This is a genomic window from Halorussus rarus (assembly GCF_003369835.1).
Lineage (GTDB): Archaea > Halobacteriota > Halobacteria > Halobacteriales > Haladaptataceae > Halorussus > Halorussus rarus.
Genome location: NZ_QPMJ01000001.1, coordinates 1,452,493 through 1,671,896, shown reverse-complemented (window position 1 = coordinate 1,671,896; position 219,404 = coordinate 1,452,493). Strand labels below are relative to the sequence as shown.

Annotated in this window: 231 protein-coding genes, 3 tRNA genes and 1 pseudogene (2 of these 235 only partly in view); 122 read left to right on the top strand and 113 right to left on the bottom strand. The window is 68.4% G+C overall.

Annotation, left to right across the window (positions count from 1 at the left end):
• The 3 genes from purD to DVR07_RS08070 all read left to right on the top strand — a co-directional run.
• Window positions 1-944 carry the 3' portion of a phosphoribosylamine--glycine ligase gene (gene purD / locus DVR07_RS08080; RefSeq protein WP_115796212.1) on the top strand. 349 nt of this gene lie to the left of the window's left edge, so only the last 944 of its 1,293 coding nucleotides appear in the window; its start codon lies beyond the left edge, outside the window; the stop codon is at window positions 942-944.
• Between the two features lie 178 nt (window positions 945-1,122).
• Window positions 1,123-1,479 carry a DUF7344 domain-containing protein gene (locus DVR07_RS08075; protein ID WP_115796211.1) on the top strand — a complete coding sequence of 119 codons (357 nt, stop codon included), beginning with the start codon at window positions 1,123-1,125 and terminating at the stop codon, window positions 1,477-1,479.
• Window positions 1,480-1,533: 54 nt separating this feature from the next.
• Window positions 1,534-2,145 (top strand): acyltransferase, encoded by a 612-nt coding sequence (locus DVR07_RS08070; protein WP_240318862.1) that lies wholly within the window; start codon window positions 1,534-1,536, stop codon window positions 2,143-2,145.
• Between the two features lie 37 nt (window positions 2,146-2,182).
• Here the strand turns inward: DVR07_RS08070 and DVR07_RS08065 are convergent, their stop codons facing one another.
• From DVR07_RS08065 to DVR07_RS08045, 5 genes are all read right to left on the bottom strand, one after another.
• A complete protein-coding gene (locus tag DVR07_RS08065; RefSeq protein WP_115796210.1) occupies window positions 2,183-2,686 on the bottom strand; it encodes a hypothetical protein in 504 nt (167 codons plus the stop codon).
• 1 nt (window position 2,687) lies between these two features.
• A complete protein-coding gene (locus DVR07_RS08060; RefSeq protein ID WP_115796209.1) occupies window positions 2,688-3,464 on the bottom strand; it encodes a mechanosensitive ion channel domain-containing protein in 777 nt (258 codons plus the stop codon).
• Complete coding sequence (gene dacZ, locus DVR07_RS08055; RefSeq protein ID WP_115796208.1) at window positions 3,464-4,279, bottom strand: diadenylate cyclase DacZ; 816 nt, start codon at window positions 4,277-4,279, stop codon at window positions 3,464-3,466. Before dacZ ends, DVR07_RS08060 begins: the two co-directional genes overlap by 1 nt.
• A gap of 182 nt (window positions 4,280-4,461) precedes the next feature.
• Window positions 4,462-5,040 (bottom strand): DUF7139 domain-containing protein, encoded by a 579-nt coding sequence (locus tag DVR07_RS08050; protein WP_115796207.1) that lies wholly within the window; start codon window positions 5,038-5,040, stop codon window positions 4,462-4,464.
• A gap of 278 nt (window positions 5,041-5,318) precedes the next feature.
• Window positions 5,319-6,287 (bottom strand): transcription initiation factor IIB, encoded by a 969-nt coding sequence (locus tag DVR07_RS08045; protein ID WP_115796206.1) that lies wholly within the window; start codon window positions 6,285-6,287, stop codon window positions 5,319-5,321.
• 366 nt (window positions 6,288-6,653) lie between these two features.
• On the opposite strand from DVR07_RS08045, the gene DVR07_RS08040 reads away from it, so the two are divergent.
• Entirely contained in the window at window positions 6,654-7,157 is a 504-nt protein-coding gene (locus DVR07_RS08040; RefSeq protein WP_162829483.1) for a hypothetical protein, read from the top strand.
• A gap of 383 nt (window positions 7,158-7,540) precedes the next feature.
• Entirely contained in the window at window positions 7,541-8,461 is a 921-nt protein-coding gene (locus tag DVR07_RS08035; protein ID WP_115796204.1) for a DUF4352 domain-containing protein, read from the top strand.
• 146 nt (window positions 8,462-8,607) lie between these two features.
• Here DVR07_RS08035 and DVR07_RS08030 read toward each other — a convergent pair.
• Window positions 8,608-8,692, bottom strand: a tRNA-Leu gene (locus tag DVR07_RS08030).
• A gap of 83 nt (window positions 8,693-8,775) precedes the next feature.
• On the opposite strand from DVR07_RS08030, the gene DVR07_RS08025 reads away from it, so the two are divergent.
• Complete coding sequence (locus DVR07_RS08025) at window positions 8,776-9,105, top strand: transcription initiation factor IIB family protein (protein ID WP_115796340.1); 330 nt, start codon at window positions 8,776-8,778, stop codon at window positions 9,103-9,105.
• Between the two features lie 53 nt (window positions 9,106-9,158).
• Here DVR07_RS08025 and DVR07_RS08020 read toward each other — a convergent pair whose 3' ends face one another.
• The 5 genes from DVR07_RS08020 to DVR07_RS08000 form a co-directional block, all read right to left on the bottom strand.
• Window positions 9,159-9,650, bottom strand: coding sequence for a phosphopantetheine adenylyltransferase (locus DVR07_RS08020; protein ID WP_115796203.1), 492 nt, complete (start codon window positions 9,648-9,650; stop codon window positions 9,159-9,161).
• A gap of 61 nt (window positions 9,651-9,711) precedes the next feature.
• On the bottom strand, window positions 9,712-10,230 hold the full coding sequence (locus DVR07_RS08015) for a winged helix-turn-helix domain-containing protein (RefSeq protein WP_240318867.1): 519 nt from the start codon (window positions 10,228-10,230) through the stop codon (window positions 9,712-9,714).
• A gap of 290 nt (window positions 10,231-10,520) precedes the next feature.
• Window positions 10,521-11,603 (bottom strand): glutamate--cysteine ligase, encoded by a 1,083-nt coding sequence (locus DVR07_RS08010; protein ID WP_115796202.1) that lies wholly within the window; start codon window positions 11,601-11,603, stop codon window positions 10,521-10,523.
• Window positions 11,604-11,728: 125 nt separating this feature from the next.
• The gene (locus tag DVR07_RS08005) at window positions 11,729-12,361 is read right to left on the bottom strand and encodes a fibrillarin-like rRNA/tRNA 2'-O-methyltransferase (RefSeq protein ID WP_115796201.1); all 633 of its coding nucleotides are present in this window, start codon (window positions 12,359-12,361) and stop codon (window positions 11,729-11,731) included.
• Window positions 12,358-13,263 (bottom strand): NOP5/NOP56 family protein, encoded by a 906-nt coding sequence (locus tag DVR07_RS08000; protein ID WP_115796200.1) that lies wholly within the window; start codon window positions 13,261-13,263, stop codon window positions 12,358-12,360. The genes DVR07_RS08005 and DVR07_RS08000 overlap by 4 nt, the downstream gene beginning before the upstream one ends.
• Before the next feature lie 99 nt (window positions 13,264-13,362).
• Here DVR07_RS08000 and DVR07_RS07995 point away from each other — a divergent pair, with 99 nt between their 5' ends.
• Entirely contained in the window at window positions 13,363-13,746 is a 384-nt protein-coding gene (locus DVR07_RS07995; protein ID WP_115796199.1) for a PaaI family thioesterase, read from the top strand.
• Window positions 13,747-13,805: 59 nt separating this feature from the next.
• On the opposite strand, the gene DVR07_RS07990 is transcribed toward DVR07_RS07995, so the two are convergent.
• Window positions 13,806-14,003, bottom strand: a complete 198-nt coding sequence (locus DVR07_RS07990) for a hypothetical protein (RefSeq protein WP_115796198.1) — start codon at window positions 14,001-14,003, stop codon at window positions 13,806-13,808.
• Window positions 14,004-14,098: 95 nt separating this feature from the next.
• The gene (locus DVR07_RS07985; RefSeq protein ID WP_115796197.1) at window positions 14,099-14,740 is read right to left on the bottom strand and encodes a helix-turn-helix domain-containing protein; all 642 of its coding nucleotides are present in this window, start codon (window positions 14,738-14,740) and stop codon (window positions 14,099-14,101) included.
• 422 nt (window positions 14,741-15,162) lie between these two features.
• Between DVR07_RS07985 and paaA the strand changes: the two genes are divergently transcribed.
• The 6 genes from paaA (at window position 15,163) to DVR07_RS07960 (ending at window position 18,528) form a co-directional block, all read left to right on the top strand.
• Complete coding sequence (paaA, locus tag DVR07_RS07980) at window positions 15,163-16,104, top strand: 1,2-phenylacetyl-CoA epoxidase subunit PaaA (protein ID WP_115796196.1); 942 nt, start codon at window positions 15,163-15,165, stop codon at window positions 16,102-16,104.
• Between the two features lie 2 nt (window positions 16,105-16,106).
• On the top strand, window positions 16,107-16,427 hold the full coding sequence (gene paaB, locus DVR07_RS07975) for a 1,2-phenylacetyl-CoA epoxidase subunit PaaB (protein WP_115796195.1): 321 nt from the start codon (window positions 16,107-16,109) through the stop codon (window positions 16,425-16,427).
• Entirely contained in the window at window positions 16,427-17,266 is an 840-nt protein-coding gene (paaC, locus tag DVR07_RS07970; protein ID WP_115796194.1) for a 1,2-phenylacetyl-CoA epoxidase subunit PaaC, read from the top strand. Before paaB ends, paaC begins: the two co-directional genes overlap by 1 nt.
• A 4-nt stretch (window positions 17,267-17,270) precedes the next feature.
• On the top strand, window positions 17,271-17,798 hold the full coding sequence (gene paaD / locus DVR07_RS07965; RefSeq protein WP_115796193.1) for a 1,2-phenylacetyl-CoA epoxidase subunit PaaD: 528 nt from the start codon (window positions 17,271-17,273) through the stop codon (window positions 17,796-17,798).
• A gap of 2 nt (window positions 17,799-17,800) precedes the next feature.
• Window positions 17,801-17,968, top strand: a complete 168-nt coding sequence (gene paaE / locus DVR07_RS21465) for a 1,2-phenylacetyl-CoA epoxidase subunit PaaE (protein ID WP_303646387.1) — start codon at window positions 17,801-17,803, stop codon at window positions 17,966-17,968.
• A 341-nt stretch (window positions 17,969-18,309) separates the two neighbouring features.
• The gene (locus DVR07_RS07960; RefSeq protein ID WP_115796192.1) at window positions 18,310-18,528 is read left to right on the top strand and encodes a DUF2196 domain-containing protein; all 219 of its coding nucleotides are present in this window, start codon (window positions 18,310-18,312) and stop codon (window positions 18,526-18,528) included.
• 1 nt (window position 18,529) lies between these two features.
• Here DVR07_RS07960 and DVR07_RS07955 read toward each other — a convergent pair whose 3' ends face one another.
• Window positions 18,530-18,919 (bottom strand): methylated-DNA--[protein]-cysteine S-methyltransferase, encoded by a 390-nt coding sequence (locus DVR07_RS07955; RefSeq protein ID WP_115796191.1) that lies wholly within the window; start codon window positions 18,917-18,919, stop codon window positions 18,530-18,532.
• 98 nt (window positions 18,920-19,017) lie between these two features.
• Between DVR07_RS07955 and DVR07_RS07950 the strand changes: the two genes are divergently transcribed.
• From DVR07_RS07950 to DVR07_RS07940, 3 genes are all read left to right on the top strand, one after another.
• Entirely contained in the window at window positions 19,018-19,782 is a 765-nt protein-coding gene (locus tag DVR07_RS07950; protein WP_115796190.1) for an enoyl-CoA hydratase/isomerase family protein, read from the top strand.
• A 107-nt stretch (window positions 19,783-19,889) separates the two neighbouring features.
• Window positions 19,890-20,729, top strand: a complete 840-nt coding sequence (locus DVR07_RS07945) for an aldo/keto reductase (protein ID WP_115796189.1) — start codon at window positions 19,890-19,892, stop codon at window positions 20,727-20,729.
• 79 nt (window positions 20,730-20,808) lie between these two features.
• Window positions 20,809-21,165, top strand: a complete 357-nt coding sequence (locus DVR07_RS07940) for a hypothetical protein (RefSeq protein ID WP_115796188.1) — start codon at window positions 20,809-20,811, stop codon at window positions 21,163-21,165.
• Window positions 21,166-21,207: 42 nt separating this feature from the next.
• Here DVR07_RS07940 and DVR07_RS07935 read toward each other — a convergent pair whose 3' ends face one another.
• The 3 genes from DVR07_RS07935 to DVR07_RS07925 are packed head-to-tail and all read right to left on the bottom strand — an operon-like array spanning window position 21,208 to window position 23,380.
• The gene (locus tag DVR07_RS07935; RefSeq protein WP_115796187.1) at window positions 21,208-22,089 is read right to left on the bottom strand and encodes an amidohydrolase family protein; all 882 of its coding nucleotides are present in this window, start codon (window positions 22,087-22,089) and stop codon (window positions 21,208-21,210) included.
• Between the two features lie 46 nt (window positions 22,090-22,135).
• Window positions 22,136-22,849, bottom strand: a complete 714-nt coding sequence (locus DVR07_RS07930; protein ID WP_115796186.1) for a CPBP family intramembrane glutamic endopeptidase — start codon at window positions 22,847-22,849, stop codon at window positions 22,136-22,138.
• A 60-nt stretch (window positions 22,850-22,909) separates the two neighbouring features.
• A complete protein-coding gene (locus tag DVR07_RS07925; protein WP_115796185.1) occupies window positions 22,910-23,380 on the bottom strand; it encodes a MaoC/PaaZ C-terminal domain-containing protein in 471 nt (156 codons plus the stop codon).
• Between the two features lie 249 nt (window positions 23,381-23,629).
• Between DVR07_RS07925 and DVR07_RS07920 the strand changes: the two genes are divergently transcribed.
• The 8 genes from DVR07_RS07920 to DVR07_RS21460 all read left to right on the top strand — a co-directional run bounded on the left by DVR07_RS07920 (window position 23,630) and on the right by DVR07_RS21460 (window position 30,330).
• Complete coding sequence (locus tag DVR07_RS07920; protein WP_115796184.1) at window positions 23,630-24,166, top strand: transcription factor; 537 nt, start codon at window positions 23,630-23,632, stop codon at window positions 24,164-24,166.
• Window positions 24,167-24,877: a DUF2110 family protein gene (locus DVR07_RS07915; RefSeq protein WP_115796183.1), complete on the top strand. Its 711-nt coding sequence runs from the start codon at window positions 24,167-24,169 to the stop codon at window positions 24,875-24,877.
• Between the two features lie 13 nt (window positions 24,878-24,890).
• Window positions 24,891-25,661: a DUF5803 family protein gene (locus DVR07_RS07910; protein ID WP_115796182.1), complete on the top strand. Its 771-nt coding sequence runs from the start codon at window positions 24,891-24,893 to the stop codon at window positions 25,659-25,661.
• Between the two features lie 100 nt (window positions 25,662-25,761).
• Window positions 25,762-26,454, top strand: a complete 693-nt coding sequence (locus DVR07_RS07905; protein ID WP_115796181.1) for a competence/damage-inducible protein A — start codon at window positions 25,762-25,764, stop codon at window positions 26,452-26,454.
• A gap of 456 nt (window positions 26,455-26,910) precedes the next feature.
• Window positions 26,911-27,732 carry a hypothetical protein gene (locus DVR07_RS07900; protein ID WP_205254497.1) on the top strand — a complete coding sequence of 274 codons (822 nt, stop codon included), beginning with the start codon at window positions 26,911-26,913 and terminating at the stop codon, window positions 27,730-27,732.
• A 75-nt stretch (window positions 27,733-27,807) separates the two neighbouring features.
• The gene (locus DVR07_RS07895; RefSeq protein WP_115796180.1) at window positions 27,808-28,947 is read left to right on the top strand and encodes an ATP-NAD kinase family protein; all 1,140 of its coding nucleotides are present in this window, start codon (window positions 27,808-27,810) and stop codon (window positions 28,945-28,947) included.
• 57 nt (window positions 28,948-29,004) lie between these two features.
• Window positions 29,005-30,033: a phosphate uptake regulator PhoU gene (locus tag DVR07_RS07890; protein ID WP_115796179.1), complete on the top strand. Its 1,029-nt coding sequence runs from the start codon at window positions 29,005-29,007 to the stop codon at window positions 30,031-30,033.
• A 123-nt stretch (window positions 30,034-30,156) separates the two neighbouring features.
• Window positions 30,157-30,330 (top strand): hydrogenase maturation nickel metallochaperone HypA, encoded by a 174-nt coding sequence (locus tag DVR07_RS21460; RefSeq protein WP_162829481.1) that lies wholly within the window; start codon window positions 30,157-30,159, stop codon window positions 30,328-30,330.
• Window positions 30,331-30,468: 138 nt separating this feature from the next.
• Here the strand turns inward: DVR07_RS21460 and DVR07_RS07885 are convergent, their stop codons facing one another.
• Window positions 30,469-30,873, bottom strand: a complete 405-nt coding sequence (locus DVR07_RS07885) for a DUF7528 family protein (protein WP_115796337.1) — start codon at window positions 30,871-30,873, stop codon at window positions 30,469-30,471.
• 266 nt (window positions 30,874-31,139) lie between these two features.
• On the bottom strand, window positions 31,140-32,348 hold the full coding sequence (locus tag DVR07_RS07880) for an LEA type 2 family protein (protein ID WP_115796178.1): 1,209 nt from the start codon (window positions 32,346-32,348) through the stop codon (window positions 31,140-31,142).
• Between the two features lie 90 nt (window positions 32,349-32,438).
• On the opposite strand from DVR07_RS07880, the gene DVR07_RS07875 reads away from it, so the two are divergent.
• The 7 genes from DVR07_RS07875 (at window position 32,439) to DVR07_RS07845 (ending at window position 36,535) form a co-directional block, all read left to right on the top strand.
• Window positions 32,439-32,624 (top strand): DUF7525 family protein, encoded by a 186-nt coding sequence (locus tag DVR07_RS07875; RefSeq protein ID WP_115796177.1) that lies wholly within the window; start codon window positions 32,439-32,441, stop codon window positions 32,622-32,624.
• 130 nt (window positions 32,625-32,754) lie between these two features.
• Window positions 32,755-32,979: a DUF7123 family protein gene (locus DVR07_RS07870; RefSeq protein WP_115796176.1), complete on the top strand. Its 225-nt coding sequence runs from the start codon at window positions 32,755-32,757 to the stop codon at window positions 32,977-32,979.
• Between the two features lie 172 nt (window positions 32,980-33,151).
• Entirely contained in the window at window positions 33,152-33,574 is a 423-nt protein-coding gene (locus DVR07_RS07865; RefSeq protein ID WP_115796175.1) for a CoxG family protein, read from the top strand.
• Window positions 33,571-34,374, top strand: coding sequence for a carbon-nitrogen family hydrolase (locus DVR07_RS07860; protein WP_115796174.1), 804 nt, complete (start codon window positions 33,571-33,573; stop codon window positions 34,372-34,374). The genes DVR07_RS07865 and DVR07_RS07860 overlap by 4 nt, the downstream gene beginning before the upstream one ends.
• A 191-nt stretch (window positions 34,375-34,565) precedes the next feature.
• Entirely contained in the window at window positions 34,566-35,147 is a 582-nt protein-coding gene (locus tag DVR07_RS07855) for a DUF7344 domain-containing protein (RefSeq protein ID WP_115796173.1), read from the top strand.
• A gap of 93 nt (window positions 35,148-35,240) precedes the next feature.
• Complete coding sequence (locus DVR07_RS07850; RefSeq protein WP_115796172.1) at window positions 35,241-36,200, top strand: DUF7351 domain-containing protein; 960 nt, start codon at window positions 35,241-35,243, stop codon at window positions 36,198-36,200.
• Window positions 36,201-36,289: 89 nt separating this feature from the next.
• Window positions 36,290-36,535: a hypothetical protein gene (locus DVR07_RS07845; RefSeq protein WP_115796171.1), complete on the top strand. Its 246-nt coding sequence runs from the start codon at window positions 36,290-36,292 to the stop codon at window positions 36,533-36,535.
• Window positions 36,536-36,769: 234 nt separating this feature from the next.
• Here the strand turns inward: DVR07_RS07845 and DVR07_RS07840 are convergent, their stop codons facing one another.
• The 3 genes from DVR07_RS07840 to DVR07_RS07830 form a co-directional block, all read right to left on the bottom strand.
• Window positions 36,770-38,308, bottom strand: a complete 1,539-nt coding sequence (locus DVR07_RS07840) for an aldehyde dehydrogenase family protein (RefSeq protein ID WP_115796170.1) — start codon at window positions 38,306-38,308, stop codon at window positions 36,770-36,772.
• A gap of 126 nt (window positions 38,309-38,434) precedes the next feature.
• Window positions 38,435-39,244: an RIO1 family regulatory kinase/ATPase domain-containing protein gene (locus DVR07_RS07835; RefSeq protein ID WP_115796169.1), complete on the bottom strand. Its 810-nt coding sequence runs from the start codon at window positions 39,242-39,244 to the stop codon at window positions 38,435-38,437.
• 97 nt (window positions 39,245-39,341) lie between these two features.
• Window positions 39,342-40,805, bottom strand: a complete 1,464-nt coding sequence (locus DVR07_RS07830) for an arylsulfotransferase family protein (protein ID WP_115796168.1) — start codon at window positions 40,803-40,805, stop codon at window positions 39,342-39,344.
• A 126-nt stretch (window positions 40,806-40,931) separates the two neighbouring features.
• Between DVR07_RS07830 and DVR07_RS07825 the strand changes: the two genes are divergently transcribed.
• On the top strand, window positions 40,932-42,074 hold the full coding sequence (locus tag DVR07_RS07825; RefSeq protein ID WP_115796167.1) for an acyl-CoA dehydrogenase family protein: 1,143 nt from the start codon (window positions 40,932-40,934) through the stop codon (window positions 42,072-42,074).
• A 147-nt stretch (window positions 42,075-42,221) separates the two neighbouring features.
• Here DVR07_RS07825 and DVR07_RS07820 read toward each other — a convergent pair whose 3' ends face one another.
• Window positions 42,222-42,824, bottom strand: coding sequence for an archaellin/type IV pilin N-terminal domain-containing protein (locus DVR07_RS07820; RefSeq protein WP_115796166.1), 603 nt, complete (start codon window positions 42,822-42,824; stop codon window positions 42,222-42,224).
• A gap of 285 nt (window positions 42,825-43,109) precedes the next feature.
• Complete coding sequence (locus DVR07_RS07815; RefSeq protein WP_115796165.1) at window positions 43,110-44,366, bottom strand: Glu/Leu/Phe/Val family dehydrogenase; 1,257 nt, start codon at window positions 44,364-44,366, stop codon at window positions 43,110-43,112.
• A gap of 215 nt (window positions 44,367-44,581) precedes the next feature.
• Here DVR07_RS07815 and gdhB point away from each other — a divergent pair, with 215 nt between their 5' ends.
• The gene (gene gdhB, locus DVR07_RS07810) at window positions 44,582-45,883 is read left to right on the top strand and encodes a glutamate dehydrogenase GdhB (protein ID WP_115796164.1); all 1,302 of its coding nucleotides are present in this window, start codon (window positions 44,582-44,584) and stop codon (window positions 45,881-45,883) included.
• A 27-nt stretch (window positions 45,884-45,910) separates the two neighbouring features.
• On the opposite strand, the gene DVR07_RS07805 is transcribed toward gdhB, so the two are convergent.
• Window positions 45,911-46,816, bottom strand: a complete 906-nt coding sequence (locus tag DVR07_RS07805; protein ID WP_115796336.1) for an HpcH/HpaI aldolase/citrate lyase family protein — start codon at window positions 46,814-46,816, stop codon at window positions 45,911-45,913.
• 29 nt (window positions 46,817-46,845) lie between these two features.
• Complete coding sequence (locus tag DVR07_RS07800) at window positions 46,846-48,078, bottom strand: outer membrane protein assembly factor BamB family protein (RefSeq protein WP_115796163.1); 1,233 nt, start codon at window positions 48,076-48,078, stop codon at window positions 46,846-46,848.
• A 172-nt stretch (window positions 48,079-48,250) separates the two neighbouring features.
• On the opposite strand from DVR07_RS07800, the gene DVR07_RS07795 reads away from it, so the two are divergent.
• Window positions 48,251-48,724, top strand: a complete 474-nt coding sequence (locus DVR07_RS07795) for a MaoC family dehydratase (RefSeq protein WP_115796162.1) — start codon at window positions 48,251-48,253, stop codon at window positions 48,722-48,724.
• Window positions 48,725-48,752: 28 nt separating this feature from the next.
• Here the strand turns inward: DVR07_RS07795 and DVR07_RS07790 are convergent, their stop codons facing one another.
• The 3 genes from DVR07_RS07790 to DVR07_RS07780 all read right to left on the bottom strand — a co-directional run bounded on the left by DVR07_RS07790 (window position 48,753) and on the right by DVR07_RS07780 (window position 52,197).
• Complete coding sequence (locus DVR07_RS07790; RefSeq protein WP_240147452.1) at window positions 48,753-49,157, bottom strand: DUF5658 family protein; 405 nt, start codon at window positions 49,155-49,157, stop codon at window positions 48,753-48,755.
• A gap of 249 nt (window positions 49,158-49,406) precedes the next feature.
• The gene (locus DVR07_RS07785; RefSeq protein ID WP_115796161.1) at window positions 49,407-51,218 is read right to left on the bottom strand and encodes an acyl-CoA carboxylase subunit beta; all 1,812 of its coding nucleotides are present in this window, start codon (window positions 51,216-51,218) and stop codon (window positions 49,407-49,409) included.
• 103 nt (window positions 51,219-51,321) lie between these two features.
• Window positions 51,322-52,197, bottom strand: coding sequence for a DMT family transporter (locus DVR07_RS07780; RefSeq protein WP_240318860.1), 876 nt, complete (start codon window positions 52,195-52,197; stop codon window positions 51,322-51,324).
• 159 nt (window positions 52,198-52,356) lie between these two features.
• Between DVR07_RS07780 and gfo6 the strand changes: the two genes are divergently transcribed.
• On the top strand, window positions 52,357-53,454 hold the full coding sequence (gene gfo6, locus DVR07_RS07775) for a D-xylose 1-dehydrogenase Gfo6 (RefSeq protein WP_115796159.1): 1,098 nt from the start codon (window positions 52,357-52,359) through the stop codon (window positions 53,452-53,454).
• Window positions 53,455-53,497: 43 nt separating this feature from the next.
• Here the strand turns inward: gfo6 and DVR07_RS07770 are convergent, their stop codons facing one another.
• The 3 genes from DVR07_RS07770 to DVR07_RS07760 all read right to left on the bottom strand — a co-directional run bounded on the left by DVR07_RS07770 (window position 53,498) and on the right by DVR07_RS07760 (window position 56,135).
• Entirely contained in the window at window positions 53,498-54,550 is a 1,053-nt protein-coding gene (locus DVR07_RS07770) for a class 1 fructose-bisphosphatase (RefSeq protein WP_115796158.1), read from the bottom strand.
• Window positions 54,547-55,341: a class I fructose-bisphosphate aldolase gene (locus DVR07_RS07765; RefSeq protein ID WP_115796157.1), complete on the bottom strand. Its 795-nt coding sequence runs from the start codon at window positions 55,339-55,341 to the stop codon at window positions 54,547-54,549. Before DVR07_RS07765 ends, DVR07_RS07770 begins: the two co-directional genes overlap by 4 nt.
• A gap of 143 nt (window positions 55,342-55,484) precedes the next feature.
• Complete coding sequence (locus DVR07_RS07760) at window positions 55,485-56,135, bottom strand: DUF7409 domain-containing protein (protein ID WP_240318859.1); 651 nt, start codon at window positions 56,133-56,135, stop codon at window positions 55,485-55,487.
• A gap of 160 nt (window positions 56,136-56,295) precedes the next feature.
• Here DVR07_RS07760 and DVR07_RS07755 point away from each other — a divergent pair, with 160 nt between their 5' ends.
• On the top strand, window positions 56,296-57,159 hold the full coding sequence (locus DVR07_RS07755) for a 3-hydroxyacyl-CoA dehydrogenase family protein (RefSeq protein WP_115796156.1): 864 nt from the start codon (window positions 56,296-56,298) through the stop codon (window positions 57,157-57,159).
• Between the two features lie 75 nt (window positions 57,160-57,234).
• On the opposite strand, the gene DVR07_RS07750 is transcribed toward DVR07_RS07755, so the two are convergent.
• Window positions 57,235-58,314: a phytoene/squalene synthase family protein gene (locus tag DVR07_RS07750; RefSeq protein ID WP_115796155.1), complete on the bottom strand. Its 1,080-nt coding sequence runs from the start codon at window positions 58,312-58,314 to the stop codon at window positions 57,235-57,237.
• A gap of 191 nt (window positions 58,315-58,505) precedes the next feature.
• Here DVR07_RS07750 and DVR07_RS07745 point away from each other — a divergent pair, with 191 nt between their 5' ends.
• Window positions 58,506-58,745 (top strand): hypothetical protein, encoded by a 240-nt coding sequence (locus DVR07_RS07745; protein WP_115796154.1) that lies wholly within the window; start codon window positions 58,506-58,508, stop codon window positions 58,743-58,745.
• A gap of 74 nt (window positions 58,746-58,819) precedes the next feature.
• The gene (locus tag DVR07_RS07740; protein ID WP_115796153.1) at window positions 58,820-59,962 is read left to right on the top strand and encodes an acyl-CoA dehydrogenase; all 1,143 of its coding nucleotides are present in this window, start codon (window positions 58,820-58,822) and stop codon (window positions 59,960-59,962) included.
• 28 nt (window positions 59,963-59,990) lie between these two features.
• On the opposite strand, the gene DVR07_RS07735 is transcribed toward DVR07_RS07740, so the two are convergent.
• Window positions 59,991-60,269 carry a PadR family transcriptional regulator gene (locus DVR07_RS07735; RefSeq protein WP_115796152.1) on the bottom strand — a complete coding sequence of 93 codons (279 nt, stop codon included), beginning with the start codon at window positions 60,267-60,269 and terminating at the stop codon, window positions 59,991-59,993.
• A gap of 576 nt (window positions 60,270-60,845) precedes the next feature.
• Here DVR07_RS07735 and DVR07_RS07730 point away from each other — a divergent pair.
• The 3 genes from DVR07_RS07730 to DVR07_RS07720 all read left to right on the top strand — a co-directional run bounded on the left by DVR07_RS07730 (window position 60,846) and on the right by DVR07_RS07720 (window position 63,759).
• Complete coding sequence (locus DVR07_RS07730) at window positions 60,846-63,062, top strand: hypothetical protein (protein ID WP_162829480.1); 2,217 nt, start codon at window positions 60,846-60,848, stop codon at window positions 63,060-63,062.
• Window positions 63,063-63,199: 137 nt separating this feature from the next.
• Window positions 63,200-63,475 (top strand): DUF7111 family protein, encoded by a 276-nt coding sequence (locus tag DVR07_RS07725; RefSeq protein ID WP_115796333.1) that lies wholly within the window; start codon window positions 63,200-63,202, stop codon window positions 63,473-63,475.
• A gap of 74 nt (window positions 63,476-63,549) precedes the next feature.
• Window positions 63,550-63,759, top strand: coding sequence for a ribbon-helix-helix domain-containing protein (locus DVR07_RS07720; RefSeq protein ID WP_115796150.1), 210 nt, complete (start codon window positions 63,550-63,552; stop codon window positions 63,757-63,759).
• 8 nt (window positions 63,760-63,767) lie between these two features.
• Here the strand turns inward: DVR07_RS07720 and DVR07_RS07715 are convergent, their stop codons facing one another.
• The gene (locus DVR07_RS07715; RefSeq protein WP_115796149.1) at window positions 63,768-64,181 is read right to left on the bottom strand and encodes a hypothetical protein; all 414 of its coding nucleotides are present in this window, start codon (window positions 64,179-64,181) and stop codon (window positions 63,768-63,770) included.
• A gap of 188 nt (window positions 64,182-64,369) precedes the next feature.
• Between DVR07_RS07715 and DVR07_RS22490 the strand changes: the two genes are divergently transcribed.
• The gene (locus tag DVR07_RS22490; RefSeq protein WP_255457492.1) at window positions 64,370-64,504 is read left to right on the top strand and encodes a DUF7503 family protein; all 135 of its coding nucleotides are present in this window, start codon (window positions 64,370-64,372) and stop codon (window positions 64,502-64,504) included.
• Window positions 64,505-64,506: 2 nt separating this feature from the next.
• On the opposite strand, the gene DVR07_RS07710 is transcribed toward DVR07_RS22490, so the two are convergent.
• On the bottom strand, window positions 64,507-66,585 hold the full coding sequence (locus DVR07_RS07710; protein ID WP_115796148.1) for a hypothetical protein: 2,079 nt from the start codon (window positions 66,583-66,585) through the stop codon (window positions 64,507-64,509).
• Window positions 66,586-66,705: 120 nt separating this feature from the next.
• Window positions 66,706-67,383 carry a hypothetical protein gene (locus DVR07_RS07705; RefSeq protein ID WP_115796147.1) on the bottom strand — a complete coding sequence of 226 codons (678 nt, stop codon included), beginning with the start codon at window positions 67,381-67,383 and terminating at the stop codon, window positions 66,706-66,708.
• Window positions 67,384-67,552: 169 nt separating this feature from the next.
• Between DVR07_RS07705 and DVR07_RS07700 the strand changes: the two genes are divergently transcribed.
• Window positions 67,553-68,230, top strand: coding sequence for a VOC family protein (locus DVR07_RS07700; protein ID WP_115796146.1), 678 nt, complete (start codon window positions 67,553-67,555; stop codon window positions 68,228-68,230).
• A 46-nt stretch (window positions 68,231-68,276) separates the two neighbouring features.
• Here DVR07_RS07700 and DVR07_RS07695 read toward each other — a convergent pair whose 3' ends face one another.
• Window positions 68,277-68,579 (bottom strand): DUF5779 family protein, encoded by a 303-nt coding sequence (locus tag DVR07_RS07695; protein WP_115796145.1) that lies wholly within the window; start codon window positions 68,577-68,579, stop codon window positions 68,277-68,279.
• Window positions 68,580-68,673: 94 nt separating this feature from the next.
• A complete protein-coding gene (locus tag DVR07_RS07690; RefSeq protein WP_115796144.1) occupies window positions 68,674-69,123 on the bottom strand; it encodes a ferritin-like domain-containing protein in 450 nt (149 codons plus the stop codon).
• A gap of 346 nt (window positions 69,124-69,469) precedes the next feature.
• Here DVR07_RS07690 and DVR07_RS07685 point away from each other — a divergent pair, with 346 nt between their 5' ends.
• The 8 genes from DVR07_RS07685 (at window position 69,470) to DVR07_RS07650 (ending at window position 78,375) form a co-directional block, all read left to right on the top strand.
• A complete protein-coding gene (locus DVR07_RS07685) occupies window positions 69,470-70,702 on the top strand; it encodes a LeuA family protein (RefSeq protein WP_205410982.1) in 1,233 nt (410 codons plus the stop codon).
• A gap of 481 nt (window positions 70,703-71,183) precedes the next feature.
• Window positions 71,184-73,010 carry a biosynthetic-type acetolactate synthase large subunit gene (gene ilvB / locus DVR07_RS07680; protein WP_115796142.1) on the top strand — a complete coding sequence of 609 codons (1,827 nt, stop codon included), beginning with the start codon at window positions 71,184-71,186 and terminating at the stop codon, window positions 73,008-73,010.
• Entirely contained in the window at window positions 73,007-73,720 is a 714-nt protein-coding gene (gene ilvN, locus DVR07_RS07675) for an acetolactate synthase small subunit (protein WP_115796141.1), read from the top strand. The genes ilvB and ilvN overlap by 4 nt, the downstream gene beginning before the upstream one ends.
• Window positions 73,721-73,756: 36 nt before the next feature.
• Entirely contained in the window at window positions 73,757-74,824 is a 1,068-nt protein-coding gene (gene ilvC, locus DVR07_RS07670) for a ketol-acid reductoisomerase (RefSeq protein ID WP_115796140.1), read from the top strand.
• A gap of 4 nt (window positions 74,825-74,828) precedes the next feature.
• Window positions 74,829-75,161, top strand: a complete 333-nt coding sequence (locus DVR07_RS07665; protein ID WP_240147451.1) for a hypothetical protein — start codon at window positions 74,829-74,831, stop codon at window positions 75,159-75,161.
• A gap of 117 nt (window positions 75,162-75,278) precedes the next feature.
• Window positions 75,279-76,718, top strand: a complete 1,440-nt coding sequence (gene leuC / locus DVR07_RS07660) for a 3-isopropylmalate dehydratase large subunit (protein ID WP_115796139.1) — start codon at window positions 75,279-75,281, stop codon at window positions 76,716-76,718.
• Window positions 76,715-77,389, top strand: a complete 675-nt coding sequence (gene leuD, locus DVR07_RS07655; protein WP_115796138.1) for a 3-isopropylmalate dehydratase small subunit — start codon at window positions 76,715-76,717, stop codon at window positions 77,387-77,389. Before leuC ends, leuD begins: the two co-directional genes overlap by 4 nt.
• Window positions 77,386-78,375, top strand: a complete 990-nt coding sequence (locus DVR07_RS07650) for an isocitrate/isopropylmalate dehydrogenase family protein (protein ID WP_115796137.1) — start codon at window positions 77,386-77,388, stop codon at window positions 78,373-78,375. Before leuD ends, DVR07_RS07650 begins: the two co-directional genes overlap by 4 nt.
• A gap of 36 nt (window positions 78,376-78,411) precedes the next feature.
• Here the strand turns inward: DVR07_RS07650 and DVR07_RS07645 are convergent, their stop codons facing one another.
• On the bottom strand, window positions 78,412-78,645 hold the full coding sequence (locus DVR07_RS07645; RefSeq protein WP_115863977.1) for a DUF7563 family protein: 234 nt from the start codon (window positions 78,643-78,645) through the stop codon (window positions 78,412-78,414).
• 303 nt (window positions 78,646-78,948) lie between these two features.
• Between DVR07_RS07645 and DVR07_RS22050 the strand changes: the two genes are divergently transcribed.
• A complete protein-coding gene (locus DVR07_RS22050; protein ID WP_165881739.1) occupies window positions 78,949-79,104 on the top strand; it encodes a DUF7557 family protein in 156 nt (51 codons plus the stop codon).
• Here the strand turns inward: DVR07_RS22050 and DVR07_RS07640 are convergent.
• The 11 genes from DVR07_RS07640 to hisC form a co-directional block, all read right to left on the bottom strand.
• The gene (locus DVR07_RS07640; RefSeq protein WP_115796136.1) at window positions 79,101-79,742 is read right to left on the bottom strand and encodes a protein sorting system archaetidylserine decarboxylase; all 642 of its coding nucleotides are present in this window, start codon (window positions 79,740-79,742) and stop codon (window positions 79,101-79,103) included. The genes DVR07_RS22050 and DVR07_RS07640 overlap by 4 nt on opposite strands.
• Entirely contained in the window at window positions 79,742-80,191 is a 450-nt protein-coding gene (locus DVR07_RS07635) for a DUF5799 family protein (protein WP_115796135.1), read from the bottom strand. The genes DVR07_RS07640 and DVR07_RS07635 overlap by 1 nt, the downstream gene beginning before the upstream one ends.
• 156 nt (window positions 80,192-80,347) lie before the next feature.
• Window positions 80,348-81,061 (bottom strand): hypothetical protein, encoded by a 714-nt coding sequence (locus DVR07_RS07630; protein WP_115796134.1) that lies wholly within the window; start codon window positions 81,059-81,061, stop codon window positions 80,348-80,350.
• Between the two features lie 207 nt (window positions 81,062-81,268).
• Window positions 81,269-81,664 carry an OsmC family protein gene (locus tag DVR07_RS07625; RefSeq protein WP_115796133.1) on the bottom strand — a complete coding sequence of 132 codons (396 nt, stop codon included), beginning with the start codon at window positions 81,662-81,664 and terminating at the stop codon, window positions 81,269-81,271.
• 144 nt (window positions 81,665-81,808) lie between these two features.
• The gene (locus tag DVR07_RS07620) at window positions 81,809-82,546 is read right to left on the bottom strand and encodes a metal-dependent hydrolase (RefSeq protein ID WP_115796132.1); all 738 of its coding nucleotides are present in this window, start codon (window positions 82,544-82,546) and stop codon (window positions 81,809-81,811) included.
• A gap of 145 nt (window positions 82,547-82,691) precedes the next feature.
• Complete coding sequence (locus DVR07_RS07615) at window positions 82,692-82,955, bottom strand: hypothetical protein (protein ID WP_115796131.1); 264 nt, start codon at window positions 82,953-82,955, stop codon at window positions 82,692-82,694.
• A gap of 239 nt (window positions 82,956-83,194) precedes the next feature.
• On the bottom strand, window positions 83,195-83,722 hold the full coding sequence (locus DVR07_RS07610) for a multiprotein bridging factor aMBF1 (RefSeq protein ID WP_115796130.1): 528 nt from the start codon (window positions 83,720-83,722) through the stop codon (window positions 83,195-83,197).
• Between the two features lie 111 nt (window positions 83,723-83,833).
• The gene (locus DVR07_RS07605) at window positions 83,834-84,088 is read right to left on the bottom strand and encodes a hypothetical protein (protein WP_115796129.1); all 255 of its coding nucleotides are present in this window, start codon (window positions 84,086-84,088) and stop codon (window positions 83,834-83,836) included.
• Between the two features lie 140 nt (window positions 84,089-84,228).
• Window positions 84,229-84,837, bottom strand: coding sequence for a CDP-alcohol phosphatidyltransferase family protein (locus tag DVR07_RS07600; protein WP_115796128.1), 609 nt, complete (start codon window positions 84,835-84,837; stop codon window positions 84,229-84,231).
• On the bottom strand, window positions 84,834-85,412 hold the full coding sequence (locus DVR07_RS07595) for an adenylate kinase family protein (RefSeq protein ID WP_115796127.1): 579 nt from the start codon (window positions 85,410-85,412) through the stop codon (window positions 84,834-84,836). The genes DVR07_RS07600 and DVR07_RS07595 overlap by 4 nt, the downstream gene beginning before the upstream one ends.
• Window positions 85,409-86,482 carry a histidinol-phosphate transaminase gene (hisC, locus tag DVR07_RS07590; protein ID WP_115796126.1) on the bottom strand — a complete coding sequence of 358 codons (1,074 nt, stop codon included), beginning with the start codon at window positions 86,480-86,482 and terminating at the stop codon, window positions 85,409-85,411. The genes DVR07_RS07595 and hisC overlap by 4 nt, the downstream gene beginning before the upstream one ends.
• Window positions 86,483-86,692: 210 nt before the next feature.
• Here hisC and DVR07_RS21455 point away from each other — a divergent pair, with 210 nt between their 5' ends.
• The 3 genes from DVR07_RS21455 (at window position 86,693) to DVR07_RS07575 (ending at window position 90,515) form a co-directional block, all read left to right on the top strand.
• Complete coding sequence (locus DVR07_RS21455; protein WP_162829479.1) at window positions 86,693-87,679, top strand: hypothetical protein; 987 nt, start codon at window positions 86,693-86,695, stop codon at window positions 87,677-87,679.
• Between the two features lie 152 nt (window positions 87,680-87,831).
• Window positions 87,832-89,502, top strand: coding sequence for an NADH-quinone oxidoreductase subunit D (locus DVR07_RS07580; RefSeq protein ID WP_115796124.1), 1,671 nt, complete (start codon window positions 87,832-87,834; stop codon window positions 89,500-89,502).
• Between the two features lie 47 nt (window positions 89,503-89,549).
• A complete protein-coding gene (locus DVR07_RS07575) occupies window positions 89,550-90,515 on the top strand; it encodes a TIGR03557 family F420-dependent LLM class oxidoreductase (protein WP_115796123.1) in 966 nt (321 codons plus the stop codon).
• Window positions 90,516-90,566: 51 nt separating this feature from the next.
• On the opposite strand, the gene DVR07_RS07570 is transcribed toward DVR07_RS07575, so the two are convergent.
• From DVR07_RS07570 to DVR07_RS07550, 5 genes are all read right to left on the bottom strand, one after another.
• On the bottom strand, window positions 90,567-91,187 hold the full coding sequence (locus tag DVR07_RS07570) for a hypothetical protein (protein ID WP_115796122.1): 621 nt from the start codon (window positions 91,185-91,187) through the stop codon (window positions 90,567-90,569).
• A complete protein-coding gene (locus DVR07_RS07565) occupies window positions 91,184-91,990 on the bottom strand; it encodes a DsbA family protein (protein WP_115796121.1) in 807 nt (268 codons plus the stop codon). Before DVR07_RS07565 ends, DVR07_RS07570 begins: the two co-directional genes overlap by 4 nt.
• A gap of 139 nt (window positions 91,991-92,129) precedes the next feature.
• Window positions 92,130-92,846, bottom strand: a complete 717-nt coding sequence (locus DVR07_RS07560; protein ID WP_115796120.1) for a Type 1 glutamine amidotransferase-like domain-containing protein — start codon at window positions 92,844-92,846, stop codon at window positions 92,130-92,132.
• Between the two features lie 88 nt (window positions 92,847-92,934).
• On the bottom strand, window positions 92,935-94,617 hold the full coding sequence (locus DVR07_RS07555; protein ID WP_115796119.1) for a GMC family oxidoreductase: 1,683 nt from the start codon (window positions 94,615-94,617) through the stop codon (window positions 92,935-92,937).
• Window positions 94,614-95,183 carry a gluconate 2-dehydrogenase subunit 3 family protein gene (locus DVR07_RS07550; RefSeq protein WP_115796118.1) on the bottom strand — a complete coding sequence of 190 codons (570 nt, stop codon included), beginning with the start codon at window positions 95,181-95,183 and terminating at the stop codon, window positions 94,614-94,616. Before DVR07_RS07550 ends, DVR07_RS07555 begins: the two co-directional genes overlap by 4 nt.
• Before the next feature lie 101 nt (window positions 95,184-95,284).
• On the opposite strand from DVR07_RS07550, the gene tpiA reads away from it, so the two are divergent.
• The 6 genes from tpiA to DVR07_RS07520 all read left to right on the top strand — a co-directional run bounded on the left by tpiA (window position 95,285) and on the right by DVR07_RS07520 (window position 102,828).
• Window positions 95,285-95,929, top strand: a complete 645-nt coding sequence (tpiA, locus tag DVR07_RS07545) for a triose-phosphate isomerase (protein WP_115796117.1) — start codon at window positions 95,285-95,287, stop codon at window positions 95,927-95,929.
• Window positions 95,930-96,031: 102 nt separating this feature from the next.
• Window positions 96,032-97,576: a DUF192 domain-containing protein gene (locus DVR07_RS07540; protein WP_115796116.1), complete on the top strand. Its 1,545-nt coding sequence runs from the start codon at window positions 96,032-96,034 to the stop codon at window positions 97,574-97,576.
• 187 nt (window positions 97,577-97,763) lie between these two features.
• Complete coding sequence (locus DVR07_RS07535; RefSeq protein WP_115796115.1) at window positions 97,764-99,254, top strand: LVIVD repeat-containing protein; 1,491 nt, start codon at window positions 97,764-97,766, stop codon at window positions 99,252-99,254.
• Window positions 99,255-99,341: 87 nt separating this feature from the next.
• On the top strand, window positions 99,342-100,295 hold the full coding sequence (locus tag DVR07_RS07530) for a DUF7282 domain-containing protein (RefSeq protein WP_162829478.1): 954 nt from the start codon (window positions 99,342-99,344) through the stop codon (window positions 100,293-100,295).
• 85 nt (window positions 100,296-100,380) lie between these two features.
• On the top strand, window positions 100,381-101,505 hold the full coding sequence (locus DVR07_RS07525; RefSeq protein ID WP_115796113.1) for an iron transporter: 1,125 nt from the start codon (window positions 100,381-100,383) through the stop codon (window positions 101,503-101,505).
• 48 nt (window positions 101,506-101,553) lie between these two features.
• The gene (locus tag DVR07_RS07520) at window positions 101,554-102,828 is read left to right on the top strand and encodes a DUF7405 family protein (protein ID WP_115796112.1); all 1,275 of its coding nucleotides are present in this window, start codon (window positions 101,554-101,556) and stop codon (window positions 102,826-102,828) included.
• A 317-nt stretch (window positions 102,829-103,145) separates the two neighbouring features.
• On the opposite strand, the gene DVR07_RS07515 is transcribed toward DVR07_RS07520, so the two are convergent.
• The 8 genes from DVR07_RS07515 to DVR07_RS07480 form a co-directional block, all read right to left on the bottom strand.
• A complete protein-coding gene (locus tag DVR07_RS07515; protein WP_115796111.1) occupies window positions 103,146-103,421 on the bottom strand; it encodes a hypothetical protein in 276 nt (91 codons plus the stop codon).
• 79 nt (window positions 103,422-103,500) lie between these two features.
• Complete coding sequence (locus DVR07_RS07510) at window positions 103,501-105,051, bottom strand: ATP-binding protein (RefSeq protein ID WP_115796110.1); 1,551 nt, start codon at window positions 105,049-105,051, stop codon at window positions 103,501-103,503.
• A gap of 109 nt (window positions 105,052-105,160) precedes the next feature.
• Window positions 105,161-106,483 (bottom strand): MFS transporter, encoded by a 1,323-nt coding sequence (locus tag DVR07_RS07505; RefSeq protein WP_115796109.1) that lies wholly within the window; start codon window positions 106,481-106,483, stop codon window positions 105,161-105,163.
• An 86-nt stretch (window positions 106,484-106,569) separates the two neighbouring features.
• Window positions 106,570-108,129: a DNA polymerase IV gene (gene dinB, locus DVR07_RS07500; protein ID WP_115796108.1), complete on the bottom strand. Its 1,560-nt coding sequence runs from the start codon at window positions 108,127-108,129 to the stop codon at window positions 106,570-106,572.
• Between the two features lie 90 nt (window positions 108,130-108,219).
• Complete coding sequence (locus DVR07_RS07495) at window positions 108,220-108,630, bottom strand: hypothetical protein (RefSeq protein ID WP_115796107.1); 411 nt, start codon at window positions 108,628-108,630, stop codon at window positions 108,220-108,222.
• 73 nt (window positions 108,631-108,703) lie between these two features.
• A complete protein-coding gene (locus DVR07_RS07490; protein WP_115796106.1) occupies window positions 108,704-109,291 on the bottom strand; it encodes a hypothetical protein in 588 nt (195 codons plus the stop codon).
• Between the two features lie 87 nt (window positions 109,292-109,378).
• A complete protein-coding gene (locus DVR07_RS07485; RefSeq protein ID WP_162829477.1) occupies window positions 109,379-114,109 on the bottom strand; it encodes a M6 family metalloprotease domain-containing protein in 4,731 nt (1,576 codons plus the stop codon).
• 203 nt (window positions 114,110-114,312) lie between these two features.
• On the bottom strand, window positions 114,313-114,891 hold the full coding sequence (locus DVR07_RS07480; RefSeq protein WP_115796104.1) for a hypothetical protein: 579 nt from the start codon (window positions 114,889-114,891) through the stop codon (window positions 114,313-114,315).
• A 190-nt stretch (window positions 114,892-115,081) separates the two neighbouring features.
• Here DVR07_RS07480 and DVR07_RS07475 point away from each other — a divergent pair, with 190 nt between their 5' ends.
• Window positions 115,082-115,789 (top strand): matrixin family metalloprotease, encoded by a 708-nt coding sequence (locus tag DVR07_RS07475; protein WP_115796103.1) that lies wholly within the window; start codon window positions 115,082-115,084, stop codon window positions 115,787-115,789.
• Here the strand turns inward: DVR07_RS07475 and DVR07_RS07470 are convergent.
• Window positions 115,776-116,633, bottom strand: a complete 858-nt coding sequence (locus DVR07_RS07470; RefSeq protein WP_115796102.1) for a winged helix-turn-helix domain-containing protein — start codon at window positions 116,631-116,633, stop codon at window positions 115,776-115,778. The two genes, DVR07_RS07475 and DVR07_RS07470, sit on opposite strands and share 14 nt — an antisense overlap.
• Window positions 116,634-116,776: 143 nt before the next feature.
• Between DVR07_RS07470 and DVR07_RS07465 the strand changes: the two genes are divergently transcribed.
• Window positions 116,777-117,643 (top strand): CPBP family intramembrane glutamic endopeptidase, encoded by an 867-nt coding sequence (locus tag DVR07_RS07465; RefSeq protein ID WP_205254496.1) that lies wholly within the window; start codon window positions 116,777-116,779, stop codon window positions 117,641-117,643.
• Window positions 117,644-117,777: 134 nt separating this feature from the next.
• Here DVR07_RS07465 and DVR07_RS07460 read toward each other — a convergent pair whose 3' ends face one another.
• Window positions 117,778-118,278: a gamma carbonic anhydrase family protein gene (locus tag DVR07_RS07460; RefSeq protein ID WP_115796101.1), complete on the bottom strand. Its 501-nt coding sequence runs from the start codon at window positions 118,276-118,278 to the stop codon at window positions 117,778-117,780.
• Between the two features lie 209 nt (window positions 118,279-118,487).
• Between DVR07_RS07460 and DVR07_RS21450 the strand changes: the two genes are divergently transcribed.
• Entirely contained in the window at window positions 118,488-118,742 is a 255-nt protein-coding gene (locus DVR07_RS21450) for a hypothetical protein (protein ID WP_162829476.1), read from the top strand.
• 498 nt (window positions 118,743-119,240) lie between these two features.
• Window positions 119,241-119,386: pseudogene (locus DVR07_RS07450) on the top strand (IS5/IS1182 family transposase); the annotation flags it as partial.
• A gap of 8 nt (window positions 119,387-119,394) precedes the next feature.
• On the opposite strand, the gene DVR07_RS21445 reads toward DVR07_RS07450, so the two are convergent.
• Entirely contained in the window at window positions 119,395-119,922 is a 528-nt protein-coding gene (locus tag DVR07_RS21445; RefSeq protein WP_162829475.1) for a hypothetical protein, read from the bottom strand.
• A gap of 201 nt (window positions 119,923-120,123) precedes the next feature.
• Here DVR07_RS21445 and DVR07_RS21440 point away from each other — a divergent pair, with 201 nt between their 5' ends.
• Window positions 120,124-120,747, top strand: coding sequence for a hypothetical protein (locus DVR07_RS21440; RefSeq protein ID WP_162829474.1), 624 nt, complete (start codon window positions 120,124-120,126; stop codon window positions 120,745-120,747).
• Between the two features lie 440 nt (window positions 120,748-121,187).
• Here DVR07_RS21440 and DVR07_RS21435 read toward each other — a convergent pair.
• From DVR07_RS21435 to DVR07_RS07440, 3 genes are all read right to left on the bottom strand, one after another.
• Window positions 121,188-121,367 (bottom strand) — tRNA-Trp (locus DVR07_RS21435).
• A 46-nt stretch (window positions 121,368-121,413) separates the two neighbouring features.
• Window positions 121,414-121,641 carry a DUF5795 family protein gene (locus DVR07_RS07445; protein ID WP_115796100.1) on the bottom strand — a complete coding sequence of 76 codons (228 nt, stop codon included), beginning with the start codon at window positions 121,639-121,641 and terminating at the stop codon, window positions 121,414-121,416.
• Window positions 121,642-121,776: 135 nt separating this feature from the next.
• Window positions 121,777-122,697 carry a DUF5794 domain-containing protein gene (locus tag DVR07_RS07440; protein WP_193570023.1) on the bottom strand — a complete coding sequence of 307 codons (921 nt, stop codon included), beginning with the start codon at window positions 122,695-122,697 and terminating at the stop codon, window positions 121,777-121,779.
• A 523-nt stretch (window positions 122,698-123,220) separates the two neighbouring features.
• On the opposite strand from DVR07_RS07440, the gene guaB reads away from it, so the two are divergent.
• The 4 genes from guaB (at window position 123,221) to DVR07_RS07420 (ending at window position 127,161) form a co-directional block, all read left to right on the top strand.
• Window positions 123,221-124,714, top strand: coding sequence for an IMP dehydrogenase (gene guaB / locus DVR07_RS07435; RefSeq protein ID WP_115796099.1), 1,494 nt, complete (start codon window positions 123,221-123,223; stop codon window positions 124,712-124,714).
• A gap of 374 nt (window positions 124,715-125,088) precedes the next feature.
• The gene (locus tag DVR07_RS07430) at window positions 125,089-126,114 is read left to right on the top strand and encodes an LLM class flavin-dependent oxidoreductase (RefSeq protein WP_115796098.1); all 1,026 of its coding nucleotides are present in this window, start codon (window positions 125,089-125,091) and stop codon (window positions 126,112-126,114) included.
• 84 nt (window positions 126,115-126,198) lie between these two features.
• Window positions 126,199-126,672, top strand: coding sequence for a GNAT family N-acetyltransferase (locus tag DVR07_RS07425; protein WP_115796097.1), 474 nt, complete (start codon window positions 126,199-126,201; stop codon window positions 126,670-126,672).
• A gap of 33 nt (window positions 126,673-126,705) precedes the next feature.
• On the top strand, window positions 126,706-127,161 hold the full coding sequence (locus DVR07_RS07420) for an AAA family ATPase (RefSeq protein WP_115796096.1): 456 nt from the start codon (window positions 126,706-126,708) through the stop codon (window positions 127,159-127,161).
• 153 nt (window positions 127,162-127,314) lie between these two features.
• Here the strand turns inward: DVR07_RS07420 and DVR07_RS07415 are convergent.
• Window positions 127,315-127,388 (bottom strand) — tRNA-Lys (locus DVR07_RS07415).
• A gap of 187 nt (window positions 127,389-127,575) precedes the next feature.
• Here DVR07_RS07415 and DVR07_RS07410 point away from each other — a divergent pair.
• A complete protein-coding gene (locus DVR07_RS07410; RefSeq protein WP_115796095.1) occupies window positions 127,576-129,027 on the top strand; it encodes a DHH family phosphoesterase in 1,452 nt (483 codons plus the stop codon).
• Between the two features lie 110 nt (window positions 129,028-129,137).
• Here the strand turns inward: DVR07_RS07410 and DVR07_RS07405 are convergent, their stop codons facing one another.
• The gene (locus tag DVR07_RS07405; RefSeq protein WP_115796094.1) at window positions 129,138-129,434 is read right to left on the bottom strand and encodes a PRC-barrel domain-containing protein; all 297 of its coding nucleotides are present in this window, start codon (window positions 129,432-129,434) and stop codon (window positions 129,138-129,140) included.
• A gap of 173 nt (window positions 129,435-129,607) precedes the next feature.
• Between DVR07_RS07405 and DVR07_RS07400 the strand changes: the two genes are divergently transcribed.
• Window positions 129,608-129,862 (top strand): hypothetical protein, encoded by a 255-nt coding sequence (locus DVR07_RS07400; protein ID WP_115796093.1) that lies wholly within the window; start codon window positions 129,608-129,610, stop codon window positions 129,860-129,862.
• Window positions 129,863-129,973: 111 nt separating this feature from the next.
• Here DVR07_RS07400 and DVR07_RS07395 read toward each other — a convergent pair whose 3' ends face one another.
• Window positions 129,974-131,098, bottom strand: a complete 1,125-nt coding sequence (locus DVR07_RS07395; protein ID WP_115796328.1) for a pyridoxal phosphate-dependent aminotransferase — start codon at window positions 131,096-131,098, stop codon at window positions 129,974-129,976.
• 117 nt (window positions 131,099-131,215) lie between these two features.
• On the opposite strand from DVR07_RS07395, the gene DVR07_RS07390 reads away from it, so the two are divergent.
• A complete protein-coding gene (locus DVR07_RS07390; protein WP_115796092.1) occupies window positions 131,216-131,647 on the top strand; it encodes a DUF7344 domain-containing protein in 432 nt (143 codons plus the stop codon).
• A gap of 51 nt (window positions 131,648-131,698) precedes the next feature.
• Here the strand turns inward: DVR07_RS07390 and DVR07_RS07385 are convergent, their stop codons facing one another.
• Entirely contained in the window at window positions 131,699-132,328 is a 630-nt protein-coding gene (locus DVR07_RS07385) for an anthranilate synthase component II (protein WP_115796091.1), read from the bottom strand.
• Window positions 132,329-132,550: 222 nt separating this feature from the next.
• Here DVR07_RS07385 and DVR07_RS07380 point away from each other — a divergent pair, with 222 nt between their 5' ends.
• On the top strand, window positions 132,551-133,762 hold the full coding sequence (locus tag DVR07_RS07380) for a cyclase family protein (protein ID WP_115796090.1): 1,212 nt from the start codon (window positions 132,551-132,553) through the stop codon (window positions 133,760-133,762).
• Between the two features lie 12 nt (window positions 133,763-133,774).
• Here DVR07_RS07380 and DVR07_RS21430 read toward each other — a convergent pair whose 3' ends face one another.
• Complete coding sequence (locus tag DVR07_RS21430) at window positions 133,775-133,984, bottom strand: hypothetical protein (protein ID WP_162829379.1); 210 nt, start codon at window positions 133,982-133,984, stop codon at window positions 133,775-133,777.
• A gap of 58 nt (window positions 133,985-134,042) precedes the next feature.
• On the opposite strand from DVR07_RS21430, the gene DVR07_RS07375 reads away from it, so the two are divergent.
• Window positions 134,043-134,327 carry a HalOD1 output domain-containing protein gene (locus DVR07_RS07375; RefSeq protein ID WP_115796089.1) on the top strand — a complete coding sequence of 95 codons (285 nt, stop codon included), beginning with the start codon at window positions 134,043-134,045 and terminating at the stop codon, window positions 134,325-134,327.
• Between the two features lie 92 nt (window positions 134,328-134,419).
• Here DVR07_RS07375 and tmcA read toward each other — a convergent pair whose 3' ends face one another.
• Complete coding sequence (gene tmcA, locus DVR07_RS07370) at window positions 134,420-136,855, bottom strand: tRNA(Met) cytidine acetyltransferase TmcA (RefSeq protein WP_115796088.1); 2,436 nt, start codon at window positions 136,853-136,855, stop codon at window positions 134,420-134,422.
• A 301-nt stretch (window positions 136,856-137,156) separates the two neighbouring features.
• On the opposite strand from tmcA, the gene rpl7ae reads away from it, so the two are divergent.
• The 4 genes from rpl7ae to ndk are packed head-to-tail and all read left to right on the top strand — an operon-like array spanning window position 137,157 to window position 138,415.
• A complete protein-coding gene (gene rpl7ae, locus DVR07_RS07365; RefSeq protein ID WP_115796087.1) occupies window positions 137,157-137,519 on the top strand; it encodes a 50S ribosomal protein L7Ae in 363 nt (120 codons plus the stop codon).
• Window positions 137,520-137,531: 12 nt separating this feature from the next.
• Complete coding sequence (locus DVR07_RS07360) at window positions 137,532-137,759, top strand: 30S ribosomal protein S28e (RefSeq protein ID WP_115796086.1); 228 nt, start codon at window positions 137,532-137,534, stop codon at window positions 137,757-137,759.
• 3 nt (window positions 137,760-137,762) lie between these two features.
• Window positions 137,763-137,954: a 50S ribosomal protein L24e gene (locus DVR07_RS07355; RefSeq protein ID WP_115796085.1), complete on the top strand. Its 192-nt coding sequence runs from the start codon at window positions 137,763-137,765 to the stop codon at window positions 137,952-137,954.
• Window positions 137,951-138,415, top strand: a complete 465-nt coding sequence (ndk, locus tag DVR07_RS07350) for a nucleoside-diphosphate kinase (protein WP_115796084.1) — start codon at window positions 137,951-137,953, stop codon at window positions 138,413-138,415. The genes DVR07_RS07355 and ndk overlap by 4 nt, the downstream gene beginning before the upstream one ends.
• A 30-nt stretch (window positions 138,416-138,445) precedes the next feature.
• Here ndk and DVR07_RS21425 read toward each other — a convergent pair whose 3' ends face one another.
• Complete coding sequence (locus tag DVR07_RS21425) at window positions 138,446-139,027, bottom strand: hypothetical protein (protein WP_162829473.1); 582 nt, start codon at window positions 139,025-139,027, stop codon at window positions 138,446-138,448.
• Window positions 139,028-139,114: 87 nt separating this feature from the next.
• Here DVR07_RS21425 and DVR07_RS07345 point away from each other — a divergent pair, with 87 nt between their 5' ends.
• The 3 genes from DVR07_RS07345 to DVR07_RS07335 all read left to right on the top strand — a co-directional run bounded on the left by DVR07_RS07345 (window position 139,115) and on the right by DVR07_RS07335 (window position 142,770).
• Window positions 139,115-139,843 carry a glycerophosphodiester phosphodiesterase gene (locus DVR07_RS07345; RefSeq protein ID WP_162829472.1) on the top strand — a complete coding sequence of 243 codons (729 nt, stop codon included), beginning with the start codon at window positions 139,115-139,117 and terminating at the stop codon, window positions 139,841-139,843.
• 111 nt (window positions 139,844-139,954) lie between these two features.
• Window positions 139,955-142,336, top strand: a complete 2,382-nt coding sequence (locus DVR07_RS07340) for a penicillin acylase family protein (protein WP_115796082.1) — start codon at window positions 139,955-139,957, stop codon at window positions 142,334-142,336.
• Complete coding sequence (locus DVR07_RS07335) at window positions 142,333-142,770, top strand: hypothetical protein (protein WP_240147450.1); 438 nt, start codon at window positions 142,333-142,335, stop codon at window positions 142,768-142,770. Before DVR07_RS07340 ends, DVR07_RS07335 begins: the two co-directional genes overlap by 4 nt.
• Before the next feature lie 33 nt (window positions 142,771-142,803).
• Here the strand turns inward: DVR07_RS07335 and DVR07_RS07330 are convergent, their stop codons facing one another.
• Window positions 142,804-143,784 (bottom strand): ABC transporter permease, encoded by a 981-nt coding sequence (locus DVR07_RS07330; protein ID WP_115796081.1) that lies wholly within the window; start codon window positions 143,782-143,784, stop codon window positions 142,804-142,806.
• 231 nt (window positions 143,785-144,015) lie between these two features.
• Here DVR07_RS07330 and DVR07_RS07325 point away from each other — a divergent pair, with 231 nt between their 5' ends.
• The gene (locus DVR07_RS07325; protein ID WP_115796080.1) at window positions 144,016-145,179 is read left to right on the top strand and encodes an ABC transporter permease; all 1,164 of its coding nucleotides are present in this window, start codon (window positions 144,016-144,018) and stop codon (window positions 145,177-145,179) included.
• Window positions 145,180-145,220: 41 nt separating this feature from the next.
• Here DVR07_RS07325 and DVR07_RS07320 read toward each other — a convergent pair whose 3' ends face one another.
• Entirely contained in the window at window positions 145,221-146,921 is a 1,701-nt protein-coding gene (locus DVR07_RS07320; RefSeq protein WP_115796079.1) for an acyl-CoA synthetase, read from the bottom strand.
• Between the two features lie 83 nt (window positions 146,922-147,004).
• Window positions 147,005-147,913: an S-layer glycoprotein N-glycosyltransferase AglJ gene (aglJ, locus tag DVR07_RS07315; RefSeq protein ID WP_115796078.1), complete on the bottom strand. Its 909-nt coding sequence runs from the start codon at window positions 147,911-147,913 to the stop codon at window positions 147,005-147,007.
• 210 nt (window positions 147,914-148,123) lie between these two features.
• On the opposite strand from aglJ, the gene DVR07_RS07310 reads away from it, so the two are divergent.
• The 4 genes from DVR07_RS07310 (at window position 148,124) to DVR07_RS07295 (ending at window position 152,630) form a co-directional block, all read left to right on the top strand.
• Window positions 148,124-148,801: an archaellin/type IV pilin N-terminal domain-containing protein gene (locus DVR07_RS07310; protein WP_115796077.1), complete on the top strand. Its 678-nt coding sequence runs from the start codon at window positions 148,124-148,126 to the stop codon at window positions 148,799-148,801.
• Window positions 148,802-148,905: 104 nt separating this feature from the next.
• The gene (locus tag DVR07_RS07305) at window positions 148,906-150,048 is read left to right on the top strand and encodes a glycosyltransferase (RefSeq protein WP_115796076.1); all 1,143 of its coding nucleotides are present in this window, start codon (window positions 148,906-148,908) and stop codon (window positions 150,046-150,048) included.
• A gap of 10 nt (window positions 150,049-150,058) precedes the next feature.
• Window positions 150,059-151,132 carry a glycosyltransferase family 4 protein gene (locus DVR07_RS07300; RefSeq protein ID WP_115796075.1) on the top strand — a complete coding sequence of 358 codons (1,074 nt, stop codon included), beginning with the start codon at window positions 150,059-150,061 and terminating at the stop codon, window positions 151,130-151,132.
• A 46-nt stretch (window positions 151,133-151,178) separates the two neighbouring features.
• Window positions 151,179-152,630 carry a sulfatase gene (locus tag DVR07_RS07295; RefSeq protein ID WP_115796074.1) on the top strand — a complete coding sequence of 484 codons (1,452 nt, stop codon included), beginning with the start codon at window positions 151,179-151,181 and terminating at the stop codon, window positions 152,628-152,630.
• A gap of 15 nt (window positions 152,631-152,645) precedes the next feature.
• Here DVR07_RS07295 and DVR07_RS07290 read toward each other — a convergent pair whose 3' ends face one another.
• Entirely contained in the window at window positions 152,646-153,194 is a 549-nt protein-coding gene (locus DVR07_RS07290) for a glycosyltransferase family 2 protein (protein ID WP_162829471.1), read from the bottom strand.
• Between the two features lie 177 nt (window positions 153,195-153,371).
• Here DVR07_RS07290 and DVR07_RS07285 point away from each other — a divergent pair, with 177 nt between their 5' ends.
• Complete coding sequence (locus DVR07_RS07285; protein WP_115796072.1) at window positions 153,372-154,433, top strand: Gfo/Idh/MocA family protein; 1,062 nt, start codon at window positions 153,372-153,374, stop codon at window positions 154,431-154,433.
• A gap of 65 nt (window positions 154,434-154,498) precedes the next feature.
• Window positions 154,499-155,404, top strand: a complete 906-nt coding sequence (locus tag DVR07_RS07280; protein ID WP_115796071.1) for an alkaline phosphatase family protein — start codon at window positions 154,499-154,501, stop codon at window positions 155,402-155,404.
• Window positions 155,405-155,476: 72 nt separating this feature from the next.
• Here the strand turns inward: DVR07_RS07280 and DVR07_RS07275 are convergent, their stop codons facing one another.
• Both DVR07_RS07275 and DVR07_RS07270 read right to left on the bottom strand, forming a co-directional pair.
• Window positions 155,477-156,865 (bottom strand): lipopolysaccharide biosynthesis protein, encoded by a 1,389-nt coding sequence (locus DVR07_RS07275; RefSeq protein ID WP_162829470.1) that lies wholly within the window; start codon window positions 156,863-156,865, stop codon window positions 155,477-155,479.
• 41 nt (window positions 156,866-156,906) lie between these two features.
• Entirely contained in the window at window positions 156,907-158,220 is a 1,314-nt protein-coding gene (locus tag DVR07_RS07270; RefSeq protein WP_115796069.1) for a sulfatase, read from the bottom strand.
• Window positions 158,221-158,465: 245 nt separating this feature from the next.
• On the opposite strand from DVR07_RS07270, the gene DVR07_RS07265 reads away from it, so the two are divergent.
• Both DVR07_RS07265 and DVR07_RS07260 read left to right on the top strand, forming a co-directional pair.
• On the top strand, window positions 158,466-161,609 hold the full coding sequence (locus DVR07_RS07265; RefSeq protein ID WP_115796068.1) for an oligosaccharyl transferase, archaeosortase A system-associated: 3,144 nt from the start codon (window positions 158,466-158,468) through the stop codon (window positions 161,607-161,609).
• A gap of 155 nt (window positions 161,610-161,764) precedes the next feature.
• Window positions 161,765-162,736, top strand: coding sequence for a DUF368 domain-containing protein (locus tag DVR07_RS07260; protein WP_115796067.1), 972 nt, complete (start codon window positions 161,765-161,767; stop codon window positions 162,734-162,736).
• Window positions 162,737-162,764: 28 nt separating this feature from the next.
• Here DVR07_RS07260 and DVR07_RS07255 read toward each other — a convergent pair whose 3' ends face one another.
• A complete protein-coding gene (locus tag DVR07_RS07255) occupies window positions 162,765-163,418 on the bottom strand; it encodes a helix-turn-helix domain-containing protein (protein ID WP_162829469.1) in 654 nt (217 codons plus the stop codon).
• Window positions 163,419-163,503: 85 nt separating this feature from the next.
• Here DVR07_RS07255 and DVR07_RS07250 point away from each other — a divergent pair, with 85 nt between their 5' ends.
• Genes DVR07_RS07250 through DVR07_RS21420 form a run of 3 tightly spaced genes read left to right on the top strand, consistent with a single transcriptional unit; the run spans window position 163,504 to window position 165,186 of the window.
• The gene (locus DVR07_RS07250) at window positions 163,504-164,553 is read left to right on the top strand and encodes an NAD-dependent epimerase/dehydratase family protein (protein WP_115796065.1); all 1,050 of its coding nucleotides are present in this window, start codon (window positions 163,504-163,506) and stop codon (window positions 164,551-164,553) included.
• Window positions 164,554-164,970 (top strand): hypothetical protein, encoded by a 417-nt coding sequence (locus DVR07_RS07245; RefSeq protein WP_115796064.1) that lies wholly within the window; start codon window positions 164,554-164,556, stop codon window positions 164,968-164,970.
• A 45-nt stretch (window positions 164,971-165,015) separates the two neighbouring features.
• A complete protein-coding gene (locus DVR07_RS21420; RefSeq protein WP_162829468.1) occupies window positions 165,016-165,186 on the top strand; it encodes a hypothetical protein in 171 nt (56 codons plus the stop codon).
• Between the two features lie 44 nt (window positions 165,187-165,230).
• On the opposite strand, the gene DVR07_RS07240 is transcribed toward DVR07_RS21420, so the two are convergent.
• Genes DVR07_RS07240 through glpA form a run of 3 tightly spaced genes read right to left on the bottom strand, consistent with a single transcriptional unit; the run spans window position 165,231 to window position 169,733 of the window.
• On the bottom strand, window positions 165,231-166,655 hold the full coding sequence (locus tag DVR07_RS07240) for an anaerobic glycerol-3-phosphate dehydrogenase subunit C (protein ID WP_115796063.1): 1,425 nt from the start codon (window positions 166,653-166,655) through the stop codon (window positions 165,231-165,233).
• Between the two features lie 2 nt (window positions 166,656-166,657).
• The gene (glpB, locus tag DVR07_RS07235; protein ID WP_115796062.1) at window positions 166,658-167,977 is read right to left on the bottom strand and encodes a glycerol-3-phosphate dehydrogenase subunit GlpB; all 1,320 of its coding nucleotides are present in this window, start codon (window positions 167,975-167,977) and stop codon (window positions 166,658-166,660) included.
• Complete coding sequence (gene glpA / locus DVR07_RS07230; RefSeq protein ID WP_115796061.1) at window positions 167,967-169,733, bottom strand: anaerobic glycerol-3-phosphate dehydrogenase subunit GlpA; 1,767 nt, start codon at window positions 169,731-169,733, stop codon at window positions 167,967-167,969. The genes glpB and glpA overlap by 11 nt, the downstream gene beginning before the upstream one ends.
• A 390-nt stretch (window positions 169,734-170,123) precedes the next feature.
• Between glpA and glpK the strand changes: the two genes are divergently transcribed.
• Together glpK and DVR07_RS07220 are read left to right on the top strand one after the other, a co-directional pair.
• The gene (glpK, locus tag DVR07_RS07225) at window positions 170,124-171,665 is read left to right on the top strand and encodes a glycerol kinase GlpK (RefSeq protein WP_115796060.1); all 1,542 of its coding nucleotides are present in this window, start codon (window positions 170,124-170,126) and stop codon (window positions 171,663-171,665) included.
• A gap of 115 nt (window positions 171,666-171,780) precedes the next feature.
• Window positions 171,781-172,455, top strand: coding sequence for an HAD hydrolase family protein (locus DVR07_RS07220; RefSeq protein WP_115796059.1), 675 nt, complete (start codon window positions 171,781-171,783; stop codon window positions 172,453-172,455).
• A 111-nt stretch (window positions 172,456-172,566) separates the two neighbouring features.
• On the opposite strand, the gene cutA is transcribed toward DVR07_RS07220, so the two are convergent.
• The gene (gene cutA, locus DVR07_RS07215; protein WP_115796058.1) at window positions 172,567-172,914 is read right to left on the bottom strand and encodes a divalent-cation tolerance protein CutA; all 348 of its coding nucleotides are present in this window, start codon (window positions 172,912-172,914) and stop codon (window positions 172,567-172,569) included.
• 165 nt (window positions 172,915-173,079) lie between these two features.
• On the bottom strand, window positions 173,080-174,417 hold the full coding sequence (locus DVR07_RS07210) for a cytochrome P450 (protein WP_115796057.1): 1,338 nt from the start codon (window positions 174,415-174,417) through the stop codon (window positions 173,080-173,082).
• A gap of 133 nt (window positions 174,418-174,550) precedes the next feature.
• On the opposite strand from DVR07_RS07210, the gene pyrB reads away from it, so the two are divergent.
• The 5 genes from pyrB to DVR07_RS07185 all read left to right on the top strand — a co-directional run bounded on the left by pyrB (window position 174,551) and on the right by DVR07_RS07185 (window position 178,164).
• On the top strand, window positions 174,551-175,465 hold the full coding sequence (pyrB, locus tag DVR07_RS07205) for an aspartate carbamoyltransferase (RefSeq protein WP_115796056.1): 915 nt from the start codon (window positions 174,551-174,553) through the stop codon (window positions 175,463-175,465).
• Complete coding sequence (gene pyrI / locus DVR07_RS07200; protein WP_115796055.1) at window positions 175,462-175,923, top strand: aspartate carbamoyltransferase regulatory subunit; 462 nt, start codon at window positions 175,462-175,464, stop codon at window positions 175,921-175,923. Before pyrB ends, pyrI begins: the two co-directional genes overlap by 4 nt.
• A 204-nt stretch (window positions 175,924-176,127) precedes the next feature.
• The gene (locus tag DVR07_RS07195) at window positions 176,128-176,871 is read left to right on the top strand and encodes a hypothetical protein (RefSeq protein ID WP_115796054.1); all 744 of its coding nucleotides are present in this window, start codon (window positions 176,128-176,130) and stop codon (window positions 176,869-176,871) included.
• Window positions 176,872-176,980: 109 nt separating this feature from the next.
• Window positions 176,981-177,802, top strand: coding sequence for a hypothetical protein (locus tag DVR07_RS07190; RefSeq protein WP_115796053.1), 822 nt, complete (start codon window positions 176,981-176,983; stop codon window positions 177,800-177,802).
• Between the two features lie 116 nt (window positions 177,803-177,918).
• Window positions 177,919-178,164, top strand: a complete 246-nt coding sequence (locus tag DVR07_RS07185) for a hypothetical protein (protein ID WP_115796052.1) — start codon at window positions 177,919-177,921, stop codon at window positions 178,162-178,164.
• A 54-nt stretch (window positions 178,165-178,218) separates the two neighbouring features.
• Here DVR07_RS07185 and DVR07_RS07180 read toward each other — a convergent pair whose 3' ends face one another.
• Complete coding sequence (locus DVR07_RS07180) at window positions 178,219-178,686, bottom strand: SPW repeat domain-containing protein (RefSeq protein WP_115796051.1); 468 nt, start codon at window positions 178,684-178,686, stop codon at window positions 178,219-178,221.
• 138 nt (window positions 178,687-178,824) lie between these two features.
• Between DVR07_RS07180 and DVR07_RS22350 the strand changes: the two genes are divergently transcribed.
• Window positions 178,825-180,189 (top strand): hypothetical protein, encoded by a 1,365-nt coding sequence (locus DVR07_RS22350; protein WP_115796050.1) that lies wholly within the window; start codon window positions 178,825-178,827, stop codon window positions 180,187-180,189.
• Between the two features lie 34 nt (window positions 180,190-180,223).
• Here DVR07_RS22350 and DVR07_RS07170 read toward each other — a convergent pair whose 3' ends face one another.
• Window positions 180,224-180,787 (bottom strand): NUDIX domain-containing protein, encoded by a 564-nt coding sequence (locus DVR07_RS07170; RefSeq protein ID WP_115796049.1) that lies wholly within the window; start codon window positions 180,785-180,787, stop codon window positions 180,224-180,226.
• Between the two features lie 420 nt (window positions 180,788-181,207).
• Here DVR07_RS07170 and DVR07_RS07165 point away from each other — a divergent pair, with 420 nt between their 5' ends.
• Window positions 181,208-182,788: an alpha/beta hydrolase gene (locus tag DVR07_RS07165; RefSeq protein WP_115796048.1), complete on the top strand. Its 1,581-nt coding sequence runs from the start codon at window positions 181,208-181,210 to the stop codon at window positions 182,786-182,788.
• A gap of 23 nt (window positions 182,789-182,811) precedes the next feature.
• Here the strand turns inward: DVR07_RS07165 and DVR07_RS07160 are convergent, their stop codons facing one another.
• A complete protein-coding gene (locus tag DVR07_RS07160; RefSeq protein WP_115796047.1) occupies window positions 182,812-184,023 on the bottom strand; it encodes a hypothetical protein in 1,212 nt (403 codons plus the stop codon).
• Between the two features lie 181 nt (window positions 184,024-184,204).
• Between DVR07_RS07160 and DVR07_RS07155 the strand changes: the two genes are divergently transcribed.
• Together DVR07_RS07155 and DVR07_RS07150 are read left to right on the top strand one after the other, a co-directional pair.
• Entirely contained in the window at window positions 184,205-184,393 is a 189-nt protein-coding gene (locus DVR07_RS07155; RefSeq protein ID WP_115796046.1) for a DUF1918 domain-containing protein, read from the top strand.
• Window positions 184,394-184,806: 413 nt separating this feature from the next.
• Window positions 184,807-185,232, top strand: coding sequence for an RNA-binding protein (locus DVR07_RS07150; protein WP_115796045.1), 426 nt, complete (start codon window positions 184,807-184,809; stop codon window positions 185,230-185,232).
• 361 nt (window positions 185,233-185,593) lie between these two features.
• On the opposite strand, the gene DVR07_RS07145 is transcribed toward DVR07_RS07150, so the two are convergent.
• The gene (locus DVR07_RS07145; protein ID WP_115796044.1) at window positions 185,594-186,208 is read right to left on the bottom strand and encodes a DUF2391 domain-containing protein; all 615 of its coding nucleotides are present in this window, start codon (window positions 186,206-186,208) and stop codon (window positions 185,594-185,596) included.
• Window positions 186,209-186,269: 61 nt separating this feature from the next.
• Here DVR07_RS07145 and DVR07_RS07140 point away from each other — a divergent pair, with 61 nt between their 5' ends.
• The gene (locus DVR07_RS07140; RefSeq protein ID WP_115796043.1) at window positions 186,270-187,022 is read left to right on the top strand and encodes a 3-oxoacyl-ACP reductase family protein; all 753 of its coding nucleotides are present in this window, start codon (window positions 186,270-186,272) and stop codon (window positions 187,020-187,022) included.
• Between the two features lie 36 nt (window positions 187,023-187,058).
• Here DVR07_RS07140 and DVR07_RS07135 read toward each other — a convergent pair whose 3' ends face one another.
• Window positions 187,059-187,391: a DUF7344 domain-containing protein gene (locus DVR07_RS07135; RefSeq protein ID WP_115796042.1), complete on the bottom strand. Its 333-nt coding sequence runs from the start codon at window positions 187,389-187,391 to the stop codon at window positions 187,059-187,061.
• A 276-nt stretch (window positions 187,392-187,667) separates the two neighbouring features.
• On the opposite strand from DVR07_RS07135, the gene DVR07_RS07130 reads away from it, so the two are divergent.
• The gene (locus DVR07_RS07130) at window positions 187,668-188,417 is read left to right on the top strand and encodes a helix-turn-helix transcriptional regulator (protein WP_162829467.1); all 750 of its coding nucleotides are present in this window, start codon (window positions 187,668-187,670) and stop codon (window positions 188,415-188,417) included.
• A 23-nt stretch (window positions 188,418-188,440) separates the two neighbouring features.
• Here DVR07_RS07130 and DVR07_RS07125 read toward each other — a convergent pair whose 3' ends face one another.
• The 4 genes from DVR07_RS07125 to DVR07_RS07110 form a co-directional block, all read right to left on the bottom strand.
• Entirely contained in the window at window positions 188,441-189,310 is an 870-nt protein-coding gene (locus DVR07_RS07125) for an enoyl-CoA hydratase/isomerase family protein (RefSeq protein WP_115796040.1), read from the bottom strand.
• Entirely contained in the window at window positions 189,307-190,194 is an 888-nt protein-coding gene (locus tag DVR07_RS07120; RefSeq protein ID WP_115796039.1) for a 3-hydroxyacyl-CoA dehydrogenase family protein, read from the bottom strand. Before DVR07_RS07120 ends, DVR07_RS07125 begins: the two co-directional genes overlap by 4 nt.
• A 337-nt stretch (window positions 190,195-190,531) precedes the next feature.
• A complete protein-coding gene (locus tag DVR07_RS07115) occupies window positions 190,532-192,079 on the bottom strand; it encodes a zinc ribbon domain-containing protein (protein WP_115796038.1) in 1,548 nt (515 codons plus the stop codon).
• Complete coding sequence (locus DVR07_RS07110; protein ID WP_115796037.1) at window positions 192,076-193,254, bottom strand: thiolase domain-containing protein; 1,179 nt, start codon at window positions 193,252-193,254, stop codon at window positions 192,076-192,078. Before DVR07_RS07110 ends, DVR07_RS07115 begins: the two co-directional genes overlap by 4 nt.
• 123 nt (window positions 193,255-193,377) lie before the next feature.
• Here DVR07_RS07110 and DVR07_RS22485 point away from each other — a divergent pair, with 123 nt between their 5' ends.
• From DVR07_RS22485 to paaK, 4 genes are all read left to right on the top strand, one after another.
• Window positions 193,378-193,506: a hypothetical protein gene (locus tag DVR07_RS22485; protein WP_255457487.1), complete on the top strand. Its 129-nt coding sequence runs from the start codon at window positions 193,378-193,380 to the stop codon at window positions 193,504-193,506.
• A 2-nt stretch (window positions 193,507-193,508) separates the two neighbouring features.
• Window positions 193,509-194,657 (top strand): YeiH family protein, encoded by a 1,149-nt coding sequence (locus tag DVR07_RS22040; protein ID WP_205254495.1) that lies wholly within the window; start codon window positions 193,509-193,511, stop codon window positions 194,655-194,657.
• Between the two features lie 63 nt (window positions 194,658-194,720).
• Entirely contained in the window at window positions 194,721-195,320 is a 600-nt protein-coding gene (locus tag DVR07_RS07095; RefSeq protein WP_115796036.1) for a hypothetical protein, read from the top strand.
• A gap of 27 nt (window positions 195,321-195,347) precedes the next feature.
• Complete coding sequence (gene paaK / locus DVR07_RS07090) at window positions 195,348-196,643, top strand: phenylacetate--CoA ligase PaaK (RefSeq protein ID WP_115796035.1); 1,296 nt, start codon at window positions 195,348-195,350, stop codon at window positions 196,641-196,643.
• Between the two features lie 22 nt (window positions 196,644-196,665).
• Here paaK and DVR07_RS07085 read toward each other — a convergent pair whose 3' ends face one another.
• The 8 genes from DVR07_RS07085 to DVR07_RS07050 all read right to left on the bottom strand — a co-directional run bounded on the left by DVR07_RS07085 (window position 196,666) and on the right by DVR07_RS07050 (window position 204,551).
• A complete protein-coding gene (locus DVR07_RS07085; protein ID WP_115796034.1) occupies window positions 196,666-197,937 on the bottom strand; it encodes an MFS transporter in 1,272 nt (423 codons plus the stop codon).
• Window positions 197,938-198,025: 88 nt separating this feature from the next.
• Window positions 198,026-199,387, bottom strand: a complete 1,362-nt coding sequence (locus DVR07_RS07080; protein ID WP_115796033.1) for a hypothetical protein — start codon at window positions 199,385-199,387, stop codon at window positions 198,026-198,028.
• A gap of 131 nt (window positions 199,388-199,518) precedes the next feature.
• A complete protein-coding gene (locus DVR07_RS07075; RefSeq protein ID WP_115796032.1) occupies window positions 199,519-200,751 on the bottom strand; it encodes a PAS domain-containing sensor histidine kinase in 1,233 nt (410 codons plus the stop codon).
• Window positions 200,752-200,805: 54 nt separating this feature from the next.
• On the bottom strand, window positions 200,806-201,201 hold the full coding sequence (locus DVR07_RS07070) for a PaaI family thioesterase (RefSeq protein WP_115796031.1): 396 nt from the start codon (window positions 201,199-201,201) through the stop codon (window positions 200,806-200,808).
• A 73-nt stretch (window positions 201,202-201,274) separates the two neighbouring features.
• Window positions 201,275-201,859, bottom strand: coding sequence for a tRNA (cytidine(56)-2'-O)-methyltransferase (locus DVR07_RS07065; RefSeq protein WP_115796030.1), 585 nt, complete (start codon window positions 201,857-201,859; stop codon window positions 201,275-201,277).
• 73 nt (window positions 201,860-201,932) lie between these two features.
• The gene (locus DVR07_RS07060) at window positions 201,933-202,739 is read right to left on the bottom strand and encodes an arylamine N-acetyltransferase family protein (RefSeq protein WP_115796029.1); all 807 of its coding nucleotides are present in this window, start codon (window positions 202,737-202,739) and stop codon (window positions 201,933-201,935) included.
• A 99-nt stretch (window positions 202,740-202,838) separates the two neighbouring features.
• Window positions 202,839-203,171: a BsuPI-related putative proteinase inhibitor gene (locus DVR07_RS07055; protein WP_115796028.1), complete on the bottom strand. Its 333-nt coding sequence runs from the start codon at window positions 203,169-203,171 to the stop codon at window positions 202,839-202,841.
• A 186-nt stretch (window positions 203,172-203,357) separates the two neighbouring features.
• A complete protein-coding gene (locus DVR07_RS07050; RefSeq protein ID WP_115796027.1) occupies window positions 203,358-204,551 on the bottom strand; it encodes a S8 family peptidase in 1,194 nt (397 codons plus the stop codon).
• A 161-nt stretch (window positions 204,552-204,712) separates the two neighbouring features.
• On the opposite strand from DVR07_RS07050, the gene DVR07_RS07045 reads away from it, so the two are divergent.
• The gene (locus DVR07_RS07045) at window positions 204,713-205,468 is read left to right on the top strand and encodes a DUF2797 domain-containing protein (protein WP_115796026.1); all 756 of its coding nucleotides are present in this window, start codon (window positions 204,713-204,715) and stop codon (window positions 205,466-205,468) included.
• A gap of 63 nt (window positions 205,469-205,531) precedes the next feature.
• On the opposite strand, the gene purM is transcribed toward DVR07_RS07045, so the two are convergent.
• Window positions 205,532-206,509 (bottom strand): phosphoribosylformylglycinamidine cyclo-ligase, encoded by a 978-nt coding sequence (purM, locus tag DVR07_RS07040; RefSeq protein WP_115796025.1) that lies wholly within the window; start codon window positions 206,507-206,509, stop codon window positions 205,532-205,534.
• Window positions 206,510-206,662: 153 nt separating this feature from the next.
• Here purM and DVR07_RS07035 point away from each other — a divergent pair, with 153 nt between their 5' ends.
• A complete protein-coding gene (locus DVR07_RS07035; protein ID WP_115796024.1) occupies window positions 206,663-208,609 on the top strand; it encodes an MEDS domain-containing protein in 1,947 nt (648 codons plus the stop codon).
• Window positions 208,610-208,753: 144 nt separating this feature from the next.
• A complete protein-coding gene (locus DVR07_RS07030; RefSeq protein ID WP_115796023.1) occupies window positions 208,754-209,002 on the top strand; it encodes a PRC-barrel domain containing protein in 249 nt (82 codons plus the stop codon).
• A 1-nt stretch (window position 209,003) separates the two neighbouring features.
• Here DVR07_RS07030 and DVR07_RS07025 read toward each other — a convergent pair whose 3' ends face one another.
• Together DVR07_RS07025 and DVR07_RS07020 are read right to left on the bottom strand one after the other, a co-directional pair.
• Window positions 209,004-209,621: a metalloprotease gene (locus DVR07_RS07025; RefSeq protein WP_115796022.1), complete on the bottom strand. Its 618-nt coding sequence runs from the start codon at window positions 209,619-209,621 to the stop codon at window positions 209,004-209,006.
• Window positions 209,618-210,919: a TraB/GumN family protein gene (locus DVR07_RS07020; RefSeq protein ID WP_115796021.1), complete on the bottom strand. Its 1,302-nt coding sequence runs from the start codon at window positions 210,917-210,919 to the stop codon at window positions 209,618-209,620. Before DVR07_RS07020 ends, DVR07_RS07025 begins: the two co-directional genes overlap by 4 nt.
• A gap of 156 nt (window positions 210,920-211,075) precedes the next feature.
• Between DVR07_RS07020 and DVR07_RS07015 the strand changes: the two genes are divergently transcribed.
• Complete coding sequence (locus DVR07_RS07015) at window positions 211,076-211,570, top strand: acyl-CoA thioesterase (RefSeq protein ID WP_115796020.1); 495 nt, start codon at window positions 211,076-211,078, stop codon at window positions 211,568-211,570.
• 42 nt (window positions 211,571-211,612) lie between these two features.
• Here the strand turns inward: DVR07_RS07015 and DVR07_RS07010 are convergent, their stop codons facing one another.
• Window positions 211,613-212,440 carry a DUF4397 domain-containing protein gene (locus tag DVR07_RS07010; RefSeq protein WP_115796019.1) on the bottom strand — a complete coding sequence of 276 codons (828 nt, stop codon included), beginning with the start codon at window positions 212,438-212,440 and terminating at the stop codon, window positions 211,613-211,615.
• Between the two features lie 445 nt (window positions 212,441-212,885).
• On the bottom strand, window positions 212,886-213,644 hold the full coding sequence (locus DVR07_RS07005; RefSeq protein WP_115796018.1) for a DUF4397 domain-containing protein: 759 nt from the start codon (window positions 213,642-213,644) through the stop codon (window positions 212,886-212,888).
• Between the two features lie 303 nt (window positions 213,645-213,947).
• Here DVR07_RS07005 and DVR07_RS07000 point away from each other — a divergent pair, with 303 nt between their 5' ends.
• Window positions 213,948-214,412: a hypothetical protein gene (locus DVR07_RS07000; protein ID WP_115796017.1), complete on the top strand. Its 465-nt coding sequence runs from the start codon at window positions 213,948-213,950 to the stop codon at window positions 214,410-214,412.
• Window positions 214,413-214,457: 45 nt separating this feature from the next.
• On the opposite strand, the gene DVR07_RS06995 is transcribed toward DVR07_RS07000, so the two are convergent.
• Window positions 214,458-215,408, bottom strand: a complete 951-nt coding sequence (locus DVR07_RS06995; RefSeq protein WP_115796016.1) for a DUF7551 domain-containing protein — start codon at window positions 215,406-215,408, stop codon at window positions 214,458-214,460.
• A gap of 190 nt (window positions 215,409-215,598) precedes the next feature.
• Between DVR07_RS06995 and DVR07_RS06990 the strand changes: the two genes are divergently transcribed.
• Window positions 215,599-215,802, top strand: coding sequence for a hypothetical protein (locus tag DVR07_RS06990; RefSeq protein WP_115796015.1), 204 nt, complete (start codon window positions 215,599-215,601; stop codon window positions 215,800-215,802).
• A gap of 27 nt (window positions 215,803-215,829) precedes the next feature.
• Here DVR07_RS06990 and DVR07_RS06985 read toward each other — a convergent pair whose 3' ends face one another.
• Entirely contained in the window at window positions 215,830-216,717 is an 888-nt protein-coding gene (locus DVR07_RS06985; protein ID WP_205254494.1) for an extracellular solute-binding protein, read from the bottom strand.
• Window positions 216,718-216,837: 120 nt separating this feature from the next.
• On the opposite strand from DVR07_RS06985, the gene DVR07_RS06980 reads away from it, so the two are divergent.
• The 5 genes from DVR07_RS06980 to DVR07_RS06965 all read left to right on the top strand — a co-directional run.
• Entirely contained in the window at window positions 216,838-217,317 is a 480-nt protein-coding gene (locus DVR07_RS06980) for an FKBP-type peptidyl-prolyl cis-trans isomerase (protein WP_115796014.1), read from the top strand.
• 192 nt (window positions 217,318-217,509) lie between these two features.
• On the top strand, window positions 217,510-217,680 hold the full coding sequence (locus tag DVR07_RS22035; RefSeq protein WP_165881737.1) for an HEWD family protein: 171 nt from the start codon (window positions 217,510-217,512) through the stop codon (window positions 217,678-217,680).
• A gap of 67 nt (window positions 217,681-217,747) precedes the next feature.
• A complete protein-coding gene (locus DVR07_RS06975) occupies window positions 217,748-218,149 on the top strand; it encodes a hypothetical protein (protein WP_115796013.1) in 402 nt (133 codons plus the stop codon).
• An 85-nt stretch (window positions 218,150-218,234) separates the two neighbouring features.
• On the top strand, window positions 218,235-218,921 hold the full coding sequence (locus DVR07_RS06970) for a MinD/ParA family ATP-binding protein (protein WP_115796012.1): 687 nt from the start codon (window positions 218,235-218,237) through the stop codon (window positions 218,919-218,921).
• A 27-nt stretch (window positions 218,922-218,948) separates the two neighbouring features.
• Window positions 218,949-219,404 carry the 5' portion of an RAD55 family ATPase gene (locus DVR07_RS06965; RefSeq protein ID WP_115796011.1) on the top strand. Its footprint extends 171 nt past the window's final position, so 456 of the gene's 627 nt are visible here — the first part of the coding sequence; its start codon is at window positions 218,949-218,951; its stop codon lies beyond the right edge, outside the window.

Sequence of the window (219,404 nt, the reverse complement as noted above, 5' to 3'; positions counted from 1 at the left end):
ACGTCCCGGGCTGCCCGGACTTCGAGACGTTCGACGACATGGACGCGGCCTGCGCGTACATCGACGACTACGACGGCGACCTCGCGGTGAAACCCGCGGGCCTCACCGGGGGCAAGGGCGTCCGGGTCATCGGCGACCAGGTGACGGAGGCGGAGGCCAAGGAGTACCTCCGCGAGTCCGACTACGACCGGGTGGTGCTCGAGGAGCGCCTGGTCGGCGAGGAGTTCACCGTCCAGGCGTTCGTGGCCGACGGCGACCTCCGGGTCACCCCGGCGGTCCAGGACCACAAGCGCGCCTACGAGGGCGACGAGGGCCCCAACACCGGCGGGATGGGCAGCTACAGCGACGCGGAGCTCGCGCTCCCGTTCATGACCGAGGATGACTACCGCCAGGCGGTCGACGTGCTACGGGCCACGGTCGACGCGCTGGAGGGGTACAAGGGCGTGCTCTACGGCCAGTTCATGCTCACCGCCGACGGCGTGAAGGTCGTGGAGTTCAACGCCCGGTTCGGCGACCCCGAGGCGATGAACACCCTGCCGGTGCTCAACACCGACTTCCTCGACGTGCTGGTCGCGGCCCGCGACGGCGAGCCGCTGCCGGAACTCTCCTTCGCGCCGAAGGCCACGGTCTGCAAGTACGCCGTTCCCGAGGGCTACCCGACCGACCCTAAAGCGGGTGCGAAGGTCGAGATCACGGAGGACAGCGCCGGCGACGCCGTCCTCTTCTACGCCAGCGTCGACGAGCGCGACGACGGCATCTACACCACGACCTCGCGGGCGTTCGCGGTGGTCGGGGTCGCCGACACCATCACCGAGGCCGAGGAGATCGCCGAGGACGCGCTCTCGCTCGCCGGCGAGGAGGGACTCGACGTGCGCCACGACATCGGCAAGCCCGACCTGGTCCGGCGCCGGGTCGACCACGTGGCGGAGCTCCGCGGGGAGTAGCCGCCCGCGACGCGAGCCGACCGACCGTTTCGTTCCGTTCCGCATCTCCTTCAACCGGGGCCGCCTCGTCACAGTCCCGACCTGATTGGTCGCAGCCCCCGCCTGTCACCCCGTAATCGCCGCCTGTCGAGGCACCACGCAACCCATAACAAACCGCCGACTCGCCGTTTCGGCGCGCATGTCCAAGTACGACGAGGCGGCAGCGGCCTCGCTGACGACCGACCAGACCTTGGAACTGCTCGCCGACGGTCGACGCCGCAACGCGGTGGCCGCCCTGCGGGAGACCGACGGGGCGGCGACGCTCGGCGAACTCGCCGCGGCGACCGCTGCCCGCCTCGACGACGTCGACCGGCCTGCCGTGCCGACAGACCGGCGCGAGCGGGTCGCCGCGTCGCTCCACCACTCTCACCTGCCGAAGCTCGCCGACGCCGGCGTGGTCGAGTACGACCCCGGCGAGAGCCGGGTGGTCCTGACGGAGACGGCCGCGGAGCTGGAGCCGTACTTCGAGGTCATCGAGCGCCGATTCTCCGAGTGAGCCGGCCCGACGGAACCAGCTACTTTCAAGACCGAACCCCACGAATCCCCGGCCGTGCCCGACGAAACGGACGACCGGATCGGTGCGGACCCGAGCGACCCGGACCCGGCCGACTCCGGCCCGGCCGACCGCGACTCGGCGGACCCGGACCCGACTGACGACGCGCGACGCCACGACCGCGTCGCGCGCCACGCCACGCCCGGCCCCGGCAACTCGTTGCAGTCGTGGACCCGCGCCAAGAGCCCGCTCCGGGTCGCGTTGAACTACGTCGTCATCGTCCTCGCGCGCATCTCGCCCAGCCTGACGCTCAAGAACGTCCTCCTCCGGAGCATCGGCGTCACGGTCGGCGAGGGCGTCTCGTGGGGGCTGGAGTCGACCCCGGACGTGTTCTGGCCCGAACTGATCACGGTCGAGGACCACGCCATCGTCGGCTACGACGCCACCATCCTCTGTCACGAGTTCCTCCAGGACGAGTACCGGACCGGCGAGGTCGTGGTCGGCGAGCGCGCCATGATCGGCGCGGGCGCCATCATCCTGCCGGGGGTCGAGATCGGCGCGGGCGCGAGCGTGGCGGCCAACTCGCTGGTGACGCGGGACGTCCCGCCGGGCGAGACGGTCGCCGGCGTGCCGGCCGAGCCCATGAGCGGCGAGGAGTCGTCCGATTGAGTCGCCGGCGGAACGGGGTGCGGTGTCCGCTCGCGCACTATTCGGCGACCACGACGCTCCGGACCGCGTACTCCGCGAGACCGCCGAGGCAGGTCAGGCCGATCAGCAGCGGCCCGAACACCAGCGCGTATAGCGCCAGCGGGTCGGACTCGCCGCGGACGCTCAGGAACGCGGGGAGGACGAGGACGGTCACGCCGAACAGCGCCGCGAGCGGCGCGATCAGCCGCCAGCGGGCCAGGCAGTAGTATGGAACCGCTGCCTGGGCGCCGAGGACTACCGCGCCGGCCAGAATCCAGCCGAGGAAGGTTCCCGGGTCCGCGACCATCGCGCCCACGAAGGCGTCCGCGACGAGCCTGGCGCCGACCCACGCGCCGAGGCAGACGACCGCGTAGGCGAGGCCGCCGACCAGCGCGAGCCGTCGGGGTTCCGTGACGCGCTTCCGCAGGGCGTACGGGAGCGCGACGAAGCAACAGGCGACCAGCGTCGCGGCGACCGCGTTCAGGGCGTCGGTGCCGAGTATCGGGTCGGGACTGCCCTGCATCTCAGTCCCGGATGCGGACGACGCCCTGCTCGAACACCCTGCTGTTGGGGATGATGTACTCCTCGCCGTCGCTCTCGATGCGGGTGACGAACACGTCGACCTCCTGGACGATGCCCCGGTCGCCGCCGACCTTGACCTCGTCGCCGATGCCGTACGGCTGGTTCAGCAGGAGGTAGACCCCGGCCGCGGACGACCGGAGCAGGTCCCACAGCGCCACCGCGCCGAAGAGGATGACCGCGAACACGTACGCCGCCAGCAGGATGAGCAGCGCCTCGATGGCGACGTTGACCTGCCCGAGCGCGACCAGCGCCGCGAGGTAGACGATGGTGTACTTGACGAGCCGCGGGATGACCCCGACCTCCGGGAGCTTGACCGACCGGAGCCGCTCGCCGACGACGAGCTCGGCCTTGTCGGCCACCACGAACCCGACGATGAAGACGAGGATGGCGATGAACAGGTCTGGGATGAAGGTGAGGACGCCGTTCCAGAACAGCCGGGCGTTCAGCAGCTCCGCGATGTTGAGCGCGATGAGGACGACGACCCCGTAGATGAACCACGAACTCAACCGCGACACGAGCGAGACGGTGTCGGTGCCGAGGCTCTGGGCGGTCCGCTCGAACGGCGTGCGCTCGACCGCCTCGGGAACGCCGGCGGCGGTCAGCAGCCGGTGGTTGACGCGGCCGATGACGTAGCCGGCGACGATGCCGAGCACGAGCGCGAAGAAGGCGACGATGAACTGGAACTGGTCGCGGAACAGGCCCTCCAGCTCCCCCTGCATCAGTACTCCTCCGGATCGAGCTCGAGTACCAGCTCGCCTCCCTTGAACGCCCGGACCAGCCCGTCGCTCTCCGAGAGGACGATGGCCGTGGCGTTCGTCTCGCGGGTGATGGCGCCGGCGGCCATGTGGCGCGCGCCCAGCCCCTTGGGGATGTCGACGCCCTCGGCCGAGGGTTCGAGGTAGCGGTAGGCCGAGACGATCTTGCCCGCGTCGCTGATGACGAAGGCGCCGTCGAGCCGGGAGAACTCCTTCAGCATCACGTTCACGATGGGATCGCCGACGTGGACGTGGGACTTCTCGAAGGGGTTGTACGACAGCGGCCGGGACTTGTTCATCACCTTGCCGGCGTCGCCGACGACGAACAGCGCGCCGACCGGTTCGCCCTTCTGGCCCTTCTTGCCGAGTTCGATGGCGACGTCGAACACGTCGCGGATGACGCCGGGGTCGGCCCGGGAGTTGGCGAACAGGTCGTAGACGCCCGAGTACATCTCGTCGCTGGCCCGCGCCCGGGTGACGGTGTCGGTGCCCCCGTCGAACATGCTGACGGTGCAGACGATGACGTCGCCGTCCTCGGCGAGCCCCTGCTCCATCGCGCCCTCGATGCCGAACCGGATGCGCTCGCGGACGTTCTCGAACTCCAGCGGCAGCTCCACGAACTCGTCGGCGCCGACGGAGTTCTCGGGACCGACGACGACGAGGTCCACGTCAGCGTCGAGGTCGGCGTATCGGTCGTAGTAAGAGCCGCTCGGTGAGAACAGAAAGACGGCGTCGGCGTCCTCGGTCACGTCCCCCAACAGTTCGCTCACGTCAGCCATTACCCGAAACGACTCAACGACCGAAGAAAAGGTTTGCGGGTGTATATATCAATCGAGTGCGGGTTCGAGTCCGCCGGCGGCGGGAGCCCTGCCCGGCGTCGTCGCCCGCCGACGAGCGTTGCCCACGGCGGTGTGCCGGACCTCTCGAATCGTCTGTCGAACCGACACTTGCGGACGGACCGTTACGTCTCGTCGTCGAAGAACGACAGGTCCTCGTCGGGTTCGCCGCCGTCGCCGACGGTGGCGGACTCACTGGGGTCGTCCTCGCAGGCCGCGAGCACCGACCCGACGCTGGCGAACGCGTCCGCCTCCCGACGGTCCGCCGCCGACTCCCGAGCGTCGGGGGCCTGCAGGGCGGCGAACCCCGCGCCGAACGCGGCGAGCAGGCCGACCGCGTACGCGCCGGCCCCGCCGACTGGGAGCGTCCCGACCTGGCCGGTCCACCCCGCGGGCAGGCCGGTCCAGAACCACGCGAGTCCCACCCCGCCGACCACGGCGCCGACCCCCGCGAGGAGCTGCGAGCGGTCGGTGGCGGCACCGCGGACGACCGGCGCGAGAAACGCCGCCAGCAGCAGCGCGCCGCCGGCGACGACCCCGAGTCCGAGCGCGCGGGATTTCCCGACGCCGAAGCCGGCGACCAGGCTGGCGGTCGCGGCGGCCACCCCGACCGCGGCCACCAGTCCGGCGCCGAACGCCAGGACGGCCCACGCTACCGCCTGCCAGGGGACGTCCCGGTCGTATGCGTCCGCGAGGTCAGTCATCTTCAGTCTGATACGTCTCTCCCACGGAAAAATGTGCCGAACCTGAACTGTCGTCGGCGCGTCGGTAGTCGGCACTGCCCTCACCCACGGTTCGCCGTCGCTCGCGTTCGCACTGGTGGGCGGCTTCGGCGCTGCCCGACTGGCGCTGTCGCTTGGCGTTCGGGAACCGTAATCGGTCGAACGAAGTGGCTACGGCTCAGCATCGACCCCTATGGACGTCCCAGGAGAATCCCTGCTTCCGCGGTTCTGCGCGCTAAGACCCGTGGATTGCGCCGGGACTATCCGCGAAGGCCCATCGCCTCGATCTGTTCCTGATACCGGTTGCGGATGGTGACCTCGGTGACTTGGGCGACGTCGGAAACCTCGCGCTGGGTCTTCTTCTCGTTGCAGAGCAGCGACGCGGCGTATATCGCCGCCGCGGCGAAGCCCGTCGGTGATTTGCCGGACAGGAGTCCCGCCTCGGCGGACTTGTCGATGATTTCGGTCGCCTTGACCTGCACCTCCTCGGGAAGATCGAGCTCCGAACAGAACCGCGGCACGTACTGCTTGGGATCGACGGGTTCCATCTCCAACCCGAGTTCCTTCGAGATGTATCGATACGTGCGCCCGATCTCCTTCTGCTCGACGCGCGAGACCGCCGTGACCTCTTCGAGCGACCGCGGGATCCCTTCCTTTCGGCAGGCCGCGTAGAGCGTGGCGGAGGCGACACCCTCGATCGACCGGCCGCGGATGAGATCCTCGTTGAGTGCCCGTCGGTAGATGACGCTGGCGACTTCTCTGACCGATCGGGGGACGCCTAACCCCGAGGCCATCCGGTCGGACTCCGAGAGCGCGAACTGGAGGTTTCGCTCGCCAGCGTCCTTGGTCCGGATGCGGTTCTGCCACTTCCGCAGCCGGTTCATCTGACTGCGTTTCTCCGAGGAGAGCGAGTTGCCGTAGGCGTCCTTGTCCTTCCAGTCGATGGACGTCGTCAGCCCTTTGTCGTGCATCGTGTTCGTGGTTGGGGCACCCACGCGGGACTTCTCCTGGCGTTCGGAGTGGTTGAATGCACGCCACTCCGGCCCCCGGTCGACGTTGGTCTCCTCGATGATGAGCCCGCAGTCCTCACACGTGAGTTCGGTCCCGTCAGCGCTTTTGACGAGGTTGGCAGCGTCGCATTCCGGACACGTTTGGCTGTGTTCGGTGTCCTCTTTCTGCTCTTGTTCTGCGTCGTCCTCGCGGGGGTGGCGCTGCCGGGTTCGCTCCATGCCCCTTTTAGATGAGCCAGCAGGTATAACACTTGGGAGGCTGCAGGTGCGCTACCAGTTGCAGATGTTCTGTGACTCGTCCACCAGTGGCAAAAATCCGGACAGCAAGCGCGCGGACTCACCGAACAATCGTTCCCGATCTGGTCGATGAATCTACGAACTCTATTATCGCGTATCGGTCTGATTGAAAGTGTATGCGAGCGCGGGCCGCGGGCCTACTCTGGAGTTTCGTTTGACTCCATTTACGGAAATTAAATGGTTTTTGTTAGAAGATAAGAATCAAGGCCTGTATCAGGTGCGTGTTAACACTTTCCAGCGCACTCGTAACAAAGAACGCATATGTCATAGATTAGGACGGTGGTATCCTTGGCAAACCAGATAGATTCTCCCGATTCGAACTCGGACGACGAACACCCATCCACTGACGGCGGTACGCGGGTCGAGCACGACGTGACTCCCGACGAAACTGGCGGCTTCTCGTGGAAAATGGGGATTACGGCGGGCGTCATGGCGCTCATCATCGGGGGATTCGCCGCCTGGGCGACCGCGACGATGGGCTTCGCTGTGATAGCCTTCGTGATCGCTACCGTGGGAAGCGCCTACTTCCTCTACCAGAAGCGGATTCCGAGCGAAGCCATCGGTTCCGGCCTCTACGTCACGGCACTGCTCATGATACTCACGCCGCTCCTGTTCTACATCCCGACGATTATGTCGAGCGGCGAGGGCGAGAGCGCCGAGGCGACAGGAACGTTCATCGGGAGCATCATGGGTCTCGTCATCTGGGGCTTCGCGTTCCTGCTGTTCGCCATCGTCACCGCCGCTGTCGGCTACTTCTTCAACCGGCGCGCCCGGAGGAAACTCGACGCGTAGTCGACACCCTCTCCCCTCACTCTTCTGCGGTTCACCGGCTGATTCCTCCTCGGAGTTCGCTCGGTCGTACCGATGACGCAATTGAGTCCGGTCCGGTTCTCTCTCGGCGGTACGACTCGGACGGAGCGAACCCGGTGAATCGGCGAATTGAAGTACGATTTCCGAGGGGATACCGTATCTATCACTCACCGGCACCTCATTTCCGTGGTTCTGAGGACGCCTCCTCGAACAACTTTGACTCACTCCCACCGTTATATAGAATATCTATCAATTTTTCCGAATACTATTCCGCCGTCTGTATGGCGTAGGAAGCGACTGAAACGGACGATATATCTCTCTGGTGGTGAATAACTATCTTGTATCTGACTGTACGTCGTGCCGGAATGGCGGACTATCCAGCCACCTTGTCTCGCCGACAGTTCGTTGGCGGGACCGCTGTCCTCGCAACCGGTCTTGCAGGATGTAGCGGTAGTGACGATGACTCTCCCGACACGGTTGATACCGGGAACGAAGATACTACGACGCAACGGGAATCGGGGTCGGAGATCGACCCGACGACGACTGAGAACGCAACGACGGAAGGCGAAGCGGCGTTCACAGTCACCGGCATCGAAGCGCCCAGCGAAGTTCCCCTCGGCGATTCCTACTCGTTTTCGATCACGATCGAAAACACCGGCGGGGCGTCCGGTGTCTGGGCGGACACCGTGTACGCGAAACAGGGTGACGGGCAGTGGCAGGAGATCGGCGTGATCGAACTCGAAGTCCCTGCCGGGGAGACGAAAACGTGGGAGAGTAACGAAGTGACGGTCCAGTACAACGGCCAGATCACGTTCCGCCTCGAACGTACGGCCAGAGAATTCGCCGTTCGATACGTGAGCGCCGTCCTCCCGTTCGGGGAGCCGTTCACCGCCGCGAACGGTATCGCATTCACCGTCGACAAGGTTTCGTTCATGGATTCGTACACCTGGTCGGGGTCGTCGGGCACGCAGTACACGGAGGAAGCGCCGTCCGGCAGGAAGTGGGCGAAGGTGTCCGTCAGAGCCGAAAATAAGGGGAACGAACAGACCTATACCCCGTTGTCGTCGGACGTGGCACTGATTGCGGGGAATCAGCAGTACGACGCGGCGATGTTGATGACCGACGAGAACGAGTTCGAGGGCGGCGAGATCTCGCCGGGTATCGTCCGCAAAGGCTGGATCGCCTACGAAGTCCCCGAAGGTACGTCGAAGTCCGACTTCAAGGTCCAGTGGGCAGAGTCGGGTTTCGACGGAAGCTGGAGCGTTTACTGGTCGATATCGGCGTAACGGCGAAGTTGGAGATTCGCGGAACCGGATTCGAACCGGAGCAAGACGGCCCGGGCGTGCGGCCTTGCGGGCCGTTCCGGGCTGCGACTTGCAGGGTTCGAACCGGTCGGCGATTCTCACAGCTCACCGGTTTGGTCGCCGGAGAATGCGCGGGACCGGATTCGAACCGGCGGACCCCTACGGGATAGCGTCCTAAGCGCTACGCCGTTGGCCTGGCTTGGCAACCCGCGCGCGTTCCCAGATTCCGGCGAGGGCGACAAGAACCTGTCGCTCTCGGCGAGGGGCTTATGGTCGTCCGGTCGCAAGCAGTCTTCGTGTATCGGGCACGCGACCACGTGGAGAACCAGCGCTGGCTCGCCCAGATCGAGCGGGCCGCCGACCGACTCGGACTCGACGCCGCCGCCAGGTCGCGGGCGACCGACCTCTTCCTCTCGACCGTCTCGGAGTGGGACGCGCCCGACGAGCGCGACGCCGACTCCCGGCGGGCGGTCGTCGCGGCCAGCCTCTACGCCGGGTCGCTCATCGAGGGCGACCAGCGCTCCCAGAGCGAGGTGGCCGACGCCGTCGGCGTCGCGCGGCTGACCGTCCAGCAGCGCTGGAAGGAACTGCTGGAAGCGGCCGGGCTCGAACCGCCGTCGTGGTAAGCGACACGAGGAGACTGATCACGCTACTTGGGCGCGCCGACCGATGGCTCGATCTAACTCCGCTCGGCGTTCCGGCCGTCCCGCTCGGGCGTCAGATTGCCGTGTTCGTCGATCTCGCCCTTGACGATGCGCGTGCTGGAGATGATGTCGCCGTCCTCGGCCTCGACGTGGGCCACGACCTCGACGTCGAGGGGATCGTGGCCGCGCTCCTCGCGGATCTCGTTGATGCGCTCGGCGCCGTCGGTCGTCTCTGGCGAGACCACCAGCGCGTCGAACTGGGGTTCGGTCGCGATGCCGGTCGGCTCGGTCAGCTCCCGGACCTCGAACTCCCGGTCGTACTCGTCGGCGAACTCGGCCAGCACGGCCTCCAGATCGGCCTCGCGCTCGTCGAACGGGCGGACGTACCGGTCCTCGTGGCGCGTCTTCGGGGCGAGCTCGTCGCTGGTCAGTCCCACCGTCACGTCGCCGAGTTCGAAGGCGCGCTCGAACAGCGCGCGGTGGCCGTCGTGGACCGGGTCGAAGGTCCCGCCCAGGGCAACCCTCATATCCCCGCGAAGGGTTCCCCGCCGCTTAGTGCCTTCGGAATACGGTCTCGGACCGGGAAAACTACTCCTCGTCGTCCGATTCCTCGTCCTCCGCGTCCTCGACACGGATGCTCACCGGCTCGGTCGGCTCCGACGCCGGCTCGTCCTCGTCGCCCGACCGGAGGTGCGAGTCGAGGTTGAACACCGTGTTGAGCTCGTCCTGGATCTGGCCCACGATGCCGCCGACGAGATCGCTCGGCGCGATGGCGGTGTACTCGTACGGGTTGTTGCCGGCGCCCTCGCTCTCGCGCTTGCGGCGCTCGACGATCTCCTCGTCGTGGAGCTCGGCCAGCGACTCCCGGACCGTCGAGGGGTAGAGCCCGGTTCCCTCGGCGATCTCCTCGCTGGTGCTGTAGGGCTGCTGGCGCAGGTAGACGTAGATGCGCGCCCGGGTCTCGGTGTCGAGCACCCACGACAGCAGGTCGACGATGCCCTGGTCGAACTGGTCGACCGCGCGGTCGGCCTCCTCCTCCAGGCGCTCGCGGCCCTTCGAGATGCGGTCGCCGCCCTCCTCGACCGGCACGTCCTGCTCGACAGACACCGCCTCCTCGCCCTCGACCTCGACGTTCACCTCCTCGGTCAGGTCGCCGTCCTCGTCGGCCTCGAGTTCCTCCTCAACTGTGACGTCGTCCGCGACGTCGTCGATCTCGGCTTCCTCGACGGCGTCGTCTTCGACGTCCACATCGTCGTCTGTGTTTTCACCGGACATGTCCTCTCTACGAGGACACAAGCTACGGGCGAGTAAAAAGGTTGCTTACAGGTGCTGCCGTCGGCGTTCGGGGTTCACGCGCGAGTCAGAGGGAGTCGACTGGCACGAAGCGGACGGACGGACTACTCGGGTCGCAGCACCAGCGACTCGTACAGCGCCTCGACGCCCTCCTCGTCGCGGATCCGGCGCTGGCTCGCCGCGCCGCTCGCGGCCTCGTACACGTCCCGGATGCCCGAGACGCCGAGGCGGTCGCACTCCCGGTCGACGACCTCGCCGAGGCAGACCTCGCCCTCGCGGTCCCGCCGGATGAACGACGCGTCGTGGCCGTACCGCATCGCGCGCCACTTGTTCTCGTCGAGGAGCTCCCGCCGATGGCGGTAACCCGGTTCGCCGTCCTCGTACCGGGCCGAGAGGTCCTCGACCAGGGCGTGGGTGTACTCGACGAACGCCAGCACGCGCTCGGGGTCGGCCTGCCCGTCGGGCGTCCGGACCTCGACCGTGCCGTGGCCGGTGTGCGGGCGCACGTCGTACCAGAGCTCGCCCCGGTCGGCGATGGAGTCCGTGCGGAGCATCGTCTCCTCGAAGGCCGCGAAGTCCTCGTAGGAGTCGAAGCAGGTCGGCATCCCGGTGTTGGGCAGCGCCTCGAAGATTTTGGCGCGGGCCGACTGGAGGCCGGTGTCGAAGCCGTTCCAGTACGGCGAGTTGGCCGACAGCGCGAGCATCACGGGGACGTACCACCGGATCTCGTTGGCGACCCACACCGCCTTGTCGGCGTCGTCGACCCCGACGTGGACGTGGAGGCCCGCGGTCGTGTTGCGGTGCTGGGGGTACTGGATGCGGTCGAGCTGCGCGCGGTACCGGGGCTTCTCGGCGTGTTCGAGTTCGCGCCACTTCGCGCCCGGGTGGAGCCCCGCGGCCGCGATGCGGAAGCCGCAGGCCTCGGCGTGGTCGACCAGCGCCGACCGGACATCGCGGACGCTGTCTGCGGCGTCGGCGAGCCCGTCGAGCTTCGGGGTCTGGGTCTCGACGACGCACTTGAACAGCTCGTGGTCGAGCCGGTCCTCGAGGAGCTCGGGCGGCTCGCGCTCGTAGACGAGCTCGTCGGTGCCCGCCGTCGGACGGCCCCGGCGGTCGACGACGAAGAACTCCTCCTCGACGCCCAGCGTCCCCATCTCCGCGAAGCTATCGGCCGAACCCGAGTCCATCTCTCCCGGGGGTTCGGAAGCCGCCGTATAAATAGTTCCGGAGACGGCAGGCGCGGACGCGAGCGGGGTCGCGTCGGGGGTTCACCCGTGCGGACCCGCCCCGCGAACGCAGCGCTTCGACCGTCTCACTTCGGTCGGGCCACCACGCCGAGGTGGTCGTCGTGGTAGGGTTCGAGGCGCTCGGTCGCCAGCACCTCGTAGCTCGCTTCGAGGTCGGCCAGCGCGTCCGCGAACACGTCCTCGGGGTCGCGGGTCACGTCCTCGCTCCGGGCCTTGACGGCCGCGAGCAGCCGGCCGTCCTCCCGGAGGAACCGGGCGTTCTCGACCGCGACGCGGGCCTGCCCCCGGGTCGCCACGTCCTGTATCACGGCGTCCACCTCGGCCTCGACGACGTGGGCGTACGTCTCGGGCTTGCGGGCGTCCTTCAACAGGGGAAAGAGATTCGGGCGGTCCTCGGCGACTCCCACGAGATCCCGGACCGGCCGGGGCGCGAACTCGACCGCGTAGGTCGGGCCGGCGAAGTCCGCGACGTGGCTGACGGTCGTCCCGCTGGCCGCCCCGAGGTAGAGGACGGTGTCGCCGCCGGCGAGCCCCACGTCCAGCCCCGACTCGACCATCGCGGCGAGCTTCGACCGGCCTGCGTCCCAGCAGCGCCATCCCTCGTCGGTCGGCTCGCCGTACACCGGTTCGCCCCTGGTCGCGAGCCGCTCGCGGCCGTCGAAGCTGCGGCGCTCGACGCCCTCGGGCAGGTCGGTCACGCGTCACCCCCCGCTTGCGCGTCCTCGGTTTCGGGGTCGGCGTCGCCTTCCTCGCCCTGTCCGCGAATCTGGACCATCCGGCGCTGCAGTTCCTCGTCCAGCTCGGGCTTGCGCTCGCCCGAGTAGTGGTCGACCCGCGCCGCGATGGTCAGCTTCCCGGCGAGCGCCCGGGCCGCGGACCCGCGCTTCTCGGGGCGGGTCCCCCGGACGTACTCGTGGGTAAAGATGACGCCGTGCTTGGGCGATGGGGCGTGTCCCCGGAGGTGTGCGAACAGCGAGTCCTCCGCGCCGAGGACCTGGACAGTGCCGGACGGTTTCTTCGCGAGCGACTCCAGGCCGCCGGCGAGCGAGACGAGGCGGGCCGCCAGCACCGGGCCCGCCATCGCCGCGAGGTTGGGCGCGACCTCTGGCGTCTCGCGCTCGATGAACTCCCGGAGCGCGTCGCTCTCGTCGGCGAGGCCGGCGGTCCGGCGGGCCAGCGAGATCAGTCGCTCGTCGGTCGGCGACTCGGGTTCGCGCTCGGCGAGGTCGCGTGCGTAGTCGACGCCGGTCCCGGCGTCGGGGTACCGGCTGCCCGCCCACTCGGCGACGCGCTCGGCGAGTTCGTTGGCGGTCGCCGCGGCGTCGTCCATCGCCCGGACCGCGTGGACCAGCTGCTGGTCGTCCGCGCGCTCGCGCTCGGCGGCGCCCTCGCGGGCCGCCCTCAGGGTCGCCTCGCGGAGCTTTCCGTAGTAGTCGTCCTCGTCGTCGGCGAACCCCGACTCGACCGCCCGCCGGGGCCAGTCGGCGGGTGCGTCGGCGCGGCCCTCGCTGATGGCGGTCGCGCCCCCGGCGGCGTCGCCCGGCGCGACGCCCGCGAACCACCCGCCCTCGGCGTCGGGAGGAGCTCCGTCGTCGGTCATGCCCGAGGATTGCGCGCCGTCGCGTTTAAACCCACGCGACTCGCCCCGGGCTCGACCCGGGAAGTACCCTTAAGCCGCTCCCGGGCGCAATCCGACCGTATGGACGTAGAGCAATTCTTCGAGGAGATGCCCTTCGCGGACCTGCTCGGCGTCGAGGTCACCGAGGTCGCCGACGGCCACGCCGAGGGCCGGATCGAGATGCGCGAGGAACTGTCGTGGAACCCCGACCGCCAGATGGCCCACGGCGGCGTCACGTTCACGCTGGCCGACACCGTCGGCGGGGCGGCGCTGGTCTCGCTGGTCGACCAGCCGGTCCCGACGGTCGACATGCGCATCGACTACCTCGAAGCCGGCACCGGCGATCTGGAGGCGGAGGCCGACGTCGTTCGGTGCGGGAGCGACGTGGGCGTGGTCGACGTCGAGGTGTTCGCGGAAGACGGGACGCAGGTCGCCGACGCACGGGGCGTCTACAAGACGGGGTGAGCAGTTCCTTCCGAAGAGCAGGATGAACCGCTTCGCGAATCGGTGTGCGTCGTACCGAATCAGCGGTCGCTTTCGAGCACGTTCGTCAGCGCGTCGTACGCGAGGAGGAGCGCCGCGCCGCCACCGACGACGATTCCCAGCGTCCCGCCGTTCTGGAGGACGAGGACGGCGAGCAGAAAGGCGACGAACTCCAGCGTCCGGTGGATGCGTTCGAGGGTCCGGTCGATGTCCGAGAGAGCGGGGTCAGGTCCGGCCATGCCTGCGTCGTTCGGCCGTCGTTCCAAGAATCTAACCATTCCAGGCGGTCGGACTGCGGTCTGCACCCCTCGATTCGCCCCGCCCTCGGCGCCGGCTACCCGAACACCTGCTCGAAAAGGGTGGCTTGCCCGCGGTGGAGTCGCTCCAGGAACGCCGACTTGCTGATGCCGAGTTCGTCGGCGACCTCCTGGGCTGTCGTCCGGCGCGGCACCTCGAAGTAGCCCAACTCCAGCGCGGTCCGGAGCGCAGCCTCCTGGGAGGGCGTCACGTCCCAGCGCTGGGCGACCGCCTCGTCGTCCTCGCTCCCGAGGGGGAAGACCCGCTCCAGCGAGACCCCGACCGTCTCGGCGGCCGCCGCGAGCACGCCCTGGAGCACGTCGTGGCCCACCACGGCGCCGGTGTGGCGTTCGGTTCCCGCGCGGTACTGGAGCGTCTCGGCCATGAACCCCGCGTCGGTGAGCTCGTGGACGACGCAGGGGTGCTTCGAGAGGCACCGGAAGTTGGTCCTGCTGTCGGTCCGGGAAGCGTGGAGGTAGCGGATGCGCTCGTCGTCGTCGAGCACCTCGCCGAGTTCACCGGCGCCGTCGCCGGCCGAGAACCGGAGGAGGGCGTTGTCGTCGCGGCGGAGTTGCGGCGGCCGAGCGTCGACGCTCGCGCCGGTCTCGCGGGCGGCGTCCGCCAGGGGGCAGTCGTCGCCCGTGACGGAGAATTCGACGACGAGGCACTCGTCTATCATCGATTGACCCCCTCGAATCGTGCTGTGGAGCCATTGGGAAGAACGTTTAGAAAGCCCCCGGTCGCTCGCGGTCGTGGTTCGAGAGAGCGAAGTTCTCTCGTCATCACGAAAATCTCCGATTTTCGAACGACTCCGGCGGATATTCGCGGCTCTCCACACCGTCAGACCACAGGTCGGACGAGCCTCCGCTCGCTCCGCTCGCGGAGACACCGCCCGCCGCGAATAGGGCCGCCGGAGACGACCACGTAAACGCGAGCGACCGGGCCCTTTCGGTCCCGCCCGAGGTTGTCTGGTCGACCGAGCGCTGCGGTAGTCGGTCGGGTTCTCTCCCCATTTCCATCACGGTCTTTCCCGCGGGAATACTTAAAGCCCGCCCATGGACGGGTGAATTGGTTTGGCAATCCGGGTCTAGATTCCGGTATATGGACATCGATCAGGTGAAAGAGCGCGCCGGGCCGCGCGAATTCAGCCCGAAGGACGACCTCCCGGAGGAGTACCGGAAGGCCGCGACTCGGATGATTCAGTTCCACGCGAACAGCGAGATCATGGGGGCGTACCTCGAACGCCCGTTCATCCGGGAGGCGCCCAGCCTCGACCGGAAGCTGGCGTTCTCCGCGAAGGTGCAGGACGAGATCGGTCACGGGCAACTGCTGTACCGTGCCGCCGAATCGCTGGGCGTCAAGAGCCGCGAGGAGATGCTCGACGAACTGGCCGCCGGCGAGGGGAAGTTCCTCAACTGCTTCCACTACCCGCTGGAGTCGTGGGTCGAGACGCCGATGATCGCGTTCTTCGTCGACGGGGCGGCGATGCGCCGGCAGGCAACGCTCAAGCGGTCGAGCTGGGAGCCCTACGCCCACGCGATGGACAAGGTGTGCTTCGAGGAGGGGTTCCACGTCAAGCACGGCGAGGCCATCCTCCACGAGCTGATGACCGGCTCGAAGGCAGAGCAGGAGAAGACCCAGGAGGCCTTCGAGACGTGGTGGCCCCGCATCATCCAGTTCTTCGGCCCGACCGACGACAAGTCGACCCACCACGACTTCTCGGCCGACGTCGGCCTGAAGACGATGACCAACGACGAGCTCCGGAACGCCTTCCTCAACTCCTACGTCCCGAAGGCCGAGAAGTACGGCCTCGAGATCCCCGACGAGCCCCGCATCCGCGAGAACGGCGACGGCACCTACGAGGTCGAGGAGGACGACCTCGACTGGGACGAGTTCTTCACCATCGCGAAGAACGACTACGAGGGCAGCCACGAGCAGATCGGCAAGCGCCGTCGCACCCAGGAGGCCGTCGAGTGGGTCCGGAACAGCATGGACGACTGGGAAGCCAAGAGCGCGGGCGCGAGTCCGCAGGCGGCAGACTGACCATGATCTGGGAAGTGTTCCGACAGGAGCAGTCCGGCGAGTACCACACCCACTGCGGCAACGTCCACGCGCCCGACCGCGAGATGGCGCTCATGTTCGCCGAGGTCCAGCACGGCCGGCGCAAGCCGACCAACAGCCTGTGGGTCGTCCCCCAGAAGGAGATCGGCGAAGTCGACACCGAGGACGCGAGCTTCGGCGGGACGACGGACAAGTCCTACCGGTGGGTCCAAGCGTACAACTTCGAGGCGGCGGCCGAGGAGGTCGCCGAGTCCGAGAGCGAGCAGGTCGAGGCCGAGGCCGAGCGCCAGCGGGGTGACGACTGATGGCGAGCGCCGAGCAACTGGCCGGCCCCGACGAGCTCTCCGACGAGGAGCGCGAGGCGGTCGAGACCCTGCTCTTCCGCCTCGCTGACGACGAGTTCGTGCTGGCCGAGCGCTACACCGAGTGGCAGGTCCGGGCGCCCACCCTCGAGTCCGACCTCGCGCTGGCCAACGTCGCGCAGGACGAACTCGGCCACGCCCGGCTCTGGTACGACCTGCTCCAGGACTTCGGGCCGGACGAGCCCGACCTCATCTGGGAGCGCCCCGCCGACGAGTGGCGACACAGCACGCTGACCGAACTCCCGTTCGCGGAGGGCGACTGGGCCGACCCCGTCCTGCGGTCGTACCTCTACGACGTGGCCGAGGAGCTCCGGCTCGAGGCGCTGGTCGACTCCTCGTACGCCCGCATCCGCGACCGGGTCGGCAAGATACAGGGCGAGGAGGACTACCACCGCGAGCACGCCGAGAACTGGCTCGAGCGGCTCGCCGACGACGAGGACGGCCGCAAGCGCGTTCAGGACGCGCTCGACCGGCTGTTCCCCCACGCCCTCACGCTCTTCGCGCCGACCGACGAGGAGATCGAGGCCCGCATCGACGACCTCGGCCTCCGGACCGAGTCGCTGGTCGACATGCGCGAGGCGTGGCTGGAGACGGTGGTGCCGTACCTGGAGGGCCTCGGCCTGTCGGTCCCGGAGGATCGCGACCTGCCCGAGGAGATCGGCCGGGACAAATCGCACACGGACGACTGGGACGACCTCCGCGAGGAGTTCACCCGGACGTACCGGGAACTCGGCCGGAGCGAGGCGACCCGCATCATGAAGGATCCCGACGAGGTGGCGTGATTCCATGTCGAGCGAACTGCCCTACGACCCCGAGATACCCGATTTGGACGAAGCGGACCCGACGGAAAGCGGGGGCGACGACGTCCCCGGAGTCGGCGGCGTCCCCGGGCTGGACGACGACTGTGCGGACCCCGCGCTCTGCGCGTACACCGAGTACGTCGAGGGCGAGGAACGCGAGGACCTCCCGGCGACCGGCGAGGGCGCCGAGGGCGTCGAGGCCGACGTGTGGGACGCCCTCTACGGCGTCGAGGACCCCGAGATGCCGGTCTCCATCGTCGACCTGGGGCTCGTCTACGGCGTCGAAATCGACGAGCGCGTGGACGGGGGCGTCCACGCCCAGGTGCTGATGACCCTGACCTACTCGGGCTGCCCCGCCCGCGACATGCTGACCGACGAGGTCGAGCGCGCGGTCGCGGGCGTCGAGGGCGTCGAGTCCGTCGACCTCCGCCTGGTCTGGAGTCCCGAGTGGTCCGTCGAGATGGTGACCGAAGCCGGCAAGGACGACCTCCGCGAGTTCGGCCTGAGCGTGTGACCGTGCGCCGACCAGACCCCAGCGTCGACACGTCGGGCGACCGGACAGGCGCCGAGTGCCCCTACTGCGGGTCGACCGACACCGAGCGCGAGCACCCGAAGGGGCCGTCGCTCTGCCGGTCGATGCACTACTGCAACGCGTGCGAACAGCCGTTCGAGAAGTTCGAGTAGCCGCCCCGGTCCGTTCTTCATGGCAATGCAGTTCCGTCGTCTCCGAAGTCCCAGTTACAGCACCCCGTCGAATCGATGTGGGGCTCCGACGCACCGCCCGCGACGAGCGGCGGGACGAGAGGAGGGCGTGGAACCCGATGACGCCGACCCGCGCCGGATGGCCGAGCGCGGGCGACGGTCGGCGGGCGGCCCGGTCACGGATGGCTGGCGGTGCGACCGGTCGCGACCGCGTCCTAAATGAGTGGTACTATCTGCTTAGTCGTTATGGCCGACATCGGGGAAATAATCCGGGCCGCGACGGGGCCGTCATCTTCTTGCCCGACACGAACCCAGGGTACCGTATGTCAGAGACAGGCGACCGCCCGAGCGACGACGAGCTCCGACGCGGCATGATGGTCGAGATAGAGCAGTCGAACGCCGAGAACGCGCCCGACGCCGAGGGCATCATGGGCGAGATCCAGACCGTGCTGGAAGACGACGACGCCAGCGTCAAGGGGGCGAAGGTGAAACTCCAGTCGGGCGCGACCGGATACGTCAAGCGCGTGGCGTCCGACGAGTGAGCTACTTCTCCCCGGTTTCGTGGTCGAGCAGCGCCCGCTTGAGCGGGAGGCCGTCGCCAGCCGAGTAGCCGCCCAGCGAGTCCGCGCCGACCACTCGGTGGCAGGGCACGACCAGCGGCACCGGGTTCGCCCCGCAGGCCCGGCCGACCGCGACCGGGGCGGTGTCGAGCGCCGCCGCGATGTCGCCGTAGGTCCGGGTCTCGCCGTACGGAATCGCCCGCATCTCGGCCATCACCTCGCCCGCGAACCCGTCGACGAGCTCGACCGGCAGGTCGAAGGTCCGGCGGTCGCCCGCGGCGTACTCGTCGACCTGCGCGCGGATCTCCGCCTCCGACGCGCCGACGCGGTCCGCGTCGAGCTCGACCGTCTGTCCCAGGATTTCGACGTGCATCGGCGGAGAGAGGGCGCGAGCGGGCTTTGCGGTTTCGGTCGGGCCGGTGTCCCGGTCGGAGTGAGTACCCTTATCGTCGTGGCGGCGGACGGGCGCGTATGGACATCGCAGACGACGACGGCGTCCGGACCGTCACGTTCGACCGACCAGAGGTGATGAACGCGTTCACGCCCGAGCTGGCCGGGAAGCTGGCCGACGTGTTCGCCGAGGCCGACCCCGCGGAGCTCGACGCCATCGTCCTGACGGGCGAGGGCGGCGCGTTCAGCGCGGGCGGGGACCTCCAGTCGATGGCCGAGCGCGAGGAGGCGCCCGACGAGGCCTACGAGCGGGTCACCGAGACGTTCGGTCGGCTCGTCGAGGAGGCGCTCTCGGCCAGGGTCCCCATCGTCGCCAAGGTCAACGGCGACGCCGTCGGCGCGGGGCTGGCGGTCGCGGCGGTCAGCGACTTCGCCTACGCGGCCGAGTCGGCGACGTTCAGCTGCGCGTTCGTCCGGGTCGGGTTGATCCCCGACACCGGCGGGAGCTTCCTGCTCCCCCGCATCGTGGGGCTGCGGACCGCCAAGCGACTCGCGTTCACCGGGGAGTTCTTCTCGGCCGCAGAGGCCGCCGAGATGGGGCTGGTCAACGAGGTCGCGGCCGCGGACGACCTCGACGACGCGGTCGCGGACCTGTTGGACACGCTCCGGGAGCGCCCGACGCGGACCATCGGCCTCGCCAAGCGCGCCATCCACGAGAACATGGGGAAGGGCTGGCAGGAAGCGCTCGACTACGAGAACGCGGTCCAGTCCCAGGCGTACGCCACGTCCGAGCACGGGGAGGGCGTCGCGGCGTTCCTCGAAGGCCGGGACCCCGAGTTCGAGTGAACCGGGGCGGCCCCGCCGAGTTCTGAATCCGAGGGTCCGCTGCGCAGCACCCGGTAGACCCGCCGGTTACAGCAGAACTAAGCCCGTGCGAGCCGCCATCATCCGCCGTGACCGTACCAACTGTCGAACTGCCGAGCGGCGACGAGATGCCACTCGTCGGCGTCGGCACGTGGAACCTCGATGACGAGACGGTACAGAAGTCGGTCCGGACCGCGCTCGACGACGCGTACACCCACGTCGACACCGCGGAGGGGTACATGAACGAGGCCGAGATCGGCGAGGCGCTGGCCGACTACGACCGCGAGGACCTCTTTCTGACCTCGAAGGTGCTGCCGTCGAACCTCAACTACGACTCGGTCGTCGAGTCGTGCGAGGCCTCGCTCGACCGGCTCGACACCGACTACCTCGACCTCTACCTGATCCACTGGCCCAACCCCGCGATATCGCTGCGCGAGACCCTCGACGCGATGGCGACCCTGCGCGACCGGGGGCTGGTCCGGAACGTCGGCGTCTCGAACTTCAGCGCGTACCAGCTCAGCGCCGCCCGGCACGTCTCGGACGTCCCCATCGCGGTCAACCAGATCGAGTTCCACCCGTGGTTCCAGCGCCCCGACCTCGTCGACTACTGCCGCGAGACCGACGTCGTGGTCGAGGCCGCCGCGCCGCTGGCCCGGACCGAGGTGCTGGGCGACGACACCGTGCAGGAACTCGCCGAGCAGTACGACCGGACGCCCGCTCAGATCGTGCTAAAGTGGGCTGTCGAACAAGGTATCGTGGTCATCCCGAAGTCCTCCTCGCCCGACCACGTTCGAGAGAATATCGACCTCTTCGGGTGGGACCTCGACGAGGACGACCGACGCCGGCTCGACGACCTCGACCGCGACTACCCGGTGTACGACACGCCCGCCCGCGACTGGGCCGGCGACGTGTACGGCATCTCGGAGTAGAGTCGGCGGGGTGGTCTGCAGTTCCCGGCACCGGCGCGACGACGAGCGATTCAAGGCCGTGGCCCGGCTATCCGGACGCGTGTCCGACACCAACGACAGCGGCGGCCCACCCGCCGGCGACGGCGAGTTCGACGCGCCGACCGTGACCTGCGAGCGGTGCGACCGGGAGTGGGACCTCTCGACGGAGTTCGACGACCTGGGCGTGGGCAACCACGCGGTCGAGCAGTTCGCGCTCGACCACAAGCGCCACACCGGCCACTTCCCGGACGGCATCGGGACCTGGCGCGCGGTCTGCCGCAACTGCCCGGAGGAGGTCCAGCGACTGGCGAGCGACGCCGCCGAACGGTGGGCCGAGACGCACGTCCGGCACACCCGCCACGAGGTGGAGATTCATCACGCGCGGAGCGACGAGACGTCGGTTATAGGCGGCGAGTGAAGGAGGAGTGAGGAGATAGTGGATTTCGAGCGGGGAGTCTGCCTACAGCCCGAGGAACTGCTCGGCGTTCTCCCAGAGTATCTTGCGCTGGACGTCCTCCGAGAAATCGAGTTCCGCGAACTGGTCGAGCCACGCCGCCGGGTCGATCATCGGGTAGTCGGTGCCGAACATCACCTTGTCCCGCAGCAGCGTCTTCGCGTAGTGGAGCACCTGGTCGTCGATGTACCGGGGCATCCACCCCGAGAGGTCCATGTAGACGTTGCCCTTCTGCTGGCAGATGGCGAGCTGTTCCTTCTCCCACGGGAAGGCGGGGTGGGCGAGCAGAATCTGGAGGTCGGGGTGCTCGGCGGCGACGTCGTCTATCATCATCGGGTCGCCGTATTTTATCTTGAGGCCCCTCCCGCCGGGCGCGCCCGCGCCGAGGGTCGAGCTGCCGCCGTGGAAGACGACCGGGACGCCGAGGTCCTCGATGGTGTCCCACAGCTCGTCGTGCTCGGGGTCGCTCGGGTCGAACCCCTGGGCGATCTGCTGGAACTTGAACCCCGAGAGGTCGAGGTCCTCCACCGCCCGCTCGGCCTCCGCGACGCAGTCGTCCTTCAGGGGGTCGACGCTGGCGAACCCGACGAAGAAGTCGTCGTACTCGTCGCGGACCTCGGCCACGTAGTCGTTGGGCACCGGCGGGTTCCCGGTGTTGGTCTCGGCGTCCCACCCGAGCAGCACGGCTCGGCCGATGCCGCAGTCGCGGTACTCCTCGATGAGGTGGTCGTACGTGTCGGTCTCCATCTCGGCGCCGAACTTCTCGGCGGCGTCCCGCATCATCTGCCCGCCCGCGTCGACGAGGAACTCCTCGGTGGGCTGGTGACAGTGGGTGTCGATGACGGGGTAGTCCTCGGCGTGGTCGGCGACGACGTCGAGTTGCGGCATGGTCAGGCGTTCGGCGAGTGTCGTGAAAAATCGTGTGGGGCAGGGGTCAGAAGCCGAGTCCGACCGCGACCAGGTACGAGAAGGCGTTGTTCGCAACGTGGAGCAGGCTCGCCCCGGTAAGGTCGCCGTACCGGAGGCGGAGCGCCGTCGGGAGGACGCTCCAGACAGTCACGAAGACGCCGCCGGCCACCCCGAAGAAGGGGACGTGTATCGCGCCGAAGACGAGTATCATCCCGGCGGCGGCCGCGGGCGGCGACCAGCCCCGGGCGAGCAGCCCGCCGAGCAGGAGCCCGCGGTACAGCATCTCCTCGACCAGCGGGCCGACCAGCACCGGTCCGACGACGACGACCGCGAGGGTCGCGGGGTCCGACAGCGAGTAGGAGAGCCCGCTCATCTCGTAGCCGAGCGCTGCCGTCACCCGGGTGATCGCCTGGTACGCGCCGAGCCCGACGGCGAACGCGGCGGCGACCGCGAGGAGTTCGCGCGCCGTCGGCCGCCGGAAGGGGAACGCCGCCCGGCGCTCGTCGGGGGTGAGCGCGGCGTACGCCATCGAGACGACCGCGAGGTTGGCGAGCCCGTAGAGCAGGAACGCCGTGGGCGTAGCGAACTCGTCGGGCCCGGTGTCCGTGACAGCTCCGACGACGGCGAACCCGACGATAGCGACCGGCATCGCCGCGACAGTCGCTCCGACCGCGAACAGTGACCGGCCTTCGAGCGCCGACGCGTCGGCGGCAGCCCGCGACCGCTCGGAGGGGTGCATCACGCCCCGATAGTAACAGAATAATTATAAAACGCTTTCCACTCGGAACGGGGCGAGCGACTACTCGTCGGCCGCCTCCTTCTTGATGAGGAACTTCATGTCGCCCTCGAACACCGCGGTGTCCTCCTGGTTGGTCATCGTGGTGTCCATGACCACCAGGCCCGCGTCCTCGCGGCTGCTCAGGTCCTTCGTCTCGGTGATCTCCATGTCGAGGCTGATGGTGTCGTCCATGTATACCGGGTTCGGGATGTCCATGTAGTTCATCCCGAGGAACGCCAGCACCGTCCGTTCGAGGAGTCCGGTGCGGTAGACGAAGCCCGTGGCGAGGACGAACGTCATCGGGCCGTGGGCCACGCGCTCGCCGAAGTACTCCTCCTCGGCGTACTCCTTGTTGGTGTGGAGCTCCGTCCAGTCGCCCGCGAACGCCGAGTGCATCACGAAGTCGTACTCGGTGACCGTCCGCCCGGCGCTCTCGAAGGTCTGGCCCTCCTCGAAGTCCTCGAAGTAGTGGGGTCGATAGCTGTACGGCATGGAACGGTGTTCGGTCGTTGACGATAAAATTCTATGGTGTTCCGTTCGCGTCTCCCGACGACCTGTCACCGAGTCGGGGGCGAGTCCGGGGTCGGCCTCTCCGCTCGTAGTCGGTCGGCCGACTGTCGCGCAGTCGATCGACCCCTTCGCCCGGTCGAATGCCCGCTTTCTCGCTGGCGCGCGCCCGCCGCGGGAGGGAATGACGCGTTCCCGATGGTTTTAAACGCTCGAACGCCCCAGTGTACGATAATGGCTTTTGAGGACTTACTGGAGGACCCGGTAATTCAGAAGTATCTTCACGAATTGGTCGGGCCGAAGGGGATGCCGGTGGCGGCCGCACCGCCCGACGGCGAGGTCACCGACGAGGAACTCGCCGAGGAGCTCGACCTCGAGCTCAACGACGTGCGCCGGGCGCTTTTCATCCTCTACGAGAACGACCTCGCGACGTACCGCCGGCTCCGCGACGAGGATTCGGGGTGGCTGACGTACCTCTGGACGTTCCAGTACGAGAACATCCCGGACAACCTGGAGGAGGAGATGTACCGGCTGCTCGACGCGCTCGAACAGCGCCAGGAGTACGAGTACCAGCACGAGTTCTACCTCTGCGAGGTCTGCTCCATCCGCTTCGAGTTCGGCGAGGCGATGGACTTCGGCTTCGAGTGCCCCGAGTGCGGGTCGCCGCTCGAGTCGATGGAGAACAGCCGGCTCATCGACGCGATGGAGCAGCGGATCGAGGACCTGCGAGCGGAGCTCAACGTCGAACAGCTCGAAGAGGCCGAGGCATAGATGGTCGTACTCGCCACGAAGGTGTACGTGCAGGGCGATGCCCGCGAGCGCGCGCTCGACGCGCTCCGGTCGCTCGTCGACAACGAGATCGGCGACCTCGACGTCGAGTACACGGTGGGCGTCCGTCGCGACGACTTCGCGGTCGTCACCATCGAGGGCGAGGACGAGGTGGTCGCGCGCAACGTCCTCCGCGAGGAGTTCGGCGAGGTCACCCCCGACTTCGAGCCGGGCGAGACCTACGTCGGCACGCTCGAAGTGTGGGACGAGGACGGGTTCGTCCTCGACGCCGGCGAGGAGGTCCGGGTCCCCGCCGACGAACTCGGCCTGGGCCAGGGGTCGCCGGTCCAGATCGTCGAGCGGTTCGGGCTCGTCCAGCACATGCCGCTCCGGTTCGTCTACGGAGGCGAGCCGACTGACGGAGGCGAGGACGAGGCGGCCGGCGAAGAACGACCCCACCGCCTCGCGGACGCGGAGCGCGACCGCCTCTACGACTGGACTCGCGGCGCGGGCCGGGTCAACGTCAACAGCGCGACCCGCGGCGAGGTGCGGGCGACGGTCAACCGCGCGGGCCACGCTCGCGACATCGTGACGGTCGAGCGGCTCGGTCTCCTCGAGCAGAGCATCGTCTGCAAGGACGAGACGGACCCGCCGGGGCTGCTGGCGGCCATCGGCGACTACATCCCGGCGGAGATTCGTTGCGTCATTCCATGAGCCGACGAATCCAATGAACCGGCGACTCTCACTCGCGTTCGCGTCGGTCGCGCTGCTCGCGCTCACCGCCGGCTGTACCGGCCTGTTCGGCGGCGACCAGATCAGCGAGAAGCGCCTCGAGGGCGACGGGAACACGACCTACGACTGGGACAACACCGCGACGGTGACGCTCAACGTCACGGGCGGCGAGTACCGGGCGGTGTACGACTTCGACAACCGCACGGAGCTACGCGTCTTCGAGCGCGAGTCGCTCGGCGAGAAGACGCCGGTCAACGTCGGCACGGTCCGGTTCCGGTACGACAACGGCACGGTCGTCACCCTCGGGCAGGAGAACGTCCGGAAGACGAAGTCCAACACCGTCATCACGCTGCCCGCGTCCGAGGGCCAGCTCGCCTACACCGCGCCCCACCGCGGGAAGTCGTTCACGACGCCGACCTACGTCCACGACTCCTACGAGGTCATCCTCCCGAAGGGGATGCGGGTCGGCACGCCGATCCTGAGCCAGGTCCGGCCGAGCGCCGACGGCCGGAGCCAGCTCGGGGGCCGAGTCCACCTCTCGTGGGCCGAGGTGACCGCCGACAGCGTCGTGGTCCGGTACTACCTCGCGCGCGACCTCACCATCTTCGCCGGCATCATCGGCGCCAGCGTGCTCGTCGCACTGGTCGGGCTGGCCTACTTCCGGCTACAGATTCGCCGGCTCGAGCAGGAGCGCGAGGAGATGGGCCTGAACGTCGACACGGACAGCGACGAGTTCGACCAGGGACCGCCGCCCGGGATGGGCTAACCGGCCCGCGTCGCCTCCGAGGACGGTCGCGAACCCGAGACCGCGGTCCGCGAGGTCGGGTAACGCCCTCTTTTTATCTCCGCGATTCGTACCCGTGTCCATGGACGTAGCCCTCGTCTCCGTCGGCGACGAACTGCTGGCGGGCGACACCGTGAACACGAACGCCGCGTGGCTGGGCGAGCGCCTCACCGAGCGCGGCGCGAGCGTCGAGCGCGTCGTCGTGGTCCCCGACCGCGTGGCCGACATCGCCCGGGTGGTCAACGAGCTCCGGGCCGAGTACGACGCGGTGGTGGTCACCGGCGGCCTCGGCCCGACGCACGACGACCTCACGATGGAGGCCGTGGCGGCCGCCGTCGGCGTGCCGGTGGAGGAGCACGACGAGGCCGTGGCGTGGATCGCCGACCACACCGACTACCGGCGGGCCGACCTGGTGGAGGGGACGACCCACCTCCCGAAGGGAGCCCGAATGTTGCCGAATCGCGAGGGCGTCGCGCCGGGGTGCGTCGTCGAGAACATCTACGTCCTGCCGGGCGTCCCGGCGGAGATGGAGGCGATGTTCGAGGGCATCGCCGACGAGTTCTCGGGCGAGTACCGCCACGTCAGGACCGTGGAGGCCGACGAGCCCGAGAGCGCGCTGGTCGAACGGTTCGCGACGCTCCGGGAGGAGTTCGACGTGACCGTCGGGAGCTACCCCGGCGACCACGTCCGGGTCAAGCTACGGAGCACCGACGAAGAGGAACTCGAACGCGCGGCGGAATGGCTGCGCGAGCGCGTCGAGGGAATCGACCGGTAGGTGGATCCGTGAATCAGTGCCGGAGCTGACGCGCGGCCTGCAGCCGGTTCACCGGTAGAGGTACGCCACCCACGCGGCGGTGATGAGGAGTCCGAGGAGGCCGGTCACGATACCCGCGGCGTTGGCCGGAATCGTCGCCGATTCTGCGAGTGCTATCATGTCCGAGCGTTCCGGTGCCGGTCCCTTAACGCTTGCCAACCCTGTCGGACGCTCCCGCGGTCGCCCGGTCGAAATCCGTCGTTGTCCCGGCGAACGGTTCGGAAACGTCGGCGTAACTGGGTGTTTCTTTCTCCCCGGAAATCGGTTTTTTCGACTCCGTAAGTACGGAAATACTCCATTGCCCGGTTGAACAGTCGCCAACGGTCGCTCCGGTTTATCCGTATTTCCGGCGAACTACCGTCCACCCGCTGAGGGCGCCTCGACGTTAGGAGGTGCCTACGCGGGGGTGAACGAACTATGTCACAGCACTATCAACAGCCGACGGGGAGCACGGGACAGCAAACGTACGGACAGACGGGACAGCAGAAGCACGGACAGACGGGTCAGCAGACGCACGGCCAGATGGGCCAACAGGGGACCACCCAGCAACAGCCGATGCAGTCGGCCCAGATGAGCGGCCAGCAGAGCGGCCAGAGCCACCAGATTACCCACGAGCGGGTCGGTCAGCAGTTCGAGTCGGAGATGACTCCGGAGCTCAACCAGGCGCTGGAGTCGTTCGACCGCGTGGTCGAGATCGCCGAGTGGTGCGCCGACAAGTGCATCGAGAGCGGCCCGCAGATGGCCGAGTGCGCCCGGCTCTGCGAGGACCTCGCCGACCTGGCGTCGCTGAACGAGAAGCTCATCGCGCGCGACTCCATCAACGGGCCGGAGGTTGCGGAGGCGTTCATCAAGGTCGCCCAGCAGGGGCTGCCGATCCTCGAGCAGCACCAGCAGTCGCCCCACGTCCAGGAGACATACCAGGCGGTGACGCAGGCGCTGGACGCCACCGAGAAGCTGCTCAACTCCATCAGCGGCGGCCAGCAGAGCGCGACCACTGGCATCCGCGAGCAGGTCAGTCAGCAGGGCCAGCAGTCGATGGGCCAACAGGGCACGACGAGCCAGCAGGGCGGACAGTCCAGCCAGCCGGGCGGACAGATGGGTCAGTCGTCCCACCAGCAGCCCCAGAGCCAGTCCTACCAGCAGCCGCAGGGTGGACAGACGAGCCAGCAGGGCGGACAGACGGGCCAGTCGTTCCAGCAGCCCCAGGGGCAGTCGTTCCAGGGCACCCAGTCGTACTGAGCTGACCCGACGCACGAACTACCGACTTTTTCTCGTATCGGACCGCTTTTGCGCGCGACGCCCGTAGCCGCGGCCATGCGAACCATCGGCGTCGTCGTCAACCCCGTCGCGGGGATGGGCGGGCGAGTCGGTCTGAAGGGCACCGACGGGAAGGTCGAGGCGGCCCGCGAGCGCGGCGCGGAACCGCGCGCACCCGACCGGGCGGTCGACGCGCTGGGCGCGCTCCGCGAGCGCGTCGACGCCTCCGGCGCTCCCGACGTCGACCTGCTGACCTACGGCGGGGAGATGGGCGAGCGCGAGGCCCGCGAGGCGGGGTTCGACCCCGTCATCGTCGGTCGTCCCGAGCGCGAGGACGAGACGACCGCCGCGGACACCCGCGAGGCGGTCAGGCGATTCGTCGCCGAAGGCGTCGACCTGATACTGTTCGTCGGCGGCGACGGGACCGCGGTCGACGTGGCCGAGACGCTCGACGAAGAGGGCGCAGAGGTTCCGGTGCTCGGCGTGCCCGCGGGCGTGAAGGTCTACTCGGCGGTGTTCGCGGTCACGCCCGAGGCCGCGGGCCGGGTCGCCGCCGACTTCGACCGGACCGAGGACCGCGAGGTCAACGACATCGACGAGGACGCCTACCGGGAGGGCGAGGTCCGGGCCGAACTCAGGGCGGTGGTCGCGGTGCCGGTCGCCGAGGACCTCCAGTCGAGCAAGCAGGTCGGCGGCGGCACGGTCGAGAGCCTGGCGGCCGGGGTGGCCGACGACATCCGGTCCGACGAAGGCGCGACGTACGTCCTCGGGCCGGGCAGCACGGTCGGCGCGGTGAAGGACGAACTCGGTTTCGAGGGGTCTCCACTCGGGGTCGACGTTTGGCGAAGCGTCTCCGAGAGCGAAGCGAACGGAGGCTCGTCGGACGAGTCCGACGGTGGCGAGGTGCTGGTCGAGGACGCGACCGAGGACGAGATTCTGGCCCACCTGGACGAGAAGAACGTCGTCGTGGTGTCGCCCATCGGCGGGCAGGGGTTCGTCTTCGGTCGCGGCAACGACCAGATCTCCCCGGAAGTCGTCCGACGGTCCTCGGTCGAGATAATCGCGTCGAAGCCGAAACTCGACGGTATCGGCGTCCTCAGGGTCGACACCGGCGACGACGAAGTCGACGACTCGCTGCGGGGATGGCGGAAGGTCAGGGTCGGCAGATTCGAACGGAGGATGATGAAGGTCGTTTAAGGCACAATTATTGACTCCGGGTGAAGTTTAAGGTCTTGTGGGATAGAGTGAGCACACATGGAAACGCGAAAGGTGCAACGGTTAGGCCCCTCGACGCTGGCGATGACCCTCCCGGCGGAGTGGGCCTCGGAGAACAACGTCGAGAAGGGTGACGAGGTGTCGCTGCGCATGGGCGGGAAGGGAACGCTGACGGTGCTGCCGGAGTCGGCCCACACCGAGGAGTCCGAAGCGATAATCCACGCCGAGAACCTCGACGCCGACGCGGTCGAGCGCGCCATCGTCGCCCAGTACGTGCTCGGGCGCCGGGTCATCCACCTCGAGAGCGAGGAGACCCTCGACAGCGACCACATCAACGCGGTGTACAAGGCCGAGACCCAGCTGATGGGGCTGGGCGTGGTCGAGGAGACCCCCGACAGCATCGCCATCCGGTGCTCGGTCGACCCGGAGGACTTCAGCCTCGACAACCTGCTCGAGCGCCTGGAGAACACCGGTTCGACCATGCGGGGCGAGGCGGTCAAGGCGCTCGCCCACGGCAACCCCGACCTCGCCGAGCGCGCGCTCAACCGCGAGCGCCAGGCGAACAAGATCTTCGTCCTGCTGCTCCGCCTCATCTTCACGGCCTACCAGAACCCCACGCTCGCGCGGGCCGTGGACCTGGACAGCGGCTTCCCCCTCATCGGCTATCGGTCGATCGCCAAGAACCTCGAACTCACCGCGGACAACGCCGAGGACATCGCCGAGATCGCGCTGGAGGCCGACGGCCACACCCTCGACGTCGACGGCCAGACGATGCGGCGCATCCGGGAGTTCACCGACCAGGTCGACGAGATAACCGCGAAGGCGGTCCAGGCCGCCGTCGAGCGCGACTACGACAAGACCCTCGAGGTCCGGGCGCTGTTCCACGAGATCAGCGACCGCGAGAGCGAGATCCTCTCGGACCTGCCCGAGATGGACAACGACTCCCTGCTGGCGGTCCGCGAGGTGCTGGTCAGCCTCCAGCAGACCGCCCAGTACGCCATGCGGAACGCCGAGATCGCGGCCAACCTCGCGCTGAACGAGGAGAGCGAGCACACGACCATCAACTGAGTCGGTCGCCGAATCCCGGTCAGGCGTCCCCTTTTTCGACATTGCACGCCGCTCGGGCCGCTCCCTGGCGAAATCAGTCGTTTCGGCAACAACCCATTTCAGGCCCGCGACGCAAGCGTCGGCATGGGTATCGTCGACACGATTCGCGACATGCTCGTCCCCGACAACGAACCGGGCGTCGCGCTGGAGTGCACCGACTGCGGCGCGACGTTCGAGGAACCCTACGGCGAGTGTCCGGAGTGCGGGTCGAGCGACGTCAAGGAGATCGAGGGCTTCGACATGCGACCCGACACGTAAGTCCGAAGGCAGTGGCTTTCGGCAGGTGAAGCGTCGGCACTCGAAGGGAGACAGTAGGTACTCTACCGGGGCAAACTGGCCTTCGGAAAAATATCACCGCGAGGTTCGACTGAATTCTCGTCCAACGAGGTGAGCGCGTCAGTCCGCGCCGGCCACCCCGACCTCCGCAGCGTCAGTTTCGTCGCCCGTCTCATCTACCGTGTCTCCTGTCTTCTCGGCGGTCAGCGGGTTCCGGCGCGCGATGCCGCAGTCGAACGCCGGGTGCTCGGCGAAGTGCCGCACCAGCATGTGGCGCCGCGAGCCCGTGATTCCGGTCCGGCCGACGTCGTCGGCCGAGAACTCGTCGGGCAGCCGGTCGTACAGCCGGCCCAGCACCTCGAAGCTCTCGAACACCTTCGAGTTGCCCGCCGAGTCGGCGCCCCGGCGGGAGACCTCGTAGGTGCCGTCCTCGCGGTGGACCCCCGCGGTCCGGAAGAACTCCCGGCGCTGGGTCAGTGCGTCGCCGACCGCGTCCTGCAGCTGGGCGGCCTCGTCTCTGGACAGTTCGTAGTCACAGCCGTCGACTGCCAGCACTATCGACTCGCCGTCCCGTCGGACCGAGACGTCGTTCTCATCGCCCGAGAAGAACTCGATCAGGAGCGTCTACACTCCGTGTCATGCGAACGTAGGTCGTACCGCCGGCTATAAAGTTCTGTCGACACCCCCTAATTTCTGCGCCTCCCGTCGGCGAGTAGTAGCGTCCGACTCGGTGGTTCGACGCGCCGAGAACGGTCCGCTGGATCATCGAGATCGTCCCACCGGCGGTCGACTCACCGGATTCCCGCCGGGCTGCGGGCGAGGAGTCCGTCGTCGGTCGTAGTCTCCCCGCCGGTAGTTGTCGAATCGTCCGAAGTGGTGGTCGAGTCGCCGGAAGTCGTGGCGGCCGGTTCCGCAGTCGCGGTCCCGTCGTCGGTGGTCGTCTCCGTTCCGGTGGTCGTCGCGGTCGGCTTGCTCCCGTCGTCGGTCTCCGAGCCGTCACCGCCGGCCGTGGTCGCGGCGTTCGACTCGCTGCCGTCGCTCGCGCCCTTCGACCCGAGGATGTCGGTCTCGATGGTCTTGGTGTAGGTCATCCCGTCGAGCGGGATCCGGAACGTCTCGCCGGCGAGTTCGACCCGGGCGTAGAAGTCGATGCGGAGCTCGGTCACCTGGTCGTTCCGGAGGTGCGAGACCCACCAGTCGTCGAGCCTGGCGTTCCGGATGACGGTCCGGGTCTCGATCGTCTCCGAGGAGTGGCCCTCGATGACGTGACCGGTCTGGCTCTCGCCGCTCCCCACCGCGACGTCGTTCATCGTGATGTTGTACCCGATCTCGGTGATCGCCAGCGGGAGGGTCTTGGCGTTGTACACCTCGAAGCGCAGGGCGATGGGCGTCTCGGACTTCGTCACCTCCCCCCACCGGGCGCCGGTCTCGTTGACGTACGCGACGGGGTCCGAGACCAGCGGCCGGTTCGCGTTGACGGGTCGCGTCTCGGTCGAGTTGAACTGCGAGATGAGGTCGGTCGAGATCTCGCGGTCGACCGGCGGCGCCTCGAAGCGACGCCCGAGCGTGGCCGAGCGGACCGAGGCGTCGACGCGGAGCGTCGTCCGCTCTCCGTTCCGGACGTGGCTGACCCACCACGCCGGAATCCGGTCGTTGTCCATCAGGGTAGCGAGCTCGACCGTGCTGTTCCCGGCGCCGACCGAGACGCCCTCCTTCGTCCCGTTGGCCATCGCCACGTCGTTCATCGTCACGTCGTAGGACACCGAGACGCCGCCGAGGCTCACCCCGACGGGATTGGGGTTGCTGACGGCGATGTCGGTCCGTATCTCGGTCGTGTCCTCGGTGACGTTGCCGAAACTGTTGTTGATTCCGCCGACGCTGGGCGCGCCGAGGACGCCCAGCGACACGCCGCCGGCGACGGCGACGCCGGCCAGTAGTACGACCGAGAACAGAATTCGGAGCTTGCTCCCGAGTAACGCGGACTTGAGCGAGAGTGCCATACTCCCCGGCCCGCACTCCACCCCGTAAAAGCTACCGTCACCTATCGGCGAGTAGAATGAACTAAGTTCCGGTCGCCAGAAGCGACACGTATGGCCGAAACCGAGACGGTCGGGAGCGACAAGGGTATCGGACTCGCGACGCTGTTCACGCTGCTGGCGGCGGGTGCGACGGTCGCAATGTTCGTCGCGCCGGGCACCGAACTCGCCGCGTGGGGCTTCGCAGCGGCGGTGACCGCCGGCGTCCTCGCGGTCGCCGCGGTTCACCTCTTCTGGTAACACCGCGGCGTCCGTTTCACGGTCGTAACGTCCGGTACCCCGGACCCGCCGAGACGCCGGTCATCTCCCGATGCGGGTCGTTTCCCACGGGAAATCGTTAAGGGTCGCAACCCCCTATACCCCGTAGAGGATGACCGATTACACCGACGAGGAGCAACGGATCGTTGCCTACCTCCGCGAGAGCGTCTCGAAGGGCGAGCGGTACTTCCGGTCGAAGAACATCGCCGAGCAGCTCGGGCTCTCCTCGAAGCAGGTCGGCGTCAGGCTGCCCGAGCTCGCCGAGAAGACCGAGGAGGTCGACATCGAGAAGTGGGGTCGCGCCAAGTCGACGACCTGGAAGGTGACGCCGGGATAGCGCCGAGCAGCTCGCCGCGGCAGGAGAATCGCTACCTCGCGGAGGCAATCCCCGCCGTCTTCGATAACGACCGGGACGCCCGACCGCGATGCGCCGACGCTTCGGTGTAATTCAGGGACGGAGGCGACGGAAGGTCCGGCGGGTTTTTGAGAGCGCGTCCCGAACGACCGGTATGACAATCCGGGTGGAGCGAACGTTCGAGATGGCAGTCGCGCCCGAGGAGGTGTGGGAGTTCATCGCGGACCCGGAGAAGCGAGCTACCGCCATCAGCGTCGTCGACGACTACGAGGTCGTCGGCGAGAACCAGTCGATCTGGCACATCAAGCTCCCGATCCCGTTCCTCGACAGGACCGTCCCGGTCGAGACCGAGGACGTCGAGCGCGACCCGCCGCGGTACGTCAAGTTCGTCGGCCGGTCGTCGGCCCTCCGCGTCACCGGCGAGCACGAGATACGGGAGACCGAGGACGGGAGCCAGCTGATCAACCGGTTCACCGTCGAGGGGAGGATGCCCGGCATCGAGCGCTACTTCAGGAAGCACCTCGACGAGGAGCTCGACAACCTCGAGACCGCGCTCCGGGAGGCGGTTCCGGCGTGAGGCTCGCGCTCGCCCAGCTCGAGATAGAGTCCGCCGCGGTCGAGGACAACCGCGAGCGCGCCGAGGCGGCCGTCGCCGAGGCCGCCGACCGGGGCGCCGACCTCGTCGCGCTCCCGGAGATATTCAACGTGGGCTACTTCGCGTTCGACTCCTACCAGCGCGCGGCCGAACCCGTCGAGGGGCCGACGCTGACCCGCATCGCCGACGCGGCCAGCGAGCACGGCGTGGGCGTCCTCGCGGGCAGCATCGTGGAGGACCTCGCAGAGACCGAGAGCGTCGAGACGCCGGCCGACGAGGGGCTGGCGAACACGTCGGTCCTGTTCGACCGCGACGGGCGGCGCCTCGCGGTGTACCGCAAGCACCACCTGTTCGGCTACGAATCGGCCGAGGCTCGGATGCTCGTGCCCGGCGAGAGCCTGGGCGTCGCCGAGTTCGGAGGGACGACGGTCGGGATGACGACCTGCTACGACCTCCGGTTCCCGGAACTGTTCCGTTCCATCGCGGCGGAGGGCGCTGACCTCGTCCTCGTCCCGAGCGCGTGGCCGTACCCCCGCGTCGAGCACTGGAAGCTCCTGCCCCGCGCCCGCGCTGTCGAGAACCAACTGTTCGTCGCCACGATCAACGGGTCGGGCGACTTCGACGACGCCGAACTCCTCGGGCGCTCGACGGCGTACGACCCCTGGGGCACCACGCTGGCGAGCACGGGCGACGACCCGGCGCTCGTCGTCACCGACGTCGACCCGGATCGGGTCGCGGCCGTCCGCGAGGAGTTCCCGGCGTGGCGCGACCGGCGAATCTGACGCTCCGAGCGTGACGCTCCGGACGCGGGACGCGGACTCGGACCAAACTCCTCTCTCGTTTTCCACAGTTTACTATCGGCCGCACTGGGCCGTCGCTCGACCGAAACGGGGCTATTCGGTCGTCTCGCGGCCACAAGAGTCAAGACCCGAATATTAATTACGCTGTAAGATAATGGCCACATAACGGACAGATGGCCAACGCGACGACTCGAACCGGCGTACAGAACGCGAGCGAGGAGGCCCCGACCGGCCCCTCCCGGGAGACGATGTTCGACCTGCTCGGCAACTCCCGGCGGCGGCGACTCCTCCGCCACCTGCTGGAGGACCCCGAGATAACCCTGACCGACCTCAGCGCGCGCATCGCGGCGTGGGAGAACGACACGCCGGTCGCCGACCTCACCTCGCGCCAGCGCAAGCAGGTGTACTCCTCGCTCTACCAGACCCACATCCCCCGCCTGAGCGACAACGACGTCGTGACCTACGACGCCGCCGAGCGGACGGTCAGACTGACCGCCGACCCCGACCGGCTCCGCCGCTTCCTCGACGTCGATGAACCCCGACAGAGTCGGCCCTCCCACCAGTGGAGCCGCTACTTCCTCTGGACCGCGGTGGTCGGCAGCGCCGCCATCGCCGGCAACTGGCTCGGCACCGCCCCGGCGACCCACTTCGGGACCGAGGACCTCTACGGCCTGCTCACGGTGACGTTCATGATGCTCAGCGTCTCGTTCGTGATGGCGGTCGAGGGGCCGAAGCTGCTGCGCTACGTCGACTGAACTCGCTTTCGCCCCGCCCTTCTTCGCCTCGTCGTCCCGTCGTCGCTCCCGCCCGACAGAACACCGAAGAGGCCCCCGCTCGAACACCGAGGTATGTCGAACGACGCGAGCAGCACCGACCGTGAGTCGCCGGACCTCGGGAACGGTCCCGAGCGAGCGGCGTCGCTCTCGCTCGACGAGGCGCTCTCCATCGTCGGCGAACCGACGCGCGCGACCATCGTTCTCGAACTCGGTGAGGCGCGGTCGGCCGACCCCGCCACGTCGGACGCCCTGACGTTCACGGAGTTGATGGAGCGGACCGGCGTCGAGGACAGCGGTCGGTTCAATTACCACCTGGACAAGCTCGTCGGGACGTTCGTCGAGAAAGGCGACGACGGCTACGGTCTCAGTCTTCCCGGACAGATGCTCCACCAGGCGTTCGTCGCCGGAACGCTGACCGACAGACTCGCCGTCGACCCGTTCCCTGTCGGCGACTGTCCCGAGTGCGAGGGGCGGCTCGCGGCGTCGTACCGTCCCGACCACGTGCTCATCGTCGAGTGCGAGGGCCGCGAGCGACTCTTCGACGCCGCGCACTTCCCGACTCGAGGGGTCGAGGTCCGCTCGCAGTCGGAACTGCTCGACGCGGTCTACCGGCGTCGGCACCACAAGATCGCCGTGATGCGTCGCGGCGTCTGTCACGGCTGCGGCGGTCGAATCGAGCGACGGCTCGGGCACAACGAGTCGGTCGCCGACAGCTGCGGCGGCGACCCGCTGTCGTGTCTGGAGTCGTACGCGGTGCTCGCGTGCGAGGAGTGTGCGACCAGTCTCGCCGGTCACCCCGCGAACGTCGCGGTGACCGCGCCCGAAGTCGTCGGTTTCTTCGCCGAGCACGGCCGGGAGGCGGCGCGTTCGCGCTGGTGGAACGACCCGATCGCCGCGGCGAGAGAGAGCATCGAAGTCGTCGGAACGGACCCGGTGTCGGTCGCGGTCCCGTACGAGATCGATGGCGAACAGTTGCGGGTAGTCCTCGACGACCGCCTTCAGGTCGTCCAGACGGAACGCAGTGTGGTCTGAGGACATCGGACGGCCGGGATAAGTGACGCTCAACGAACAGAACCGCCGTTCTGAAAACGTTTACAGTCGATTCAGCGCTACCATCCCTCGTGAACCGAATCAGGAACGCGATCGCGAGTGCGAGAACAATCAAGATGATTGCCGGCGTCGTCGTGGGTCTCAGCGTCGGCACGCTGGTTCCCCCGGAACCGGTCTCGGTTCCGGCCGTCGGAACGGTGTCCGGTATCGCGGTCGGCGGCCTCGGTCTGGTCGCCGGGGCGATCCTCTTCCTGCGCGGCCCGGACGCAATTGGCGCCTCGGACTGCGGCTGTTCGGGCGACTGCGGCTGTTCGTGACCGGGCGGTCCCCTGCTCCGGAACTTCTCGGCGACTTGTGGCACGAGTCTGATCGTCGCTCGAAACGTGAGCGAGAGTGAGTGCGTACGCCGAAAAGACACCACAGCTCGGTCGTCGAATCTGCGAACGTTATGGCTGAATTTGCTCGGCCACGAGGACCTCGCTGTTCAATCGTCGGATTCTGCGGGAACGGCGATTAGACGTACTCGACCACCCGACGATGTGTCCCGCGGTCTAATCGTCGCTCTCGGTCTTGATGTCGGCGGACAGCCCCTGTGCCATCTGGATGTCCTTCGAGTTGTTCATCGTCCAGGCCGTCCGCTCGGTGACCGCCTCGATGGCCTCCCGGGCGCTCGGGTAGCCGTTGCCGGACTTCTTGACGCCGCCGAACGGGAGCTGGACCTCCGCGCCGATGCACGGCAGGTTGGCGTACGCCAGGCCGAGCTCGGCCTCGTCGCGGAACTGGTTGATCTGGCGGTAGTCCTCCGAGATGACCGCGCCGGCGAGCCCGTAGGGCGTGTCGTTGTGGATCTCGATGGCCCGGTCCATGTCGCCCGAGTACTCGATGAGCGCGACGTGGGGGCCGAACACCTCCTCCTTGATGCACCGGAGGTCGGTGTCGTAGTCGACCTCGTAGACGAACGGACCGACCCAGAAACCGTCCTCGTGGCCCTCGGGGATCTCGTCGTCGTCGAGCTCCTCGCGGTCGACCAGCACGTTCGCGCCCTCCTGGCGGGCGAGGTCGTTGTACTTGCCGAACTTCTCGACCTGCTCTTCGTTGACCATCGGGCCCATGAAGGTGTCCGCGTCGAGCGGGTCGCCGACGGAGACGCTCTCGGCGAGCTCGACGTAGCGCTCCTTGAACTCGTCGTAGACGTCCTCGTGGACGATGAGGCGCTCGCTGGAGACGCAGCGCTGGCCCGTCGTCTTGAACGAGGACATGATGGCCGAGTGGACCGCGACGTCGAGGTCCGCCTCGTCGGTGACGACGATGCCGTTCTTCCCGCCCATCTCGCAGGCAGCGAGCTTGCCGGGCTCGCCGCCGACCTTGCCCGCGATCTTGTGGCCGACCTCGCTGCTACCCGTGAACAGCACGGTGTCGACCCGCTCGTCCTCGACGATGGCGTTGCCGGCGTCGCCGAAGCCCTGGACCATGTTGAACACGCCCTCGGGGATGCCGGCGTCGACCATCATCTCCGCGATGATCTGGCCGCACCACGGCGTCTGCTCGGCGGGCTTCCAGACGACCGTGTTGCCCTCCACCAGCGCGAGCGCCATGTGCCAGAACGGGATGGCGACCGGGAAGTTCCACGGGGTGATGCAGCCCACCACGCCGCGGGGCTTGCGGCGCATGTAGGCGTCCTTGCTCGGGATCTCGGACGGGACCACGTCGCCGTGGGGGTGACGGGCGTTGCCCGCGGCCCACTCGACCATGTGGGCGGCCTCGACCACGTCGGCCTTCCCCTCGGAGATCTCCTTGCCGCACTCCCTGGTCACGATCTCGCCGAGCTCGTCGGTCCGGTCCTTGAGCTCGTGGTAGACGTCCCAGAGGTACTCCGCGCGGTCGATGTACGAGAGGTCGCGCCACTCCTCCTCGGCGTCCGCGGCGGCAGCGAGGGCGGCGTCGACGTCCGCCTCGGTCCCGCGGTGGAACTCCCCGAGGACCTCCCGGTTCGAGGGGTCGACGCTCTCGAACGTCTCGTCGCCGCGCCCCTCGGTCCACTCGCCGCCGATGTAGTGCTCGTAGGTCTCCTCGCTGGCTTGTTGGCTCATGCTCTGGCAAAAATTGGGACGGGCACGACTAAAAAGTCTCTCAATTCGGGTCACTCGCGCGAAACGTGGACTCTCGTTCCGCCCGACGGCGGGGGGACAGACCGCTATCGGGTCGCCGACCCGACCTCACTCCCCCTTCGAGTCGGCCAGCTTCTCCACCTCGCCCTTGACGCTCACCGCGTCGAAGTCGTGGTCGGGCCGAATGTTCACGAAGTCGAGGAACTCCCGGGCAGCGAGCAGCTCGTCGGGCGCGTAGTGCTCGGCGGCGGCCGAGACCGCCGCGCTCGCGCCGATGAGCGGTTCGAGCGCCCCGAGCGCGCAGGCGATGTCGTACGACCGGGCCTCCTCGATGGCGTCCTCGCGGACGCTGGTCGCGTCGATGAAGTACACCTCCCCGTCCTGCACCAGGACGTTCTCGCCACGGAGGTCGCCGTGGGCGAGCCGGTTGTCGTGCATCACCGACAGCGCCCCGAACACCTCGGGCGCAAACCGCTCGACCTCTTCCGAGGCCAGATCGTCGAGGATCCGGAACTCCGGGAGGTACTCCATCACCAGCACGCCCATCCCGTCGACCTCGAACGCCTCGACCGGCGCGGGGACGTTCAGCCCGATCTCGCGCATCCGGCGGGTCGCCTCGAGTTCGTGCTCGCACATCTCCATCGGGTCGGCGAAGTGCTCGAAGAAGCCCTCCGTGCCCGACGAGAACGCGCCGAGGTTGCGCGCGCCGGTGAACAGCGCGTGGACCAGCGAGTTCTGGTCGGTCACGATCTTGACGAACCACTGGTCGTCGACCACCGCGGGGGTCGACAGCCAGTTGTCGGCGTCGAGGAACTCGACCCGGAGTTCCGACTGGTCGTACCGCCGGGCCATCTCCGCGAAGACGGCCTCGAGGCGCTGCCACTCGATGGTGCCGCGGACCAGTCGCCGGATGCCCATCGGGAGCGACTAGGCGGCCGGCCCTGAAAAAGCCACTTGCCCGCGCCGGTTCCGTCTCCCGGTTCGCGGCGCCGATGCGGTTCGACCCTCGACAGCCTCACACCAGCGAGGCGACGACCGAGCCGACGTAGCCGATGACCGCGAGCGCGGTCAGGACGAGAACCGACCGGAGCGACGGGAACGCGTCGGTCCCGAGCCCCGCCGGCGTCCGAAGCGGCGCCGACCACCACAGCTCCAGGCCGGCCCAGACCAGAAGGACGCCGGCCAGCGCGAACACCGTCAGCACGTCGTAGAATCCCATCCACCACGGGAAGAAGTAGCCCAACAGGCCGTTCTGGACGCCGATGGGGACCGCTCCTCGGACCGCCTCTTCGAGCCGGTCGGTCGGGCCGTCGACGGTCGCCGGGGCGTGCGACCGGAGGTCGGCGCTCGCGGCGCTCGGCCCGCCCGCGCTCTCGTCGCCGGTCCCGAGCCGCTCGGCCTCGTACGCCCGGTCGACGGGCGCGTTCCAGACGACCTCGCCCCGCCGGTTCACCTCGAACACGCGGTCGCCGATGGTGTCGGTGACGAGGGTGTGGCCGTTCGGGAGGCGGTCGGCGTCCCGGGGCCACTGCATCCGCTCGTCGGTCCAGGTCCACGTCCGGTTCCACCGGGCGTCGGTCCCGTTCTCGCCACCGACGCGCTGGTACTCTACGACTCGGTCGTTCTCCGAGTCGGCCACGATGACCGCCGGTCCGCCCTCCGACTTCGGGATGTAGTCGGGGTTGTGCTGCTCCCGCAGCGTCTCGTAGTCGTTCTCGCTCCCGAGCGTCCAGTTCGCGATCATCCCGCCGCTCCGGTTCAGGAAGGCGACCTGGTCCTGGTTGCGGAGGTCGACCATGATGCGGCCGTCGTCGAGTAGTTCGACGTCGTTGATGTGCACCCAGTCCCGGTCGTAGCTCCCGCCGCCCGTGATCGGGAGGTCGCTCTCGGCGGTCCAGGTCCACTCCCGGATGCCCGAGGTCGTGTCGACGACGAAGACCGCCTCGTTGCCGATGTCGCCGACGAGGATGTGCGAGTCGTTTATCACGTCGACGTCGTGCCACCGGCCGCCCTCCATCCGGTGGCTGTACAGTCGAGTGTGCTCGCCCGTCGTCAGGTTCAGCCGCTCGACCACGTTCCGCCGACAGTCGCCGCGGTCGGAAAGCAGCGGACCGCCGCCGCAGACCGACTCGTTCAGCCACTTCGTGGCGACGTAGGTGACCGTCCGATTACCCCTGAGGCTCGGGTCGACGTCCCAGTAGGAGCTGTACCGCTCGGTCTGGTAGAGTACGGTCCCGTTCGGCCGAAATGCGACGAGTTCGCCGGAGAGGCCGCGCATGTCGCCCCGCTGGACGGTAACCACCGTGACCCCCGGTCGGGGTTCGGCGACCCCCTCCCGGACGCCGGGAGCCAGTTCCGCCGAGCGGTCGTACCGGGCGTTCGGCGACTGTCCGGCGGTGACGAATCCGGCCGCGAGCGCGAGGACCAGTCCGAGGCTGACGGCGCCGAGCGCGACCCGAGTCGGCGTGTGGGCATTCACGCGGGCTGATACGCCCGTCCCGGTCAACAGCGTTACGGCGGTAACGGCTGGGAGCCGGAGTACTCCACCAGCGTCGCGACCGCTCGCTTCGGTGACTTTATACTCCGGCTCGCGCAAAATTTGCGCATGGATTTCGGACTCTCCGACGAGCACCAGATGATCCGCGACGAGGTGCGTCGGTTCTGCGACGAGGAGATCGAGCCCGTCGCCCAGGAGATGGAGGACGAACACCGGTTCCCCGAGGACATCTTCGAGAAGCTCGCCGACCTCGACATGATGGGCGTCCCGGTCGGCGAGGAGTACGGCGGACTGGGCGGCGACCAGCTCATGTACGCGCTCGTCACCGAGGAGCTCGGCCGCGTCTCCGGGTCGGTCGGCCTCTCCTACGCGGCCCACGTCTCGCTGGCCTCCAAGCCCATCGAGCTGTTCGGCACCGAAGAGCAGAAAGAGCGGTGGCTCCGTCCGCTCGCGGAGGGCGAGTACCTCGGCTCGTGGGCGCTGACCGAGCCCGGCAGCGGGTCGGACGCCAGCGACATGGACACGATGGCGGAGAAGGACGGCGACGAATGGGTCCTCAACGGCACGAAGCAGTTCATCACCAACGCCAACGTCGCCGGGTCGGTCCTCGTCAAGGCCGTCACGGACCCCGAGGCCGGCTACGACGGCATCTCGACGTTCATCGTCGACCCCGAGGAGGACGACGGCTTCGAGGTCACGACCGTCTGGGACAAGATGGGGCTCAACGCCTCGCCCACCTGTGAAATCCAGCTCGACGACGTCCGCATTCCCGAGGACCGTCTGCTCGGCGAGGAGGGCGAGGGCTGGAATCAGACCAAGAAGACGCTGGACGGCGGCCGCATCTCCATCGCGGCGCTCTCGACCGGGCTGGCCCAGGGCGCCTACGAGGCCGCCAAGGAGTACAGCAAGGAACGCGAGCAGTTCGGCCAGCCGATCTCGAAGTTCGACGCCATCAGGAACAAGGTGGTCTCGATGGACCGAAAGGTCGAGCGAGCCCGCCTGCTGACCCACCGCGCGGCCTGGCGGTACGACCAGAGCGAGTCGGTCACCCGCGAGAGCGCCCTCGCGAAGCTCGACGCCAGCGAGGCCGCTCGGGAGGTCGCCGAGGACGCGGTCCAGACGCTCGGCGGCTACGGCTACACCGAGGACTTCGCGCCCCAGCGGTTCTTCCGCGACGCGAAGCTGATGGAGATCGGGGAGGGGACCAGCGAGATCCAGCACCTCGTCGTCGGGCGGGAACTCGGGCTCTGAAGGCGATGTGAGGAACTCGGGCCGTAAACGTCCGTTCTCGTTTCGCGTAATTTATCTCCCAGATTCGGAGGTGCGAGCTAAGACGTGCAGTCGGTCGCTCCGCTATTACGAGTAGAGTACGGGCGAAGAGAACGGGAGAAGAACCGGTTAGAGCTGCACCGCGTCCTTCTGCGAGAGCGACGGCGGGACGCTGTGGTGGTAGGTCATCGCACCCGCCGACGTCACGATTTTGATGGTGAACTCTTCACCGCCTTCGAGGCCACCCTCTTCGTCGACGTCATCCGATATCTTATCAGGGTTGATAGTAATCCGGAACCGGTCCTCTTGGTTATGCAAGACAGGGAAGGTATTTTTCTTGTCCTTAATGGCTGTGAGGTTGAAATGATTCTTATCTGCCCCTCCGTCTGTATTGTTCTGAAGGATTCTTCCGCTGTGAGGCCCGAGCCACTCGACCGTCGCCGTCGAGAGGTTGATGTCGCCCGACCCGGAGTTCTTCATCACGGTGAGGTTGACCAGATGGATGGTCTCGTCGTTGCCGACGACCCCGACGCTGCTCACGACGTTCACCCGGTTCGTCACGCTCGCGGTGCTCTCCTCGCCGGTCTGCTCGGCCTTGGTCTGGAGGAAGCCCGCGGTGTTGATGAGCACGCCGGCCGCGATGGCGGCCACCAGCACCATCGCGATGAACACGATGAGGGTGCCGATACCTACCTGACCGCGGTCGGCCCGCTCTGTTTCGATGTCGAACATGCTTCTTTCTGGGTCGATCTTCTCGGACTTAGGACATAAAACCCCAATACCATTATCACAGGTGAAAATAATCTATGCGAGCTTGAGTCTCGGGGGTAGAGACGCACTAGCCACAATATGAGGTTGAGAAAGTGAGCGAATTGTAATGAATTATCTGGTGGATAAAATTTGATTACGACTGAAGACTCCCATCGCGAAGCACTTCCAATCTCGGAGGCCGATCTCCCGATGCTCGGTGCGCTCGAAGCCGTCACTGGAGTGGACGGACCCCGCCGAGCGGCCGATTCAGGGCCAGTTGCCGCTCTCCTCGTATGCGTCGACGACGCGTCGGATGGCGACGACGTACGCCGCGGTCCGCATGTTGGGGGCGCCGGTCCGCTCGTAGGTCTCGACCAGATTGTCGAACGCCTCGGTGATGATGCGTTCGAGTTCCTCGTTGACCCGCTCCTCGGTCCAGTAGAACCGCTGGCGGTTCTGGACCCACTCGAAGTACGACACCGTCACCCCGCCCGCGTTCGCCAGGATGTCGGGGAAGACGTAGGTGTCGGTCTCGGCCAGCACCTCGTCGGCCTCGGGAGTGAGCGGGCCGTTCGCTGCCTCGACGATCACGTCGGCCTGCACGTCCCGCGCGAGGTCGCCGTCGATGGCGTTCTCGAGCGCCGCCGGGACGAGCAGGTCCACGTCGAGCGTGAGCAGGTCCTCGTTGGAAAACTCCTCGTCGGCGCCGGGGTAGTCGACGACGCTGCCGGTCTCGTTCTTGTGGTCCTTGACGTCGACGGGATTGAAGCCGTCCTCGGTGTAGACCGCGCCGGAGGAGTCGCTGACCGCGACGACCTTCGCGTCGAGTTCGTGGAGGAGCTTCGCCGTGATCCACCCGGCGTTGCCGTACCCCTGGATGGCGACCGACGCGCCCTCGATGTCCCGGTCGAGGTAGTCGAACGCCTCGCGGGCGGTGAGCATCGTCGAGCGACCCGTGGCCTCGACGCGGCCCGCGCTCCCGCCGCTGTCGAGGGACTTGCCCGTGATGACGCCGGGTTCGGTGGTGTTCTCCAGCGTCTCGTAGGTGTCCTTGATCCAGTTCATCTCGCGCTGGCCGGTGTTGACGTCCGGGGCGGGGATGTCCTTGTCCTCGCCGATGAACGGCCGGAGCTCCTTGGCGAACGACCGGGTGATGCGTTCGAGTTCGGCCTCGCTGTAGTCGTCGGGGTCGATGACGATGCCGCCCTTGCCGCCGCCGTAGGGGATGTCGACGACCGCGCACTTGTAGACCATCCACCCGGAGAGGGCCTTGACCTCGTCGCGCGAGACGTTCGGGTGGTAGCGGATGCCGCCCTTGTAGGGGCCGCGGTCGCCGTTGAACTCCGAGCGGAACGCCTCGAACACCTCCACGTGGCCGTCGTCCATCTCGACCGAGAGGTTGGTCTCCAGCACGCGCTCGGGATGTTTGAGCCGGTTCAGCACGTCGTCGCCGGCGTCGACGTACTCGGCGGCGTCGTCGATCTGTTCCTGTAGGCTCTCGAAGGGGTTTGCTTGCTCGGACATGGTGGTAAATTCCGCCGTCGGGTCACGGATTCGTTACAGTGACTCATACAGTTTCCGGAAGCGAAGCGGGTACGTCCGGCCTCGTTCGGCCGGATTTCGGCTATTCCGAATTACGTCATCCCAATCACGGGCGAACCGTAAGTGTGAGTTTAAGGTCCTAAGTGGAATCAATAGCATTAATATTTTAAGCGTCTGGGAGGACCTACTCCCTACCAATGTCCTCTGGCAAAACCGAAGCCGCGGACCAAGCGGGCACCGGCGAAGAGACCGAGCAGCCGGAGTCCGCGCTCGAGACGGCCCGGCGCCAGCTCGAACACGCCGCGGCCCATCTCGACGTCGACGAGGGCGTCATCGAACGCCTCAAGCACCCGACGAAAGTCCACCGCGTCGCGGTTCCGCTGAAGCGCGACGACGGGAACGTCGAGGTGTTCACGGGCTATCGCGCCCAGCACGACGACGTTCGGGGCCCCTACAAGGGCGGCCTGCGCTTTCACCCCCACGTGAGCGAACAGGAGTGCGTGGGCCTGTCGATGTGGATGACCTGGAAGTGCGCGGTCATGGACCTGCCGTTCGGCGGCGGCAAGGGCGGCGTCGTCGTCGACCCGAAGGAACTGAGCGCCGACGAGAAGGAGCGGCTCACCCGCCGGTTCGCCGAGGAACTCCGGAAGTTCGTCGGCCCCAAGAAGGACATCCCGGCGCCCGACATGGGAACCGACGCCCAGACGATGGCGTGGTTCATGGACGCCTACTCGATGCAGGAGGGCGAGACCATCCCGGGCGTGGTGACGGGCAAGCCGCCGGTCGTCGGCGGCAGCGAGGGCCGCGAGGAGGCGCCCGGCCGGTCGGTCGCCATCGTCGTCCGCGAGGCCGCCGACTACTACGACTACGACCTCGGGGACACCACGGTGGCGGTCCAGGGGTTCGGCAGCGTCGGCGCGAACGCCGCCCGCCTGCTCGACGACTGGGGCGCGAACGTCGTGGCCGTGAGCGACGTGAACGGCGCCATCTACGACCCCGATGGCCTCGACACCCACGCGGTGCCCTCCCACGAGGAGGAGCCCGAGGCCGTGATGACCCACGACGCGCCGCAGAAGCTCTCGAACGAGAAGATCCTCGAACTCGACGTGGACGTGCTGGTCCCGGCCGCCATCGGCAACGTCATCACCGCCGACAACGCCGGCGACGTGCGGGCCGACATCGTGGTCGAGGGCGCCAACGGGCCGACCACGTTCGCCGCCGACGCCATCCTCGAGGAGAACGGCGTTCAGGTCATCCCGGACATCCTGGCGAACGCGGGCGGGGTGACGGTGTCGTACTTCGAGTGGCTCCAGGACATCAACCGCCGGCAGTGGTCGCTCGAGCGCGTCAACGACGAGCTCGAATCACACATGCTCTCGGCCTGGGACGACGTCCGGACCGAGGTCGAGGCCCGCGACATCAGCTGGCGCGATGCGGCCTACGTCGTCGCGCTCTCGCGCATCGCCGAGGCCAAGTCGACCCGCGGGCTCTGGCCCTGAAGCGGACCGCTGACAGCCCCTCACCGGCTACTTCTCGTCGGCCGCCTCCGCGTAGGCCAGCACGCGCTCGGCCTGCGAGACGAGGGGCGCGTCGACCATCTCGCCGTCGACCCGGAAGACGCCTCGGCCCTCGGCATCGGCCTCTTCCTTGGCCGCCAGCACGCGCTCGGCCCACTCGACGCGCTCGGGGTCGGGCGTGAACGCCTCGTTGATCGGGTCGACCTGCGCGGGATGGATGGCCAATTTGCCGTCGTAGCCGAGCTGGATGACGAATCCAGTCTCTTCGCGCAGGCCGTCGGCGTCCTCGAAGTCGGTGTACACCGTGTCGATGGCGTCGACGTCCGCGGCGCTAGCGGCGAGCACGACCTGCTGGCGAGCGTGCAGCACCTCCGTTCCCTCGTCGGTCCGGGTCGCGCTCAGGTCGGCCGCGAGGTCTTCGGCGCCGAAGACGAGGGCGTCTACCTCGGGGACCTCGGCGATCTCCTCGGCGGCGAGCACGCCGGCGGCCGTCTCGACCAGCGCGAGGACCGGCACCTCGGCGCCGCGCTCCTCCAGCAGTTCGGCCAGCGTCTCGGCGTCGGCGGGCGTCTCGGTCTTCGGGAGCATCACGGCGTCGAGCGTTTTCCCGACTCTCTCGGCGGCGCCCTCCTCACCGGTCGCGGCTTCTCCGTCTCGCTCGGACCGACCCAGCACGCCCCGGAGGTCGTCGTCGGCGGCGATGCCGGCCGGGTTCACCCGGATGCAGACCTCGCAGTCCGGCCCGAAATCGGGGTCGGCCAGCACCTCCCGGACCGCCGCGCGGGCCTCGTCCTTGGCGTCGGGCGCCACGGCGTCCTCCAGATCGAACACGATCACGTCGGCGCCGGCGCTCGGCGCCTTGCGCATCATCTCCGGGCGGTCGCCCGGCGTGAACAGGATACTTCGTCGGGGCATGCGCGACACCACGCGCTCCGACGGTTCAACTATTCCGGAATAGAGAGTGCGGTGAGGACCCCGCCGCGGTCGGCCGCGTAGGCCGTCTCGTCCTCGACGGCCACCGGCGCGACCACGGCGTCCGCCGCCCGGTACCACCACAGTACCGTCCCCTCCTGCCGGTCTATCCCGCAGACGTCGCCGGCCTCGGTCCCGACGACGACCGCGCCGTCGGCGACCGTCGGCGACGCCCAGATCCGCGCGCCGAGGTCGGTCCGCCACGACACCGACCCGTCGGCGGCGTCGAGCGCGTAGACCGACCCGTCGGCGCTCCCCGCGAAGACGGTCCTGTCCGCGACCGTCGGCGATGCCCAGACGGCCCCGTCCGTCTCGGCCTGCCAGCGCTCACGGCCGGTCACCGCCGAGATCGCACACACCCGGCCGTCGTCGACCGTCCCGAGGTACGCCGTGTCGCCGTCGACCGCGGGTGCGCTGCCGACCGCCACCGCGGGCCTGAACCGCCAGCGCTCGCGGCCGTCGGTCCGGTCGTGGGCGTACGCGCCGCCGGCGAGGCTCGCGAGGAGGACGCGCTCGTCGTCGACGGCGACCGAGCAGAGCGTCCGCGCGGCGTTCCGGAACGTCCGGAGCCGCGAGCCGTCGGCGGGATGGAGTGCTGCGACCCGGCCGTCGTCGGCCGCGGCGAAGACGGTTCCGTCGACTACTGCGGGCGTCGCCTGGACGTCGCCGTCCGTCTCGGTCGTCCACCGGCGGTCGCCGGTCGCCGCGTCGAGCGCGAGGACCGCGCCGCGGCTCGTCCCCGCGTAGAGGGTGCCGTCGGCGACTGCCGGTCCCGTGACCCGTCCGCCCGCGTGGACGGACCAGACTTCGGTTCCGTCGGTGAGATCGACGGCATGCGTGCAGCCGGTCGCACAGCCCAGGTACGCCGTCCCGTCGCGGACGACGGGCGCGGTCGCGACCGGCCCGTCGGCCCCGAAGCGGAAGCGAACCCGCGGTCGGGCCGGAGCGGGGATGCGGTCGCGTGCGCTCTCGATTCCGGGTTCGGTGGCGATCCGGTCGTCGGCAAGCCGGTCGTGCGGAGCGTCGGCCCGAGCCGGGCGCGGACGCGAGCGTCGCGCGTCCGATTCGCGTGCGCCCGGCGCGCCGGCCGGGGGCGTCGCACCCCGCGGTGTCCCTGGCACCGTTTCGCGGCCGGCGGCCGCGCCGACGCGTTCGTCCCCTGTTCGCGGTCGCGCCCACTCGAACCGGCTTGCGTCCTCAGACATGGTAAGCCTCGGCTGTGACTGACTGCGACCTGATTTATTCGGGACTTATGCTTTGTTATGGGGTAATTACTGCGTCGTAGGCGCCGCATGACGGTGAGGTCTCCGGACGGCGTGTCGGGCGCCGGGCGCGGAATCGGCGGGATTTTTGCCCGACCGAGGCGACGGTTCGGCCGTGACCGGGCTCTACTACGAGGAGTTCGAGGTCGGCGCGACCTACGAACACGAGAAGCGACGCACCGTCAGCGAGTCGGACAACCAGGCGTTCTGCGACATGACGATGAACCAGCAGCCGCTCCACCTCGACGCGGAGTTCGCAGCCGACACCCAGTTCGGCGAGCGCCTGGTCAACGGCCTCTACACGATGAGCCTGGCGGTCGGGCTCACGATCCCCCATACCACGGACGGAACCATCGTCGCCAACCTCTCGTACGACGACGTCGAGCACCCGAACCCGGTGTTCCACGGCGACACCATCCGCGCGCAGTCGACCGTGACCGACAAGCGCGAGACCTCTGACGGCGAGCGCGGCGTCGTGACGATGCGAGTCGAGGCGTTCGCCGCGAACCGCGAGGACGAGGACGGCGACGACCTTCTGGTCTGCGAGTTCGACCGGACGGTGCTGTCGCTCAAGAAGGAAAACCAGTAGTCGGTCGCGGCACGACGCCGCGGCGTCTTCAGCTCGCGACCATCGCGTAGAGCGCGAGGTTGACGACCGCGGCCGCCAGCCAGGGCACCGCGAGGCCGGCCGGGACGAGCAGGCCGTGTCGCTCGGGCAGGAGCCGCCGGCAGCCCAGCCCGACCCCGATCGCGATCAGCTTCATCCCCACCATCGCCGAGAACCCGAACTGCCGGATGGCGGCCCTGGCGACCGGGTTCGACTCGGACAGCCCCAGCTGTAGCCCGTAGTAGGTGGTGAGCAGGTCGCCGACGAGCGCGACCCCCACGAGTATCCAGAGCGTCCGCTCGGTCCCGTCGACGCCCGCCAGCGGGTCGGTCAGGCGTCGTCGTCCGGTGCTGGCCAGCGCCGACCAGTAGCGTCCGTCAGAACTCACGAATCCACGGACGACGAGACCGTCCATTGTTATACGGCTCCTTAGCCGCTGACACGCCGGATTAACGCGGGAGAACGAGGCTCCGCCGCTCGAAAACGCGAACCCCGGAGAACGGGCACGTCGGGGGTCGTATCGGTAGAAAACGCCGCATTACACCGGCGGCGGGTCGCCACAGGCCGGACCTGTCCGGCGCGCCGTCGGGGAGTCAGCAGCGCGGGTCGGAACGGCGCACCGGTCGGAGCGTCACCTCACCGGTCGGAGCGTCGGCGCGGCGAGTCAGAGGATCGTGCCGTGCTTCTTGTCGGGCAATTCCTTCTCGACGCCCTCGTAGAACGCGAACCGGTTCTCCAGTTCGGTCCGGAGCGTGCTCGGCGGGACGATCTCGTCGATGACGACCTCGCTGGCCATCCGGTGGACGTCGATGTCCTCGCGGTACTCCTCGCGGAGCTCCCGCTCCTTGGCCGCGCGCTCCTCCTCGTCGTCGATCTCGGAGAGCTTCCGGGCGTACACCGCGTTGATGGCTGCCTCCGGCCCCATGATGGCGATCTCGCCCGACGGGAGTCCGAGGACGCTCTCGGGGTCGTACGCCGGGCCGCCCATGGCGTAGATGCCCGCGCCGTAGGCCTTCCGGACGACGACGGTCTGCTTCGGCACGGTCGCCGACGAGGTGGCGTAGATGAACTTCTTGCCCTTCTCGAGGATGGCGTCCTTCTCGACCTGCGACCCGGCCATGAAGCCGGGGGTGTCGCAGAGGTACAGTAGAGGAATATCGTAGGCGTCGCAGGTCCAGATGAACTCCGCGGCCTTCTCGGCGGCGTCGGGGAAGATGGCGCCGGCGCGCTGGGCGGGCTGGTTGGCGACGATGCCGACCGGCCGGCCGTCGATGCGGGCGAACGCGGTGATGATCTCCTTCCCGTACTCGGGCTTGAGCTCGAAGTACGACCCCTCGTCGACCACGCGGTCTATCACGTCGGTCATGTCGTAGCCCTTGTTCGGGGCCTGCGGGACGATGGAATCGATTCCCTCCGGCGACTTCGCGGGGGGCTTGCCCTCCCGCTTCGGGGGCTCGTCGTCGGCGCTGTCAGGGAGGTAGCCGACGAGCTCCGCGACCAGCTCGCGGGCGTGCTCCTCGTCGTCGGCGACCAGGTCCGCGCTGCCGGAGTACTTGGCGTGGACGTCCGGGCCGCCGAGCTCCTCGAGTTCGATCTCCTCGCCGGTGACCATCTCGACCATCCGCGGCGAGGCGATGGCCATCGCCGACATGTCGCGGACCATGACCGTGAAGTCGGCGAAGACGGGCGTGTAGGCCGCACCCGCGATGCAGGGGCCGTAGAGCACGCAGATCTGGGGGACCCGCCCCGAGAGCATCGAGTGGTTGTAGTAGTACTTCCCGATTCCCTCGCGGTTGGCGAAGAAGCCGGTCTGCTGGTCGATGCGCCCGCCCGACGAGTCCATCAGGTAGAGCACGGGCTTGCCCGACTTGAGCGCGCGCTGCTGCATCCGGAGGAACTTCTCGACGCCCTTCTGGGCCATCGACCCGGCCTTGACGGTGAAGTCGTTGGCCATGAAGTGGAGCTCCCGGCCCTCGAACTCGGCCGCGCCGGTGAGCAGGCCGTCGCCCGGGAGCCGGTCGTCGCTGTCCTCGACCTCGGGGCTGTCGGGGTGCCAGGCGTCGAAGTTGGCGAACTTCCCGTCCTCGAACAGCATCCCGTCCTCTCCGAACCAGAGGTCGAGCCGGTCGCGGACGAACAGCTTGCCCTGCTCGTCGAGGCGCTGTTTGTACTTCTCGGGCCCGCCGAGTTCGATGTCCTCGATCTCGTCCCAGAGCGCCCGCTCGCGGTCGGTCGGTCCGAGGTCGTCGCCGGCCGAGGTCCCAGGCGCGGCCGACGACCCACCGTCGCCGGTCGCTGCCCCGGGAGACCCCGCTCCGGCTGCTCCTGCCTCGGCGACCGGCGCCTCTCTGACCACGGCCGGGGCGTCGGCGTCGCCCACGAACACTTCGACCTCGTCGCGGACGTGCCGGGCGAGCGCCTCCGCGATGGCGGAGGCCTCCTCGTCGGTCGCACCGTCGCTGACGCGGACTTTCATGTACAAGCGTCCGGCGAGCAATTTCAAACCGTTTTCCATTTAGGTGCGAATATTGCCACCGGCGGACTCCGCCGCGGTCCGGACCGTGACCCGACCGCCCCTCTCACCCGAGCGCGATGAGCGAGATGCCGACGACGGCGACCGCGCCGGCGACCAGCCGGAGCCCGAACCGGTCCTCGCCGAGCAGTAGACCGCCGAGCACGACCGCGACGATCGCCTGGGTGTTGAGGATGGGCGAGACGATGCTCGCCGGCAGGACCGCGAACGCCTGGGTCATGAGGTGGGTCCCGACCGCGACGACGGCGCCGAGCGCCGCGAACGTCGGCAGCGCGGCGGCCACATCGCCGGACCACTGGCGGGCCGCCAGCGGGAGGAGCACGACCGCGACCCCGCCGGTGTAGACCAGCACCCAGACGTCCGAGCGCACCCCGACGCCCTGGAGCACGACGCGAGTGCCGACGTCGACCGCGCCGTAGAGGGCGGCGCTCCCGAGCGCGAGCTGGGCCGGCCGGTGAGTCGCAGCCCGGCGGATCGGCGCCAGTAGCCCGGTGGACTGGTAGTTGGCGAGGTAGACCGCCAGCGTGGCGAACCCGACGCCGACGAGCTGCGACGGCGCCAGATGCTCGCCGACCAGCAGGACCTCCAGCGGCAGGGTGAACGCCGGGACCAGTTTGCCCAGCGGGGCGACGTACGAGACGTCGCCGGCGTTCAGCGCGTAGAGCAGCGCGAGATACGCCGCGGCGCTGGCGACCAGCACGAAGCCGACGAGCGCGACCCCCGCGAACGTGACCTCGCCGACTGGCGGCCCCTCCGCCGGCCAGAGCGCCGCGACCGGGAAGTACCACGCGACGCCGGCCGCGTTCGCGCCGACGATGACCACCGCGGGCGGGTACCCCGAGACGTACCGCTTGAGTCCGAAGAGGTAGCCGCCCCAGACCAGCGCCGCGACCGCCGCGTACCAGATGCCGAGTCCTACCACGAGGCGCCTCTTCTCGGTGGGTCGGGAAGAAACGCCCGGCCGAGGTCCGACGGGGGTTCGGTCGCTCGGCCATCGCTCCGCTGGCGACCCCGCACCGACGCGGGCGCTCGGCCTCATCCCGCCGGTAGGCTTTCCGGCGTCCGGGGCGACCCAACTGCCATGAACCTCGATTCGTACACCGAGCGCTTCGCGACCCGCGACTGGCAGACCGCCGAGGAGGGGACCGTCCGGGTCGCGCTGCTCGGCCTCGGCGGGTTCGCCCGCGACCACGTCCTGCCGGCGCTGGAAGGTCACGCCGCGACCGACCGCACACAGTTCTGCGAGGTCTCGGCGCTGATCAGCGGGTCGTCCGGGAAGGCCGAATCGGTCGCCGACGAGTACGGCGTCGAGGCCGTGCTCACCTACGACGAGTTCGAGGCGGGCGAGGGAGTCGACGCCTTCGACGCCGTCTACGTCGCGGGGCCGAACGCGCTCCACCTCGACTACGCCCGGACCGCGGCCGACCACGGCAAGCACGTCCTCTGCGAGAAGCCAATCGAGACCACGGCCGACCGCGCCCGCGAGATGGTCCGGGTCTGCGAGGAGGCGGACGTGACCCTGATGGTCGCTTACCGGCCGCAGGTCGAGCCGGCCCACCGCCGCCTCCGGGAGATGGTCCGGGACGGCGTCCTGGGCGACCCGGTCGCGTTCCACGGCTGGTTCACGGGCCACATCCTCGAGCAGGGCGGTCCCGACCAGTGGCGGCTCGACCCCGAACTGGCCGGCGGCGGCGCACTGATGGACGTGGGGGTCTACCCCCTCAACGCGGTCCGGTTCCTGCTCGACGCGGACCCCGTCGGGGCCCGGGCGACCACCAGCGCTCCGGACGACCAGTTCGAGGGACTGGACGAGCACGTCGCCTTCCAGCTGGAGTTCCCCGGCGGCGCGACCGCCTCCTGCACCGCGAGCTACGACGCCCAAGCCGACGACCGCCTCCGCATCGTCGGCACCGATGGGCAGGTGGAGATGAACCCGGCGTTCAACTCCGAGATTCATCCCACGCTCGAAATCGGGGTCGGCGACGAGTGCGCGGCGTACACCGGCCCGTACGTCAACGAGGTGGCCGAGGAGTTCGACTACTTCGCCCACTGCGTGCTGACCGACACCGACCCGGAGCCCGACGGCCGCGACAGCGTCGCCGACATGGAGGCGGTCGAGGCGATCTACGAGTCGGCCGAGACGGGCCGCCGGGTCGATGTCGACAACGCGGGAATCTGACGCCGACTCGGAACACGCGAAAGACGAATGTGAAAAGGGCCGCTTACGCGAACTGCGATTCCAGCCGCTCGATGAGGTCCCGGTTACCAACGTACACCGGCGTCCGCTGGTGGAGCTCGTCGGGTTCCACGTCGAGCAGCGACGCCTCCCCGTTCGAGGAGCGCCCGCCCGCCGTCTCCACGAGGTAGCCGATGGGGTACCCCTCGAACTGGAGCCGGAGCTTGCCCTCGGGCCGCGATTCGAGTTCGGGATAGGCGAAGATTCCCCCGTAGGTCATCACCTGGTTGACGTCGCCGATCATCGCGCCGCCGTACCGGAGCTTGAGCTCGTCCTCCACCTCGTCGGCGTAGGCGGCGAACCGGTCGGTCCAGTCGGGTACGCGCCCGCCGAACCCGTAGACCGTGGGCTCGTCGGGCAGGGTCACGTCCTCGCGGACAGCCTTGCGTTCGGCGTGGGAGCTGCGGTCACCGTCTCGCGGCTCCGCCGTCTGCTCGCCGCTATCGCCGCTCGCACGGTCCGAGGGACGTTCCGCGTCCCTCGCTACTCGACTGTCCGAGGCGCGTCGCGCCTCGCTATCTATCACGTACTCGGTCGCCTCGCCGTCGCGCGCGACCATCATCGTCGTGATGGGCCCGTAGAGGACGTACGCTGCGGCGACGAGTTCCGCGCCCTTCGCGGGAAGCTCGGCGTCGTAGACCCCGAGGATGGTCCCCATCGTGTTGTTCGGCTTGAGGTTCGACGAGCCGTCGAGGGGGTCGACGGTGACGGCGTAGCTCGCGCCGGCTTCGCTCGGGTCACCATCGCCGGCCTCGACGATGCCCTCGCGCTCCTCGCTGGCGTACTGGGCGATGCCGTCGATGGCGGTCAGACGGGCCTCGAGCAGTTCGTCGGCCCACACGTCGGCCGCCAGTTGCTCCTCCCCGCTGGGGTTCTCGCCCTCGGCCTTCCGCCGGCGACCGACCAGCCCGCCCCGTATCTCGGGGGCAGAGAGGGCGACGGTCTCGACCGCGGCCGTGACGGGGTCGTCGCGGTCGACGATGGGTCCGTCGGCGTCGAGTTCGGTGTCCGTCGCGACGTCCGGGTCCGGCCCGCTCATTCGTCGAGCGCTTCGTCGGCGGTGGCTCCCTCGAAGATGACCTGCTCGAGCGAGTCGAGGATGCGCTCGGGCTCGTCGCGCTGCCAGACGTTGCGGCCGACCGCGAGGCCCGACCCGCCGGCGTCCATGACCGCCTCGACGCTCGAGAGGAACTCGTAGTCGCTGATCTTCGACCCGCCCGACATCACCACCGGCACGTCGCCCGCGGACCGGACCGCCCACTCCATCGACTCCCGGGAGCCGGGGTACTTGACCTTCGCCATGTCGGCGCCGATCTCCAGCGCGATGCGGGTGGCGTAGGCGATGACGCTCTCCTTGGTGTCGTTCTTCAGGCCCTGGCCGCGGGGGTACGACCACATGACGACCGGCAGGTCGTGCTCGGAGTGGGCCGCTTCCTGGATCTCGCGGAAGTCCTCGTACATCTCGGTCTCGTGGTTCGACCCCGAGTAGACCGTGTAGCCCACCGCGTCGGCGCCCAGCTCGGCGGCGTAGTCGACCGTCCAGTTCTTGGGCGAGTAGGGCTCGCCCGTCCAGAGGTTGCTCGTGCCGTTGAGCTTCGCCAGCAGGTTGACCTGGTCGTCGTAGGAGGGGTAGTACCGCTCGGCGACCCCCTTCTGGACCGCCAGCGACGTCACCGCGTCGTGGGTCGCGATGTCGAAGATCCGCTCGGGGTCCAGCGTCTCCGGCACCGAACTGAAGTCAGCGGAGGGGCCGTGCTCGAGCCCGTGGTCGTAAGCGAGGATGAGCGCCTTGCCGTCGCGCGTTACCGGGGAGTCTTCGAGTGGTATCATTCGTTTCGAAGTCCGGTAACATCGCATAAGAGTCTTACTGGTCGCGCAGGCGAGACGAAGTCGCTCTTACGGGCGCGAAGGTGCGCGAGACGCGACGTGAACCCGGTTCGCCTGAAGAGTACTTACTACCGAAATAGTAAAAATCAGGCCAGCTCGCGGGCGGCGTCGCGCCAATCGGCGACCCGCTCGCGGTCGAGGCCGAGCGAGTCGGCGAGGTGCTCGGGATCGGCGGTGGCGAGGCTCCGGACCGAGGTCACGCCGCCGTTGGCCAGAGTTTCGGCGGTCCGTTCGTCGACGCCCGGGACGTCTGTCACCGGGTCGGGACGACTCCGCTCGCGCCACGCGGCCTCGGCGGCCTCGGCGGCCCCGCTGCCGTCGGTCGAGGCCTCCATCGGCGCGGACGACTCGCCGGTCGGCGACCAGTCGCCGCCGGTCGCGTCCGCACCGTCCGGGTCCGCTGACTCCCAGTCGCCGCTGCTGGCGGCGACCCACGCGCGCTCGTCGTCCTGGAGTCCGCGGACCTTCTCCGACCGCTGCGCGAGCGAGTCGTCGTCCTCGTCACTACCGCCGAACGACCAGTGAAGCGAGTGCTCCTTGCGTAGGCGCGTGGCGACGCCGGCGTTGACGCCCGCACCGACGAGCATCTCGTAGGACACCTCCTTCTCCGGCAGGCCGGTCGCGTCGAAGTCGGCGTCGGCCAGCACCTCCGCGGTCGCGGGACCGACGAGGTGGATGTCTGTCAGCGCAGTCACGCCGTCGGTCGGTTCGTCGTCGGGGGCATCGTTTTGGCTCACGGGGCGTCACCGAGTTAATTTCGGAGTCTCACTGACGGGGCTTGAATGTTTTGCCCGGAGCGAAAGAAGATCGCCGGTGCGGCGGCCGCGACGCCGGACCGCGGTCGAGTGGCGTCCCGGCTTCGGTAGGCTTACGCCACGGGCGCAAGAATTGCCGGGCATGGTTCGGACGCTCGACAGCATCCAGCGTATCGGCGTCGTCGGCGCAGGCACGATGGGCAGCGGCATCGCGCAGGTCGCCGCCCAGCAGGGTTACGACGTCGTGATGCGCGACGTGAAGGAGGAGTTCGTCCAGAACGGCTTCGACTCCATCGAGGACAGCCTCGACCGGTTCGTCTCGAAGGACAAACTGACCGACGACGAGGCCGAGGCGACGGTCGAGCGCATCGCGGGGACGACGGACCTCGCGGACCTCGCGGACTGCGACGTGGTGGTCGAGGCCGCGGTCGAGGACATGGACATCAAACAGGACATCTTCGCGGACCTCGACGAGGCGATTCCCGAGGACGTCGTGCTGGCGACCAACACCTCTACGCTCTCGATAACGACCATCGCGGCCGCCACCGAGCGCGAGGACCGGGTCGTCGGCCTCCACTTCATGAACCCCGTGCCGGTGATGACGGGCGTCGAGGTGGTCGTCGGCGAGAAGACCGACGAGGAGGTCGTGGAGTTCGCCCACGCGCTCGCCGAGGACCTCGGCAAGGAGACCTGGGAGTCCGACGACAAGCCCGGCTTCGTCACCAACCGCATCCTGATGCCGTGGCTCAACGAGGGCGTCCGGGCATACGACGAGGGCGTCGCCTCCAAGGAGGACATCGACAAGGGGATGAAACTCGGCACGAACGTCCCGATGGGTCCGCTCGAACTCGCCGACCACATCGGGCTGGACATCTGCCTGGACGCCAGCGAGACGCTCCACGAGGAGCTGGGCGACCGCTACAAGCCGGCGTACCTGCTCAAGCGCAAGGTCGACGCGGGTGATCTGGGCAAGAAGACGGGCGAGGGCTTCTACGAGTACGACTGAATCGAGAAGTGTCGGACAGGTTACTGGTGTCGCCGCAGCCGGCAACGAACGGCGTCGGGGTCAGTCTCTCGCCGGTCACGACGGCGTGAACTGCTCGTCCTCCATCCGGGCCCGGAGCTCGCCGATCTTCTCGCGCTCGACGTTGCCCGACTTGAACAGCTGGATGAGTCCCATCACCTCCGTGCGGGAGACCTTCACGCCGCCGTCCTCCACCACGTCCTCGGGGCGCTCGAGCAGTTCGCGGCTGGTGCCGACCGCCAGCAGGTACGGGATGGCCCACGCTTCGAGGGTGTTCCCTTTCGATTCGGGGAGCACCTCGAGGTAGCGCTGGGCGTCGTCCATGTAGCCGCGGGCGTGGCGGGTGACCCGCCGGATGACGCCGGCGACCGCGGTCCGGTTCTCCGGGTCGGTGACGTTCGACGGGCTCACCCCGTGCTCGCGGAGCCACGTCGCGGGCAGGTAGACGTTGTTCTCCTCGCGGAAGTCGTCGGAGACGTCCTTGGCGACGTTGACGAGCTGGAGCAGCAGCGCGAACCCGCGGGCGTTTGCCCGGAGCACCTCGGCGCGCCGGTCGTCGACGTCCTGGGCGACCAGATTGGTGATGAGCTCGCCGACGGTGCCCGCTGCGTACCAGCAGTACTCCTCGAGCTCGTCGATGGTGCCGATGCGGAGGCCGCCGTCGTCCTCGTAGCGCTCGACGAACTCGGCCATTCCCCTGACCAGCTCGCTGACCGGCGGGTAGATTGCCGACTGGGCGTCCTCGCCCAGCGACCGGAAGGTGGCGACGACGCGGGGCGACTCTGCGACCACGTCCCAGTCCTCGCGGGCGACCTCCTCCGCGTCGACCTCGTCGGCGTTCGCGGGCAGGTGGGGCTCGACGGCCGCCCGGAACTCCTCGATGCTCGTCTCGTCGTCCGGGTCGAGCGCCCGGTCGTAGAGGGTCAGGAGACGGGACTGGGTCTCCGGCGGGACGTGACCGGCGTCCTCGACCGTATCGGCGACGCGACAGAGCAGGTAGCCGACGCAGATGTACGACGCCATCGGCTGCTCGAGCACGTCGATGGTGATGGCGAACGTTCTCGACACGCCCTGGACGGCCTCGAAACACCAGTCCATGTCGGCGTCCGGGCGTTCGGTGAGCGACTCCGTATCCATTGACTTCTGGGTTCTTAGGACGCGAGATTGAAAAGCTTGAGCAAATGCCTTAGCGTTTACCGCCGTCGGAATCCCCGCCGTTGGCTCTGGGCTGTCCGGCGATTGTGCCGACACTTTCTTGTACTCGGTCGAGGCGGGCCGTAACCGTCACCGACCCAACGTTTATTCCGGCGCGCCGCGTTCGAGTACACATGATTCCGACACCCAGGGACGCCGCCAAGGTGCTCGTCGGCAAGCCGCTGGGCATCGAGACGAACCGACTCAACGTCGCGTCGTTCGTCCTGCAGGCCGCCATCGCTCTGAAGAACGGAAAGCCCACGCGGGCGTTCCTCCTGCTCGGGGCCGCCAGCGTCGCGCCCAGACACCCCGCTGCGTCGTGGCTGCTCCAGGGCGCGCTCGCGGCGGACGACGTCCGGCGGAAGCTGTTCTGACCGCGAGCGGCCGCTCGGGACCGGCCTCGGTTCGAAGGGAAAGCTAAAGGACGGCGTGCCCGCAAGTTTTGCGCATGGACTTCAGCCTCTCCGCCGAACAGAAGCAGATACGCGACATGGTCTCGGAGTTCGCCGACGAGGAGATCGAGCCCCGGGCCGACGAGATCGACGAGACCGACGAGTTCCCCGCGGACCTCGTCGACCAGATGGCCGACCTCGGCCTGATGGGGATGCCGTTCCCCGAGGAGTACGGCGGGGCGGGCCTCGACTACCACTCCTACGCCATCGGGCTGGAGGAGATCTCCCGGGGCTCGGGCGGCCTGGGGACGGTCGTGGCGGCCCACACCAGCCTCGCGGGCAACATGCTCTACGCCTTCGGCGACGAGGAGCAGAAGCAGGAGTACCTCACGCCGCTCAACCGCGGCGAGGACATCGGCGCGTTCGCGCTCTCGGAGGCGGGCGCCGGATCGGACGTCCCCGCGATGGACACGACGGCCGAGAAGGACGGCGACGAGTACGTGATCAACGGCGGGAAGCTCTGGATCTCGAACGGCTCGGTCGCCGACACCGTCACGCTGTTCGCCAAGACCGACCCCGACGCGGGTAACAAGGGCATCTCGTCGCTCGTCGTCCGGCCCGAGGAGGACGACGGCTTCCACGTCGAGGGCACCGAGGACAAGCTCGGCGACAAGGGCTGTCCGACCGCCGAGCTCCGTTTCGACGAGATGCGTATCCCCGAGGACCGCCTGCTCGGCGAGGAGGGCCGCGGGTTCGTCCACGCGCTCAAGACCCTGAACGGCGGGCGCATCACCATCGCGGCCCGGTCCATCGGCATCGCGCGCGCCGCGCTCGAAGACGCCCTGGAGTACTCCCAGGACCGCGAGCAGTTCGACCAGTCCATCTCGGAGTTCCAGACCATCCAGCACAAGCTCGCGGACATGGACACCAAGGTCCAGGCCGCCAAGATGCTGATGCACCGCGCTGCCGACCGCAAGATGCGCGGCGAGGACTTCATCAAGCAGGCCGCCCAGGCCAAACTCTACGCGTCGGAGATCTCCCGCGAGGTCGCCAACGAGGGCATCCAGATCCACGGCGGGTACGGCTACACCAAGGACTTCCCCGCCGAGCGGTACTACCGCGACTCGAAACTCAACGAGATCTACGAGGGTACCAGCGAGGTGCTGCGGAACACCATCGCGAACGAACTGCTGGAGTGAGGGCACGACCCCCTCGCGGGAGGACACCCTACTCCGCAACCTTCTCACGCATCCACTCGAAGTGTTCCCTGACCCGACGCTCGCCCGCCTCGGTCAGGGCGTAGGCCTCGTGGATACCCTCGGTACGCTTCTCCACGAATCCCTTCTCTTCGAGCGATTTCAGCGCGCCGTAGAACGATTGAGAGTCGATGTGGGCGTCGTAGTGGGCTTCGAGGCGGGTCTTGAGCGACTGGCCGCGGAGCGGTCCGTCGTCGTACAGCAGGACGCAGAGGTCGCGCCGCCGCCCGCTCGGGAGCCATCTGGTCATGCGAGAGATATTCCTCCGGGCGGGTACGACGTTTGCGCTTTCGAATCGCGTCAATCCTTACGGCGACACGATTCGGCGGGGCGACGAGAGACGTGGTCGGAGGGGAACGTGACCGTTATCGGTGTGTTTCGAGCGGAGAGACGACCGCAATGAGGACGGGGAACCGGGAAACGAACGATGCGGGCAGATAACATCCCACATACCATCCTCTGTTCGAACGAACGATGCGGTTCCCGACCTACAACTGCCGGATACCCAGTGCGGTCACCGACACCCCCGGATCACCGAGCTCGATTTATCGTTCGAAACTATTGATTCGAAATACCTCCGTTTTCCCATCATTAGGCGTTGATTCTCGACGATTTTGTTCTAACGGCCGTTACTATTATGATGTTTGATAACAATCGAGGTTACGGATTTATAGGATGCCCAATAACAAAAGGGGGGTTCGTTGTGGTGTTCCGTGCGACCCACAGGTCGCGGTACGAACTCATGAGAGCAAACGAGACAAGAATCGGGCGCGCAACGGCCCTCGTACTGACCATCTTGATGGTAGTCAGTGTGATGAGTATCGGGATGACAGGAGCGGCTGTCGCGCAGGATGAGAACTGTCAAGAGGAAGAGGATGAGCTCGAGCTCGAACAGGAGAACGAGCAGGACGCTGACGGTGACGACAACACCCAACGGCTGAAACGGATCGTCTTTGAGAGTTCCGACGCGGAACAGGATATCGATGATGGCGACGATAACTGCCAGGAGGTAGAGCAGGAGAGCGAAGTTGAGATGGAGAACGAGCAGGACGCTGACGGTGACGACAACGTCCAAGACGTTGACCAGGAGGGCGACATCGAGCAGGAGAACGAGCAGGAGGTCGAAGACGGCGACGACAACGAGCAGGAGGCCGAACAGGAGGACGAACTCGAGCAGGAGAACGAGCAGGAAGCCGAGGGCGACGACAACGAGCAGTACGCCGACCAAGAAGGCGAACTGGAGAACGAGAACGAGCAGGAGGTCGAGGACGGCGACGACAACGAGCAGGAGAACGAGCAGGAGAACGAACTCGAACAAGAGAACGAGCAGGAGGTCGAAAGTGACCTGGTCGACTCCGAAGGCAACGAGCAGGACGCCGAACAGGAGGGCGAGCTCGAGAACCAGGGCGAGCAGGAGGTCGAAGACGGTGACGACAACGAGCAGGAGGGCGAGCAGGAGAACGAACTCGAACAGGACAGCGAGCAGGAAATCGAAGACGGCTTCGACAACGAGCAGGAGTCCGAACAGGAGGGCGAGCAGGAGAACGAGTTCGAGCAGGAGGTCGAAGACGGTGACGACAACGAGCAGGAGGTCGAGCAGGAAAACGAGGGCGAGCAGGACGTCGAACAAGACATCCGGCTAAGTATCGGCGACCAGCAGGAAGCGGAACAGGACCTCGAACAGGAGAACGAGGCCGAACAGGAAGTCGAAGACGGTGACGACAACGAACAGGACGCCGAACAGGAGAACGAGGGCGAGCAAGAGGTCGAGCAGGAAGCTGACGACGCGTTCGACAACGAACAGGAAGCCGAGCAGGACCTCGAACAGGAGAACGAGGCCGAACAGGAAGTCGAAGACGGTGACGACAACGAGCAGGACGCCGAGCAGGAGAACGAGGGCGAACAGGAGATAGAGCAAGAGCTCGAGGACCTGGCCGACGACAACGAGCAGGAGGGCGAGCAGGACCTCGAGCAGGAGAACGAAGTCGAACAGGAAGTCGAAGACGGTGACGACAACGAGCAGGAAGGCGAACAGGAGAACGAAGGAGAACAGGAGATCGAACAGGAAGTCGAGGACGGCATCTTCAACGAGCAGGAAGGCGAACAGGAGGGCGAGCAGGAGAACGAGTTCGAGCAGGAGGTCGAAGACGGTGACGACAACGAGCAGGAGGGCGAACAGGAGAACGAACTCGAACAAGAACTCGAGCAGGAGATAGAAGACGGCGACGACAACGAGCAGGAGGGCGAGCAGGAAGCCGAACAGGAGAACGAGGGCGAGCAGGAAGCCGAGGGTGACGACAACGAGCAGGAACTCGAGCAGGAGAACGAAGGCGAGCAAGAGGGCGAGCAAGAAGTCGAAGACGGTGACGACAACGAACAGGACCTCGAGCAAGAACTAGAACAGGAGAACGAGGCCGAACAGGAAGCTGACGGCGACGACAACGAACAGGAGGCCGAACAAGAGAACGAGGCCGAGCAGGACGCCGAACAGGAAGTTGAGGACGGCGACGACAACGAGCAGGACGCCGAACAGGACATCGAACAGGAGAACGAGGTCGAACAGGAAGCTGACGGCGACGACAACGAGCAGGACGCCGAACAGGAGAGCGACGTCGAGCAGGAGAGCGATCAGGAGATAGAAGACGGCGACGACAACGAGCAGGAGTCCGAGCAGGACGCCGAAGTCGAACAGGAGATCGACCAGGAGACCGACGGCGATGACAACGAGCAGGAGGTCGAACAGGACGCCGAGGTCGAGCAGAACAGCGAGCAGGATATCGAGGACGGCGACGACAACGAGCAGGAGCAGAGCTCCGACGTTGAGGTCGAGCAAGAGGACGAGCAGTACACCGACGGCGACGGCAACGAGCAGAGTTCGAGTTCGTCGATAAACGTCGAGACCAACCAGACCCAGGAGTCCGACAGCATGGCCCTGCCCGCGTCCGTGACCCAGCCGGCGAGCGTTTCGGCGACCCAGTCGAGTGCGTTCGCAGTGACTGACGTTCCGAGCGCGGCAGTCGTCGAGGTCTACGCCGCGGTCTGAATCGCTACCCCGGATCACCTTTTTTCGGACGTCGTCGTCGAGTACGGTCGGGAGTGGCAGCTTCCCGGTACTCGTACCGCCGCGTTCGTCCGGGACGAACCGGTACCTTCGACTGCCACCGACTCGAACTCCCGGCCATGACCGAACAGGAGGCCGAACGCGAGGACGTCACCGCGCGATACTACGAGACCGACGACGAGCGCGTCATCGAGTTCGACCGCGGCGGCGCGACCGCCGCGGTGGCCCAGAACGTGGAGGGGTACGCCATGCTGAAGATCCGACCGAGCCCCGACGGCGACGAACTCGAACGCTACTACGGATTCGACATGGCGCTGGACCACGCCGCCGAACTGCTCGGCGTCTCGCCGAACGACATGCCGGTTCCCGAGGCGGCCGAAGACATGGGGATGTGACCCATCGACTCCTCCCGATGCAATCGCGCTGCGAGTACACAACATCTATCCCCCGTGCGGCCGCAGTTGGTCGCATGACCGAGTACACCACCGTCTCCATTCCGAAGGACCTGGCCGACCGCGTCGACGAGACCATCGAGGGGACCAGCTTCTCCAGTACCAGCGACCTGGTGCGATTCCTGCTCCGGAGCATCGTCATCCAGCACCAGAAGGAGGGCCAGTTGACCGAGTCGGAGTTCGAGGAGATCACGGGTCAGCTGCGCGAACTCGGGTACCTGGAGTAGCGACCGGGTCAGGCCAGCGACTCCGCGGGCGGTTCGGCGTCGACGACCTCCAGCGGCTGCCGGCGGCCCGACCGGTCGAACGCCGCCAGCGACGACTCGTCCCACGGCGGGACCGCGACGAGTATCGCCTCGTGGAGGTCGTCGGTCTTGTCCACCCCGAGGTTGCCCCTGGGGTGGGAGACGAACCGGCCCTGGGTCTGGCCGGCCGGAACCGACAGGTCGACCCCGAACACGGCGGTCAGCGACTTCCCGGCGTCAGGCGGGTAGAAGTGCGTGAAGACCGGGGCTTCCGCCGGCAGGTCCTCGATTCCTTTCAGTTCGCCCGCGGGCGTGACCGCGAGCGAAACCGTGAGATCGTCCGGCTCCGACTCCGCCGCGAAATTCAGCAACACGTTCGCCAGACCCCGAGTTACGTACACCACATCCGCCTTTAGAGGCGTCCCTGTTTAACCATACTGCCCCGCACGACCTCTGGTCGGTGGAGCCAGGGTCGTGGCGAGTGGTAACTGTTTTCAATGGTGCGGGTAGTCGTCTGACTTACGTCAGACGCAAAAATGTCTCGTAAAATATAGAATATTTTATACTACCATAGCTATTACCAATTGGTGTGATGGCTGAAACCGATCTGACCACGTACCTGAAGGAAAATCCGCGAATGATGGGCGTCCTGTTCACGATGCTGCTGCTACTGTCGCAGGCAGGGAATGCGTCAGGTGCGCTTTACGGAACAGTTGCCGGACCGTGAATTTAAATTTCCGAGAGATTAACGTCTTCACTCCAGATAAGCTCACCGTCTATTCTTAGAGGGACGTTTTCATCGCTCAAGAAGAACTCTAATTCAGGTTCCGACATTTTAAATTTGTTAATTTCACCGGGGGCCAAGCTATATTTGTTTTCATCCCCGAATTTTGGCATGCTCATCATACCCATTCCTTTATCATTCGAGATGTAACCATGAACAGTAACATCATACTGCTCACCGTCTACTTCTATCTCGCTCAGTAACGCAACGCCACTCTCCGTCTGAACCACGTCCACGTTCCCGTCACCGACCACGATGTACTGGTTCCCGACGATGCTCCGCGTCTTCGCGATCGAGAGAGCAACGCGGAGCGGGAATCCGCGATTCAGCAGGCGGACCATGGTCTTGCCGACCCTGACCGCGCCGCTGTTGATGACGTCGCTGAGGGTGACGACACCGCCCACGCTGCCCGCCTCGATGAGCGCCATCCCCTGGTCGTAGGACTGGCAGGCGTTCAGCATGAACGCCTCGGCGCCGACCTCCTCGACGTCGGCCGCGTCGAGGTGGCCGTCGGCGCACTCGAAGCCTCTGTCGTCGATGTGACCGATGTAGTGGAGGAACGCCGTCTCCTCGGCGAGCACCTCGCGGAGCCGATCGGTCGTCAGGTCGCGGTGGACCGCCACGTCGAACGGGAGCGACTCCCGCGAACCGTACACCTCCGCGGCGATGTCGCGCTCCTCGTCCATCGCGGTGTCGTTACAGACGACCGCGATTTCGATGTCGCCGGAGCTCGTTTCCTGGTCGAGGCGGTTGCGGAACGCGGTCGTGGTGGCCTTGCTGGCGTCGACCGGCGCGTGGTCGCCGAGCCACGCCTGCTCGACCGAGTCGGTCCGCTCGGGTTCGACCACGGGGAGCGTCTCGGTCGACTCGGCGGTGCTCCGGGTGAACGCGCCGTCGGTCGTCCCGCCGTCGCGCGCGACGCCAGCCACCGCGGCCCCGGCGTTCTCCGCGGTCGGCCGGCGGACGTCCGGCGTCCGGACGACCGCGAGGTCGTCGACCAGGAACGGCAGCGAGGAGACGTTTTCGGGCGTGGGGTCGACGTGGGTCGTCAGCTTCCAGGTCGGCACGTGGTCCGCGACCACTTCGAACGGGACGGAGAGGTACGCCTCGAGGCGATCGGCCAGCGACCGGCCGTAGAGGTCCGCGAAGTCGAGGTCGACGAGCGGTTCGACCGCCTCGCGCTCGTGCAATCGGACCGGGTAGTACCCCTCGGTTCGGGTGACGCAGTCGAAGAAGAACGTCTGCTGGAGCGTCCGCGCGACCGTCTCCTCGAACCCCTGCGGGCCGTCGAGCGGGTACTCGAACCCCGCGTCGGTGACGATCTTGGCGGTAGTGCTCGGCACCAGTTCCGCGCCGAGGTAGAACGCGAGCGGCGCGGCCACGTACGCGCGACCCCGGTCCGGCGGCAGTTCGATGCGGACGCCGGTGTCGGGCGTGTCGAGCCCGTCCGGAACGCTAAGCTCCTCGCCGAGTTCGATCAGCGGCGGGTGACCCCGCAGGGTCGGGAACGACCGCTCGGGCGAGGTGGTCTTCAGCGCCGACCCGAGCGTCGAGAGCGCGGCCATCACGTCGCGGGGGTTCTCGGTCGTGGTGACCGTCGCCGCCGGGCGCTCGTGGTGCGACCGCGCGCCGACTCGCACTCCGGTCTCGGACCCGAACCCGAACCGGATCCGGTCGTCGCTCGCTGTGACCGACAGCGGACCGTCGACCGCGAGGTACAGCTTCATCGGCGTGCACAGCTCGACGTCGTATGCTCCGGCCGGGAGCTGTCGGTCGGTTCCGGGGTTCACCTGGAGGCGCATCTCGCCGTCGGCGTCCCGAACGTACGACGCCACGAACGTCGGCAGTTCGACCGCGCCGGTCTCGATCGACACCGCCTCGTCCACGGGGAACCGGAAGGCGCCGGCGTCGGCCGGCGTCGGCGAGACGTCGGTCGGCGTTCGAATCGCGTAGGTGCGGCGCTCGATGTGGTCCCTGACCTCGACGCCGCGCTGGCCGGCGGTCGGCTCGAACGAGAGGCTCACGGCCCCACCTCCCGCCGTTTCGGAGTCGAATCCACCCCTCGGAGGAAATGCATATCTTCTCGTTTACGGCGACACTCCAAAAATTTATCGCCGCGTCGGGCTCGGAGATTATCGCGGCCGTTACCGCTGGAACAGCAGCCGCAGGCTCTGGGCGTAGAGTTTCGGCGCCGCCCGCCGCGACCCGTCGAGGGCGTCGGCGAGCGCACGCGTCGCGTCGTCGGACACGCCGCGTCCGTGCCCGACCAGCACGCGCTCGGGCCGGAGGCCCCGCAGCCCCGACGGCGGGGTCAGCCGGAGCATCGGGTGGACGCCGATCCGCTCGCCGGGCGTGGTGAAGTACGGCGCGTTGCCGACGCTCTCGGGGACGACCAGCGTTCCGGACTGGTCGTCGTAGAGCGCCGCCTCCTCCCAGCCGAACCTGTCGAACACCTCCAGCACGCGGTAGTCCGTGTCCGGCAGGGTGTCGTCGAACCGGCGGAGTTCGGCGTCCAGCTCCTCGACCTCGTCGAACCACGCGGGGACGTAGACCGGAACGTCGTGACGGCGCGCGACGGCGTCGGCGTCGCGGTAGTGGCGGTTCAGCAGGACGACGACGCCCGCCACGTCGCCGAACTCCGCGAGCAGGTCGTCGATGCCCGGGGCGTCGACGGGGTCTATCACCCAGACGCCCGCGTCGGTGGCGAGGGCGTGGCTGGCCCGGAGCATCGTCTCGTTCGGGTGGGCGATCCAGCCCACGCCGCCGTCCCAGCGGGCTATCTCCTCGTAATCCGTCGCGGGCTGTGACTTCTTCATCGGCATGGCCGCCGGTACGGGGCCGAGCCACAAAATCCCCACCGACGACCCGGCGACGAGTGCGGTCCCGGTGACGAGAACTGGGGGTCGCGCCGTCGTCGGCCTCCGGCCCGTGACGTCTCGAAGTCAGGTCGCGCACGGGGGTTTATGCGCCGGGCGTGCGTACGACGGGACCATGCTCTCGGGGTTGCGATGGCTGGCGCTCGAAGCGAAGCACCTCGACCGCGCGCGGGAGTTCTACGCGAGCCACCTCGACCTCCCGGTGGTCCGCGAGGGCGACGGCGAAGTGGTTCTCGACGCCGGCGGGTCCGACCTCGTCCTCCGCGAGCCCGGCGGCGTGCCCCGCGGCGGGGTCCACACCCACTACGCATTCGCCGCACCGCCGGACCGCTACCGGGCGTGGTACGACCGGCTCGCGGAGTCGTTCGACCTCACGGAGTTCGACTTCGGCGGCGCGAAGTCGTTGTATTTCTACGACGCGGACGGCAACTGCGTCGAGATCGGCGGCGTCGGCGAGGGCGACGCCGACATCACCGAGATCTTCGAGATCGTCCTCGAGGTCGAGGACCTCGCGCGCGCCGAGTCGGTCTACCGGTCGCTCGGCTTCGAGGTCGTCGACCGCGGCGAACAGCGCCGCAGGGTCCGCCTCGCCGGGCCGGTGGACCTCGAGCTCTGGGAACCCCACCTCGGCATCGCCGACGCCCGAGGGGGCCTCCACGTCGACGTGGGGTTCGCGGCCGAGGACCCCCACGCCGTGGCCGATGCGGTCCGCGACGAGGTGTGTGCGGTGGAGGAGCTGGACGACGGCGTGCGCGTGCGCGACCCGGACGGTCACTATTTGACGTTCCAGTAGGTGTTCTACTCGGCGTTCCAGTACTCCCTCCCGGAAGCGAGTCGGCTCAGAGCCGGTCGGTGTCCACGCTCACGTCGCCGGGGGTCACGATGAGGAACTCCCGGAAGTGGACGAGGTTGCCGCCGCGCTCCTTGACGCGCGGCGCGAGGTCGGCCGCCAGCTCCGCGAGGTCGCCCTCGATGGCCAGCACGAGGACGTCGCCGCGGTCGACGACCTCGAACCACTCGCGCTCGTCGGTCTCGCCGTCCAGTTCGCCCAGCACGATGCGTCGGTCGCCCTGCTCGCGGTCGGTATCGCCGTCGTCTATCTCCTTCTCGACGGTCTGGAGGTCGAGGTCGAAACTGCCCATACGCGGCCGCTCGCACTCCCCCGGCAAAGTCCTTGCCCCCGAGGGCGGTCGGACACCGAGAAACTAGGATGTAGCTGCCAGAACGGCGCGCTCCTCAGTCGTCGTACTCTCGCTTGAACCCGCGGAACTCGGTGCGGTGGGCCTCCTCGTCGGCGAGGATGGTCACCGCGATGTCCTCGGTCACCGGGTCCTCGTCGCCGGCGGCCGTGATGAGCGACCGGTACGTCTCGATGGCGTCCTCCTCGGCGTCGAGCACGCCGTTGATGACCGACAGCACGTCGGTGCTGTCCTCCGGCGGCTGGAGGCTCTCCTGGCGGGCCTCGAAGTCGTAGGAGGCCGGCGGGCGCTCGTCGAGCTGCTTGAGCCGCTGGCCCAGCATCTCGGCGTGGCCTAGCTCCTCCTGGATGTCGGTCTCGAGGCTCTCCTTGACCTCCTCGGCGCTCACGCCGTCGAGCACGATGGAGTTGGTCAGGTAGTTCATCACGGTCTCGATCTCGTCGCTGTACGCCTTCTTGAGCAGGTCGGTGACCTCTTGAGTCGTCATGCAGGTGCCACTTCGTCCGCCAGCTACCTTACTGTTGTTGCTGGGGCAACGTCGGTCTGGGACGGCCACAGGGCGATAGCTCCGGCAGGTCCGAGTAACTGACTGGGAACTGGTAGCACCGCGCCCGAGTATCTTCCACAGGAGAATGTTGAAAATCAACGATTCGCCGAGTGAATCGCGCCTGTGACGATTGTCTGAGTATAAGGTAGACTTAGGACATACGGGGAATTACAGGCCGTTTCAGTCGGGCGATTTTCCGTTTTCGCCTCCCCGACGGCGACCGTCCCCAGCCCTCCGCCGTCTGTCGCAGCGACACAGTTAAATAGGAGAAGGTGGCCAGAACGGGATACGATGTCCGACAACGACATTGGTTCGTCCGGTACCAGCCGGGCGGGTCGAGTTCTTCGACGGCACGCTAGCTACTGAGACCGAGTTCGAGTCCGCGCGGGTGTTCGACACGACCCTGCGCGACGGCGAACAGGCTCCCCGTACCTCCTTCTCCTACGACGAGAAGCGAACTATCGCCGACGCCCTCGACCGGATGGGCACCCACGTCATCGAGGCCGGGTTCCCCGTCAACTCCGACGCCGAGTTCGAGGCCGTCAGCGACATCGCCGCCAGCACGACGACGACCACCTGCGGGCTGGCCCGCGTGGTCGACAAGGACGTGGAGGCCGCCATCGACTCCGGCGTCGAGATGGTCCACGTCTTCGCCTCGACCAGCGACGTCCAGATCGAGGATTCGATGCACGCGACCCGCGAGGAGGTCGTCGAGCGGTCGGTGCAGGCGGTCGAACGGGTGAAGGAGGCGGGCGTCACCGCGATGTTCTCGCCGATGGACGCCACCCGGACCGACGAGCAGTACCTCGAGACGGTCGTCGAGGCCGTCTCCGAGGCCGACGTCGACTGGATAAACATCCCCGACACCTGCGGCGTCGCGACGCCGGGACGGTTCGCCGACCTGGTCCGACTGGTCGACGAGCACACCGACGCCCGCATCGACGTCCACACCCACGACGACTTCGGCATGGCCTCCGCCAACGCCGTCGCCGGCTTCGAGGCCGGGGCCGACCAGGCCCAGGTCTCGGTCAACGGCATCGGCGAGCGCGCGGGCAACGCGGCCTACGAGGAGGTCGTGATGGCCGTCGAGAGCGTCTACGGCGTCGACACCGGGATCGACACGACCGGCATCGCCGAGCTCTCGGCAATCGTCGAGGAGTACAGCGACGTCCCGATACCGGCGAACAAGCCGGTCACCGGCGATAACGCGTTCGCCCACGAGTCCGGCATCCACGCCGCGGGCGTCATCGAGAACTCCGACACGTTCGAGCCGGGCGTGATGACTCCCGAGATGGTCGGCGCCGAGCGGGAGTTCGTGCTGGGCAAGCACACCGGCGCGAACTCGGTCCGCAAGCGCCTGGAGGACAACGGGTTCGCCCCGACCGACGCCGAGGTCCGGGAGGTGACCCGCCGGGTCAAGGACTACGGCGCGGAGAAGAACCGCGTCACGGTCGCCGACCTGGAGCGGTTCGCCCGCGAGGCCGACGTGACCCGCGAGGAATCGGAGGTCCGCGCCTGATGGCGACCGCCGGAGTCGCCCCGTCCGGCCAGCCGCGCGCGGCGGCCGGGCGGAACGGTAGCCGACTCGCCCGAAGCGGGGGTTGCCACCGCGGAAGCGACGCGGGCCGCGGCGTCTCCGGCGGGACGGGACCCCGTCGATTCTCGCGCAAGGGTTGCCACGCGGGAAAGGATTATGAACGTCGGGCCCGGTACGTATCCAGTAACGATGCGACAGTCGACCACTGCCACCGGCGCGAGACGCCTCGCGCCCCGCGACCGCCCGGGCGCGACCAGCCCGGCCGCCGCGAGCAGTGCGACTGTCGAGCGCGTGATTATTGTAGGGGCTTGAGCCCCTACACTACCACTTCTCCGACCCGACGTTCCGCATCGTCTCCAGACCGACAAGCGCGCTCGACCGACAGTGACACGCACAACAACGACACCCCAGGACGCACAGCCAGCAGAGTATCGACGACCGACCGGTTCGGGAGTGGTCCGCCGTGAGTGAGTCCGCACCGCGGCGCGCCGACCCCGACGAGGCCGACGCCGAGGAGTCCTCGACCGAGGCGACGGCCGACGACGCACGCACCGAGCCCGAGACCGAGGAGAAACGGGTCCAGACCGGCGCCCAGTCGGTCGTGACCGCCCTCGAGAACGCGGGCGCCGAGACCCTGTTCGGCATCCAGGGCGGCGCCATCATGCCGGTGTACGACGCGGTGTTCGACTCGCCGCTCCGCCACGTCATGATGGCCCACGAGCAGGGCGCGGCACACGCCGCCGACGCCTTCGGCGTCGTCTCGGGCACGCCGGGCGTCTGTCTCGCCACGTCCGGGCCGGGCGCGACCAACCTCGTGACCGGCATCGCCGACGCGAGCATGGACTCGGACCCCGTCGTCGCGCTCACCGGCCAGGTGCCGACCGAGTTCGTGGGCAACGACGCGTTCCAGGAGACCGACACCACCGGCATCACCGCGCCCATCACCAAGACCAACTACTTCGCCGACCGGGCCGACACCGTCGGCGACGTGGTGGGCGAGGCGTTCGCCTACTCGGCGTCCGGCCGGCCCGGACCGACGCTCGTCGACCTGCCGAAGGACGTGACGCAGGCCGAGACGACCCGCGAGCCCGGCGAGGCGACGACGCCCGACACCCACCGGCCGCGGACCGACGCCGACGCCGAGTCCGTCCGTGCGGCCGCGCGCACGCTCGAACGCGCAGACAAGCCCGTCATCCTGGCGGGCGGCGGCGTGCTCAAGGGCGAGGCCAGCGAGGAGCTCCGGGCGTTCGCCCGCCGGTACGAGATTCCGGTCGCCACCTCGATGCCCGCGGTCGGGACGTTCCCCGAGGACGACGACCTGGCGATGGAGATGGTAGGCATGCACGGCACCGGCTACGCCAACATGGCGACCACCCACTGCGACGTGATGCTCGCGGTCGGCACCCGGTTCGACGACCGGCTCACCGGCGGCGTCGAGACGTTCGCGCCCGACGCCGAGGTCCTGCACGTCGACATCGACCCGGCGGAGATCTCGAAGAACGTCCACGCGGACGTCCCGCTGATCGGCGACGCCGGCACGGTCCTCGAGCAGCTCGACGACGAACTGGGTAGCGAGACCGGGATGGACGCCGACGCCATCGCCGACGGCTACCGGGAGTGGCGCGAGCAGTGCCGCGAGTGGAAGGCCGAGTACCCGATGGACTACGCCACGCCCGACGACGAGCCGCTCAAGCCCCAGTTCGTCGTCGAGGCGCTCGACGAGGCCACCGGCGACGACACCATCGTCACGACCGGGGTCGGCCAGCACCAGATGTGGGCGGTCCAGTACTGGACCTACACCCGGCCCCGGACGTGGGTCTCCTCCCACGGCCTCGGCACGATGGGCTACGGCCTGCCCGCGGCCATCGGCGCCCGGTTCGCCGCCGAGGACGACCAGCAGGTCGTCTGCTTCGAGGGCGACGGCTCGTTCCTGATGACCATCCAGGAGCTGTCGGTCGCGGTCCGCGAGGACCTGGACATCACGGTCGCGGTGCTCAACAACGAGTACATCGGGATGGTCCGCCAGTGGCAGGACGCCTTCTACGACGGCCGCCACTCGGCCTCCGAGTACTCGTGGTGCCCCGAGTTCGAGCCGCTGGCCGAGGCGTTCGGCGCCCAGGGCTACACCGTCGAGGACTACGACGAGGTCGCCGACACCGTCGCGGCCGCGCTGGCCTACGACGGCCCGTCGGTCATCGACTTCCGCATCGACCCCGCGGCGAACGTCTACCCGATGGTGCCCAGCGGCGGCGACAACGGGAAGTTCGCGCTATCGGAGGACCAGCTATGAGCTCGGAGGACGAGAGCGGCGACGTCGGGAACAGGGGCGGCGAACTCGCCGGCCCGCGGCCGGAGGAGCGCCCCGATCCACAGGGCCGGCGGAACAAGCACGGCGTCCGCATCGACCCTGCGGTCGAGGCCGAGCAGGAGACCCGGACCGCGGTCGTCTCCGCGCTGGTCGAACACGAGCCAGGCGTGCTGGCGAAGGTGTCCGGGCTGTTCTCCCGGCGGCAGTTCAACATCGAGAGCCTGACGGTCGGGCCGACGACGGTCGACGGCCACGCCCGCATCACGCTGGTCGTCGAGGAGACCGACGCCGGCATCGACCAGGTGAAGAAGCAGGTCGCGAAGCTCCGGCCGGTCATCCAGGTGGGCGAGCTCGACGACCACGCGGTTCAGGCCGAGCTCGTCGTGCTGAAGGTGCGGGGCGACGAGCCGGACAAGGTCCACGCCATCACCCAGATGTACGAGGGCCAGACGCTCGACGCCGGGCCCCGGACCATCACGGTCCAGATCACCGGCGAGCAGCACAAGATCGACGACGCCATCGACGCGTTCCGGCAGTTCGGCATCATCGAGATCGCCCGGACCGGCCAGACCGCGCTGGCGCGGGGCGACACCCCGACCACGCCCGGCGAGGAGCCGGGCCACGCCAAGGAGAGCGGGGAATCTGACGACGAGGAGCCCGAGCGGGTCGAGACCGGAACGTACGACGACTGACCCGAGACAGACTCACCGACAAACTACACACGACAGATGACAGAGAACGACGAATTCGACACGACAGTGTACTACGACGACGACGCGGACGACGCGTACCTCGACGACAAGACCGTAGCCGTGCTCGGCTACGGGAGCCAGGGCCACGCCCACGCCCAGAACCTCGCCGACAGCGGGGTCGACGTGGTCGTCGGCCTGCGCGAAGAGTCGTCCTCCCGGGACGCCGCCCGCGAGGACGGCCTGGACGTGGCGACGCCCAGGGAGGCCGCGAGCCGGGCCGACATCGTGTCGGTGCTCGTGCCCGACACGGTCCAGCCCGCGGTGTACGACGACGTCGAGGACGAACTCGAGGCCGGCGACACCCTCCAGTTCGCCCACGGGTTCAACATCCACTACGGCCAGATCGAACCCCCGGAGGACGTGGACGTGACGATGATCGCCCCGAAGTCGCCGGGCCATCTCGTCCGGCGCAACTACGAGAGCGGCGAGGGGACGCCCGGCCTGCTCGCGGTGTACCGCGACGCCACGGGCGACGCCAAGCAGGAGGCGCTGGCCTACGGGAAGGCGATCGGCTGCACGCGCGCGGGCGTGGTCGAGACCACGTTCCGCGAGGAGACCGAGACCGACCTGTTCGGCGAGCAGGCGGTGCTCTGCGGGGGCATCACCGAGCTCATCAAGGTGGGCTACGAGACCCTGGTCGACGCGGGGTACAGCCCCGAGATGGCCTACTTCGAGTGCCTGAACGAGATGAAGCTCATCGTCGACCTGATGTACGAGGGCGGGATGCGCGAGATGTGGGACTCGGTCTCGGACACCGCCGAGTACGGCGGGCTCACCCGCGGCCCCGAGATCATCGACGAGGACGTGCGCGCGAACATGGAGGAGGCGCTCGAGGAGGTCCAGAACGGCGAGTTCGCCCGGGAGTGGATCTCGGAGAACCAGACCGGCCGGCCGGTGTACCGCCAGCAGAAGGAGGCCGACGTGAACCACGACATCGAGGACGTGGGCGCCAGGCTCCGCGCCCTGTTCGCGTGGGCCGACGAGGAACAGGCAGAGGAATCGACCGAGGACGACGAGTCCGAGCGAGTGCGAGCGGACGACTGAGACAATGAACCGAACAGACCGACACGAGGCGACCGAGCCAGACGAGACGACCACCGAGCGCGGCGCGACGCCGATGCGCGACGTGAGCCACACCCACCCGCACGCCGCCCGCGGCACCGTGAACCGGCCCTTCGAGCGCGGGCCGGTCGTCGCCGCGGACGGGGGTCGCCGGGAGGCAGTCGAACCGGAGGCCGCTGAAGAAGAGGTGGACGAAGAGAACGAGGCTGCCGACCGGATGAAGGACGTGAGCCACACGCCGCCGCACGACGACGGCGAGAGCGCGGACCGCGTCTTCGAGCGGGGCGGCGAGTACCGGACCGTAGAGTCCGAAGAGTGAGCCCGTAGCGATGCACGTACGAACTGATTTCTCCGACGCAGCGACGAACAGTGACGTCTCCGGCGGAGCGACGCCCGGGGGTTGCAACGAAGTACGGACGAACCGGAGGTGGTGCCGATGAGCGAGCGCACCCTGTACGACAAGGTGTGGGACCGCCACAAGGTCGCCGGGCTCCCGACCGGCCAGGACCAGCTGTTCGTGGGCCTCCACCTCATCCACGAGGTGACCAGTCCGCAGGCGTTCGGCATGCTCCGCGAGCGCGACCTCGAGGTCGCGTACCCCGAGCGCACCCACGCCACCGTCGACCACATCGTCCCGACCGCCGACCGCGAGCGTCCCTACGAGGGCGCGGCCGAGGAGATGATGGCCGAACTCGAGGAGAACGTCCGGGAGGCGGGCATCGAGTTCTCCAGTCCGGACACCGGCGACCAGGGCATCGTCCACGTCATCGGCCCGGAGCAGGGGCTGACCCAGCCCGGCATGACGGTGGTCTGCGGCGACAGTCACACCTCGACCCACGGCGCGTTCGGCGCGCTGGCGTTCGGCATCGGCACCTCCCAGATCCGGGACGTGCTCGCGACCGGCACCGTGGCGATGGAGAAGAAGGACGTCCGCCGGATTCGGGTCACCGGCGAGCTCGGCGAGGGCGTGGAGGCCAAGGACGTCATCCTCCAGATCATCCGGAAGCTCGGGACCGACGGCGGCGTCGGCTACGTCTACGAGTACGCCGGCGAGGCCGTCGAGAACCTCGACATGGAGGGTCGGATGAGCATCTGCAACATGTCCATCGAGGGCGGCGCCCGGGCGGGGTACGTCAACCCCGACGAGACCACCTACGAGTGGCTCGCCGACACCGACGCCTTCGCCGACGACCCCGAGCGCTTCGAGGAACTCAAACCCTACTGGGAGTCCATCGCGTCGGACGACGACGCCGAGTACGACGACGAGGTCGTCATCGACGGCGACGCGCTCGAACCGATGGTGACCTGGGGCACGACGCCGGGCCAGGGCGTCGGCGTCACCGAGCCGATTCCCCACCCCGAGGAGCTACCCGAAGACAAGCGGGACACCGCCCGGCGGGCCCAGGAGCACATGCGGGTCGAGCCAGGCGACACGATGGAGGGCTACCAGATCGACGTCGCCTTCCTCGGCTCCTGCACCAACGCGCGCCTGCCGGACCTCCGGCGGGCCGCCCGGGTCGTCGCGGGACGGGAGGTCCACGACGACGTCCGCGCGATGGTCGTGCCCGGCAGCCAGCGCGTGAAGGCCGCCGCCGAGGCCGAGGGCCTCGACGAGGTGTTCACCGAGGCCGGGTTCGACTGGCGCGGCGCGGGCTGCTCGATGTGCCTCGGCATGAACGACGACCAGCTGGAGGGCGACGAGGCCTCCGCGTCGTCGTCGAACCGGAACTTCGTCGGCCGACAGGGCAGCAAGGAGGGCCGGACCGTGCTGATGAACCCCCGGATGGTCGCCGCCGCCGCGGTCGAGGGCGAGGTGACCGACGTCCGGGAGCTCCCCGAGACCGACGTCGACGACTCGGAGGTGACGCGGGCATGAGCGGACAGACCACCGAGACCGACATCGAGACGGTCGAGCGCGTCTCCGGGACCGGCATCCCGCTCCGGGGCAACGACATCGACACCGACCAGATCATCCCGGCGCGGTACCTGAAGGCGATCACCTTCGACGGCCTCGGCCAGTTCGTCTTCCAGGACCAGCGGTTCACCGACGACGACGGCGTTGCTCCGGAGGAGCAACGAGACGGAGACGGTGGAACCGTCGAAGTCAAGGACCACCCCTTCAACGAGGACCGGTTCCGGGACGCCTCGGTACTGGTCGTCAACGCCAACTTCGGCTGCGGCTCCTCGCGCGAGCACGCCCCGCAGGCGCTGATGCGCTGGGGCATCGACGCCATCGTCGGCGAGAGCTTCGCCGAGATCTTCGCGGGCAACTGCCTCGCGCTCGGCATTCCGACGGTCACCGCGAGCCAGCAGGAGATCGAAGCCCTGCAGGACTACGTCGACGAGCACCCCGACACCGAGATCGATATCGACGTCGCGGCCGAGTCGGTCAGCTACGATGACCGCGAGATCGACGCCACGGTCGACGACGCCCAGCGCAAGGCGCTGGTCGAGGGCGTCTGGGACACCACCGCGCTGCTGAAGTCGAACGCCGAGTCGGTCGCCGCGACGGCGGCCGGCCTGCCGTACGTGGAGGAGGCCGAATGACTGCGGACGGTTCCGAGCACGTCGTCGTAATCCCCGGGGACGGCATCGGACGGGAGGTCACCGCCGCGGCCCGCGACGTGCTGGAGGCGGTCGGCCCCGACTTCGAGTTCACCGAGGCCGAGGCCGGCGACGAGGTGAAGGAGCGGACCGGCGAGGCGCTGCCCGACGAGACCCGCGAGCTCGCGGCGAGCGCCGACGCGACCCTGTTCGGCGCGGCCGGCGAGACCGCGGCCGACGTCATCATCCCGCTCCGGCGGGCGGTCGACTCGTTCGCCAACGTCCGGCCGGTCCGTGCCTACCCCGGCATCGACGCCCCGAACCCCGAGACCGACCTGGTGTTCGTCCGGGAGAACACCGAGGGCGTCTACGCGGGCCACGAGTCCGAGATTGCGCCGGGCGTAACCACGCTGACACGGGTCGTTACCGAGTCCGCCTCGGCGGAAATCGCGCGTTACGGCTTCGAGTACGCCGCCGACCGCGGGTTAGGCGTGACGATAGCCCACAAGGCCAACGTGATGCGGACCACCGACGGGCTCTTCCTGGAGACCGCGCGGCGGGTCGGCGAGGAGTACGACGTGCCGACCGACGACGCGCTGATGGACGCGCTGGCGATGCATCTGGTCCAGCGCCCCGAGGACTACGACGTCGTCGTCTGTCCGAACCTCGCGGGCGACATGCTGTCTGATCTGGCGGCCGGGCTGGTCGGCGGGCTGGGCCTGCTACCCAGCGCGAACGTCGGCGGGGAGCGCGCGCTGTTCGAGCCGGTCCACGGCACCGCACCCGACATCGCCGGCGAGGGCGTCGCGAACCCGAGCGCCGCCATCCTGTCGGCGGCGATGCTGCTGGAGTATCTGGGCTACGACGACGCCGGCCAGCGCGTCCGCGCGGCCGTGGAGTCCGTGCTGGCGTCGGGGCCCCACACCCCCGACCTCGGCGGCGACGCGACGACGAGCGACGTGACCGAGGCGGTGCTGGCCGAACTCTGAGTCGACGAGAATAGTTCCGGAACGGTCCCGAACGAGTTATCGGAGCGGTTCGCGGCCGCCGATGAGGTTGGTCGTGTCGACCTCGTCGGCCCGCGCCCCTCCCTTCTTGACTTCCGTCGCGGTCATGCACTCCAGACAGCCGAACACCTCGTTGTGGTTGTTCCCGAATACGCGTGCGAAGTCCCGCGTGACGAAGGAGCCGCAGCTCTGACATCGGTTCTCGGCCATCGTGTCGTCGCCGTTGGTGAGGCGGTTGTCGGTCGTGGTCATGTCTGCGCGATAGATACACACAATCCTACCCACTTTGTTATCCAGTACCTACATCCCCGTAATCAACCGTTGGCGCCACCGGTAACTGGTAGTTACGCGACTTCCTCGCCCGGTTGATTCCGCAATCGTACCCGTAATTTAAGGTGGCCGGACGAGATTGACGCGGGACCGTCCCGCCGACCGGAGGATGGATACTCGTCTCCGTGTCGCGAGCGGCCGAACCGACGGGCATTCGGCGCACCGCATCGCCCGTTCGGAAGGGGCCCCGGTCGCTTAAGGAGGTCCGCAGCGTACGCTCGCCCGATGCCACAGATCGAACTCGACGAGGAGACCATCGAACGCCTGGACAGCCTCCGGGTGGAGGACGAGTCCTACGACGAGATCGTCGGCGAACTCATCAGCATCTACGAGGCCGAGGAGCGGACGCTGTTTCACGGCGGCGACTACAGCGGCGACTAGAGTTCGGCGATCCTCGTCTCGCCCGCCCGGACCTTCTGACCCCGCCGGACGGTCAGGTCCGCGTGGTCGACCGACTCTGGGAGCAGAACGTCGGCGCGGCTCCCGAACGAGATGTGGCCGAGTCGCTCGCCCCGGCCGAGGTGGTCGCCCTCGTCGACGTAGGGGTGGATGCGCCGGGCGAACGCCCCGGCGACGAGCGTCACCTCGTGGTCCGGGAACCGGACGTGGAGCTTCTCGTTTCTGTCCGACTCCTTCGAGAACGCCGGCCGGTGCTTGCCCGGTTCGTGGTCGACCGCTTCGACCCGACCGCCGACCGGCGCGCGGTTGACGTGGACGTCGGTGACGTTCATGAACACGCCGACGCGGACCCGGTCGCCCTCCTCGCGCACCACCGAGACGCGACCGTCCGCGGGCGCCAGGACGCCCGAGTCGGGCGGGGTCCGGTCGGGGTCGCGGTGGAAGAGCAGTGCGCCGACGGCCAGCGCCGGGGCCGCAAGGTTCCAGCGCCGCGAGCACTTCCCGAGCCGCGATAGCACCGAGACCGGTATCGCCAGCGCGAGCGCCAGCAGGGCGTACCGCCACGCGCCCGGGGCGAAGCTCCCCGACAGGAGCGTCCGCTCGGGTCGGTGTCCGCACATCAGTCGCTCGCGGCGTTGCGGACCTGCTTCCACTTGCCCTGGGACTCGAGCCGCTGCTGGAGCTCGCCCGCGTACTCCTGAGCGAGCCGGTTGGCCGCCTCGACCCGCTCCCGGTCGACGCCGCCGCCACCGCCGCCCAGCCCGAGCGCGTCCTTCACCGAGTCGAAGACGCCTCCGCCGCCGTCGCCGCCGCCACCGCCGCCCGCCATCGAGTTCATCTGGTTGCGGATGTTCTCGAGTTCGGGCATCACCTGCTCGACCTTCGAGGTGTCGGCGACGATCCGGGCGCGCTCGTCGTCGTCGGGGTGCTCTATCTCGAACTCCACCGCGGTCATGATGAGCCCCCACTCCTGACGGGAGAACTCCGAATCCGTGACTCGCTGTGCGAACTCCTGGTCGACCGCCATCCGGTCGCCGACGATGATGTCCTGCCACGCGCGTTCGGCCATACCCGAACCGTTGGGTTGGGGATGGTATGAGGGTTTTCCTGTCTGACGGGATTCTGCGCGGGACCTCGAGCGTGCACACGACCTGTGGCGGACCCGAGCGAGCGCGGCGAATCCGGTCCGGAAAAAAGGCCGCCCGGCTTCCGACCGACGATTCGATCACTCGCCGCCGAACTCGATGGTCACGGTCAGCGGGCCGTCGGCGTCGTCGAACGCGATGGCGCCCGAGAAGAGGTAGTCGTCGACCGGGTCGTCGTTGCCCTCGATGGACCCGCCGACCTTGCCCTGGACGACGTTGTCCTCGATGGTGTCGACGCCGAGGGTGCCGGCCTCCGGCCCGGGCTCGACGGTCCCGGACACCCGGAAGTGATAGGCCACCCGCTCGCCCTCGTTCCCGGGCTCGATGGTGACCGCGTTCGGCAGTTGCGACCCGTTCGCCGAGTCCGAGTCGTCCGACGACTCCGGGAGTCCGACCGGGTCGTCGACGGTCTCGCCGTTGACGCTGATCGAATCCACCGACCCCTCCGTGACCTCGAAGCCGGTGATCCGGCCCGAGAACCGGTAGTCGTCGACGCCGTTGTTGTCGTCCCGCTCGTACCCCTCGACGGTCGTCCCGTCGTCGGATATCTCGTCGGTCTCGCCGGCCTGCGAGCCCTTCACGATCCGCCCGCTCACGCTGATTTCGTACCAAAGCGGCGTCTCGTCGGCCTCGATCCTGATCTTGTTGGGGAGGCTCTGGGCCGCCCCGCTCCCCGACAGTGCGCCGCCGGCGAGCCCCGCCGCCGCGGTCCCCTTCAGCATCGTCCGGCGGTCGACCGGCCGGTCGTCGGTCTCCTCGCGCTCCCTCGCGTCGTTCGAGTCTGTCTCTCTCATCTCTCCACCCGGACAGGACCCACTACGACCAGCCGTATCAACCCGGGTGGTAGTTCTCGGGAGCGCGACACACGAGTGCGGTCCGGCGCTCCGGCGCGCTCGGCCGGGGCACTCCCGGCTGCGTCACTCGTAGAAAAAGTCCAACTTAGCGGCCGTCATTCGGCAGTTTCCTGGCGAAAGACGGCCGGGTCGGCGGCCGGTGCCGATTCAGAACGCGTCGCTCTCGACTGTGACGTCGGCCTCGATCTCGGCCTTCAGGGCGTCGTGGACCTTGCAGAGCTGGTTGGCCCGCGTGACGACCTCGTCGGCCTGTCCGTCGTCCATCTCGGCTTCGGTCTTGACGGCGAACTGGACGGCTTTCAGCTTGTCGTCGTCGTTGAGGTCGCCGTTCACGTCGATCTCGATTCGACCGAGGTCGCCGACGTCGCGCTGCTCGGCGCCGACCCGGAGCGCCGGGACGTAGCACGACCCGTACGCGGCGAGCAGCGTTTCGAGCGTGTCGGGCGCCTCCTCGCCGGTCGCGTCGACGGTCATCTCGAACTCGCGGATGTCGTTGTCGGCGGTGTACCCCTCTCTGGAGACGGTGATGACGTTCTTCGACATGCGGGCGGAGCTTCGCCCGCCAGACCCCTAAGTATTGCTCACGTCCGGGTCGAGCGGAACGCCCCGGCGAACCGCGATGACCCGCGAAAGGGAACACGCCGTCGGAAAAGCCGGGACCGACCGAAGGCGGCGGACCGCCGGGCGTCAGTAGTCGAGTTCCTCGCCGAGGTCGAACGTCTCGTCGCCCTCCAGAATCCGCACCTCGGCGTCGCTGCCCGTGGCCTCGACCTCGCGCCGGAAGTCGTCGGGGTCCTGCTCGATGGGCGGGAAGGTGTCGTAGTGCATTGGGAGCGCGTAGTCGGCGTCGACCCAGTCGACCGCGACCGCGGCCTGCCACGGCCCCATGGTGAAGTGGTCGCCGATGGGCACCGCGGCGACGTCGGGTTCGAGGAACGGGCCGACGACGTCGCGCATCTCGGTCTGGAGCGAGGTGTCGCCGGCGTGGTAGAACGACCGGCTCTCCTCGTCGGACACCTGCGTGGGCTTGGTGTCGCTGACGACGAACCCCGCTGGCATCCCGCCGGAGGTGCCGTAGCTGGTGTCCATCCCGTTGGTGTGGTCGGCCCGGACCATCGTGACGAAGGCGTCGTCGAGATCGACGGTGCCCCCGAGGTTCATCCCCATGCCGCCGACCGCCTCGAAGTCGCCGAACTCGTCGCGGCAGTACTCGACGACCTCGGGGGTCGCGACCAGTTCGGTCCCCTCGTAGCGGTCGACGTCGCCGATGTGGTCGGCGTGACCGTGGGTGAGCAACAGGTAGTCGGGGTCGAGCTCCTCGGGGTCGGTTTCGGTCTTGGGGTTGTCGAAGAACGGGTCGATGAGCAGTTCGGTGCCGTCGACGTCGACGTGCCACGTCGAGTGGCCGTACCAGGTGAGCTTCATGGATGCGGGTAGAGGTACTCCCGTTTCACACTTAAAGTCCCGTTCCCCTCTAAAAGGGTGTTGGCGAGCGCCGACCGCCCGAGGCCGGGCGGTCCGCTTCCGACTCCCTCGCTCCCGCTCGACTTCGTAGCGACCTGCCCCGCGGTCACCCGCGGTCGCGGTTCGACGCGAGGAGGTTCCAGCCGGTCGCGCGCCGGACCGCCCAGTCGAGCGCCAGCCCGACCGCGACGACGGCCAGCGAGAACCCGACGAACAGGCCGACGAGCTGTCCGGACTCGGCCGGTCTGGTTGTGACGACCAGCGCCACGGCTAGCAGCAGGGTAGCCATGAACAGGACGGGCGCGACGAACCACTTCAGCACCCAGTGGTCGTCGAGGAACCGTCCGGTCCTGCGTAGCAGGTCGCGCATACTGGACACGTGACGTGTGACTTCGTCGACGGGCTACGTAAATGTAACCTCGCGCAGAAGAGCTCGCTGCGAACCGTCGGGGACTGCCGGCGTGTCGGAAGTCCCACGCGAGGAGTCTCGGTCTACGGACGCCTCCCAGGCGATCGGCGACCCGCGGTGGCGGGGTCGCCGCGGGGACGGCCTAGCGCGGTCGGAACGAACTGCCGAGTCGAGACGACCGGCCGTGCGAGACGGGCCGGCTAGTCCTTCCGCTTGACGACGTCGCCGAGCGTGTACTCGCCGGTCGAGCTGCCGCCGCTCCACTCCTCCTCGTCGGCCGAGCCGCCGGCGGTCAGCTGGAGGTCGAGCTTACGCTCCAGTTTGCGCTGGACCTCGTCGCTCGGCAGGATGTCGCCGCGCTCGAGCTTCCGGATGAGGCTGGCCTTCTCGTTGAGCTCGCTCGCCAGGTCTTCCTGGCTCAGACCGGCGTCCTCCCGGCCCTGCCGGATGCGCTCGTCGTAGTCCTGGGCGAGCTCGTCCATGTCGTCGAACATGTCCGAGCGCCGCGACTGCGAGGAGCTCGACGACGTCGAGCCCGACGACGAGGACGACCCGGAGCTCCCCGACGAGGAGGAGGTCGAGTACTTGGTGGAGGTCGACGCGGTGTCCTGGGTCTTCACCTCGGTCCCGAAGTCCGCGCAGTTGTCGCAGACGTCCAACTCGGCCCCCTCGACCTTGACGGTCTTCGGGGAACTCGTCTCGGCACCGCACATCTCACACTGTACCATAGGGGGAGGTAGTCTGTCGCCGCTCTTAAATTCCACGCCGACGCGGTCCCCGGTCGCGCCCGGCGCTCGCCCCCGAATCACCCTACGACAGTCCGCCGCGGCGAGCCATCGTCACGGCAGTCTGTCGTCGCCGCGCTTGTCCCGGAGGTAGCCGAAACCCTGCTTGACCTCCTCGCTCCGCCGGTAGTACTTCAGGACCCGCCGGCAGGTCTCGCGCGAGAGCCGGGTCTCGCGGCTCAACTCGAACAGCGAGTCCACCTCCTCGGCGACCGCGAGGAACTCCTCCATGGTGATGTGGCTGTTCGCCGGCAGAATCTCCTCCAACTCCACGCTGATACCCGGTTCGCCGGGTCGGTCGTCGGTCATCGTGCGGTCCCTCGCTTGATTTCGACACCACCGAATGTGAAAAACCTAACTGATACTTCCACCGGTTCGATGCCCGCCTCGTCCGGATGCCGCCGGTCCTCCCGCCCGACGGTCGCGAAATCGACGGCCGACGGTCGCGCCTACGACAGCGCCTTCCACGCGTAGTAGAACCGCTGGAGCGCGGTGAAGTGGCCGACTACCGCGAAGACCGCGAGCAGCCATCCCACGACCGACAGCCCGGCCGGCTCGACCGACACCGCGGCCGCGAGGAGGCCGGTCGCGCCCATGAGCGCGAGCCGGTCGGCCCGGCCGAGCAGACCGCCGTACACCCGGTCGAGCCCGACCGCCTGGGCCTGGGTCCCGAGGTAGGAGGTCATCAGCACGCCGGTCACCGCGGCCAGGCCCAGCGCGTACCGGTCGATGCCGGCCGCCAGCCCCGCGATGATGACGATGTCGGCGTACCGGTCGAGCACGTGGTCGAGCAGGTCGCCGGCCTCCGAGTCGGTGCCGAGCTCCCGCGCCAGTGCGCCGTCGAGCAGGTCGAGCCACCCGTTGAGGAACACCAGGACGGCCCCCGCGAAGTACCAGATCGGCGCCCGTCCGCCGAGGTAGAACGCGCCGGCGGCGCCGCCGGCCAACGCGAACGCGACGACGCTGACGCTGTCGGGGGTCAACCCCAGCCGGGTCGACAGCGAGACGAACGGGTCGAGCAGCCGGTCGGCCACGTGGCGGAACTGGTCGAGCGTCATAGGTACTCGAGGTAGTCCACCGTGCCCGCGCTGGGCTCGCGGTCGCCCGCGACGACCGCCGCGATCTCGGCGGCCACCGCCTCGGGGTCGCGGTCGGTCGTCTCGACCTCGTAGACGCTCTCGACGCCGTGCTCGCTCACGGCCTCCGAGAGGACGACGTCCAGGGCCTCGCTCTCCGCATTCTCGCGAGCCTTGCGAGCGAGAGCTCGAGGCAGCTTCGCTGACTCGGCGTTTTCCTCAGCTTTCGACTCGGATTCCCCGCGCTCGGTGAGCCGGCGTTCCAGCTCCTCGGGGTGGCACCGCAGCACGACGACACGGTCGGCGTCGAGGTGGTGGGCGAGGTGCGACTCCACCAGGACGTCGTTGCGGTTCGCGAGTCGGTCGGCCACTGCGTCGAGGTCCGCGACGAGGCTGTCGCGCTCCTCGTCGCGCTCGTCCCAGAGTCCCTCCTCGCGGATGAGGTCGTTGAGGTGGACGACCTCGAGGTCGAAGTCGGCGAACTCCTTGTCGGCCGCCAGCACCTCGACCGCCGAGGTTTTGCCCGTGCCGGGCGTCCCGGTGACCGCGACCCTCACGACGACAGCACCTCGTTGAGCTCCGAGACCGCCCGCCGGGTCTCCTCCTCGGTGCCGCAGGTGATGCGGACGCACTCGGGCAGGCCGAAGCTGGTGCAGTCCCGGACGATGACGCCCCGCCGCTGGAGTTCGTCGGCGACCTCGCTCGCCTCGCCGACCTCCGCGAGCACGAAGTTGCCGTGGCTCTCCCACGTCGGCGCGTCGAGGTGCTCGTACACGTACTCGCGCGCCCAGGCGGCGGTCTCGACCGTCCGCTCGGCGTGTTCGTCGTCGTCGAGCGCGGCGAGGCCGGCCCGGCAGGCGATCTCGCTCGCGGCGAAGGGGGTATTCACCCGCGCGTAGGCGTCGGCCCACTCCTCCGGGACGATGCCGTAGCCGAGTCGGACGCCGGCCAGCCCGTACACCTTCGAGAACGTCCGGAGGACCGCCACGTCGTCCCGCGAGTCGACGAGGTCGACCGCGCTCGGGGCGTCGGCGAACTCGCCGTACGCCTCGTCGACGACGACGAGGGTGTCCTCGTCGGTCTCGCCGGCGATCTCGGCGACCGCGTCGCGGTCGAACCGCTTGCCGGTCGGGTTGTGCGGGCTCGTGAGGTAGACGATCCGCTCGCCATCGTAGTCCGAGAGGACTGTCTCGGACGTCAGCGCGAAGTCGTCGGTCCTCGACAGGCTGTACTCCTCGACCTCGCCGTGGTGGAAGCGCGCGCTCATCCCGTAGTAGGCGAACCCGGGCGTCGGCACGAGGACGGAGTCGCCGGGGTCGAGCATCGCGCGGGCGAGGTAGTCGAGCACGCCGTCGCCGCCGTTGCCCAGCCAGACCTGCGCGGGTGCGACGTCCCACCGGTCGGCCAGCCGCTCGGTGAGGTCGGCGTGGGAGGCCTTGGGGTAGGAGCTGGCCGTGTCGGCCGCCTCCCGGATGGCCTCGACCGCGGCCGGGCTCGGGCCGAAGGGGTTCTCGTTCGACGCGAGCTTCACGAGGTCGTCGGGGTCGAGTCCGAGCTCCCGGGCGACCTCCTCGACGCCCCGTCCGGCCTGGTACACCGTGTGCGAAGAGAGGTCCCGTGGTTCCATGTGGGAGAGGTGTGGGCGGCCTGCCTTAAGGTTGCTCACCTCCGCCAGCCCGCCACCTGAATTGACCGCCAGCTGTCACTACCGCCGCGCCGCGAGACGACGAGCTCCGGCCGAGTTCCCCGCCCAACCCGACGCCCGGCGGCATTTTGTCAGAATCCGCCCAGTACACATAAGGAGAGACCCGCGGAGTATCTAACGGGGGATTCAACCATGGCACGAGACAACCGCAACCGTTGGGGGAGCGACCGCGAAGAGTCCAGTCAGTACCAGCGCAGCGAACAGGGCGAAGGCGACACCCAGGGCCGCTACTCGACCGGCGGCCGAGAGCGACGAGCCGATCAGTCCCAGCAGAACCTGCCCGGCCAGCACCAGACCGGCGCCGGCCATCAGTCGGACCGGCAGTCGAGCCAGTATCAACAGTCCGGCCAGCGGGGACAGTCCGACCAGCGCAGCCAGTCCGGTCAGCATCAGACCGGTCAGCACCAGATGGGCGGCCGGGACGTCCGGGAGCACGGCGACCAGCAGCTGGGCGACCAGTCCGGCGAGCAGCACCATCACCATCATCACCACCATCACGGGAGCAGCCAGCAGGGTCAGCAGGACCAGCAGAGCCAGCAGTCCAACCGATACGGCAGCAACCGTCGGCAGTCCGGTGGCTCCCAGCAGTCCGGCCGCAACGAGCAGTCCGGGCGCCATCAGAGCGATCAGCGCCACGAGGTCGGCCAGAACCAGAACCGCGGCGGGAGCCGCCACCAGGAGAGCGGCGTCCACCAACTGAGCGAGCACGGCGGCAGCGGCGGCCAGTACACCGGCGACGACAGCCGGCAGGGCGGTCAGGGCCAGCATCAGCAGACTGGCCAACAGTCCGGTCAGCAGTCCGGACAACATCAGAGTAGCCAACACGGCCAGCACCAGCGATACGGCCAGTCCGGCCAACAGCAGCGGTCCGAGCAGCACCGCCAGTCCGGACAGCACCGCCAGTCCGGACAGCAAGGCCGCCAGGAGCAGGGCCAGAACCAGTACGGGGGCAGCTCCGAGAGCGGCTTCAGCCCGGTCCAGCAGACCATGATTCGCGGGCAGGAGCACCAGGGTCGCCGGAGCGAGCAGACCCGGGGTGAAGGCAGCCAGTCGTCACAGGCCGACGAGTCCGACCGGAGTCGCCGCGGCGAGGAGCGCCACCGGCGCCCGCAGTACTGACCGATTCGCCCGAACTCGCGCTTTTTTCGCGGTCGCCGCCGGCGGTGACAGACGTTAGTCCTATTGATGTCCGAGACCGAAACTGATGCGGGAATGGGAATGCACGCGCTACTTGCTACCAATAGTCACGGCCGCGCTCGCGGTGGTCGCCGATGAGCGACGCGCCCGAGACCGACCCGGACGCCGCGCCGCCCGAGCAGTACGGGGTCGACTACGACGAACTCGAGGCCCTGCTCGACGAGCAGGTGCTCCGCCGGGAGGAGCACCTCAACGCCGAGGGGTTCGTGATCCGCCCGGACGCCGTCGAGGACGTCCTCCGGACGCTAAAGGAGGAGGCGGGCTTCGACCACCTCTCGCTGCTGACCGCCCAGGAGTACGAGGACCGCTACGAGAGCATCTACCACCTGACCAAGTACGACGACCGGACCCAGCAGGTCAGCGTGGTCGTCCCGACCGACTCCGACGACCCGTGGAACGAGTCGGCGGCGTCGGTGTACAAGACCGCCGAGTGGCACGAGCGCGAGGCGTACGACCTCGTCGGCATCGAGTACGAGGGCCATCCGGACCTCCGGCGAATCCTGCTGCCCGAGACCTGGCAGGGCCACCCGCTGAGCCGGGACTACGACCAGAACAAGCCGCAGGTGGTCTCGCTCGAGGAGCACGTCAATCCGCTCGCCGAGTCCGGGAAGGACACCGAGTCGGACACGATGTTCGTCAACATCGGACCCCACCACCCCGCGACCCACGGCGTGCTCCACCTCAAGACGGTGCTGGACGGCGAGCAGGTCGCGGACGTCGAACCCGACATCGGCTACCTCCACCGCTGCGAGGAGCAGATGTGCCAGCAGGACAACTACCGCTACCAGATCATGCCGTACCCCGACCGGTGGGACTACACCGCGAACCTGCCCAACGAGTGGGCGTACGCCCGCGTGGCCGAGACCCTCGCCGACATCGACGTGCCCGAGTACGCCCAGGTCATCCGGACGATGTCGGTCGAACTCACCCGCATCATGGGCCACATGCTCGCCCTCGGGACGTTCGCGCTCGACGTGTACGGCGACTTCACGGCCATCTTCATGTACGCCATCCGCGACCGCGAGGTCGTCCAGAACATCATGGAGGACCTGACGGGCCAGCGCATGATGTTCAACTACTTCCGGCTCGGCGGCGTCGTCTGGGACATCCCGGAGCCCCGCGACGAGTTCTTCGACAAGATCCGGGACTTCCTCGACGACCTGCCCCGGCGCGTCCAGGAGTACCACAACATGATGACCGACAACGAGATCTTCCAGAAGCGGACGGTGGACACCGGGGTCATCGACGCCGAGACCGCCAAGGACTACGGCTGCACAGGGCCGGTCGCTCGCGGGTCCGGCATCGACTACGACGTCCGCCGGGACGACCCCTACGGCTACTACGACGAGCTCGACTGGAACGTCGTCACCGAGCCCTACGGCGACAACTACTCCCGGGTGCTGGTCCGGATGCAGGAGGTCGAGGAGTCGGCAAAGATCATCAGCCAGTGCGTCGACCTGCTCGAGGACTGGCCCGAGGACGACCGCACCATCCAGTCCAACGTCCCCCGGACGCTCAAGCCCGACCCCGACACCGAGGTGTACGAGGCGGTCGAGGCCGCGAAGGGCGAGATGGGCATCTACATCCGGTCGGACGGGACCTCCAAGCCCGCGCGGTTCAAGATCCGGAGCCCGTGTTTCAACAACCTCCACGCGCTCGAAGCGATGGCGGAGGGCGAGTACGTCCCCGACCTCGTCGCCGCGCTCGGGAGCCTCGACATCGTCCTGGGGTCGGTCGACCGGTAGAGGCGGGTGGCCACAACCGCCTTACCCGCAACTCCCGTGCCGACTCTATGGTCGAACTCGGCTACACGCTCTCCAGCGAGGAGCACGGCCCCACAGACCTCGTCCGACACGCCGTCCGCGCCGAGGAGGTCGGCTTCGACTTCGCCTCGATCTCCGACCACTACCACCCCTGGGTGAGCCAGCAGGGCAACGCGCCGTTCGCGTGGTCGACGCTCGGCGGCGTCGCCGCGGCGACCGACGACATCGACGTGGGCGTGGGCGTGACCTGTCCCATCATCCGGTACGATCCCGCCATCCTCGCGCAGGCCACCGCCACGGTCGCCAAGATGTTCGAGGAGTCCGGCCAGCAGTTCTACTTCGGCGTCGGGACCGGCGAGAACCTGAACGAGCACGTCACGGGCGAGCAGTGGCCCTCCCACCGCGTCCGGCTCGACATGCTCGACGAGGCGGTCGAGGTCGTCCGGAAGCTCTGGACCGGCGAGATGGTCAACCACCAGGGCGACCACTACACCGTCCGGAACGCCAGGCTGTTCACCACGCCCGAGGAGACCCCGCCGGTCGTCGTCTCGGCGTACGGCGAGCACGCCGCGAAGCGCGCGGCCGACCTCGGCGACGGGTTCTGGTCGGTCGGCCCCCAGGACGTGGTCGAGACCTTCGAGCAGGAGGGCGGCGAGGGGCCGAAGTTCAGCCAGCTCACCGTCTGCTACGCCGACAGCGAGGACGAGGCGGTCGAGACCGCTCACGAGTGGTGGCCCAACAGTCTCATCCCGGGCCAGCTCTCCAGCGAACTCGAGATCCCCGAGTTCTTCGAGCAGGCCAGTCAGATGGTCACGAAAGAGCAGGTCCGGGAGGCCGACAGCATCGTGACCGACCCCGACCCGCAGGCCCACGTCGAGAACCTGCAGAAGTTCGTCGACGCGGGCTACGACCACGTGTACGTCCACCAGATCGGCCCGGACCAGGAGGCGCTGTTCGACCTCTACGAGGACGAGATCCTTCCGGAGTTCGAGTAGCGCCGCCGAGTTCGGAACTCGACGTCGAGCGCAGGCGTCCGCCCCGGAAGATCAGACCGGACAGCCCCGGATCTCGCCGCCCCGCATCCCGTCCGCGACCCAGTGTATCGACAGCACGAGCGCGACCAGCGCCAGCACCGAGAACTCCACGCCGTCGAACGGGAGCAGGGTCGCCGCGCCCGCAACCCCGAACAGCGAGAACAGGCCCGCGAGGACGGCCGAACCGCAGGCTGCGCAGCCGGCCCCGAGTGCGCCGAGGATGAGTCCCACCGTTCCCCCTCCGGCGACGCCGCCCGGCTCTCCCTCCCGTCCGCCCAGCCCGTGCTCCCGGAAGTGGTAGCCGACGAGCGCCACGTCGACGCCCGAGAGGGCCGCCACGGCCACGAGCAGCAGTTCGGCGACCGGACCGTAGTTCGTGCCGAGGAAGGGGTAGAGACCGAGCAGAATCGTCGCCCTGTCCGCGAGCCCTGTGGGTGCCGACACAGCGAACCGCGTCAGCGCGAGATTCTGGCCGAGCACGAACGCCGAGAGCGCGACGACTGCCGCGCTCAGCGCGAGCGCGGCGTACGCCGGCAGTCCCAGCACGAGGCGGACCGTCCGGGCCATCAGCCGCCAGTCGTCGGCGCGGGTCGGCAGTCGCGGTCGGAGCCGGGAACCGGTCGGGCGGCTCATAGGCCGAGCGCGGCGTTCACGACCCGGAAGCTGATGCTCCCCCTCGCGCTCGTCCGGAACTCGCCGTCGCGGAACAGGAAGACGGTCGGCGTGGTCCGGCCGACCCCCGCCGCATCGCCCCCCGCGAGGTCGGCCTGCACCGCGTCGTCGTGCGCTTTCGCCTCGGCGTCCGCGACCACCGCGTCGGCGTCGAGGTCCGTCTCCTCGGCGAGGAACGCCCGGGTGAGGTCGAGGACGTTGTCGGCGTCGAAGCGGTCCTGATTCTCGAAGTAGTGGCGTATCAGCGCCCACGTCGCGGTCGACCCCTGTCGAGTTCCGTAGGGCGTCGGGCCGGAGGTGGTGGTCGACCGCTCGTCGGTCGTCGCCTGGGTCGCCTTACTCCCGGTTTCGCGGGCGAACGCGGCCTCGATGGCCTGGGTCGCGGGCCTCCCCCACGGGTAGATGACCGGGTAGGACCGGAAGACGACCGCGACGCGGTCGCCGAGTCGCTCCCGGAGCTTCGGCACCGTTCCGGTCTCCCAGGCGGCGCAGCGCGGGCAGGAGGGGTCCTCGAACGCGACGACGACCCCCTCGGCGTCGGCCGGCGGCGGACCGAACCGGGCCTGGTCGGCGATACCCTCGGCGGCGGGGTGGTCGCCGAGCGGCGGGCCGGTGGTGGTCGCGGTCGTCGCCTCCGTATCACCGGCGCCGGGGAAATCGGCGGACAGACCGCCGGTACAGCCCGCGAGCGCGCTCGCGCCGGTCGCCGCGGCCACGCCGAGGAGTCGGCGGCGGGTCCGCGCGTCGGGTCGGTCGTGGGACATACTCCCACTCGCGACGTCGGACCCATTAGGAGTTTTTCCAAATTCGTGCCGAGACCGCTCCGACTCCGGCCATAGGGGCAATGGATCGCTCGATTCCGTTCCACCTGCAAGTAGCGAGAGCGAGTACGTGGGATCGGTCTCAGCGGAGCGTTTCGAGGTCCCGGAACGCCTCGCTCTCGCCGAGTTCGGCGACCCGAATCGTGCCGTCGCGGTGGCGGTAACTGTAGGCGGTTTCGTCGCCGCCGACAGAGAGGACGCGGAACTCGTCGTCCCGGATCTCGATCGCGCAGCCGTCTTCGAGCGCAATTCCTGCCTCGGACCGCGTTGACAGGTACTCACGGAACGCAGCGCGCCGAAGTGGATGAGCGTGCGGCGTGACCGCGATGTCGTCGACCCAGCCCAGGCACTCCACGCCCGCGTACGCCGCGTCGTCCGCCGCGTCGGACAGGCCGCTCGCGAACCAGCACATCGCGCCGGCGCTGAGGCCGGCGAGCACGGTCCCGTCCTCGCAGGCCTCGCGGAGCAGTCGGTCGGCTCCGGTCTCGCGCCACCGCTCCAGCAGCAGCGGAGTGCTCCCGCCGCCGACGTACGCGAGGTCGGCCCACTCGACGTCGGCCCGGATCTCGTCCTCGTCAACGTCCTCGTCGTGGAGCGTCAGATGGCGCGTCCGGCACCCGAAGTGGTCGCCGTAGTACGCGTCGAACCCGTCGCAGTACCCGGCCGCGTCGCCGCTCGCCGTCGGGACGAACAGGGCGGCGGGCGAGTCTTCGCCGGTCGATCCGCAGATGCGGCGGTCTATCGGCTCGGTCTCTCGGTCCCTGATCTCGCCGCCACCGATGGCGATGATTCTGCTCACCTGTACTCGGACACGGGTGTATCAGAAAAACGTGATTATCGTGTGCGGCCTCTCCAGACGATTGCCCGCCGGGCGCCCGCCCCCAACACTACAGTCGCTCGTCGACGTGGTCGGCGGCCTTCAGCGCGAGCGCCGCGATGGTCAGCGTCGGGTTGAGCGCCCCGCTCGTGGCGAAGACGCTGCTCGACGCGACCGAGAGGTTCCGGAGGTCGTGGGTCCGGAGTCGGGGGTTCACCACGCTCTCGGCCGGGTCGGTTCCCATGCGGGTAGTTCCCATGTGATGGAACGCCGGGCCGGTGTTCTCCGGACCGACGGTCCACGAGACGTCCGCGCCGAGTTCGTCCATGACCGCGCGCTGGATCTCGTTCGCGCGCCGGAGCGTGGCCCTCGTCCGGGCGTCGAGGCGCCAGTGGATCTCGGGCACGGGATTGCCGTGGTCGTCGGTCGTGGTCGGGTCCAGCGCGATGCGGTTCTCCTTCCGTGGGCGCTGGCCGACCAGTCCGCCCGTCGCGATCGCGTTGCCGTACCCCTCCCGGAGCGTGTCGAGCAGGTCGTCGCCCCACTCGTCGCCCGACAGCGCCGTCTCGACCGGCGAGGGGCCGGCGTAGTTGAGGAACTCAAGTTTGATGGGGCCCGGGACGGGTTCGTCGCCCCCGCGGGACCACGCCGGGATTCCGCTCGCCGACCCGTCCGTGCCCCGGCCCTCGGTCCCCCGCGTCGGGTCGTCGTAGAACTGGTGGCACTCGCTGGTGATGAACCCGACGTGGTTCTGGCGGGTCCGGCGGTCGAGGGTGCCGCCGACGCCCGCGAACAGGTGGTCCATGAAGTACCGGCCGACCGCCCCGGAGGAGTTGGCGAGGCCGTCGGGGTACCGCTCGGACTCCGAGAGCAGCAGGAGGCGGGGAATCTCGACGCCGCCCGCGGCCAAGACGAACTCCCGGGCCTCCTGGCGGTGGGTCTCGCCCTCCGGCGTGGCGTACACCGCGGCGGTCACGCGCTCGCCCGCATCGTCGTGGACGAGGCGCTGGACCGGAACTCGGTCGAGGACGCGCGCCCCTTCCGCCTCGGCCTTCCGGACGTGGTGATCGGCCGAGTACTTCGCGCCGGACGGACAGACCGGCTTGCAGGTCCCGTACCCGACGCAGGCGCCCCGGCCGTCGTAGCCCTCGGAGTTGCGGGCGTTGGGCACCGAGTGCATCGTCACGCCGAGGCGCTCGCAGGCCTCGGCGAAGATGGAGTCGCTGTAGGAGGGCCCGAAGGCCGGCAGCGGGAACGGCTCCTCGCGGGGCGGCGCGTACGGGTTGTCGTCGGCCCCGGCGACTCCCAGCGCTCGCTCGGCCTCGGCGTAGTACGGCCGGAGGTCCCGGTAGTCGATGGGCCACTCCTCGAAGTCCGACTCGTGGAGGCGCATCACCATCCCCTGCCAGTGGAGGGTCGACCCGCCGACGCCCTTGACCCGGGCCCGGTTCAGCGGGTAGAACCGCTCGCCCTCGGAGGCGTACGCGTCGCGCGGGCCGCCCAGCTCCCAGACCGAGAGGGGGTCGTGGCCGGGCCGGATCGAGCGCTCCATCCGGCGCTCGCGGTCGGCGGGGTCGAACCGCTCGCCGGCCTCCAGCACCACCACATCGCGACCCCGCTCGGCGAGGCGGTGGGCGACCAGTGCGCCCGCCGGCCCGGCGCCGACGACGCAGACGTCGGCGCGTTCCGAGGGCGTTCTATCGACGTCCCCGCCGGCCGACGCCGATGGCGCGCTCCCCTCGCGTTCCGTCATCCCTGCGGCCCCCGCCGGTAGCTCGCGGTCCCACCTGGGTGGCCCTGGGGGTTCTCGATGCCGACCAGCTTCCCGCCCGTGGGCGAGGTGTAGAGCGCGTACAGCAGTTCGTTGACCAGGTAGTACCGGACGCGCTCGCGGTCGGCGCCCTCCGGGGCCGGGTCGGCGGTGTCGACGCCCATCTGGTCGAGCACCGATTCCCGGGTCTCGGCGTCGAGGTCCCGGAAGGGGGCGTCGTGCCACGTCCGGGCGTACTCGTCGAGCGTCGAGACAGCGTCGACCATCCCCGCGCGGTACTCGGGACGGTCCTCGACGCGGCCCAGCGCGTAGGTCCGGACGAACTCCTCGACGCCCGAGACCGCGGCGGGGTAGACCACGTCCGCGACCGAGAGCAGGGTCTCCAGGTGGTCCTCGGGGGAGGAATCGCTGGCAGCGGCATCACTCCCGCCGGCGTCGTCCGCGAGCAGTCGTTCAGCGACCCGGCCGTCTTCGACCACGGCGCCGGCCCCGACCGCGGCGCCGCCGGCTGCCAGCGCTACAAGCGCGTCCCGGCGCGTCAGTTCCATCGCGGTCGAGTTAGGCCAGCCTAAAACTTAGGGGTTGCCATGTGGAGTCGGCGTCTGCCGGTCTCGCAACCTATTAGTCGCGCCCGGCGGTCGGTTCAGCCATGAAGGTCGTCGTCAACCTGAAGGCCTACCCGTGCGACCCGGTCGACGTCGCGAGCACCGCCAGCGAGGTCGCCGACGAGACCGGCGCCGACATCGCCGTGGCGCCCCAGGCCGCCCACCTCGACCGCGTCGCCGACACCGGCGTCGAGACGTGGGCCCAGCACGTCAGTTCGGTCGAACACGGCAGCCACACCGGGTCGACGCTCGCGGAGGCGGCCGCCGACGCGGGCGCGACCGGGACGCTGCTCAACCACTCCGAGCGCCGCCTGAAGCTCGCGGACATCGACGCGTCGCTCGACGCCGCCGAGCGCGCGGGCCTCGAGACCTGCGTCTGCGCGAACAACCCCGACCAGATCGGCGCGGTCGCCGCGCTCGGTCCGGACGCGGTCGCGGTCGAACCGCCCGAACTCATCGGCACCGGCACGCCGGTCAGCAAGGCCGACCCAGACGTGGTCACCGACGCCGTGGCGGCCGCCGAGGCGGTCGACGACTCGGTGCCGGTCTACTGCGGCGCGGGCATCTCGACCGGCGAGGACCTGACGTCGGCCCGGGAGCTCGGCGCCGAGGGCGTGCTGCTGGCGAGCGGCGTCGCCAAGGCCGACGACCCGAAGGCGGCGCTGGCGGACCTCGTCGCGCCCCTGTAATCGGAGCGTTCGCGACACTTCGGTCATTTATTCTGGATTATCCTCGGGAGATACTATGCAGAATCAATATATGCGGATAGCTTGTGCGTTGTGTCTGGAGAAATGACAACCGAATCGGGGGAAGTTTTCGCCGTCGCGGTGCCGGTAATCGTGGCACTGTCGCTGGTCGCGGCGGGCGCGCTCGCGCCCGCGGCGGGCCAGCCGTCGGACGCAGTGGGGGTACAGGGTGCTGAGGCCGATCTGCAGCTCGCGGCGAACGGCTCTAGCGTCATCGTTCCGGGCCAGAACGTCACCGCCAACTTCACGCTGACCAACACCGGCGACGGACCGAGCACGGCGCCGGTGGTCGAACTCGCGAACGTGCCGGGCGGCTGGGAGGTCGTGACCCAGTCGGCCGGCCCGAACGTGACGTGGAGCGAGACCAACACCGCGTGGGCGTCGACCGAGTCGCTCGCGCCCGGCGAGTCGCTGAACGTCTCGGTGACGCTCCGACTCCCCAACGAGACGGCCCAGTCGGTGTACCACGTCTCGGCCCGGGCGTTCGACGCGGGCGGGAGCGTCGCGACCGCCGTCGAGGAGTTCCCGGTCGGCTCGTTCGGCGACGAGGCGCCGCTGTCGCTGTCGGCCTCGGGGCCGGAGTCGGTCCGGCCGGGCGAGAACGTCACGGTAGAGCTCTCGCTCGCCAACGAGGGCGAGAACGAGACGGTCGCGCCGGTCGTCAGCCTCGCCGGCGTGCCGTCGAACTGGACGGTGCTGAACCACACCGAACCGGGGAACGTGACGTGGAGCGAGGAGAACGCCGCGTGGGCGTCGACCGAGTCGCTGGCGCCCGGCGAGTCGCTCGACGTCTCGGTCCTGCTGGGGACCGACCGCGAGGCGGCCGAGGGGCCGTACTTCGTCTCCGCCAGCGGCTTCGGTGAGAGCATGGAGGCGGCCGCAACGGCCGTACAGGTCAACCTGAGCGGCGAACCGGTCCCGAACGAGACGGCGAACGCCACCACGACCGCCGCGGGCGAGGCCGCCGCGACGACCACTGCGACCGAGACCACCGCGGCGGCGGAGCAGACGACTATGGAAGCGATGGCGACCACGACCGCCGAGGAGAGTGCCGAGACGACCGCTGAGATGGAGACGACGACCACTCTTCCGGCGACGACGGACGTCGAGCGGAACGTGACCGCGACGTTCGTCGTGCCCGACGGCGACAACGTCACGGTGACCCTCCGGGTCGCCGACGAGTCCGAGGAGCGCCAGCGGGGGTTGATGTACCGACAGTCGCTGGCCGACCGGAGCGGCATGGTGTTCGTCTACGACGAGCGCGATCCGCGCACATTCTGGATGAAGAACACCTACGTCGACCTCGACATCATCTTCGTCGCCCCGAACGGGACGGTGCTGAACGTCGAACACGCCCAGGCCCAGCCGAACGCCCCGGACTCGGAGGTGGACCGGTACAGTAGCGACGGGCAGGCGAAGTACGTGGTCGAACTCCCGCGCGGGTTCGCCAACGAGACCGGCGTCGGTCCGGGCACGGAGCTCGTCTTCGAAGGTCCGGTTCCCGAAGCGGGACCAGGCACGGCGACGGTGACGACCGATGGCGACCAGTCAGAAGCCGCGGGGGCCGAGACGACGACCGCGTCCGGGTAACCTCGCTGGCCGCGGTCGAGTCGACGGGGACCGACCCGGGCGACCCGGGCCGGTTCGCGGCGACAGTTAGAGCGTTCCCCGTCGACCGCGAGATTCGTGCAGAAATGGTTGACACTAGAATCGATTCGCGCCAGTGTTCAAAGAATGGCGAATATTCATAACTATCTGTGTTGGGGTTTCACAGGGAATGGTCGAGAGAACTCGACGCGGTTTCCTCAAGACACTCGGTGTGACGACGCTCGTCGCGGGCGGCGCGGGGACAGTAGGGGCACAGGAGAACCAATCTCGAACCGTTCGGGGGCGGCTGGAGCGGCTCGGCCACTCGCTGCTCTCGGACCCGGAGGGCGGCTACGCCGAGGAGGCCATCCGACCCGACGGCCAGTACGCCGCGCTCGGGAGCTATCTCGGGACCGGCGGGTCGTTCCTGGTCGACCTGAGCGACCTCTCGAACCCCCAGCAGGCACACCGGGTTCCCTCGTCGGAGCACACCCGGAACGCCGACGTGGAGTTCGACGCCCGCAACGGTCTGTACTACCGGAGCCAGGAGCCCAACGACGACCAGGGACAAGGCGGTGTCGAGATAATCGACTACGGGTACGGCCAGGGCAGCGTCGAAGAACCCGAGATAATCGGCCGCATCGACCGACCGTCGGGCGTCCACAACATGGAGGCCCACTACAGCGAACCAGTCCTCTACCTGGTCAACTCGCCGATAGGCGACCTCCAGAACGTCGAGAACCCGTCGGCGGTCTCGGAGGGCATCACGGCGTGGGACACCAGCGACCCGGCGAACCCCCAGATGATCGGGGAGTTCGAGCCGATGGGTTCGAACCACGACATCACGCTCGACCGCCAGCGTGACATGCTCCACTCGGCGTACATCGCCGGGAACTTCGTGGGCTACGCCGCCCACGACATCAGCGACCCGCGGAACCTCCAACTGGTCGGGACCTTCGACTACAAGTACAGGCCTCAGTACACCGAGGTCGGCACGCCGGGCTACGAACTCGCCCACTTCGCGGCGGCCGACCCGGTCGACGACCTGGTCGTCCTCGGCGACGAGAAGGGGACGGGGCTGCCCGGCGGCAAGCACATCCTCGACGTCGGCTGGGACCAGGGGTCGTTCGAGAACCCGGTCCACATCGGCTTCACCCACGGGCCGAACGCCATCCGGCAGGACGAGGACGTCGAGCTCTACGACTGGACGACGCACAACCACCAGGTCGTCCACAAGGACGGCCGCCGGCTGCTGGTCGACGGCTGCTACCACGAGGGCGCGGTGGTGTTCGACATCTCGGACCCGACCGACCCGGTGCCCGCCCACCAGTACCTCACCGACGACCGGGCCGACCAGGCCAACGGCGCGTCCTGGGTCGGGGCGGCCCCGATGGCGTGGGGCGCAGACTACCACGCCGGCAGGGACGTCGTGGTCGTCAGCGACCTCGAGACCGGCATCTACACGTTCCGGGTCCGCAACGAGGAGCCGCCGGTGCTCTCGGTCGAGGAGGCCATCGACGCGAACGACAACGGCCGGCTTGAGCGCGACGAGATAGAGCAGGCCGTCTCCTACTGGGAGGAGGGCGAGACCGTGCCGAACACGGGCGTCGCGGGCGACAACGTCGAGATGACGACCGACCGGCTGCAGGAGCTCATCGCGCAGTGGCAGAACAACCAGTAGGCGGGCGACTCGTTCGACGGCGGCCCCGCGCCGTCGTCGCCGGAGCAGATAGACGGCCGTCGCTCGGGGCCGTCCTCCCTCTAAACCATGCACGATAGGACGCGGACGACGGTGGTAGCCGTGGCGTGTCTGCTCGTCACCGCCGGCCTCGCCGGCGTCGCGGCGGCGCACGGCAACCACCTCACGGTCGACCCGCAGGTATCGAGCGACGGCACCGTCGTCGTCGAGAACTTCTTCCTCCAGAACGGGGGGTACCTCGTCCTCCACGCCGACAAGGGCGGCGAGCCCGGGAAGGTGGTCGGCGTCCGGCAGTTCGGCCCGGGCTACCACTCCTCGGTCCCGATACGGATGGACCGGCAGTTCTGGCGCTCGGCTGGCGACACGGTGACCGTCTGGGCCACGCTCCACCGGAACGACGGCGACGGCCGGTTTGAGCGAGGGGACGACGAGATATTCCGGTCGTTCGGCGGATTCACCGGGCGAGCGATTCCGGTGGCGAAGGCCGATTCCGGGCAGGCGTACGTCGTCGCCGCCAACCCGTTCGAGGTCCGCCAGACGACCGACGGCCCGAACGTGACGATCCGGAACGTCTCGCTGGCGTCGGACGGCTACGTCGCGATCCACGCGACCGAGCAGGACTACTCGCCGGGGCAGGTCGTCGGCCAGACCGCCCTGTCCGCCGGGACCCACGAGAACGTGACGGTGTCGATGAACGGGTCGTACTACGGGTCGCTCGACGCCCGGTACAGCCTCTGGGCGGTCGTCCACACCTCCGACGGGGACGGGTCGTTCGACCCCGCTTCCGATACCGTCTTGCAAGCCGGCAACGAGACCGTCGGGTCGTTCTTCAACCTGGAGAAAACCGGGTCGGGCGATGGGAACGCCGTCAACACGCCGACGTCGGGGAACGCGACGGCGACCGCAACCGCCAGCGCCACGTCGGGCGAGTCGCTGGTGAACACGCCGACTCCAACGACCGCGGAGGCCTCGGCGTCGCTGGTGAACACGCCGACGCCGACCACCACCAACGCGTCGGCGTGAGGTCGGCACCAGTTTCGCCGCCGGTCCCTCGCGATTCCGAGCCGAAACGTTAAGCCCGCGTGTGCCGTCGAACCGGTGATTACGCATGCGCCGACGCGAGTACCTCGCACTCGGCACGGCGCTCGCTTCCGGGGTCGGGGCGGTCGCCGCGCGGTCGACCGGAGCGAGTGACGGGGGGCCACAGGAGACCGGGACGACGAGAGCGACGACCGCGACCGGCGGGGAGAAGACCGCGGGCGAGCAGCGGACGACGACCCGGGCCGAGCGCCCGGACGGGGTGTACGTCCAGTCGTTCATCGAGACGATGTCGATGCAGGGGACCGCGCGGGCGGGCGACTACGAGGTGGCGGTGATGTACACGATCCCGCACGTGTTCTGGACGGTCACCGGCTCGGAGCTCTCCCGCCACGCCAGGCGCGAGAGCGACTCGGTCCACCTGATGGCCGTCGTCTGGGACCCCGAGACCGGCACCGTCCTGCCGGAGGCCGGCGTGTCGCTCGAGATCCGGCGGGGCGACTCGCTGGTCTCACAGGAGGTCATCTACCCGATGCTGTCCCAGCGGATGGGCGCCCACTACGGGGCGAACTTCCAGCTTCCGGGCGACGGCACCTACACCGTCAAGGTCAGCATCGGCGGGATGAGCATCCCGCGCACCGGCGCCTTCTCGGGGAAGTTCGGCGAGGGCGCGAGCGCGACCGTCGAACTGGCGTTCAACGAGCAGACTCGGAGCCAGATCACCATCCGGCAGGTCGAGCAGGCCTACCAGCCGGGAGCCGTCAGGCCGATGCAGATGGGGTCGTTCCCAATCGGACGCGCGCCGAAGAAGGGCCAGCTCCCCGGAACGGTCGCGGGAACCGCGACCAGCGACGACGCCAAACTGGTGGTAACCAGGCTCACCGCCGACCAGGCGGGTCCGCTCGCCGACGGCAGGCCCTACCTCGCGGTGTCGGTCCGGACGCCGTACAACCGGCTCGTCCTGCCGATGATGGGGCTGGAGGCGACCGTCACCAGGGGGAACCGGACCGTCTACGACGGGCGGCTCCGCCGGACGCTCGACCCGCGGCTGAACTACCACTACGGCGCGCCGGTCGGCAGCCTGCAGTCGGGCGACCAGGTCAGCATCCGGCCGACGGTTCCGCCGCAGGTGGCCCGCCACGAGGGGTACGAGACGGCGTTCCTCCAGATGGGCGAGGCGTCGGTGACGCTCTGAATCGCGTCACCCGAAGCCTCAATATAAATTAGCCGCTAGAATTGAGCAATGTCACCGAGTGCGAATCGGGGGGTGACCCGGCGGTCGTTCGTCCGGTCGGCCGTGGCTATCGGTGGGACGCCGGCGCTCGACTCGCTCGTCGACCGGTTCGGGACGCCCGACGCCCCGCGGGGGACGGACTGGCAGTCGTCGCTGCCCGAGCGACAGTTCGCGTGGAACGAGTACCTGAACACCGACGACCACGGCAACTTCCTCGGGCCGCGCCACCGGGTGCTGCTCTACCTGAACTACCGGAAGCAGGGCGTGCCGTCCCAGCAGGACCGCCAGACCGTCGAGTCGGCGTTCCGGAGCCTCGAACGCGCCTACGAGTGGAGCCACCGGGGGCTGCTGTTCACCGCGAGCTACTCGCCGGCGTACTTCGACCGGTTCGACGCGTCGCTGCCCGGGTCGGTCGACCTGCCGCAGCCGAAGGCGCTCGCCTCGTTCGAGGACCCGGCGTTCGACACGCCCGACGCGGTCGTCCACCTCGCCAGCGACCACGCCCAGGTCGTCCTCGCGGCCGAGCAGGCGCTGCTGGGCGAGCAGTCGACGGTGAACGGCGTGAAGATGGCGAACGAACTCTCGGGGGTGTTCGAGCGGATCGACCGCCGGACGGGGTTCATCGGCGACGGCCTGCCCGCCGACAACCAGGACGTCCAGGGGATTCCCGACTCGGAGCCGGTGCCGGAGGAGGCGCCGCTCTACATGGGGTTCAAGTCGGGCTACGAGCGCAACCAGGCTACCGAGGACCGGGTCGCCATCCCGGAGGGGCCGTTCGCGGACGGGACGACCCAGCACGTCTCGAAGATCCGGCTCCGGCTCGAGGACTGGTACGGCGAGCAGGACCACGAGGAGCGGGTCGCCGAGATGTTCTGTCCGTTCCACGCCGAGCAGAACCTGGTCGAGGGGACCGGCGAGAGCCTCGGCGACACCAGCCGGGTCGACGACTGCGGGGACGACCTCCAGCAGGCCGCCCGCGAACACGGCCGCGTCGGTCACTCCCAGAAACAGGCCCAGGTCCGCGAGAACGACCGGCCCATCATCCTCCGGCGGGACTTCGACTCGACCGACGGCAACCAGGCGGGGGTCCACTTCCTCTCGCTCCAGCGGGCCATCTCGGACTTCGTCGAGACCCGCGAGGCGATGAACGGCGCGGACCTCACTGACACGATCACCATCCGCCAGCGGGTCAACAACGGCATCCTCGAGTACATGTTCGTGCAGCGCCGCGGGAACTACCTCCTGCCGCCCCGGAACCGGCGCGCGCTCCCGAAGCTCGGTTGAGGTCTTCGAGCCGGACTCTACCTTCCGTTCTCGGACCTCCTCGACCTGAATATTCGGCCGCGCTTGACCGCACTATCCGGCGCACGCTGGCGTCTCGGCGAGCAGAGCGAGCCGAGGCTCGTGGGAGCGTGCTCCCACGGCGGACCCTCGTGGTCCGCCAGGCGTGCGAGGGAGGCGTGAGGCTGTCGCGGTGCGGTGCCGTGGGGTGGATGAAAGGGGCCGCCCGGTCGCGTGCATTTCAGTCGCCTCTGCAGGCAACTATTCGCGCCGGGCGGTGTCTCCGCGACCGTCAGATAGAATCAAACAGCGGCTCCCGGTCAATCCTCGTCGACGATGAGCCAGTGATCCTCGTCCTGCTTCTCCAGCACCGACTCCTCGCGCATCCGGACGATGTAGCCCGTTGCGGTCCGCTCCAGTTCGTGGTCGGCCCGGACCCTGACCAGGTTCCCCAGCACCCGCGCCGAGGGCGGTTTCTGGGCCGCGCCGCAGTCGTAGATGGTCAGCAGTTCCGTTTCGCGCTCGTCGTAGACGACCACGTAGGCGTGCTGGGGGAGCTTCCACCAGTCGTCGCCCGCCGGCGCCAGCGTGTTCATGGCCGAGAGTAGCCCGCGTATCCGTAAAAGTCCCCTCGCTCGACGGAAACGTCCGGCACGTCGCTCCCCGGCTGCCGACTCACTCCACGTCCGGTAGCTCCTCGGCGACCGCCGACAGCGCCTCGCTCCGGCTGTCGTCGTCCATCTCGCCGTCGGTCAGCGCCGCAAGCAGGCTCGGCAGCGCGGCGACGTACTCGCCGGCGCCGGCGTGCTGGACGAACCCCCGCCGGCGGAGCGTCCGGTTGTGGTTGTAGGCGAGCTCGCGGTCGTCGGCCCCGCCGGCGGTGATGTGGGCCTCCACCGGCGTGGCCGGGCCCTCCCGGAGGTAGTAGGCCAGCATCCCGCGCTCGACCGGTTCGAGCGCGTCGAGCTCCTCGCGGACGGCGTCGAGCGGGTCGCGGTCGCCGGCGTCCGACGCCGCGTCCCCGTCGCCGTCGTCACGTTCGTCTTCCGCGGCGCGCTCGGCGTCCTTCGCCTCGGCCTGCTCGAAGCCGCCGAGGTCGGCCTGCTGGGCGCCCTGGCCCGCCTGCTGCTGGACCTGCGGGCCGCCGCCGGTGTCGATGTAGGGGTTGGCCCGCCGGTTGCGCGAGGTGTCGAGCATCGCCTTGGCGAACTTGTCGGCGACCTCCTCCATCTCGCGGGCCTCCTCGAGCTGGCGTTCGAGGTCCTCGACGTGGTTCTCCTTCTCCCGGAGCTCCTGCTCCAGCTCCTCGATGCGGTCCTCGCGTTGGCTCTCCTCCTCGCTTATCTCGCGGAGGTCGCTCACCAGGTCGTCGCTGACCGACTTGAGGTCGGGGCGCTCGAAGTCGTCGAGGCCGGGGGTCGCGCCCGCGTCGAACGTCTGCTTGCGGTGGAACTTGACCCGGCGGGTCTCCTCGGACCAGTCGGTCGTCATGAACGCCTCGCCGTCGTCCATGTCCTCGATGGCCTCGGCGTAGTCGTTGCCGAGGATGCGCCCGACGACGTTGGTGTCGTTGTTCCAGGTGAGCCGGTGCCAGACGAGCCAGTCGCACTGCGTGATGAAGTCCTTCTTCACGTCGGCCGGGCGCTGGCTGATGCCCGCGATGCCCAGGCCGTGCTTGCGCCCGCGCTTGCCGATCTTGATGAGCATCCGGCCGCACTCGTCCATCCCGCCGCCCTCGGGGATGTACTCGTGGACCTCCTCGACCACCATCAGGAACGGCTTCTTGAGCTTCTTCTCCTTGGCGAACAGCTGCTGGGCGACCGCCTTCAGGAGCTCCTTGCCGTCGTCCTCGTCGAGGTAGCCCGACACGTCGAGGATGATGGGGACGTTGTCCTCCAGCGCCAGCGAGGCGAGCCGCTCGGCGTGCTCGGGGTTGACCTGGATGTCGCACTCCTCGTCGGCGCCGGCGTGGAGCAGCTCGTACTCCTCCTTCAGCCCGTAGTACTCCCCGTCGGTGTCGACCAGCATCACCGGGTAGCCGCCGTCCAGGAGTTTCTCGGCGATGACGCTCATGGTGTTGCTCTTCCCGCTTCCGCTCTTCCCGGTCACGAACGCGCGGCCGGTCAGCACCTCCACGACGGGCAACTCCACGGGGTCGCCGGGCTCGCCGGCGGTGCCCCCTTTCCCGGCGCTCACCTCGGCGACGTCGATGGTCTCCTGGGACATCTCTCGGCCGCTACCTCTCACCGCCCCCTCATAAACTGTCGGGGGTCGCCGCCGCCCCGGACCGACGCGGGTCGCCGAATCGGCGCCGGGCCGCCGGCCCGGACCGCCGTCACGACGACCGAACCGAGAGCGCGGCCCCGAACGCCGCCGCGGCGAGCGCGAACGCGGCCAGCATCGCGAACAGCGCGCTCGGGGAGAACAGGTCGAGGACGAGGCCGGCGATGCCCGCGCCGAGCGCGCCGACGCCGAACACGCCGAGGTACGTGAACCCGTACGAGAGCCCCCGGGTGCCCGGCGGCGTGTACCGGGCCACGGCGGACTGGTACAGCGGCTGGACCACGAACAGCGCGAACCCGAGGACCGCGCTCGCCGCGAGTATCGCCTCCAGGCCGGCGCGGAGCGCGGGCAGGTAGAGCAGCGCCACGACCGCGAGAGTCGCGAACGCACCGGTGATACCGTACTCGACGGGGATGCGGTCGGTCAGCTTCCCGCCGACGTACTGACCGCCGATGCCGATGACCAGCAGCCCGGCGTAGAGGTACCGCGAGGGCTCTATCGCCCGGCCGCCCAGGGTCACGGGGTCGAACAGCGGCTGGTTCGCCAGCAGTTCGGGCAGGAAGGTGAGCACGCCCCGGTAGTAGAGCCCGGAGAACATCACGACGCCGAACACGAGCACGAACGCGCCCGAGAACAGCGCCTTCGAGTCCGCGACCAGTTCGGGGAGCGACGACACGCTCCCGCCGGCGCGGGCGTCGCCGTCCGACTCCGCTTCCGCTGCGGGGTCGCCGTCCGACTCCGCTTCCGCTGCGGGGTCGCCGCCGTCGGCGACCGACTCGTCGACGGTTTCGCTCCCGTCGGCGCCCGGGTCGTCCACGGCGGCGGTTTCGTCCACGTCGACGGTGAGCGCGTACACGACGGCGAGCGCGGCCGGCGCGGCCAGCAGCAGGACGACGAGTCGCCAGTCGGCGAACGGGAGCAGCACCGCGGTCGCCAGCGGGCCGAGCGCGATGCCGAGGTTGCCCGCCATCCCGTGGTACGCGAACGCGGTCCCCTGCTGGGAGACGCCCGTACTGATCAGCGAGAGGCCCGAGGGGTGGTAGACGCTCGCGGCCGCGCCCCAGAGCACCAGCGCCGCCGCGATCACCGGGACGCTCGGGGCGAGGCTCAACAGGGCGAACGACCCGCCCATCCCCGCCAGGCACGCGACGATGAGCCGGCGCGACCCGTAGGCGTCGGCCAGCACGCCGCCCGGCAGCGCGCCCAGGCCGAACAGCGCGTAGCCGGCGGAGACGACCAACCCCATCGTCCCCGCGGTCACCCCGAACTGGTCGAGCCAGATGGTCACGAGGATGGGGATCGAGAGCTCGTAGGTGTGGACCATCGCGTGGGCGACCATCACCAGCCCCACGATGGACCGGTCGTTCCGGTTCACGTCCGAGAGTTGTCCCGGGCGCCTTTCAGTCTACTCGTCCCGGCAGACGGTGGTGGCCGTGTCGGTCCGCGCCCGTCGCCCGCCGGTCAGAAGTCCGCGAGCGACACCTGTCCATCGGGGTCCGCGTCGTCGGAGTTGTCGCGCTCGTCGCCCGATTCCGAGGCCTCGTCCGACTCCGTGACGTCCCCGCCCGATGGCGAATCGTCTCCGTTCGCCCCCGCCGCGTCCCACTCCGCTTCGAGCGAGAGCTGGCCGTCTCCGTCGGGGTCGGGCCCCGTCCCGGAGCCGGATCGGTCCGTCTCCACCACCTTCTCCTCGCTCGAATCGCCGTCGTTCGCCGCCTCGCCGTCCCACTGGTCGCCGAGCGAGCGCTGGCCGTCCGCGTCGCGGCCGTCGCCTCCCGCCCCGTCGCTCGTCGCCCCGACGTCGGATTCGGCCGCCTCGGAGTCCGCCGAGTCCGACTTCGGGTTCTCTTGGCCGGCGACCCACGCGTCGCCGAGGCTGGCCTGCTCGCCCTCGGCGAACGAGAGGTTCGACACCCGGACGCCGACCTTCCGGACCGCCTCGCCGCCGAACTCCTCCAGGAGGTCGAGCGCGACCTCCTCGACGAGGTCGGGGTCGTCGACCGGCCCGGGCAGCGACTTCGCGCGGGTGTTGACGTCGTACGGCGGCGTCACGGCCTTGATCCCGATGGTCCGGTACAGCGCGCCCTTCCGGCGGGCGCGGTCGGCCACCGCCTCCGCGAGGGTCCGGACCTGCTCGCGCTTGGCCTCGTCGTCGTCCGTGGCTTCGGTGAAGGCGGACTCCCGCGAGAGGCTCTTGGGCCGGCCTCGCGGGGTCACCTCGCGGTCGTCCTCGCCGCGGGCCCGGCGGTGCAGCTCGGCGCCGCGCTCGCCGAACCGCTCCTCCAAGACCGCGCGGTCGGCCGCCGCGAGGTCGCCCGCCGTCTCGATGCCCATCTCGCGGAGCTCGCGGGCGGTGACCGGGCCGACGCCGTGGAGTTCGGCCACGTCGAGCGGCGCGAGAAACTCCCGAACCTCGCCGGGCTCGATCACGACGAGGCCGTCGGGCTTGTCGTGGTCGCTGGCGATCTTCGCCGCCGACATGTTCGGCGCGACCCCGACGCTGGCGGTGACGCCGACCTCGCGGTCGATGCGGTGCCTGACGTGGCGGGCGAACCCCTCGGCGACCTCCCAGCCGGTCCGGTCGGTCACGTCGAGGTACGCCTCGTCGACGCTGACCTCCCGGACCACGTCGGCCGACTCGCGGAGTATCTCCTTGACCTCCGCGCTCACTTCCTCGTAGTAGTCCATGTCGACCGGCCGGTAGTGGCCCGCCTCCTCGGGGTCGACGTCCGAGTCGGGGTCCTCGGCCTCGGCCATCCGGGGGAGGCGTTCGAGCGCGGTGCTGATGGCCTGGGCGCTCTCGACGCCGTACTCGCGGGCCTCGTAGCTCGCGGTCGCGACCGCGCCGTGGGTCTCGCCGCCCTCGTAGCCCATCCCGACGACGACCGGCTCGCCCTCGAGTTCGGGCTCGCGGCGGCGCTCGCAGGCCGCGTAGAAGCAGTCCATGTCGACGTGGAGCACGATGGGGTCGCCGCCGTCCTCGTCCGGCGTCCCCGGGAGGCGCGACCCGCCGCCTGTCATTGTCGGAGGATGGTCGTCGCGGCGGTTTAAAGGTTCAGTTCGGCGAGCGGGGGTCGTAGCCGCGCGAACGCGGGTCAGTACCGGCTCTTCTCACGCGATCTCGCCGTCCCGGAGCAGGTCGGCGACGACGTGGACGTAGAGCACGCCCGCGGTGAAGACGGCGTAGACCGGGACCAACAGCGCGAGCGCGCCGACCAGCGCCCCGCCGACGAGCAGGTGGGTCAGCAGCCGCCGGGTCTCGAGCGTCCCGGTGTCGACGCCGTCGAAGACCCGCTCCTGCTGGGTGAACGCGAACACGGGGTCGGTGACGCACCGCCGGAGGTGCGACCAGTCGCCCGACAGCTGGCGCGCGACCAGGAAGTGGTCGAGGTCGACGAACACCGACAGCAGCACGCCGTACGCCACCAGGCCGGCGGCTTCGAGGGGGACGGAGACCGGGAGCGCGAGGACGAGGAGCAGCGAGGCTATCGCGCCGAGCGTCGCGTGTTCGGGGGACTTCATCCGGCGGCGCTTCGAAGCCGGGGCAATTAGTAGGTGGGGTCGGCGACGACGCCCCGAAGCGCCCGCGTCGGACTCACTTCGGGCCGGTCACGGGGATGTCGACGACGTCCTCCGGGTCGGCGTCGTCCGGGTCGTCCCCGTCGCCGCGGAGGCCGGACAGCGCGCCCGCGTCGGGAAGCGAGTCCGCGCCGGGCAGGTCGGTGCGGTCCGGCAGGTCGTCGGGGCCGGGGACGTCGTCGCGGCCGGGCAGCCGGTCGGCGACCGACGACAGCGCGCTGGCGTCGACCTCGTCGCGGAGCCGGTGGCGGCGGTCCACCGCCCGGTACCGCCGGTAGAACTCGGCGAAGGTGCGGGCCTCCTCCTCGGTCCCCGCGAACGCCTCGGTTATCGCCTCGACGTTCTCGCCCAGGTGTTGGGTCAGCGGGTGGTCCGGACCGTATCGGTCCCGCGAGCGCTCGTAGAGGAACTCGCCGACCGTGACCCCGCCCTTGCTGGTGTACTTGACGATCGTGTCCTGGTTCTCGTAGGCGATCTGGCCCGCGAACAGCGCCGCCCCCACGTAGTTCGTCGAGATGCCGAGTCTGGTCGCGACCGGCTTCAGCACGGTCAGCGGGACGTCGCTCTGCTTCAGCAGCCACGACGCCAGGGCTTCCTTGGTCATGGGTTTCTGGTAGTACAGTGGGGCCCCAGGCGGGTGATTGTTGTGGCGACCGACGGCCGGCGGTCGATTCGAGTCCCCGGAATTGGCTCAGCCCCGACGGCGTCCGGCGAGCGCGACCGCGGCGACCAGCGCCGCCAGCGCCGCCGGCGCGCCGAAGCCCGGGACGCCCCCGGCACTCCCGCTCGTCGTCTCCCGCTTTCGGGCCTGCTCGAGACCCGCCCGGTCGGTCTCGTTCCGCTCGACGGTGAGCGTCGTCTCCGCGGCGCCCACGGCGAGCCGGTGCTCGCCCGGCTCGAACGTCCGCTCGAACGCCACCGCGGTCCGGTTCCCCGGCCCGAGCGTCACCTCCCTAGTGGCGACCGTCCGCCCGTCGACGGCGAGCGCCAGCGTCTTCGTGCCCGCGCCGTCGCCGACGTTCTCGACGGTGGCCGACACCGTCACCGGCTCGTCCGGGCCGGCGCCGGCGCGGTCGACGGTGAGGTCCTGCACCGCGAACGACGGGGTGGCGAGGCCGACGGCGTACGTTCCGGTGGCGCCGGCCGACGCCTCGAACTCGTACGCGCCGCCGCGCTCGGCCACGAACTCGGTGTGGACCCGATTCCAGCCCGTCCCGTCGTAGCGGTAGACGGCCACGTTCTCCGGCGCCGCCGCGCGCGAGGCGTCGACCCGGAAGGCGGTCGTTACGCTCCGAAGCTCGCTATCTGTGACGTACGTCGGCGTGAGTGTCAGGTAGCCGAGGACCGAACTCGTCGCGTCGAGCGCGGAGACGCCCTCCGGCGCGGACCCGGACGCGGTCGCCTCGACGAGGAACCTTGCCGTCGCGTCGGCGCTTTCGGGTCGGACCGATAGCTCGCCGAACGTCGCGTCGCCGCCGGTCAGACCGCTGTCGAACCGGACGGTTCCGGGACTGCCCCGGCGGGCGCTCGTGATCTCAGCCCGGGCGTAGCTGTCGGTCGTTTCAAGCACCTCTACCTGGACCATCGGCGGCGGGACGTCGCCGCCACCGCCTCCGCCGCCCCCGCCGTCGCTCCCGCCACCGTCGCCGCCACCGACCGCGGGTTCCGCGACGGTGAACGTCCACGAGCGAGTCCGGACGTTGTTCGCCTCGTCGCCGACGGTGAGCGTCACCGAGTGGGTCCCGACGGCGAACGACGAGGCGTAGCTGACCGCCGAGTCCGTGACGGTGGCGCTCGACGTCACCGCCCGGCCGTCGACCGAGAGCTGGACTGTGGACGGGTCGACCCCGGAGAAGTCGTCGCCGTACTCCGCGCCGACGGTGAGGTTGCGGTCGGTGGTCGAGTCGCCGTCGCCGGGCGTGACGGCGGTGACCGACGGCGGTTCGTCCTCGACGTCGCCGGTGACCGCGAACGCCGAGAAGTGGGTCGTCTCGAAGTCGTACCAGTAGGCGTCGCCGGTCTCCCGTCGCAGGGTGCCCGTAGTCCGATGCCACCCGGAGCCGTCGTGCGCCCAGAACGTCGTCGAGTCGGCCTCCACGAACAGGTCGGCGTACCGGTCCTTGTCGAGTCGGACCGCGACCGTCGCGTTCTCGATGTCGGCGTTCGGGACGGTGGTGTCGACCTGCGGGAAGAACAGGGCGGCGTCCCCGCCGGGCGTCGCCGTCGCGGGGTTCGCGGTCGCGGTGCCGACGGTGACGTTCCGGTCGCTCGGGCCCGCCGAGACGTTCATCGTCACGTTCCGGATCACCGGCGTCGACGCGGGCGTCGCCCGGTACGTCGACGCGCCGGTCCGGTTCAGCGTCGCGTTCCGCCCGACGTCGTAGTCGAGCGTCGTCGCGTTCCGGTTCCCCGCCCGGTCGGTGACCGCGACCGTCACCGTCTCCGGGCCGAGTTCCGACGCGGCCGAGACGTTCCCGGTCCAGAACCCCGATTCGTTGCGAAGTCGGACCCCGTCGACGGTCACGCTCGCCACGCCGGCCCGGTCGTCACTCGACTCGACAGCGGCCCGGACGAGGGTCTCTGGGAGGACGTTTTCGGTCCGATCGAGCGCCGCGCTCCCGATGGACGGCTCCGTGCGGTCCACCGTGACGTTCCTCGTCACCGCGTCGCCGACGTTGCTCACGTTGTCCGTCGCCCGCACGGCCACCGCGTGCTCGCCCTCCGAGACCGAGCCGAAGGTGTGCTCCCACGTTCCGTTCCGGAGCGTCGCGGCCGTCCACGCGCCGCCGTCGAGTTTCACTTCGACCTCGGCCACTGCCGTGACCGCGTCGGACGCGGTGGCGGTCGCGGTCAGGTCGCTCCCGTTCACCGCCGCACCCTCTGCGGGGGCTTCGACGCGCAGTGCGGGCGCCGTGAAGTCGACCGCGACGGCGTTCGAGTCGACGGTGGTCGAGTGACCCGCGGCGTCGGTCGCGGTGACGGGGAGGGCGTGGCTCCCTTCGGTCGCGTCGGGAGCGTCGACCGGGACGGTCGCGTCGTAGACGCCGTCGCCGTCCCCGTCGGTCAGGGCGACCGTCGCGTCCCCGAGCGCGGAGGCGTTCACCGTGACCGTCTCGACTCCCACGGCGTCTGTGACCGCCGCCGACACCGTCGCGGCGTCGCCGGCTGTCAGTTCGGTGGTCTGGCTGCTCTCGTTGACGGCCGTGACGTCGGCGACGGCCGGCGGGGTCAGGTCCGCGCCGGTCCCGGTCAGCGTCAGGTTGATCGCCGGGCGGTCCGAGACGTTGTGCGACAGCTCCAGGTGCGCCGCGCGGTCGCCGAGCGAGTCGACCGAGAGGTTGACGCCGAAGGTGACGCTCCCGCCGGGCGGGACGACCGTCGCGGGCACCTCACTTCCGGCCGCGAAGCCGAAGCTCGACGCGTTCGGTGCCGCGAACGTGGCGCCGGTGACGTTCAGCGGCGCCGAGCCGTTGTTCTCGACGACGACCGATTCCCGAGCGGGTTCGCCGCCGACGGCCACGTCGCCGTAGTCGATCGCGTTCGCGGGCGTGACGTTGTAGTCGGGTGCGACGCCCGTGCCCGTCAGCGGCACCTCCGTCGGCGACCCGGACGCGTTGTGTTCGACCACGAGCGTCGCCGAGCGCCCGGCGCGCTCGCCCGGCGCGAACGCGACGTCCAGCGCGCTCGATTCGCCCGGTGCGAGCACCGTCTCGCCGATACCGGAGGAAATCTCGAACGACGCCGCGTCGGCACCCGCGATGCGGACGCCGGTGACGTTCAGATCACGGTACCCGTCGTTGGTCACCGTCACGGCGTCGGTCGCGGTCTCGGCGACGTGGACCTCGCCGTAGTCGACCGACGAGGGCGACGCGCTCGCGGACGGGACGATGTTCACCCCGACGTCGGTCCCGTCGGTCGTGACGTCGGTGATTTCCAGCCCCGAGGCGGAGCCGTCGTAGAGGGTCGAACCCGGCGTCGTCGAGGGCGCGAAGGCGTCCGCGTTCGTCGACCCGGGGAAGGGGTCGCCGGCGTCGCCGCGGTTGCGCTCGGCGTCCATGTCCCGGTCGCCGTCGGCCGCCTCGACGTCGACGAGTTTGCGGCCGGCGTCCTGGTTGTCGGTCCGAGACTCGTCGATGTGGGTGATCAGGAGTCCCTCCCCGGGGAGCCCCCGGTCGAACCCGGTCTGTCGGCGGTTCGTCGCGAGGAAGTACTCGCCGGTCCCGCCGATCTGCACGCCGTACGGGTTGTCGAGCCACCGGAACGCCTCGGAGTTGTTCGCGTACGGGCCCAGCGTTCCCATCGGCCCGGTCAGCGACTGCTCGGCGGGCGTGAGCCACCCCTGCCGCGACTTGAGGAAGGCGGTCAGGTGGGCGGGCGAGTCGCCGGGCCTGTTCACCCCGTTCCACGACCCGCCGCCCATGAGCCCCCAGTTCCCGATGCCCTCCGAGCCGCCGTCGGTGTCGTACAGGTCGGGCATGCCGAAGAGGTGGCCCGTCTCGTGGGCGACGACCCCGACGGTCGTGATGCCGCTGCGGTACGTCTCGGGCTGGAGCGAGTAGGAGTTGACCGTAACCCCGTCGTCGGTCTGGTACGCGCCGATTCCGGCGCCCCGGAAGCTCCACCGGTGGGACCAGATGTCGGTGGCGTCGCCGCTCGCCTCCTGTCCCGGCCCCTGGTGGATGACGATGACGCCGTCGACGGTGCCGTCGCCGTCGTTGTCGTACTCGGAGAAGTCCATCGTCGCGTCCGACTTCCTGACGGCCTCCTTGGCCAGTTTCGCCGCGTTCACGTAGCTCTCGCCGTAGTAATCGTGGCCGTTCTCTGCGGTGTACCACCCCGTGACGCCCGCCGACCCCCCGGAGATGTTGAGCTGGCCGTAGGAGACCTCCTGATAATAGTCCTTCATGCTGCCCGGCCCGCTGGCGATGGCGGGGTCGTCGCCGAACAGCAGCCGCTGGAAGTCGGTCACCGAGTAGGTCGTCGCGGTGTCGTCGTAGTTGATGAGCACGACCGGGAGGTTCACCGTGCCGGTGGTCGGCATCCCGCTCGGCGAACGGGTCGCCGAGAGCGAGGCGGTCGAGGAGTCGCTCTCGACGGCACTCGGGGTGAGCTTCGGGCTGGCGTCGGCCGTCCCGCGGAGGTGTTTCGGCACTCGACCCGGCGGATCGTCGACGACTACCTTCCGGTCGGTGGGGACGAGCTCGCCCGCGTCGAGCGCCGCGTAGCGCCACCAGCCGTCGGCTCCCCTGGTGACGGTGTATCCGGCCTTCGTCTCCCAGCCGTGGTTGAACTCGTTGCCCCACTGCCTGGCCTGGAACTCCGCGCCGTCGGGTTGGGTCTTGGTGACGTAGTCGTCGGGCGCGGGCACCGCGCCGGCCGCCCCGGCGAACCCGGCCGCCTGGCCCGCGACGAGAACGAACACCGCCCCAATTATAAATACGAGATTAGATTTGAATAACGACGTGACCCGCATCGACTGCAAGGGGTGACGGTCTTGGTATAAACCTTGTTCATTGGATTATCAAATCCGGTTCGTACATTTGAAAATTCTGACCGGATTGAGCGGGGGTCCGACCGGACCGTGCGGACGCACTCCGGACAGCGCGTTTCGCCGACCCGAACCGCTCACTCGCAGGTCGGTCCGTCGAGCATTTCCTCGAACGACTCGAGGTCGGTCAGGACGACGTCGAGCGCGGCTGGAATCTCGGCGGCCGCTTCGATCCGCACCTCGGTGGACTCGCCGTCGATCGTGATCGCGAGCCGGGTCTGCGGGAGGTCCTGCGGACAGTCGCCCGAACACTCGTACGCCGACGCGAGCCGGTCCGGGTCGGCCGCGAGGACCGACCGCTCGAACGCCAGCCGGCGCTCGGCCGACAGGTCGGCGGTGGCCGTCTTCGAAGCGCCGTCGGGACACGTCAGGTCGTACTCCACTCGTCCGTCCGCCACCCGGACGACGCGCGCGAGGTCCCGCTGGCCCTGTTCGACGCGCTTCGTGACGGAGACCGCGTGGCGCCGCGGGTCGACGGTGGTCGCGGACGCTGGCGTCGTCCGGGGCTCCGTCACCCCCGCCCGCGTCGTCGTTCCTCCTCCGGCCGTCGTCTCCGGCGAGGACTGGGGCGACGGCACCGCGTCCCGGGAGGTGCAGCCGGCGAGCACGAGCCCCGCTCCCCCGGCGAGCGCCTGCAGCACAGTGCGGCGGTCCATAGCGGGACGAGCACCGGTCCGCTGATAAGCCCCGCGGAAGGAAGCCCGGAGCTGACGGTCGGCCACCCGCGGGCGCCGCGCTCGCTGCGCAGGTCAGGCGGCGATTACGGGATTTCAGGCAGCACCTGCGACTCGGCCGCGGACGGTCGCGCGGCGTATTCTTTTGTCGCCGAGCGTTGCCCACCCTCCGATGAAGCGGGTGCGGGTCGTCGTCGGTCTCGCGCTGGTCCTGGCGGCGTTCGCGGGGACCGTGACCCCGGTCGCTCGCTCGCCGACAGCCGCGGCCGACTCGCGGGCAGTCGGGCCACACCCGACGACCACCACCGGTTTCGGTTCGGCTCCGTCCGCGGCCCCGGGCCTGTCCTCCCACGGCCGGTTCGACGACGCGGCCGCGAGGGCACACGGCGGAGTGGTGGTCATCGCCGTCGAGAACGCGGCGACGAACCGTTCGATCGCGCCGGCGGTCCGCGAGGCGGCCGAGTACTGGGCGCGCCACAGCCGGCGATACACGGGTTTCCGGTTCGAGTACCGCGTCGAGTCGGACGCCGCAGATCCGACGTACCGCGTCCGGGTCGTCGATTCCATCGATAGCTGCGGCAGGAACGGGACGTACCTCGCGTGCACCGGCGTGGTTGGTCCGCGGGAGCCGGTGACGAACCACTCGATACGCGTCGTCGACGGGATGGCCCGCGAGTCGCTCGTCTACGCCCTGGTCCACGAGTTCGGGCACGCGCTGGGCCTGCGGCACGGCGATCGTCCCAGAGGGGTGATGAACGCGACCTACGAGGTGACCTGGCGCAGCGAGACACGACAGGGAGCCGATTCCGGGCTCTCGTCGGTGCTCGGTGACGATCGCGCTTCGACTACTGCCGGCCGACCGCCCGTCACGCCGGCGTGACGTCGAGGTCGTCGGTCACGCGGACCGAGAGTTCGTCGCCGCCGACCGCGACGGTGAACGCGACTTCGAGCGGTTCGGTCGGCTCGACGGTCAGTTCCCACCCGGTGACGTGTTCGGTCACCCGGTAGAACGGCACTCTGGTCAGGTCGACCCCGTGGTCCCAGTAGAGCGCGCAGACGCCCGGGTCGTAGAGCAGTCGGAACGACAGCGGGGCGTAGATACAGCGCTCGCACGTTCGACAGGTCGCGACCGCGTAGTACGATTCGGGGTGGGCCGAATCTCTGTGCTCGATGTCGACCGCGGTACTCCCCCCGCACTCGGGACACACGCCGTCGAGGGCGGCCCCGTACTCGTAGTGGACGCGCCTGTCGCACGCTCGGAGCACGTCCTCCGACGATTCGGTGTCGACGTGTCCCGGGGCGACGTCGTAGGTCACGACGGAATTTTCGCACTCGATGCACGACACGGCGAGCAGCGGGTTCCGATACCGAGCGCGGAGGCGTCGACTGCCGCAGGTCGGACAGTACCCCTCGACGACCGTCTCCTCGAAGGCGGCGGCCCGGTTGTAGCTCTCCGAGAGAATCTCCCTGACGACGCGGTCGCCGGCGTGGGTGAACGAGTACCCCCGGTCGTCGCGCCGGAGGAAGATGCCTTCGAGCCTGTCGAGGTGGTACGCGAGTTGGTTCGTTCCGTCGATGTCGACCCTATCGTAGAGCTCTGAGAAGCGCAACGTCCGCTGCTCCGACGACTCGGCGTCGGCGAACGCGCGGAGGATTTGAACCCGGTTCTCGTTGCCGAGCGCGGCGAACGCCTCCTCCGGGGACGCGCCTTCGGTACTGGCCATCGAGTGGCGAGTGGGACGAATCGGCCTTAGGGCTGTCGACCGTCGAGTCGACGACCGAACGACTCGAAGAAATTCGAGTGACTGAGCTGTCAAAGTTACTGATTTATGACAATACTTATCTTCCGAAGAGGTGCACGCCAACCATGACGCACAGTTCGATTCCGCTGGTCGACGACCATCCGGTGGCTGCGTTCTTCGTCGGTGCGTACGCCTACACCTGGGTCGTCTCGGCGCCCGCGGCGTTGATGCCGCCGAGTTGGACGGCGGCGATCCTCGTCTACGTCGGGAGCTTCGGCCCGCCGGTGAGCGCGGCTGCAGTGACGTGGCTGCGAGGCGACGACGTCGGCGAGTGGGCCCGCCAGATCACGAAGTGGCGCGTCGGGACCCGGTGGTGGCTCGTCGCTCTGGGACTTCCCGTCGCGGCCGCGGCGGCCATCACCCTCGGTATCCTCGCGGTCCGCGGGCCGGTCGACCTGGCCCAGACGCTCCCGTCGCCGGCCGTGTTCGTCGGCGTCTTCCTGTTCGCGATGGTGCTGAGCGGCGGGCTGAACGAGGAACCGGGTTGGCGAGGCTTCGCCCAGGCTCGCCTCAACGAGCGCTACGGTGCGCTCCGGGCGAGCCTCGTCGTCGGAGTTGTCTGGGCGGGCTGGCACCTGCCGTACTTCGTCATCCCGGTCACACCTCACTCGAGCTTTCCGCTAGTCAACCAGATCGGCTGGGTCGGCGGCATCCTCACGCTCTCGGTCGTCCTGGCGTGGGTGTACAACAGCACGGGTAGCGTCCTCCTCGCGATGGTGCTCCACGCGATGGCGAACACCGCCGACGTGCTCATCCCTCTGGCCGCCGACCGGATTCTGGTCGATGGCGTCGTGAACGAGCGCGCGGTCGGCGTCGTGACGAGCGTTCACCTGACGGTCTACGTGCTGATCGCTCTCGGTCTGGTCGCGTATTACGGGCGGAAAACGCTGGCTCGGGGACCGATTCCAGGCGCATCGGATGTCGGGGAGTAGGGGGAACTCGTCCTCAGATACCGGTTTGCGTATCCGCGAGTACGAAACAGACGACAATCGGGTCTTGTGCGCCGCGAAAAAAGGGTCGAAGAAGTCTAGACCGAAATCGCTCTAGAGTCTTGCGATTCTCGACGTCAATCGATGCGTTCAGATGATTCCTCGTGGCGGGTTGCGAGTGTTACGTAATGTTCAGCCGGGGCTGACGACGGTGAATCGTCGAGGTCTGCCTTCGGCTCGGCTGGCGTACCGGTCACGAGCGTTTCGGGTGGGACCTCTGTTCCTTCGGTGACGACGGCGCCGGCTCCGACGATTGCGTCTTCGCCGACGTGGGCGTCGTCGAGCACGACCGCGTTCATCCCGACGAGGGCTCCTTCGGCGACTGTCGCAGCATGGACGATGGCGCTGTGCCCAACCGTCGTCTTCGGTTCGAGTTCGGCGTCTTCGTGTAGTACGGCATTGTCCTGTACGTTTGCACCTGCTCCGACGACGATCTGACCGCTATCGCCTCGAAGCGTAGCGTTCGGCCAGACGCTCGCCTCCGCTTCGATTCTGACGTCACCGACTACGACCGCCGCATCGTCGACGTAGGCCGACTCTGCAATCTGGGGTGTCGTCCCTTCGAAGGACCGAATCATATCTTGGGCCGATACGACAGTCGGTCAAACTTTATCTCTGCCGAAAGGAGCCAAGTAGCTCACAGATCCACAAAGCCCGGAGTAATTTCCAGTCTCTATCCTGAAATGCGACAACGTACTCGTCCCATCTCGCAGGTCTCGGGGTAAGAGAGAGACTTATAATGGACCATGAGTAATAAGGTTTATATAAAAAAGGTGCCAGTACTCGGATGGCGGCAGAGGACCTTCCGACGAGCCACCCGCTTTCGTCAGCCTCTGACATCCCTCTTGCCGCCCTCCACCCGTTTCAATTCCCCCCTTCCCCCTTTCTCGACGCTCGAGGTGGTGTAAGTCTCACCCTCATAACTGTAGCACGAGACGTGCCCGACGCGGTGAGAGCGAAGCTCCAGAGAATCGAGCAGGGCGAGCTCGAAGACGATGCGTCCGACGAGAGCGAGATCGCTGACCTGCTGGAAACCGAGTAGCCTCCGGTCGAGGCTGAAACGATTCGGTCGGTCAGAGAAGACTCACCAGGATGCCCACAGCGTCTCAGAACACCTCGACGAAGCCGGTGTGCTCTGGAAGGTAGTCGAGTATCCACCACGCCAGGCGGGACTTCCCGCCGGGAGGGGTACACCGCGTCAGGCATGGTGGACCACCGCCCAGGTTCGTTCTCGATTGCTGCACGGGTCGCCTCGCGTCGCCCGTTCCCCTGGGACCAATGCACTCCTCGACGTATCTCTATTCTTCGAGGCTTTTCGATAGTAGCGAGGATGTGAAAGTAGTGGAAGGCCAGCCGGACCAACAATAAGACAAGGATTATATGTTAGCTCATATTCATTATGAGTGGCGGCAGAGGAAGCGACCACCGTCTCCCCCACCCACTGTCAGTCCCCTGCCGCCCTCCCCCGTTTCAGCCCATTTTTCGCGCACCACTCGGTGGCCGACTGGTCCAGTTCTCGCGAACCGTCACGTGGAGGTGGCGACGTAACGACGCAATCAGGGATTGCGGCCTCGGGCGAACCCACGCCAGAGGGCAAGTGTTTCTCGGACCGTGTCTGCGCCTCGTTATCGCCATCACCAACTACGGACGAGGAGGGATCCAGGAATACCGTCAATCACGGTGTGAGAACGCTTCTATGGCCCCCTCTCGAGTCGCCACCTGAAAGCAAGTACGAGTAGCGCGAAAAACAAGAACGCGAACCCGATTGCCGGGCCGAGTAGTCCCGTCGTGATCAGCGCGTGTTCGACAAACACGTTCAGTCCTAGCGGCTCTATCGCTGAATAGGGACCGGGTAACAGAGGTGGAGACCCGAAATAGACGTAAGCGAGGGGCAGTGCGAAAAGAAGGAATACAGAAATGCCTAGAGAATGCCCTCGAATACGCGCATACGGGGTTCGCCAGGCGGTGATACACACTGCAAGTGCCGAAACGACGCTCGTTGCCAGAAGGCCACCAACTGCAGCGATGACCGAAAGCGAAAAAGGCACCGGTCCCAGGATTTCTGCCGCGAATACTGTGCCGTACCAGAACGCCAGATAGACCGGCCAGACGCCGATCCCGATTGCGTATCCGTGGGGCGGTTTGAGGAACCGGTGTAACAGCAGCGAGTCAAGGGGAGGTCTGCGGCGGTCAATCCATTTGTCGAGGGCCTCTGCCTCCATGCTGCGGAGTTTATTTTCATATCTGTTAAACGTAGGGGCAGGACTGCCCGAGTGTCGGTGCTCTCGTCGATCATTGTTTTCCCGTATTGAGCGAATCGAGGAGCAAAGAACGAGTACGAGAATCTTCGTATGACACCAGCCGACCACCGCCAAGAACGAGAGTAATACTTAAGTTTGGTAAGTGGTACGACATGAACGCCGATGATCAACGTGGAACTACGAGAACTTCTTGAAGAAAAGACTGGAGCCCTCTTTTTGATCGCGGGAGGATTTCTATTGAGTCATATCGCGGTCAGGACTCTTCCGAATTACATCGCGCTCACGGTCCAAGAGAGACTACCGGGATGGGCCGGCTTTATCTTCTCCACCGGACTGTTTGGACTCATCGGACTTGCAATCCCGTTCGTTGCTTTGTTTGGCCTGTATCACCACCTGACTTCCAAGACCCCCCGACTAGCAGTTGCGGGTGGCGCTCTGATGGCACTCACACCGATTCTATATTTGAGTGGTCTCCTGACAGTTCTAATTCGTCCGCTCCCCGAAGTGCCGTATCTCCTATGGCTCAGCCCTCTGCCGTACATGATGGGGGCTGGGTCTTTCGGGCTGGCTTTCCTCCGGAAAAATGGTCCCATCCGCTTCGTGGGGATTCCGTTGCTTGTTTTCTCGGGGACATGGACTCTGATGTACACAGTCGCTCTGGAAAATGGGAGCGTCCCAGGATGGCTTCCGTTCGTCGAATTACTCGCTGTTTCTCTGATTGCGATGGGATACCTCCTCTACCCCAGCTCGACCGCCCCTAACGACGGTGCTCCTGCTGGTAGCTAACCGTTCACTACGTACTACAGCAGTTCTACGATTCGAAACAGGAGACGCTCATCCGTAATGGATACCGATATGACGGTCTATCTCGCCGCCGCACATCAATTCAACGTAACACCGCCTCCAGGCCTTCAGCACGACCTGCCCCCACGGAATCGTCTTTCTGCGACTCCTTCGTGATTTGCACCTGGACAACTTGCATGGAGAATATCGTCGCACAGAGCTGCTGAAGAGAGCGCGAAAGTCCGGTGAGTTTGAAAGTAAAGGCATAGCTACGCTGAATCGTTGAGTTCGATTTGCCGTACTACCGCCATTACAGTTCTCCTCGCTCCTCCAACTCCGCGGTGACACCATCCCCTAACCGACTGAAAGCTCTCGACGCATCGAGGGCGTGAGCTTGAGCGACAGAGCCTATACTGCTGATTCTGAAGCGGTAAGAGTTGGAGTGGGGTCGGAGGGATTTGAACCCCCGATCGACTGATATCTCCGGTGTGTGCGCCTCGGAACTCCAGAGGGTCGTCGTCGCGAGCCGATGATCAGTCGGTCGCTCGGTATATCAGCTGGAGTTTCGTCCCGGGCGCGTGGCCTCTGGAGTCAGTCGCCATCCCTGGCTTGGCCACGACCCCGCAGGACTCAGTTGGTCCATACGCCCTAAAGGGGTTTCGATTCCTTTCAGTCGCGGTCGGCGTCGGCCCAGTCGCAGTCCTGGCACTTCCGGCCGGTGACGAACTCGGTCACGCTCGGCATGTATCCGACTTCGAGCACGTCGCCGCCGCAGTCGGGGCACTCGCGGTCCGACTCCTCGATGGCTTCGGCGTCCATCACGCTCTCGCCCTCGATGAGCTCCGCCAGCGACTCGGGCGTCACCATGCGACCCTGCACGACGCGATTGTCGGCCATGTCACTACGAAGCGGGTCCGGGCGGGTAAGCCTTCCCGTCGCTGGTCGGCGACAGTAGAAACGGAGAACGAAGGCGTTCGTAACCGACATCGACGGCAATTCAGCGCGTGCAATCGAGCACTCGCACGGGCGACGTCACAGCCACGGTTCGCGCTCGTCGTCGGCCTCGCCGGGGTAGCCGTAGCTCGCGTCGTTCGAGTCCGACCCGCCCGAGCCGTCGGTGGCGACGGCGCCGAGCGCGTCGGATTCCGAGGCCGGCGCGGTCTCGTCGGGGGTCGTCTCGACCATGGCCGCCTCCGCGGCGGTCCCGTCGTCGGCGTCGTCGGCGCTCTCGTCCGCGGTGGGGTCGAACGCGAGTAGGCTGGTGACCGCGAGGACCGCCAGCGGCGCGTTGCCGGGCGCGAGCCCGAGCAGGCTGAGCGGCAGCATGCCCAGCGCGACCGCGCTCCCGAACCGGAAGCGGTCGATGTCGACGACGCCCCGGAGCCACGGCGCGGTCAGCGCGACGGCCAGCGCGAACGCGACGCCGGTCACCGCCGCCGCGGTCGCCATCAGGATGAGCTCGTAGTTGACCGTCGCGACCTCGAAGCCGCCGGGCTGGAAGCTCGCGATCATCCCGAGGCCGACGATGACCGCCGGCCGGGGCAGGTACTCGCCGAGGCGGGAACTGGCGGTCTTGGCGGCGATGGCCAGCATGACCAGCGCGGCGAACCGCTCGAAGGTGGCCGAGTGGAGCACGCTCTCGATGGTCGGCGCGAACGCGGCCTCGACCGCCGCGATCGCGATGACCCCGACGCCGACCGTCAGCACCGACGCGGCCTGCTCGCGGGGCGTGCCGTCCATCTCGGCGAGGATGACCGCGACGGTTGCGCTCCCGCCGAAGACGAGCAGTCCGACCTGCAGGACGCCGGTGACGCTGTCGACGCCGCCCGCCAGCACAAGCGCGGGGAAGATACCGTCGACGAGCGGAAGCGCCATGACGGTGGCCAGCAGCTTCGTCGCGCCGCCTACCTGCCGCTCCAGGCGAAGGGCGACCGGGTGTTGTGAGCTACTCATCGGACGCTAGCTGGCGCGGCCGTACCCGCCGGCCGAACGGTGGTGATGTTCGCGGTACCTTCGATGGACGTCCTCGCCGCCGGAGTTCCATCGGCGTCCCACGAATGTGTTCTCTACCAGTGTAAGGAAGTCCATCGCGAAAAACGGTTTGCAGGAGCTGGCGGTCGCGATCGGCTGACCAGCAGTGCACGCTGCGATGGGACTGGTAGAGTCCATACCGGATACGAATCGGGTTTCAAGCATAAACGTTGCGTGAGAGACAACCACATCCAACTACGAATCCTCAATTCACTACTTATGCCGACTCAAATGTCGTTCGGTTCGACGTTCGTCAAACGCAAATATTCTATTGAGTGGATTTACATGTTCGGTCGGCCGCGCGACTGCACTGCCGAGTGCGGACGCGACCGTAGGGGAGGCGGATTCACAGTCGGTTGCACGAGCGTGCATATCGTGTGTCGGTGTGACGTCCGAACCCGCAGCATCTCGCAACGTTTTTCACGAGGGGATACGTTCGGCTTACATGGAAAGAGATTCTCCGCAGACCGGTCAGTTCACTGATAAACTCCGCGTCCCGGAGGCGCTGACCTTCGACGACGTCCTTCTCCGACCCAAGGAGAGTCGCGTCGAGCCCGACGAGGCCGACGTCTCCACCTGCGTCTCGGCGAACGTCGAGATCAGCGTCCCGATCCTCTCGGCGGCGATGGACACCGTGACCGAGAGCCAGATGGCCATCGCGATGGCCCGCCAGGGCGGGCTGGGCGTCATCCACCGCAACCTCGACGTCGACGAGGCGGTCGCCGAGGTCGAGCGCGTCAAGCGCGCCGACGAGCTCGTCATCCGCGACGTGGTGACCGCCGCCCCCGACCAGACCGTCCGCGAGGTCGACGCCATGATGGAGCAGAAGGGCGTCTCGGGCGCCCCCGTCACCGACGATGACGGCGACGTGCTCGGCATCATCTCGGGCACCGACATCCGGCCGTACCTCGAAGTGGGTGACCGCGACGAGGTGCGCGAGGCGATGACCGACGAGGTCATCACCGCGGGCGAGGACGTGACCGCCCGCGAGGCGCTCGAACTCATGTACGAGCACAAGATCGAGCGCGTCCCGGTCGTCGACGACGACAACCGGCTGACCGGCCTGGTCACGATGCAGGGAGTCCTCCAGCGCCGCGAGTACCAGAACGCCGCCCGGGACGAGAACGGCCACCTCCGAGTCGGCGTCGCGGTCGGCCCGTTCGAGACCGACCGGGCGGTCGCCGTCGACGAGGCCGGCGCCGACGTCCTCTTCATCGACTGCGCGCACGCGCACAACCTGAACGTCATCGACGGGGCGCGCGAGATCCGCGAGTCGGTCGACGCCGACGTCGTTGTCGGCAACGTCGGCACCCGCGAGGCCGCCGAGGACGTGGTCGACTTCGCCGACGGCATCAAGGTCGGCATCGGACCCGGTTCCATCTGCACCACGCGGGTCGTCTCCGGCGCGGGGATGCCCCAGATATCGGCCATCGCCGAGGTCGCGGACGTGGCCGCCCAGCAGGACGTGCCCGTCATCGCCGACGGCGGCATCCGTTACTCCGGCGACGCCATCAAGGCGATCGCCGCGGGCGCCGACGCGGTGATGCTCGGGTCGTACTTCGCGGGCACCGACGAGGCGCCCGGCCGGGTCATCACCATCGACGGCAAGAAGTACAAGCAGTACCGCGGGATGGGGTCGGTCGGCGCGATGCAGTCGGGCGACGGCGACCGCTACCTCAAGGACGAGCCCGAGGAGGACGAGGAGTACGTCCCCGAGGGCGTCGAGGCCGCCGAACCCTACAAGGGGAGTCTGGAGAGCGAGCTTCACCAGCTGGTCGGCGGGATGCAGTCCGGGATGGGCTACGTCGGCGCCGAGACGATTCCGGCGTTCAAGGAGCGCAGCGAGTTCGTCCGGGTCTCCGCGGCGGGCCAGACCGAGGGCCACCCCCACGACGTGATGATCACCGACGAGGCGCCCAACTACAGCCCCAACGAGTAGCGACTCGTCGCGACGACCGGGTAAAAGGCGAATCGTCGGAACAGACGTCGACCGAACTAGCCGGCCGACGTCTGGCACTTCGGACCGCAGTACCCGTTCTCGGCGGCGTTCGCGCTCTCGTGGGCCTTGAACTCGTCGCCGCAGTTCTCGCAGGTGTACGTCTCGAAGTCCGGCATGGTTCGTAGTGCTTCCAGCCGAATCCCTTGGACGACGTTTTCGTTATATTCTGTGGTTTCTGCTGTTGGAGCCCCGGCGACGACGGAATCTGTCGGGGTCGAGACTCGACCCGAGATCGGGAACGGGACCACGAACCGGCGGAACTGTCGGACGACGGAATCGGTAACTGCGTCCGGGCTCAACCGTAAGTCGATCCGATGGAACTCTCGATAGTCGACATCGCCCCGGTCCGGGCCGGGAGCACCGCGACCGACGCCTACGAGGACACGATCGAATTGGCGCAGACGGCCGAGCGCCTCGGCTACTCCCGGTTCTGGGTGGCCGAACACCACGGGCTGGCCGACTCGATAGCGAGCACGACCCCCGAGGTGCTGATCTCCCGTCTGGCGGCCGAGACCGACGAGATCCGGGTCGGCTCCGGCACGGTCCTGCTCAACCACTACGCCCCGTTCAAGGTGGCCGAGACGTTCGCCTCGCTCGACGCGCTCGCGCCGGGTCGCATTGACCTGGGGCTCGGCCGGGCGACGGGCATGCCCGCTGCCGACCGCGCGCTGCGCTCCGGCGGACCGCGTCGGGCGGGCGACGACCACGCCGAGAAGATCGAGGAGACCGCGCGACACCTCTACGACGCGTTCCCGGACAGCCACCCGTACGGCGATATCGAGATTCCGCGCTCGCCCGACGGGACGCCCGAGGTCTGGGTGCTGGGGTCGAGTCCCGCGAGCGCGGAGATCGCCGGCGACCTCGGACTCCCCTACGCGTTCGCGGCGTTCATCCGGCCGACCGCGGCCGCGGACGCCATGGCGACCTACCGCGAGCACTTCGAGGAATCCGAGTTCGACGCCGGCCTGGACGACCCCCACAGCGCGCTCGCCGTCAACGCCGCGTGCGCCGAGACCGACCGCGAGGCTGCGCGGCTCCGTGCCTCGTCCGAGGCCGCCTACAGGCGGATGCAACGCGGCGCCTTCGGCCCGCCGCCGTCGGTCGATGAGGCGGTCGACGAACTCGGCGGCGTGCCCGACCCGACGCCGGAGTCGCTCCCGCCGGGCGAGTGGCCTCGCGCAATTTCGGGGAGTCCGGACACGCTCGCGACGCTGCTCGACGAGATGACCGACGCGGTCGGCGCCGACGAGGTGATCGTCCAGAATCTCATCGAGGACCCCGACGACAGGATCCGCTCGCACGAACTCCTCGCCGAGGGGGTCGGTCTGTCGCCGCGCTGAGAGCCGGACGTCGTCGGACGAAAACCACGCTACCGCCGCGCCCCGTTCGAAACGTTCAGAACCGTCGCCCCGGAATCTCGACCGATGACTGGCGAGGTCCGCCGCGCCGAGACCGAAGCCGAGCGCGAGGACGCGCTCGCGGTCCGGTACGAGGTGTTCGTCGAGGAACAGGGCGTCCCGGAGGACCTGGAAGTCGACGGCAGGGACGACGAGGCGATCCACTTCGTGGGCTACGACGCGCCCGAATCGTACGACGAAAGCGTCGATGGCGGCGACCTCCGGCCGGTCGCCGCGGCCCGCCTCCGAGAGGTCGGCGACGCCACCGGCAAGGTCGAGCGCGTCGCGGTTCTGGAAGAGCGTCGCGGCGAGGGCTGGGGCCGGGCCGTTATGGCGGAACTCGAAGCGACCGCCGCCGCCGAGCGCGGCCTCTCGACGCTCACCATGCACGCCCAGACGCCGGTCGAGGGGTTCTACCGGTCGCTGGGCTACGAGACGACCAGCGACGTGTTCGAGGAGGCCGGCATCCCCCACGTCGAGATGGAGAAAACGCTCGATTGAACGCTTTTCACGCGGTCGGGCCACTGTCCCGACGTGAAGCTCGTCCTCTGCGGACCGCCGGGGGTCGGCAAGACCACCGTTGCCGAGCGACTGCGGGACAGGCTGGTCGAACGCGGCCGCGAGTTCCGACTGCTCCACTCCGACGACTTCTCGCGGAACACGTACCCCCAGATGTACGAGCGCGTGACAGAAGCGGACCACGAGACCGACTGGATTCTCGACGGCACCTTCTACAGCCGGCAGTGGCAGGACCGGTTCCGGGCGCTCCCCGAGACCCATCTCGTCGTGCTCACGGCGAGTCTGAAAACGGCACTGGAGCGAAACCGTGACCGCGAGGACTCCATCGATGAGTCCGGCGTCCGGGCCATGCACGCGAAGTTCGAAACGCCGGAATCTCCGGATTTATCGCTGGCCACCGAGGAACTGTCCGTCGAGGAATCAGTGGATGCCTTAGAGCGGTACGTGCTGACGTGGAACGAACCACGGTGAGATGGTTATTGCTGATTGACTACTCGAATCCTCTGCCGAGGCTAGCATTCGCAGGCGAGCGGTTCGGAGAACCCGAGCGCAGCGATTCACCGCAAGCGACGGAACTGCGAGCCGACGGCTCGCAGTTCGTGAGGGCAGCAGATGGTCGTAGTACGGGCCGGAAGGGATTTGAACCCCTGACCGTCTGATTAAGAGTCAGACGCTCTCCCTAACTGAGCTACCGGCCCAACGCATCCCGAAATTACCGGGTGGGACGTAAATACGTTTCCGTTTCCGCGGACTGTTACCCCTTTCGATTCCGGGGCGAAACCGACAGACGGCTCGCCTTCGAACGCGCGCCTCGATCCCCGGAATCTGGGTCGAAGGTCTGCTTCGGGAACGTTAAGTGTGGTCCGAAGCTACGCCACAGTATCAATGAGCGCCGGGATTACCATCTCCTCGATGTCCGACTACGCCATCCTGGGCTGCGGGAGCGTCGGGCACGCGGTCGCCGAGGAACTGGTGGACCAGGGCAAGGACGTTCTCATCATCGACCGGGACGCCGACCGGGTCGAAGCCCTGCGCGACCAGGACCTCAACGCCCAGACCGCCGACATCCGCGAGGAGGACCTCTACGAGACAATCGCGGACAACGAGGTCGTCCTCATCATGTCCTCGGACGTCGAGGCGAACAAGGAGGCGGTCCGGAACATCCGCGAGAACGGGGGCGAGCAGTTCGTCGTCGTGCGCGCGAGCGACCCCGTCTCGGAGGACGAGCTCACCGAACTCGGCGCAGACGTGGTCATCAACCCCTCGGAGGTCATCGCCGACTCCGCCCTGCGCGCGCTGGAGACCGGCGAACTCGAGTACAAGGCCCAGCAGCTCTCGGAGGTCATCGAGGCGACCGACGACGCGCTCGCCATCGTCACCCACGACAACCCCGACCCCGACTCCATCGCCAGCGCGGTCGCGCTCCAGGCCATCGCCGACACCCTCGGCGTCGATGCCGACATCCTCTACATCGGCGACATCGGCCACCAGGAGAACCGGGCGTTCGTCAATCTGCTCGGCATCGAACTGCTCCCCTACGCCGACGCCGACGTCGACTCCTACGACACCATCGCGCTGGTCGACCACGCCAAGGCGACCGAGGCGACGTTCGACCGGCCGGTCGACATCTTCATCGACCACTTCGAGCCCGACGAGGAGTACGAGGCCGAGTTCGTCGACATCCGGCCGAGCGTGAGCTCGACCTCGACCATCCTGACGAAGTACATCCAGGAGTTCGACCTCAACGTCAGCGAGGAGGTCGCCACCGCGCTGCTCTACGGCATCCGGGCCGAGACGCTCGACTTCAAGCGCGACACCACCCCCGCGGACCTGACCGCCGCGGCCTACCTCTACCCGTTCGCCAACCACGACACGCTCGAACAGGTCGAGTCGCCCTCGATGTCGCCCGAGACGCTCGACGTGCTCGCGGAGGCGATCACCAACCGCGAGGTCCAGGGCAGCCACCTCGTGAGCAACGCGGGGTTCATCCGGGATCGCGACGCCCTGACCCAGGCGGCCTCCCACCTGCTGAACCTGGAGGGCATCACGACCACCGCCGTCTTCGGCATCGCCGAGGAGACCATCTACCTCGCCGCCCGCTCGAAGGACATCCGGATGAACATCGGCAAGGTGCTCCAGGACGCCTTCGCCGACATCGGCGAGGCCGCGGGCCACTCGACGCAGGCCAGCGTCGAGATTCCGCTTGGCATCTTCACCGGCATCGAGACGACCGACGACAACCGCGACACCCTGCTGTCGCTCACCGAGGAGGCGGTCAAGCGCAAGCTGTTCGACGCGATGGGCGTCGAGAGCGGCGAGGGGTCGAACGGAAGCTAGTCGGCCGTCGCACCCGCTATTCGTTCGGAGTGCGGTCCGACGCGTCGCTCGCCGAAGCGGATCGTTATCCGTCAGAAGTGTCGGTTCCGGCCGCGAGTCGGGCCCGGCGCTCAGACCGCGACTTCCTCTTCGCCCTCGCCGTCGGGCTGTCGGAGTCGCTCGATGGTGTCGTTGACGAGGATGACGTCGCCGACCGCCCGCACCCACCGGTACGGGATGATGACGCCGTTCTGGCCGGCGACCACGTTCGAGAACAGTTCGTGGTTGAGTTCGCCGAGCGCGAGCCCCGCGACGACGCAGCCGTCCACGTTCAACTGCACGTCCTCGACCTCGCCCACGAAGACGCCGTTGTTGGAGTACACCTCCCGGCCGACCAGGCTGGTGATTTCCTGCGGTGTTCCGTCCATGTGAACTACGATTGCGTGGGTGGGTCTTAACTTTTGGCAGAGGTCGCCGAAATCATCCGGCGGTCCCCGCGGGCCCGACAGTTCCGCCCGACCGTCCTCGCTCGCCGCCGATCCCCGCGCCGGTCCGGACTCGGTCTGCCAACCACCACCGCGCTTTTCCGGCTTCGTGTTCAATGGCCGACGTGTCCGACGCTGTCGACAGCACCGAGGGTGCGGACACCGCGCAGGGGAACTGGCTCACCAGGAACTTCTGGATACTGAAGGGGCTCGTCGCGGCCGGGAGTCTCGTCGTGCTCGCGTTCGCCAGCCTGGCGTTCCTCGACGGCAACATGGCGAACGTGCTCTGGGCCATGGCGCTCACGATGGCGGTGCTCGTCCTGTTTGTTCAGGCCCTGTTCGGCGGACTCCAGTTCGCACAGTCCGCATAGATCGGTCAGCCAAGACCGGTTTCGATATTTCGGGTCGGATGGAGCGCCGACAGCGACAGCCGGCGCTGCGAGGGCTCCCGTCGAGAACGGTCGAGAGCCGTCGCCCAAATCTCACGCCGCGAGCGAGTCCAGTACGTCGCCGAGCCGGTCGAGGCCCGTCCGGGTCGTCTCCGGGTCTCGACAGGCCGCGATGCGGAACCGCTCGGGGTCGTCGAAGAACCGGCCGGGGACGACCAGCACGCCGTTCTCCCACGCGGCCGCGGCCACATCGTCGCCGTCGGCCGACTCGTGGGCCAAGAACGCGTACGGACAGCCGGGCTCGACCCGCCCAGAGAGGTCCGAACGCTCCTCCGCGAACGCTGCGAGTGCCCGCGAATTCTCGCGGACGCGCTCGCGCGACCCGGCAGCGAGTCGGTCGGCGTCGGCGAGCGCCCGACCCGCCACCCGTCGGCTCGGCTCCGCGACCGGTTCGAGGTGGCGGTCGAGCGACCGCGCTCGCGCCACGAACTCGGCGTCGCCGACCAGCCACCCGATGCGCAGGTCGCCGAACCCGAGGAACTTGGTCACCGAGTTCGTGACGACGGTGTTCGGGAGCCCGGCCGCCGTCGGTCCGCCGAAGGGACCGTCGCCGGCCTCGGCGTCGAACGGCGCGTACACCTCGTCGACGAGGAGCGTCGCTTCCTGGTCGCCCGCGGCGCGAGCGACCGCGGCGAGGTCGTCCCGACTCGCCCGGCTGCCGCTCGGGTTGTGGCGGTTCGTCGCAGTGACCAGCACCGTGTCCTCGACCGCGGCCGCGGTCACCCGCTCGGGGTCGAGCCGATAGCCGTCCTCGGCGGGCCGACGGAACCGGTCGACGGTCGCGCCCAGCCCCGCGGGCGTCGCCAGCAGCGGCTCGTACCCCGGCTTCTCGACCAGCACGCGGTAGTCCGCGGCGACCGGCTCGTCGTCGCCCTCGTTCGTCTCGGCGTCCCCGGCTCGCGCGAGCGCGGTCACGGCCGCCAGCAGGTTGGCGTGGGTCGCTCCGGCGGTCACCAGGACGTTCTCGGCGTCGACGCCGTACGTCGCCGCGAGCTGAGCCTCCAGCGTCGCGTCCTGGGTCGGTGCCTCTGCGAGCGCAGGGGGCACGAGCTCGCCGGCCTCGGCGGGCGCGCGGCGGAGGTCCGACGAGCCGAGGTCGTACGCGGCGTCCGCCGGCCGACCCTCGATCCAGTCGATGTACGCGATGTCGGGGAACATGTCCCGGTGTTCGGGGACCGCCGACATAGTCTTCGGGATGTGCGGCCGCCCCTGACAGTGCATGCAGTCGCCTTATTCGTCGGTAACTCCAAACGTCTGGCAGGAGCCCCCAGACCAATGCGCGACAACCCATCCGAGGCCACGGCCGAGACGGGGACCGCCACGACGGAGGACGCCGCGTTCGGGGGGCACGCGCTGGACCCCGAACCGACCGCGGACCTTCGCACCGGCGAGGCGCGGTCGGAGAAGCTCGACGCCGCCTTCGAACTGCTCGCCGATCCGGTCCGGCGGGAGGCGCTCCGTCATCTCGGCGAAGCCGACGAGGACGTGCTCGGGCTCGCGGCCCTCGCTGACGCCGTCGCCGCCGGGCGGTCCGACGACGCGGTCGAGGCCAGGTCGCTGGCGGTCGAACTCCACCACGCCCACCTGCCGAAGCTGGAGTCCCACGGGGTGGCGGCGTACGACCCCGAGCGACGGACCGTGGAGTACCGGGGTCGGGAGTGGCTCGACGAGTGGGTCGACCACGTCCGGCAGGTCGATTCGACGTAACTGTTCTCGATGAAGACTGCGCGCATTTCGCCCGGGTTCGGAGTCGCATCCTCACCGGACGCCGCAGAGCTCGCAGAAGTTCTCGACCAGCCGCTCGCCGACGTCGGTCAGCACGCTCTCGGGGTGGAACTGGACGCCGACGTGGGGACGCTCGCGGTGACGCACGCCCATGACGACGCCTCGCTCGTCGTCCGCTCGGTCGACGCTCCGCTCGCCGCTTCCGTCTTCTCGCTGCTCCCCGGTCGTCCACGCGGTGACGTCGAGGCTTTCGGGGACGTCCTCGCGGGCGACCGCCAGGGAGTGGTAGCGCCCGACCTCGAACGTCGCGGGCAGCCCCGCGAAGACGCCCTCCCCGTCGTGAGCCACGGGAGAGGACTTGCCGTGGACCACCTCCGGGGCGCGGCCGACCGGCGCGCCCTCGGCCGCGCAGAGCGCCTGGTGGCCGAGACACACCCCGAGGACGGGATAATCGGTCCGGGCGAACAGCGGGACCGAGACGCCGGCCTCCGCGGGGGTCCCCGGGCCGGGCGAGACGACGATGCCGTCGGGGTCGAGGTCCCGGACCGCCTCCACGGTGACGGCGTCGTTGCGCCGGACCGTGACCTCGGGGTCGAACTCGCCCACGTACTGGACGAGGTTGTAGACGAACGAGTCGTAGTTGTCGATGACGAGGATGGACATTGGTCGGGGTCGGACTCCGCGCTCCGGTCGTGAGATGGGCGGACGCGGTTATATCGTCTTCGGAGGCCAGCGACCGCTTCCGGCCGTGAGCATCCAAACATCCTTGGTCCTCGCCGCAGTCGATACGCGTGGCATTCCGTAGCACGACCTGGTGGGGTTCCCGTCCCGGGCGGACCGTCGGCCGGGAGCGACGGAGTCCCGGGGGAATGCCGGGGGAAACACATGACCGATGACACCGACGACCCGACCTGCGAGTGCGACACCGACCTCGACCGACGCGACGTGCTCCGGGGGACCGGCGCGCTCGCCGCGTTCGCGGCCGCCGGCGTGACACCGTCGGCTGCGCTCGCACAGTCCGACCGACCGGAGGGCGACCTCGAAGCGCTGCTCGAGGACATGCCGCGCAACTGGGGGCGATGGGGTGAGGACGACGAACTGGGGGCGTTCAACTTCCTCGGCGGCGAGCAGGCGCTCGCCGGGTTGGCCGCCGTTACGAGGGAGGGAGCGACCGGCGCGGAGACGTTCACCCTCCAGCTCTCGATGACCGGCGAGGTCTCGAAGGATCCCATCTTCCCGACGCGGACGGTCGCGCGCCGGACCAACACCCGCGACGCGCAGACGTACGAGCGCGGCGAGCACGAGCCGTCGGCCGGCGGAATCAAGTACAGCGACGACCGGTTTCTCAACCGGCTCTACCCGCAGGGGACGACCCACGTCGACGCGCCGGGCCACGCGTGGTACGGCGACCGGATCTACAACGGGTTCGACGCCGACACCACCGCCGCGACCAAGCGGTTCGACGAATCGCTCGAGTCCTGCGACGGCCAGCAGGTCGAGGAGACGCGAGGACTCGGCAAGGCCGACGTCTCGGGGGTCGCAGACCACGGCATCGTTGGCCGCGGGGTGCTGCTCGACGTCGGCCGGGCGAAGGGCGGCGAATCGAACCGGCTCGAACCCAACGCGTGCATCTCGCTGGCCGACCTCCGAGAGACCGCCGACAAACAGGGCGTAGAGCTCCGCGAGCGGGACGTCCCGCTGATCCGGACCGGGTCGGCGGCCCGCGCCCGCGACGACGACCCCGAGCACGAGTGGGCGCCGCTCGAAGAGCCGGGGCTCTGCTACAGTGAGGACCTCGTGAACTGGGTCCACGAGATGGAGTTCCCGGTCCTCGGGGGCGACACGCTCAGCGTCGAGAAGAACGTCCAGGTCATCGACGGCGAGGAGTATCTCGTGCCGCTCCACGGCGCGTTCCACCGGAACTTGGGCGTTCCGTTCAACGAGGTGCTCTGGCTCGAGGACCTGGCCGAGAGCTGCGCGAGCGACGGCGTGTACGACTTCCTGTTCGCCGGCGCGCCGCTCAACATCGAGCGGGCGACCGGCGCGCCCATCAATCCCGTCGTCGTGAAGGCGACGACTGGCGAGGGAGCGAACTGACCCCGATTCCGGTCACGGCCAGTCCTCACTGTCGCCGACCGGGTCCGCGACGACGCCGTCCTGCCGGGCCAGCACTCGGGCGTGGCCCGCGCAGACCTCGCGGTTCTCGCCCCACGGGACGTGGAGCCTGACGGTCGCGGGCTCCGAGCAGTCGGTCTCGGCGCACTCCATCGCGAGGCGGTACGACGCGCCGATACATCGATGTGTCGCCTCCGACTCCATTTAAAGAGTTTACACGGGAAAACAAACGATTGACACGATTCGCACGACAACCATCGATATGGACGAGACCGATACCCTATTCGACACGAGCCCGGACGCCGTCCGCCGCGTCGGGGACGAGACCCCGACAGTCGCGGTGGTCCGCGCGGTCGCGTCGGTCCGCGGCGCCGACCCGCTCGACCTCCCGCCGCTGGACGGCGTCCTCGATCCCGATGCGCTCGACCGCCTGTTCGACGGGACGTCCGCGGACCTCCCCCGCGACGGCGGACTCGTCGCGTTCGAGTACTGCGACTGCACCGTGGCGGTCGGTCCCGACGAGGTCCGGATTGTGGACGACGACTGACGCTCCCGCCGCACTTCGTCTCGGACTCGGCGTCTGTTCGACGGACCGTTCCCCGTTCTCGGCCACGCTGCCGGTTTCCCGACCGAACCCTCTCAGTCCTCGTACCGCCGCTTCTCGGCCATCGCGGCCTCCGTTCCGTACCGGTCGACGAGCGGTTCGTAGGCGTCGCCCAGCGCCCGCATGCACTGGCCCGCCGAGTGGAAGCCGAGTTCGTCGGCGACCCGCGGCCACGGGTGGCCCTGCAGCACCTTCCGGACCAGCAGGCGCTCCTCGCGGGCCGACAGCGGCGGCTCCTCCGCTCGCGCCACGCTCTTCTCTGGGTCCGCCGGCTCCTCCCCGGACGGCGAGTCGGTCCCGTCGTGCGGGTCGACGAAGTACTCGAGCGCGATTCGTCGGAACGGCCGGGGCGCGGCGTCGTACAGCCCCGGTCCGTAGGCGCTCGCCGCGACGGTCCGCCAGTCCCAGTCCGAGAGGTCGAGCGCGACGGGAGCGTCCACCGACCGCAGGAGCGCCCGCACCACGTCCGGGTCGGCGTCGCGCAGGGGGTCAGCCAGCATCGACGCGACGCGGGACGCGAACCACCGCTCGTGGCGGTCGCGGAGGTCTCTTCCCGACGGGCTCAGGGGGTCGAGCATCAGCGCCGAGTACTCGCCGCTGGTGTCGTTGCGCGTGGTCGAGAGCTGGACGGTCCGGTAGCCGTTCGCGCGCCAGAACCGGAGGAGGTCGGGCGTCGCGCCGTAGCCGACCCCGAGCCAGTCGAGGTCGTCTTCGAACTCCTCGCGGATCTCCGCGAGCAGTCGGGAGCCGAGTCCCCGCGAGCGCACGGCGTGGTGGGTGGCGATGCGCACGACCCGCATCCCGGCGGGGATTCCGGCGTCCTCGTCCCTGAGCTGGGAGGTCAGCACGTCCGGCAGCATGTTGCCCCGGACGCGGCCGCCCTCGTACATGTGTTCGCGCACGTCCGCGGGGAGGTCGCCCTCGCGGGCCAGCAGCGCGACCGCGACGACGCGGTCGCGGCCGGTCGCAGCGTCCTCCCGGACCAGCGCCCGCGCGGTCAGGTTCGGCGCGTCGAGGAGCCGCGCGAGGTCGTCGGGTTCGGTCCGGTAGTGTGCGAGCACCAGCAGGCCGAACGCCTCCCGGAGCAACATCTCGTCGGCCAGCAGGTCGTCGGGCGCGAGGTCGCGGTACGCGACCGACTCGGGCGTCGCGTCCCGGACCACCTCGTCGACCGCCGGCCGGGCGTCAAGCAGGAGCGCGCGGAACGCCCACGCCTCCACCGGGTCGCCCCCGGCGTACCGGATGGGGTCGTCGAGCCGGGCCTCGACAACCGCGCGGTCGCTCGCGTCGAGCCGGTCACGGAACCGGACCGAGAATCCCCGACCGGCGCCCTCGTAGCCGTGGACGGTCGTCGCGAACGCGACCCGGGGCGCGGCCAGGAAGCGCTCGAGCAGCCGGACCGACAGCGCGGCGGCCTCGTCGACGATGACCGCGTCGGGCGCGTCCGACTGGGGGGTCGACTCCGAGGTACGGAGGCCGGCGTCGGAGTCGCCGAGCAGGTCCGCGGCGTCCGTGGGGGACTCGAATCGGACCCGGCCTCCGTCGCCGTCTCCCTCGGTGTCCGGAACGCGAACCTCCCGCGGCGGGTCGCGGTCGGTCTCGACGTCGCGGCCGAGCGCCTCCAGCAGCGCCGCGGCCCGGACGAACACCTCGCGAGCGCTCCGGTACTCCGGGGCCGTCACCAGCACGTCGGCGCCCTCGGCGGCGAGCGCGCCGGCCGCGATGCCCGCCGCGCTGGACTTGCCCCTGCCGCGGTCGGCCTCGACGACCACGGCGGTCGAGTCCGGGTCGGCGTCCGCGCCGTTTTCCGTCGCCTTCCCTTCGGCACGGAGCGCCTCCAGTTCCCGGACGACCGCCATCTGGTCGGCCGTGAGACAGGCCTCGTAGGCCGCGACCGGGAACACGCGGTCGGCCGGCGGTTCCGGCAGATCGCCGGCGGTCCCGAGCCGAGGGGCCGGGTGGGTCAGCCCGTCCTGCTCCACGCGACCCGTATCGGCGTCGAAGATCGCGACCCCGCGGTGGGCGCGCAGGGTCTCCACAAATCGCTGCCGGAAGCGCCCGGTCACGTCGTCGACGCCGGCGGGCGGCACCGCGAGCGTCCGGTCGAAGTCGGACCGACGGTCGGGCCACTCGTCGAGCGGCGGCGCCAGCAGCACGAACAGCCCGCCGCCGTCGACCGCCCCGACGGTCCGGCCGACCGCGTTCGGCCGGAAGTCGGCGTGGGCGTCGAAGACGACGCAGTCGCGGGTCGTCCCGAGCAGGCGGTCGGCCCGAAGCGGGCCGACGCGCTCGCACCCGAGGCTCCCGGTGCCGACCAGCGTGGTCGCGCCGCGGTCGACCTCGGCCGCGTCGAGCGCGCGGTCGGCCGCCTCGTAACAGGCGTCGCGGTCGCCGGTCAGGACGAGCAGTCGGCGCTCGTCGGTCGCGCGGGCCTCCTCCCGGAGCGCGGCGGCGACCTCGGCGAGAGTCATGGTCGGGGGTTCGAGCGAGGCGGACAAGGGGCTTTCCTTCGCAGGGAGTGGCGGAGAGGAGGCAGGGCAGAACGGTTGCCCGGGAACCGAGCCCACGGAGCGACCGGCAGACCGCGCCCGGCCGCGAGTGACGCGCTCTCCCTTGCGTTCGTTTCGCACGCCGTCGGCGCATTTGAAAGCGCTTTTAAGGGGGGACGAACTACGCAAGGGTACGACCTGCGCGCGGTTGATGATGCTCCTAGCCGCACAGGAATCGCCCGGCAGGGGAGCCTGAGCCGACGCGCAGGGAGGTGAACAACCTATGCCAGTATACGTAAACTTCGACGTCCCAGCCGACCTTCAGGACCGCGCCGTCGAGGCGCTTGAGGTCGCCCGAGACACCGGAACCGTCAAGAAAGGAACCAACGAGACGACCAAGGCCGTCGAGCGCGGCAACGCCGACCTCGTCTACATCGCCGAGGACGTCCAGCCCGAGGAGATCGTGATGCACCTCCCCGAGCTGGCAGACGAGAAGGGCATCCCCTTCGTCTTCGTCGAGACCCAGGACGACATCGGCCACGCCGCCGGCCTCGAAGTCGGCAGCGCCGCCGCCGCGGTCACCGACGCCGGCGAAGCGCAAGACGACGTCGACGACATCGCCGACAAGGTCGAGGAACTCCGCTGAGGTGGTTGAGTCATGAGCGCAGAGGAAACCGAAGAAGAGGGCTCCACGCCCGCCGAAGTGATCGAGATCGTCGGCAAGACGGGGATGCACGGCGAGGCCATGCAGGTCAAGTGCCGCATCCGCGAGGGCGAGAACCAGGGCCGCATCATCACGCGGAACTGCCTCGGCCCCGTCCGCGAGGGCGACGTGCTGCAGCTGCGCGAGACCGCCCGCGAGGCCGACTCCATCGGAGGTCAGTAACCAATGCCCCAGACCCGAGAGTGTGACTTCTGCGGGGACGACATCGAGCCCGGCACCGGGACGATGTTCGTCCGCACCGACGGGAGCACCGTCCACTTCTGCTCGGCGAAGTGCGAGAAGAACGCCGACCTCGGCCGCGAACCCCGCGACCTCGAGTGGACCGAGGAAGGCGGCGCCGAGGAGGACGAGCAATGAGCGAGTCCGAGCGCACCTTCGTGATGGTCAAGCCCGACGGCGTCCAGCGCGGTCTCATCGGCGAGATCGTCTCCCGGCTCGAGGAGCGCGGCCTGAAGATGGTCGCCGGCAAGTTCACGCAGATCGACCGGGACCTCGCCGAGGAGCACTACGGCGAGCACGAGGGCAAGCCGTTCTTCGAGGGCCTGGTCGACTTCATCACGTCCGGCCCCGTCTTCGCCATGGTGTGGGAGGGCCAGGACGCGACCCGGCAGGTCCGCAAGATGATGGGCGAGACCGACCCGGCCGAGTCCGCCCCAGGCACCATCCGGGGCGACTACGGCCTGGACCTCGGTCGCAACGTCATCCACGGCTCGGACCACGAGGACCCCGGCGCGAACGAGCGCGAGATCGACCTGTTCTTCGACGAGGACGAACTGGTCGACTACGAGCGCGTCGACGAGCAGTGGCTGTACGAGTAGCGCCGTAGGCGTCCCTTCTTCGATTCGTTCTTACCCATATATAGCGGTTAGTACAGTTACTCCACCTACGACAAATAGTAGAAGACCACCCCAGAAAGTGACGTTGGAAACGGTTTTTGCTGAATAGACTTCTTGAGGGCACTTCTTCAACTCCTCCCAGAACGTTGAAGACTTTTGAAGCTGTTTCCCAGATATTATTGAGTTATTCCCAATTACCCAGTATTGGATGCCTAATGGCCGTTGGACTGGCTCGTCATGAATTCCTTCTGCATATTGTTCAGTTCGAGTTCGAAGAGACTCAGCTGAACGTCGTTGAATAAAATGATTTAATATTATTGTTCCAATTAGCGAAAGCCCGAGTCCTCCAATCATCACAGATAGCCCCGTAGTCAGGAGATTACCACTGCGGAATTCCCTCATGATAACTCCCACAATAGCAACTGAGGCAATAATCAGGAGATAGTACGAATTATGTAAGAGTCTATCTCGATACCGGAATTCTTCCCCAGCCTGCGTATACTCCGTGATGAGGAGTTCCTTGTCATAAGCATTCTCAGAAGGAGTGGTGTCGCTCTCTGTCTCATCCTCTTTCTCAGACAATGTCTTAGTCATCGAAAAGGTAGGACATATTCTAAACCTGTGAGTCTTTCGGATACGTTAGCCACTACTCCCTTCTTTCCGTACTACAAACTGCCGCGCGTGCAGGTCATCGCCCACCGAGGGTTCGGCGACGAGTACCCGGAGAACACCGTCCGGGCCGCGCGCGAGGCCGCGAAGGTCGCCGACGCTGTCGAGCTAGACGTGCGTCGGTGTGGCTCCGGCGAACTCGTCGCGTGCCACTGGGACAACGTGGAACTGATCACCGACGGCCGCGGCGACGTGACCGACCTGTCGGCGACGGAACTCGCCGACCTCCGGGTGGCGGACTCCGACTGGGGTATCCCACTCCTTACCGAGGTGCTGGAGGTGATTCCGCCGGAGGTGGACCTCAACCTCGAGATCAAGGGGTCCGGCGTCGTCGCCGACCTGCTCGCCCTGCTGGACGGAGTCGAGAACGAGGTCGTGATCTCGTCGCTCCACCCCGACCCGCTCTGGCGCACCCGGATGCTCGACGAGTCGATCCCCCTGGCGTTCAACTTCGGCGTGCGGCCGGACGCCAACTTCCTCACCGCGGAGGCCATCGGCGTCGAGTACGCCAACCCTCACTGGTCGCTGTGCTTCCTCACCGACCTCGTCGAGAGCGCCCACGAAGTCGGGATGGCGGTCCACGCCTGGCCCGTCGCGACCAGGCCGCTCGCCTGGGCGCTCGAACGCCGGGGTGTGGACGGTCTCATCGCGACCCGGCCGCTGGGCCGGTCGGCCCGGCGCGACCGGAACGACCGCGACGAGTCCGAGTCGACCGAAGTGACGGACGCTCGAACGAGTTGACCGCGGCCCACCCGCCGCGACGGTACCGGGGGACGCCGTTCGGAAACAACGCGGAACAACCCACACCGCGTGGAACGGTCGTTTTATGTGAGGACCGCGACACCTGCGAGCATGGACCTCGATACGACGCGGCGCGCCCTCGTTGCGGCCATCGTCGGCGGCGGCGCGGTCGGCGGGTCGCTCTCGCCGGTCCGGGGGTATCTCGACCGGTTCGCGCCCTACTCCGGGTCGGCGTGGCGGGACGCGACCGACCGGACGGACCGGCGGGTCGAGAGCCCGTACGGGGCGGCCGAGGTGCGATACGACGACTACGGGACGGCACACGCCGAGGCCGACGGCGAGCGCGCCCTCTACTTCGCGGTCGGGTACGCTCAGGCCGCCGACCGACTGTTCCAGATGGACCTCCAGCGCCGGGTGATGCGCGGGCAGCTCTCGGAAGTCGTCGGCGAGCGCGCGCTCGACTCCGACGAGTTCCACGTCAAGATGGACTTCGCGGGCGGCGCGGCCGCGAACCTCGAACTGCTCGACGACACTCCGACCGGGGCGGCGGTCGAGGCGTTCTCGGACGGCGTCAACGCCTGTCGGAAGCGGGAGGCGCTCCCGCTGGAGTTCGGCCTGCTCGACTACGAGCCCGACCCGTGGACCCCCGCCGACACGATGCTGATGGAGCAGCAGATCTCGTGGGGGCTGACCGGGAGCTTCTGGACGCTCCGTCGGGAGCGGATCGCCCGGAAGCTCGGCGCCGACGCTGCGGACCAGCTCTACCCCTCCCGGATGGACCACGATTCGCCGATCATCAGGAGCGAGAGCGAGTCCGCCACCACCGGTACCAGCGCCGGTTCACGGCGGACCGTCACGCCGTCGAGCGACTTCGATGGCGGCGCCCTGCTCGACTGGGTCGGCGAGTTCGAGCGCCCGCCGGGCGTGGGGTCGAACAGCTGGGTCGTCTCGGGGAACCAGACCGCGAGCGGAAATCCCATCGTCGCCAACGACCCCCACCTCTCGCTGATGGCGCCGCCGGTCTGGTACGAGATGAACCTCCGGACCGACGACGTGAGCGTCCGCGGGGTCACCTTCCCGGGCGTCCCGTTCGTCGTCATCGGCGAGAACCACGCGGGCGCCTGGGGGTTCACCAACGCCGGGGCCGACGTCATCGACTTCTACCGCTACGATACCGACGATGCGGGCGACCGCTACCGGTACGAGGGCGAGTGGCGCGAGTTCGACACCGAGGAGCATACCATCCGGGTCAGCGACGGCGACGACAGAACGGTCACGGTCCGGAAGACGGTCCACGGCCCGGCGCTCGAACGCGAGGGCCAGCGGGTGGGCGTCTCGTGGACCGGACTCACGGCGACTCGCACCTCGCGAGCGATTCACCTCTACAGCAAGAGCAGGGGGATGGACGACTTCCTCGCGGCGACCCGGAAGATGGATCTGCCGACCCAGAACGTGGTGTACGCCGACCGGGACGGCAACACCCTCTACTACGTGACGGGGAAGATTCCGATTCGAACAGTGGGCGGCGAGGAGGTCTCGGGCACCCGGGTGTTCGACGGGTCGGCGGGCGAGGGTGAGTGGCGGGGCTTCGAGCCCTTCGGCGTCTCCTCGTGGGAGGGGTTCGTCCCGTTCGAGGAGAAGCCCCACGTTATCAACCCCGACTACCTCGGTACCGCGAACCAGCGCATCGCCGACGACCCCCAACATTACATCGGCGAGCGCTACAGCACGCCCTACCGGGGTCAGCGGCTCTACGAGATGCTCGACGAGCGAGCGACGTCGGACAACCCCATGGATCCGCAGTTCATGCGGCGCGTCCAGCGCGACGCCAAATCGGCCCGCGCCGAGCAGTTGCGCGAGGAATTGGCCGCCGCGGCCGAGGGCCGGGGTCTCGCCGACGCCGCCGACCTGTTCAGGGACTGGGATGCCCGGATGACCCGCGACTCGCGGGCCGCGCTGGTCTTCGTGAAGTGGTTCGAGCAGTTCCGCCGAGAGACGTTCGGCGAGGAGTTCGAGGCCGCAGGGCTCGACGAGTCGTACTACCCGAACGACTGGGTGCTGGCGACGCTGCCCGACGACAGCCGGTGGTTCGGCGACGCGGGCCGCGAGGCCGCGATGGCCAGGGCGCTCCGGACAGCCCTCGACGAGGTCGAAGACGGCGCGACCTACGGCGACTACAACACCACCGGGGCCATCACCCACCCGTTCGGCCAGCCGTTCCTCAACTACCCGGCGTACCCGACCGACGGGTCGGCCTACACCCTGAACAACTACCGCAAGGAGTCGGCGGTCGGCAGCAGCTGGCGGATGGTCTGCCCCGTGGCCGAGCGCGAACAGTCGGTCTGCGTCCTGCCGGGCGGCAACTCCGGGGAGTACTTCTCCGACCACTACGACGACCAGCTCCGGCTCTGGGCCGACGGGAAGTACAAGTCCATGAGCCGCGACCTCGCCGGCGACACCGCCATCACCTTCGAGCCGGAGGGCGACCGATGAGCGACGTCTCGGAGGGGACCGTCCCCCCTCGCGACGACTCCACCGGCGACGGAGAACCGACCGAGGACGACGGCGACCCGTCCGGCGCAGACCGCGGCGCGGTGCGGACAGCGCTGGCCGAGATACGGACCGACACCAGAGCCAGGTGGGCCGCGCTTGCGGCCGGTGCCGCCGCGGGCCTCGCGGCGGCGTGGGTCCACTGGTACGGCTTCCTGCTGGGCGGGGCGCTGGTCGGACTCGCCTCGAGGGACCTGAAGCGCGGCCTGCTGGCCGGGGTCGGGTTCGGACTGCTCGCCTGGGCGGTCTTCGCCGGCCTCGTGGCCTCGGCCGGCGGACTCGGGGCCTACCTCGGGATGGGTCGGCTGCTCTACCTGAGCGTCGGGATTCCGGTGGGCCTGTCGGCGCTCGGGTCGCTGGCCCGTGGCGTCGTCTGAAGGGACTCCGCTCTCACATCGTCTTCCGCCCGTTCACTCCTCGACGTCGACGTGAGGATAGAGCAGGGCGTACCCGATGTCCTGCGCGAAATTGGCGACGACCCCGAGCACCACCGGCAGGAGCGAGACCCCGAGCATCAGCGGCAGGTCGTGGCCGCCCTGCATCGCCCCGAGCGTCAGCGTCCCGAGGCCCGGGACGCCCGCGACCGCCTCGACGACCACGATCGCGACCAGCACCATCCCGAGCAGGTCGACGAAGAACAGCGACAGCAGCGAGACGACCGTGTTCCGCACGATGTGCCGACCGACCCGCCAGACGCCGGCCCCCTTCCCGCGGGCGGTCTTGACGAACTGGGCCGACGCGTACTCGCCGAGTTCGGTCCCGGCGTGGCGCAGCTGGATGCCGAACAGGTACAGCCCCATCACCGCGGCCGGGTAGACCGCCGCCTGGAGGTTGGCCGGGGCGAGGGGGCTCCGCGAGGAGAAGTAGGTTATCTCGTCGCCCGTCGCCACGAAGTAGTACGGGAGCACCCACCACTTCAGCAGGTACGCGAACAGGAATATCGGAATGCTCACGCCGATGTACGAGAGGCCGTCCGTCAGCCGGCCGAAACTACTGCTCTCGGTCGCGACCGTGTACATCCGAACCGCGGTGCCCGCGACCACCGCGAACGCGAGCGCCGGCACGAAGTACGCGAGCGTGAACTCGACGTGGTCGACCAGCACCGACCAGACCGGCGCCTCGTAGCTGAACGACCAGCCGAGGTCGAGCCGCAGGAGCCCCGACAGCCAGTCGACGTACCGCCGCGTGATGGGAACGTTCTGGTTCGTGGCCGCGAGGTAGGCGTTCACCGCCTCCGTCGCGTTCCCGCCGCTCATCGCGGCCGCGTTGCTGACGCGGTACCGCTGGGGATCCGCGACCGACGTGACGAACGCGAACCCGATCGTGAGGACGACCCAGACGGTGACGACCATCCCGGCGAGCCGCCGGAGCACGAACGAGCGCCGGCTCACGCCTGGAACCTCCGTTCGGCAACGACGGCGGCGAGCGGAGCGATTTGGATTCCGTTCGGGTAGTCGGGACCGGACGATGGGGTTCCGGTCCGCGACGACCGAGACCAGTCTCCGTCGGCCTTCGGGCGGGAGGGCAGAACGAGCATCGGTGACTTAGGTGGACCGAGATGGGCGATGATGTAATATAAATATTTATACTTATCCGACAATCTTTTCGGAGTAGTTCGATACATGAGCTCTGGTCCCCCGTCGCGGAACGAGCGATTCGAGACCCTCGACTGGGAGCGCGTGGACCCCGACGGCGGACGAATCGGCTGGCACGTCCGAGCGTTCGTCGTCGGGGTCGGACTGCTCGCGGTCGCCTACCTCGCGGACCGCTTCGGTCCGGGTCGACTGCCGCTGGTCGCGACGTTCTCGTGGCTCGACTGGCTGACCGGCGCGTCGCTGATCGCGCTGCTCGCCTTCGTCGCGATCCCGGTAGCTCGGAACCGCCGAACCGCCGCGCGCTACTGGTCTCGCTTCCGGACGAACCGGCTCGGGGTCGCGAGCCTCTGTTACCTGCTCGCGTTCTTCGCCGTCGGACTGCTCGGTCCGCTCGTCGTGTCGCCGCCGAAGCTCAGCATCCTCCACGCCTACCAGCCCCCGGTCTGGCTCTCGGTCGACACCATCCACGTCACGTCGTGCGTGGGTCGGGTCGCGGACGGCCGGTGTCACGGCACCTGGCAGTACCCGCTCGGGACGACCTCCACCGGGAAAGGCGTCGTCCCGTACGCGATCCTCGGGGCGCGGTCGACGCTCCAGGTCGCGCTGGTCTCGGCGACGCTGCTGGTGCCGACGGGCGTCGCCGTCGGATTCGTTGCCGCGTACGCCGGCGGCCGCGTCGATGCGGTGCTGATGCGGATCGCGGAGCTCTTCCAGACCCTCCCGGCGTTCCTCATCTACCTCGTCCTCCGGCCCTGGGTCACCGACCACCGACTGTTCCTGATGGTCGTCGTGTTCGGGCTGGTGAGCTGGGGCGGGCTCGCCCGACTCGTCCGCAACGAGGCGCTCGAACTCCGCGAGGCCCAGTACGTGCGGGCCGCGAAGACCATCGGTGCGGGCGAGCGGACCATCGCCCGCCGGCACCTGCTGCCGAACGTCGCCGGGCCCGTGCTCACGAACGCGACCCTCCAGGTGCCGATGCTGATCCTCACCGAGGCCGCGCTGTCGTTCCTCGGGTTAGGCGACCCGGCGGTCCTCTCGTGGGGCCAGACCATCGCCATGGGTATCAAGGACTTCGGCATCTCCCCGGCGTGGTGGGTCACCGCGCCGCCGGCGGTGCTGCTCACCGCGACGGTGCTCGCGTTCAACGTGTTCGGGGACGCGCTGGAAGACGCGCTCGACCCCGACGACTGAGGACAGGTGCGACCCGACGGCGAGTAGTCGGTCGCGGCCGGCTACTCCCGCTCGACGTCAGCTTCCTGTTCGGCCTCGTCCTGCAACTCCGTCCGGCGGATCTTCCCCGTGACCGTCTTGGGGAGGTCGTCGACGAACTCGATCTCGCGGGGGTACTCGTGGGCCGAGAGCTCGTCGCGGACGTGGGTCCTGATCTCCTCCGCGAGGTCGTCGGACGGCTCGGCGCCCTCGCTCGGGACGACGTAGGCTTTCACGATGTTGCCGCGCTCGCGGTCGGGCTTGGGGACCACCGCCGCCTCGGCGACCGCCGAGTGTTCGCCGAGCGAGCTCTCGACCTCGAACGGGCCGATGCGGTAGCCCGACGAGATGATGACGTCGTCGGCCCGGCCCTCGAACCAGAAGTAGCCGTCCTCGTCCTTCCTGGCCAGGTCGCCCGAAAGGTACCACTCACCCTCGGGTCCGTCCACGAAACACGCCGCGGTCTTCTCGGGCTCTTCCCAGTACTCGGCGAAGAAGCAGGGGTAGTCGCCGCGCTGGGCGATCTCGCCCGTCTCGCCCGGTTCCATCGGCTCGCCGGTCTCGGGGTCCACGACCTCGGCCTCGACGCCCGGCAGCGGCTTGCCCATGCTGCCCGGTCGGAGCTCCATCGTCGGGTAGTTGTTGATGATCATGTTCCCGGTCTCGGTCTGGCCGTAGGTGTCGTGGATGGTGACGCCGAGGGTCTGCTCGCCCCAGTCGACCACGCCGCCCGAGAGCGGCTCGCCGATGGAGAGCGCGTGGCGGAGGTCGAGGTCCGCGTCCGCCAGCACGTCGTCGTTCTCCCTGAGCATCCGGTACGCCGTCGGGACGCTGAATAGAACCGAAATCGGGTACTCGTCCAGCAGTTCGGCCCACGACTCGGCGTCGAACTCGCCCTCGTAGGTGAACAGCGACGCGCCCCAGAACCACGCGCCGAGGGTGTTGATGGGCCCCGTGAGCCACCCGAGGTCCGCGGTCGACCAGTAGAGGTCGCCGGGCTGGAGGTCCACCGCGTACCGCTGGGTGGCCGCGACGCCGGCGACCCACCGCTGCTTGTGGAGCACGCCCTTCGCCGGGCCGGTCGTCCCGCTGGTGTAATAGAGCAGCGCGTCGTCCTCCCCGCCGGTTCGGACCGCGTCGTACTCCGGACTCGCGTCGTCGAGCGCGTCGGCGAAGTGGACGTCGTCGGACGCCACTTCCCCATCGCTCCCAGCCTCGCCCCGGTCCACCGTAATCACGTGCTCGACCGACGGGGCGTCGTCGAGCGCGTCGTCGACCGTGTCGCGGTTGTCGCTCGTCGTCACGACGACCGACGCGTCGCAGTCGTCGAGGCGGTAGGAGATGCCGTCCGGACCGAACCGCTCGTTGACGCCGCCGAACACCGCGCCGCGCTTGAGCGTTCCGACCAGCGCCACGTAGTGCTCCGGGACGCGGGGCATGTACGAGAACACGCGGTCCCCGCGGTCGACGCCCAGGTCCTCGAGCGCGTTGGCGAACCGCCCGGACAGGTCGGCCAGTTCCTGGAACGTCGTCTCCGTGAGGTCGCCGTCCTCGCTCACCTGTCGAAGTGCGATTGCATCGCCGCCCTCCGCGTGACGGTCGCAGACCTCGTGGCCGACGTTGAGTTCGTTGGGCGCGTCCCAGTCGGCCTCGGCGTAGATGTCGTCCCACGAGAACGATTCGCGCAGTTCGTCGTAGTCGGCGAGGTTGTGGCCCTCTGGCATGACAGGCCACCTACTCCAGGGAGCGGAATAACGCTACCGTCGATTTTCAGTTGAGACAGATAACGTGGCCGAGAGATGAGCCGTCAGTCCAGCCGCCGCATCTGCTCGCGGTGCAGCGTCACGATGAGGTCCGAGAGGACCCCGAACATCACCAGTTGCACCCCGAACAGGATGCCGAACGCCGCGACGATCGCCAGCACTTCGTGGCTCTCGCGGGGGACTTTCACGAACCACTCGTATCCGACGTAGGCCGCCACGGCGACCCCGAACAGCCCGCTCAGCACGCCGACGCTTCCGAAGTAGAACAGCGGGTTGCTCGTCTTTGCCAGCTGGTAGAGCGTGAGCAGGATGACTCCGCCGTCCCGGATCGGGTGGAGGTTGGTGTCCGACCCGTTGGGCCGGGCCTCGTACCGGATGGGGACGACCGTCGTGGCCACGTCGTGCTTGACGCACTCGACCGCCATCTCCGTCTCGACCCCGAATCCGTCGGCGTCGAGGTAGAAATTCTCCATCGATTCGCGGGTGAACGCCCGGTAGCCGCTCAGGATGTCCTCGAAGTTCTCGCCGTGGATGTGGCGGAACACCCGGTTGAACATCCCGTTGCCGAATCGGTTGAGTCGGCTCATCGCACCGTCCTCCATGTCCGCGAAGCGGTTGCCGATGACGTGTTCGTACCGCCCCTCCAGGAGCGGTTCGAGCATCACGTCGGCGTCCTCAGGTCGGTAGGTCCCGTCGCCGTCGAGCATCAGCACGTACTCGGCGTCGATGTGCCGGACCGCCTCTCGGATCGCCTGTCCCTTCCCGGTGCCGGACTGCTGCATCACGCGCGCGCTGTGCTCGCGGGCCTCGTCCGTCGTCCCGTCGGTCGAGTTCCCGTCGACGACGAGGACGTTCTCGAATCCGCGACTCGTGAACCCGTCGATCACGTCGCCGATCGTCTCGGCCTCGTTCAGCGTCGGGATGAGCACGCAGACGTCCTCGCGGTCGGCCATTAGGAGTGCGTGGTCACCACGAGCGCAAAAGGCTTTCCAACCGGTCGTTTCCCGACTCTCTCGGACAGCTCTTTCGCGTCGGGGGCTCTAGGCGGCAGTCAACCCCGTTACGCCCCCCGATTATCAGGCGTGAAAACGGACGAATACTATATATATTGGTGGTGGTACGTCACCAGTGGGAAAGTTCCCGAACGCAATACGGTACGAAGGATGATAGGAAAATATCTCTCAGCGGCAACAGACAGAATCGAGGGCGCGGTCAACGACCGCGGTCAGGTGGGTATCGGTACGCTCATCGTGTTCATCGCGATGGTGCTGGTCGCGGCGATCGCGGCGGGCGTGCTCATCAACACGGCCGGGTTCCTCCAGACGAAGAGTGAACAGACCGGTCAGGAGAGCAGTGCGCAGGTCTCGAACCGCGTGCAGGTCGTCAGCGGGTTCGGACACGTCGCCAACGAGGAGGTCGACTACATCAACCTCACGGTGATGCGCGGGTCCGGTTCCGATGACATCAATCTCTCGACCGCGACGATCGAGTGGATCGGTCCGAACCGCGCCACCACGCTGACGGAGGCAAACACAGATACTAAAGAAGGCTACGCGGTACAACAACCAGGTGACAAAGGTGGCAGTATCACCGACTCCGACCTTGGTTCGTATGACTACTTCAACGTCTCTGCAATCAAGGACCCCGACGACTCCGTCCCGGTCCTTGACGAGCAGGACGACCGCTTCAAGATCGCGATGAATACCACCGCGATTGCTAATTCCCGTCTCTCCGAAGGTCAAGAGGTCGAACTCAAACTGACCACTCAGTACGGCGCAGTGACCATCTACCGCGCGAACGTCCCGCAGTCGCTCTCGCAAGAGAACGCCGTCACGGTCTAATACGACGGGCCTTCCTCTCACGTCCCGTCCGAATCCCATTTTTCGCTATGCCGTCCCGACGAGCGACCAACAGTATGTTATAGCCCGATTCCATATCCGGTCTTATGAACGCTCTCGTCGCCGCTGCCGGGGCGCTGGTCGCCGCCACGGCGCTCCCCTACCTCGCGTTTTTGACCCTCTACGCGCTAATCCGGCCGGGCGGGTCCTCCGCCGAGAAGCGCGAGGCCGAACCGACGGTCAGCATCGTGCTCCCGACGTACAACGAGTCGGGCATCATCGAGAAGAAGCTCGATGACGTCGTCTCGCTCGACTATCCGATGGAGAAGGTGGAACTGGTCGTCGTCGACTCCAGCGACGACGAGACGCCCGAGATCATCGAAGACTACTTCGCCGACCGCGAGCACCCCGACCTGAACCTGATCCGCGAGCAGGAGCGGCGGGGGCTCGCACCCGCACTCAACGACGCGTACGCCGCCGCAGAGAACGAGATGGTCGTCAAGACCGACTGCGACTCCTACGTCGCCGACGACGCGCTTCAGGAGGCCGCCGCCAACCTCGCCGACCCCGACGTGGCGGCCGTCACGGGACAGAACGCCGAAGTTCTCGGGGGGAGCGAGGTGGAGGCCGGCTACCGCGGAGTGCAGGCCCACATCCAGACGCTGGAGTCGCACCTCGACTCGACGCTCATCTTCCACGGCCCGTTCTCGGCATTCGAGAACGACGCCATCGTCCCCATCGACCCGAACTCGCTTGCCGACGACACCGAACTCGCGCTGAAGATTCGCCGAGGGGGTGGTCGCGTGCTGTTCGACCCCGCGATCCGGTACAAGGAGGCGTCTCACTCGGGCTTCGGCAAGCGACGACTCCAGAAGGACCGTCGCGGGATGGGGCTCATCCGGCTGCTCGCCCAGCACCGCGACGCGCTCGGCAGGTACGGCAAGTACGGGAAGGTCGTCCTGCCGTTCAACTGGTGGTTCATGGTCGTCTCGCCGTGGCTGGTGGCGCTCGACGTGCTCGCGCTCACGGCGGCCGGCGTCTCGGTCGCGGGTGCAGCCGGTCTGGCGGTCCCGGCCGCGCTGGCTGCCTTTGTCTGGCTGGGTCAAAAGGACCTTCTCGGCCCGCTCCAGGCCGTCTACGCCGTCTTCGACTCGCAGGTGTCGCTCCTGCACGCCGCGGTTGAACTCCTCCGCGGGAAGGGCGACGGCACGTGGGAAGTCGACGAGGAGCTACGGGAAGCGTTCGAGTGAGGAGGCGTCGATGAACATTCTTCAAGTCGCGCCGCGGTATCCGCCTCACACAGGCGGCGTCGAGACCCACGTCGCGGAGATCAGTCGACGACTCGTCGCCCGCGGCCATGACGTAACGGTGTTCACTGCCGACGCCGCTGACGGGCTCCCTCGCCGCGAGACGCGTGACGGCGTTCGAGTCCGTCGGTTTCCCGGGTTCGCGCCCGGCGGCGCGTTTCACGTCGCGCCCGGCATCGCGCCCGCGGTCCGGCGGACCGACCCCGACGTCGTTCACGCCCACAACTACCACTCGCTGCCCGCGTTCTTCGCAGCGCTCGGGGTGACAGAAACATTCGGGTTCCGCCGGGGAGCCGACGACGTCCGGTTCGTCGTGACTCCTCACTACCACGGCGGGAGCGCGAGCGACCTCCGGGACCGACTGCTCTCGCTCTACCGACCGCTCGGCGGGTGGGCGCTCCGACGCGCCGACGACCTCGTCGCAGTCAGCGAGTGGGAGCGCGAGCAGTTGCGGGCGGACTTCGGTGTGGACGCCACCGTGATACCGAACGGCCTCGACGTCGAGCGATTCGCGGACGCGATGCCAGAGGAGCGAGAGCGCCCCTATCTGCTCTGCGTCGGTCGACTGGAGGCGTACAAGGGCGTCCAGCACGCGATTCGCGCCCTCCCCGAACTCCCGGAATACGACCTGGTGGTCGCCGGGTCGGGCGACTACCGGTCGGAGTTGGAGCGCGTCGCCCGCGAGGTCGGGGTCAGCGAGCGCGTGGAGTTCCTGGGCTACGTTGACGACGAGCGCCTGCCGGGCCTCTACGCCGGCGCGGCGGCCTATCTCCTGCTCTCGGAGTTCGAGGCGTACGGCATGACGGTGGCCGAGGCGCTGGCCAGCGGGACGCCTTGCGTCGTCCGGACCGGGAGTGCGCTCGACGACTGGACGTCCACTTCTGGAGTTATTGACATCCACGAAGTCGATGCTATGACCGTGGCCGAAGCAGTCATTAAAGTCCGGAACACTGATACTGACGATACGCAAATCGCAGAGTGGCCGGCTATTATAGACAAATTAGAGAGGCGGTACAAATCGAAATGAGCGGAAAGCGGCGAAGTTATACATCCAAAGCACAAGGTCCACACTAATGAATCCCAATGTCCTTCTAATAGTTCTTGATAGTGTCCGGGCGAGCAACACGAGCCTCTACGGACACGAACACGAAACTACACCATTTCTTGAAACGTTCGCAGAGGAAGCGACGGTCTACGAGCAGGCTCGATCACCCGGGACGTGGAGTCTTCCGAGTCATACTAGCATGTTTACCGGGCTTCACGTCGAGGAACACGGCGTCACGCGCGCGAAACACTCGCTTCGTAAAGGGCACACGATCTTCGAGGAGTTGCGGGACGACCACGGCTACGAGACGGGCGTCTTCTCCGAGAACACCTGGATCACGGATATGGACGTCGGGCTGAAGGACGCCTTCGACACCGTGGAGGGCGCCCGGAATCTACCGTATCCCGACGCGGTGGATCCGAGCAACTTCGTGCTGACCGAGGGACAGGGGCAGTATCTCGCGTATCTCCGGCACTGTCTCGCAAGCGACGCGCCGTTGCAGTCGCTGGTCAACGGCGTCGTCACGAAACTCGCGTGGGACTACCCGCGGTACCTCCCAGACACGCTGACCGCGAGCACGCCCTCGGAGGTGTATGCCGATCTCTTCCTGGACTGGGAAGCCGAGCGCGACGGTCCGTGGGCGGCCTGCATCAACTTCATGGACGGCCACCTCCCCTACGAACCTGACACCGGCCACGATGGCTGGGGCGGCGAGAAGTTACGCGACCTGCAAGAGGAGATGAAAGACCAAGTCTGGGAATTCAATGGCGGTCGGCGACCGTGGTGGCAACGCAAGGCCCTCGAAGGTCTCTACGACGGAACAATTCACCAAATGGATAATCAGATCGGTCATGTGATGAAAGTCCTAGACGAGCGCGGCGTCCTCGAAGATACGCTGGTTGTCATCACCGCTGATCACGGTGAGGGATTCGGTGAACCAAGTCGAATCAGGCCCGGAGCGCGGGTCGCCGCTCACGGTGCGGGCATCCACGAGACTCTCCTTCACGTACCACTGGTGGTCCGTGCCCCCGGCCAGCGAGACAGCGAATGCGTCTCTGAGCCGGCGTCACTTACGCAGTTCCCCGAGGCGGTCCACTCGCTATTGGACGACGATTGGGACGAGGCGGCCTTCGTTCCGGACGGGCCAGTCGTCGCTTCCTCGCATGGTCTCGAAGAACCGATGGAGGAGCGTGCGAGCAAGTACTGCGACGATCTCTGGCGGTTCAACGGTGACGCCAGAGCAGTTTACCGCGATGAGGGTAGCTTCGTCCGCAAAGATATGACCTGGCGAGATGAGACCGTGTCAGTTCTCGTCTGCGACTCGAAAGCGGCGACGAGGATCGACGACGCCGACGCCAGTGACTGGGTCGAATCGACCTTCGAGTCCATTGAGGACCGGGGCGTGCGCGACGAAAGTGATGGGATGGGCGACGTGGACGAGATGACTCAGAAGCGACTCGAAGATCTTGGATACGCCTGAACACCGGTCGATTTCCTAACTCTTAAGTATCTTCAGGACTTTCCTGCCAAGGATACGGGCCGCTACCGGTCCGAACGTCGTTGGATGCCGCCGGACAAGATACACCATCCACTCTAAATGCTCGAACTCGTCCATCCCCTTGCCCGTGTCCTCGTCGTAGTGAGGGACCGACTCCCGGTCGAGTTGGAGTACCTGCCCGCCAACCTTCTCGACACGGATGGCGAAATCCGTGTCTCCACCATGATGTCTGCTCTCGTCGAATCCACCTACGGTTCGCCAGAGGTCCCGATGGAATATCATCAACCGTCCGATAATCCACCGTAACGGTGGAAAATCGGCGAGACCTGCGAGCGTCCGGTCGTTCATTCGCTCAATCGTCCCTGCGACCGTCTCAGTCGGAAATTCGATGTCGTCGTCGGCGATAACTATCCAATCATTACTCGCCTCTTCGACGCCGGCGTTTCTAGCGGCGTTGAGTCCGTCGTCCCGGCGAACGACGACCTCCGCGTCTGATGGGATGGTTTCGGGGGTGACGATGTTCGCTCGAGCGGTAGGAACGACCACCGTAACTTTATCGAATATAGCATGCATTTGTTCGTACGGTAGCCGATAATAGCGGTTCGACGGGTTAAAGCGTATTCGTTTCGACAACACGCTTCTGACCGAGGCAGAACTCTTGTCTTTGACGAATCGTCGAGAGAAAACCGCAGGCATTTATTATCTTCGCGAAGATTCTCGGCCATGAGCCAGATTGCGACAGCTATTATTGGTTGTGGGAACGCAGGACCGAACCAACACGTCCCAGCTATCGAAATAAACCCTCGTACGACACTAGCTGCAGTCTGTGACTTAGACGAAGACCGAGTTCGTTCGGTAGCACGCGAAACCGGGGCAACTGCGTACACCGACCTCGAGCAGATGTTGGCTGAGGAGGATCTCGATTCCGTCCACATCTGTACACCTCCACAGACTCACGTGGCAATCGCGGAAGTGGTTCTCGAAGCAGGAATCCCAGCTCTTATCGAGAAACCGGCGGCAATGAATAGCAAGGAGGTCCAGAAACTAATTGACATCGTCGACGAAACTGACACTCTCGTTTCGGTCGTCCACAATAAACTATTCCTTCCGTTTGTTCAGGAAGCACTCAATCGCGTGAAAAACGATGAAATCGGAGACGTTGTGTCGGCGACAATGTTGTTCTCAAAGGACGAGTACCTCCTGGAAACACCCCGCGGTGACTGGGTATATGAGCTTCCGGGTGGAGAACTCGGCGAGGGGAGTCCCCATCAAGCGTACGTCCCCCTCGAATTCGTAGGGCGATTGGACGAGATTGTCTGCGTCTCGAAACAAAATTTTGCAGACTATGGCGAACCGATAGAATTCGACGGGGTCTCCATCGAGGCACAAGATACTGAAGGCCGTTTAATAACTATAAAAATAATCACTAATTCAGTCTCGCAGGATCAGCTACACGTTCACGGAACAGATGGTGAGCTTCGCGTCGATTTCATGAAAAAAGGGACGTTCGATTACACGACTAAGTCGGGATTCTCGGCCGGTTCACTCGTTATCGACAGTCTTGATGCTGCGGGGCAACACGTATTTAATGTTGGTAAGAACGCGTTTAGCTATCTTGAACGCGAGTGGTATCGGAAACAGGGCGACGAACGCGGTGAGCACAGTAATGGCCACTACGTGGTGATTGATCAGTTCGTAGACGCAATTCAAGGTCAAGGGGAACCACCAGTCCCTCTAGAGGACGCGTACGATACTATGAGAATTCTTGAAGCACTCGATGAGTGAGTTTCGGTCGCAGAAGAAATCCAAATCCGTCGTTATTAAAGCGGGTAGTGGCATAGTACGAGCAGATGACCCTCGTTGTGCTCGCTCTTGACGCGCTTGATCCCGCTCATGTAGAGCGATCCGGAACGGACGAATTCCAACTATCCACCTATGGGGAGTGTGAAACCTTTTCATATATGTACGAGAAACCCCATACAATCGAAGTGTGGCCCACAATTGCGACGGGATACCACCCTTCAAAACATGGGATAACAAAGGAGCGAACTAGTCAGTGGGACAATCCCGTGGTAAACTTTGCGTCCCGATTTGTGGGCTGGCTTCCGGGTAAGCACCGTGCTGCCTTGGGGGAGGCAGCTGAAAGAGTTACCGGTGCAGACTGGGAATTGGAGGAAGTTGATGCCCCAACTTTCTTAAACGGGCCGGGGCGAGTCGTTCACAACTGGCCAGGCGTCCACCGCGGAGAGGAACTTCAGCGCGCATGGGACATATTCAGAGAAGCGAACCAGAACGACATGTCGATGCAGGAATTCGACCGCGAAATCCGCGGAATCGCCGCCGAGCAGTTCGGGTGGTGTCGCGAGATGCTCAACCATGATTTGAACCTCGTAGCGACACACATCCACGTAATCGATGCCACTGGACACGTCTATCGGAACAATCAAAAGCGCTACTACGACACGTACCAGTGGACTGCGGAGCGAGTCAGTGAAATCCGATCAGCGATGTCTTCGGAGGACGAACTGCTTATAATCAGCGATCACGGAATAGATACTCCTTGGGTGTCTCGAAAGCGGGACCAAGACATTGGCAGTCACTCTTGGCGTGCGTTCTCTTCTACCACACTAGACACGCGGCCGGAAAGTGTCTTCGACGTGAAAGAATGGGTCGAAAACCATGTCGATGATGCGACTGTCGACGAAGAAGATATCGACATCCCAGAAGAGCAACTCCGCGACCTTGGCTACATTTAGTTACTGAAAATACGGGCACCTGCAGTTAGAAGAAAGCCGGAAAATCGTTCAAATTTGGACCATGGTTCTTGATTACCGATACTGCTCTCGAGCGTCAGCAAGAATGCTTTTAGCGGTGTGCATGAAGATCTCAGAGAGCAATATCAATACCACAGCGTAGATGGCGGCCCCAGCACCGACGATAGCTAGGAGGTCGAACCACGACCTCACGCCCCACCACCGGTGGAGGAGTTCTACTATCACGAACATCCCGATAGCGGCGACGAACTGGTATCGAACGGGGGTCGGGAAAATTTCGTACTTCACGTGCTGACGCGCGAGGTACGTCATCCACGAGAACTTTAGAGCCTCGGCGATGATGGTAGCGACGACGATGCCGGCCGTGCCGAGGTTACGGACGAGAATGACGCCGAGTACTACGTTCGTCACGAGCGTCACGGCGACGATGTACATCCTGAGGTCCGGCCGGTCAAGGCCCTCGAGTACCGACGAAATCTGGGACGATTGTGTCTGGAGGATTTGGTACGCGGCGAGGCCCACGAGGAGCGGCGCGGCCGCGCGATACTCACTCCCAAAGATCGTGACGACGATGGACTCCGGCATCGCCAGCGCACCGAAGAACAGCGGGATGGCCAGCACCGATGCGAACGCGACGTTATTCGTGACCTGTTGGGCGATGCCCTCGCCGCGACTCGACTGCGAACTAACCTCGGTAAACAGCCCCGATCGCATCACCATTGAGAGGGACGCACCGGGAAGGACGAGTTGCATGGCGATTTTGTACTGACCCGATGCACCCGATCCGAGAATCGCACCGAGGAGCAAGATATCAACCTTCCCGTATGCGGTGCCGATGAAGTTGCTCGGAACGGAGAACTTCGCGTACTCCCAAATGCTCCGGATCGCCTCTCGGTCGGGCATCGCCGGACGGACGCCGAGGACGTAGAGTGTAATCGGGACTGTCAGCAGGGATGCGGCGGTGAGCCCATAGACCATCCCGGCGATGCCCCATCCGAGGAAGATCAGTACTAACTGGATCGGAATTGTGAAGAACGACCGCATGGAGTCGAGGAACACAGCGGTCCCGAACTGACCCTGACCGGCGACCATCGGTTGCAGGACCTTGAAGAAGATGATGCCGAAGAACGCGACGGTGACGTACAGCGGGCCGTTCTCGATATCGAAGTAGTTAAAGTGCGGCCCTACGACTAGTAGGAGACCGCCGACGAGAAGTCCCATTCCAGCGGTCACGGCAAGGCCGATGGTAAGGATGGCTCCAGCGTCTTGGCCGTGTTCGGAGATGCGTTTCTTGCATGCAGTGCCGAGGCCGCTGATGGGATTGTCGAGGACGTTTGTTAGTGCGACGACGACGTGGAAGGCACCGTAGCCAACCGGCCCGAGAACGCGCGCGAAGACGATGCTCCCCGCGAATCCGACGAGCATGAGCAGTATCTTCCCCACAAACCCCTTGGACACCTCCAGACCGAAACTCCCAGTCCGACTCATTCCTTGTATCCGAGGTTTTTGAGTCGTTCTTCGATGTCGTCACCGACTTCGACCGACTCTGAGCGACCGGCCGTATCCTGTATCTCGTCAACGAAGATCTCAACTGCGGAAACGTGTTCGTTTGGAATCCCGTTCGCGGCGATGTTCTCTTGCTCGTTCGGGTCGTTTCGCAGGTCGTAGCGTTGCTCAGTATCGGTCTCGACGTTCCGGATGTACTTCTCCTCACTGGTCCGACTCATCAGACGAATCTCATCGAGGTTGGTCCCGGCGTCACTGCCCCACCCACCGACGACTCGGTCGCGCTCGCCAGACAGGACATGCTGACCGCGGTAAGTCTCCGGCACGTCGATTTCGGCCTCCTCCAGCAGGGTCGCAGGAACGTCGTTGAGGCCCACGAGATCGTCGTGGCGGCCCGATCCTTCGGTTCCGCCGAACAGTAGGGGAACGTGGACGTGCTCCTCGTAGAAGCGGTTCTTGTGCCCGAAGTTTCCGTGTTCGTAAAACTCCTCGCCGTGATCCGCCGTTAGCATCCACGTCGCGTCGTCCAGACTGTCGATTAGACGGCCGATTTCGGTGTCGGTGTATCGAATCTCCGCGTCGTAGAGGTCAATTAGATCCGACCAGTCCTCGTCGGAGAGCGAATCAGGATCTTCGAGGACCTGCTGGCGGAGTTTCACCCCGCGGCGCTTCGACTGGGTCTCGCCGAACACTTGGTGTTCGTCGGGCGGGATATAGGGGTGATGGGGATCCATGTAGTGGACCCACAGGAACCACGGTTCTTCTGCGGATTCTACCCACGCTAGCGCCTCGTCGGTGAGCGACGCTGCGTCTTGGTAGTACGACCCTACGTCCACACCCGCGTGTTCCTGCCCTCGGTTGTACAGCCACTCCAGCAGGTCGTGGAGCGGTCCGTCGAGGTTGTTCGAGACATAGCGCCGGATTCGAGAAACGAGCGTCGGGTCGTCCTCTGAGTCACTGAAGACGTCGAATCCCCGAGCGTAACCGAACTCGGCGGAGAGAAAGGGGTTCGAGTGAAATCCTCCGGTAGCGTACCCCCGCTCCGAGAGTGGAACGGAGATTGGAATTTGCTCGTCGGAGAGGTGGTCGAAACCCCCGTAGAGCATCCCTTGAGTAGACGTGAGAAGCGACGGAAAAGAAGGCCGTGTAGCGCAAGCATGAGCGACAGTATCGGTGAATGTGTGGGAGTGGGAGGCTAAATTATCGATATTCGGCGTTGTCTCCCGCTCGTAACCGTAACAGCCGACGTGGTCTGCACGGAGAGAGTCCACCGTAACGAGGGCCAGGTTCATCGTAAACCGCTATACGCTTCCCCAACTTATTAGCTACTAAACTGTCCGGTCAACATCGGACGGTCGCGCATGGGTAGTCACAACTAACGCCTCGGAGGTTCTCCTACGGCCCTCGTAGTGACAGGCCACGTAATGCGAGCCGGGGATACTTGCACATCGAACACGGAACGACAGCAAACAGGTGCCCAAGCGGACACGTGTCCAGATGATAAGGCTTATGCGCGTATTACCACTCCCTCAACTCAATGAGCCAGCAGACCGAGCAGGTCGAGGACTCGACCGACACCGCCGAGTCGGTCCTCGACAGCTTCGAGGACTGGTATCACGTCCCCGTGCTCGCCGCAGCGATCGCGTTCATGCTGTGGGTGCGGCTCCAGTCGTACGGACAGTTCATCAGAGACGGCGAGGTGTACTTCGCTGGTAACGACGCCTGGTACCACCTCCGCCAGGTGCAGTACACGGTGCACAACTGGCCCGCCACGATGCCGTTCGACCCCTGGACCTACTTCCCGTTCGGCACCAGCGTGGGCCAGTTCGGCACCCTCTACGACCAACTGGTTGCCACTGCCGCCCTCGTGGTCGGCCTGGGCGACCCCTCCAGCACGCTCGTGGCTAAGACCCTCCTGGTCGCGCCCGCGGTCTTCGGCGCCCTCATCGCGATACCGACGTACCTGGTGGGCAAGCGCCTCGGCGGTCGCCCCGGCGGCCTGTTCGGCGTCGTCGTCCTGGCGCTGTTCCCCGGCACGTTCCTCCGCCGCGGCCTGGTCGGGTTCGCCGACCACAACATCGCCGAGCCGCTGTTCCAGACGTTCGCCGTGCTCGCGATGATGGTCGCGCTAACCGTCGGCGAGCGCGAGAGGCCCGTCTACGAACTGGTCGCCGACCGCGACATCGAGGCGCTCCGCGCGCCGCTCGTCTACAGCGCGCTCGCCGGCGTCGCCACCGCACTCTACATCTGGACGTGGCCGCCGGGCGTGCTCCTCGTCGGCATCTTCGGCGTCTTCTTCGGGCTGAAGCTGACCGCCGACTACGTCCGCGGCGTCAGCCCCGACCACCTCGGGTTCGTCGGCGCGGTGAGCATGGCTGTAGCGGGCCTGCTCCTGCTGGTCCCGCTCGGCACGCTGAATCCGAGCCCGACCAAGTTCTCGCCGCTCCAGCCGCTGCTCGCGTTCGCGGTGGCTGTCGGCTGCGTGTTCATGGCGTGGCTCGCCCGCGAGTGGGACGCCCGGGACCTCGGGACCGCGCTCTATCCGGCCACGGTCGGGGGCATTATCCTCGCGATAACCGGCTTTGTCTATCTGGCGCTCCCGTCACTGTTCAATCTCATCCGGAACAACGTCCTTCGTGTTATCGGATTCGGCACGAACGCCGCGACCCGGACCATCGCCGAGGCCCAGCCGTTCCTCTCCCAGACCTACCCGCAGTACGGCATCGCCTGGTACGACGTCATCATCCAGGAGTACGGGCTGATGCTGTTCACCGCAGCCGTCGCCGCTGTCTGGATGATCTGGAACACCTACCGCAACGACGACCACCGCGCCGAACTCCTGCTCGTGCTGGTCTGGGCGGCGTTCATCACCGCCGCCGCGTTCACCCAGGTGCGGTTCAACTACTACCTCGCGGTCCCCGTCGCGGTGCTGAACGCCTACCTCCTCAAGCAGATACTCTCGGTGGCGAACCTCACCGACCGCGAGTCGCTGACGAACGTCGAGGGGTACCAGGTCCTCGCGATCGTGTTCGTGGTGCTGCTCATCGTCCCCGTGCTCGTCACGCCGGCGAGCCTCGGCACGTCTGGAGCCCCCAACATCGACCAGACCCGGACCGCGATGGAGTCCGGACAGACGCGTCCCGGGGCGATAACCGAATGGGACGGGTCGCTCGACTGGATGGCGAACAACACGCCTGCGGAGGGCGACTACGGTAACGCCAACAACGCGGGCGAACTCGACTACTACGGCACCTACCGCCAGAACGACGGCGACTTCGACTATCCGGAGGGCGCCTACGGCGTGATGTCGTGGTGGGACTACGGCCACTGGATCACCGTGGAGGGCGAGCGCATCCCCGACGCCAACCCGTTCCAGGAGGGCGCCACCACCGCGGCGAACTATCTGCTCTCCCAGAGCGAGCGGCAGGCGAACGACGTCCTCGAGACGCTCGGAAACGACAGCGCCGAGGAGACCCGCTACGTGATGGTCGACTGGAAGATGGTCGAACCCACCGCCAAGTTCTCCGCGCCGACGGTGTTCAAGGACGACGCCAGCCGGTGGGACTACTACACGCGCGTGTACACCGGCCTGAACCAGCAGAGCCAGAGCCAGCCCCGCGTCCTCTTCCGGATGAAGGACCAGGCCTACTACGAGACGATGGCCTCGCGGCTCTACAACTACCACGGGAGCCGGGTCGAGCCGAGCCCGGTCGTGATCGACTACGACCGCATCTCGGGCGCGAACCCCGACGTGTTCGCCCAGACGCCCCAGTCGCCGAACGCGAGCGTCATCCGGCGGTTCGACACGATGCAGCAGGCCCGACAGTTCGTCGCCAACGACTCGACGGCCCAGATCGGCGGCGTCGGGCCGTTCCCGAGCGAGCCGATTCCGGCGCTCGAACACTACCGCGTCGTCAAGCAGAGCCAGTCGTCGGCCACGAACTCCTCGCAGTACGCCCGGACGCTCCGGACAGAGATGCGGCTGCTCCAGCGGGCGGGCGTGAACCCGCAGGCGCTGTTCCGCACCTCGCCGTCGTGGGTCAAGACGTTCGAGCGCGTGCCCGGCGCGACGGTGACCGGGTCCGCCCCGGCCAACACGACGGTCACGGCGAGCGTCCGGCTGTCGCCGACCGGCCAGAACGGATCGTTCACCTACACCCAGCAGGCCGAGACCGGCCAGGACGGCCAGTTCACGATGACGCTGCCGTACTCCACGACCGGGTACGACGAGTGGGGTACCGAGGAGGGGTACACTAATGTCAGCGTGCGGGCTGCGGGTCCGTACCAGTTCACCACGCCCCGCACCGTCGAGAGCGGGAACCTGACCTACCACAACGCGACCGCTCCGGTCACCGAGGGTCAGGTCATCGGCGAGAGCGAGCAGAACGTCACCGTCGAGCTGACGGAGACGTCAGTCCCGCTCCAGCAGAACCAGAACGACTCGTCGGGCAACCAGACGAGCGCGGGTGACCAGTCCCCGTCGAACGAGACGGCCGCCGGTAACCAGACCGACGACGGCGATCAGACGGCCGGCGGCAACGCGACCGACGGCAACGCCACGAACTCGTCGGCGATGGCGGCGCCCGACTCGGCCGCGCCCGAGCGCGAGGAGACGGTCCCGGCGCGCGCCGGCCTCGTCGGCGCCTACGCGGGGGCGCTCGTCCTCGCCGGTCGGGACTGAAGCCGGCGTCGGAACGACCCGACGATTCCACGCCAGTTCTCCTCAGTTCGGTATCGGATTTCTTCGCTCCGTCCCGTCACGGCCGCTCCACCGGTATCTCCGCGCCCTGCGAGAAAGCAAACCGTTTTCCGGACGGTCGTCGTACCCGTCTCGCAATGCGAGAGTGGCTCTCCATCTACCTCAAGGGCGTGTTCATGGGCGCCGCCGACGCGGTCCCCGGCGTCTCTGGGGGCACCATCGCGCTGATAACCGGCATCTACGAGCGGCTCGTCGGCGCCATCGCCGCCTTCGAGCCCGGCGTGTTGGCCGCCCTGCCCCGCGCGTACGACCCGGATGCGCGAGGTCGTATCGCCGGGATGCTCCGCGAGATGGACGTTGCGTTCCTGCTCGTGCTCGGCGCGGGCATCATCACCGCCGTCGTCGGCGTGACAGGTGCGATAGCAAGCATCGAGAAGTCCTCGCCCGCGGTCCTGTTCGCGTTCTTCTTCGGTCTCATCGCGGCGTCCGCGTTCGTCCTGTGGAGCGAGGTCCGACTCGACACGACCGGCGAGAAGGTCGCCGCGGTCGTCGGACTGGTCGTCGCGTTCCTGCTCGCCGACCAGTCGGCCGCTGCGGCGATACCCCACTCGCCGGTCGTGCTGTTCCTCGCCGGTGCGATAGCGATCTGTGCGATGATCCTGCCCGGCGTCTCGGGGTCGCTGCTGCTCATCCTGTTCGGCCAGTACATCTTCATGACGAACACGCTCCACGCGTTCATCGACGAGACCATCGGCGTCGTCCGGGGCGGCTCGCTTGACCCCGTGGTCGGTCACGCGGTGGCGGTCGCGTCGTTCGTCGCGGGTGCGGCGGTCGGCATCCTCACCTTCGCCCGGGTGGTGAAGTGGGCGCTGGCGAACCACCGGGAGGTGACGCTGACGTTCCTCGTCGCGCTGATGGTCGGCGCGCTTCGACTTCCAGTCGCCGAAATACTCGGTGCTGGCGGCGCGTGGACGCCGACCCGTTTCGCCACGGTCCTCACCGCCGGCTTCGTCGGCGCCTTCGCGGTCCTGCTGGTCGACTACTACACCGACGACCTCGACTACGTGGAGGAGGAACCGACGCCGACCGCGGCGCCGCGGAACGACTGACTTCTTCGGCCCGGTTCGACTTCCGACTCTACTCCCCGAACAGCGCCCGCAGTACCTTCGATTCGGCCTTCCGGAGGTGCTCGGACGCCGTGCTCGGCGCGCAGTCCAGCGCCTCGGCCACGTCCTCGTGGCTCGCGGTCCGGGGCACGTCGTAGTAGCCCGCCGCGACGGCCGTCTCGACCGCCTCGCGCTGGCGCGCGGAGAGAACCGCCGCCACCGTCTCCGGGGTGGCCTCGATTCCGCCGACCCGCTCGACCCTGACGACGACCTCCTCGGGCGCCGTGTCGTGAAGTTCCTGTAGCGCGTCCGCGGTGCCGACCGCGTCGAAGGTGACGCCGCCGTCGTCGGTGTGTTCGAGGGTCGAGGTGACCACGACGCCGCCCTCGCGGTAGGCGTCGAACATCGCCCGCTGGACGGGGGTCGTCTCGGCCCGGACGTGGGCGTAGAAGCCGCGGTCGTCGACCGGCGTGACGTCGTACGCCCGCACCTCGGGCGTCTCGGCGAGTTCCGCGGAGAACGCCTCCCGGTCGCCCTCGACGTAGAACGCGTGGGTCATGGTCTCGCCCGCGTCGTTCCAGTGGACCATCTCGGCGGCGTCCACGTAGTCGCGCTCGGCCAGCATCGTGTGGATCGGGTGGACCTCGGCGTCGGGCGCGTAGAACGTCAACTGGACGCGACGCATGCCGAGACCCGCGACTGCCGAAGTTATAAACCCACCGCGCAGGTCCGGCAGAACCGCTACCGTCGGGCCGCCCGTCCGTTCGTCCATGCGAGTGTTCATCGCGGGCGCGACCGGCGTCCTCGGGCGGCGACTCGTTGCCGACCTCGCCGACCGGGGTCACGCGATCGTCGGCCTGACGCGGACCGACTCGGGCGACGAACTGGTCCGGGCGCGGGGCGGAGACCCGCGGCGCGGCGACGTGCTCGACCGCGACTCGCTCCGCGACGCCGCGGCGGGAGCCGACGCCGTGGTCCACGCAGCCACCGCTATCCCGACGGCTCGAAAACCGACCGACGGGGACTGGGAGCGAAACGACCGCGTGCGTCGCGAGGGCGCGCGGAACCTGACCGCGGTCGCGGCCGACGTCGGTGCGGACCGCTTCGTCCAGCAGAGCGTCGTCTGGGTCGCCCGCCAGCCGGACGGCTCGCGGTTCGACGAGACCGCGAAGCCGAACCCGGACCGGACCACTCAGTCGGCGCTGGACGCCGAGCGCATCGCTCGGGAGGCGGCCCGGGAGGCTGGATTCGAGACGACCGTCCTCCGCTGTGGCTTCTTCTACGCTCACGACTCGGCCCACACGCGAACGTTCGGGGAGGAACTGCTCGCCGGCAACATGCCGATACTCGGCGGCGGTCTGCTCGGTCGCAAGGACGCGGAACTCTCCGTCCTGCACGTCGACGACGCTGCGCGGGCGTTCGCCGAGGCAGTCGAGAGCGACTCTGTCGGCCTCTACCACGTCGTCGACGAGGAACACGTCACGACCGCCGACTTCATTCGGGCGTTCGCGGACCGTCTCGACGCGCCCGAGCCCCGCCGCGTACCGGTGTGGCTGGCGAAGTACCTCGCGGGCGAGGCGACGGTCCGGCTGCTGACGAGTCCGATGCCCACGACCGCCGAGCGGTTCCGGCGCGACTTCGACTGGGAACCGCGGTATCCGACCTACCGGGAGGGACTCGACGCGGTGGTCGAGCGGTGGTGCGGGGACGGGACCGTCCGCGAGACCGCGGCCGGGTACGAGTGGCGCGGGAAAGCGGTGAGGACGAGTCACGGCGACGGCTCGAGGACCGACGATTCCGCGGAGGCGGCCGAGCCGTAGATGGCGCGCGAACTCCGGGTCGCGGCGCTCGCCGTCGGTCTGCACACCGCGGCGAGCGCGGCTCACGGCGTTCCGCACGCCGCGATTCCGGTCCCGCTCTCGCGGTGGCAGTGGGCGTTCGTCTACGGGGTGATAGTGCTCGCGCCGCTGGTCGCGCTCGGATTGCTCTGGCGCGGACAGGAAGCGACAGGAGCGACGGCCCTCGCCGTCTCGATGGCTGCGTCGCTCGTGTTCGGCGTCTACTTCCACTTCGTCGCGCCGAACCCAGACCACGTCGGGGCGATTTCGGCCGGGCCCTGGCGGGGCCCGTTCCGGATGACGGCGCTGTCCGCGGCCGTCACCGACGCACTCGGCGTCCTCGTCGGCGCGTGGCTCGTGACCGCCGGCGTCTCGTGGGACGGAGATACAGCGGAGTAACTCGGTCCCGACTTCGGGTCCGGCGGTGCGGAGTTCACCGACCGCGTGGGCGACCGGCTCGACCCCGACGCGAGCCCGAAGCACGCTTCGCAGGCGGTGACGGGCGTGGTCGCAGAGGCCGCCTCCACCGGCGAACTCCAGCACGTAATCTCGGAGTTCCCCGAGAACGAGGGGTACGGCGAACTCCTCGCGCTCGCCGACCGGAACGCCTCGTAATCGCCTCGGAAGCGGCCGGGTAGCCGAACCGAGCCCCGATTTTCTCAGTTCTCGCCGTCGACCAGCGCCTCGGCAAGCACCTCGAGCGGGTGGCGGACCTCGTAGCCCGTTCCGTGTTCCATCTGCATCGCGCAGGTCGGGCACTCGGTCAGCCCCGTCTCGGCCGGCGATTCCTCCATGTGGTCGAACATCTCGGCGCCGATCTCCATCGACGCGTCGTACTTCTCGGCCTTCCAGCCGTAGGTGCCCGAGATGCCCGAGCACGAGGGGCCGACGTCCTCGGCGTCGGCGCCGTCGAGTCGGTCGAGCAGTTCGACCGCCTGGCCGTCGACGCCCTGGTTGCGGGCGTGACAGGGCGCGTGGTACGCGAAGGCGGCGCCGTCGAGATCGGCGTCGGCCGCCTCCAGCGAACCGTCGAGGTCCTCGTGGAGTCGCAGGTACTCGAGGGCCTCGTAGGTCCGGGCCGCGACGCCGGCGGTCCCCTCGAAGTCGAACAGTTCGGGGTACTCCTGGCGGAGCGACATCGAGCACGAGGTGCAGGAGGCGACGATGTCCGCGCCGCTTTCGATAGCGGCCGCGAGTTCCCGGACGTTCGTCTCGGCCGCGCGCCGGGCGTCGGCCAGCATCCCGTTGGCGAACATCGGCGTGCCCGAGCACTTCTGCGGGGGGACCAGCACCTCGTAGCCGAAGTGCTCGTAGAGTCGCACCATCGCCTTGCCCACCTCAGGGGTGTTGTAGTTCGAGTAGCAGCCGTGGAAGTACGCCACGCGCTTGTCCTCGCTCCTGGCCTGCGCGCCCCCGCGCTCCGCTCGCGCCTCCCGCGCTCGCTTCTTCGAGGCGGCGCTGCCGCCTCGCTTCTCCCACCACTCCCGGAACGTCTCGTCGGCGAACTCGGGGAAGTCGCGCTCGGCGGTGATGCCGAGCAGCCTCTCGTTGACGGCCTGGACGAGCGAGTTGCCCATCACGAAGTTGGCGAGCCGCGGCATCCTGCTCGCCACTTCGGCGAAGAATCGGTAGTTCGCCAGGATTCGATTGCGGACGTACTCCCGCGAGAGCTTCTCCATCTGTTCCTCCACGAACTCCCCGCGAGCCGTGTTGTGCATCTGGCTGAGGGGAACGTCGGAAGGACACGACGAGTCGCAGCGCATGCAGTTCGAGCACGACATCACCGACTCGTCGACATCCCGGTCGCCCTTGCGCTTGAGCCGCCACTGCTCGGGGCCCTGGAACTTCGGGCCGGGGAACTCGTCGTCGACCTCCGCGACCGGGCAGACCGAGTCGCAGGTCGAGCACTTGTAGCAGTCGTCGCTGCCCGGCCGGAGGTCCATCTCCTCGCTCTCCTCGAAGACGTGCACCGGCTCGAACTCGTCGCTCTCGACGGTCGCCTCCTCCCTCGCGTCGTGGGGGTCGTCCGGTTCGTTCGGGGAGCCTGTCTCGCTCGCGTCGTTCGCGTTCGGTGCGTCACTCATCGTTATCTCGTCGCCTCCTCGGCCGCGCGCCGCCCGGCCGCGAGCCCCGTGGCGAGCGAGACTCCCGACCCGGACTTCTCCGCGGCGAAGTCGTAGCCGCCCAGCACCGCGCCGGCCGCCCGCAGGTTTCCGAACTCCGGGTCGCCCCGTCGGTCGAGCGGCCGGAGGTCGTCGTCGGTCTCCACGCCGAATCGCGCGAAGGCGTGGTCGCCGAACGCCCCGTCGGCCGACCAGTCGTACCGGTCGTCCGGGTGCGGGACGTAGCAGTCGAAGATCGGTTCGCGCACTCGCTCGCGGTCGGAGTCGACGCCCTTCCCGACCAGTCCGCCGGTCGCCAGCACGAACTGGTCGGCGTGGAAGGGAATCGCCGCGCCGTTGCGCTCGACGCGGACCGCCGCGAGGGAATCCGGGTCGGAATCGTCAGCCTCGCCGTCGATCTCGAAGTCCACCACCGGATTCCCCGTGGTGAATCGGACGCCGGCCTCCCGGCAGGCCCCGCGGAGCGCGCCTTCGAGGCGCATCCCCGGCAGGCTCGGCGGCCCCGTCGGCACCTCGAAGACGGCCGCGTCTAGTTCGGCCTCGAGGTCGGCCCGCACTTCCTCGGTCTCGTGCCGGCCGAGCAGGGCCGGGAAGCCGACCCGCTTCTCTCCCCGGAGGTGGTCCTTCGCGGTCTCGGCGAGCGCGCGGCGAATCGGCAGCGACTCGGAGTACGGTCCCGCGTCGTCGCCGACTGCCACGCGTTCGTCCGCGTCGAGCGCGTCCGCCAGCCTGGTCCGGGCGGCGTCGGCCCGGAAGCCGCCGGGGAACCGGACCGTGACACCCCGGACCGGGAAGGGGACGCCTGCGGCCCGAAGGTGGTCGGCCGCGAGCGGCGCGTCGAAGTCGGGCACGGTCTCGAAGCCGACCAGCAGGACCGGCCGGTCGTCGCTGGCGAGTCCGGGCGCGACGCTCGCGGGGTACCGCGCGGTGGGCTTGACGGTCCCGCCGTGGGTCGGGACGAGCGCGTTCAGGTCGGTGTGGTCGCCGCGGTAGCGGTCGCCGACCACGTCGTCGAACAGCGCGAAACCCTCCCTGACGCCCGCCGCACCGACCGTTCGGTACGGGTGGCGCTCGGGCAGGTCCGGAATCGCCTCGAAGGGGTCCGCGAGCAGTTCATCGTCGGAATCGTACCCCAGCACGTCGACCAGACCGCTGGCGCTCCGGAGCGTCGAATCCTTGTGCGAGACCACCCGGACGGCCGCGCCCTCGCGAGCGGCCGCGAGCGCCGCGGTCATGCCCGCGAGGCCGCCTCCGACGACCGTGACGTCGTCCTCAATCGCCACGCTGCCCCTCCGTTCCACCGCGCTTTTCCTCCATCTCGAGGGTCTCGCCCGCGTCGAAGTCGTCGAACGAGATTCGGCCGTCGCGGTCGGCCGGGTCGCGGTCCCGGTTCATCGTGGTCGCGTGGAGCGCGTAGTTGAGCGCGGCCTGCGAGAGCTGTTCGCCCCAGAGCGCGTGGCGCTCGCCCTTCCAGCGCTCCTCGAACAGCTCGTCGAGCGCCTCGCGGGCCTGCGGCTCGTCGTACTCGGGGTGGAGTTCGGCCGCCAGCTGCTGGCAGCAGAACCCGCCCTGGCAGTTGCCCATCGAGGCCCGGGTCCGGATGCGGACCGCGTTGAGGTCGGTGCCCGACTCGTCGATGGCGTCCCGGACCTCCGCCCTCGTCACCGCCTCGCAGTCGCAGAGCACCGGATTCGGCCCGTCGGTCGAAAGCACCTCGTCGGCGCGACTGCCGAGGCGCTGGACGCTCCGCCGGCCGACGGGCGATCGGAGGCCGAACTCCGCCATGTAGTCGTCGAGGACCGAGGCGTCCTCGCTGCCCGGTAGGGGGACCTCGGCAGTCCGGCACTCCGCGGAGACGCCCAGTTCGTCGCAGACGTGGTCGGCGATCTCCTCGGCCATCAGCCGGTAGGTCGTGAACTTCCCGCCGACGATGGTGGTGAACCCCGTCAGTTCGTCGCGCTCGGCGTGGTCGAGCAGGAAGTAGTCCCGGGTGATGTCGGTCGGGTCGGCGGTGCCGGTTCCCGGCGGTTCGTAGAGCGGGCGGACGCCCCAGAACGACCGGACGGTCCGGGCCTCCGCGAGGATGGGGACGAGCCGCGAGAGCTCGTCTATCATCAGGTCGACCTCCCAGCGCTCCTCGGAGTACTCCTCGGGGTCCTCGACCTCCACGTCCGTCGTGCCCAGGATGGCGGTGGTCTCGTGGGGAACCACGATGTCGGCGTCGCCCTTCGGCCGGCATCGGTTGACCACGGTGTCGACCTGCCGGCAGTTCATCACCACCATCGCGCCCTTGGAGGGCCGGACCGCCACGTCGACGCCCGCCATCGCGCCGACCTGGCCGGCCCAGGCGCCCGTGGCGTTGACGACGTGCTCGGCCGTGATCTCCTCGGTCTCGCCCGCTTTCCGGTGCTCGCGCTCGCCGGGGCCGGAGTCGTGGCGCACTTCGATTCCCCGGACTCGGCGCTCTCCCTCGTCGTTGCTGCCGCCCCCACCGTCGCCGCTGTCACCGCTGTCGTCGACCAGCACGTCGGTCACCTCCGCGTGGGTCTCGATGCGCGCGCCGTGTCGCTCGGCGCTGGCGGCGTTGGCCACGCAGAGCCGGAACGGGTCGACGGCGCCGTCGGGCACCCGAATCGCGCGCTTCACGTCCTTCGTCAGGTAGGGCTCCTGCTCGCGGGCCTCCTCCCCGCTCAGGACCTCGGCCGGGATGCCGCAGTCGCGGCAGCCGGCCAGCTTCTCCTCGAAGTACTCGTCCGGGTCGCCCGCCAACTGCACGAACAGGCCGCCGGTCATCTCGACGCAGTGGCCGGCGATGTCCCGGAGCACGCGGTTCTCCCGGATGCACTCCTCGGCGCTCGATTTATCGGAGACCGCGTACCGACCGCCGCTGTGGAGCAGCCCGTGCATCCGACCGGTCGTTCCGTTGGTGAGGTTCCCCTTCTCGACGAGCGTCACGTCGACCCCGCGCATGGCGAGGTCCCGGGCGACGCCGCAGCCCGTCGACCCCCCGCCGACGACGAGGACCTCGGTGTCGGTCATTCGCTCGGATGTTGGCCCGTGCGGACTTGAGTGTACTGCTGTCTCGCAGTTGCGGTCTCCGAAAGGCGGACCGGGTAGTGCTGTCAGATTCAGCTCCTGCAATTCCGACAGAGGACGGTATTGGATGCCGAAATTGGGGGTAATCAACCGAGCTAGCTACTGCCGTCACCTCTGTTACCGCAACCGGACAGCACCGCAACGGCCTCACACCTCCCCAGCCTCCTCGCTCGCTTCGCTCGCTCGTCCCTCGCACGCACTGGCGCGACCACGAGGGTCGCGCCAGCGTGCGCCGGACTCAGGAGTCGAGGAGTTCACACGTATGTTGTGAAGTCCGCGCTCTGGTCTGCGGTCGGCCGTATCGTTATCACGCTGGCCGACCCAGTCCGAGCCATGACGGCCGACACCTACGTCGGCGCCATCGACCAGGGGACCACCGGCACCCGGTTCATGGTGTTCGACCACGACGGGACCGTCGTCGCGGAGGCCTACGAGACCCACGAGCAGTTCTACCCCGAACCCGGGTGGGTCGAGCACGACCCGGTCGAGATCTGGGAGAACACGAAGAGCGTGACCCGGGCGGCGCTCGCAGACGCCGGCATCGAGGCCGACCGGCTGACCGCCATCGGCGTGACCAACCAGCGCGAGACCACCCTGCTCTGGGACCGCGACACCGGCAAGCCGGTGTACAACGCGATCGTCTGGCAGGACCGCCGGACCACCGACCGGGTCGAACAGCTGGAAGACGAGGGGAAGGCCGAGACGATCCGCGAGAAGACCGGACTGCTGCCCGACGCCTACTTCTCGGCGACGAAGGCCGAGTGGCTGCTGGAGAACGCCGACCCCATCAAGACCCGGCGCGCCCGGCCGGCCGACCTCCGGGCGCGCGCCGCCGAGGGCGAGATCCTGTTCGGGACCGTCGACTCGTGGCTGGTCTACAATCTCACCGGCGAGCACGTCACCGACGCGACCAACGCCTCGCGGACGATGCTGTTCGACATCCGCGAGATGGCGTGGGACGACGACCTGCTCGCGGAGTTCGACGTCCCGGCAGCTTGCCTCCCCGAAGTCCGGCCCTCCAGCGACGAGGACTACTACGGGACGACCGACCCGGAAGGGTTCCTCGGCGCGGCGGTCCCGGTGGCCGGCGCGCTCGGCGACCAGCAGGCCGCGCTGTTCGGCCAGACCTGCTTCGACGCCGGCGACGCCAAGAACACCTACGGCACGGGGAGCTTCTTCCTGATGAACACGGGCGACGAGCCGGTCGACAGCGACCACGGCCTGCTCACCACGGTGGGATTCCACCGCTCGGGCGACCCCGTCCAGTACGCGCTCGAGGGCTCGATCTTCGCCACGGGCGCGGCCATCGAGTGGCTCGAGGACGTGACGCTCGTCGAGGACGCCGCCGAGACCGAGAGCCTCGCCCGGAGCGTCGACTCGACCGACGGGGTCTACGTCGTCCCGGCGTTCACCGGCCTCGGCGCGCCCCACTGGGACCCGCGGGCCCGGGGCACCATCGTCGGGATGACCCGGGGGACCCGCCGCGAGCACGTCGTCCGGGCCACGCTCGAATCCATCGCCTACCAGACCCGGGACGTGGCGGAGGCGATGGTCGCGGACTGCGGGCTCGAACTCGACGACCTCCGGGTCGACGGCGGCGCGGTCAAGAACAACTACCTCTGCCAGCTCCAGGCCGACATCCTCGGCGCCGAGATCGTCCGGCCGGAAGTCGACGAGACCACCGCACTCGGGGCGGCCTACGCCGCCGGCCTCGCGGTCGGCTACTGGGCGGACGTCGACGAACTCCGCGACAACTGGCGGGTCGACCGGCAGTTCGATCCCGAGATGGACGAGGCCACCGCAGACGCGAGGTACGACCGGTGGAGCGAAGCTGTCGAGCGGTCGCGCGACTGGGCGCGCGACGACCCCTCCTGATACCGCGGAGCGCCGGGTTCGAGACCGGTTTCTCGAGCGAGTCGGCCGAGAGATTTCGCCGGGGTGCTGCACGTCGAACGACCGGTTTTTGTCGGTGACGCTCCCACGGTGAGCCATGGTTCCGCCGCTCGTCCTCGACATCGACGGCACGATGACCCGGCCCGACGACTCCGTGGACCCGCGATTCTTCGACGTGCTCCCGGACTGGGACGCGCCGGTCGTCGTGGCCACCGGGAAGGCGTTCCCGTACCCCGTGGCGCTCTGCCACTTCATGTACGTCGAGCAGAACGTCATCGCCGAGAACGGCGGCATCGTCCTGTCGGGCGAGGAGGTGACTCGGAACGGCGACGGCGAGGCCGCACGGAGGGTCGCCGAGGAGTACGTCGCCGCGGGCCACGACCTCGGGTGGGGCCCGACCGACCTCACGAACCGGTGGCGCGAGACCGAGGTCGCGGTCGCGCGCGACCAGACGCTCGGTCCGCTGGAGGAATTGGCGGCCGAGCACGGTCTCGAAGTGGTGGACACCGGCTTCGCCTACCACGTCAAGTCGCCCAGCATCGAGAAGGGCATCGGGCTGAAGTCGGTCGCGCGGCTCCTCGACCGCGACCCCGCGGAGTTCGTCGCGATCGGCGACTCGGAGAACGACGTCTCGACGTTCGGCGTCGCCGGCGAGTCCTACGCGGTCGCCAACGCCGACGAGAAGGCCAGGCGCGCGGCCGACGTGGTGCTCGACGAGTCGTACTCCGAGGCGACGCTCTCGGTGCTGGGCGAACTGCGGCGTCGAGACTGACGAGCCGCTACTCCCGGCCACGCAGCCGGCGCAGCGCGCCCCGGGCGATCGCTGCCAGGGCGACGAGTAACACGCCGACGACCAGCGCCCACGGACCGGTGTTCCGGTCCATCAGGCGCCCTCCCCGGCGGTGGCGTCTTCCCTTTCGACCGCCTCGGCAGCGACCTCCGCGTCGCGCCACTCTCCGAAGGAATCCAGCACGTCAGCCTCCTCGAACCACTCGATACACGGTACGTCGTAGGGATGGAGCTCCTCGACCCGGGCTTCGAGGCGGTCGTAAGCCTCGTCGGTGGTCTTGGCGAGCAGCACTACCTCGTCGTCCCGGTGGACTTCGCCCTCCCACCGGTAGACCGAGGTGCAGGGGAACCGGTTGACACAGGCCGCGAGCCGTTCCTCGACGAGCGCCTCGGCGAGTTCGGTCGCATCCTCGGGCGGTGCGGTGATGTAGGCGGTCGGCATACCGGTAGCTCCGACGCGGGGAATCTTAAGGCTCAGCCCTTTCGGGGTAGTCGGACTGGTGGTCCCCGCCCCCGACGGCGGGCGACCGCGCGAGGCGTCCGGTCGGGACCCGTTCTCGGATTTAAACCTTGATGCGGTCGTCGCTCGAACCAGACCGCCGACCGCTCACCGCTCGTGGACCCGCATCGGCATCCCGTCCTTGGGGTGCATCGTCAGCGTCGGCCGAAGCTCCGGGTCGCGCTGCCGGGCGTATTCGAGCCGGTAGTGCTGGGCAGTCCGGGCGAGAATGAGTTTGGCCTCCAGTTTGGCGAGGTGCTTGCCGATGCAGTGGCGCGGCCCGCCGCCGAACGGGAAGTACGCGAACCGCGGCCGGTCGACGTCCCGGGTCCACCGGTCGGGGTCGAACGCGTCGGGGGCGTCCCAGTACCGCGCCGAGCGGTGCAGCGCCCACTGCGAGAGCATGATTGCGGCGTCGTCCGGAATCTGATAGCCGCCCAGTTCGACGCGGCCCTTCGGCTCGCGGAACATCGTGTACACCGGCGGATACAGCCGCATCGCCTCGTCGACGACTCGCTCGACGAGGCCCAGGTCCCGGACGTCGGCCATCGTCGGCGGGTCGTCGCCGACCACCGAATCGACTTCTTCGTGGACCCGGCGCTCGACGTCGGGGTGCTGGGAGAGCAGGTACCAGGTGTAGGTCAGCGTGAGCGCGGTGGTGTCGTGGCCGGCCAGCAGCATCGTCATCACCTCGTCGCGGATCATGCGGTCGGACTGCTCGCCGCGGTCCTGGGCCCGCAGCAGGATCGAGAGCAGGTCGTCCGGCCCCCCGTCGGCGGCGGGGTCGCCGTGGGTGCCTCGCCGCTCCGAGACGATGTCGTCGATGACGCCCTCCATCGTCTCGACCGCGTTCCGGTACTCGCCGTCGCCGGGCATCGGGAGCCACCGGGGCGCGGCGAACCGGACGGGGTCGGGCTCGAACCGGGCGCCCAGCGGCTCCAGCGCCTCGCGGATGGTCCGGACCCGGCGGTCGTTCAGGTCGGTGCCGAGCATCAGGTCGACGATGACCGCGAGCGTCACCTCCGTCATGTCGAGTTCGACGTCGACCTCGGCGCCGTCCGACCAGTCGGCGAGCAGGTCGTCGTTGTGCGCGACGATGTTCTCGGCGAACCCGGTCAGCCGACCCGGCGCGAACGCCGGCGTGGCGAGCTTGCGCTGCTCGCGCCAGGTCTGGCCCTCGCTGAGCAGGAGCCCCTTCCCGAGCAGGTCCCCGAGCGCGTCGTCCTGGAACTCGGGCTTCCGGAACTTCTCGGCCTCCGAGACCAGCACCCGCTCGACGTCCGTGGGGTCGGTCAGGAGGTACGTGTCCAGCGGACCGAGGTCGAACCGGACCACGTCGCCGTACGCCTGCTCGCACGCCGACAGGAACCGGAACGGGTCGCGGGCGTACCGGCGGCTGCTGCCGAACAGCGGTTCGCCGTTCGGGCCGGGCGGTGAGGAACTCATCAACACCTTGTTGGGCTGGAACCGGATGAATCCAGCGGCGAGGGCGGGCCGGGAGTTCGCTTCCTAGCCGTCGCTCGGCGGCGCCGCCCCACTCCGAGAGATTCAAGGAGCACCCACCACCCATACACTACCAATGCGGCACGACCACCTCATAACCGCGAAACAGCTCTCCCGGGAGGACGTGGAGTCGGTCCTCGACCGCGCGGCCGAGTTCGACGCCGACCCGGCCGCGTTCGGCGACCGCCACCCCGACGCCATCCTGGGCCTGTGCTTCTACGAGCCGAGCACCCGGACCAAGATGAGCTTCGAGACCGCCATCAAGCGCCTCGGCGGCGACGCGGTCGACATGGGCACCGTCGAGTCGTCGTCGGTCAAGAAGGGCGAGAGCCTCGCCGACACCGCCCGGGTCGTCGCGGGATACGCCGACGCGCTCGTGCTGCGCCACCCGAGCCAGGGCGCGGCCAAGATGGTCGGCGAGTTCGTGGACGTGCCGCTGCTGAACGCGGGCGACGGCGCGGGCCACCACCCGACCCAGACCCTGCTGGACCTCTACACCATCCGGGAGAACGCCGGCCTCGACGACCTCACCATCGGCATCATGGGCGACCTGAAGTACGGCCGGACGGTCCACTCGCTGGCCCACGCGCTGACCAACTTCGACGCCAGCCAGCACTTCGTCAGCCCCGAGAGCCTCAAGCTCCCCCGGAGCGTGCGCTACGACCTCCACGAGGCCGGCGCGAACGTCCGCGAGCACACCGAACTCGACGACATCCTGCCCGAGCTCGACGTGCTGTACGTCACCCGCATCCAGCGCGAGCGGTTCCCCGACGAGAACGAGTACCAGGAGATCGCCGGCGAGTACGGCATCGACCTCGAGACTCTCGAAGACGCGAAGGACGAGCTGACCGTGATGCACCCGCTGCCGCGGGTCGACGAGATCGCGCCCGAGGTCGACGACACCGAGTACGCCGCCTACTTCGAGCAGGCCCACAACGGCGTGCCGGTCCGGATGGCGCTGCTCGACCAGCTACTGGAGGGAGACCGATGAGCGACCACCAGCTCCGCGTGAGCAAGATCCCGAGGGGCACCGTCATCGACCACATCCGCGCCGGCCAGGCGCTCAACGTCCTCGCCATCCTGGGCATCGACGGCGCGTCGGGCGAGACGGTCAGCGTCGGGATGAACGTCCCGAGCGACCAGATGGGCCACAAGGACATCGTGAAGGTCGAGGACCGCGAGCTGAGCCAGGACGAGGTGGACGTGCTCTCGCTCATCGCGCCCGAGGCGACCATCAACATCATCCGGGACTACGAGGTCGTCGAGAAGCAGTACCTCGAGCGCCCCGACCGCGTGGTCGGCGTCCTGTCGTGTCCCAACCACAACTGCATCACTAACGCCGACGAACCCGTCGACACCGAGTTCGAGGTGCTCGACGACGGCGTCCGGTGCGAGTACTGCGAGACCATCGTTCGCGAGGACCTCGCGGCCCACATCGCGGTCGAGTAACCGGCCGTCGCCTCGCCTGTCCCGCTTCCCCGCTTCTCCGGCTATCGACTTTCCACGCACCGCGTAGACCGACGCGGCGGAGCGTCCGTCTTCCCGGGACGACGGATAAGTGTCTGCTACCCCGCCATAACGTCCCGTTACGTTGAGAAACGGTCGGAAACGGTCGTTTTCGTTTATCCTTCGCGTCGGAGTACGTTCGCGGACATGAGCCCACGACCACTCCCCGCGGTCGCCGTGGCCGCGCTGGTCCTGCTGGCCGGCGTCGGTCCGGTCGCCGGCGGCGCGACCGGTAGCGCCGTCGCGGACCGCGCGGCGGGGACGGCCGCTGACGATGCGGCAGACGGGAACGAGACGGTTCGGCGCGGCGGCGACGCCCTCCTGCAGTACAAGGTTTCGCTCGACAACGTGACGGTCAAGACGTGGCTCCTCCGCAACGCCACGGTGGTGAACGCGACGGTCGAGGAGGTCGTGATCCGCAACGCCACGACACCCGAGGGTCGGCGGACGAACGTCACGCTCCCGAACGTGACGGTCGGCCAGTTCTTCCTCGAGCGCGCGCGGTTGAAGAACGTGACCGCGGGGACGCTGGTCGTCCGGAACAAGTCCATCCTCAGCATCCCCGGCGGCGGGTTCATCGACCCGAACGTCGAGAACCGGACGCTCGACCGCCACTGGACCAGGAACCAGACCGTCACCGGGGTCGTCATCGACCGACTCGACGTCGACGCCGCGACCCTCTGCGGCAACGCCTCGCTGGGCGGTCAGGCGTCCGACCCGGCGACGTACGACCCGACGACCGACGACGACAAGCCCGACATCGTCGTCGAGAACGGAACGGTCGGCGAGGCGCTGGTGATGAAGGGCGAAGCCACGAACTGGTCGGTCGGCGACGCCCCGCGGTCGGCGGCGTCCAACGCCAGCCTACCGGACAGTTGTAACCGCGGGTAGCCGACCGAACGTCGCCGCGGCGCGATACACCGCGGGTACACCGCGAGGCGAAGGGCGAGCGACCGCCCGAGAGCGAACGACTTACCCCGCGCGCCCGCCAACGTCCGGTATGTTCGGCGTCGTCACGCGCAACGAGGAGGAACTCGACTGGCCGGAGTTCGACGCGGGCTTCTACGAGGTCAAGGACGTCACCGGGCGGTCGGCCGAGCCGGTCGCCGGCGCGGTGAACATGGTGTCGTGCTTCGGCGACAACGCCGCCGTCGACGCCGAGCCCGACCTCGCGCCGGTCAGCGACGCGGGCGAGCGCGCGACCCGCGAGCGGCCGTACTTCGACTGGGCGTACGTCTGCCCGACCCGCGAGGACTACCGCGAGGGCGTCCTCGAGATCGTCTCGGACTGCGCCGAGGCCACCCCCGACGTCCGACTCGACGACGTCGGCTTCCCGCGCGCCGAGTACTGCCACTGCGACCGCTGCAATCGGCTGTTCGAGGAGAGCGAGTTCGACGACCGCATGGCGTGGCGCGCCGACGTCGTCACCGAGTTCGTCGCGGAGGCCGCCGACCGGATTCCGGGCCGGACCTACCTCACGCTCTACCCCGACCCGTATCCGGGCCACCTCTACGAGCGGGCTGGCCTGGACCTCGACGCGCTCTCAGAGTACGTCGACGAGTTCGTCGTTCCCCTGTACGACATGGCCTACACCACCACCTACTGGCTCGAGACCATCGCCAGCGGATTCGCCGACGCGCTGGACGTCCCCTTCAGCGTGGAGCTCTACGCGGTCGACGTGGACGTGGACAATCTCATCCACGCCGCCGAGGTGGCCGGCGAGTACGGCGAGAACGTGTTCTTCGGCTACGACGCCAGCAACGCCCGGGCCGCTCTCCGCCGGAAGCAGGCCGAGTCGCGCGACGGCGTCTCGCACGGCTGAGTCGGACGGACCGGATGACGAGCTGCGGGGGCGACTACTTCTCCGACCGGGGCTTGTTCCGTCGGCGCTCTCCGAAAAGACTATACTCCGTCCTCGAAAGACCGTGAACGAGACATATGGGGGCAGACAGAGGGCTGACGGACGAGTACGACGCGTTCTTCCAGATGGTACGGGAGTTCCCGGTCCGGACGGGCATCTACACGCTCGGTCTCCCGGCGTTCGCACTCCTGCAGTTGATCAACGGCTTCGTTCACGACGGCTCGCTCGCCTTCATCGGCCTCTTCGCGGCGCTCGTGGTCGCGTTCTCGGTGGTTCTCACCAGGTATCACGTCGCGGTCTATCACCGAAAGAAGGTCACGTAGCGGAATCGCCGATCGGAAAACAGCCTCGTCGAGGGCGGTCTCGCCGACGTCGCGTCAGGCCTCGCGGCCGAGCCGTTCGGCTTCCTGCTTCTGGTCCCGGGCCGCGTACGCGCTGAAGGCCCCGATGCCGAACGTGATCGCGCCGACGATGATGTCGTTCCAGAACACGAGCGGATTCACCGCCTCGGTGGCGCCGGCGTCCCACCCGAACATGAACGGGGCCGCGATCAGCCACAGGCCGAGCAGCGCTGCGACCGCTGCAGCACCGACGCTGCCGACCTTGTCGCTCCCCCGTCGCGAGTAGTTGTACCCACCGACGACGAGCAGGAGCGCGCCCACGATGACGTCGTTCCAGAACTGCGAGGCGACCATGTCGAACAGGAACGCCTGCAGGACCATCCACGCGCCGATGAGCGCGATGATCCCCGACAGCCACTTGCCGCGCTCGTACGGGTTCGGATCCATGTCCGAATCGACGTCGCGGTCCGCGTCGTACTCGGCGTCAGTGTTGCGGTTGCTCATTGATTCTCACGTACGGGGGTTGCGTTGGCGACCCAAAGAGTCTGCTGGCTCCCCGAACGGGTAACGAGACGATACGGAACGGTGGGCCATTCCGCTTAACCGAGTCCGAGCCCCAGTACTGGAGATGAGAGGCTATCTATGACAGAACGGAGAATCAGTAGCGACCGGAACGACATCGAGACGTGGGCCGACGAACACGACACCGTCCCCGTGCGCGAGGGTGACCAGATCCGACTCGTCCACGAGGACGAGGTGACGGACGACCACGAGCGCCTCGACTGGAACGCGTTCCACCGGGAGGTCGACGACACGGACCGCGTCGTCACCTACCGCGGCGAGAGCGAGGACCGGGTCCCGCTGGAGGTGAGCGACCGCGACACCACCCTCGACACGGTCGTCTCGGACGCCGACGAGCTAGACCGGGAGGAGGCCGAGGAACGGCTCCTCGAGGGCGAGACGATCACCGGTACGGTCACCGAGACGACGGTGGTCGAGGAGACCATCGTCGAGGAGACGACCCTCGAGAGCGAGGTCGTCGACCGCGACACCGTCGAGCGGAACGTGGTCGACGTGGAACTCACCGACCGCGAGTGCCAGACGTGCGACGTCGTCGGCGAGGACGCGGAGTTCGATTACGCGGGCTCGTACGGTACCGACCGGTTCCTCGCGGACGACGTCGAAACGGGGTCGCTCGAACAGTACGACGAGTACCCGTTCGACGTCACCGTCGACGTCCGGGAGGACTGGACCGTGACGATCGAGGAGGTCGACCGCTACACGGTCGAGACCCGCGTCACCGACGTCGACGTCTCCGAGACCGACGAGGTCGCCGACCGGGACCTCGAGGCCCAAATCGACGTCGACGCCGTCCACCAGCAGCTGCTGGAGGGCGACGTCGTCGACGTCGACGCCGACACCCGCGAGGACGCGGTCGTCGACACCGAGACGTACGACATCGACAGCGAGTTCACGGACGACGACGTCCTGACCACCTACCTCACCTCGCGCCGACGGTTCGAGCGGGAGCTCTCCGACCGCACCCGCCTCACGACGGAGGTCGTCGACGGGGAGCTCCTCGACCGCGACGTCGTGGGCGAACGGGCAGTCGAAACGGGCCTCGTCGAGCGCGGCGAGTACGAAACCGACACCGGAATCGAGGGCGATACCGTGGTCGAGACCGAGACCGAGACGGTGGCCGAGACCGACACCGGCGCCGCGGTCGAAGCTGACGAGGAGATCCGGGTGCTGCCCGAGGAGTCCGACGAGGGCAAACAGGTCGTCGACGCGACCGGGGACGAGATCGGGGAGGTCATCGACGTCAACGACAACGTGGCCTTCGTCGACCCTCACCCGAGTCTGGCCGAGAAGGTCATGTCTCGGCTCGGCGTCGACGAGGACGAGGAGTACTACCGACTGCGCGAGGACCGCATCGAGCGCATCACCGACGACGAAATCGTAGTCGCGACAGACGAGCTAGACGAGGTCGACGCGGACCGAGTGTAGTAGCGTCATCTCTTTTCCCGGCGGTCCCTGCGACTCACCCCAGCGCGAACTCCCGCCACGCCTGCAGGTCCTCGCGGTCGCGGGTGTCCTCGGGGAGGTCGTCGAACCACCGCGCGTCGGTGATCTCGCCGTCCGGGTCGTCGGGGTCGGGCGCCCGGTCGCTCTCGACGCGGGCCTCGAACAGCGGGAGGACGCCCCACGTCGAGTAGTCGTCGCATCGGACCTCGACCCGGACGTTCATCGCCAGGCCTCGGTAGGTGGCCTCCACGCCGGCCTCCTCGGCGAGTTCGCGCTCGGCGGCCTCCCGGAACGACTCGCCGGGGTCGGGCTCGCCGCCCGGGACGACCCACATGCCGACGTCGGCGTGGCGCACGAGCAGGAGTTCGCCCGACGGCCGGTAGACGACCGAGTGGGCGCCGTAGGGCGCGCCGAACTCGGCGATGCGCTCGGCGAGCGTCCGGAACCGGGGCCGAGAGACCCGGCGGGCGTGGGTGCGTTCGAGGAACTCGTCGTAGCTGTCGGTCAGCCGGTGGTGGGCCTGCTCGGCCCGCTGCTCGGCCTGCGTGGCGAGGTACCAGAGGTCGTCGATGGTCGTCATCTCGGCGACGGAGACCGGGGCACTGGTCCGAGCGGGCGGGCCGACCGGGCGGCGAGCGCGGGACGTCGAGTCATAATCTGAAGGTTTCGGGGGCCGCAAGAATAAGCCTTCGGTCGGTCGACCGAGCCCCGACGCTGTCCCGCGGTCACGCGGTTCGACCGCAGTCGACCCGGCGGGAGTCATCGGATCTGGGAGACGCCGTTCAGCGAACTCGGCCCGGGGTCGCAGTGCGACGGACGCTCGACGGTGGTTTTATGTAGGATTGTAAAGTAGGCTTTACAGTAAAGGACACTTTACGATACGCGACTAACAGGATTGCCCTGCGGCTGCCGGCCGCCCGAGTCGACGGACGCCTCGATCGAGCGACGAACTACGGCACGCAACGAACCGACCCAGACGACCTGCTCACGACACAGATCGATGCCAGACCACGACCGACGAACCGTCCTGACCGCCGCGGGGAGCGGCCTGACCGCGCTCCTCGCCGGCTGTCAGGGCGCCGGCGACAGCACGACAACCGCGACGACCGAGACGGACGCCGAATCGTCGACGACGACCGCCGCGACCGGATCGACGACGACAGCCACCTCCGCCGACACCGCGGAGGTAAAGCGACGGGCGAGGGAGTTCGTCGGCCTCATCGCCGACGGCTCGTACGAGACCGCCCACGAGCGGTTCAGCCCGTCGGTCGCCGAACAGATTACCGCCGACCAGCTCCGCCAGGTCTGGACCGGCTTCGAGGACGAGTACGGCGCGTTCCGCGTGCTGACCGGACTCGAGGTCACCTCCCAGGGCGACCGAGAGGTGGTGACGGGCGTCGCCGAGTTCGCCCGCGGCCGGCTCGAGGTGATCGTCGCGTTCGGTCCCGAGGGCATCGCCGGGTTCCGGCTCCGGCCCCCGGCCGGGAACTGGTCGCCGCCGCCGTACGCCGACCAGTTGTCGTTCGCCGAGCGCGAGGTGACGCTGCGAGCGACCGACTCCTGCGCGCTCGGCGGGACGCTGACGCTCCCCGAGGGCGTCGAGCGGGCGCCCGGCGTCGTGCTGGTCCACGGCCAGGGACCGAGCGACCGCGACGGGACCGTCGGGCCGAACAAGCCCTACAAGGACCTCGCGTGGGGGCTGGCCTCCCGCGGCGTCGCCGTCCTCCGCTACGAGAAGCGCACCGCGGCGTGCGAGGTCGACTTCGCCGAGATCACCATCGACGAGGCGGTGACCAACGACGCGCTCGCCGCGGTCGAGCGACTCCGCGAGACCGAGATCGTCGCCGACGGGGACGTGGTCGTCGCCGGCCACAGCATCGGCGGGACGCTGGCCCCGCGCATCGCCGCCCGCGACGACAACCTCGCGGGCGTCGTCATGCTCGCACCCCTGGCCCGGTCGGCCGGTCGGGCGATCCTCGACCAGAACGAGTACCTCGCGAACCGCGACGGGACCGTAACGGAGGCCGAGCGGGACCGACTCGAGCAGGTGCGCCAAGTGGTCCAGCAGATACGCTCGCTCGACTTCCCGGACGACGAGGTGGTGTTCCTCGGCGGCGACGAGTACTGGCGCACGCTCGCCGAGTACGACCACCTGGCGACCGCCCGGCGCCTCGACGTCCCCCGGTTGCTCCTGTTCGGCGAGCGCGACTACCAGGTCACCGTCGAGGACGACCTCCCGCTCTGGAAGAACGCGCTCGCCGACGAGTCGAACGTCACCGTCCGGCGGTACGACAGGCTTAACCACCTCTTCATGCCCGGCACCGGCAAGCCGGGGAACGCCGAGTACCTCGAGCAGAACAACGTCGCGAAGCGGGTCGTGGTCGACCTGGCGGCGTTCGCAGTTCGGGTGACAGGCGTCGACGTCGGTCCGTCCGAGACCACCGACGGCGGAACCGCCACGCCCGGGACGACCACCGGGACCACCGTCGCGGATGACACCGCGACGGGGAGCGGTACCACGACCGCGACCGGCGAGACGGACTCGAATACGCCCGGCGGGACGACGACCGCGAGCGAATGATGGGCCGCTAGACGCGGACAGTGCTACTCGCTGACCGACCGACTGCTCGGCTCGGTCGGGCGCTCGATGTCGCCGGGCGAGAGGTCGGCCTCGTCCTCGAAGAACTCGTGGCGCTGATCGCGCGCGACGCCCTGCACCGCCTCGGCCAGTGACTGGAGGTCGCTCTCCAGTTGACGCTCGTCGTAGAGACTGGTACACGTCCCGCCGAGCGTGACGACGATCTCGCAGGCCGTGTCGGGCGCCGAGACGTTCGGCGTCGCGTGACCGTCGAAGTCGGCCCGGGTCGCCTCGTCGTAGAGGTTGACGTTCGACCCGTACACCGTCCCCTCCTCGACGCAGTAGATCTCGGCCCACTCGCGCGTTCGGCGGACGTAGCCGTAGGCGACCAGCCCGACCCCGCCCAGCACGAACAGCCATCCGAGCAGGTGAGCGCCGTCGTACAGCGCCATGTTCGGGTCGGCCGCGGTCGGCGCCGGACGCACCTGCGTCAGGCTGATGCCGCCGAGGATGCCGACGAACCCGACCGTGATGGCGGTCAGGAGCTTCGAGAGGTACGGATCGTTCTCGACTTCCGGGACGAGCGTCCGGGACTCGGACACGGGACGACGCCGGGCCTTGAAACTGCCGTGGGAGAGCCAGACGCCGTCGGCGAACGCGGCGCTGCGGCCGCCCTCGCTCGGCGACGTATCCGAGACGACGGCGTACCCCCGGTCCTCGACCAGCTGGCGAAGCCGGACGTGGAAGGTGTGGAGCGCGATCTGGTCGGGCAGTCGCACCGACACCTCCCGGGTGTGGTCGGCCTTGATGCCGCGGGCGAGTCGCCACGACAGCACGATCATGCCGACGCCGACGGCCGCGACCAGCAGCCAGAGCAGTTTGAGACCGCCGACGCCGAGGACCGACGAGAGCGCCCACGCGAGCACGCCCGCGGTCGCCAGCCCGACGCCGAACAGCTTCCGGATCTGGTGTTTGTTCTCGCGCGACCAGTTCGTGGACGCGATGACGTCCTGTCGCTGGAGGCCCGGCGTCGTCCCGGACGACCGCGAGAGACTCAGCCCGTATCGGTCGTACGCGTACAGGAGAATTCCGAACCAGACGAACGTCGCCGCACCTCCGGGAATCGCGGTCAGCATCTCCAGCGGCCCGGTGAAGAACAGGCCGGGTGCGACGCTCCTGGCCACGAACAACAGGGAACCGATTCCGATCAGTCCGACTCCGATTTTCGACTTCTTCATGTTTATGACACCTTAAGTGAATTGGTAGCTTTCCGCACGGTTGAGGTATCCAATCCGGTATTACCAGAACTATTATATAAAGTATGTGCTTGTCTGTCACGGTAGCGCGAGCCCGCCCGGAACGGCTGGGCCGCCGCGCAGAACCGGGTCGCTTTTATCGGCCGCGAGGTTAGTCGACACCATGAGCTTCGAGGAAGACGACCGCGTCATCCTGCACGACGAGCACAGCGAGTACGACGGCGAGGAGGGACAGATCACCCAGGTGATGGACACGATGTTCGGCGACAGCACCTACACCGTCAGCTTCGAGGAGGGCCAAGAGACCGGCATCCCCGAGGACTCGCTCGAAGCGGTCGAAGACGAGGAGTAGATCGCGGCGATTTCTCGGTTCGGTATTTCGTCAGTGGATCCGTCGGCCAGTGGCATCGCGGCTTCGCTCGGTGAAGGGTGCCACTCTGAATTGTCCGGTCGGCTACGCGGTTTCGAGGTCGGTCGGAGCTGTAACTGAGCTAGCTACTGCCGTCACATATGAATTTCCGCGACCGCACTGCCCCGCAACGGCCTCACCCCTCCCCAGCCTCTTGCGGTGCTCGGCCTACACTACGCTCCGGCCTGCGCTCCTCGTCCCTCGCGCACATTGGCGCGGCCACGAGGGCCGCGCCAGTGCGCGCCACGGTGGAGTGTGCTAGGTCTCAGAACCGGAAAGCCCGCCTCCGAAACTCGCCCGTGACCCGCTGAACCGAACGAAACGCCTTTTTCAGTCCGGGCCTCCTACCCCTCTCCATGGCCGAAGTCCCGTTCCACTACATCGACCTCCGGGCGTTCTGCTACGCCACCGAGGACGACAAGCGCGTCGAGCAGGCGCTCCGGACCTACCTCCCCGAGGAGTTCGAGATCGAGCGCGCGAAGAGCGAGGGCCACCACGGCGACCGCATCCTGGTGCTCTCGGCCCGGGTCGAGAACGCCGACGAGATGCGTCACGTCCTCTCGAAGGTCGCCGAACTCCCCGACGTCGACGACCTGCTCGACGAACTCGACGAGCGCGTCGACGAGAACTGCTCGCTGTTCCTCCGACTCGACAAACAGACCGCGTACCGCGGCGAGGCCGCGCTCGGGGAGGGCATCACCTTCCGGGCGAAGGTCGAGGCCTACCCGGCCAAGAAGGACGCCGCGGTCGAGAACGCCCGCGAGGCGCTGGCGGCGCTGTGAGGACGGGACGTCGCGAGCGCGCGTCGGTCGCGAAAAGGGAGCGAGTCGGGGACGTCAGTGGGCGGAGAACCCGTCGATGACCTCGTCGCAGTCCGGACAGGAGACGAGCTCTGAACCGGTCGATTTCGCGCCGAGCGGATCGCCGCTCCGCCGCTGCTGAGAGTTAGTTCGCCGATTCAGCTCCGAACCGCAGTGTGGACATTCTATCATACGGATCACCAGAATTCGCGCGTCAACAGCTACCATTACCCGCACTGGGCTAATATACTTTGTGTCGGTCCGTCGCGGCGGCCGTGACGGCCCGCGGGCGTCCGGCTCCGGACGCGTCGGCCGGCGGCGCGAGAGTCCGGTCCCCGGCGGCTCAGGACCCCGGCAGGATGTCGCCGAGCGCGCCGCCGAGCGCCATCGGCGCGAACGCGACCACGACCTGGCAGAGCGCGAGCCACGGTTCGGTCCACGTCACCCGGCCCCAGGCGGTCATCATGACGAACGCGGTGGCGAACGAGATGGCGAGCACGCCGACCAGCCGACGGGGAACCACCCCGAACAGCGGCCGGTAGATCTCGACCTGCTGGATCTCGGCGACGTACAGCACGCCGATCACCAGCCCGACCGCGCCCAGCAGCGTCACCCCGAACGCCCACGGGTTGGCCGCGATGAACGCCCCGACCTCCAGCGTCCCGCCCTCGACCAGCATCGGCACCCCGACGACCACGCTGCCGACCAGCGCCTCGGCGGCGTCGTGGCGGTCGAACCCCCGGATGACCCGGCCGAACGCGCCCGGCGTCGAGACCCGGCGGGCCATACGCATCGTCTCGCGGACCTGCTCGCGCTCGTCGGGGTCGTCGACGGTCTCCTCCAGTTCCTCCAGTTCGTCGAGCAGGTCCTCGATCTCGGGATCGTCCAGCGGGTCGTCGGCGTCCGCGCCGGCGCGGGCGTTCCCTCTGGGGTCTGGGTCCGGTCCGGGGTCGCTCATGCGTGGGCCGTCACGCTCGGCCGGCATAAGCGACAAGGTCGCGGCGTGCCGTCGTTGTGGTATGCCCGCAGCACTCGTCACCGGGTCGTCCCGGGGTATCGGTCGAGCCGTCGCACGGCGGTTCGCGCGCGACGGCTACGACGTGGCGGTCAACTACGCGTCGAGCGCCCAGAAGGCCCGGACGGTCGCCGAGCGAATCGAGGAGGAGACCGACAGCGAGGCGGTCGCGGTCCGCGCGGACGTCGGGGACGCCGAGGCCGCGGCGGACCTCGTGGACGCGACGGTCGAGGCCTTCGGCGGCGTCGCCCACGTCGTCAACAACGCCGGGGTCGACCAGCACGTCTTCACCGAGGACCTCTCGCCGGCGGACTTCGACCGGGTGATGGACACCAACGTCAACGGCGCGTTCAACGTGACGAAGGCGGCCCTGCCGCACCTCCGCGATGCGGCCGAGAGCGACGACGGCCCAGCGCCCACGCCGTCGGTCACCAACGTCTCCTCGATCCTGGCCCACACCGGTGCTCCCGTGGAGTGCCACTACGCGGCCTCGAAGTCCGGCATCCTCGGACTGACGAAGAGCCACGCCGCGGACTTCGCGCCGGACGTCAGGGTGAACGCGGTCGCCCCGGGCCACGTCGAGACCGACATGACCGCCGACCGGACCGAGGCGGAGAAGCGCGAGGAACTGGCCGAGATCCCGCTGGGTCGGTTCGGACAGCCGGAGGACATCGCCGAGGCTGTCGCGTACCTCAGGGACGCCGGGTTCGTGACCGGCGAGACCCTGGAGGTCAACGGCGGCGAACTGATGCGGTGATTCGAGGCCGACTGATTCCCGGCGTCGCGCCGCGGGTCAGGCGTCGAGGAACGGTTCGACCCACTCCGGCACGCTCTCGGCGACGACCTCGTTCGCGTCGGCGTCGTAGGTCGCGAGGCCGTACGCCGCCAGCTTCGGCAGGTGGTTGTGGTGGAGCTGGACCGCCACGGCGTCGACCGGTCGCTCGTCGGCCACTCGCTCGGCGAGGTCGGCGAGCGCCACCCGGCCCTCGTCGGCGTCGAGCGCCCGGAGCGTTCGGCGCCTGAGCGAGTCCGCGAGCAGGTCCCACACGGTCTGGGGGGTCAGTTCCCGCTCGTCGGGCGCGTGCGCCGGTCGTCCGGGCTCCGAATCGTCTCTGTTTCCTATCATGGGTGTCACCTCCGGCCGCGCGCACCGGAACGCTAGCCTTGGTACCATTTGACTGTAATCGACCGGACTGGGTTCGGCGTCGGAACCGCGTGTACGCTCGTCGGACACGTTTCGAAGGACGAAACAGATCCGGGTTCGAGGAGCGACGCTCCGACGTCGAATCATCCCCGAGGGCCGTGAAAGGCACCGAAACGAATAGGTCACGCGCGTCGTAAAAGAGGGAGCATCCCACCGAGAACTGATATGACCGGGGCCAACGACGCGGACTTTCGCGACGTGATATCGACCGTCGTCAAGCGCAGACCGTTCCTCGACAGGCTGGCCGAGGGCCCGACCGCCAAGCGCGACCTGCGCGACGAACTGGCCGTCTCGCGCTCGACGGTGTACAAGGCGGTGCGCGAGCTCGAGGAGCAGGGGCTCGTGACCGAGACCGACGAGGGAGTCCGTCTCACGCTCGTGGGCCGGCTGCTCGCCGACGAGTACCGGGCGTTCGAGACCCACGCGGCCGGCATCCACGACTGCGCCGGGCTGCTGTCGGTGCTGCCGGCCGACGCGCCGGTGACGGTCGACCCGGTGCTGGGGGCCGACACCGTGCTCGCCGAGCGGCACGCGCCGACCCGGCCCGTCGAGTACATCGACGACCTGGTCCGGCGCGCCGACCGCGTGTTCGGGGCCACTCCGGTCGTGCTCGCCCAGTTCGTCGACATCTTCCACGAGGAGATCGTCGACGGCGACCTGACGGCCGACCTGGTGCTCGAGACGCCGGTCTTGGAGTACCTCCAGCAGGACCACACCGACCGGCTCGCGGAGGCGCTGGAGACCGGGCGGCTCTCGATCCGGCGGACCGACGAGCCGCTCCCCTTCGGGTTCGTCGGTTCCGAGTCCGAGGGCCTCGTGCTCATCGTCTACGACGAGAACGGCGAGCTCCGGGGCGTGCTGCTGAACGACTCGGAGGCCGCGATCGACTGGGGCCGGGCGACGCACCGGGCGTTCCGCGACCGGGCCGAGGAGTCGTCGCTGGGTTGAGCCGCAGGTTCGATACTCGGTCGCTACTCGCCGCGCCACTCGGGGTCGCGGTCCTCGAGGAAGGCGTCGATGCCCTCGTCCTTGTCTTCGGACGCGAACAGGTGGGCGAACAGCTCGGCCTCGTACTCGATGCCCTGCTCGAGGTCGGTCCGGCCGGCGGTCTTGACCGCCTTCTTGGCGAACTCGAGGGCCAGCGGGCTCTTCTCGGCCATCGACCCCGCGAGGTCGTAGACACGGTCCTCGAACTCGCCCTCCGGGTGGACCTCGTCGACGAGACCGATGTCGCGGGCCTCCTCGGCGTCGATGAGCTCCCCGGAGAGAATCAGCTTCATCGCCTGGCCCTCGCCGACGAGCCGGGGGAGCCGCTGGGTGCCGCCGCCCCCGGGCATGATGCCCAGGTTGATCTCGGGCTGGCCGAGCTTGGCGCCCTCGCGGGCGATCCGGGTGTCGCAGGCCTGGGCGAGCTCGCACCCGCCGCCCAGCGCGTGGCCGTTGACCGCGGCGACGACCGGCTGTCGGAGGTCGTCGACGTACTCGTAGACCCGCGGGCGCTTGCTGACCTCGCGCTGTTCGAGCGGGCCGCGCTCGCGGAGTTCGGTCACGTCCGCGCCCGCGACGAACGCGCCCGACTCCTCGGAGCCCGTGAGCACGACCACCCGGACGTCGCTCGCCTCGATGGCATCCAGTACGTCCATGAGCTCCGCTCGCAACTGGGCGTTCAGCGCGTTCCGGGCGTCGGGACGGGAGAGCGTGACCGTGGCGACGTGCTCGACGCGGTCGCCGACCGCGACGTCCACCGTCTCGCACTCGGCCCCAACGGCCTGGGGGCTACCGGGCGCTGGTCCCTCGTCGTCCGGGGCGTCGCCGTCGGCGTTCGGTTCGTCGCGGCTCATTGCTCGCCACCCCAGTCGCCGGAGACGCCCGCGATTTCGCCGTCCTCCCAGACGTAGAACCCCTCGCCGGTCTTCTTGCCGAGCTTACCGGCTCGGACCTTCCGGCGGAGAATCTGGGGCGGGCGGAACCGCTCGCCCAGCTCCTCGCGGAGGTGTTCGAGGATGTCGAGCCGGACGTCGAGCCCCACCACGTCGCCGAGTTCGATGGGGCCCATCGGGTGGTTGTACCCCAGCTCCATCGACTGGTCGATGTCTCGGGGACTGGCGACGCCCTCCTCGACCATCCGCATGGCCTCGATGCCGAGCGCCACGCCGAGCCGCGAGGAGGCGAACCCCGCGGTGTCCCGCACCTCGATGGCGGTCTTGCCCGCGTCCTTCACGAAGTCGGTCGCGAAGTCCACGGTCTCGTCGTCGGTCTGCTCGCCCACGACCACCTCGACCAGTTCCATGATGTGGACCGGGTTGAAGAAGTGCAGACCGATGCCGCGGCCGGGGTCGTTGAGCGCCGAGACAATCTCGGTCACGGGCAGCGAGGAGGTGTTCGACGCGATGACCGCGTCGGCGGGCGCCGCGGCCTCCACGTCCTCGAAGGTCTGCTTCTTGAGCTCCACGTCCTCGGGGACGGCCTCGACCACCAGGTCGGCGTCCGAGACGGCCTCGCCGAGGTCGGTCGTCCCCGAGATGCGGTCGAGCGCGGCGGCCATCTCCTCGGCGGTGACCTTGTCGCGGTCGACGCCGCCCTGGAGGTTGTCCTCGATGGCGTCGATGCCCCCATCCACGAGGTCCCGCTCGATGTCGCGAATCGTGACGTCGTGGCCGGCCATCGCCGACACCTGCGCGATGCCGTGACCCATCGTTCCGGCTCCGAGTACGGCTACGTTCATAATCGGGTAACAAGGCGTCGGGAGTGCGGTTAAGCGTTTATCTCTCGCGTGATTGACCGGTGTTTGTCCGGTTTGTGGTGGACGCGCGGTGGGTGGACTGACGTTGTGTTCCGCGGTCGCCGAGAGAGTGAGTGAGTCGACTGGCTTCCGGAATTACGGCGAACGTGATCACCTCGAAAGTCCCACCCGACCGCACCGGTACCGCAGACCACAATCCTCCCCGGCCGACTCCTCCGCGCCTCTCCGAGGCGCTCGGTCGTCCACCGTCACTCCGCTTCGCTCGCGCAGACCTCGCACGGAGAAGGCGCGACACGAGGTCGCGCCAGCGGAAAAGAAGCTACTCGACCGGCCGCACCTTGAATCCGTACCGCGTCACGCCCTCCTGCGTGTAGATGCGGCGCATCGTCGTCTCGACGCTGTCGCCGATGGTCACGTCCTCGGGGTCCGCGGCCACGACCTGCGCCGGGACGCTCGCCGACCCGCCGTCGGAGCGAGGCTCCGACGAGGTTCGGGTCGCTTCGCTCACCTCACCGCCTTCCGGACCGTCCAGCGCGACCACCGCGACCGCGAAGTCGCCCGACTGGGCCTGTTGCTCGGCGAACTCCGGGGGTGCGCCGCCCTGCGAGATGACCGTCGCGGCCTCTACTATCCCCTCGCCAGTCAGCGTCACGTCGTCGTACTCCTCGACCAGCGACTTGCAGTCGTTGCACGCGCCCTCCGGCGGGAAGTTCAGGCCGCCGCAGTCCGGACACCGGCCCGCGACCAGGCGGTGGCGCTGGTCGAGCGTCCGGCGCCACGACGGGACGCTGACGTACGCCCCGCCGCCCTCGGGCGGGCCCGAGGTGAGCTCCCCGCGCTTGCGGAGGTACTCGGCGTAGCTCACCGACTCGCCGTCGTCGAGCGCGAGCGACGCCGCGACTCCGTCGCTACCGGCGGTCTCGACCAGCAGGGCGTCGGCGCCCGCGCCGCTGCCGAACGCGGCGGCGACGACGCGTTGATGACCCTCCGCGAGCGCGGTAGCGAGGCCGAGCGGGACGCTCGCCGCGCCGGTGTCGCCGAGGTCGTGGACCGTCGCGCCGCGCTTGATAGTCTCGGCGTCGACGCCGAGCGCCCCCGCCGCACGGTAGGGGAGTTTGCCGTCGGGCGACTGGACCGCCGCGGCGTCGATCTCCGAGCCATCGAGGTCCAACTGGTCGACCGCGCCGGCCAGCGTCTCGGTGAACGCCTGGCGCTCGTAGCCCGTCGCGCCGAGTCCCCCGACGGTCTCCTCGCCGGTCCGCCGGAACCGGGTTCCGGGGTACTCCGCGGCGTACTCGGCGCACTCGCGGACAACGGCACCGCCGCCGGGACCGCCGGACTCCGAGAGGACGAAGGCGGCTGCGCCCGCCCCGGCGGCGTGGTCCTCGTCGCTGTCCGGTTCGCCCCGGGGGCAGTCCGCCGCGACGACGAGGCCGACGCCCTCGCCGTCTGCCGACCCCCCGTTCTCCCACGGACCGGCCGACAGTGCGGCGTCGAGCGCCCGGGTCCCGGCCCGGGTGCTCCCGGTGAAGGTGTGCCGGGTGGCGTCCTCCGGGACCGACAGCATCCCGCCTAGCCGGGCGGTCAGGTCCTCCTCGGCCAGCGGCGGCGTGGTCGTGGCGAACGCGAGGAACGCCACTTCCCCGCCCTCGCGGTCCGCCGCGTCGAGCGCCTGGGCGGCGGCCTCGAAGGCCATCGTCACCGCGTCCTCGTCGGCGTCGGGCACCGCCTTCTCGTTCACGCCGGCGGCGTGGAACTGCCCCCAGGCTTCCTCGAACGCCTCGGCGGAGACGCGGAATCGCGGTGCGTACGCGCCGACGGCCTCGATTCGGGGCGCGGAATCGCTCCCGATCTCGGCGTCGGTCATCGCGCCACCTCCCGTTCCTTCTCGAACACGTGGACCACGGCCGCGCCGCCGCTCCCGCCGACGTTGTGGGTCAGGCCGCGGGTCGCGCCCTCGACCTGGCGGTCGCCGGCCTCGGCCGAGAGTTGCTTGAACGCCTCCGCGACCTGGCCGGCCCCGGTCGCGCCGATGGGGTGGCCCTTCGACTTGAGGCCGCCGGAGGTGTTGACCGGCAGGTCGCCGTCGAGTGCGGTGCGGCCCGACGCCGCGAGGTCCCCGCCCTCGCCGGGCTCGCAGAAGCCCAGGTCCTCGTAGGCCAGTATCTCGGCGATGGCGAAGCAGTCGTGGACCTCCGCGAAGTCGAGGTCGTCGGGACCGACGCCGGCCCGCTCGTAGGCGGTCTCGGCCGCGCGCTGGGATGCCTCGATACCGGTGTAGCTGTCGCGCTGGAACAGCCCCACTGCGTCGCTGGCCGCGCCGACGCCCGCGATGCGGATGGGGTCGTCGGTGTACTCGCCGACGACGTCCTCGCTCGCGACGATGGTGGCTGCGGCCCCGTCGGTGGTCGGACAGCAGTGGTAGAGCGTCAGGGGGTCGGCCACGGTCGGGGCGTTCTCGGCGTCTTCGAGCGAGCACTCGAAGCCGAGCTGGGCGTGGGGGTTCCTCGCGCCGTTCCGGTGGTTCTTCACCGCGACGTGCGAGAGCGCCTCGCTGTCCGTGCCGTACTCCGCCATGTGGGCGTCGGCCATCTGGGCGTAGACGCCCGCGAAGGTGGTGCCCGAGAGCCGCTCCCACTCGGTCTCGCCCGAGACGCTGAGCCAGTACTTGGTGGCGTCGCCGGACATGTCGGTCATGATCTCGACCCCGCCGGCCAGCACCACGTCGGCCATCCCCGAGCGGACCGCCTGGACCGCCTGCCGGACGGCGTACCCCGAGGCCGCGCAGGCGTTCTCGACCCGGGTCGTCGGAATCCCGTGGAGGCCGACGTGCTCGGTGGCGGCCGGCCCGGAGAGGCCGAGCTGGCGCCCGCCGACGCCGAGGGTGCCGACGACCGCCTCGTCCACGTCGTCGGGGTCGAGGCCCGAGGGCACCGACGCGCGGGCCCGCTCGAACGCGGTGCGGAACAGCGACCGGTAGCTTTCGTCGGGGAACGACCCGAAGTCGGTCTGGGCCGCGCCGACGAGGTAGGCGTCGCGCATGGGTGGACTGTGTGGGTCTCGGAGGAAATAGCTGCCGCCGGCGGACGTTGTCCGGCCGCGAACTCGCCCGGCGTCCCGCCGAACCCGAAAGCCTAACCGCCCGGAGGCGGCAGTTCCGACCGAATGGCAGGCCCAGATTCGCTGCGAGAGCCCCCTGACCGGACGAGTCGATGGCGGGCCGGCCTCGACCGGGGCCGGCGTGCGGTGGCGGTCGGCCGCCCCGAAGTCGCGGCGGTGTGGGTCGCCGTCTAGCGATGGCGTCGGCTCGTCCCTCGCCGTCCGACCTGCTCCCGGGGCTCGGACTCCTCGTCGCCATCGCACTTCTGGCGTGGGGTGTCGCGGCGGTCGCGCCGGTACCCGAACTCCTCGCGGCGGTTCTCGTCGGCGGCGTCCTCGCCAACACCGTCGGCGTCCCCAGCGACTTCGAGCCAGGCGCCGGAACCTACGCGCTCTGGCTGGAGGTGGGCATCGTCCTCATGGGCGTCCGCGTCTCGCTCGACGCTCTGGTCGCCGCCGGCCCGACCCTGCTCGTCACCGTGGTCGGCGTCGTCGGGTTCACGCTGGTCGTCGCGGAGTCGCTCGCGCGGGGCTTGGACCTCCAGCGCCGACTCGGGTCGCTGGTCGCGGCGGGCGCGAGCGTCTGCGGCGTCTCGGCGGTCGTCGCGGTCGCCGGCGCGGTCCGGGCCGACGAGGAGCAGGTCGCGTACGCGACCAGCGCGATCCTGGTCTTCGACGCGGTCACGCTCTTCGCGTACCCCGTGCTGGGTGGGGTTCTCGGACTCCCCGACAGGGTGTTCGGTATCTGGGCGGGCCTCACGATGTTCAGCACGGGCCCCGTGACGGCCGCCGGGTTCGCCTACTCGGACGTCGCCGGGCAGTGGGCGACGGTGGCGAAACTCGCCCGGAACGTCCTGATAGGCGGACTGGTCGTCGGGTATTCGATTCTGTACGCCGATCGGAGTCCCGACCCCGACGCAAGTCCCGAATCCGATGCGAACACCGGATACGACACGGGCTCCGAATCCGAATCCGACGCCGAGTCGGAGTCCCCGTCAGGGGCGCCGACCGAGTCGGCGGTCGGGTCCGCGCCGAAAGCCGGGACGGAATCGAGGTCCCGGTCGAGGGCGTCGTTCCTCCGGAGCCTCTGGCACGGCTTCCCGAAGTTCGTGCTCGGCTTCCTCGCGATGGTGGTTCTGGCCAGTGCGGGCGTGTTCACCGACGCCCAACTGACTCGCATCGAACGGGCGTACCGCTGGGCGTTCCTCGTGGCGTTCGCGGGCCTCGGAACCAGTATCGCGGCGGACGAACTGCGCGAAACCGGGATCCGACCGCTCGCAGTCGTCGCGCTCACGCTCGCGGTGGTGAGCGCCGTCTCGCTGGCGGTCGTCCACTCCGTCTTCTGAGGGGGGCTGCCCTCGGACGGCGGAAGCGACGCGTTTATTCGCCGACACTCGGAACCGCCGGCCATGGTCCCCGACGCTCGACGACTGAAGGACGCCCTCCTCCTGGCGTTCGTCGTCGGTCTCCTCCTGACCGGCGGCGAACCGAAGGCGGTGAACGCGCTCCCCGGCTTCTCCGACCACACCGGCCCCAGCGAACTGCGAGTCTCGTCGCTCGAACGTATCGACGCGGGCTGCCGGGACGCCGTGTCGAACTACGCGAGCGGCTCCGGCGGCGGCGGGAACCACACCCGGGTCTCGTTCGTCGCGACCGGCGATCCCGACGCCGACCTCTCGGCATGGGTCGAGCGCACCTCGCCGCCCGGCGCCGACCTCAGCACCTTCCGGGTCCACGTCGAGTCCCGCGGCGACGGCGAGGTCGCGTCGAACGCCTCGTGCGAACTGGGCGTTCAGTACCGCATCGAGACGACGGCGACCGGCGGCAGTCCCGAGGGTATCCTGCCGGACGCCCACGGCGTCGAGATCCTCTGGCTGGAGAACGGCGAGTACGCGGGCTGCTCGGGCAGCTACACCAGTCCGCTCCGGGGACGCTGTCCTCACCTCTATCAGCAAGCGGACGACCGGGACCTGACGTGGGCGAACGCGACGACCGACCAAAGTATTTAGACGCCGTATCGCGCATTATTGTTCGTCATGGTCTACAGCGACATCGAGACCGCCCCGCGGGACGAGCTCCGCGACCTCCAGGACGACCGGCTCGCCGAGACCGTCGCCTACGCCTACGAGAACGTCGACTTCTACCGCGAGGCCCTCGACGAGGCCGGCGTCGCCCCCCACGACGTCGAGTCCGTCGACGATATCTCGAAGCTCCCGTTCACCAGGAAGGAGGACTTCCGCGACGAGTACCCCGACGGCCTGTTCGCGGTCGACCGCGGCGACGTCCGACGAATCCACGCCTCGTCGGGCACGACCGGCAAGCCCAAGATCGTGAGCTACACCGACGAGGACCTGGGCGTCTGGCGCGAGGTGATGGCCAGGTCGCTGTACGCCGCGGGCGTCCGGCCCGAGCAGGTCGTCCAGAACGCCTACGGCTACGGGCTGTTCACGGGCGGTCTGGGATTCCACGACGGCGTCGAGGAACTCGGCGCCTGCGTCATCCCCACCGGCGGGGGCAACACCGCCCGACAGCTCGACATGCTCCGGGACATGGAGAGCGACGTGCTGGCCTGCACGCCGTCCTACTGCCTCTACCTCGCGGAGGCCGCCGAGGAGCGCGGCGTCGACCCCCGGGAGCTCCCGCTCGACACCGTCGTAATCGGCGCCGAACCGTTCACCGACCCGATGCGCGAGGAGATCGAGGCGGCCCTCGACGTGACCGCGGTCGACGTGTACGGCCTCTCGGAGATCATCGGGCCGGGCGTCTCCATCGAGTGCGAGGAGGCCCAGAACGGCCTCCACGTCTGGGAGGACCACTTCCTCCCGGAGGTCGTCGACCCGCGGACCGGCGAGCCCCTGCCGGAGGGCGAGGAGGGCGAACTCGTCCTCACCACGCTCACGAAGGAGGCGCTGCCCGTCCTCCGGTACCGGACCGGCGACATGACCGCGCTGACCTACGAGGAGTGCGAGTGCGGCCGGACCGTCGCCCGGATGGGCAACGTGACCGGACGGACCGACGACCTCATCATCGTCCGCGGGATCAACGTCTATCCGAGCCAGATCGAGGAGGTGATGGTCGACATCGCGGACGTCGCGCCCCACTACCGCATCGACCTCTACCGGCGGGGGAACCTCGATACGATGGAGCTCACCGTCGAGTACCACGAGGACTACGAGGGCGGCCACGACGAACTGAAGCGGCGCATCCGCGAGGAACTCGAGGAGACCCTGGAGGTCAAGCCCGACGAGATCGAGGTGGTCGGGCCGGGCGTCATCGACCGCACCGAGGTCGGCAAGGTCAAGCGCGTCTACGACCACCGCGACGAGGAGTAGGCGAACGAACGGGCGGCCCCAATCAGTCCACCTGGGCCGCTCCCGTCGTATCGGCGGCGCCGGCGCCCTCCGGGGTCCCCGTCTGTCGGACCGGCGAGACGAGCACCCAGAGCCCGCCGGCCGCGAGCGACAGCGCGACCCCGGCCCAAGGGAGGAAGCCGACCGGACCGAGCAGTTCCGCGGCCCGCCCGGCGACGATGCGGGCGACCCCGCCCACGAGCGACAGCGCCATCGACGCGCCCGACAGGACCGTCGCGCGGCCGACGTCGGCCAGACGGTCGTTGAGGTACTGGTTGCGGACCGGACGGACTATCGTGTGGAGCCCGCGGTTGAGGAACAGCACCGGAATCACGAGCATCGGAGCGAGCGCGACGCTCGCGTACGCCAGCCCGTAGAGCGGCACCAGCGAGAGGAACACGCCCCGCGTCCCGATCCGGTCGTGGAGCCAGCCGACCGTCGAGGCCGCGCCGGCCGAGACCAACTTGAACCCGGCGTACAACACACCGAATCCCGCGACCGGCACGCCGACCGCCGTCAGCGCGGGCTGCTCGTAGATGCGGGTCACGACGAACAGCGAGTTGAACAGCGCGGCGTAGGCGACGACCCATCGCACCTCGGGCCGGCGGACCTGGAGCCGGAGGATGCCGACCGCCTCGCGGACCGTGAGGACGTCGTCGGACTCGGCGGGGTCGTCGTCCGATTCCGCCCCGGAACCGGTCGATTCCCCGTTCTTCAGGCGCTCGATGGTCGGGAAGGTGTACAGCAGCGGGATTCCGAGCGTCGCGAGGCCGGCGTTCGCCAGGAACGGGTACGCGGGGTTCACGCTGTAGAGCAGTCCCCCGAGAATCGCGGTCACGGCGGAGATCACCAGTTCTGCCACGTTCCCGCGGCTCTCGATGGTCGCGTACGCCGACTCGTCGTACCTGGCCTGGAGTATCTCGTACAGCCACGCGTCCTGGGTCCCCGACCGGAACGCCCAGCCGGCCGCCCAGACGACGTGGAGCACCAAGTACACCGACCCCGACTGGACGAACGGGTACGCGAGGACGACGACCGTCCGGAGGACGGCGCCGGCGACGAGGCTCCTCCGGCGGCCGAGCCAGTCGCCGACGTAGCCGGAGGGAACCTCGGAGACCAGCATGCCGAAGGCGAAGACCGCGTAGGCCAGCCCGACGAAGTCGAGCCCGAACCCCTTGTCACGGAGGATGACGACGGCGACGGGGAGGTAGAAGCCCGACGAGTTCGTCGCCCGGAACAGGTAGTACCGGCGGAGCAGGTCTCGCGACTCGGCCATCACCAGGTCCTAATCGACGGACCGTAATGACGTCTTCCGGAAGCCAACTTTTGTAGAATAAATTATATATCTGCCCGACGGTCCGCGGCTACTCGACTTCGAAGGTGACGCGGTACCGAACCGTCGACTCGTCGGCACTCGCTACAGTGGTCCCGCGGTCCTTCCCGGTCGTCCCGCCGGCCGTCTCGTCGCGCTCGGGGCCCGCCACGTCGAGCGACCCCTCCACGGCGTACTCGCCCGGCGAGAGGTCTGCCGGGACCGCGTAGGTCTCGTCGATCGCCTCGCCGGGGCCGACCGTCGTGACCAGCGCGAGGTCGTCCGTCGCCTCGACGCGCCGGCCGTCGGTCCGGACCCGGTCGCTGGCGGCGTAGGCGTCGGTCCAGAGGAGTCGGGCGGCGTCTCGGGAGTCCGCGCCTCTTGCCGGCTCGCACCTGACGACGCCGAACGGCCGGGGCGCGCCCGACGCGAGCCGGAGCCCCGCGTCCCCGTCGTTCCGGAGCGAGAGCCGGAGCCGCCCGTCCCGGACCGTCGCGGCCACAGAGACCGGAACCGGGTCGTGCGCCTCGACGTAGGTGGTGTAGAACGTCCCGTCGAGCCGGACGTACCGATGCTCCCGGAGGTTCGCCAGCAGGCCCGGGGGTGCGCGGTCGAACCCGTACGCGCCGGTCGCGCGGCCCGCCCGTCGGAGGAGTCCCCGGGTCCGTGCGGCGGCCGCGTCCGCGTTCCAGACCGACCCGTCCACCGCCGTCGAAACCGGGACCTCGGCGCCCGTGATCGCGTACGGCGGGCCGGCGTCGGTGACTTCGATCGAGAACGAGACCACGTCGCCGTGGTACCGGGCGGCGTCGTAGGTCTCGAAGAACGAGGCGAGCGCGGGCCAGACGTAGCTCAACTCGACGCCGCCGTCGCGGGCGAGCCGCAGCAGCCCGCTGGCCACGTAGCCCTCGCGGGTAACCGCCCGCCGGTAGGTCTCGTAGTCGGCGGTCTCGCCCGTCACGTCGCTCTCGGCGACTGTTTCCGCGGTGACCCGGTGGGTGGGGAAGGTGTCCTCGAGCCGGTAGTAGGTCCCGTCGCGCTCGACGAACGGGGTCGCGCTGGCGAACCGGCGGAGCCACGCAGACGGGTCGTCGGTCCGGTAGCCGCCGGAGAGCGCCGCCAGCACGACCTCGCGCTCGCGGTCCGACAGGTCGGCGAACGGGGTGACCCGGCCGCCGGGGTCCGTGCCGAGGTCGTTGAGCCGGACGGCGTGGTCGAAGGTCTCGACCGCCGAGACCGAGAGGTCGCGACTCCCGGCACCTGGGCCACCCGCGCCGGCCGCCGCCATCCGGGCCGCGGTGCCGCCCGGCCCGTCGCCGTCGGCCAGTCGGGCGTCGGTGACCGACCCGCCGACGCAACCGGCGGTCACCGCCGTTGCACCGGCGGCGAGGCGGAGGAACGAGCGGCGTTTCATACCGGTCGATGACACTCGGGGTTCAAAAAGATGCGGGAATTGAAGTGGTATGGGCTCGGCCGTGCACGTCACTCGGACGCGTTCGCTATCAGACTCTCCGGACAGTCGGTCCGAGGCGGCTCGCGCCGCCGTCACTCGTCGGTGCAGAACGTGACGCTTGAGAACTCGAAGCGCGCGCCGCCCGCCTCGCTCTCGGTCAGCGAGCACTCCCAGTCGTACACGTCGGCGAGTTCGCGCACGAAGGTCAGGCCGACGCCCGTCCCGCCCGACGACGCCGCGGTGGTGTACCCGGCCTCGAACACGGCGTCGCGGTCCTCGGCCGGGACGCCGACGCCGTCGTCGGCGACGTAGAACCCGTCCGGCGCGTCGCCCACGGTCACCGTGACGTCGGCGTCGGACCGGTCGTCCGTCCCGTGCTCTATCGCGTTTTCGAACAGGTTCTCCAGGAAGTGCCGGAGGTATGTCTCGTTCGCGCGCACGACCCTGTCGGTCGACACCGCGAGCGTCCCGGCGGTCGAGTCGACCGCTCCCCACGCTTCCCGCGCCGCGGCGTCGAGTCGGACCGGGCCGGCGTCGCCGACCGCGTCCTGGCCCCGCGCCAGCACCAGCAGCACGTCGATGACGTCGTCGATGCGGTCGAAGGCGTCGGTGACGTAGTCGACCGCCTCGTCGTCGGCGTCGGCGGGGAGCTGCTGGCTGTAGATCTGGCCGATGGTGACGGGGTTGCGGAGCTCGTGAGCCAGCATGCTGGCGAACGACTCCAGTCGCTCGTTCTGGCGTTCGAGCCGGCGTTCGCGCTCCTTGCGGTCGGTGACGTCCCGGACCACCCCGACGCGCTCGTGCTCGTCGTCTCGGGGAATCACCGCGAAGCTGGCTTCCGTCTCTATCGTCTCGCCGTCGGGGGTCTCCATCGTCGCCTCGACGGTTTCGGTCACGTCGTCGCCGGCCCGGAGGTCGCGGTATATCTCCTCGGCGGCCTCCATCACCTCCTCGCTGACGAGGAACGAGGAGTCCCGCCCGACGAGTTCCTCCGGCGAGTGGCCGACCATCTCGGCGTAGGTGTCGTTGACCAGCGTGAACCTGTTGTCCTCGTCCTTGACGTAGATGCCGTCGTTGACCGTCTCGACGACGGCCTCGTACCGCCTGCGGTCCCGGTCGGTCGCCCACCAGACCCGGACGCCGTCGCCGACCTCCTTGGTCTCGACGCCGTCGCGCGCGACCAGTTCGTCGAGGGCCTCCCGGGCGGTCCGCCGGTCGCAACCGAGTTCCGCCGCGACCTCGCTCGCCGTGACGGGTTCGCTTGACGAGTCCTCAGCGTCGAGAACGGCGCGCACGTCGGCGAGCGTGATGCCGGACGGACCCATTTGCGGCAGGTTCGCACCCGACCCTCATAGAATTACCGCCGGGAGCATTACCTGTCATGGGAGATAGACGCGACCGCGGAAGGCGGCGACCTCGCCGCCGTCCTCGTCGGTGACGGCGACGCTGTAGGAAGCGGTCCGACCCCGACGGTGGACCCGCTCGGCCTCGCCGGTCAGGGTCTCGCCGACGTCGACCGCCTCGAAGTACGAGACGTTGGTCTCCATCGCCAGCGCGGTCTCGCCCTCTGCGTTCGACGCGGCCGCGAACGCGGCGTCCGCGAGCGAGTAGATTGCCCCACCGTGGGGCGTCCCGTGGAAGTTGAGCAGGTCGTCGGTGACGGTCACCTCGGTCGTCGCGGTGCCGGGGCCGAGCGCGGCGAGCTCGATGCCCAGCTTCTCGCAGAAGGGGTCGGAGGCGATTCGCTCGCGGCGCTCGTCGGGAACGTCGCTCATGCAGGCTGTTCGCCCTACGGTCACTAATAACCAAAGCGCCGCGCGGTTCGGTGGTCTCGGTCCGAGTTCGTGCTCACTCCTCGTCGGTCGGGATCACGGTCTTGCCGGTCGCTTCGGGGACGACGCGGCGGTCGGCGTCGGTCCACTCCCGGTCGAGCTCCCGGCCCTCGAACAGCCGGTCGAGGAACACCGCCAGCCCCGCGACCTCCGAGTGGGGCTGGTTGGTCACGCCCACGTTCCAGTCGGCGGCCTCGTAGACGTCGAACGAAACCTTCTGGGAGCCGACGACGACGAGAATCGGCTGACCCTCGCTCCCCTCGTCGACGTCCTCACCCGCCGGGCTCTCGCCCCGGTGGGCCGCCCGGACGGCGTCCTCGACGTCCTGGACGCGCTCGCCGTACATCGTGAGGTGGACGACCTTCCCCTCCCAGTCCCGGAGGACTGCCTTCGGGCTGTCGGTGAGTTCCACCGCGAAGGGACCGCCGAACCGGTCGGTGATGTCTTCGACCGTCTCGCGGGACTTGCCGGCGTCGCCCGCCAGGACGGCGCGGTCGGCCCCCAGCGCCCGCGCGGTCAGGCCGACGTGGGTCGTCATGCGCTCGTCGCGGCCCGGCCGGTGGCCGAGTCGGAGGACCGCCACCTCGGGTTCGCCTTGCATGCCCGTCAGTCGGCGTCGGGCGGGTTAGGGGGTTTCGGAACGCGCCGGTCGTCCCTGCGTCGGTTGTCTCCGCTTAGTCGGGGTCGTAGCGCAGGTCGAACTCCCGTTCGAGCAGGTCGTGGTACTCCTCCGGGTCGACCTCGCGCTCGACCAGGCGACCACGCTCTGACCGGGTCAGTTCGTCGGGCGAGAGCTTCAGGTGGCCGCGCTCGGTGGCGATGGAGACGGTCGGGTCGCCCGTGAAACCCGACTCGGGCGCGGTGGCGAGGTGGTCGCAGGTCGCCTCGAAGTAGCTCAGCTTCCGGGGCGTCTCGTCGAAGACGTACCGGTCGTTCCACGCGTCGTCGTCGGGTTGCCGGTACTGGGTCAGGTACGCCGCGTCGGGGCGGTCGCTCTCGACCGCGCGCCACGCGACGCCCGCGGCGTCGGTCCGGCCGGTCCCGTCGAGCGGCGTGGGTCGGCGCATCGTCGGGACGCCGCAGCCCACGTCCACGACGTAGGGGCGGTCGAGGGTCACCAGGTGGGCGTGGTGGTTCGCGGGCGGCCGCGGGTCGCCGTCGTCTCCCAGCATCCGGGCCGCGATGCGGTCGGCGTCGAACCCGAGTTCGGCGAGCAGCCAGCCGAACAGGCCGTTGAGCTCGAAGCAGAAGCCGCCGCGCTCGCGCTCGACGACCTTCTCGTAGAGGTGGGGAAGGGTCAGGGTCACCCCCTCGGCGTCGCCGGGGCCGTGCGGGTCGCCGGTGACCGACAGCGTCTCGAACGGGACCGAAATCACGTGAGCCCGCTGGAGGGTCCGGAGGGCGTCCAGATTCGCGGGTTCGACGGCAGAGCGGTCGAGCCCGATGCGCGCGAGGTAATCGGCGGGGTTGGGTGACGCCATGGGTCGGCTCTCGACCGGAGCTACGGCGACGGGGGCCTTGAATTTCCGCTGAAACGACGTTTTGTAGGGTATCTTATCATTCCTCGTTCGGTCCGACCGTCACACCGAGAAGTCCGCCCGGGCCTCCGCGTCGTCGCCCGTGGCGTTCATCGAGGCGACGACGGTGTACTCGCCGGGCGAGGGGTCGTCCCACGCGCCGGGGAAGACCGCGGCGTCGCCCGAGTCGACGGTCTCGGTCTGGAGCATCTGGGCGAACGCCCGGCCCTCGCTGGCGCGCCAGACCTCCTCGTCGCCGTCGAGCACGGCGAAGTCCGCGCGCAGGCTGCTGCGGAACGTCAGCTCCGCCGGTTCGTCGCCGACGTTCTCGACGACGTACTCGAACGACACCCGGTCGGACTCGACCGTCGCGCTGACCGCACTCTGGAGCGTCATGGTTTATCCTGCCCCCCGAGCGTCTGAAAACTTTTCGCCGGAGACCGTTCCCGGGTCGAACCGGGCCGTCGAAGACGGTCGCCGGCTGGCGGGGTGCGGGAGCAGGCGGGCCGTCGAGGCGGGTGGGGCAAGCAGCCTCGCCGGTGGGTGCAGTCGTGGCTCTCGCGCGGTCGTCGCCCCGACGTGTCAGTTATCGCTGGAATCGAAGCCGAGCGCGGCCGCCGCGTCGAGCAGGCCGTGGCCCTGCTCGTTGCTCGACAGGCCGATGTCCTCGGCCGTGCTCTCGAGTTCGTCGCGGGCCTCGGCGTTCGACAGGCCGTTCGCCATCAGCTGGCCGGCGGCGCCCGCGACGTGCGGGCAGGCCATCGAGGTGCCGTCGTAGGTGTCGTACCCGCCGGGGACCGTCGAGTAGATCTCCGCGCCGGGCGCGGCGATGTCGACCTCGGGGCCCTGGGCCGAGAACTCCGCGAGCTCGTCGCTCTGGTTGGTCGCACTGACCGCGACGACCTCCTCGTACTTCGCGGGGTACTTGACGCAGTCGGTGCACGGTCCGGGATTGCCGGCCGCGACGGCCACGAACACGCCGTTGTTCGTGGCGTACTCCACCGCGTCCTTGAGCGTCTGGGAGCCCGAGTCCCCGCCCAGCGAGAGCGAGGCGACGTCCCAGCCCTGGTCGGCGACGTACTCGACGCCCGCCGCGATGTCCGAGAAGGTCCCGCTGCCCGCGCAGTCCAGCACCTTCACCGCGTGGAGCGTCGCACGGGTCGAGACGCCCCGAACGCCCTCCGCGTCGTTCACCGCGTCGGCGATGCCGGCGCAGTGGGTGCCGTGGTCGTTGTCGTCGGACCACGACTCGTTGCAGTCGTTACTGTTGCCGTAGAACGTGCAGTTCCCGGTCAGGCCGCCGGACCCGCAGGAGACGAACGACTCGCCGGCGCCGACGTTGGCCTGCAGGTCGGGGTGGTCGTCGTCGATGCCGGTGTCGACGATGGCGATGTCCGCGCCCTCGCCGGTCTCGCCCTCGGCGTGCGCCACCTCGGCGTCCACCCGGTCGACGCCCCAGGGCAGCGTCTGGGCGAACGCCTCCATCGTACCGTTCTCCTCGACGTAGCGGATGTTCGGGTTCCGCTCCAGCGCGGTCGCGGCGCGCTTGGGGAGCCGGACCGTGACCGCGTCGATGGAGTTGAACACCCGGACCGTCTCGTCGGCCTGCTGGACCGCCACCTGTCGGCCCCGCGCCGACGAGAAGCCCACGTTGACCTCCACGCTGTCGTCCGGTTCGGCCGCCGCGAGACCGCTGCCCGCCGCGGCCGTCGCGACGGAGGCACCGACACCTTTCAGGACGTTACGCCTCGACACACCGTTGTCGTTATCGGACATTGCGTGAAATTAATTGAGCCGATGTAGAATAAAACTTTTCTAGCCCTAATTTACAAAATAAAGTCGGTCAGTGGACGATTTTATCAGGCGCTCCCGCGTTCGGCTTCCGTCCCGTCCTGCCAAACGGCACGCCTTTAGTATCCGAGAGCCAAGTCGGAGCCGTGCAGATCGTCGGGTACGAGACGACGGGCGGCGACGGGCGGCCGGCGCTGCTCGTGGCCGCCGAGGACGAGGTTCGCCGGGAGCCGCTGGAGTCGGGAGGGCGACTGGGGTACTCGCTCGGCGACCGCCGGTGCGCCGGTGCGCTCGACGGGACGGGTCACGTCGACTGCCCCAACGAGGGCGTCCCCTACTGCGACCAGCACACCACCACCTGGGTGTGCGCCCGCTGCACCGGCACCTGCCTCAAGGACGAGATGGACTGCTACGACGACCACGCCATCTACCTCGCGGCGTTCGCGCCCGCGACGTTCAAGGTCGGGGTGACCCGCGAGTGGCGGCTCGACACCCGCCTGCGCGAGCAGGGCGCCGACCGCGCCGCCCACCTCCGCACCGTGGAGAACGGCCGCATCGCCCGGGAGATCGAATCGCAGTTGGCCGAGGAGTACACCGACCGCGTGCGGGTCCCCGCGAAGATCGCGGGCCTCCACCGGGACGTCGACGACGCGGCGTGGCGCGCCGCCCTCGACGAGTTCGACCCGGTCGAGACGTTCGACTTCGACTACGGCTTCGAACTGGACGCGGCTCCCGTGGCCGAGACGCTGGCGACCGGCGAGGTCGTCGGCGTGCAGGGCCGGGTGCTGGTGCTCGCGCGCGCCGGGACGACCTACGCGGTGGACCTGCGGGACCTGGTGGGCTACGAGATCCGGGAGGAGGAGAGCGACCGGGAGCTACAGTCGAGTCTGGCGGCATTCTAGCCCTCGAGCCGAGCGTTTATACCGGAAAACGGGACGAAACTGAAACGTGCCGAGCGAGAGGCCTCAATCCAGTTCCAGACCCCGGATCGAGACCGCGTCGCCCTCGGTGACCTCCCCGATGACGCGACCGTCGGTCTCGTCGGCCAGCGACTCGGCCTCGTCGCGGGGCAGCGCGACCACGAAGCCGGTGCCCATGTTGAACGTCCGGTGCATCTCCTCGGCGCCGACGTTGCCCTCCGACTGGACGAACTCGAACACCGGCTGGGCGTCGAACGGGTCGCTGATCTCGTACCGGAGCGCGCCCATCCGCGAGAGGTTGGTCCACCCGCCGCCGGTGACGTGGGCCGCGGCGTGGACCTCCCGGCTCCGGAGGTGGTCCAGCAGGTAGGTGTAGATGCGGGTGGGCTCCAGCAGGACCTCGCCGATGGTTCGGTCCGAGCCGTCGAGCGGGAAGGGGTCGTCGTAATCGTGGTCGCGCGTCGCGGCCTCGCGGGCGAGCGTCAGCCCGTTCGAGTGGATGCCGCTCGACGGGAACCCGACCAGCGCGTCGCCCACCTCGGCCTCGCCGGGGAAGACCGCATCCTTCGGCGCGAGCCCGACGCACGCGCCCGCGAGGTCGAGTCCCTTGATGACCTCCGGCATCACAGCCGTCTCGCCCCCCACGAGCGCGACGCCCGCCTCCTCCGCGCCGGTGGCGAGCCCCTCGCCGACCTGCTCTGAGAACGCCTCGCTGGGTTCGTCGACCGCGAGGTAGTCGACGAACGCGACCGGTTCGACCCCCGAGGCCACGAGGTCGTTGGCGTTCATCGCGATGCAGTCGATTCCCACGGTCGAGTAGTCGCCGAGCGCCTCGGCCACGAGCAGTTTGGTGCCCACACCGTCGGTCGCCAGCGCCAGGTAGCGGTCGCCGATGTCGAGCAGCCCCGCGTACTCGCTCTCGTCGATGTCGCCGACCGCGCCGACCAGCGCCGCGGTAGCGGCCTCGCTGGCCTCGATGTCCACCCCGGCCTCCGCGTAGGTGAGTTCCTCGTCGTCGGTCATGGTCGAACCGGGGCGGCGCGCGAGTAAAGTTCCACCGCTTGCGAGCGAGACGGCGCTTCCGGGCGTCTCGACGGAGTCGCCGGGTCGGGGCACTGTCGTCCCGCGTCACGGTGACGACTAGATATATGCATCTCCGCCAACTACAGGTTCGCAATGAGCCACGGTGTCGGGAGTGGCGACTCCCAAACAGCGTCGGACGCCGAGAGCGGCGTCGAGGCGCTTCGACGGAGTCCGGAGATACGCGGCCCGGTCGACCCGCCGGACGACCCCGTCCACGGCGGCGGAGCGGACAACGACCACCTCGCGTCGATATACGCCGACCGGGACGAGCAGTTCGCCGCCGTCGTCCCCTTCGTGCGTCAGGGACTCGAACGCGGCGAGCGCTGCCTGTACATCGCCGACGAGAACTCCCGCGAGGAGGTCCTGGTCGCGTTCCGGGCTCGCGGCGTCGACGTCGACGCCGCGCTCGACTCGGGGGCGCTCTCGGTCCACACGCCGGCCGAGACGTACCGCCGGACCGGCGAGTTCGAACGGGACGCGATGGTCGAGTTCTGGGAGGACACCCTCGCGCGGGCGACCGAGGACGGAGAGTACGCCGGCGTCCGGGCGGCCGCCGAGATGACGTGGGCGCTGGACGACGGGACCGACCCCGACCTGCTGGTCGAGTACGAGGCCGTGCTCAACACGGTGTTCTCGGGCGAGGAGTACGTCGTCCTCTGTCAGTACAACGACGAGCGGTTCCCGGCCGAGGTCGTCCGCGACGTCATCCGGACCCACCCCCACGTCGTCTCCGACTGCGCGGTCCACCACAACAGCTTCTACACGCCGCCCGAGGAGTACTTCGGCCCCGACGACCCGGCCCGCGACGTCGAACGGATGATGGGCGCGATGCGCAACCGGACCGAGATGAAGGCGTCCGAGCAGGAGCGCCACCGGTACCTGCGCCGACAGTACGAGATCGCGGGCGACACCGACCGGACGTTCTCGGAGAAGCTCCAGGCGCTGTTCGAACTGGGCTGCGAGCGCTTCGACCTCGAACTCGGCGGGCTGGCCCGCATCGACCCGGAGACCGACCTGTTCGAGGTGGAGGCCGTCAGCGGCGACCACGACCACCTGGTGCCGGGCGCGCGACTGGCCCTCTCGGAGACGTACTGCCGGGTACTGGCCGACGACGCGGACGTGACCGGTATCACCGACCCGGCGGACGACGGGTTCACCTCCCTCGAAGCGTACGAGGAGTTCGGCGTCCGGACCTACCTCGGCACCCGCATCGAGCTGAGCGGCGGCCTCGACCGGACGCTCTTCTTCGTCTCCTCGGAGCCCCGGGACGAGGAGTTCTCGGATGCCGAGCGGACGTTCCACCAGTTGATGGGTCAGTGGGTCAAGTACGAGTTCGAGACCGACCGACACAAGGCCCGACTCGAGAGCAAGAACGACCGGCTCGAAAGCTTCGCCAACATGCTGGCCCACGAGCTGCGTAACCCCGTCACTATCGGGGAGATCTACAGCCGACAGCTTCCCGATAACGCCGACGACGAGGCGGTCGACTACGTCACCGACGCCTTCGACCGCATCGAGGACATGATCGACGTCATGCTGGTGCTGACGAAGGGCCGCGAGGCGGTCGACGAGTGCGAACCGGTGGACCTCGCCGAGGCAGCCCGCGAGGCGTGGGACGGAATCGACGCACCCGACGCCTCGCTGGCGGTCTCCGTGGACCGCACGATCCGCGCCGACGAGACGTACGTCCGCCACCTGTTCCGGAACCTGTTCGAGAACGCCGTGGAGCACGGTTTGACGAGCCCTCGCTCGGGGGCTCGCGAGGGCGCCGTCGAGCACGGCGGGAGCGACGTCTCCGTGACGGTCGGGACCCTGCCGACCGGCTTCTACGTCGCCGACGACGGTCTCGGCATCTCGGCCGGGGACCGCGACGTCGTGTTCGAGGTGGGGTTCACCACCGCCTCCGCCAACGGCGGGACGGGACTCGGCCTGGCGTTCGTCGGGGAACTCGCCGACGTGTACGGCTGGGACGTCGCGGTGACCGAGAGCGAGGCGGGCGGCGCGCGCTTCGAGTTCCGGAACGTCGAGCGCGACGAGTAGCGCCGCCTTCGCGACCTGACGGACACCGAGGCGGCCCCTCGTCCCGGTTGCGACTCGTCCCCGCAGCGTAGCCGATTTTCGTCCCGGACCTCCTATCAGTCCGCGCCCACAGGACTCTTGGCTCGCAGTGTCGCGGGTATGACCATGGACGAGACGCTGACACAGGCCGACGAGGGCAAGCGAGTCGTCGGACCGGAGGGCGAGGTCCTCGGGACGATAGACAAGGTCGATCAGGGCATGGCGCACGTCGAACCCGACGCGGGGGACTACGAGAGCGTCAAGCGGTACCTCAACTGGGAGGACTCGAAGGCCGACGACTACACGTTCCAGGAGACCGCCATCGAGGAAGTGACTGACGACGAGGTCGTCCTGCGAGAGGGCGACGAGCACTGACTCAGAAGAACGAGAACCCGAACAGCGCCCACGCCGCCAGCGCGAAGCAGGGGACGCCCGCCGCGAGGAACGCGCCGAAACTCCAGTCCTTGACGGTGTTGCCGTCGAGCGGGCCGAACGGGATCATGTTGAAGCCCGCGAGCAGGAAGTTGATGCGGACGCCGAGCGCCCCGACGCTCCCGAGCGGGCCGCCCAGGAACAGCTCCAGCGGGAGGAAGAGGGCGCCGAGCGCGACGTTGGTCAGCGGGCCGGCCAGCGCGATGAGCCCGTTCTCCCGGAGCGTGGCCCGGCCGCGGTGGTACACCGCGCCCGGCGCGGCGAACAGGAAGCCGGCGAGCGCGCCCGCCACCGCGAGGAACAGCATGCCGTAGTCGGCCCGAAACTCCGCGACCTGCCCGAACCGGATGGCGGTGACCTTGTGGGCCATCTCGTGGAGCAGGAATCCCAGGCCGGCGGTCACGAGGCTCGCCGGAAGCAGGCCGACCAGCGCGGCGGGCCGGTACATGAGGATGCGGCCGCCGCCGGCGAAGAACACCGCGAACGCCACGGTCAGGGCGCCCCACGCGATCGCGATGTCGACCAGTTCGCGCTGGCCGAACCGGATGCTGGCGACCTTCATGTGAGCGTCCGGACGATGAGGTCCGCGCTGTTCCGCGCGCCCTGGATCATCAGGTCGGTGATCTGGTCGACGCCGCCGATCTGCGAGCCCAGCAGCGGGAGCACCACGAACGGGAACGCGAAGCTGGCGATCATGCTGCCGACGTTGGTCATCGCCACGATGGCGATGAGCCGGAACAGCGGCACGTCGAGCATCCGGTCGAGCAGGTCGCTCAGCGGGCTCTCCTCGTCGCTCAGAATCTCGTTGAGCTTCGCGATGTCGCCGACGTTGACCGAGGTGTACTTGAGTTCGACGTAGCCCGCGAACCACCCGGGCGCGAGCAGCGGGTTGACGCTGGTGAGCCACGCGACCGCGCCGCCGACGCCCGCCGAGGTCCAGCGCGCGCCCGCGAGCTTCGCGAGGCCGAACGCGAAGACGCCGTTGAACAGGAACCACGCCGCGAACACCTTCAGCAGGAGGGTGTTGCGGACGCCGGCCATGAACAGCAGGAAGAAAAACGAGAGGAAGCCGACCGCGACCAGGTAGCCGAACAGCTTGAACAGCGAGAACCGGCTGCCGGTCTCGGTGCCGACGAGGCTCTCCATCGGCGGGAGCGTCTCCGGGTGTCGGAGGTACTTCTCGATGCCCGCCCGGTGGCCGGCGCCGACGACCGCAACGACGTCGTGGCCCGCGTCCCGCAACTGGACGAGGTTGTGCGCGATGAAGGCGTCGCGCTCGTCGATGAGGGCTTCCGCCCCGCCGGGCGAGAACTGGCGGAACTCCTCCATCATCGCGGTCACCACGTCGCCGTCGGTCAGTTCCTCGATGTCGAACTCCTCCTCGTCCGGGTCGCCGCCGACGCCCACCATGGCCAGGCACAGCTCCCAGACCATCCGGAGCTTCTCGACCAGGCTCATCCGGGCCCAGAACCGCTGGATGGTCATCTGGATGTCGCGGTCGACCAGCGCCACCTCGCTGCCGACCGACTCGGCGGCCTCGATGGCGGCCTGCATGTCGGCGCCGGGCTCGATGTCGAACCGGTCGCCCATCCGGGCCTGGACGTACGACAGCATCCAGTACGCGATGAACTGGAAGACGGTGTTGCCCTCGAGCAGGTCCGAGGGCTCGAGGTCCTGGGCCACCTCGCCCTGCATCTGGCGGTAGCGGCCCTCGTCGAGTTCGACTGCGACCACGTCGGGTCGCTCGGCGTCGATGGTCTCGCGGACCTCCTCGACGCTGTCCGCGGAGACGTGGGCGGTGCCGACGACGCGGACGCTGCCCTCGCCGTCTCCGGGCCCCACCTCGGCTGAGTCGCTCATCGTTCGCCTTACACGCTATCCCTTTTTACCGTTGTCGATGGCCGGAGAACCGACAGACGGCAGACACGTCGGGCGGATCGCGGTCGACGCTCGCCGGGCGAACGCGACGGCCCGAAGACGAAAACGGGATTGGGACCGAGCGAGTCGTCCCGACCGATGACCGACGCAGCGACGCTGCTGGACTCGTACACGGAGATGACCGAGATTCTGCTACCCAACGACACCAACAACCTCGGCCGGGCACTCGGCGGAACGGTGCTCCACTGGATGGACATCTGCGGCGCGATCGCGGCGATGCGGTTCTCGAACCACCAGTGCGTGACCGCCTCGATGGACCACGTCGACTTCATCTCGCCCATCGACCTCGGCGAGGTCGCGGTCGTGGAGGCGTTCGTCTTCGATACGGGCCGGACCAGCGTCGACGTGAAGGTCGACGTGCGCGCGGAGGACCCCAGGGAGGGCGAGGAACGGGAGACCACCACCTCCTTCTTCACCTTCGTGGCGCTCGACGACGACGGCGAACCGACCGCGGTCCCCGACCTCGAGTGCCCTACCGACAACCAGCGGGCGCTCCGGGACCGCGCCCGCGAGCAGCGCCGCGAGCAGCTGGCAGCGGTCGCCGAGCGGATCGAGCAGAACGGGAACGAGTAAGGGTACACGGCCTCTCGGCCGGAGATCACCTCGGGACGGTCCCTACGCCTCGGTCGTGGTCTCCTGACCGCTCTCTGCGGTCGTGGTCGCGTTATCCGCTTGGGTCGTCGCGCCGGGTATCTCGGGGTTGTCCGTCTGGTCGATGGCGACGAACAGCGCGAGCGGCTCGTCGCCCTGTTCGGTCACCGCACCGGCGAATCCCGTGTAGGCGGTCCGGCCCTCGAAGCTCTCGGTGAACGAGGCGAGGATCTGGCCGTCGTTGCCCTCGGTCGCCTCGCGGACGTTCAGCGTGTACACGCCCGAGGGGACCGACGCGTACTCGCTGGCGTCGCCGAAGGTCACGTTGTCGTAGAGCACCGCCCCGGTGCGGTTGACCGTGACGTCCACCGGCCCCGCGCCGGGCGCGACGTGGACCAGCCGGACCGAGGCGTTGGTGCCGTTCGGCGCTCTCCGCACGTCCTGCAACGCGACGAGCTGAAACGCCTCGGCGGCGTTCTCCCCGACCTCGCCGGCGGCTACGAGCGTGTAGCGCTCGTTTGCCTCGACCGTCACCTGCTGTTCGAGCACCGTGGTCTCGTTCTCGGCGGTGACGATGGCGATCTGGTGGTCGCCCTCCTGCAGGTCGAGGTAGCTCGTCACGTCGCCGTACTCGAGGTTCTCGACCACCGTCTCGTTGTCGACGACCACGTTCACGGCCGGCGCGTCGGGCGACATGTGGGCCGCCCGGACCTGGGCGTTCTCGGGGTCCTGCAGCCCCGGTGCGTCTCGTTCCGTCAGCGAGGCCACCGAACCGGTGCCCAGTCCGGCGACGACGAGGACGGCGAAGCCCACCGCGACGGTGCGGGTCAGTGTCGAGTTGTCTCCGATCATGTCTCACGGCCGTCTGCGACGCCGTCGGGGATAAATCGCGGTGAACGTGGAACCCGGTAATTCCCAATAGAAGCCCACAAGGCGGCGGTTTCTCCGAGGAAAGTCGAAAAAGATCGAACGAAACGCGGCTTACGTCGAATGTAAGGTTCGCTCACGCGGGCGAAGCGGTCGACCTGCCGCGTTCGGTTGATTCGGTCCCGACGTGCCCTCCGGTCGCGATGCGTCAATCGGTCGTTTCGGTCGCGACCCGTTTCCGAACCGGTTCGGCCCCGACGCCATCTTCTCGCGTTCCACTGCGACGCGCTACAGCGGTCGCTACCGGTGCGTGTCGCGCTCGAACGTCTCTGGACCGAACTGGTTCCGCGCTTACGGCTCGACGGCGGTCGACTCGCTCCGCAGCCCGCGGCCGGTGGTTGCGCCGCTCACCGCGTCGGTATTCGGCTCGTCACCCCTCGTTCTTCTCGTCCATCTCCTCGCCCCCGGCGTCGGTGGCGAGGATGACCTCGAACGGCGTGTCGGCCGGCTCGTCGTCGGGCGAGAGGTACCCGGCCGCGACGGCCGAGTAGACCGCGCCGCCCTTCAGCGAGACGTCGACGGTGGTCACGACCTCGCCGTCGTCGTCCTCGGTCGCCGGCCGGATCTCGAGCTCGTAGTCGCCCGCCGGGACGGTGACGTAGTCGGTCGCGTTGGCGAACGAGACGTTGTCGTACAGCACGGTGTCGGTCCCCGCGACCGTCACGTCGACCGCCGGCGCGTCGGGCGACGCGTGGACGAGGCGGACCGACGCGTTCTCCTCGCTCGGCTTCTCGAAGTCGTCGACGAAGACGGCCGGACGGAACGTGTCCTCCGAGACCTCGCCGATGGCCGCGACGGTGTACATCGTCCCGGCCTCCACCGAGACGCTGCCCTCGAAGACGACCGCGTCGTCCTCCGCGGTCTGTATCGTCACCTCGCGGTCGCCGGACGGCACCTGCAGGTACTTGCTCACGGTGCCGAACTCGACTCCTTCGAGGACGGCGTCGCCGTCCACGAGCACGTCCACCGCGGGCGCGTCCGGCGACAGGTGCGCGACCCTGACCTGTCCGGCACCCGAGTCGGCGGCACCGGTGGTTGCGACTCCTGTCCCCACGAACCCCGTCATCACCAGCACGGCGACTGCGAGCGTCGCCGTTCGCCGCGTCCGTCTTGTTATTCTTTCCCGCATGCTGCGGCCGGGCCTCAGGACGAAGGGTCCATAAATGCCCCGACGCTTCACAGCGAAATCCGACGTAGAGTTCTCGAAAAGGCCGATTACGAGGTTCGGCCTCGACCCCCGCCGGCCGAGCAAGATACCGATTCCCGCACGGAGAATGCCGGTGCTAACGGCGCAGTAACGGTTGGCGGATTTACAACACGGCGGGTGCCTCGCCGCGCTGACCCTCCCTCGAACGCGGACCGGCCGGCGACGCGAAACCGGGTCCGACATCGGAAGGAACGCTTTTCGGCGTGCCGGGCGTACCGCCTCGACATGGGACTCGACGTGGCGGTTCCGGACCCGCCCGAACTGGCCGAGGGGACTGACATGCAGGAGTACGACGACGTCGAAGTGCAGGGCGACACCGACTACCGCCGCGGGGAACTCGAGGAGTTCCTGCGGGAGGGCGCGTGGGACGAGGCCTTCGGCGAGTGGGCCGAGCACACCGACCTCGACGAGCCGGAGTTCGAGGTGGCCCGCGAGCTCGACCTGTTCCGCGAGTTCGACTTCTTCTGGGACGACTTCGCCGACCGCGTCGGCTACCACGCGCCGGGCATCCCCGAGGACTGGAAGGAGCGGGACTACCACCCGGACCTCGACTCGTGGAACGCGGTCTCGGGCATCAACGCCGCGATGACCGAACTCGGCCAGGTCGTCTGCGACGTGCTGGAGACCGACTACATCGACTGGGAGGCCGACTACGAGGCGCCCGACGACCTGCCGGACTTCGAGACCTGAGTCGGCGGACCGAGCGCGAGGGAGTCCATCGGCCGGTCCGACCGCTCAGTCGTCTTCGGGGACCGCGAGGCTGACCGCCCGGGAGCGCTCGGCGTCGGTCGAGACGACGCACTCCCACTCGGCGTCGCCCGTCGCCCGGAGGTCCGACACCGCGACCGCGGCGTCGGGGAGCCGCCGGTAGAGTTCGACCGCGAGCGGGAGGGTCGGCACCCGACCGTCGGGGCTCTCGAAGGCGTACCCCTCGACCGTGACGGCCCACGAGCGGCCGGCGGTGGCCTCGCCGGTGCGGGAGGAGTCCTCCGCACGCCCGTCGTTCGGCGCGACCGCGTAGTCGCCCACCAGCGAGAGGCCGTCGAGCCGGGCCAGCGTCGCCTCCATCGGGTCGCCGAGGTATCGATCGGCGATACCTCGTGCTCCCATTTTCGCTCCGCGAAAAGTGGGACCGCCGGGGGCCGACGTCGCGCCGAGTCGCTCGGCGGCCGCCCGGAGCACCTCCGCCTGGCGGTCGGGGTCGAGCCGGGCGTCGATCTCGGTCGCCATCGTCGAGAGCAACACCAGGCAGAGCTCGTCGGCGTCGGTCACCGACTCGGCGGAGTGGAGGTACGCCTCCATCGCCCCGCGCTCGACGTCGGTCTCGCCGAGCGCCGAGAGCGACTCGAACACCGCGGCGGCCACGTCGTGGCAGAAGTCCGAGGCGGTGGGCGACTCGGGAGGATGGTCGACCACCGGTACCGGGTCGAGCGGCCCGGCCGCGCCCGGCGACTCCGAGACCACCAGGTCGTAGTGCGGGAGCCGGGGGTCGTAGCGCCGGAGCTCCGCCCGGTACTCCGCGGCCAGCTCGGCGGCCTCGACCGCCGCCTCCCGGGACGGGAATCGCTTGCCCGACACCGGGACCGGCCGCTCGCCGGTCCGTGCGCAGTTCACGTAGTAGCGTCCGTCGTCGTCGTGGCGGTCCGCGATGCGCTCGCGCAGGTCCCGCAGGGTTCCACCGACCATTTTAGGTTGGCCTAAAACACCGTCCGACAAGTAAATTCCGGTTCCGGAACACCCAGAAGCTACCGATCCCCGGACGTAGAGTCCTCGTATCCTGTCTGTAACTGACCCAATCTGTTCTGGCTGTCGGGCGAATGGGGGTAGAAGAGAGAAGACCCATATACCCGGCATCGCTGCGTCGGCACGAACGGAGATGCCGCCCGGCTACGTCTTTCCCCTCGCCATCGGCGCCGTCGTCTACCTCTTCGCGGAGGACGTCGTCACCGCCCGTCGCTTCGGTCCAGTAACGGACGGTGCGCGGTCGAGCGAGACCGGCGGACTCGCGTTCCGCATCCTCGGACTCCTGGTGGTCGGCGTCGGAGTCCTGGAGTTCGCCCGACCCGTACTCTCGCTGTAGTCGCGCTGAACTCACGGCCCGCAGTTCCTATTGCCGGCTACTGCTGTGCTGCGGACCGTCATTCCGGGGAATCTCGCGCTCGACGGGATAGCGCTCGGGGACGCCGAATCCGGCGCCGGTCAGCGTCTCGCGGGCCGAAGCTACCGCCCGAACCCACTCGCGGCCGCGCTCGGTCCGGCCGCGCGCGGCGTACCGGACGGGCGCTCCGGTGACGGTCCGGTCGTCGAGAGCCACGCTCGCCCGGGCGTACTCGTCGACGCGGTCGGGGTCCGAGAAGTCGACGGCGTCGGGGAGGTCGACGTACGGCAGGTCGTGCTCGACCGCCATGTTCCTGTAGGCGAACGCGGCGTCGACGCCGCCGGCCTCCAGCGTCCGGAGCAGTCCCGTCTCCGGGAAGACGCTGATCCGGGCGAGCACCGCCTCGGCGTCGACGTCGTCAGCGAGGCGAAGCGCCATCACCGTCCGATAGCCTAGCGGGTCGCGCTCGGGGTCGGTCCGGCCGAGCGCGAGGCTCTCGTCGGCGAGGAGTCCGCGCCAGTCGTCGGCCTCGTCGGGGGCGTAGTCGGCCGCCGGGGAGTCGGGCGCGACCGCGATGACCAGGGCGTTGGTGGCGAAGCAGGTCGCGCGCTCGGACAGGCCGGCGAACAGGCCGGGGTCGGCCAGCGCGACGGCGTCCGGGTCGCGCAGGCCGTCGGCGAGCAGGCGCCGGCAGGCGACGCTGCCGTGGGCCTCGACGCTGACGTCGCCGATTTCACCGGCGACGCCCTGGAGACTGCCCGCCACGAGGACGTTCGCTGCGGCGCCGGGGTCGTTCGCGCCCGTCCCCGACCGGGCGACGAGCGCGCCGGCGCCCGCCGCGCTCCCGAGCGCGAGCAGGCCCGCGCCGCGCCGGAGGAAATCGCGTCGACTCGACACGAGTGTAACTACAATACCCTTCGTGAAAATAATACCGTAACGAGTTTCGGTTACTCGGTCGGTCGCTTCCGTCGTCGAACGCTCCCCCGGATTCAAGGTGGCCAGCGTCGAGTGGCAGGTATGGTTTCCGAGGGGGAGATAGCGGTCGTCCACTTCACGGGGCGGGTCGCGGAGGGCGAGGACGCCGGAGCGGTGTTCGACACCACCCAGGAGGACGTGGCCCGGGAGGCGGGCGTCTACCACGACCACCGCGACTACGAACCGGTCGCGTTTCGGGTCGGCGAGCGACGGACGGTTCCGGGACTCGACGAGGCGGTCCGGGAGATGGCGGTCGGAGAGGAGCGCACGGTCGAACTCGAACCGGCGCGCGCGTTCGGCGAGCGCGACGAGGGCCAGGTGGTCGAACTGCCCCGCCGCGATCTCGAAGCGAGAGACGGCGCGACGCCGGCGCCGGGCCGACTCGTCGAGACCGAGGACGGCGCGACGGGGTGGGTCACGCGGGTCGACGGCGAGGCGGTCGCGGTCGACTTCAACCACGAACTCGCCGGACTCGCCGTCGAGTTCGACGTGACCCTGGTCGACGTCCGCGGCGGCGACTGACGAGCTTGGCGGAGTCCTCGCAGCGAGCGCCCACCGCGTCGGCGCGCGGACCGTCTCTCTCGTCCCCTCGTCCGACTCCCTGGCGGACCGGGCATCGGTTGCCGGTTCGGTGTGTCGGCGGCCCGGCCCGGGACACCGGCAATCTCTGATGCAGGGGCGGAGTTTATCTATCCGTGCGTCCATCTCCCACCAATGGCCGAGCTGGACCCCCCGAGCGAGCGACAGTGCCTGCTGTGCGGCCGACGCGACGTCTGGAGCGACGACGACCGCAACTGGCAGATACGGAGCGAGGACGAATCGGGCGAGCCGTTCTGCATCCACGAGTGGGACATCAACGGCGCGTACCGGCCGATCCGGGACTAGGCGGCCCGCCGCCGTCCCCGACGGAGGGCCACAACCGCTCTTGCTCCGAGTCGGCTGGTTCACTCGTATGCACAGACGACGCGTCCTCGCGCTCGGACTCGCCGTTCTCCTCGTTCTGGGCGGCGCCAGCGCACCGATAGCCGCGGTCGGAGCATTGTCGCCGGCGACCGCCACAGACCACGCGAACCGACCCGCAAACCAGTCCACCACGCAGACGCAGGGCGGAAACGCGACGCGCTCGACGCTCGACGCGATGGAGGTCGTCCAGAACCAGACGAACGGGACCGTGGTCGGCGTCCGGCGCAGAACACAGGGCCGGAACGGAACGATCGAGACGCTCTCGTACGTGGTGTTCGTGCTGGAGGGCAACGAGTCGGCGGAGAACGCCGACGGGAGCGGGGTCACGATACTGGTCGCAGCGCGGAAGGACCAGGGCGGCATCATCTCGGTCGAACGCAACGACGGCTGACCCGGGCCTCGACCTCCAGCGAGTCGGTCACCTCGACCAGCTCGCCCCCGAACCTTCAAACCCGAGGAGGGGACAATCCCGCCCCATGTTAGCCGTCGCCGGCGGGAAGGGCGGAGCCGGAAAGACGACCACGACGCTCGGGCTCGCGGGGGCGCTCGTCCGCCAGCGACGGACCGCCCTCGCCGCGGACGCCGACCGCGAGATGCCGGACCTCCACGCGATGGCGGGCGTCGCCCGCGACCCGGGTCTCGACGCGGTGGCCGCGGGGTGGCCCGCCCGGCTGGTCGCCGGCACCGCGGACCCGCCGCCGTCCGGCGTCGAGGTGCTTCCGGCGGCGAGTGGACCGCCCAGCGCGCGCCGGAATCGGGCCGACGCCGGAGGGGTGCTCGCCCGACTCCGCGGGACCGCCGACGCGGTCCTGCTCGACTGTCCGGCCGGGGCGGGGCCGGACGCGGTCGCACCGCTCCGAGCCGCCGACGCCGCGGTGGTCGTGACCACGCCCGAACCCGCCTGCCTGCGCGACGCCGCCAAGACCGCCGCGATGGCCCGGGAACTCGACACGCCGGTCGCCGGCGCGGTCGTCTCGCGGGGAGAAGTCCCGCCGGAAGGAATCGAGCGCCTGCTCGACTGCCCGGTGCTCGGCGTCGTGCCCGGGGCTGGAGATTCGTCGGACAACGGAGGCCGGTCATCCGGCGCGGAACCGCTTGCCGACGGCGGAGTGCGGGCGGCGTACGACCGGCTCGTGTCAGCGCTCCAGCCCAAATACTTATGAATTCAGGGCGGAAAACCGTGCAAATACGTGTCACGGCGCCTCTCGACGGGGATCGACGTGTTAGACCGCAAACTGGACGGCGGCCTCCCGACCGGGAGCATCGTCGCGCTCTCGGCGCCGCCGGCGAGCCAGGCCGAGCTGCTGCTCTACGAGTTCACGTCGGCCCGCCAGACGCTCTACCTCTCGACCGACCGCGACGAGTCCGCGGTGTCCGAGGCCCTGGAGCGCGCGCCGGGACGCACCGGTTCCCCGGACGTCCGCCGCGTGGAGGGCGACGCGCCGCTGGACCACTCCCAGCGGCTCTTCCGACGGCTGCCCGAGGACTCGAATCTGGTGGTCGACTCGGTCGACCTGCTGGAGCGCCAGGGCGACGGCCGGTACCGCAACTTCCTCAACGACCTCCAGAACCACCTCCACAACACCGAGGGGGTCGCGATCCTCCACTGCCTCGACGGCCGGTCGGTGCCCGACGCCCGGGACGTG

What these genes read in the sequence shown, in the direction of transcription:
- DVR07_RS08075 (WP_115796211.1), top strand. Translation starts at nt 1,123, where the DNA reads ATGTCCAAGTACGACGAGGCGGCAGCGGCCTCGCTGACGACCGACCAG.
- DVR07_RS08065 (WP_115796210.1), bottom strand. Translation starts at nt 2,686, where the DNA reads ATGCAGGGCAGTCCCGACCCGATACTCGGCACCGACGCCCTGAACGCG.
- DVR07_RS08060 (WP_115796209.1), bottom strand. Translation starts at nt 3,464, where the DNA reads ATGCAGGGGGAGCTGGAGGGCCTGTTCCGCGACCAGTTCCAGTTCATC.
- dacZ (WP_115796208.1), bottom strand. Translation starts at nt 4,279, where the DNA reads ATGGCTGACGTGAGCGAACTGTTGGGGGACGTGACCGAGGACGCCGAC.
- DVR07_RS08050 (WP_115796207.1), bottom strand. Translation starts at nt 5,040, where the DNA reads ATGACTGACCTCGCGGACGCATACGACCGGGACGTCCCCTGGCAGGCG.
- DVR07_RS08045 (WP_115796206.1), bottom strand. Translation starts at nt 6,287, where the DNA reads ATGGAGCGAACCCGGCAGCGCCACCCCCGCGAGGACGACGCAGAACAA.
- DVR07_RS08035 (WP_115796204.1), top strand. Translation starts at nt 7,541, where the DNA reads ATGGCGGACTATCCAGCCACCTTGTCTCGCCGACAGTTCGTTGGCGGG.
- DVR07_RS08020 (WP_115796203.1), bottom strand. Translation starts at nt 9,650, where the DNA reads ATGAGGGTTGCCCTGGGCGGGACCTTCGACCCGGTCCACGACGGCCAC.
- DVR07_RS08010 (WP_115796202.1), bottom strand. Translation starts at nt 11,603, where the DNA reads ATGGACTCGGGTTCGGCCGATAGCTTCGCGGAGATGGGGACGCTGGGC.
- DVR07_RS08000 (WP_115796200.1), bottom strand. Translation starts at nt 13,263, where the DNA reads ATGACCGACGACGGAGCTCCTCCCGACGCCGAGGGCGGGTGGTTCGCG.
- DVR07_RS07995 (WP_115796199.1), top strand. Translation starts at nt 13,363, where the DNA reads ATGGACGTAGAGCAATTCTTCGAGGAGATGCCCTTCGCGGACCTGCTC.
- DVR07_RS07990 (WP_115796198.1), bottom strand. Translation starts at nt 14,003, where the DNA reads ATGGCCGGACCTGACCCCGCTCTCTCGGACATCGACCGGACCCTCGAA.
- DVR07_RS07985 (WP_115796197.1), bottom strand. Translation starts at nt 14,740, where the DNA reads ATGATAGACGAGTGCCTCGTCGTCGAATTCTCCGTCACGGGCGACGAC.
- paaA (WP_115796196.1), top strand. Translation starts at nt 15,163, where the DNA reads ATGGACATCGATCAGGTGAAAGAGCGCGCCGGGCCGCGCGAATTCAGC.
- paaB (WP_115796195.1), top strand. Translation starts at nt 16,107, where the DNA reads ATGATCTGGGAAGTGTTCCGACAGGAGCAGTCCGGCGAGTACCACACC.
- paaC (WP_115796194.1), top strand. Translation starts at nt 16,427, where the DNA reads ATGGCGAGCGCCGAGCAACTGGCCGGCCCCGACGAGCTCTCCGACGAG.
- paaD (WP_115796193.1), top strand. Translation starts at nt 17,271, where the DNA reads ATGTCGAGCGAACTGCCCTACGACCCCGAGATACCCGATTTGGACGAA.
- DVR07_RS07960 (WP_115796192.1), top strand. Translation starts at nt 18,310, where the DNA reads ATGTCAGAGACAGGCGACCGCCCGAGCGACGACGAGCTCCGACGCGGC.
- DVR07_RS07955 (WP_115796191.1), bottom strand. Translation starts at nt 18,919, where the DNA reads ATGCACGTCGAAATCCTGGGACAGACGGTCGAGCTCGACGCGGACCGC.
- DVR07_RS07950 (WP_115796190.1), top strand. Translation starts at nt 19,018, where the DNA reads ATGGACATCGCAGACGACGACGGCGTCCGGACCGTCACGTTCGACCGA.
- DVR07_RS07935 (WP_115796187.1), bottom strand. Translation starts at nt 22,089, where the DNA reads ATGCCGCAACTCGACGTCGTCGCCGACCACGCCGAGGACTACCCCGTC.
- DVR07_RS07930 (WP_115796186.1), bottom strand. Translation starts at nt 22,849, where the DNA reads ATGCACCCCTCCGAGCGGTCGCGGGCTGCCGCCGACGCGTCGGCGCTC.
- DVR07_RS07925 (WP_115796185.1), bottom strand. Translation starts at nt 23,380, where the DNA reads ATGCCGTACAGCTATCGACCCCACTACTTCGAGGACTTCGAGGAGGGC.
- DVR07_RS07920 (WP_115796184.1), top strand. Translation starts at nt 23,630, where the DNA reads ATGGCTTTTGAGGACTTACTGGAGGACCCGGTAATTCAGAAGTATCTT.
- DVR07_RS07915 (WP_115796183.1), top strand. Translation starts at nt 24,167, where the DNA reads ATGGTCGTACTCGCCACGAAGGTGTACGTGCAGGGCGATGCCCGCGAG.
- DVR07_RS07910 (WP_115796182.1), top strand. Translation starts at nt 24,891, where the DNA reads ATGAACCGGCGACTCTCACTCGCGTTCGCGTCGGTCGCGCTGCTCGCG.
- DVR07_RS07905 (WP_115796181.1), top strand. Translation starts at nt 25,762, where the DNA reads ATGGACGTAGCCCTCGTCTCCGTCGGCGACGAACTGCTGGCGGGCGAC.
- DVR07_RS07900 (WP_205254497.1), top strand. Translation starts at nt 26,911, where the DNA reads ATGTCACAGCACTATCAACAGCCGACGGGGAGCACGGGACAGCAAACG.
- DVR07_RS07895 (WP_115796180.1), top strand. Translation starts at nt 27,808, where the DNA reads ATGCGAACCATCGGCGTCGTCGTCAACCCCGTCGCGGGGATGGGCGGG.
- DVR07_RS07890 (WP_115796179.1), top strand. Translation starts at nt 29,005, where the DNA reads ATGGAAACGCGAAAGGTGCAACGGTTAGGCCCCTCGACGCTGGCGATG.
- DVR07_RS21460 (WP_162829481.1), top strand. Translation starts at nt 30,157, where the DNA reads ATGGGTATCGTCGACACGATTCGCGACATGCTCGTCCCCGACAACGAA.
- DVR07_RS07880 (WP_115796178.1), bottom strand. Translation starts at nt 32,348, where the DNA reads ATGGCACTCTCGCTCAAGTCCGCGTTACTCGGGAGCAAGCTCCGAATT.
- DVR07_RS07875 (WP_115796177.1), top strand. Translation starts at nt 32,439, where the DNA reads ATGGCCGAAACCGAGACGGTCGGGAGCGACAAGGGTATCGGACTCGCG.
- DVR07_RS07870 (WP_115796176.1), top strand. Translation starts at nt 32,755, where the DNA reads ATGACCGATTACACCGACGAGGAGCAACGGATCGTTGCCTACCTCCGC.
- DVR07_RS07865 (WP_115796175.1), top strand. Translation starts at nt 33,152, where the DNA reads ATGACAATCCGGGTGGAGCGAACGTTCGAGATGGCAGTCGCGCCCGAG.
- DVR07_RS07855 (WP_115796173.1), top strand. Translation starts at nt 34,566, where the DNA reads ATGGCCAACGCGACGACTCGAACCGGCGTACAGAACGCGAGCGAGGAG.
- DVR07_RS07850 (WP_115796172.1), top strand. Translation starts at nt 35,241, where the DNA reads ATGTCGAACGACGCGAGCAGCACCGACCGTGAGTCGCCGGACCTCGGG.
- DVR07_RS07840 (WP_115796170.1), bottom strand. Translation starts at nt 38,308, where the DNA reads ATGAGCCAACAAGCCAGCGAGGAGACCTACGAGCACTACATCGGCGGC.
- DVR07_RS07835 (WP_115796169.1), bottom strand. Translation starts at nt 39,244, where the DNA reads ATGGGCATCCGGCGACTGGTCCGCGGCACCATCGAGTGGCAGCGCCTC.
- DVR07_RS07825 (WP_115796167.1), top strand. Translation starts at nt 40,932, where the DNA reads ATGGATTTCGGACTCTCCGACGAGCACCAGATGATCCGCGACGAGGTG.
- DVR07_RS07820 (WP_115796166.1), bottom strand. Translation starts at nt 42,824, where the DNA reads ATGTTCGACATCGAAACAGAGCGGGCCGACCGCGGTCAGGTAGGTATC.
- DVR07_RS07815 (WP_115796165.1), bottom strand. Translation starts at nt 44,366, where the DNA reads ATGTCCGAGCAAGCAAACCCCTTCGAGAGCCTACAGGAACAGATCGAC.
- gdhB (WP_115796164.1), top strand. Translation starts at nt 44,582, where the DNA reads ATGTCCTCTGGCAAAACCGAAGCCGCGGACCAAGCGGGCACCGGCGAA.
- DVR07_RS07805 (WP_115796336.1), bottom strand. Translation starts at nt 46,816, where the DNA reads ATGCCCCGACGAAGTATCCTGTTCACGCCGGGCGACCGCCCGGAGATG.
- DVR07_RS07800 (WP_115796163.1), bottom strand. Translation starts at nt 48,078, where the DNA reads ATGTCTGAGGACGCAAGCCGGTTCGAGTGGGCGCGACCGCGAACAGGG.
- DVR07_RS07790 (WP_240147452.1), bottom strand. Translation starts at nt 49,157, where the DNA reads ATGGACGGTCTCGTCGTCCGTGGATTCGTGAGTTCTGACGGACGCTAC.
- DVR07_RS07785 (WP_115796161.1), bottom strand. Translation starts at nt 51,218, where the DNA reads ATGAAAGTCCGCGTCAGCGACGGTGCGACCGACGAGGAGGCCTCCGCC.
- gfo6 (WP_115796159.1), top strand. Translation starts at nt 52,357, where the DNA reads ATGAACCTCGATTCGTACACCGAGCGCTTCGCGACCCGCGACTGGCAG.
- DVR07_RS07770 (WP_115796158.1), bottom strand. Translation starts at nt 54,550, where the DNA reads ATGAGCGGGCCGGACCCGGACGTCGCGACGGACACCGAACTCGACGCC.
- DVR07_RS07765 (WP_115796157.1), bottom strand. Translation starts at nt 55,341, where the DNA reads ATGATACCACTCGAAGACTCCCCGGTAACGCGCGACGGCAAGGCGCTC.
- DVR07_RS07755 (WP_115796156.1), top strand. Translation starts at nt 56,296, where the DNA reads ATGGTTCGGACGCTCGACAGCATCCAGCGTATCGGCGTCGTCGGCGCA.
- DVR07_RS07750 (WP_115796155.1), bottom strand. Translation starts at nt 58,314, where the DNA reads ATGGATACGGAGTCGCTCACCGAACGCCCGGACGCCGACATGGACTGG.
- DVR07_RS07745 (WP_115796154.1), top strand. Translation starts at nt 58,506, where the DNA reads ATGATTCCGACACCCAGGGACGCCGCCAAGGTGCTCGTCGGCAAGCCG.
- DVR07_RS07740 (WP_115796153.1), top strand. Translation starts at nt 58,820, where the DNA reads ATGGACTTCAGCCTCTCCGCCGAACAGAAGCAGATACGCGACATGGTC.
- DVR07_RS07735 (WP_115796152.1), bottom strand. Translation starts at nt 60,269, where the DNA reads ATGACCAGATGGCTCCCGAGCGGGCGGCGGCGCGACCTCTGCGTCCTG.
- DVR07_RS07730 (WP_162829480.1), top strand. Translation starts at nt 60,846, where the DNA reads ATGACAGGAGCGGCTGTCGCGCAGGATGAGAACTGTCAAGAGGAAGAG.
- DVR07_RS07725 (WP_115796333.1), top strand. Translation starts at nt 63,200, where the DNA reads ATGACCGAACAGGAGGCCGAACGCGAGGACGTCACCGCGCGATACTAC.
- DVR07_RS07720 (WP_115796150.1), top strand. Translation starts at nt 63,550, where the DNA reads ATGACCGAGTACACCACCGTCTCCATTCCGAAGGACCTGGCCGACCGC.
- DVR07_RS22490 (WP_255457492.1), top strand. Translation starts at nt 64,370, where the DNA reads ATGGCTGAAACCGATCTGACCACGTACCTGAAGGAAAATCCGCGAATG.
- DVR07_RS07705 (WP_115796147.1), bottom strand. Translation starts at nt 67,383, where the DNA reads ATGCCGATGAAGAAGTCACAGCCCGCGACGGATTACGAGGAGATAGCC.
- DVR07_RS07700 (WP_115796146.1), top strand. Translation starts at nt 67,553, where the DNA reads ATGCTCTCGGGGTTGCGATGGCTGGCGCTCGAAGCGAAGCACCTCGAC.
- DVR07_RS07695 (WP_115796145.1), bottom strand. Translation starts at nt 68,579, where the DNA reads ATGGGCAGTTTCGACCTCGACCTCCAGACCGTCGAGAAGGAGATAGAC.
- DVR07_RS07690 (WP_115796144.1), bottom strand. Translation starts at nt 69,123, where the DNA reads ATGACGACTCAAGAGGTCACCGACCTGCTCAAGAAGGCGTACAGCGAC.
- ilvN (WP_115796141.1), top strand. Translation starts at nt 73,007, where the DNA reads ATGAGCTCGGAGGACGAGAGCGGCGACGTCGGGAACAGGGGCGGCGAA.
- ilvC (WP_115796140.1), top strand. Translation starts at nt 73,757, where the DNA reads ATGACAGAGAACGACGAATTCGACACGACAGTGTACTACGACGACGAC.
- DVR07_RS07665 (WP_240147451.1), top strand. Translation starts at nt 74,829, where the DNA reads ATGAACCGAACAGACCGACACGAGGCGACCGAGCCAGACGAGACGACC.
- leuC (WP_115796139.1), top strand. Translation starts at nt 75,279, where the DNA reads ATGAGCGAGCGCACCCTGTACGACAAGGTGTGGGACCGCCACAAGGTC.
- leuD (WP_115796138.1), top strand. Translation starts at nt 76,715, where the DNA reads ATGAGCGGACAGACCACCGAGACCGACATCGAGACGGTCGAGCGCGTC.
- DVR07_RS07650 (WP_115796137.1), top strand. Translation starts at nt 77,386, where the DNA reads ATGACTGCGGACGGTTCCGAGCACGTCGTCGTAATCCCCGGGGACGGC.
- DVR07_RS07645 (WP_115863977.1), bottom strand. Translation starts at nt 78,645, where the DNA reads ATGACCACGACCGACAACCGCCTCACCAACGGCGACGACACGATGGCC.
- DVR07_RS22050 (WP_165881739.1), top strand. Translation starts at nt 78,949, where the DNA reads ATGCCACAGATCGAACTCGACGAGGAGACCATCGAACGCCTGGACAGC.
- DVR07_RS07640 (WP_115796136.1), bottom strand. Translation starts at nt 79,742, where the DNA reads ATGTGCGGACACCGACCCGAGCGGACGCTCCTGTCGGGGAGCTTCGCC.
- DVR07_RS07635 (WP_115796135.1), bottom strand. Translation starts at nt 80,191, where the DNA reads ATGGCCGAACGCGCGTGGCAGGACATCATCGTCGGCGACCGGATGGCG.
- DVR07_RS07630 (WP_115796134.1), bottom strand. Translation starts at nt 81,061, where the DNA reads ATGAGAGAGACAGACTCGAACGACGCGAGGGAGCGCGAGGAGACCGAC.
- DVR07_RS07625 (WP_115796133.1), bottom strand. Translation starts at nt 81,664, where the DNA reads ATGTCGAAGAACGTCATCACCGTCTCCAGAGAGGGGTACACCGCCGAC.
- DVR07_RS07620 (WP_115796132.1), bottom strand. Translation starts at nt 82,546, where the DNA reads ATGAAGCTCACCTGGTACGGCCACTCGACGTGGCACGTCGACGTCGAC.
- DVR07_RS07615 (WP_115796131.1), bottom strand. Translation starts at nt 82,955, where the DNA reads ATGCGCGACCTGCTACGCAGGACCGGACGGTTCCTCGACGACCACTGG.
- DVR07_RS07610 (WP_115796130.1), bottom strand. Translation starts at nt 83,722, where the DNA reads ATGGTACAGTGTGAGATGTGCGGTGCCGAGACGAGTTCCCCGAAGACC.
- DVR07_RS07605 (WP_115796129.1), bottom strand. Translation starts at nt 84,088, where the DNA reads ATGACCGACGACCGACCCGGCGAACCGGGTATCAGCGTGGAGTTGGAG.
- DVR07_RS07600 (WP_115796128.1), bottom strand. Translation starts at nt 84,837, where the DNA reads ATGACGCTCGACCAGTTCCGCCACGTGGCCGACCGGCTGCTCGACCCG.
- hisC (WP_115796126.1), bottom strand. Translation starts at nt 86,482, where the DNA reads ATGGAACCACGGGACCTCTCTTCGCACACGGTGTACCAGGCCGGACGG.
- DVR07_RS21455 (WP_162829479.1), top strand. Translation starts at nt 86,693, where the DNA reads ATGGCACGAGACAACCGCAACCGTTGGGGGAGCGACCGCGAAGAGTCC.
- DVR07_RS07580 (WP_115796124.1), top strand. Translation starts at nt 87,832, where the DNA reads ATGAGCGACGCGCCCGAGACCGACCCGGACGCCGCGCCGCCCGAGCAG.
- DVR07_RS07575 (WP_115796123.1), top strand. Translation starts at nt 89,550, where the DNA reads ATGGTCGAACTCGGCTACACGCTCTCCAGCGAGGAGCACGGCCCCACA.
- DVR07_RS07570 (WP_115796122.1), bottom strand. Translation starts at nt 91,187, where the DNA reads ATGAGCCGCCCGACCGGTTCCCGGCTCCGACCGCGACTGCCGACCCGC.
- DVR07_RS07565 (WP_115796121.1), bottom strand. Translation starts at nt 91,990, where the DNA reads ATGTCCCACGACCGACCCGACGCGCGGACCCGCCGCCGACTCCTCGGC.
- DVR07_RS07555 (WP_115796119.1), bottom strand. Translation starts at nt 94,617, where the DNA reads ATGACGGAACGCGAGGGGAGCGCGCCATCGGCGTCGGCCGGCGGGGAC.
- DVR07_RS07550 (WP_115796118.1), bottom strand. Translation starts at nt 95,183, where the DNA reads ATGGAACTGACGCGCCGGGACGCGCTTGTAGCGCTGGCAGCCGGCGGC.
- tpiA (WP_115796117.1), top strand. Translation starts at nt 95,285, where the DNA reads ATGAAGGTCGTCGTCAACCTGAAGGCCTACCCGTGCGACCCGGTCGAC.
- DVR07_RS07540 (WP_115796116.1), top strand. Translation starts at nt 96,032, where the DNA reads ATGACAACCGAATCGGGGGAAGTTTTCGCCGTCGCGGTGCCGGTAATC.
- DVR07_RS07535 (WP_115796115.1), top strand. Translation starts at nt 97,764, where the DNA reads ATGGTCGAGAGAACTCGACGCGGTTTCCTCAAGACACTCGGTGTGACG.
- DVR07_RS07530 (WP_162829478.1), top strand. Translation starts at nt 99,342, where the DNA reads ATGCACGATAGGACGCGGACGACGGTGGTAGCCGTGGCGTGTCTGCTC.
- DVR07_RS07525 (WP_115796113.1), top strand. Translation starts at nt 100,381, where the DNA reads ATGCGCCGACGCGAGTACCTCGCACTCGGCACGGCGCTCGCTTCCGGG.
- DVR07_RS07520 (WP_115796112.1), top strand. Translation starts at nt 101,554, where the DNA reads ATGTCACCGAGTGCGAATCGGGGGGTGACCCGGCGGTCGTTCGTCCGG.
- DVR07_RS07515 (WP_115796111.1), bottom strand. Translation starts at nt 103,421, where the DNA reads ATGAACACGCTGGCGCCGGCGGGCGACGACTGGTGGAAGCTCCCCCAG.
- DVR07_RS07510 (WP_115796110.1), bottom strand. Translation starts at nt 105,051, where the DNA reads ATGTCCCAGGAGACCATCGACGTCGCCGAGGTGAGCGCCGGGAAAGGG.
- dinB (WP_115796108.1), bottom strand. Translation starts at nt 108,129, where the DNA reads ATGACAGGCGGCGGGTCGCGCCTCCCGGGGACGCCGGACGAGGACGGC.
- DVR07_RS07495 (WP_115796107.1), bottom strand. Translation starts at nt 108,630, where the DNA reads ATGAAGTCCCCCGAACACGCGACGCTCGGCGCGATAGCCTCGCTGCTC.
- DVR07_RS07490 (WP_115796106.1), bottom strand. Translation starts at nt 109,291, where the DNA reads ATGACCAAGGAAGCCCTGGCGTCGTGGCTGCTGAAGCAGAGCGACGTC.
- DVR07_RS07480 (WP_115796104.1), bottom strand. Translation starts at nt 114,891, where the DNA reads ATGGACCGCCGCACTGTGCTGCAGGCGCTCGCCGGGGGAGCGGGGCTC.
- DVR07_RS07475 (WP_115796103.1), top strand. Translation starts at nt 115,082, where the DNA reads ATGAAGCGGGTGCGGGTCGTCGTCGGTCTCGCGCTGGTCCTGGCGGCG.
- DVR07_RS07470 (WP_115796102.1), bottom strand. Translation starts at nt 116,633, where the DNA reads ATGGCCAGTACCGAAGGCGCGTCCCCGGAGGAGGCGTTCGCCGCGCTC.
- DVR07_RS07465 (WP_205254496.1), top strand. Translation starts at nt 116,777, where the DNA reads ATGACGCACAGTTCGATTCCGCTGGTCGACGACCATCCGGTGGCTGCG.
- DVR07_RS07460 (WP_115796101.1), bottom strand. Translation starts at nt 118,278, where the DNA reads ATGATTCGGTCCTTCGAAGGGACGACACCCCAGATTGCAGAGTCGGCC.
- DVR07_RS21450 (WP_162829476.1), top strand. Translation starts at nt 118,488, where the DNA reads ATGGCGGCAGAGGACCTTCCGACGAGCCACCCGCTTTCGTCAGCCTCT.
- DVR07_RS21445 (WP_162829475.1), bottom strand. Translation starts at nt 119,922, where the DNA reads ATGGAGGCAGAGGCCCTCGACAAATGGATTGACCGCCGCAGACCTCCC.
- DVR07_RS21440 (WP_162829474.1), top strand. Translation starts at nt 120,124, where the DNA reads ATGATCAACGTGGAACTACGAGAACTTCTTGAAGAAAAGACTGGAGCC.
- DVR07_RS07445 (WP_115796100.1), bottom strand. Translation starts at nt 121,641, where the DNA reads ATGGCCGACAATCGCGTCGTGCAGGGTCGCATGGTGACGCCCGAGTCG.
- DVR07_RS07440 (WP_193570023.1), bottom strand. Translation starts at nt 122,697, where the DNA reads ATGAGTAGCTCACAACACCCGGTCGCCCTTCGCCTGGAGCGGCAGGTA.
- guaB (WP_115796099.1), top strand. Translation starts at nt 123,221, where the DNA reads ATGGAAAGAGATTCTCCGCAGACCGGTCAGTTCACTGATAAACTCCGC.
- DVR07_RS07430 (WP_115796098.1), top strand. Translation starts at nt 125,089, where the DNA reads ATGGAACTCTCGATAGTCGACATCGCCCCGGTCCGGGCCGGGAGCACC.
- DVR07_RS07425 (WP_115796097.1), top strand. Translation starts at nt 126,199, where the DNA reads ATGACTGGCGAGGTCCGCCGCGCCGAGACCGAAGCCGAGCGCGAGGAC.
- DVR07_RS07410 (WP_115796095.1), top strand. Translation starts at nt 127,576, where the DNA reads ATGAGCGCCGGGATTACCATCTCCTCGATGTCCGACTACGCCATCCTG.
- DVR07_RS07405 (WP_115796094.1), bottom strand. Translation starts at nt 129,434, where the DNA reads ATGGACGGAACACCGCAGGAAATCACCAGCCTGGTCGGCCGGGAGGTG.
- DVR07_RS07400 (WP_115796093.1), top strand. Translation starts at nt 129,608, where the DNA reads ATGGCCGACGTGTCCGACGCTGTCGACAGCACCGAGGGTGCGGACACC.
- DVR07_RS07395 (WP_115796328.1), bottom strand. Translation starts at nt 131,098, where the DNA reads ATGTTCCCCGACATCGCGTACATCGACTGGATCGAGGGTCGGCCGGCG.
- DVR07_RS07390 (WP_115796092.1), top strand. Translation starts at nt 131,216, where the DNA reads ATGCGCGACAACCCATCCGAGGCCACGGCCGAGACGGGGACCGCCACG.
- DVR07_RS07385 (WP_115796091.1), bottom strand. Translation starts at nt 132,328, where the DNA reads ATGTCCATCCTCGTCATCGACAACTACGACTCGTTCGTCTACAACCTC.
- DVR07_RS07380 (WP_115796090.1), top strand. Translation starts at nt 132,551, where the DNA reads ATGACCGATGACACCGACGACCCGACCTGCGAGTGCGACACCGACCTC.
- DVR07_RS21430 (WP_162829379.1), bottom strand. Translation starts at nt 133,984, where the DNA reads ATGGAGTCGGAGGCGACACATCGATGTATCGGCGCGTCGTACCGCCTC.
- DVR07_RS07375 (WP_115796089.1), top strand. Translation starts at nt 134,043, where the DNA reads ATGGACGAGACCGATACCCTATTCGACACGAGCCCGGACGCCGTCCGC.
- tmcA (WP_115796088.1), bottom strand. Translation starts at nt 136,855, where the DNA reads ATGACTCTCGCCGAGGTCGCCGCCGCGCTCCGGGAGGAGGCCCGCGCG.
- rpl7ae (WP_115796087.1), top strand. Translation starts at nt 137,157, where the DNA reads ATGCCAGTATACGTAAACTTCGACGTCCCAGCCGACCTTCAGGACCGC.
- DVR07_RS07360 (WP_115796086.1), top strand. Translation starts at nt 137,532, where the DNA reads ATGAGCGCAGAGGAAACCGAAGAAGAGGGCTCCACGCCCGCCGAAGTG.
- DVR07_RS07355 (WP_115796085.1), top strand. Translation starts at nt 137,763, where the DNA reads ATGCCCCAGACCCGAGAGTGTGACTTCTGCGGGGACGACATCGAGCCC.
- ndk (WP_115796084.1), top strand. Translation starts at nt 137,951, where the DNA reads ATGAGCGAGTCCGAGCGCACCTTCGTGATGGTCAAGCCCGACGGCGTC.
- DVR07_RS21425 (WP_162829473.1), bottom strand. Translation starts at nt 139,027, where the DNA reads ATGACTAAGACATTGTCTGAGAAAGAGGATGAGACAGAGAGCGACACC.
- DVR07_RS07340 (WP_115796082.1), top strand. Translation starts at nt 139,955, where the DNA reads ATGGACCTCGATACGACGCGGCGCGCCCTCGTTGCGGCCATCGTCGGC.
- DVR07_RS07335 (WP_240147450.1), top strand. Translation starts at nt 142,333, where the DNA reads ATGAGCGACGTCTCGGAGGGGACCGTCCCCCCTCGCGACGACTCCACC.
- DVR07_RS07325 (WP_115796080.1), top strand. Translation starts at nt 144,016, where the DNA reads ATGAGCTCTGGTCCCCCGTCGCGGAACGAGCGATTCGAGACCCTCGAC.
- DVR07_RS07320 (WP_115796079.1), bottom strand. Translation starts at nt 146,921, where the DNA reads ATGCCAGAGGGCCACAACCTCGCCGACTACGACGAACTGCGCGAATCG.
- aglJ (WP_115796078.1), bottom strand. Translation starts at nt 147,913, where the DNA reads ATGGCCGACCGCGAGGACGTCTGCGTGCTCATCCCGACGCTGAACGAG.
- DVR07_RS07310 (WP_115796077.1), top strand. Translation starts at nt 148,124, where the DNA reads ATGATAGGAAAATATCTCTCAGCGGCAACAGACAGAATCGAGGGCGCG.
- DVR07_RS07305 (WP_115796076.1), top strand. Translation starts at nt 148,906, where the DNA reads ATGAACGCTCTCGTCGCCGCTGCCGGGGCGCTGGTCGCCGCCACGGCG.
- DVR07_RS07300 (WP_115796075.1), top strand. Translation starts at nt 150,059, where the DNA reads ATGAACATTCTTCAAGTCGCGCCGCGGTATCCGCCTCACACAGGCGGC.
- DVR07_RS07295 (WP_115796074.1), top strand. Translation starts at nt 151,179, where the DNA reads ATGAATCCCAATGTCCTTCTAATAGTTCTTGATAGTGTCCGGGCGAGC.
- DVR07_RS07285 (WP_115796072.1), top strand. Translation starts at nt 153,372, where the DNA reads ATGAGCCAGATTGCGACAGCTATTATTGGTTGTGGGAACGCAGGACCG.
- DVR07_RS07280 (WP_115796071.1), top strand. Translation starts at nt 154,499, where the DNA reads ATGACCCTCGTTGTGCTCGCTCTTGACGCGCTTGATCCCGCTCATGTA.
- DVR07_RS07270 (WP_115796069.1), bottom strand. Translation starts at nt 158,220, where the DNA reads ATGAACCTGGCCCTCGTTACGGTGGACTCTCTCCGTGCAGACCACGTC.
- DVR07_RS07265 (WP_115796068.1), top strand. Translation starts at nt 158,466, where the DNA reads ATGAGCCAGCAGACCGAGCAGGTCGAGGACTCGACCGACACCGCCGAG.
- DVR07_RS07260 (WP_115796067.1), top strand. Translation starts at nt 161,765, where the DNA reads ATGCGAGAGTGGCTCTCCATCTACCTCAAGGGCGTGTTCATGGGCGCC.
- DVR07_RS07255 (WP_162829469.1), bottom strand. Translation starts at nt 163,418, where the DNA reads ATGCGTCGCGTCCAGTTGACGTTCTACGCGCCCGACGCCGAGGTCCAC.
- DVR07_RS07250 (WP_115796065.1), top strand. Translation starts at nt 163,504, where the DNA reads ATGCGAGTGTTCATCGCGGGCGCGACCGGCGTCCTCGGGCGGCGACTC.
- DVR07_RS07245 (WP_115796064.1), top strand. Translation starts at nt 164,554, where the DNA reads ATGGCGCGCGAACTCCGGGTCGCGGCGCTCGCCGTCGGTCTGCACACC.
- DVR07_RS07240 (WP_115796063.1), bottom strand. Translation starts at nt 166,655, where the DNA reads ATGAGTGACGCACCGAACGCGAACGACGCGAGCGAGACAGGCTCCCCG.
- glpA (WP_115796061.1), bottom strand. Translation starts at nt 169,733, where the DNA reads ATGACCGACACCGAGGTCCTCGTCGTCGGCGGGGGGTCGACGGGCTGC.
- glpK (WP_115796060.1), top strand. Translation starts at nt 170,124, where the DNA reads ATGACGGCCGACACCTACGTCGGCGCCATCGACCAGGGGACCACCGGC.
- DVR07_RS07220 (WP_115796059.1), top strand. Translation starts at nt 171,781, where the DNA reads ATGGTTCCGCCGCTCGTCCTCGACATCGACGGCACGATGACCCGGCCC.
- cutA (WP_115796058.1), bottom strand. Translation starts at nt 172,914, where the DNA reads ATGCCGACCGCCTACATCACCGCACCGCCCGAGGATGCGACCGAACTC.
- DVR07_RS07210 (WP_115796057.1), bottom strand. Translation starts at nt 174,417, where the DNA reads ATGAGTTCCTCACCGCCCGGCCCGAACGGCGAACCGCTGTTCGGCAGC.
- pyrB (WP_115796056.1), top strand. Translation starts at nt 174,551, where the DNA reads ATGCGGCACGACCACCTCATAACCGCGAAACAGCTCTCCCGGGAGGAC.
- pyrI (WP_115796055.1), top strand. Translation starts at nt 175,462, where the DNA reads ATGAGCGACCACCAGCTCCGCGTGAGCAAGATCCCGAGGGGCACCGTC.
- DVR07_RS07195 (WP_115796054.1), top strand. Translation starts at nt 176,128, where the DNA reads ATGAGCCCACGACCACTCCCCGCGGTCGCCGTGGCCGCGCTGGTCCTG.
- DVR07_RS07190 (WP_115796053.1), top strand. Translation starts at nt 176,981, where the DNA reads ATGTTCGGCGTCGTCACGCGCAACGAGGAGGAACTCGACTGGCCGGAG.
- DVR07_RS07185 (WP_115796052.1), top strand. Translation starts at nt 177,919, where the DNA reads ATGGGGGCAGACAGAGGGCTGACGGACGAGTACGACGCGTTCTTCCAG.
- DVR07_RS07180 (WP_115796051.1), bottom strand. Translation starts at nt 178,686, where the DNA reads ATGAGCAACCGCAACACTGACGCCGAGTACGACGCGGACCGCGACGTC.
- DVR07_RS22350 (WP_115796050.1), top strand. Translation starts at nt 178,825, where the DNA reads ATGACAGAACGGAGAATCAGTAGCGACCGGAACGACATCGAGACGTGG.
- DVR07_RS07170 (WP_115796049.1), bottom strand. Translation starts at nt 180,787, where the DNA reads ATGACGACCATCGACGACCTCTGGTACCTCGCCACGCAGGCCGAGCAG.
- DVR07_RS07165 (WP_115796048.1), top strand. Translation starts at nt 181,208, where the DNA reads ATGCCAGACCACGACCGACGAACCGTCCTGACCGCCGCGGGGAGCGGC.
- DVR07_RS07160 (WP_115796047.1), bottom strand. Translation starts at nt 184,023, where the DNA reads ATGAAGAAGTCGAAAATCGGAGTCGGACTGATCGGAATCGGTTCCCTG.
- DVR07_RS07155 (WP_115796046.1), top strand. Translation starts at nt 184,205, where the DNA reads ATGAGCTTCGAGGAAGACGACCGCGTCATCCTGCACGACGAGCACAGC.
- DVR07_RS07150 (WP_115796045.1), top strand. Translation starts at nt 184,807, where the DNA reads ATGGCCGAAGTCCCGTTCCACTACATCGACCTCCGGGCGTTCTGCTAC.
- DVR07_RS07145 (WP_115796044.1), bottom strand. Translation starts at nt 186,208, where the DNA reads ATGAGCGACCCCGGACCGGACCCAGACCCCAGAGGGAACGCCCGCGCC.
- DVR07_RS07140 (WP_115796043.1), top strand. Translation starts at nt 186,270, where the DNA reads ATGCCCGCAGCACTCGTCACCGGGTCGTCCCGGGGTATCGGTCGAGCC.
- DVR07_RS07135 (WP_115796042.1), bottom strand. Translation starts at nt 187,391, where the DNA reads ATGATAGGAAACAGAGACGATTCGGAGCCCGGACGACCGGCGCACGCG.
- DVR07_RS07125 (WP_115796040.1), bottom strand. Translation starts at nt 189,310, where the DNA reads ATGAGCCGCGACGAACCGAACGCCGACGGCGACGCCCCGGACGACGAG.
- DVR07_RS07120 (WP_115796039.1), bottom strand. Translation starts at nt 190,194, where the DNA reads ATGAACGTAGCCGTACTCGGAGCCGGAACGATGGGTCACGGCATCGCG.
- DVR07_RS07115 (WP_115796038.1), bottom strand. Translation starts at nt 192,079, where the DNA reads ATGACCGACGCCGAGATCGGGAGCGATTCCGCGCCCCGAATCGAGGCC.
- DVR07_RS07110 (WP_115796037.1), bottom strand. Translation starts at nt 193,254, where the DNA reads ATGCGCGACGCCTACCTCGTCGGCGCGGCCCAGACCGACTTCGGGTCG.
- DVR07_RS22485 (WP_255457487.1), top strand. Translation starts at nt 193,378, where the DNA reads ATGGCAGGCCCAGATTCGCTGCGAGAGCCCCCTGACCGGACGAGTCGA.
- DVR07_RS22040 (WP_205254495.1), top strand. Translation starts at nt 193,509, where the DNA reads ATGGCGTCGGCTCGTCCCTCGCCGTCCGACCTGCTCCCGGGGCTCGGA.
- DVR07_RS07095 (WP_115796036.1), top strand. Translation starts at nt 194,721, where the DNA reads ATGGTCCCCGACGCTCGACGACTGAAGGACGCCCTCCTCCTGGCGTTC.
- paaK (WP_115796035.1), top strand. Translation starts at nt 195,348, where the DNA reads ATGGTCTACAGCGACATCGAGACCGCCCCGCGGGACGAGCTCCGCGAC.
- DVR07_RS07085 (WP_115796034.1), bottom strand. Translation starts at nt 197,937, where the DNA reads ATGGCCGAGTCGCGAGACCTGCTCCGCCGGTACTACCTGTTCCGGGCG.
- DVR07_RS07080 (WP_115796033.1), bottom strand. Translation starts at nt 199,387, where the DNA reads ATGAAACGCCGCTCGTTCCTCCGCCTCGCCGCCGGTGCAACGGCGGTG.
- DVR07_RS07075 (WP_115796032.1), bottom strand. Translation starts at nt 200,751, where the DNA reads ATGGGTCCGTCCGGCATCACGCTCGCCGACGTGCGCGCCGTTCTCGAC.
- DVR07_RS07070 (WP_115796031.1), bottom strand. Translation starts at nt 201,201, where the DNA reads ATGAGCGACGTTCCCGACGAGCGCCGCGAGCGAATCGCCTCCGACCCC.
- DVR07_RS07065 (WP_115796030.1), bottom strand. Translation starts at nt 201,859, where the DNA reads ATGCAAGGCGAACCCGAGGTGGCGGTCCTCCGACTCGGCCACCGGCCG.
- DVR07_RS07060 (WP_115796029.1), bottom strand. Translation starts at nt 202,739, where the DNA reads ATGGCGTCACCCAACCCCGCCGATTACCTCGCGCGCATCGGGCTCGAC.
- DVR07_RS07055 (WP_115796028.1), bottom strand. Translation starts at nt 203,171, where the DNA reads ATGACGCTCCAGAGTGCGGTCAGCGCGACGGTCGAGTCCGACCGGGTG.
- DVR07_RS07050 (WP_115796027.1), bottom strand. Translation starts at nt 204,551, where the DNA reads ATGTCCGATAACGACAACGGTGTGTCGAGGCGTAACGTCCTGAAAGGT.
- purM (WP_115796025.1), bottom strand. Translation starts at nt 206,509, where the DNA reads ATGACCGACGACGAGGAACTCACCTACGCGGAGGCCGGGGTGGACATC.
- DVR07_RS07035 (WP_115796024.1), top strand. Translation starts at nt 206,663, where the DNA reads ATGAGCCACGGTGTCGGGAGTGGCGACTCCCAAACAGCGTCGGACGCC.
- DVR07_RS07030 (WP_115796023.1), top strand. Translation starts at nt 208,754, where the DNA reads ATGGACGAGACGCTGACACAGGCCGACGAGGGCAAGCGAGTCGTCGGA.
- DVR07_RS07025 (WP_115796022.1), bottom strand. Translation starts at nt 209,621, where the DNA reads ATGAAGGTCGCCAGCATCCGGTTCGGCCAGCGCGAACTGGTCGACATC.
- DVR07_RS07020 (WP_115796021.1), bottom strand. Translation starts at nt 210,919, where the DNA reads ATGAGCGACTCAGCCGAGGTGGGGCCCGGAGACGGCGAGGGCAGCGTC.
- DVR07_RS07015 (WP_115796020.1), top strand. Translation starts at nt 211,076, where the DNA reads ATGACCGACGCAGCGACGCTGCTGGACTCGTACACGGAGATGACCGAG.
- DVR07_RS07010 (WP_115796019.1), bottom strand. Translation starts at nt 212,440, where the DNA reads ATGATCGGAGACAACTCGACACTGACCCGCACCGTCGCGGTGGGCTTC.
- DVR07_RS07005 (WP_115796018.1), bottom strand. Translation starts at nt 213,644, where the DNA reads ATGCGGGAAAGAATAACAAGACGGACGCGGCGAACGGCGACGCTCGCA.
- DVR07_RS07000 (WP_115796017.1), top strand. Translation starts at nt 213,948, where the DNA reads ATGGGACTCGACGTGGCGGTTCCGGACCCGCCCGAACTGGCCGAGGGG.
- DVR07_RS06995 (WP_115796016.1), bottom strand. Translation starts at nt 215,408, where the DNA reads ATGGTCGGTGGAACCCTGCGGGACCTGCGCGAGCGCATCGCGGACCGC.
- DVR07_RS06990 (WP_115796015.1), top strand. Translation starts at nt 215,599, where the DNA reads ATGCCGCCCGGCTACGTCTTTCCCCTCGCCATCGGCGCCGTCGTCTAC.
- DVR07_RS06980 (WP_115796014.1), top strand. Translation starts at nt 216,838, where the DNA reads ATGGTTTCCGAGGGGGAGATAGCGGTCGTCCACTTCACGGGGCGGGTC.
- DVR07_RS22035 (WP_165881737.1), top strand. Translation starts at nt 217,510, where the DNA reads ATGGCCGAGCTGGACCCCCCGAGCGAGCGACAGTGCCTGCTGTGCGGC.
- DVR07_RS06975 (WP_115796013.1), top strand. Translation starts at nt 217,748, where the DNA reads ATGCACAGACGACGCGTCCTCGCGCTCGGACTCGCCGTTCTCCTCGTT.
- DVR07_RS06970 (WP_115796012.1), top strand. Translation starts at nt 218,235, where the DNA reads ATGTTAGCCGTCGCCGGCGGGAAGGGCGGAGCCGGAAAGACGACCACG.